This is a genomic window from Streptomyces lanatus (genome assembly GCF_014655715.1).
Lineage (GTDB): Bacteria > Actinomycetota > Actinomycetes > Streptomycetales > Streptomycetaceae > Streptomyces > Streptomyces lanatus.
Map to the genome: position 1 here is coordinate 57,672 of NZ_BNBM01000007.1, position 227,648 is coordinate 285,319.

Consider the following 227,648-nt stretch of genomic DNA (forward strand, 5'->3'; position numbering starts at 1 on the left):
GTGGACGGCGACGCCATGCTGAGGGAGTGGCGCCATGTCCACAACGTGATCGTGCCCCCGGACGAGCTCAGCCTCGATGAGGTACGGGAGCGCAGCGGGCGGCATCAGCTGCGGAACGCGTATCTCGGGGACGTCCTCGTGGGCTGCTCGACCGTCCGGCCGCCGCAGGGCGACGAGGGCGCGGCCGTCGTCATCGCGCGCGTGCTGCCCGAGTACCGGGGGCAGGGGTTCGGGGCCGCCCTGTACGACGACGGGCTGGCGCACGCGCGCGTGCTCGGTGCGCGGGAGGTGCGCACCGTGGTGCTGACCGCCAACGCGGAGGGGCTGCGGTTCGCCGAGCGGCGCGGCTTCGTGGAAGTCGAGCGCTATGTGGCCCCGGAGGACGAGAATGAGGTGTGGCTGACCTTGCGACTGGTCGGCTACGAGCAAGGCGTGGCGTAGGGGCGGCTAGTGGCGCCTGTGGTCGGTTTCAGCCGATTTCCGCCGTACAACGATTCCTTCAATCTTGGGGGAACTCGATGTGTGCTGCGTCACGTTCCAGTTAGATGATGACGAGTGAGCGAACCGACGCGTCGTACGTGCGGACGTAGCTTGGCAGGGGGTCCATGTGAGTGCTTCCCGGCGTAGTGGGACCACCGACGAGCTGGGGCCGGACGAACCCGAGCGGGACGGCTCGGAGGGTTCGGCAGGCGGCTCGGATCTGTTGGCCGCGCTGCTGGACGGTATGGACGCGGCCCTGTGCGCCTTCGACGGGGACGGGGTCGTCACCCATTGGAACCGTGAGGCGGAGCGGATCCTGGGCTGGAGCGCGGCCGAGGCCGTGGGACGGCGCGGATTCGCCGGGTGGGCGGTGCGCGAGGCCGACGCCGAGGAGGTCGAGGGGCGGCTGATGTCCGCCATGCAGGCCCCCGGACGGCAGGTGCACGAGTTCGCGCTGCTCACCAAGGACGGCGGGCGGGTGCTCGTACGGACGCAGTCGGCGGCCGTACGCGGTCCAGACGGGAAGCCCGCCGGGGTCTACTGCGCCTTCAGCGAGGTGCACACACAGATCGATCTGGAGCGGTCGATCGCGCTCAGCGAGGCGCTGTTCGAGGACGCGTCGTGGGGTGTCGTGCTGGTCGACGCCGATCTGCGGCCCGCCGTGGTGAACGCGCACGCGGCCCGGGCGCTCGGCATCGGCCGTACGTCCGTGCTGGGGCGGCCGCTCGGTGAACTGCTCGCCCAGGGCGTCGAGGAACTGGAGAGCGCGCTCACCCATGTGCTGGCCGAAGGTGCGCCGCCCGCGCCCGCCGAGATCTGGGTGAGCGTACGCACACCGGACGGCGACCGGCGTCGCTGCTGGCGCTGCGGCTTCGTACGGCTGGCGTCGCCGCTCGCGGAGGAACCGGTGCCGCTGGGCGTGGGCTGGCTGTTCCAGGACGTCACCGAGGCCAAGCAGGCGGAGCAGGAGGCGGCGACGCTGCGGTTCCGGGTCAACCAGCTGCATCGCGCCGCGCGTGCCGCCGCCGAGTGCGAGGACCCCGCGGAGGCGGCGACCGTACATCTGGACTTCGCGCTGGCCGGGTTCGCCGATCATGCCCTGATCGACCGGATCGCGGGCGGCGCGGTGGCCGACGGGGACACCTCGGACGCACCCGTACGGCTCGTCCGGGTCGCCGGGACCCCCTCCGGGGCGCACGGGCCGAGTCTGCTCGGCGGAGAGGCCGGGCTGCCCGTGCGCTACGGCTAGGGGCATCCGGCGCTGCAGTGCGTGTCCCGGGCCGGCTCTGTGCGGGCCGACGCGGGCGACATGCCGGCGGAGCGGGCCCGTGAGTGGGCGCTGCGGCGGCAGTGGCCGGCGGACGCGGTGCACGCCTTGTGCGCCGTGCTGCGCAGCCGCGGGCGCACGGTGGGGGTCGTGACGTTTCTGCGGGGCTCCGGACGCACCGCGTTCGAGCGGAGCGACGCGGTGTACGCCGAGGACGTGGCGGTACGGATCGCCGCCGCGCTGGACCTGGCCGGGGCCCTGGGCCCGGAGTAGCGGGCGTGCGGTCGCCTCAGCGCCGGTAGAAGATCCGGTCGCCGTACTTCTCGAAGATCCCGGCGTTCCAGTCGTGCCCGCCGTCGACGTTGCCCGAGCGCAGCAGCGGGGGCTCGATGCCCCGGTCGGCCAGGGAGGCGGCCGCCGTCGCCATGACGGCCTGGAGCAGGGCCGAGGTGACGACCGAGGACGCGGGCGCGAAGGGGGCCGGGATGGTGTCCAGGGTGAGTTCCGCGTCGCCGACCGCGATCTTCGAGTCGAGGACGATGTCGCAGTGGTCCTTGAGGAAGGTCCCGGAGACATGGCGGGACGTCGTCTCCGACGCGTACGCCACCGAGGTCACGCCGATGACCTTGACGCCGAGGGCGCGGGCGTTGACGGCCATCTCCACGGGGAGGGCGTTGCGGCCCGAGAGGGAGATGATCACCAGGGCGTCGCCCGCGCGCAGCGGCGAGCTGTCCAGGACCGCGCCGGCGAGGCCGTCGACGCGCTCGAGCGCGGAGCCGAGGGTGGCCGGCATGACATCGACGCCTACTACGCCGGGCACGGCCAGCAGGTTCATCAGGGCGAGGCCGCCCGCGCGGTAGACGATGTCCTGGGCGGCGAGCGAGGAGTGCCCGGCGCCGAAGGCGAAGAGCCGGCCGTCGGCGGCGACCGTGTCGGCGAGCAGGGTGCCGGCCGCCTCGATGCTCCCGGCCTCCTCGGCACGGACCCGCTGGAGCAGGCCGATCGCGGCGTCGAAGAACTGGTCGGCCGGCGTGCTGTCGCTCATGCGGGGCCCTCCGCGGGTGGGGGTGGGTTCGGGTGTGTCGCGGATCACCGTGCGGTCTGGACCAGTGCGGTGTCAATACGGCCGGAGGCCCGGCCCGCGGTCCTTCAACCCGCTCGTTTCAACGGCTCGGCGCGGTTGTCTGTGGTATCCGGCAGAATTGAGTGCAGGGCCAGCGCACGCGCCGTGGAGCTGTCTCGCTTCCGGCTGAGCTAATCGCAGAGCTAATCGAGGGGCACGTATGTCCGGACTGATCGACACCACGGAGATGTATCTCCGCACCATCCTCGAGCTGGAGGAGGAAGGTGTGGTCCCCATGCGCGCCCGGATCGCCGAGCGGCTGGACCAGAGTGGGCCGACCGTGAGCCAGACGGTGGCGCGGATGGAGCGTGACGGACTGGTGTCCGTGGCGACCGACCGGCATCTGGAGTTCACGGACGAGGGGCGGCGGCTGGCCACCCGCGTCATGCGCAAGCACCGCCTCGCCGAGTGTCTGCTCGTCGATGTGATCGGGCTGGAGTGGGAGCAGGTGCACGCCGAGGCCTGCCGCTGGGAGCATGTGATGAGCGAGGCCGTGGAGCGGCGGGTGCTTGAGCTGCTGCGCCACCCGACCGAGTCGCCGTACGGCAACCCCATCCCCGGCCTGGAGGAGCTCGGCGAGAAGGACGGCGCCGACCCGTTCCTGGATGAGGGCATGGTCTCGCTGGCCGACCTGGACCCGGGCGTCGAGGGCAAGACGGTCGTCGTACGCCGGATCGGGGAGCCGATCCAGACCGACGCGCAGTTGATGTACACGCTGCGTCGGGCGGGCGTGCAGCCCGGCTCGGTGGTCAGCGTGACCGAGTCCGCGGGCGGTGTGCTGGTGGGCAGCGGTGGTGAGGCGGCCGAGCTGGAGGCGGACGTCGCCTCGCATGTGTTCGTCGCCAAGCGCTGAGTCGGTCTTCGGCCATCTTGAGTTCGCTCCTCGGTAACTCCCGGTAGGGAAGCGGGAGTTGTGGGGGTTCCCGTCGAACTCTTTCGTTGCTCTTCGTTCCAAGATTCAGTGCGCGGAATCGCAGCGCCCGGCCGATCCGCGTGCCAGGCTGTCGCGTGAGGCATATGACCTGAGGGCTCTGGGCCGTGATCGACAGCGATGCGTCCGGCCGGGGAGGGGGCGCGAGGATGTGCCGTGAACAGGGAGAGGGCCCCGGCGCCGCACGGCGCCGGGGCCTGTCCTCCCCTGTGCTGACCCGGAGCCCCGAGCTCCCAGGGTCATCCCCTTCGGACCGGTTTCCCCGATCGGTCCGCCTCCCGGTGAAGGTCTCCCCTCGGCGCCGGCGATCAATCCTGGGAGGGGGTCACTCGAATGAGGGGTGTTGCTCGCGGAGCCCGCTTCTTCGAATAGGAGTTCGATAGTCTGCGTGTGACGGGTCACGCGGAACGTGCGCTTCAGGATTGTGCGCATAAGATCACGTCAGGCACACAAGGCATGCACATCGCGTGCAGATACGGCAGGCACAGCAGACACGGCAAGCAGCGGACGACGGGATCCGCCGACTCGAGCGGTCCGAGCGGAGCTAGGGGGGCCAGACCTATGGCGCGGCGCATCGACGTGACCGGGACAGGCGGCGTACGGCTCGCGGCCTGGGAGTTCGGCGACCCTCCCAAGACCGACCCGCCGAAGAGCGACCCCACGACCGAGCACGACGGCCCGCTCGGCGTCCTGTTACTGCACGGCCTGATGGGCCGCGCCTCGCACTGGGCCTCCACCGCCCGCTGGCTCTCCGAGCGGCACCGCGCCGTCGCCCTGGACCAGCGCGGCCACGGCCGCAGCGACAAGCCCGCGCAGGCCGCCTTCACACGCGAGGCCTACGTCGACGACGCCGAGGCCGCCCTGGAACAGCTCGGCCTCGCCCCGGCCGTCCTCATCGGCCACGCCATGGGCGCGCTGACCGCGTGGCAGCTCGCGGCGCGGCGCCCCGACCTCGTGCGCGGCGTGATCATCTGCGACATGCGGGCCTCCGCGCTGGGCGCGGCCTCGCAGCGGGAGTGGGAGGACTGGTTCAAGGCCTGGCCCGTTCCCTTCGCCACCCTCGCCGACGTACGGAAGTGGTTCGGGGAGGACGACCCCTGGGTCGAGCGGCCGAACCCCGCGCGCGGTGAGTTCTACGCCGAGGTCATGCACGAGTGCGAGGACGGCTGGCGGCCGGTGTTCGTGCCGGACCAGATGCTGCGGTCCCGCGAGACATGGGTGTTCGACGCGCACTGGGAGGACCTGGCCCAGGTGCGGTGCCCCGCGCTGGTCGTGCGCGGGCTCGACGGCGAGCTCGGCCGGGCGGAGGCCCAGGAGATGGTGCGGGTGCTGCCTCGCGGGGAGTACGCGGAGGTGCCCGATGCCGGGCATCTGGTGCACTACGACCAGCCCGAGGGGTGGCGTGCGGCGATCGAGCCGTTCCTGGACGCGGTGCGGGCGGGGGGCGCCGGGCGCCTGTGAGTCAGGCGCTCGGTACCGAAGCGAACGGCGTCCCCGTCACCCCTTGCTCACCGCCATCAGGATCTCCGGCAGCCGGGCCGCCGTCCGCGGCGCCGCCAGCCGCAGCCCCAGCAGCGTGATCGCCGCCCCGTAGCCCGCGCCCGCCGGCAGCAGCAGCCAGGTCCAGGCGTCCCCGCCCTCGCTGACGTTCAACCAGATCGTCACCGCGATGACGGGGGCGCACAGCAGGGCCGCCGCGATCATGCCGCCGAAGATCGAGATCCAGGCGAGGCCCGCCTGACCGGGGGCGACGTTCTTGTAGCCCTCCTGCGGGATGGAGTACGGGAAGCGGGCCGAGGTCCAGGCGCCGGTCGCGAGCATCGCGCCGAGCAGGGCGAAGGACAGGCCCAGCACCTCGGGGAGCTTCGGCCAGTCACCGAGGAGCGCCGTCGTCAGGACGGTCACCAGCGCGGCGTACGGCAGTGTGATCAGCAGCAGGGCCAGGGCCCGGCCGCGCAGCTCGACGTAGGCGTCCCGGGGCGAGGAGATGGTCAGTGCGACCATCCAGAACGCGGAGGTGTCCTGCCCGAACTGGTTGTACATCTGGATGCCGAGCATCCCGGCCGCGAAGCAGGCGAAGTAGATCGAGCCGGTCCCTTGCAGGGCGTTGAACAGCGGCACGATCAGACCGATGGCCAGCGAGGTCACCCAGGCCGCCTTGGTCTTCGGGTCGCGCCAGACATAGCGCAGACTGCGCTCCATCACCGTGCCGGTGCGGCCGGCCGGCAGCAGACGGGCGAGACCGGTCGGGGTCCGTTCCCGTACGGCGGCCTCGCTGACCGCCTGGAGCGTGGAACCGTCGGGGGACGTCATCAGCCGGGTCAGATGACGCGACCACACGGCGATCAGCCCCAGCAACGCGCCCACGCTCAGGGCGAGTTGAAGCACCGCCACCCCGTACGACCCCTCGCTCACCGACCGCACCGCCCCGACCGCGGACGCCGGCGGCACCCAGCGCAGCACATCCGCCGCCGGATCGAGCTGGGCCAGCCCCGATGAACCCAGCCGCTGCGCACCGAAGTTCACGACCTGCGCCCCGACCGCGATCACCAGCCCGCTCAGCACCGCCAGATCCCGGCCCTTACGGCTGGTCAGCAGCCGGATGTTGGCGGCGGCGACGGCCCGCGCGAGCGCCACGCACACCAACAGGGCCAGGACGACGGCGATGACGCCGACGACGTAGGCCACCCCGCCGTCCGCCACCGCGACCACCGACCCCGCCACCAGGCACAGCGTGAACAGCGGGCCGATACCGACGAGCGAGGCCGCGAGCAGCGCCCGCACCAGCGGGCGGGGGCGCAGCGGCAGCATGACGAGCCGCGTCGGGTCGAGGGTCTCGTCCCCGCCGGGGAAGAACAGCGGCATCACCGCCCAGCCGAGAGCCAGGACCGCGACCAGGATCACGACCACCGAGTCGGCGTGCGCGTCGCCGCGCAGCAGGATCAGCCCGAGGAGCTGGAGCACGGCGAAGAGGAGGACCACGACGGCCGAGGCGACATACGCGGCCCGGCGCCCCGCAGACTGCCGCAGCCCGTTCCTCAGCAGCGACAGCTTCAGCCGTACGATCGTGGGGGTCGGGTTCGTCATCGCGCCCCGCCGCCCAGCCAGTCGAGATCGGATCCGGCGGCGCGGCCGTTCGCGCCGACGAGTTCGAGGAACGCCTCCTGCAGCGAGGCCGCCTCACCGCGCACCTCCGCGAGGGTCCCGTGGGCCCTGATACGTCCGGCGGCCATGACGGCGACCCAGTCGCACAGCGACTCGACGAGCTCCATGACATGGGAGGAGAAGACGACGGTCGCGCCGGAGGCGGTGTAGCGCTCCAGGACGCCGCGGATGGTCTGCGCGGAGACGGGGTCGACGCCCTCGAACGGCTCGTCCAGGAACAGCACTTCGGGATTGTGGAGGAGGGCGGCCGCGAGCCCGATCTTCTTCCGCATCCCGGTCGAGTAGTCGACGACCAGCTTGTGCTGCGCCCCGGCCAGATCGAGTACGTCGAGCAGCTGCGACGCCCGCTTGTCGACCTCCGGGCCGGGCAGCCCGCGCAACCGCCCGGTGTACCCGAGCAGTTCCCGCCCGGAGAGCCGCTCGAAGAGCCGAAGCCCTTCGGGCAGCACGCCGATGCGGGCCTTCACATCTACGGGGTCCTGCCAGACGTCGTGGCCGACGACGGAGACGGTTCCGCTGTCGGGCCGTAGCAGCCCGGTGATCATGGAGAGGGTGGTGGTTTTCCCGGCGCCATTAGGGCCCACGAGCCCAATGAACTTCCCCGCCGGCAGATCGAGATCAATCCCGGCAACGGCGACTTGCTGCCCGAAACGCTTCCAAAGCCCACGCACACTTACGGCCGACGTCATGGAGGCCAACCCTAAGGGGCGCGGGACTGTAGCCAATATGCGGCTCCGCCGCGTGGGCGCGACAAGCCAAGAACAACCCGCAGCCGCCGTACTACCTATCGCGCCCACACGCATAAGCGAGCGGCGAGATCAACTCCTCCGCATCCGGCAGCCACCGATTGGCCGGCGTGGGCCGACACGCCCACTGCACAGCCCCCCGCGACCCGAACCGGGTGGGCGGCCCCGCGACCCACGCCCCTTCCCCCAGCGCCACCAGGTCCAGCGAGCCGATCGACCACCCCAGCTTGCGCACCAGCTCGGGAACCTTCACCGACGCACCCGGCAACACGAAGAAGTGCATCCGGCGGTCCGGCGTCAGGGTCACCGGCCCCAGCGACAGCTCCATCCGCTCCATACGGGCGAGCGCGAGGAACCCGGCCGTCTCCGGGACGGAGATCGCGTCGAAGGTGCGCCCCGTCGGCAGCAGGATCGACGCGGTGGGCTGCTTCTGCCACATCCGTCGCGCGACCGTCGCGCTCCCGGTCGCCTGCGTCGCCCAGTCCGGGCGCGCGGGGTGCGCACCCGGCGCGGGGCACGCGGCGTCACCGCAGGAGCAGTACTGCACGCCCTCGACGGCTTCCAGCCAGGTCCCGGGAAACACGTCCCAGTGACGCTCCTCGGCATAGCGAACGGCGGTGTCCAGCAGGGATTCCCCGCGCTGCTTCGGAATCTGTGCGGCTTCGGTGGCCGGGATCGTCTCTTCCACGCCCAACACAACTCCCGCACCCAACCCTGGTTACGGGCGTCACGCGCGCGGGGGAGGAGCATTGATTCCTCAACTGGGGCGCATGGGTGCATGTGCGGGGGCGCGCGGGAGGATCCATGGCCGGGGGTGGGTAGCCCACTGTGGGGTCGGCTTCCGCCTTTACCCCGGCAATCCTCGCAAGCCTCGCATTTTCGGTATGCCGACGGGGCATTGATCTTCACGGCCGGAATCCTGCGGTGCACAGCCGGTGCCCCGCGGGCCGGATCCCGGCCGGTGAAAGACACGTCAACTCGGTGCGTGGGCAGGCACCGCAGCCACAGGGGGTACGCCATGGCCGCAAGGCCTCTCGTCGCGCGACAGCCGAACGAACGGCTGCAGGCACTCATCCAGGAAGCGGGCTGCTCGAACGCCGGACTGGCCCGCCGGGTCAACATGTGCGGTGCCGAGCACGGACTCGACCTGCGTTACGACAAGACGTCCGTGGCCCGCTGGCTGCGTGGACAGCAGCCGCGGGGACGGGCACCGGCGATCATCGCCGAGGCGCTCGGCCGCAAACTCGGCCGTACGGTCACGATCGACGAGATCGGTATGGCCAACGGCAAGAATCTCGCGTCCGGCGTCGGTCTCCAGTTCTCGCCGACGGTACTGGGGGCCATCGAGCAGGTGTGTGAGCTGTGGCGCAGCGACGTGGGGCGGCGGGACTTCCTGTCCGGGTCGTCCGTCGCCGCGTCCGCGCTCGTCGAGCCCAGCCGTGACTGGCTGATCTCGTCGCCGGACTCACAGGTGGCGCGCTCTGCCGGGCCTCGCGTGGGGCAGTCCGACGTGCAGGCCGTGCGGGCGATGACTCAGGCGCTCGTAGACCTTGATCATCAGTACGGCAGCGGGCATGTGCGCCCCGTCGTCGTGCACTACCTCAACAGCGTCGTCTCCGGGCTGCTGGCCGGCTCCTACCGGGAGGCCATCGGGCGGGAACTCTTCGCCGCCGTCGCGCGGTTGACCGAGCTCGCCGGGTACATGGCCATCGACACCGGGCAACCGGGGCTCGCCCAGCGGTACTACATCCAGGCGCTGCGTCTCGCACAGGCGGCGGGCGACCGCGGCTACGGCGGGTATGTGCTGGCCGCCTCCATGAGTCACCTCGCCGCGCAACTCGGGAATCCGCGGGAGATCGCTCAGTTGGCGAGGGCGGCGCAGGAGGGGGCGCGGGGGCGCGTCACCCCGCGCGCGGAGTCCATGTTCCATGCCGCCGAGGCGCGCGGGCATGCCCTGATGGGCGATGCGCGGGCCGCGCAACTGGCGTCCTCGCGGGCCGTGACCGCGCTGGAGTCGGCGGACGCGGAGTCCGGGGACGACCCGGCGTGGATCAGGCACTTCGACGAGGCCTATCTCGCCGACGAGTTGGCGCACTGCCATCGCGATCTCGGCCAGGCCGAGGCGGCGGCGCGGCGCGCGGAGGAGTCGCTGGCCGGGCTTCCGGAGACGAAGGCACGGCGCCGGGCGATCGGATATGTGTTGCTCGCCACAGCGCAGGTGCAGCAGCGCGAGGTCGAACAGGCCTGCCACACCGGGCTGAAGGCCGTCGAGCTCCTGGAGACCCTGCGGTCCAACCGGGGCGCCGAGTATCTGGAGGACTTCCAGCAGCGCCTTGAGCCGTTCCGGGACGAGCCGGTGGTCAGGGAGTTCGGGGCCCGGCTGGACCTTCAGGCAGCGGCGTGAAACCACGGGGTACCGGGGCGTGAACGGCAGGGAAATGAAGGTGGTGATGGCGGGAGGAGGGCGTATGTAGGGGGTGGGGGACCGGGGTGTTAGCGGCGTCACAGGGACGCAGGTCACGTCCTGGGCTGCGTAGCACCCGGATCGGCGGAGCCGGTAGCGTGAGCCGACGATTCACAAGGTCCCCCATTAGTAGGAGTCCCGGTGACGCAGAGTGGACGGGGCGAGGAGCCCTCGGCGCGACCCGCGCGCGAAGGCATCGTGCTGCCCTCCGACGGCGGTGAGCCGCTGCTGCCGGGCATGACGGGCGCGGCCGCCGGCCAGCCGGTGCCGGCCACGCCGCCCACCACACCCCCGCCCTCGGCACCGCCGGGCGGCCAGGCCTGGGGCAACCCCTGGGGGCCCGACCAGAACACGCCCTCGACGCCCGCCGCGGCACCGGGGCAGGCGTGGGGCGCGCCGGAGCAGCAGTACCAGACGCCGTCCGCGGGGCAGTGGGGCACGGGGCCGGATGCCTCCGGTACGCAGTCCCCGTCGTCGTACGGCTATGGCGGCCCGGCCGACTCCTCGCCGCCGCCGGCACAGCCGACGTATGGGCAGGGCGGGGCGGGGATGCAGTACGGGCAGGGGCAGTACGGGGCGCTCCCGCCCGAGGGGCAGTACGGCCAGCACAGCCACGGCGGTGCTCTGCCGGCCGCCGGTGCGGATGCCTACGGCGCTCCCGGCGCCGGTGCGCCCCTGCCTCCCGCCGCCCCCACCCCCGCCCCCGGTGGCTTCGGAGCCCCCCTCCCGCCCGCCGACGAAGGCGCCACCCAGTACATACCGCAGGTCGTCAACGCCCCCACGGACGAGCAGGCCACCCGTTACATACCGCCCGTCGCCGCTGACGAAGGCGCGACGCAGTACATACCGCCCGTCGGCCCGGGGGCGCTGCCGCCCGAGGTCTCCAACGAGAGCACGCAGGTGCTGGGCCGGGCCCGGCAGCAGGGCGGTGCGGGACCGATGCCGCAGGCCGCCGGGAGCGACGCCGACGCGACGCAGTACATCCCGCCCGTGCCCGGGCAGCCGGGGCCGGGGCGGCAGCCGCTGTCCGACTTCGACAACCTCTTCCGCAGCGAGCCGGGCGGCGAGCCCCCGGCCGCGGCCACCCAGCAGATACCCCGCTTCCAGCAGCCCCAGCCGCAGCAGCAGTACCCGCACCAGCAGCAGGGGTACTTCCCACCCGGCGACCCGCACGGTGACGACGAGGGCCGTCGTGGCCGCCGTACCGGATCCAAGGTTCCGCTCATCGCCGCCGTCGGCGTCGGTATCGCCGTGCTCGGCATCGGCGCGGGCGCGATGCTCGCCGGTGGGGGCGGGGACGACGACAAGGGCGAGAAGAACCAGCCGGTGTCCGCCACGGCCCCGGCGACCGAGGGCTCGTCCTCGCCGTCCGCGGATCCCGCCGAGGAGCAGGCGATCGCCCTGGACAAGCTGCTGGCCGACAGCGGCGACAGCCGTACCGCGGTGATCAACGCGGTGGCGTCCGTGAAGTCCTGCGGGAACCTCGGTCAGGCCGCCCAGGACCTGCGCGGCGCGGCCAAGCAGCGCACCCAGCTGGTCACCGACCTGTCCAAGCTGTCCGTCGACCAGCTCCCGAACCACGCCGCGCTGACCACGGCGCTCACCAAGGCGTGGCAGGCGTCGGCGTCCGCCGACAACCACTACGCGGCGTGGGCCGACCAGGTCGCCGGCGACAAGAAGCTGTGCAAGAAGGGCCAGGCCCGCGCCACCGGCCAGACCCAGGCAGGCAACCGCGCCAGCGGCACCGCGAGCCAGCAGAAGAAGACGGCGGCGGAGCTGTGGAACGAGATCGCCAAGAAGTACGGCCTGACGCAGCGCCAGCCCACCCAGCTGTGATCAGTTCGCTGTGATCAGTTCAGCTCGGCGCTCTGGAGCGTCTTCGTCACATCGATGAAGTTCTTGCGGGCGGCCACCAGCCGGCCGTCCCGCACGACCTGGAGGGTCACCGCGCGGTTGACCAGACGGGGGTAGCCGACGGCGGCCAGGACGTCCTGGAACTTCCACTGGAGCGTCGGCGTCAGCCCGCCCGTGGAGACCTTCAGGCCGCCGTTCAGGGCGCCCCGTACGGACTCGGCGCTCACCTCGCCGTCGCCGAGGGACTCGACGGCCTTCTGGAACACCCGGTAGGCGATCCATGTGGTCTGCACACCGGCGTCCGCGGGATCGATGCGGTTGTCGCCGAAGGCCTCCTCGCTGATCACCTTCTTCATGGCGTCCCAGCGCGGGTCGCTCGCGACGGGGTACCAGCCGGTGATGTACGACCCGTCGTACGTCGACGCCCCGCCGGTCGCGTTGATCACGGTCTGGTCGACGCTGCCGAGGACGGTCGCGGTGCGCACCTCGGGGTATTCCTCGCGGGCCCGCCGGAAGGAGTCCATGAAGGTGCTGGTGCGATCGCCCAGGGCGGGCACCACACAGCCCGTGTCCGAGGTGCCGGTGGTGGAGGAGCTCAACGCCCGTACGGCCTGGCCGTCGTACTCGGTGGCGTCCTCGTCGGCCAGCTGGTCGGCAGCGGAGGGGTGCCGGCCCGCCCTGAGCCCGGAGTTCAGCAGCGGGGGCAGTTCGTCGCCCGCGATGGTGTCGGGCCGGATCAGTGCGATCCGGCCGCAGTCGCGGGCCAGTTCCTTGCCGAGGCCCGCGAGGAGGGTGGGCTGGCCGCCGTTGACGGGGTAGGACAGCGGGCTGGTGAACTCGGCGTTGGTGATGCCGTAGCCGCCTATGTAGGGGATGCCGGCGCCCTCCAGGGAGGGCAGGAAGGTGTCGCCGTACTGGCTGTAGGAGCCGATGACCGCGACGACGTTCTCCTCGACCGCGCGGTCGGCGCACCTGGCCGCGGCCACGCTGTCGTTACGGTCGTTGCAGGTGAGGACCTTCAGCTTGCGGCCGCCGATGCCGCCCTTGGCGTTGACCCAGCGGGCGTAGGCCTGGGCGAAGGCCGGCATGCCGGGCTTGTTGGTCGCCTTGGTGTCCTGGGGTGCCCAGGTCATGACGGTGATCGTGTCGTCCCCGGAACCCCCCGTGGTACCGGGGATGACACCACACCCGACGGCGAGCGACGCACACGCCACCAGGGCAGCCGCCGCACGAGCGGTCGCTCTTGCGGGCCGGTCGGTGGTCACGGGGAGGTGAGGGCTGCGCGTGCGGGGCCTGCCGGTCATGGCAACGCACGATTCCGCCACACAACAAACCTGCGCGTGACCCATGGTTATGAAGAGGTGACCGGAAGGTGAATTACGGGGGCGAGTGATGCCCGAATGAACAGGAACGTACGATCGATGACCGTGCAAGGTACGGATAGCTCTTCCCGTCGCGGCCGTCGCTCATCCACCATGGGCGGCATGCCACTCAACGACATGCCGTGGTGGCGCTGGCGCAGCAATGTGCGCTCCGCGCTGCACATGCTCTCCGACCAGGGGTTCCAGCGGGACGTCTGGCTCGCCGGTGTGGACGGGTACGGCGACGTCACCGACGCCGTCTACCGCCTGGTCGAGGACACCTGGCTGGACAACTGGTCCGCCGAGAAATACGTCGGCACCATATTCCGGGACTCGCAGGAGGCGGCCCTCGTGGACACCGCCGTGCTGCGGGTGCTGCGGATCATGCACCAGGTCGGCCCGGACTCCCCGGTCTCCGCGTACGTCGACCACCAGGCGTGGCCGGAGGCGGTGCGGGCGGCTCGGGACGCACATGTGCGGATGGCCATGGCCGACGGCGACGACCCGGACGCCCCGCCGCGCACCCTCGAGGTGCTGCGGATCATGACGCGGTCCGCCTAGCGGTCCGCGCAACGGAACGGCCGTCCGCGCGGGGCCTCGGATATGGGACCCTGTCCTGCATGAATGAGCAGTCCTCCCGAGCCGCGGCCCCCGCCGAGCAGTACGTCCTCACCCTGTCGTGCCCCGACAAGCAGGGCATCGTGCACGCCGTGTCGAGCTACCTCTTCATGACCGGCTGCAACATCGAGGACAGCCAGCAGTTCGGCGACCACGACACCGGGCTGTTCTTCATGCGCGTCCACTTCTCGGCGGAGTCGCCGGTGACGGTGGACAAGCTGCGGGCGAGCTTCGCGGCGATCGGGGACTCCTTCCAGATGGAATGGCAGATCCATCGGGTCGAGGAGAAGATGCGGGTCGTGCTGATGGTCAGCAGGTTCGGGCACTGCCTGAACGACCTGTTGTTCCGCGCCAGCATCGGGGCGCTTCCTGTGGAGATCGCCGCCGTGGTGTCGAACCACACCGACTTCGCCGAGCTCGTGGGGTCGTACGACATCCCCTTCCACCACATTCCCGTGACGAAGGACAACAAGTCCGAGGCGGAGGCGCGGCTGCTGGAGATCGTGCGGGAGCGCGGGGTCGAGCTGGTCGTTCTCGCCCGGTACATGCAGGTGCTCTCCGACGATCTGTGCAAGCAGCTGAGCGGGCGGATCATCAACATCCACCACTCGTTCCTGCCGAGCTTCAAGGGCGCGAAGCCGTATCACCAGGCGCATGCGCGGGGCGTGAAGCTGATCGGGGCGACGGCGCACTATGTGACGGCGGATCTCGATGAGGGGCCGATCATCGAGCAGGAGGTCGAGCGGGTGGGGCACGGCGTCACTCCGGACCAGCTGGTGGCGATCGGGCGGGACGTGGAGTGCCAGGCGCTGGCGCGGGCCGTCAAGTGGCATGCGGAGCGTCGGATTCTGCTGAACGGTCGACGGACGGTCGTCTTCGCCTAGTAGCTCGGGGCCACATCTTGTAGGGCGGCTGCGGGTGCGTGGGAACTGCGCGAGCAACCACGAACCACCCGCAACCGCCCCCTACATCCGGCTCAAACTCGCCGCCGCGAACAGCACATCCCTGATCGCCGTACGATCCCCCACCTGCCCCGCCGCGGCCTCCTCCGGCGACACATGGCCGGCCGCGAGGCGGCAGAACTCCGCGCCGTCCAGGGCGACATGGGCCACCTCGTGCTCGGCGGAGCCGACCGCCGCCGGGGAGTCCAGGGGGATGAGCCACTCGCCGCCGCCCGAACCCTCGATCTCCAGCCGGAGGCTGCGGCCGGGATCGCCGGCGGGTACGAGGTGCCGGCCTGGTCGCGGGGCCGTGAATCCCGCCCGGCGGCGGGCCGCCAGCACCGTGGGGAGGAGGCGGGCCGCAAGGTCGACCATCTGGTGCAGGTCGTGGCCGGACGGCGGCTCGTACGGGTAGTCGACGGCCTCGGCGATGTCCTCCGCGTGGACCCAGCACTCGAAGGCACGGTCCAGCATCGCGTCGCGCAGCGGCAGCTCGAAGTCGCCGTACGGGACGGAGAGTCCGCCGGTGCCGCCGCCCGTGAAGGAGACCGTGCGGACCAGGTCGTGGGTCTGTTCGCGCCAGGGAGCGCGTACGGCGCGGGTCGGCGGGTAGTGCGAGGCCCGCCAGTAGGCCTCCGTGCGCCCGGACGGAGTCGGCCGGTCCGCGGCCACGTCGCCCATCGGGTCCGCGAGGCCCAGGGCGACCGCCACCAGCCCGTCGACCGTCAGCAGATGCGCGATGACCCCGGCGACGGTCGTACGGCGGCTGGTCGGCTCGTCACCCCGGAACCACTTCAGCCGCACGGGCGCGTGCCACTCGGAGTCCCCGAAGTCCTGGAGCAGGGCGTCGAGCCGGGCCGTCTCGGCGTCGTACGGCGTCGCCCACTCGGGCACCGGGATGCGCGGCGGGCGGCGCTCCAGGCAGCCCGCGAGGACGCGGGCGCGCAGGGACGGGTCGAGGTCGAGGCTCTCGGCGGGGTGCAGCAGGCCGACGGCCTCGCGCAGCCGCCGCGCCTCGTCGGCACAGGCGCCGCAGACGCCCAGGTGCTCCTCCACGGCCGCCGTCTCCTCCGCCGAGCAGGCGGCCAGCGCCCAGGCGCCGAGCAGGGCCTTCAGGACGCGGTGCTCCAGGATGAGCGGGGTGGGGCGCGGCACCGGGTCCGGCAGCGGGTGCCCGGTGTCCTCGACGGAGGCGCGGGGGAGGGGTATGCGGGGCGGACGGTCCGGGGCGGGCTCCGGGGTGGGGTGGCGGTCGTCGCCGTCGCCGCTGTTCATGCCGTCGGCCGCACGGCCGTACTCCCCATCGTCCTTCTCGTCCTTGTCCCGCCGGTCGTCGTCATACGGCTCGGAGCGTCCCGCCTCGTTCACACCGCACCCCCGTATCCCGGCGGTACCCCCGGGGGCGCTCCGGCGTCATGGGCCGTGGCCAGCAGCTGGAGGCCCAGGCGCAGCCGGCGGCGGGCCTCGTCCTCGGTGACGCCGAGGTCGGCGGCGGTCTGGCGGTAGTCGCGGCGCTGGAAGTAGGCCAGCTCCAGGGCGGCACGCAGCGGTACCGGCATGGACTGGACGATGAAGTCGGCGCGGGCGGTGACGGAGGCGTGCCGCACCTTGCGCTCCAGTTCCTCGGTGGAGCCCCGGCCGGCCCGGGCTAGGGCGGCGGTCTCGGTGGCGCGCAGCCGCTGCACGGCGAGGTGGTGGGTCAGGGTGGCGACCCAGGAGCGCAGCGGGCCCTGCTTGGGGTCGTAGCTGTCGGGGTGTTCCCAGACATGGGCGAAGACATCGCGGGTGATGTGGTCGGCGGCGCGCTCGTCGCCGAGCACGGTGTGGGCGAGGCCGTGCACCAGCGAGGCGAACCGGTCGTAGAGCTCGCCGAGGGCGGCCGCCTCACCGCGCGCGAGCCGCTGCTGCATCTTGCGGTCCCAGCGGGGTGGTGCGTCCTTCTTCGCCATCAGGCCCCCTCACCCGGTCCGTCCTGCCCAGCGTGCGTCTGCCGTCTCCCCGAATGTAGTCGGCACGTCCGACAGCGCACGCCCCTTTGTCGCAATGTGCGCCCCTTGTGGAGCCATGGCTGGTGACACACCTCGCACTCGTGATAGAGGGCACCCCGCCGGTCGCGGGTCGGGGGCCGTATCCGCTCCGCTACCCGGTCCCCGTCTGATCAGACCTGATCGAACAGGATCGAATGCGATGGAAACAAGCCTTTTCTGATCGGTGACCGTTTTCTGGAGGGCGTTTCAGGGAACAGCCGCTGGGCAGCCGCGCTGCAAGGAAGCGTAGGTGTGGCTTCCGTTTCAGCGAGCGAGGGGCATGGTGGTGACGTTCAAAGTGACCGGCGACGAGCGCGGCGACTGGGCCGTGCTCCAGGTGTCGGGCGAGCTGGATCTGGTGACCTCGCCGGGACTGCGCCAGCGCATCCACGGCGTGGTGGCCGAGGGACGTCACAGCCTCGTCCTCGACCTCTCCGAGGTGATGTTCTGCGACTCCAGCGGGGTCGGCGTGCTGATCGCCGCCCGCCGGCTGATCCGCTCCTGCCAGGGCAGCCTGCGGCTGATACTCCCGGCCCAGGGCGCGGCGGAGGGGTCGCACGTCAACCGGGTCCTGGGCGCGCTGGGGGTACGCAGGCTGTTCGACGTCCACCCCGACCTGGCGTCGGCGGTCGCGGACGAGGCCGACCCGCTGTCGGCCTGAGCGTCGGCCAGGGCATATCGGACGCGGATCTGCCACACCGTTGTCCCAAAATTCCCCCGGTCTTGGCACAACCGCCGCTTTCCCGCGCCCCGACCGGCCCATGCGTCGTACGCTCCCTGGCAGAAGCACCCCACGACGTAAGGCGGCCCGAAAAGACATGGTCAGCAGCGAGTACGAGCGCAGGATCGCGGCCCGGTTCGCCGGCTTCGACCAGGACGGCAACGGCTACATCGACCGCGCGGACTTCAACGCGGCGGCCAAGGCGCTCCTCACGGAGTTCGGCACCACCGCCCGCTCCGACAAGGGCCAGGCCCTGTACATCGGCGCGGAGGCGTTCTGGCAGGGCATGGCCGGGATCGCGGACCGTGACGGCGACCAGCGGATCACCCGCGACGAGTTCGTGAACGGCGCGGTCAAGCGGCTGCGCGACAACCCGGACCGGTTCGCCGAGATCGCCCGTCCCTTCCTGCACGCCGCCCTCGCCGTGGCCGACCCCGACGGTGACGGAGCCGCCTCCGTCACCGACACCGCGCGCGTCCTGGTCTGCCTCGGTGTGCAGCAGGACATCGCCCGGGCCGCCGCCACCGCCCTCGACACGGACGGCGACGGCAAGGTGACGGAGGGCGAGATCGTCACGGCGTTCGCCCGCTACTTCACAGTGCCGGAGTAGCGCTCCCTGAGCTTGTACTTGAGGATCTTGCGCAGGGTCTCGTTGCGCGGAAGGGCGTCCACCAGCTCCAGCTGCTCCGGCAGCTTGTGCGGCGACAGCCCTTCCTCGCGCAGGTGGGAGGTCAGCGCGGCGAGCGTCAGCTCCTGAGCTCCGGCCGGCTGCTCCACGACCGCACAGACCCGCTCACCGCGCTCGGCGTCCGGCAGCCCGATCACCGCGACGTCCCCCACCGCCGGATGCCGGTGCAGCAGATCCTCGATCTCCTTGGCCGAGATGTTCTCGCCCTTGCGGATGATCACGTCCTTCAGGCGCCCGGTGAGCACCAGATGCCCGCTGTCGGTCAGATAGCCGAGGTCGCCGGTCCGCAGGAAGCCCTCCTCGTCGAAGGCTGCCGCCGTCTGCGCCGGGTCCAGATACCCCTGGCACACCGCTTCCCCGCGTAGCCGCACCTCGCCCGCCACGATCCGGATCTCCATCCCCCGCGGCGGCCGTCCCTCCGTCGTCGCCAGGTTCTCCGCGGTGTCGTCGGGCGCCCCCATCGTGATCATCGGCACCTCGGTCATGCCGTACCCGTGCGTCAGCTGCACGCCCATCTCCCGCACCACGGCGTGATACACCTCCGGCGGCTTCGGCGCCCCGCCCCCCGCCAGCAGTCGCAGAGTGGGTACGACCTTCCCGCCCCCCGCCTGCCTGCGCTGCTCCGCCAGGAACATCGAGTAGAACGCCGTCGACCCGCCCGCGATCGTCACACCGTGCCGGCGATACCCCTCCAGCGCCTCCGGCAGCGCGAACTGCTCGAACAGCACGGCCGGGAACCCGTACAGCAGCACCATCACCATGTAGTCGGGGCCGCCTATGTGGGCGTAAGGGAAGGCGATCGACCCCACATCGTCCGACGTCGGCCGCAGGGCGTGCCCCAGACAGGAGCCGCCCGCGATCAGCGAACGGTCGGTGTGCAGGACGCCCTTGGGGTCGGACGTCGTCCCCGAGGTCCAGTAGATCCAGCGCACCGAGGTGCCTTCGGCTGGCGGCGGGGGCAGTACGGCCGGATCTCCGTCGGGGAGGGTGTCGTACGCCTCGAAGATCCCCTTCGCGCCGAGGCGGCGTGCCATCCCGGTGTGGTCGAAGCCCCGCCATGTGCCCGGCACCGCGAAGAACTCCGCCTTCGACTCCCGCAGCGCGAAGCCGACTTCACGGTCCCGGTAGAAGGGGATGACCGGCGACTGCACGGCGCCGAGGCGGGCGAGCGCGAAGGACAGCAGGGCCGTCTCGATACGGGTGGGCAGTTGCCAGGCGACGACGGTGCCGGGGCGTACGCCCATGTCGTACAGGCCGGCCGCGACGCGCTCGGCACGCGCGCGTAGGGCGCCGAAGGACAGGGAGCGTTCGTCCTGGAGGAGGACGGGACGGTCGGGGGTGAGTTCGGCGCGACGGGCGAGCAGGTCCCAGAGGGTGCGCGAGGAACTCAGTGCGTGTGCGGTGTCGTTCACGACAACCCCCTATTGCTGACGGTGTGTCAGATCGTGCCGAGAGCGTAGGGCTCGCCGCCTTGTCGGTCCAGGGGTGCGGGGCTAGCCTGCGGGGGAATCTGACGGATCGTCAGGCAGGTGGTGGATGGACCTCACATACACGCCCGAGGAGGAGGAGTTCCGCACCCGGCTGCGGGAATGGCTGGGCAAGGCCCTCCAAGGGCTGCCTCCCAAGCCGTCCCCCGACGACTGGCCGGGGCGCCGCGCCTACGACCTCGGCTGGCAGCGCATGCTCTACGACGCCGGGTACGGGGACGTCCACTGGGGCGCCTCGCCGACCACACGGCTGATCTATCTGGAGGAGACCGAGAAGGCGGGCGCGCCCTATGTGGGCGCCGGCTTCGTCGGGCTGCTGCACGCCGGGCCGACCATCGCGGCCGAGGGCACCCCCGAGCAGCGGGCGCGCTGGCTGCCGCCGATCCTGCGCGGCCAGGAGGTCTGGTGCCAGGGCTTCAGCGAACCGGACGCCGGATCCGACCTCGCGGCGCTGCGCACGCGCGCGCGTAGGGACGGCGACCACTATGTGGTGAGCGGGTCCAAGATCTGGACCTCGCACGCCGAAGTCGCCGACTGGTGCGAACTGTTGGTGCGCACCGACCCCGACGCGCCCAAGCACCGCGGCATCAGCTGGCTGGCCATGCCCATGGACGCGCCGGGCATCACCGTACGGCCGCTCAAGACCCTCGCCGGGTCCGCCGAGTTCGCCGAGGTGTTCCTCGACGAGGTGCGGGTGCCGGTCGCCAACCGGGTCGGCGCCGAGAACGACGGCTGGCGCGTGACCATGGTGACCCTGTCCTTCGAGCGCGGCACGGCCTTCGTGGGCGAGGTCGTCGCCTGCCGGCGGGTGCTGCGCGAACTCGCCGCCGAGGCGCGCGCGAACGGCCGCTGGGACGACCCCGCGCTCCGGCGGCGGCTGGGGCGGCTCAACGCCGAGTTCCGGGCGCTGTGGCGGCTGACGCAGTGGAACGTGAGCGAGGCGGAAGGGACGTCCGGCGTCCCCGGAGTCGGGGGTTCGGTTTTCAAACTGAGGTATTCGCACGCCCGCCAGGAGCTCTACGACACCGCGGCCGACGTCCTGGGCCCCGCCTCCCTCGACCTCGACCGGCCCTGGACCCTCGACCGGCTGTCCTCACTGTCGTACACCATCGCGGCCGGCACCTCGCAGATCCAGCGGAACATCGTGGCCGAGCGGATCCTCGGGCTGCCGAAGGGGCGATGACGGATGCGTTTCCAACTCACCGACGACCAGCGGGCGTTGCGCGACGGCGTACGGGAGCTGCTGACGCGGCGCTTCGGCCCGCAGCAGCTCAGGGCCGCCGTCGAGGAGCCCGGCCGGCTGGACCGGGCGCTGTGGCGGGAACTGGGCGCCGCCGGGTTCTTCGCGCTGCGGCTGCCGGAGGAGGAGGGCGGCGTCGGACTTGGGCTGCCCGAGGCGGTGTTGGCCTTCGAGGAGGCGGGTCGGGCCCTGCTGCCGGGACCGCTGGTGGCCACCCACCTCGCGGCGGGGGACGCGCCGGGCGCGGCCACCGGGGAGACGGTCGTGACGGACGTCGGCGGCTGCGGCCTGGTGGAGTGGCTGGCGGCGGCGGACGTCGTACGGGGGGACGCGGCAGGTGCCGTACCGCTGAGGTCGGTCGATCCGCTGACCCCCCTCCATCGCGTCGCCGCCGCTGCCACCGCCGACCCCGTCGCCGTACTCCTCACCGCGGCCGAACAACTGGGCAGCGCCACACGCGCGTGCGAGCTCGCCGTGCAACACGCCCGGACCCGTGAGCAGTTCGGGCAGCCGATCGGGGCCTTCCAGGCGGTGAAGCATCTGTGCGCGCAGATGCTGGTGCGGGCGGAGACGGCCCGTGCCGCCGTGTACGCGGCGGCCGTCACGGCCGACCCGGCCGACATCGACACCGCGCGGCTGCTCGCCGACGATGCCGCCGTACGCGGCGCCCGCGACTGTCTCCAGGTGCACGGCGGCATGGGATTCACCTGGGAGTTCGAGGTCCATCTGCATCTGAAACGCACATGGGTGCGGACTTACCGTACGGGTGATGCTACGGAGAGTGAGGAGCGGTTGGCCGCCGAACTTCTCGTCGAGCCGGCCTGAAGGTCCCTGGTCTGCGATGTCGCCGGTGACTCCCGTGCGGATGTCGCGGATTGTGGCATAGCGGAATTACGGAGCGTTGATATCGGGTTGTGTCCTACGCGTGACTCGTCACGGCCTGGAGTCGGCGGTCCGCTCCGGTACCTTGTGTGAGATGCGAGTGGTTCCGAGCACGAGCCATGCCGGAGTTGCCCTTGAGGCGGCTCCGGATCCGGCGGTGCGCGCCGTTGCTCGCAAGGCGGGAGGGCGCTCTGTCCTCGCCTGTTCGACTCCCCGCGACAAGCGTCGCACAGTATGCCGCACGGGTACTCCTTCACGCTGGAATATGCCCGAAGCGCTTGTTGGGGTGACTGTACGTCAACCATGCTGTCAGCTAAGGGATTCACGTTCTGTGACCCTGGCTTTGGCCATTGTTCTGGCCATGAAAAAAATGGCTAGGATCGTGGCCCTCGTGAGGCGCGGGGCTATGTGTCCGCCGGTTCGGATGGTGTGAGCGGTGCAGGTGCTTCAAGTGCAGCTGGAGATCCGGCCCGACCCCGCTGAGGTGGGGCGAGCCCGGCGGTGGGCCCGCTCGCGGCTCGCCGGGTCCGGGATAGGTGCCGACGAGCCGCTCGCCGAGACGCTGATCCTGCTCGTCTCCGAACTGGTCACCAACGCCGTCGTGCACACCGGCTGTCCGGCCGTACTGAGCCTGTCCCTGCCGGGGGGTGCTCAGGACGCCGCCACCGTTCGCCTCGAGGTGGCCGACCGCAGCGGCCGCGCACCCGTGCCCCGCTGCGCCGACGGCGACGCGACCGGCGGCCGCGGACTCGCCCTCGTCGATGGCCTCGCGGACCGCTGGGGCTGGTGCTCCGAGGGCGCCGGCAAGCGCATCTGGTGCGAACTGGACCGCGGCACGCAGTCGCAGAACGCCGCCTATGGCAGCGGGGTCTCGGCCTATGAAGGGCTCGCGTACGAGGCGGTGTGACGGGCGCATGGCGCGGCAATCGCGCCGGGTTCGGTGCACGGTTGCAGAAGGCGCTGTCCCGTTCGGGCCGACGAGCGACGGTGCGCCTGGGCATGCTCCCGTGCGCGGCTCCGGAAAATAGGGCGTAAGTAACAAATCCCCGACGTGGTGTTGACGCGGCGTGTCCGTTTGATCACGCTTGTGGTCAGCGATTCGCCGTGAGGGGACGACGAGGACTTCGGTGACGGAAGCCCTTGCCGAGCGTGGGTCGTGAATCGGCGTCGGTCCTCTCCCCGGGCCAGGAGAGATCGGGGCGGGTACGCCGGAGTCGGGTGGCGGCGCGCGGTGTCGTCCTCGGGGTGGTTGGGGCATCACCCCGTTCGGGCGCGGCCGAGGGCTGGGGGAGCCGCGCCGCCAACCGATCTCACCGGCCGTCAGAGCACCGCCACGGGCGCCACGGGCGTCCCTGTGCCGCCGACGAAGGGCTCCGGCATCGCCGACAGCAGGAACTCATGGCGGCCTTCTTGTCCACAGGCTGTGGACAACTCTTCGAGATTCCAGTTCTGCCCCTGGAGCATCCCCATCTCCACCAGGTCCAGCGCATGCACCGGCAGCCACAAATCCTCTGTCTCGGGCGGAAATATCTCGAATGTGAGGGTGTCATTGGCGACAGCCGCCACATCGCGCGCGTGGAACCACTCCGGCGTACGGATCGACAGACCGGGCGACGGATAGCCGTACGCGTGCTTGTCCCCGGCGAGAAGGACCTGGATCTGCCCCGTCCGTACGAGCACGATGTCACCGGCACGCACACGCGTGCCCGCCAGTTCCTCGGCCGCCTCCAGGTCCTCCGGGGTGACCGCGTGCCCGCCGTCGAGCCGGGCGACGCCACGCGCGCGTGCCACGTCCAGCAGCACCCCGCGCGAGACGATGTGCCGCGCCTTGTCGATGCCGCTGAACTCGGCGCCGCCGTGCGCGGTGATGGAGTCGGCGGGGCGGCCGTTGTAGAGCCGGCCCGAGTGCGAGACATGGGTGAGCGCGTCCCAGTGGGTGGCCGCCTGCAGGCCCATGGTCACGATGTCGTCGCTGCAGGCGACGGTTCCGGGGCCGAACAGCTCCTGATTGATCTGCACCATCGCGTGCAGGGGGTTGATCCGCCCGGGGATCATCCCGGTCTGCACGCCGTCCTGTTGCAGGGGCAGGGCGAGCGGGACGCGACGGCCGGTGCGGACGCAGGCCGCCGCCTCGCGCACGACCTCGTCGGTGATGAGGTTCAGGGTGCCGATCTCGTCGTCGGCGCCCCAACGCCCCCAGTTGTTCACGCGCTTGGCGATCTCGTGGAACGCGTCCGGCAGTGACATGAGTCCCTCCCCGGGGCTTGTCTCCGCGTATCTGACGGGTCGTAGAATCAAGTCGAATCTAACGGACCGTCAGAAACTGCGGGAAGGGGCCGGGGCGTGGGGAACTTCTTGGCAGGCAAGGTCGTCGCCGTCACGGGCGCCGGACGGGGCATCGGGCGGGCGGTGGCACTGGCGGCCGCCGCCGAAGGGGCGCGGGTCGTCGTCAACGACTACGGCGTGGCCATGGACGGGGGCTCGCCGACCAGTGAGGTCGCCTCGGGTGTCGTCAAGGAGATCGAGGCGGCGGGCGGCGAAGCGGTCGCCGTCGCCGACGACGTGTCCACGATGGCGGGTGGGCAGCGGATCGTGGACGTCGCGCTGTCGTCGTACGGGCGGCTCGACGGGGTCGTGTGCGTCGCCGGGATCCTGCGTGAGCGGATGCTGTTCAACATGACCGAGGACGAGTGGGATCCGGTGGTCGCCACTCATCTGAAGGGGACGTTCACGGTTTTCCGGGCGGCTTCGGCTGTGATGCGGCGGCAGCGGGCCGGGACCTTGATCGGGTTCACCAGTGGGAATCATCAAGGGTCGGTTTCGCAGGCCAACTACAGCGCGGCGAAGGGCGGGATCATCTCGCTCGTGCGGAGCGCCGCGCTGGGGCTGCACAAGTACGGGGTGACCGCGAACGCGGTGGCTCCTGTTGCCCGTACTCGGATGTCGGCCAATGTGCCGATGGAGCTCTCGGAGATCGGGGAGCCGGAGGATGTGGCGGCGCTGGTGGTGTATCTGCTGTCGGATTCGGCTCGGGAGTACGGGGTGACGGGGCAGGTGTACACCGTTGCCGGGGCGAAGATCGCGGTGTGGGCGCAGCCGCGGGAGCTGCGCGCCGCCTATGCCGACGGTTCTTGGACGGCTGAGCGGATCGCCGAGGTGCTGCCGGGGTCGGTGGGGGTGGATCCGATGCCGATGTTGGAGCGGGTGGAGGGGATGGAGAGGGCTGCGCGGGCGGGTGATCGGCCGAACGCCCAGTAGCTCGGGCCTGTTCCCCCGGTCGGCGGCTGCGGGTTGGTTGTGGCTGGTCGCGCCCACGCGGCGGAGCCGCACATCGATACAGCCCCGCGCCCCTAGGGGGTGCATCTGACCGGCGATTGGAGGAGACGTCAGTGGACTTTGGGTTCAGTGCCGAGGATGACGTGTTTCGTGCGGAGGTCAGGGTCTGGCTTGCCGAGCATGCCGAAGGCGGGCAGGAGCGACGGGTGTGGGAGCGGACACTCGGCAAAGGCGGCTGGATCGGACTCGGGTGGGGTGAGGGTGGGTACGGGAACCGGACCGCGACGCTCACCCAGCAAGTGGTGTGGGCGGAGGAATACGCGCGGTCGGGGGCGCCCCCGCGCTCCGGGCACATCGGGGAGAAGCTGCTGGCGCCTACGTTGCTCGCGCACGGGAGCGAGGAGCAGAAGGCGCGCTTTCTGCCGCCGATCGCGCTCGGGGAGGAGCTGTGGTGCCAGGGGTACAGCGAGCCCGGGGCGGGGTCGGACCTCGCCGGGGTGCGGACCAGGGCCGAGCGGGGCTCGGACGGGACGTACCGCGTCACCGGGCAGAAGATCTGGACCTCCCTCGCCCATGAGGCGGACTGGTGCTTCGTGCTGGCGCGCACCGAGCCGGAGTCGCGCCGGCATCACGGCCTGAGCTTTCTGCTGGTCCCGATGGACCAGCCGGGGCGTATCGAGGTGCGGCCCATCCGGCAGATGACCGGGACCAGCGACTTCAACGAGGTCTTCTTCGACGGCGCGCACGCGGAGCATGTCGTCGGGGGTGAGGGCGCGGGGTGGAAGGTCGCGATGAGCCTGCTCGGGTTCGAGCGGGGGGTGTCCACGCTCGCCCAGCAGATCGGCTTCGCGGGGGAGCTGGCGCGGGTCGTGGGCGCGGCGGTGCGGTCCGGTGCGGTGGAGGATCCCGTGCTGCGGGATCGGCTGGTGCGGCAGTGGGCCGAGTTGCGGGTGATGCGGTGGAACGCGCTGCGGACGCTGGGGGGTTCGGGGGGCCCGGGGGCACCGAGTGTGGCGAAGCTGCTGTGGGGCGGCTGGCATCAGCGGCTCGGGGAGCTGGCGATGCAGGTACGGGGCGCCGGGGCGAGCGTGGGGCCGCAGGAGTGGGCGCCGTCAGCGCCGTATGAACTCGACGACGCACAGCATCTGTTCCTCTTCTCGCGCGCCGACACGATCTACGGGGGCTCGGACCAGGTTCAGCGCACGATCATCGCCGAGCGGGTGCTCGGTCTGCCCAGGGAGCCCAAGGGGGTCGTCTGATGCGCGCAGTGATGTACGACGGCAAGCGGGTCGAGGTCGTGGACGATCTGGAGGTGCGGGACCCGGGGCCGGGCGAGGTGCTGGTCGCCATCTCGGCGGCCGGGTTGTGTCACAGCGATCTGTCGGTGGTGGACGGGACCATACCTTTCCCTGTTCCTGTGGTGCTGGGCCATGAGGGGGCGGGGGTCGTCGAAGCGGTGGGTGTGGGCGTCACCCATGTCGAGCCCGGAGACCATGTGGCCCTGTCCACGCTGGCCAACTGCGGTGTGTGTGCCGAATGCGACCGGGGGCGGCCGACCATGTGCCGGCAGGCCATAGGGCGGCCGGGGCGGCCGTTCCGGCGGGGCGAGCAGGCGGTGTTCCAGTTCGCGTCCAACTCCGCCTTCGCCGAACGGACCGTGGTCAAGGCCGTGCAGGCGGTGCGGATACCGAAGGACATCCCCCTGCCGTCCGCCGCGCTGATCGGGTGCGGGGTGCTCACAGGTGTGGGCGCCGTACTGAACCGGGCGCGGGTCGATCGTGGCGACCGGGTGGTCGTGATCGGCGCCGGCGGGATCGGGCTCAACGTCATCCAGGGGGCCCGGATCGCGGGGGCGCTGCGGATCGTGGCGGTGGACGCCAATCCGGCGAAGGAGGCGGTGGCGCGGCAGTTCGGGGCGACGGACTTCCTGACCTCGGTGGAGGGGGTACGGGAGCTGCTGCCGACGGGGGCGGACCACACCTTCGAGTGCGTGGGGCGGGTCGAGCTGATCCGGGCGGCCGTCGATCTCCTCGACCGCCATGGACAGGCGGTCCTGCTCGGGGTACCGGCGGCCACGGCCGAGGCGTCCTTCCTGGTCTCCTCGATGTACCTGGACAAGTCGATCCTGGGCTGCCGGTACGGGTCGTCGCGGCCGCAGCGGGACATCGCGCTGTACGCCGAGCTGTATCGGGACGGGCGGCTGCTGCTCGATGAGCTGGTGACGCAGACGTATCCGGTGGAGGACTTCGAGCGGGCGGTGGCGGATGCGGAGGCGGGGAAGGTGGCGCGGGGGGTGGTGACGTTCTAGGTGTAGCGGGCGGAGGCTGGCTCACGTGGTAAGCAGCGACAGCCGTCCTACGCCACTGCCGTCGCCGCGGCCATGAACATCGGCAGTGCCAGGAAGAGCCGGTCGCTCTCCGCCCGCTCACGCTGCTCGGCGATCCAACTCGCCGTCTGCTCGGATGTGAGGGCGCCGGTGGAGCGGGCTCCCTCGGCGAGACCGCTGAGCAGCGGCAGCGTCGCCGGTCCGGTGAGCACGGCGGTGTGTACCTCGACCGTCACCTCGCCGAAGCCGGCGTCCAGAAGCAGATTGCGGTAACGGCGGGCGGTGCGCGGGCCGGCGATCAGGTCGGCTCGGGCGTGCACGATCCTGCGCGTGAGTGCGGCATCGTCGGAGTCGATGACGAACGTGTCCCAGTCCTGTCCGACCAGAACGATCCGGCCGCCGGGCACGAGAACCCTGCGTGCCTCCGCCAGCGCCCGCTCCGGCTCGGCCAGTTCATGGAACACCTTGTCGGCCCGGTAGCCGTCCATCGAGGAGGCGGCCAGCGGCAGTTCGTACGCCCCCGCGAGGCGGAAGCCGGACTGGGGCCAGCGGGCGCGGGCGACGGCGAGCATCCGCTCGCTCGGGTCCACGCCGACGGCTCTCGTGCCCCGGTGGGCCAGTTCCGCCACGGCCCGTCCCGCGCCGCAGCCCACGTCCACCACGGTCCTTCCGGCGCCGAGCAGGTCGTACGACAGCGAACGCAGCTCAGCGGCACCCGGCAGCCGGTCCGCGGCGTCGAGCCGCGCGACGAGGTCGTCCGTCGGCCGAGGTGCCTGTTCGGTCTCCTTGTTCATGCGAGCCAGGCTGCGACTTAATGTCGGCATGAAGTCAAGCGAGCGCGGTTCCATGACCATCGGCGCCCTCGCCGAACGCTTCGGCCTGGCCCCGCACGTCCTGCGCCACTGGGAGGCGATGGGACTGCTCACGCCCGCCCGCGATGCCGCGGGCCGCCGCCGCTATCAGAACGCCGACCTCACGCGCGTGGCCGTCATCCTGCGCGCCAAGGAGGCAGGCCTCTCCCTCGACACCATCCGCTCCCTGACCGCGACGACCGATCCCGCCCGCCGCAAAGGCATCCTGGACGAGGAGGCCCGGGCACTTCGCTCCCGTATCGCGGCCGCGCGGGCATCGCTCGAACTCGTGGAGTGCGCCTTGGGCTGCGGCCACGACGACGTCACTCAGTGCGCCCACTTCCAACAGGTGCTGGCGGATCGCGTCGGCTCGACAGCCCCCTGAACGTCCCGTGAGGCCTTCCAGGTCGCGGCTCAGGCCACAGCCAGGTCGTCCGTCGTACGCCGCCGGATCACCAGCGCCATCAGCGCCGCCACCGCGCACAGCGCCCCCGCCGCGTACCAGACCATGTCGTACGAGCCGAAGGCGTCCCGTGCGACTCCGCCGAGGAAGGCCACAAGCGCGGCGCCGACCTGGTGGGAGGCGAGGACCCAGCCGAAGACGATCGCGCTGTCGTCGCCGTACTGCTCGCGGCACAGGGCGACGGTGGGCGGGACGGTGGCGACCCAGTCGAGGCCGTAGAAGACGATGAAGAACAGCATGGGTGGATGGACGGTGGGGGCGAGGAGGATCGGAAGGAAGAGGAGCGAGATGCCGCGGAAGGCGTAGTAGACGGCGAGCAGGCGGCGCGGTTCGAAGCGGTCGGTGAGCCAGCCGGAGGCGATCGTGCCTACGACGTCGAAGACGCCGATGACCGCGAGCAGCGAGGCGGCGGCCGTGACGGGCATGTGCTCGTCGTGGGCGGCGGGCACGAAGTGGGTCTGGATGAGGCCGTTGGTGGAGGCGCCGCAGATCGCGAAGGTGCCGGCCAGCAGCCAGAAGGGGCCGGTTCGGGCCGCCGAGAAGAGCACGGTGACCGCCCTGCGAGCGGCGCCCCGCGCGGGAGGCGGCTTGGGTATGAACTCCGCGGAGCCGTACGGCTTCAGGCCCACGTCGGCCGGGTGGTCGCGCAGCAGCAGCCAGACGAACGGGACGACCGCGAGGGCGGTGAGCGCGACCGTGACGGCCGCCGGGCGCCAGCTGTGCTCCTCGACCATCCAGGACAGCAGCGGCAGGAAGATCAGCTGGCCGGAGGCCGACGCGGCGGTGAGGATGCCCGTGACCAGGCCGCGCCGCTCGGTGAACCAGCGGTTGGTGACGGTGGCCGCGAACGCCAGCGCCATGGAACCGGTGCCGAGTCCCACCAGCAGGCCCCAGCACAGCAGCAGTTGCCAGGCGGCCGTCATCCAGTACGTCAGGCCCGAGCCGAGCGCGATCACGGTCAGCGCGACCGCGACGACCCGCCGGATGCCGAAGCGGTCCATCAGGGCGGCGGCGAAGGGGGCGGTGAGGCCGTACAGGGCGAGGTTGACGGAGACGGCGGCGCCGATCGTGCCGCGCGACCAGCCGAAGTCCTCGTTCAGCGGGTCTATGAGAAGGCCCGGCAAGGAACGGAAGGCAGCGGCACCGAGGATCGTCACGAAGGTGACGGCGGCGACGAACCAGGCGCGGTGGATGCGGGGACGGCGTCGTTCCGGCAAGGGCCGGGCGTCGGCTGCGGCTGTGGCTTCGGTTGTCTGCGTCACGACAACGAGCTTCGGGCCTGCGCCGCGACAGATCCATTGGCCCGAAGGACAGCATTCGTTAGGATCGGGCCATGAGCAGTGAGTCCGAGCCCCGTCAGCCTTCCCCGGATTTCCGGCCGCACCGCGTGGTCGTCCTCGCGCTGGACGGTCTGCTCCCCTTCGAGCTGGGCATCCCGCACCGCATCTTCGGCCGCCCGAAGGACGCGCGCGGCCGGCACCTGTACGAGGTCGTCACCTGCTCGGTCCGGCCGCCCGGCCCGGTGCAGACCGACGCGGACTTCGCCATCCAGGTCGACCATGGACCAGAGGCGCTGGCCACCGCCGACACCGTGATCATCCCGGCGTCGTACGAACTCGGCCCGGTCTTCGAGGAGGGCGTGCTGACCGAGGAGCTGTCCGCCGCGCTCGCCCACCTCCGCCCCGGCACCCGCATCGCCTCCATCTGCACCGGCGTCTACGTCCTCGCCGCGGCCGGCCGTCTGGACGGGCGCCCGGCGACCACGCACTGGGCCGACGCCGACCGCTTCCAGCGGCTCTTCCCGCGGATCAAGGTCGACGCGGACGTGCTGTTCATCGACGACGGCGATGTGCTGACCTCGGCCGGGGTGGCCGCCGGTATCGACCTGTGCCTGCACATGGTGCGCCGTGACCACGGCACGGCGATCGCCAACGACGTGGCCCGCCGCACGGTCGTACCGCCCCACCGGGACGGCGGTCAGGCCCAGTACATCCATCGCCCCGTCCCCGACCCGCAGCAGTCGTCCACGACCAACGCCCGCGCCTGGGCCCTGGGCCGCCTCCAGGAGCCCATCCAGCTGCGCGACATGGCCGACCAGGAGGCCATGTCGGTGCGCACCTTCACCCGCCGCTTCCGTGAGGAGGTCGGCATCAGCCCCGGCCAGTGGCTCACCCAGCAACGCGTCGAACGCGCCCGCCACCTCCTGGAGTCCACCGACCTCTCGGTCGACCAGGTGGCCAGGGAGGCGGGCTTCGGTACGGCACAGTCGATGCGGCAGCACCTGCAGGCGGTACTGGGGGTGACGCCGACGACGTATCGACGCACGTTTCGCCGGACGGCGGCGGGGGTTCGCGTCGCCTAGCGGGCACGAGTGGACAGGGGCGTATTTGAACGTGTTCAATTAGCGGGACGCGAGGTCGCCGCTAGGGGGCATTGGCATGGGTGCAGGCATCATCATCCTCATCCCGCTGTTCTTCCTCTACGCGCTGCTCATGGCGGCGTTCTGCATGCTCATCGCGTCGAGGACGTCCGAGCGGACGGGCTGGCTGATGTCGGTCCCCTTGATCTTCCTGCCCCTCGCCGTGCTGGTCGGCGTGCTGATTCCCTGACTCACGACGTCCTCAGAAATCGCCCCTTGTGGAACAGCAGCGGCGCCAAGTCCCCGTCCGTCGCCGCCCCCAAGGCATCCACCCGCCCGACGACGATGAGGTGGTCGCCGCCCGTGTGCACCGCGTGGACCGTGCAGTCGATCCACGCGACCGTGCCCGCGAGGCGGGGTGATCCCGACACGGGAGCCGAGTCGTACGGCACGTCCGTGAACTTGTCCGCCCCGCTCACGGCGAAGGCGCGGCACAACTCTCCCTGGTCGGCGCTCAGGACGTTCACGCAGAAGGCGCCCGCGCGGGCGATGCGGGGCCATGTCGTGGACGTACGGCCGACCATGAAGGCGATCAGGGGTGGGTCGAGGGAGAGGGAGGAGAAGGACTGGCAGGCGAAGCCGGCGGGGCCGCTCTCGGAGGTGGTGGCGGGTGCCGTGATGACCGTGACGCCGGTCGCGAAGTTGCCGAGGACGCGGCGGAATTCGGTCTGGTCCACGGGGGCGCGCTCGTCCTCGCGGACGCACCGCAGCTCCGGGCGCGGCAGCGCTTCGACGGGGGCCGGAGCCCCGGTCGACCTGAGATAACGGACGGCTGCGGCGGCCATCCCTGCGTGTCCCATCACATTTCCCATTGAAGCTGACGGAGTGTCAGATGGGAAGGTCAGCGGCCCCGGTATTCGGGGCTGCGCCGCTCCACGAAGCTGGTCACGCCCTCCCGCGCGTCCTGCGTCGTCATGTTGATCTCCTGCGCGGCCGCCTCCGCCGCGAAGGCGGTGGTCCGGTCGGAGTCGAGGGAGGCGTTCACCAGCTGCTTGGTGAGGGCCAGGGCGCGGGTCGGCCCGGTGGCGAGGCGCTCGGCCCACGCACGGGCCGTCTTGTCCAACTCCCCGTCCGGGACCACCCGGTTGACCAGCCCCATCCGCTCAGCGTCCGAGGCCGTCAGCGCGTCGCCGAAGAACATCAGCTCCTTCGTCCGCTGGAGGCCGATGAGACGGGGGAGGAGGTACGCGCCGCCGCCGTCGGGGACGAGGCCGCGTCGTACGAACACCTCGATGAACCTCGCCGACTCCGCCGCCAGTACGAGATCGCAGGCGAACGCCAGATGCGCGCCGAGCCCGGCCGCCGTGCCGTTCACCGCGGCGATCACCGGCTTCTCGCAGTCGAGGACGGAGGCGATGAGGCGCTGGGCGCCGAGGCGGATGGTGCGGGCGACGTCGCCGGGGACGCGGTCGGCGCCGGACGCCGTCCCCCGCAGGTCCGCGCCCGAGCAGAAGCCACGGCCCGTGCCGGTCAGTACGACGGCCCGTACGCCGGGGTCCGCGGAGGCCTCGGCGAGGAGTTGGATGATGCGTTCTCGCTGGTCAGGGGTGATGGCGTTGAGGGCTTCGGGGCGGTTGAGGGTGATGCGGCGGACCTGATTGTCAGTGGCGTGCTGTACCAATGAATCCACGGGATCGACGCCGCTTCCGGGCGGCACACGGGGGGAATCGGGCATGTTCACTTCACCATTGGCGGTCATCTCAGCGGCACACCGCCAGCGCGTCCAGCGCCACCGCGCCCTGCCCCCTGGGCAGCACCATCAGCGGATTGATGTCGAGTTCCGCGAGCTCGCCCCCGAGTTCCAGCACCATGCGCTGCACCCGCAGGACGACTTCCACGAGCGCGTCCAGGTCCGCGGGGGGCCGCCCCCTGACCCCGTCGAAGAGGGCCCGCCCGCGCAGTTCGGCACACATGTCCCGGGCCTGCTCCTCACCGAAGGGCGGCACACGTACGGCGGTGTCGTTCAGCACCTCCACCAGCACCCCGCCCAGCCCGACCGTCACCGTCGGTCCGAAGAGCTCGTCGTGCGCGGTGCCCACCACCATCTCGACGCCCCGCTCGACCATCTGGCAGACCAGCACACCGTCCAGGGAGACATCCTCGTAGCGGGCGATGTCGGTCAACCCACGGTAGGCGTCGCGGACCTGGCTGGCCGAGGTCAGCCCGATCTTGACCAGGCCGAGCTCGGTCTTGTGCGCGATCCGGGCGCCGGACGCCTTCATCACCACCGGGTAGCCCACCAGCCCCGCCGCCCGTACGGCCGCTGCAGCGCTGGTCACCAACTGCTCGCGCGGGACACGGATGCCGTACGCCCGCAGCAGCTGCTTCGCCGCATGCTCGCTCAGCTGCTGGCCGGGGCGCATCAGCGCCTGCGCCTTGCGGTAGGAGGGCGAAGGGGTGCGCGGGGCCTCGTCGAAGGGGGAGCGGTAGCCGGCGACGAAGCGGTGGTGGTCGAGGTAGGCGCGGACGGCGGTGATGCAGTTCGCGACCGTGCGGAAGGTGGCCACGCGCGAGGAGCCGAGCAGGACCTCGCGGTAGGCCGGCTCGGTGCCGACCGGCGAACCCCACACCACACAGACCAGCTTGTCCGTGCGCTCGGCGGCGTCCACCAGGTCCTGGACCAGCCGGTCGCTGAGGGGCGGGAATGGCCCGGTGATCGGGCAGATGAGCACCCCGACCTCGGGATCGTCGAGGATCGCGTCGATGATCTTCCGGCCGCGCCAGTCGCCCACGGGATGACCGCCGTTGTCGACCGGGTTCGCCACGCTCAGGTACTCGGGTATCCACTGGTGCAGCTCGGCCTGCCTGGCCTCCGACAGCGCGGGCAGCCGCAGTCCGGCCTCGGTCGCCAGATCCGCGAAGTGCGCGCCCGTGCCGCCCGAGATCGAATAGACGACGACACCGTCGGCGCGGGGCGGCCGTGCGCGGGCCAACAGGGCTGCGGTGTCCTGGAGTTCGTCCAGGCCGTCCACCCGGATCACTCCGTACTGGCGCATCGCCGCGTCCACCACCGCGTCGGCGCCGGTCAGCTTGCCGGTGTGTGAGGCGGCCGTGCGGGCGCCGGTCTCGGTGCGGCCCACTTTGACCGCGACGACCGGGACACCGCGGCGGGCCGCGCGGTCGGCGGCGAGCAGGAAGGCCCGGCCGTCCTTGAGGCCCTCGACGTAGCAGGCGATGGCGCCCACCTCGGGCCGCTCGGCGAAGTAGGAGATGAAGTCGGCGGTCTCCAGGTCGGCCTCGTTACCGGTCGGCGCCCAGTGGGAGAGGCGGATGCCGAGCTCCTGGAGGGCGAACACGGGGCGGCCCTGGTGGCCGGACTGGGTGATGAGCGCGATCGCGGGCCCGTCGAGGTCGTCCCGGAAGTGCTCGAAGGCATTGAGGTTGGTGTTCGGGCCCAGCAGCCGCATGCCGGAGCGTTCCACGGCGGCGGTGAGCCGGTCCTGTGCGGCGGCGCCCTCCTCGCCGGTCTCGGCGAACCCGGAGGCGAAGACGACGGCGAACTTCACCTTGGTCTCGGCCAGTTCCTCGATCACTGGAAGGGGATCGGCGACAAGCAGCACGGCGAGATCGACCTGCTCGGGCAGGTCGGCGACGGAGGGAGAGCAGGGGATGCCGAAGACGGACGTACGGCTCGGATGCACCGGGTGGAGCCGGGCGCCGACCCGTTCGGACCAGGCGATCAGCTGGCGGGTGACCCCGGTGTTGGGGCGGCCCTCGGCGTCCGAGGCGCCGATCACCGCGACCGACTCCGGCCGGAAGAGGCGGTCCAGATCGGGCACGTCGGAGTACAGGGCACGGCCGCTGACGTCGAGATCGTCGACCTCGGCGGGCCGGCCGTGGACGGCGGGCCCGGGTTGCTCGCCACAGGCGATGACCCGGGCCCGGCGGGAGTCGGTGGTGAGGGTGCCGTGGGTTGATCCAAGCATCGGTCCGCCCGCTCCTGTGTGACAGCGATTAACTGACGCAGTGTCAGATTAAAGGAACTGACGCTGTGTCAGGAACGGTCGTGCACGCAAAGTTGGCGGAGCGGGGTCGGCCTACTGCCTGGCGGGCGCGGCTCACAGCACCGCCAGCACCTCCTTCGCCACCCGCTCACCCGACCGCACCGCCCCGTCCATGAAGCCCATCCAGTACGTGGAGGTCTCCGTTCCGGCCCAGTGGATACCGCCGACCGGCGCGCGCAGGGCGGGCCCGTACTGGGTCAGGACACCGGGTGCGGCGATGGAGACGGGGCCGCCGCGGGTGTAGGCCTCGTTGTTCCAGCGTTGCAGGACGAAGGAGGTGGGGGAGGCCGCTTTCGCGCCGAAGTAGGTCGTGTAGTCCTTCAGCACGGCCGCCCGCACCTCCGCCTCGCTCGCTGCGTCCAGCTTCCGGGCCTCGTCGGCCTCGATGAAGCCCATCAGGGCGCCATAGGAGGCGTCGGGCGGGGAGTTGTCGAAGGTGGAGCTGATCACGCCGGTGTCGCTGACGACCTGACCGTTGAGTCCGTCGGCACGCCAGAAGGGGGTGTCGTAGATGGCGATGGCCTTGCCGACCGAGGCCATCGGCAGACGCTGGGTGAGCTGGTCGCGGGCGGCCGGGAGGAGGGGGTCGTAGGTGATACGGGCCGCGAGGGGCGGGGGCAGGGCGACGACGACCCGCCGGGCGTTGACGGTGATGCCGTCGGCCGTGACGGCGTAGGTGCCGCCGGACCTGGTGATCGTATGCACCGGGGCGTTCAGCACCACCCGGTCGCCGAGGGTGGCCGCGAGCTTGATCGGCACCAGTTGGGAGCCGCCGACGAAGCGCAGTTCCTGGGCGCCGTTCGCGGTCTCGGTGAGGCGCTCCAGGGTGCCGGGGTTGGCGGCGTTGCCGGCGGCGGCGATGTAGAAGAGGACGAACAGGAGGGAGAGTTCGCGGGGTTCGGCCGAGAAGATCGACGTACAGGCCACGTCGAAGAGGAACTTGGCGGACGGGATGACGGCGTTGGCGCGCAGCCAGCTCTCGAAGGTCTGCCGGTCCCATTCATCGGCCTTGGGGGCGGTCCAGGGCGCGTCGACCGGGATCTGCTTTGCCAGGTCGTCGAGGGTGGCCTGCACGATCGCGGCGTTGGCGAGCCCGGCGGCGTCGATCGGCGGGACCGAGCCGAGGATGCCGTCGGTGGCGTAGGGGGTCTTCTTGCCGTCCTTGTAGAGAAGGTTGTTGCCGGAGTTGTAGGTGCTGAAGGTCGCCACGCCGAGGGAGTCGGCGAGGGCCCGGATGCGGTCCTGGGTGGGGCCGATGAACTCGCCCCCGCCCTCGGTGACACCGCCGCCCGGAAGGCTGAGCCCCATCACCCGGCCGCCGACGCGGTCGCGGGCCTCCAGGACGACGACCGACTTCCCGGCGGCGACCAGATCGCGCGCCGCGGTGAGCCCGGCCAGTCCGGCACCGACGATGGCTACGTCGACGTCGCGTTTCGCCGCGGCCGAGGCGGTGCCCGCGCTGGTGGCGGTGAGGGCCGCGGCACCGACGGCTGCGGCCGTGCCGCCTATGAGAGAGCGTCGGGAGAGACGAGAAGGGAGGGAGTGCTGGGGGGAGTGCTGTCTTTCACTTGCCACGTGCGTCCTCCGTCGGGCGAGAGGGTGGAGCGGGAAAGTTGAACAGTGCTCACATTCTGGCCCCGCACGGCAGCGCAGTACAGCACTCCCGTCACAACTGACTCGGAAGTAACAGGGGAGGTGTGGAAAGGAGTTGAGGGTGGTTACGTCACCGGCAGGCGTGAGACCTGGCGGCCGGGCGTGCGGTCGCCGGTGATGGCCTTGGCTATCTTCCGGGCGTCGATCGCCATCTCGCGCAGGTTGCCGCTGATGGGGTTGGTGAAGCCGGTGAAGTAGAGGCCGGGGGCCTGAGCAGGGGTGCGGGCACCCTGGACGACCGGTCTGCCGTGCTCGTCGAGGACGTCGAGGTGGCCGACGAGGTCCTCCAGGGCGCGGACGTATCCGGTGGCGGCTATGACGACGTCGGGTGAGACGAGGGTGCCGTCGGTGAGGCGGACCTTGCCCTGCTCGAAGGCCTCGACGGCGGCCACGATCTCGATCCGCCCCTTGCGGACGGCGTCGATGAGGCCGACGTCGAGCACCGGGATCGCGCCGTCCTTGACCCGGCTGTAGAGCCCGGTGTCGGGGCGCGGCAGCCCCTGCTCCGACAGGTCCGGCACGCTGAGCCTGGCCATGGGTCTGGCGAGCCGGTCGACGAGCCGGACCGGCAGCCGGCGTACCAGGATGCTGGTGAACTGGGCGGCCCACCCGGCGGTGGAGCGGCGCACGATGTGCGGGGTGGTGCGGACGGACAGCCGTACCCGGGAGGCCCCGCCCTCGACGAGGTCCACGGCGATCTCGGCGCCGGTGTTGCCGATGCCGACGACGAGGACGTCGCGGCCGGTGTGGGGCGCGGGGGTGCGGTACTCGCCGGCGTGCAGGAACTCGCCGGTGTAGGTGTCCCGTCCGGGCCAGTCCGGGATGCGCGGGGTGTGGTTGTGCCCGGTGGCGACGACGACCGCGGCGCCGGTCAGCTCCCGTCCGCCGGTGGCGCGCAGCAGCCAGCCGGAGCCGTCCGGCGCGGGCTCGACCCGGGACACCTCGACGCCGGTGACGACCTCCAGGTCGTGGACCTCGGCGTACTTCTCCAGGTACCGCACGACGTCGGCACGGGCCACCCAGCGTCCGAAGCGGCGGGGCATCGGCAGTCCGGGCAGGCCCGACAGCCGCCGGGTGGTGTGCAGATGGAGCCGGTCGTAGTGCCGCCGCCAGGAGGCCCCGACGCGGTCCGACTTCTCCAGCACGACGGCACGCAGTCCCTGGGCGCGCAGGGCGTAGGCGACGGAGAGTCCGCCGGGGCCGCCGCCTATGACGTAGACGGGGCGGTCCGCGGTGGGTTGGTGCGGGGGCTGGGAGGTGTCGGCCATGGTCGGGAGCGTAATCACGCAGCTGGTTGATGGGTCTCGGTCAAGCCCGGAATTGGTTGCGGATCGATCACGGCTGTAGGAGGGGTGGGTGGGGTCTGTGACGTAGGTCTCCTGGTTGTGGGGGTGAGGTGGACTTGGGGCGGGTCCGGACATGGCGGGACCGTGTGCCCTCGCAGTCGGGCAGGGCCGGGGCCCGTCTGCCGGATATGGCACGACGCCGAGTCCCGCGTGTGTGGCGGGAACTCGGCGTCGTGCGGGCGGGGGCCGGAGTCATGACGGGAGACCGGTACCGCGCTCTCGGGCGGGCGCCCGGCTACTTGGCCTTCCCCGACCCCGCCCCCTTCCCCTTGTGGCCGCTGACCTTGGCGATCCACTTGATGAATTCGCCGGGGTCGGTGTTGGCGCCGTGGCCCTCGTCCCAGTAGTAGAGGTGGTCGACCTCGTCGCCGAGACCGTTCGCGGCGGCCGCGAGATTGGCGGAGACCGTGTGGGAGGTGTCCGAGTCCTTGGTGCCGAGGCGGATCCACCAGTGCTTGGTGCGTTGCGGGTTGGGCTTGTCCGTCAGGAAGGTCATCGGGTTCATCAGGCGCAGCGTCTCGGGGAGGTCGCTGTCGAGGCGGGCGCTGCCGCCGGATGCGTGGCGGAGGCTGTAGAGGGTGAAGTGGCGGGCCTGGGTGGTGCCCTTGCCGAAGAGGTTGTTCTCCCCGGCCGACAGGTCGAAGGCGTCGAAGGCGGGCGTCGACTTCTTGCGGGCGCCGATGTGGGTGAGGAAGTCCGCCCAGGAGAAGGACGCCTTGCCGCCGGACCAGGTGATGAAGGGGTTCGCGGTCAGATACGTGGTGCGGTCCGCGTCCGACAGGGCGGTCAGGTAGCGGGTGGCCGACGGCTCCATGTACTGCTTGACCAGGTACTCGTCGTAGTTGCGGGCGGTGAGGGTGCCGAAGCCGCCCAGGCCCTTCAGCCGCAGGGACGCCTGGTACTCGGCGAACTGCGACCGGAGGCCCTTCGACACCGTCTGGTCCACCTGGGAGCCGGAACTCATCGGGTTCGAGCCCCAGTTCCACTCATAGGCGCCGTCCGCGTGCTCCAGGTCGGTGATCGGGCACCACGCGCCGGTCGCGAAGATCGCGTCGCTCGCCTCCGCCGCACCGATCGCGCGGAGCGGCGTGTCGTACAGCGGGCTGTCGCCCGACGCGCCGAGCAGGGACGACAGTGCGCCGCCGGCGCTGGTGCCGGAGGAGACGATGCGGGCCACGTTGCCGGGTATACGGCCCTTGTTGAAGCGTACGTAGCGGACGGCGGCCTTGAGGTCGACGATCGCCGCCGGGGCCACGCCGTAGTACGTGCCGTCGGAGTCGACCAGCGTACGGCCGCGCGCGCCGGGCTCGACGACCACGTAACCGGCCGCCAGCGCCAGCTTCGGCAGACTGACCATCCCGCCCTGGGCGTTCACCATGCCGTTGCCGCCGGAGGCCACGTCACCGGAGCCGGAACCGGAGCCGGAACCGGAGCCGGAACCGGAGTCCGAGGCGCTCGCGGACGCCGACGCGCTCGGCGCTCCCCCGCCCGGCATCCCCGTCGTACTGCCGCCGCCCACCCCCGTCGCGTCCGCAACCGACGACGGCATATAGCCGCCCACCGAGTTGGCGAAGAGGATCGGGGCGTTCGTCGCGTCCACGGCCGTGCCGTCGATCTTGACCGGGACGCTGACGTTCAGGCTCTGGTACTTCTCGTCGACCGGCTTGGCGACGTAGGTGACGGCCTTGTAGAAGCGGTACTCGACCTCGTGGTCGGTGCCGTCCGCGTCGGTGATCGTCGTCGTCAGCGTCGAGTACGCGTCCGCGTCGAAGACCAGGGCGTCCGAGGACGAGGATCCCGAGGCGCTCGCCCCACCGCTCCCGCCCGGCTCGCTGGACGCCTGGGCCGTCAGGGCGATGCCGCCCGCCGCCGCGACCCCGGCGCCCGCCCCGATCCCGATGACCACGCTCCTGCGCCTGACTGCTGCCCTGTGCTTCACGACGTGTCTCTCCTCGGCTGCTGCGACTTCCCGAGCTTCCCGGGCTTTCTCGGTCCCTTGCGTCAGCGAACGTAATGACATGCCGACGAAATCGCCAACAATTCTGTTGGAGTCGGCCGGATTCATCGCGGACGCACAGGCTGTTGTCAGCCCTTCCTTATCTGACGTACCGTCAGATCCATGGACGCGATCTGGCTCACAGGTGCGGAATGGCTGGCCGTGCTCCGGATAGGCCTCGGGCTGTGGTGGCTGGAGAGCTGGCGGCACAAGGACAGGAAGACCTGGTCCGAGGGGGCGGGGATCGCATGGGCGGCGGACATCGCGGCGAAGCACCGCTGGAGCGCCGTACGGTCCGGCTTCGAGGCCGTCGTCACACCCCGGCCGCGGACCATGGCGTACGTCGTCCTCTACGCGGAACTGGCCCTCGGCCTCGGCCTCGTCCTCGGCTTCCTGACCCCCGTCGCCCTCGTCGGCGGACTGCTGCTCAACCTTCTCTACTTCGCCCTGATGATCCACGACTGGGCCGAGCAGGGGCAGAACTCGATGATGGCGCTGATCTCGGTCGTCGCGTTGTTCGGGATGTCCTGGCAGTCGTGGTCGGTGGACAGTGCGCTGGGGCTGTTCTGATGGGTCCGGCGGGGGAGCGGCGGTACGACGTCCCGGAGGCCGACGCCTTCACCCGTACGTACTGGGAGGCGGCGGCGGGGCGACGGCTGCTGATCCGCCGCTGCCGCGCCTGCGGGCGCGCTCACCACTACCCACGCGAGTTCTGCCCCCACTGCTGGAGCGAGGACGTCGACTGGGAGACCGCGAGCGGCCGGGCCACCCTCTACACCTGGTCCGTCGTCCACCGCAACGACCTGCCGCCCTTCGGGCAGCGGACGCCGTACGTCGCGGCCGTCGTCGATCTCGCCGAGGGGCCGCGGATGATGACCGAGGTGGTGGAGTGCGGGGACGCTGCGCGGCTGTCGGCCGGGATGGAGCTGGAGGTCGACTTTCGGGACGGGGTGCCGGTGTTCCGGTCCGTGTAGGTTCGCCCCGACGCGGGGGCGACGCGAGGCGATCGAGCCGCTGATCTGAACTCCCCAGCCGCGAAGGGCAGTTGTCAGTCCTGATCACTGGGCTCCGGGCCCATGACCTACATCTTCGATGTCTTCACCGACGCACGCAGTGGCACGACCCTCACCGGCAACGTCGAGTACCGCGATCCCGACAACTACGGCTTCACCTAGGGACCCGAATTCGGCCTGCAGCTCATCATGGATGCCTGCTGCTCGCCGCCTGCGGCGCTGTTCGAGTTGTACCTCGGCCCGAAGGTGCGTGTCGACGAGGAGAGCTATCTGCTGGAGGAGGGTTCCGCCCAGGTGCGCATGCCTCGCGTCAAGGCGGAGGAGTTCTACCAGGGGCAGCTCCAACGTCACGGCGGGCGTGGCTTCTCGGACGGCTTCGGTGACTGGGCCATGAAGCAATCGGTGGCGGAGTTGGCCGAGCCGTTCACCTTCGTGGTCGGCATAGACGGTGTGCTTCGGCTGGCGCCGCGACGAAGCGAGCACGTGGCCTGTGCCGGCGGAGACGTAGTGCTGAGTGCCGGAGAGATCAGCTTCATGTGTGAGGCGGACCGGTGGACCGTGAGCGAGGTCAGCAACCAGTCCACCGGGTACTGCCCGGACGTCACCTCCTGGTCGGAGGTCGCCCGCGCCCCGGACGCCGCAGAGCTCCGGCGGCCCTCCGGCTTCACCCACGAGGTGGTGTTCCGGCGGTGCCCGGACTGCCAGGAGCGCAACATCGTCCGCGAGGACGACTTCGTCTGCGTCTTCCGCGGCGGCGATCTGCCCGCGGCATGGAACGTGGATCCCGCCGCGTGACGGCCAGGAGTCACAGCTATGACCCAGCCGGATTGTCACTCCGCCATGCCATGCTGCCCCCGGCTGACCAGGACACCCGGCAGGCAGGAGGCAACGATGCGGGCGACTTTCTGTCGCGTGGAGGCGGAGAACGGCGAAGGCTATGAGGACCCCTCCGAAGACTGCCTGTTTGAACTGATCAGCGATCTGAACGACGCCGACAACACCTTCATCCTGGTCCAGCCTGACGAAGACGATCCCCCGTGGTTCGCCTCCGTAGCGGTCCTGGAAGAAGGCGGCTTCGAGATCGTCCGCCGTGACACCACCCACCGAGAACACACAGTGCACACGACCCACGACATCGGCCGGATCGCAAGCGATCTCACCATCTGGCTAGCCGCCCGCACCTACCCCGACGGTGCTTCCGATCAATTGGTTCGACACCCGTTCCGGCCCGCGGGAGACTCCTCGCGATGACTCAACGAACCGACACGCCTCCCACGTGGGACGAGCGTACGCAGCTGGTCACCTTCCTGGACTACGCCCGGGACACCGCGCGAGCCAAGTGTGAGGGTGTGTCCGCCGAAGGCGCTTGCAAGGCCCCGCTCCCGAGTTCACCGCTGATGACGTTGTGCGGGCTGATCAGCCATCTGCGTTGGGTCGAGTACTACTGGTTCCAAGTGATATTTCTGGGCGAGGAGCTCGCGGGGCCGCTCACCGAGGCGACCGACGATGATCCCGACCCTGAGATGCGCACAGCAGTCGACATCCCTTTGCCCCAGCTTCTCGCCGAGTACCAGGAGCAGAGCGCCCGCTACCGTCGCCTGGTGTCAGACCACGACCTGAACTCAGCGGCCAAGCGTTCCATCAGCGACGGCCGCCACGTCGACCTCCGGTGGGTGATCCTCCACCTCATTGAGGAGACGTCCCGCCACAACGGCCACCTCGATGTCGTGCGTGAGCTCGTCGACGGGCGGACCGGCGCCTGAGAACTCCTGACAAAATGAGATGAAGGATGCCCTCAGGTCGGGCGAGGATCGCTCAGTCCTCGCCGACGAAAGGGCAGCTATGGGCGACAGTCCCCCGAGGGAGCTCATCTCGCTCGCTGATGACGAGGGCAACAGCGTCTCGGTCAACGTTCTGGGACGTAGTCCCAGGTGGACCGCCGGGCTCGACGCGGAGATCGTCGTCAAGACGCCCTTCGTGTCCGGACGTATCGACCTGGCGTTGTACGTTGCGAGGTTGGAGAGCTGGGCCAACGCACTGGACCGTCTTGACACTGGCGAAGACGTGGCCTGGATGGAGTTGAGTAGCGGGCCGTCCATCTTCATCCAGCTCACCGGCGAGCGCGACTGCCCGGAGGTGGTCGTGGAGGACGAGTCCGGGTCCATGGTCACCGTGCGGGTCCCGCTCGTCCCGCCGGACGACTGGATTGCTGACCACCGCCAGCGTCTGCGCCAGGTGATGGATCACTGGGTTCCGATGCTGTCAGGGTAGGGAGACAAGTCGCCGCCGGCAGATGAGGGCGCATCCGAGGGTCACCAGTGCAGGTGGGCGAACGCACGCTCCACGGCCCAGCGTTGGGTGCCCAGTCCCGAGCCGTGCTCGGTGCCCCGGCGGGCGATCACCGGCTTCACGCCGTGGGCCCAGACGAGGCGGCGGCACTTGTCGTGGCCGTAGCCGCGGTCACCGAGCACGATGTCCGGGCGACACCGGCGCCGGCCACGCCTGCCGCGCACCGGCGGCACGGCTTCGAGGAGCGGGATGAGCTGGGTGACGTCGTTGCGGTTGCCGGAGCCGTCGGCCACCGCCCGAGAGAAGTCCAGGACGTTCGCGCCGCGCAGCTTCGCCAGGAGTACCTGGTGCAGCCGCGGCCACGCTCCGGCCTCGGTCCAGTCGGCCAGGCGGCGCCAGCAGGTCATGCCCGAACCGAAGCCGAGCTCCTGCGGCAGGTGTTCCCACGCAATCCCGGTATGCAGCACGAACAGGATGCCCTGGAACACCGGCCGGTCCGGATGCCGCTTCCTTCCTGGATGCCGAGCCCGCCGTTCAACCGTGGGCAGCAGCGGCTCAGCCACCGCCCACAACTCGTCATCCACATCCCACCTCGTTAGGAGTTCTAGGTGGGCCAAGGTGATCGTTCGGGGTTTCAATGAGTGGATGACGATCGTCGGCGGACACCATCAATCCGGCTCCCCCATCCTCCACGGTCACGGCCTGCGCCTACGGCCCTGGGACGCGAGTTCCGAGGCTGACCTGGAGGTGTGGTTCCGGGGGCGTACCGACCCGGAGTTCCGGCGTTGGAACACCCCGTTGAAGATCACCACCGACCTCGACAGCGCCCGCGACTCCCTGCGTGCCGTGGTCGGGAAAACGGCGGGCGGTGCCTCGGCGGCGTACTGCGTCACCGACGCCTCGACCGGCGCGCCCCTCGGGCACATCGGCGTCGATGTGACCAACCCGGTCATGAGGTGCGGCCGTGTCGGCTACTGGGTGCTCCCCGAGGCCCGGGGCCAACGGGTCGCCACCCGTGCGCTAGGCATCGTCGCCCGCTGGGCCCTCACCGAACAGGGCCTGGGCCTGCATCGCCTCGAACTCGGCCACCCCGTCGGGCACGACGCCTCCTGCCGTGTCGCCGAGCGGTGCGGCTTCCGCCACGAGGGGACCCTGCGGGGTGCGACGTGGGAGGCGGAGCGGCATGACGCGTACCGGGACGCGCATCTGCACGCGCGGCTGGCGACCGATCCGGACGTCGACCCCTAGGTCCACGAACCCACGAACCCATCCCCCCGGTGCCCCCAACCCCCTCCCGTTCGAGGGATCATGAGACATGCGCCCGGACGACTGGTACTCCACCCAGGACCTCACCGGTTTCCTCTCCCACGCCGGTGGCTTTCTGCGCTCGCGCCCCGATCTGCATACCGTCGCTCTGACGGTGACCGAGACGCTGCGCACGGATGGGACGCGGGCGTACGGGGGTGAGGCGCCCGTGTTCGGGGCGTTGGAGCTGGGCGGGCAGGTGCGGGCCGCCTATTTCCGTACTCCGCCCTTTCGGCTGACCGTCACCCCGCTCACCCCGGACGAGGCCGATGCCCTCGCCGCCCACCTCGTCGCCCTCGGCCATCGGCTCCCCGGTGTCATCGCGGCCCGCGAGACCGCCGAGGCCTTCGCCGCCGCGTGGTACCGGCGAACGGGTGTCCGAGGCACGATCGGGCAGCGTCAACGGCTGTACCGGCTGGGCAATCTGACCGTCCCGCAGCCCGTTCCGCCGGGGCGGGCGAGGGTCGCGGGCAAGGGAGATCGGGAGCAACTCATCCGCTGGTACGGCGAGTTCATCGAGGCCGTCGGCGATCACGCCGCCCGTGACGCCGCCGCATGGGCCGACTCGCGTATCGCCTATGGAGGCGTCACCTTCTGGGAGGGCGAGGACGGCAGCCCGGTCGCCATGGCCGGCGTGACCCCCGTGGTCGCGGGGCAGGTCCGCGTCGCCCCCGTCTACACCCCGGCCCACCTGCGCGGCCGCGGCTACGCAGGTGCGGTCACGGCGGCGGTCAGCCGGGGCGTGCTCGCCTCCGGGATCCGTGAGGTGCTGCTCTTCACCGATCTGGCCAACCCGACGAGCAACAGCCTCTACCAGAGGATCGGGTACCGGGCGGTGGCGGACTTCGCCGCGTACGACTTCCGGGGGCCGAAGGCCACGGGCCGGTAGCCCTCTCTAGCAGGACGGTGTGGAGGCGCTGCTGGTTGTGCGACTTGGGGACCATCCGCCATGTCCCCGTCCATCCAGGGATGGAGCACATCCCGTCTCCCTGATGGATTCACTCAACTCCCGTGCACGGCAGGGTTGGTGCGTCCCATAGGCCACCACCCAAGGACCCCCCACGTGCGAAGCAGTCGAATAGCTACTGTCCTGGCGGCCAGTGTCGTCGCCACCCTGGTCCCCGCGCTCGCACCGGCCACCGCCTCCGCCGCGGCGAACCCTCTCGACCAGTACCTGAAGCAGAAGCCCGCCTGGCACCGCTGCGACAGAGAGATGCCGGCGTCCTTCCAGTGCGCCACCATCAAGGTGCCCCTCGACTACCGCCGCCCCGACGGCAAGAAGCTCGACCTCGCGATATCGAGGATCAAGGCCACCAGCACGAGCGAGCGCCGCGGAGTGCTGCTGCTCAACCCCGGCGGCCCCGGTGGGCCCGGACTCGACATGCCGCTCATGATGGCGACCGAGCTGCCCAAGAGCGTGAAGGCCAAGTACGACCTCATCGGCTTCGACCCGCGAGGCATCGGCACGTCATCCCCCGTCGGCTGCGGTCTCACCGACGACGACCAGCAGTGGGAACAGGGCTACACGGACAAGACGTTCGCCGAGGACGTGAAGCGCGCCCGCACCGTCGCCGAGAAGTGCGACGCCAAGCAGGGCGCCAAGCTGCCCCACATCACCAGCCGCAACACGGTCCGCGACATGGACGTCATCCGGGCCGTGCTCGGCGAGAAGAAGATCTCCTACCTCGGGTACTCGTACGGCACCTACCTCGGCGCCCTCTACACCCAGATGTTCCCCCGCCGCTCCGACCGCATCATCCTCGACAGCGCAGTCGACCCGGCCCGCGCCTGGCGCGGCATGATCCAGATCTGGGCCGAGGGCACCGAGCCCGCCTTCAAGCGGTGGACCGAGTGGACCGCCGAGCGCAACTCCACGTACAAGCTGGGCAAGACCCCCGAGGCGGTCCGCAAGACCTTCTACGACCTGGTCGCCCAGGCCGACAAGAAGCCGATCGACCTCGACGGCACGCTGCTCAACGGCGAGGCCATCCGCGCGGGCAGCCGCGCCACGTTCTTCAGCGTGCGCGACGCCGCCGAGTCGATCGTCGAGCTGAAGAAGGCGGCGGAGGGCAGGCCTACGGCCGGGGAGCGGGGGGAGCGGAAGGACAGCACACCCACTCCCGTACCGCCGTCGTTCGCCGCTGCCGTTCCCGACGACAACGGCACCGCCGGCTTCTGGTCCGTCGTCTGCGCCGACACCCGCAACTGGCCCCGCGACATCGAGCAGTACCGCAGCGACGCCATCAACAACAAGGCCAAGTACCCGCTGTACGGCGACATCGGCTCCAACATCACGCCGTGCGCCTTCTGGAAGAAGGGCAGCGAGCCCGCCACCACCGTCAACAACAAGGTCGGCGCGCTCATCCTCCAGAACGAGTGGGACTCCCAGACCCCGTTCGCCAGCGGCCAGGGCATGCGGCGGGCCATGAAGGGCGCGAAGATGGTCACCGTGGTCGGGGGTGTCGGGCACGGCATCTATGGCACCAAGTCCTGTGCGGACAAGACGGCGACGACGTATCTGACGACCGGGAAGCTGCCGGTGCGGGATGTCACCTGCAAGGCGGCGCCGGCCGCGCGTGAGCGGGTCAACCCGCTCCCGCTGCCGACGCTGCGATAGGCCGTAGTCCGGCTGCGGGCGCGTCGAGAGAAGGCCAGGCCCCTCACGGCCACAGCAGTTCCTTCCTCCACCCCGTCTCCGTACGGCGATACACCAGTCGTACGTGACGCCTCGCCGCGTCTCCCTGGAAGAACTCGACCTCCTCCGGGCGCAGGCGGTACAGCGTCCAGGACGGGACCGGGGCCTCCGGTTCGCGCTGGGCCCGTTCCCAGGCCGACTGCGATGCTCGGGCCAACTCCTCCAGGGAGCCGAGGAGTTCGCTCTGGCGTCCGGTCAGGGCCGCCGCCAGGGCGCCCGTCGAGCGGGCGTGCAGGTCGGCCTGGGACTCGGTGGACGGGGCCGCCGTGACCGGACCGCGTACCCGCACCTGTCGGCCCTGGGCCGGCCAGTAGAAGCCCAGCGCGGCGTACGGGCGGGCGGCGAGTTGGCGGCCCTTGGCGCTGCCCGCGTGCGTCGCGAAGGACCAGCCGGACGTGTCGGCGCCGTGCAGCATCACGGTCCGCACGTCCGGCAGGCCCTCCTCGTCCGCCGTCGCCAGTGACATCGTGTGCGGCTCCACCTGCCCGGCCGCCACCGCCTCGGCGAACCAGGCCGTGAAGAGGGCCAGCGGGTCGGCTGGGGCGGCCGACGGGTCGAAGGCGGGCAGCTCGACGTCCCAGACGCGCAGCGACCTCAGCAGGTCATGAAGATCCGTTCCCATGCCCCGATTGTCACGTGCGGCGGCGGCTCACACCTGACCGAGGTCCGATGACACCCACCGCTCGGGGCGCATATGGACCACCACCTGCTCGCCGTGGTTCTTCCAGGCGAAGTCGACATAGCCGTCGACCTTGTCGGCGGGGAGGTAGCGGGCCGAGACCTCCCGGAGCTGTTCGATCGTGGCGGGCGTCGTGCTGACGACCGGGCCCTCGACCGACACGTACCGGATGGTGGGTTCGAGCCGGTCGACCATCAGGGAGAAGCGGCCCGCCGGCTGGATCAGCCGGTTCTTGCGGGAGTCCAGTCCCGTCATGATCCATACGTCGCCGCCGGGTTCGTACTGGTACCAGATCGGCACGGTCAGCGGTGCGCGCCCCGCGCCCGCGTCGACGGCCAGCGCGGCGATATGGGGTTCGGCCAGGAACTCTTCTCGCTCTTCGCGGGTCAGTGCCATGCCTGTTCCTCCCGGTCGGGTCGATGATCGTGTCTCAGTCCCTCCCCAGTACCAACGTCCCCGACGAGCAGAACCATCCCCCGGTGGCCGAAGCCACCCCGAGCCGCGGCAGCTCCCCCCGCTCCCGGACCTGGCGCTCCCCGCCCTCCCCGCGCAGCTGCCGCACCGCCTCCACCAGCAGGAACAGCCCTCGCATTCCGGGATGCTGGGCGGAGAGCCCGCCCCCGTCCGTGTTCACCGGCAGCTCACCGCCCCGCACCAGCAGCCGCCCCTTCTCCACGAACGCCCCGCCCTCGCCCTTCCCGCAGAAGCCGAGGTCCTCAAGGGTCACCAGGGTCATGTACGTGAACGCGTCGTAGATCTCCGCGAAGTCGATCTCCTCGGGCCGCACCCCGGCCCGCTCGAAGGCGAGCCGCCCGCTGACCGCCGCCGGACCGGTCGTGAAGTCGGGCCACTCGGACATCGCCGCGTGCGAGACATGCTCCCCGGTGCCGAGGACCCACACGGGTGCCGTACGGCAGTCCCGTACGAACTCCTCGCCGGCCAGCAGCACCGCCGCGCCGCCGTCGGAGCGGATGCAGCAGTGCAGCTTGGTGAAGGGATCGGCGATCATCGGGCCGGACAGGACGTCGTCCACGGTGATCGGATCGCGGAACATGGCATCCGGGTTCAGGGCGGCGTTCGCCCGCGCCTGCACCGCCACCTCCGCCAACTGCTCGATGGTCGTGCCGTGTTCGAGCATGTGACGGCGGGCCGCCATGGCGTACTTGGCGATCAGGGTGTGGCCGTAGGGGACCTCGAACTGCAAGGGGCCCCGGGAGCCGAAGGACAGGTTGCCGGTGCGGCGTCCTGCCTTGATGTCGGCCCTGGCCGTGGAGCCGTAGACCAGCAGCACCGCCTTCGCATGCCCCGCGGCTATCGCGTCCGCCGCGTGGGCCGCCATGACCTCCCAGGTCGAACCGCCGACCGACGTCGAGTCGACCCAGGTCGGACGCAGGCCCAGATACTCGGCCACCTCGACCGGCGCGAGCGTGCCGAGCCCGGCGGACGCGAAGCCGTCCACCACCTCACGGCCGAGCCCCGAGTCGGCCAGCGCACGCCGGGCCGCCTGGGCGTGCAGGGCGTACGGTGTCGCGTCGTCCACCCGGCCGCAGTCGGAGAGGGCCACTCCGACGACGGCGACTTTCCTGCTCCCGGCAGTCATGAGAGGCCTCCAACCCCTGTGCATCTCGCTATGACCCTCCTAATATGACGGCCCGTCAGATCAGAGGGGAAGAGCCGGAGGGCAGACCCATGGACGCCAGCTTCACCCCCGAGCAGGACGAGATCCGCCGCACCCTGCGCGAGCTGCTGCACAGCCGCTGCGGGCCCCGTGAGCTGCGCGCGGCCGTCGACACCCCCGCCGGACACGACCCCGCCCTGTGGACCGCCCTCGCCGAACAGCTCGGCCTGCCCGGGCTCGCCCTTCCCGAGGCGTACGGCGGTGTCGGCTGCTCGGCGACCGAACTCGCCCTGGCCTGCGAGGAGACGGGCCGCGCGCTGGCCCCCACCCCGCTGCTGGCCACCGCCGTCCTCGCCGCCCCGCTGATCACCGCGCTCGGCACCGACACCCAGCGCGCCGAACTGCTGCCCCGCCTCGCCTCCGGCGCCCTCACCGCCACCCTCGCCGTCCCCGGCACCGCCCTCGCCGCCGCCCTCGCCCTCACCGGCACGGGCGACGGCGACTGGGCCGGCGGCGGACGCGCCGGGGGCGTGCAGGCACGCCGGGCCGGGGGCGGCTGGCGGCTGTACGGTCAGGTCGACCAGGTCCTTGACGGGCACAGCGCCGGGCTGCTGGTGGTCGCCGCGCACGCCGGGGGGTTCGCACGGTCGCGGACGCTGCTGTTCCTGGTGCCGGGGGACGCCGCCGGGGTCGTACGGGTACGGCAGACCGCACTCGACGCCACCCGGCCGCAGGGGCGGGTCCAACTCCGGGATGTGGAGGCCGAGTTGCTGGGGCAGGAGGACACTGATGTGCTGGGCGCGCTCGCGCGGGCGGGGGATCTGGCCGCGGCCGTCCTCGCCTGTGAGGCGGTAGGGGCGGCGGACCGGGTACTGGAGCGGACGGTGGAGTACGTCCGGCAGCGGGAGCAGTTCGGGCGGGCGATCGGGTCGTTTCAGGCGGTGAAGCACCGGCTGGCGGATGTGTATGTGGGGGTGGAGGCGGCACGCTCGGCGGCGTACTACGCGGCGTGGGCCCAGTCCGGCACGACCCCGCCCGCATCGCGCCTCGCGCTCGCCCAGGCCCTCGAAGGGCTCCGTATCGCCTCAGGCGAAGCCGTCCAGCTGCACGGCGGCATCGGTTTCACCTGGGAACACGAGGCGCATCTGTACTTCAAGCGGGCCGCCGGCGACGAGCTGCTGTTCGGGCCGGTGCACCGGCTGCGGGCGTACGCGGCCGACGCGGCGCGGCTCTTCACCGGGGAAGAGGTGACGGTGTGATCGGCGAGCGGGCGGTACAGCGGATTTCGTCGACGCGGGGCTTCGCCAAGGTCGCCCCGCATGTGATCCCGGCCCTCGACCGGGCCGTCCACCGGCTCACTCGGGGCAAGGTCCTGCTCAGCGCGCAGATGCTGCCTGGCGTGATCCTGACCTCGACCGGCGCGAAGAGCGGCCTGGCCCGGCGTTCGCCGCTGGCCTGTATGCCCGAGGAGGGCGGGCGGAGCTGGATCCTCATCGGCTCCAACTTCGGCCGGACCGGCCACCCCGCCTGGACCCACAACCTTCTCGCCCAGCCCGACGCCGAGATCAGCTGGAAGGGCCGCGACATCCCCGTCACGGCCCGCCTGCTGGAGGGCGATGAGCGGGCGGCCGTATGGCAGAAGCTGCTGGTGTTCTGGCCGCCGTACGCGACGTATCAGGCGAGGGTGGAGCGGGAGATCCGGGTGTTCCGGCTGACGCGCGTGGAGCACTGAGGCGTGATCTCCCGCTCCCCTGCTCGCTACGGAGCGAGGCAGCCGACGCCGGGAATTTCCGCGGGCACGCCGGGCGCGCTGGGATCGACCAGGCCGGTGACGTCTGAAGCAAGGCAGGTGACGAGCGCGGCCGGATCCACAACCGCGCTCGCCGGCGCGGCAGCGAAGCCGAAGAACGTGAGAACTCCCAGGAAGACGACGGCAAGACGACGCATTGAATTCCCCTGACTTGACGGGCTGTTGTGTCGCCGCCGACCTGCCCACCAGTGAGTCGCCGCACGCCCCTTGTCCCCCATACAGGTGACGGGGTCGCCGCCCGGCCGCTACAGCGTCGCCAGCCGCTGTACCAGCAGAAACGCGCCGATCCCCAGCATCGCCGCCCCCGAGGTACGGGTGACCGCGCGGGCCGCCGCCGGGCGGGCGCCGAGGACGGCTCGGGCGCCGAGGCCCACCGTGAGGTAGACCGCGGCGCAGCACGCCATGTGGAGCAGGCCGAGGGCGGCGGTCTGCGCGGGGACCGGCAGATGGTCGCCCTTCGTCAGCAGGAACTGGGGGAGGACGGACAGGTACAGCAGCAGGCCCTTGGGGTTCATGCCGCTGATCGTGGCGCCGCGGAGGAAGACGCGGGCGTTGCCCGCCGCGACGCTCTCCCCGGCCCCCGGTGTGCCGGGCCGCCGCAGCACACTCCAGCCCAGCCACACCAGATACGCCGCCCCGGCCACCGTCAGCGCCGTGAGCAGTGCGGGCGATCCGGCGACCAGGACGGCGAGGCCCGCCGCCGCCAGGACGGTGTGCAGGGCGTAGCCGCCGACCAGGCCGCCGACGGCCGCGGCGACCGAGCCGCCGCGCAGCCCGGCGGAGATCGCGTACGCCCAGTCGGCGCCCGGTACGCAGACCAGGAGGAGGTCGACGGCGAGGAAGGAGATGAGGGTGCCCGAGTCCATGGTGGGGACATTAGGCGTGAATGGCCCGAAAGTGTTCCCGTAGTTTGCTCATGATCGCTGGATGTGAGGGAAAATCTGTCCCATGGACGACGTGGACAGACAGATTCTTGCCGAGCTTCAGCAGGACGGCCGGCTGACCGTGACCGAGCTGGCCGCGCGGGTGCGGCTGAGCGTCTCGCCGTGCCACCGGCGGCTGCGGGAGCTGGAGCGGGCCGGAGCGATCAGCGGGTACCGGGCCGTCGTGGACCCGGGTGCCGTCGGGCTGACCTTCGAGGCGCTGGTCTTCGTCTCCATGCGGCAGGAGGACCGGGACACGGTCGCCGAGTTCGAGAGCGCGCTGGCCGGCATCCCGCATGTGGTGGAGGCGCAGCGGCTCTTCGGGGAGCCCGACTATCTGCTGCGGGTCGTCGCCACCGACCTCGCCGCCTATCAGCGGCTGTACGACGACCGGCTGGCCACCCTTCCGGGGGTGCAGCGGCTGACGTCGACGCTGGTGATGAAGCACGTCGTGCAGGACCGGCCGCTGCCCGCCCAGGGCTGAACGTGCGCAGGCGGTGGCCCACCCGGGTGAACCACCGCCTGCCAGACAGGACTTGGGGCGTAAGGAGGAAGCGCGCTACTTCGTCGGCTTCTTGCCGGTCACTCCCAGGTGCACCAACAGCGCCAGATTCGGCTTCAGTTCAGCCTGCTTGACGCCCCACGTCTGGAAACCCTTCTGGTGCGAGGCCACCGCCGCGAGCATCGCGACGATCGAACCCGCGACCGCGGCCGGGTTCACGTCCTTGTCGACCTTGCCCTTGGCCTGCAGCTGAGTGACCGCCTCCGCCAGGGAGTTGTTCACGGAGTTCAGGATCTTCATACGGATCTTGTAGAACCGTTTGTCGCCCTCGGACGCGCCGAGATCGACGACCCTGAGGATCGCGTCATTGCGGCGCCAGAAGTCCAGGAACCCGTCCACGAGTTCCTGAGCGGTCTGCCAGCCCGCCTTGCCCACCCAGCTACGGCCCTCGACGAGCTCGGTCAAACCGGCTCCCTCGGTGGCCATTTGCTCGGCGATCTCCAGGACGGCGCCCTCGACGTCCGGGAAGTACTGGTAGAAGGTCGCGGGTGAAGTCCCCGCCTTCCGGGCGACATCGATGACTTTGACGTCCCGGTAAGGGGAGGAGCTGAGCATCTCGCTGAGGCAGTCGAGCAGCTTCTGCCGGGTCGCCTGCCCACGCCGACCGGCCACACGGCCGTCGACGGTACGCACTTGTCCTGTCATGTCGTCAGCTTACCGAGGCGTGATCGGGGCGCGATTCGGCCGACTGCAAATGGGGTGCACGGGATGCGCGAGGCGGGTGTGCCTGGTCTGCGGGGTGCGGAAGAGGCCGTTACTTTTGCCGCATGGCCGAAAACAGGGCATCCGCGAACGGAACGGGATACACGGAGGGCGTCCCGTGCTGGGTCGACGCCCAGCTTTCCGACGTGGCGGCGGGCAGGCGGTTCTACGGCGAGGTCTTCGGGTGGGACTTCGAGGAGGCCTACGACTCCACCGTGTGGGCCCGGCTGAAGGGCGAGCGGGTCGCCGCGCTGGCCCGCAAGACGGACGGACGGCTGCCCTCCGTATGGACGGTGTACTTCGCCACCCCGGACGCCCGGGCGCTGGCGGAGCGGATCCGCGGGGCGGGCGGGCAGGTCGTCGTCCCGCCGGTGCCGATCGGGCCCGGGCTGGGCGACGCCGCGCTGGTCACCGATCCCGAGGGCGCCGTCTTCGCGCTCTGGCAGGCGGGCAGCCACCCCGGCTTCGGCCGGCGGCACGAGATCGGCACCTTCGCCTGGGCGCAGCTCTACGCCCGGGACACCGAGGCCGCCAACGCCTTCTACGGCGGGCTCTTCGAGGACGCCCTGTTCGGTCCGGACGCGAAGCCCGACTTCGGCCGTGCGGCCGTCTCCGAGGTCTTCTCCGAGATGATGCCGCCCCATTTCGTGGTCCACTTCCGGGTGGCGTCCTGCGAGGAGGCCCTCGGCACGGTGAACCGGCTCGGCGGCCGGGTGCAGGTGCCGCCCTTCGAAACGTCGTACGGCACGGTCGCCGTGGTCAGCGACGATCAGGGGGCGTCCTTCGCGGTTCTGGAGCGCCGGGCGGAACCCGTGGAACCCTGACCGCACTCTTACCTTCGGCGTCCCACCATGCGAACCGGCGCTTCCCGCGACCGCCGGAGTGTGCTTTTGTCCCAAGACACCCCGTTCCGCCCTCGGGTTCGCAACCACGCCCTCGGACAGGAAGAATCGGGGTGTGTGCCGCCAAGGCGGTGGCGGTGGTGAGACGCTGCACGGGGTCGCGTACATATGTGGGTGGACGGGGCCCGTACGGGGAGGTGGCAGGCAGAGTGGTGGATCAGCTGACGCAGCACGATCCGCGCAGGATCGGGCCGTTCGAGGTGCTCGGACGACTGGGTGCCGGCGGCATGGGGCTGGTCTATCTCGCGCGCTCGGCTTCGGGCCGGCGCGTGGCGATCAAGACCGTGCGTACGGAGCTCGCCGAGGACCAGCTGTTCCGTGTCCGCTTCACGCGTGAGGTGGAGGCGGCCCGGGCGGTTTCCGGCTTCTACACGGCGGCCGTCGTCGACGCCGACCCGCGTGCGGCCGTGCCGTGGCTGGCCACCGCGTATGTCCCCGCGCCCTCCCTCGAAGAGATAGTGAACGAGTGCGGGCCGATGCCGGCCCAGGCGGTGCGCTGGCTGGCGGCGGGTGTGGCGGAGGCCCTCCAGTCGATCCATGGCGCCGGGCTCGTCCACCGCGACCTGAAGCCGTCCAATGTGCTCGTGGTCGAGGACGGTCCCCGCGTCATCGACTTCGGTATCGCGTCGGGTGTGTCGAACACGCGTTTGACGATGACCAACGTCGCCGTCGGCACCCCCGCCTATATGTCGCCGGAGCAGGCGAAGGACTCCCGCAGCGTGACCGGCGCGAGCGATGTCTTCTCGCTGGGCTCCATGCTGGTGTTCGCCGCCACCGGACACCCCCCGTTCCATGGCGCCAACCCGGTCGAGACGGTCTTCATGCTGCTGCGCGAGGGCCCCGACCTCGAAGGCCTCCCGGACGAGCTGCGTCCGCTGATCGAGTCCCTGATGCAGATGGAGGCCACCGGCCGCCCCAACCCGGCCGACCTCCAGGCCCAGCTGGCCCCGCACCTCTTCGGCTCCGGCTCCGACGACAGCGGTACGGCGTCCGCGTGGCTGCCCGAGCGCGCGGTGAGCCTGATCGAGTCCCGCCGGGGCGGCCGTCCCGCGACCAAGCCCTCCTCGTCGGGCCGCAGCGGGGGCGGCCGTATCGCCCCCGGCCCCGGGCCCGTGCCGCCCCCGCCCTCGCACGACCCGGTGGTCCCGCAGCCCGTCCCGGTCGGCGCCCCCGACACCGGCCCAGTCCGCCTCGCGGGCGCCGCCGTCCCGATCGGCCCCGGCCCCCGGGTCGCCGACGCCCGCGCGGCCGCCATGCAGGCGCCCCCGCCGGAGGCCGGCCTGGTCGCCTCCTGGTCCAAGCCCCGCCCCGGCGTCAACGGCGCCGACCCCGCCGTCAGCCCCGCCGTGCCGCCCGTGCCGCCGGAGACCGCGTCCGGCTGGCGGCCCTGGCGTTTCCGCATGTCGAACGACGTCTGGGGCACCCCGGCCGTCGACGGCGACCTCGTCTACGTCACCTCCTTCGAGGTGCACGCCCTTGACGTGGCCACCGGCCGCCGCCGCTTCAAGACGCGGGACGTCGCCTGGTCGATGGCGGTCGCGGACGGCCGTATCCACGCCTCCGACGGCCCCACCCTGTTCGCCCTGGAATGCAGGGAGGGCGGCGATCTGTGGCGGCTCCAGACGGACGCCTGGGTCTACTCCCTCAAGGCCGAGCGCGGCACCGTCGTCACCGGCACCCGCGGCGGCGGCGTCCAGGCCTGGGAGGCGTCCAACGGCCAGAAGCTCTGGGAGATCACCGGCGCCCAGACCGACTTCGAGTCCCCGGAAGCCGGCCCCGCGCTGTACGACGGCACCGTGTACGTCTGGCAGGACGCCCGTCTGAAGGCCCTGGACGCCCGGACCGGCGACGAGCGCTGGTCGTACCCGATCGGGGACGCCGCGTCCTGCGGCGGGGTGCCGGTGCGGGTGGCGCAGGCCCACGACGGCTATGTGTACGTCTCGGCCGGCACGCGTGTGCTCGCGCTCGACGTCATGAGCGGCCACGTCCGCTGGCACTTCGAGGCCCCCGCGGTCTTCCTGTGTCCGCCGACCTTCGTGCCGGGCCCCGCGGTGACCGGCGGCGGTGTGTACCTCGCCGACTACCTCGGCACGGTGTACGCCCTCGACGCCACCGACGGCCGCGACCGCTGGCGCATCGCCACCGAGTCCCGTTCCTCGATCGAGCCGGTGCTGGTGGCCGGGGGCCATGTGCACGTCGGCAGCGGCAAGGGCCTGTACACGCTGGACGCGGTCACCGGGACGCCGAAGTGGCGCTTCCAGGCGGGCGGCGACGTCGTGGGCGCCCCGGCGGTCGCCGAGGGCCGGATCCACTTCGGCTCCACCGACCATCTGCTGTACACCCTGAAGGCCGATGACGGCCGACTGAGATGGAAGCTCGCCACGGGCGGCGAGATCACCGGCTCCCCGGTGGTGAAGGACGGGGTGGTGTACGCGTGCAGCAAGGACCGGTGCGTCTACGCGCTGGACGCGGAGAAGGGCACGGGAACGGCACGGACCGCCTAGCCGGAGCTGTGTGACGGCCGTCGTGCCGGTGCACGGAAGGGATCCGGACGGCGGCCGTCCCAGGGGAACGGTCATCTTCACCGCTCTTACACGAGACGCTACGCCGGGTGAGCGCTTACCGCCATGTGACCGCTGCTAGCGTGACGTGTTCACGATCACGACACCGGGGGATGAAACACCGTGAAGCTTCGCCATGTCCGCGCTGTGGCCGTTTTCGCCTGCGTGGTGATCGCCCTGACCGGAGCCCGCCGCTCACACGGGGGCGGGTGCGACGACAGCTCGAACTCCAGCGGCTCGTCGAGCAGTTCGGGCGGCAGCACGCATCACTACGACGACGATGACGACTACGGCACCGGCTCGACGTCGGGCGGCGGCTCGACCTCGACCGCGTCCGCGGAACCCACCGCCGACGTGCGGATCACCAGCTGTGTGTACGACCCGAGCCGGGGCATCGTCGCCCGGGTCGAGGCCACCAACAGCAACACCTTCACCACCTACACCTACGAGTTCGGCGTGGCCTTCGAGGACCCCGACGGCGCGCCCGTGCGCACCAGTTCGTCCGCCATCCCGTATGTCGATGCCGGCGCCACCGAGACCCTCGACGTGGCCGCCTCCTATGTCGCCGACTCGGGCGAGAACACCAGCGGTGTCACCTGCACCCTGGAGAACGTGACCCGCGAGGCGCAGTAGCTCAGCGCAGCCGGTGATCGCGGCGCCGCGCCCGGAAGAGTTCCTCCTGCCGCTCGTCCGGCAGGTTCCCGAGCGCGATCAGGTGCGGCGCCTGCGCGAAAGCCCGGTCCAGGGCGGCCTCCTTGGCCGCCCACAGCGCCCGTACCGTCCCCTCCACCCCCTCCGCCGGATACCCGGCGAGGACGCCGGCGCAATCCACGGCGGCGGCCAGCGCCCGCCCCGGCTCGGTGACTTCGGAGACCAGCCCGATCTCGTACGCCCGCCGCGCCGACAGCCGCTCCGCGCTTCCCATCAGTGCCATCCGCGCGGCCTCCCCGTACGGCATCCGCAGCGCCATCAGCATCGACTCGTAGGCGCTGACCATGCCGTAGGTGGTGTGCGGGTCGAAGAAGGCGGCGGTCGGGTCGGCGACGAGGAAGTCCGCCTCGCCGAGGAGGTAGAAGGCGCCGCCGCAGGCCATGCCCGTCACGGCGGCGACGACCGGCTTCCACAGGTCGTTGGACTTCGGCCCGACCCGCAGCAGCGGATCGTCCTGCATGTACGGCGAGTTGGGCTGGGGGACCAGGGCCTCCCGGTCGAGCCCCGTGCAGAACGCCCGCTCCCCGGCACCGGTGAGCACCACGGCCCGTACGGCATCGTCGAACCTCAACTCTCGCCACGCGGCGATGAGTTCGTCCCGCATCGCGAGGTCGATGGCGTTGAGGCGTTCGGGCCGGTCGAGGGTGACGACGGCGACGCCGGTGTCCTTGTCGGCGGTGACGGTGAGGCTCATGGCCGCTCCAGGACCCACTGCGGGAGCCCGGTGCCGCCGAAGACGGCCTGGACCTTGGCGCCGATGCGGATCCGGTCCGGGGGCAGGGAGTTCAGGGGCGCGCCGGGGCCGGTGACGAGGTTGCCGACCAGGCGGATGCGGGGTGCGTCGGCGAGTTCGACGACGATGACGTTGTACGGGGCCTGCGCGGCGTACTCGGGCAGCAGGGGCGGATGCGGGACGACGTACGACCAGATCCGGCCGTGGCCGGAGACCCTGCGCCACTCGCTCGCGAAGGACTGGCAGTGCGGGCAGCAGGGGCGGGGCGGGAAGCGGGGTTCGGCGCAGTCGGCGCAGGTCTGGACGCGGAGTTCGCCCTGCGCGGCGTACTGCCAGAAGGGGGCGCCGTCGGGGTCGGTGACGGGGGAGAGCATCCGTGGATCAACTCCTCAGTTTCGCAGCAGCAGCGCGGAGGTGGGGACGCCTTCGCCGGCGGTGACGAGGCAGGTCGCGGCGCCGGGGACCTGGGCGGTGCCGGTGCCGCGCAGCTGCCGTACGCCTTCGTTGATGAGGTTGAAGCCGTGGACGTAGGCCTCGCTGAGCCCGCCGCCGCCGGTGTTCAGCGGCAGCCGCCCGCCGATCTCCAGGGCGCCCTGCTCGGTGAACGCCCCGCCCTCGCCCCGTCCGCAGAAGCCGTAGCCCTCCAGGGAGAGCGGTATGAGCGCGGTGAACGCGTCGTAGATCTGGGCGACGTCCACGTCCTGCGGGGTGAGGTCGGCGTGCTTCCACAGATGCCGGGCGGCGGTCCAGGCCGGGCCGGTGAGCGGGTCGTCGTTCCAGTAGTTGACCATGCCGTGGTGCTGGGCGGGCAGGCCCTGGGCGGCGGAGTGGACGTAGACGGGGCGCCATCGGCAGTCGCGGGCCCGCTCCCGGCTCACGACCACGCACGCCAGCGCCCCGTCCGTCTCCAGGCAGTTGTCGAAGAGGCAGAGCGGTTCGCTGATCCAGCGGGAGGTCATGTACATCTCGCGGGTCAGGGGACGCTCGTACATGATCGCGGCCGGGTTCTGGTTGGCGCGGTTGCGGCAGGCGAGGGCGACGTTGAAGAGGTGGTCGCGGGTCGCGCCGTACTCGTGCATATAGCGGCGGGTGAGCATGGCGATCTCGTCGACGGGGCGCAGCAGGCCGTACGGCCTGGTCCACTGGGCCGGGGTGGGGAGCTGGGCCGTGGTGTTGCGCCAGGGGCGGGGCCCGCTCCCCCTCTTCCTCGACCGCCAGGCGACGCCGACCGACGCCTGCCCGGCGGCGATGGCGGCGGCCAGATGCGCGACGGTGGCACACGAACCGCCGCCCCCGTAGCCGACCTTGCTGAAGAAGGTGAGGTCGCCGAGGCCGACAGCCTTCGCCAGCTCGACCTCGTCGGTCTCCTCCATGGTGTAGCTGGCCAGGGCGTCGACCTCGCCCGGGGCGATCCCGGCGTCGTCGAGGGCGGCGAGGACGGCACGGCAGGCGAGGGTCCGCTCGTCCTCGGGGAGGTGCTTGGCGAAGGGGGTCTGTCCGATGCCGACGATCGCGGTGGCGTCCTTGAGTCCGGCCATGTGCGCACCTCCGCATGCTGAAGCGGCTGCTGACAGGGCGTCAGGCTACAGCTAATCTGACGGACAGTCAGCTAGTGGTCTGGAGGCTGTTGTGCGCGGTGACTTGGAGTGGGGCAGCATTCCGGAACTCGTGCGGTCCGCGGCCGAGCGGTACGCGGACGCCGAGGCGGTGGTGGACGGCCGCACCCGGATCTCGTACGCCGAACTGGGCGCCCGCGTCGAGCGCTCGACGGCGGCCTGTGTGGCCAACGGCATCGCGCCGGGCGACCGGGTCGCGATCTGGGCCCCGAACACCCTGGACTGGATCGTGGCGGCACTGGGCGCGGTGTCGGCCGGGGCGGTGCTGGTGCCGCTGAACACCCGCTTCAAGGGCGGTGAGGCGGCCGATGTGCTGCGCAGGAGCGGGGCGCGGCTGCTGTTCGTGACGGGCACGTTCCTGGGGACGTCGTATGTGGCGTCGCTGCGGCGGGCGGTCGCGGAGGGGCCCGGCCTGCCGGACCTGGAGCAGGTGGTGGTGCTGTCGGACGACGCCCCCGCGGACTACCGCACCTGGAAGGACTTCCTGGCCAGCGGCGACGGGGTGGACGCGACGGAGGTACGGGCGGTCTCGGCGGCCGTGTCCGGCTCCTGGGCCTCGGACATCGTCTTCACGTCCGGGACGACGGGCCGCCCCAAGGGCGCGGTGATCACCCACGCGCAGACCTTGCGGGCGTACGAGGTGTGGAGCGACCTGGCGGGCCTGCGCCAGGGCGACCGCTACCTCATCGTGAACCCCTTCTTCCACACCTTCGGCTACAAGGCGGGGGTGATCGCCTGCCTCATGCGGGGCGCGACGATGATCCCGCAGCCGGTGTTCAACGTCGGCACGGCGCTGGCGAACATCGCGGCGGAACGGGTGTCGGTGCTGCCGGGCCCGCCGACCCTGCACCAGTCCCTCCTCGACCACCCGGCGCGGGACACCCACGACCTGTCCGCGCTGCGGCTGGTGGTGACGGGCGCCGCGGTGGTACCGCTGCGACTGGTGGAGCGGCTGCGCGGCGAGCTGGGCGTGGAGACGGTCCTGACGGCATACGGCCTGTCCGAGGCCAGCGGCATCGTCACGATGTGCCGGCGCGGCGACGATCCCACGGTCATCGCGTCGACGTCGGGCCGTGCGATACCCGGCACCGAGGTCCGAGTCGAGGCACCGCCCGGCGAACCCGGCGAGGTCCTGGTCCGCGGCTTCAACGTCATGCGCGGCTACTACGAGGACCCGGCGGCCACGGCCGAGGTGCTGACCGAGGACGGCTGGCTGCGGACGGGAGACGTGGGGGTCCTGGACGACGCGGGCAATCTCCGCATCACCGACCGCATCAAGGACATGTTCATCGTCGGCGGCTTCAACGCCTACCCGGCGGAGATCGAGCAGCTGCTGGGCCTGCATCCCGACGTCGCCGACGTCGCCGTGATCGGCGTACCGGACGCACGGCTCGGGGAGGCCGGGAAGGCGTTCGTGGTGCGGCGGCCGGGGGCCGTGCTGACCGGGGACGACCTGATCGCCTGGGCGCGGCGGGAGATGGCGAACTACAAGGTGCCGCGGGCGGTGGAGTTCGTGACGGAGCTGCCGCGGAACGCCAGCGGGAAGGTGGTGAAGGGGGAGCTGCGGCGCGGGTCGCGCACACCCTAAACCGGTGCGCCGACGCGTTGTTGGCCGTGGCGGGGGCGCTTGAGCTGGGTGGGGACGGTGGCCGGGGAGAGCGACCTCGTCGGGTTCTCCGCCATGACGACCGCCAGCGAGCACCACAGCAGCATGTCGATCCGGTCCAGGTTGGCCGGGTGGTCCATCATGCTCATCAGGAAGAACCCGGTCAGCGCGGCGAGGCCGACCGTGCCGATCACCGACTTGGCGCGGGCCGCCCGGGCCGCCGAGTACAGGGCGATCACGGCGATCGCGGTGACGGCGAGGAGGCCCAGGGGGCCCGCCTCCACCAGCCAGTTGAGCCACAGGTTGTGGGCGTGGACGAAGGTACGGTCGCCGGGCGCGGTCGCGGATATGACGGCGCCGGAACGGCCCAGGCCCACGCCGAGGGGGTTGTCCGCGGCCAGCGACAGCGCCGCCTCCCAGGCCTGGCCCCGCACTCCCAGGGAGTTCCCGGCGCGGGACACGGCCCAGATGGCGCCGGCCGCGGCGAGCAGGGCCAGGGTGCCGAGGGCGGCGAAGAGCCGGCGTCGCGCGCGGTCGGCGAGCCGGGGCGCCAGCCAGTAGGCGCCGGCGAGGACGAGGAGACCGGCGGCACCGGCGACGTACCCGGCGCGCGAGAAGGTGGTCAGCAGGGCGCCGTAGCCGATCACCAGGAGGGTGACGACCGCGGTACGGCCCGTACGCTCGTCCACGCTCACCGCGGCCAGCAGTGCGAACGGCAGGAGCAGCACCAGGAACGCGGCCAGCAGGTTCGGGTTGGAGAAGGTGCCGGTGGCGCGGATGAGGACACCGTCGCCGCCCGCGTCGCAGGCGATGTCGGTGAGCAGCCCGGTGCGGCAGAAGCCGGTCGGGGTCTCGTTGGTGACCTGCGAGAAGGCGTTGGTGGCGGCCGCCGCGACGCCGGTCAGGGCGAGGACGCCGATCGCGCGCCACGACTCGGGCTGGGTGCGGCGGACGGCTACGACCAGGTAGTAGCAGGCGATGACGGTGAGCAGGCCGCGCAACGGGGCCGTGGGTTGTCCGCTGCGGTACGTCGCCACGGCCGACGCGGCGGTCAGCAGCGCGACGGGCAGGTCCAGCCGCGTCCGGAAGTCCCGCAGCCGCGCCCGGGGCCTGCCCCGTACCGGGACGACCAGGGCGACGATCCCGAGGAGCAGCGCGAGCCGCGTCGGCGTGACGATCCCGATGAGCGGGTCGTCCGGGAAGAAGTCCGTGGCCGAGTCCAGCAGCACGACGGCCACCGCGCCCAGCGGGACGAACTGCACGAACTTGACGAGCGCCGACGGCTGTCCGGCGCCCGCCGCCGCGCTCTGCTCGGATGCCATGTCGGATGCCATGACACCCGAGGGTGGCGGCCGGGTGCGACGGGTGGGTGTCGGGAGGGGGAACAGGGCGTCACCGTGGGACGGACACCGCCGTGAACCCTCCGGACACGCCTCGGCCGCGGCGACTCCCCTCCGGGCCGCCGCGGCCGATCCCCGTGCGATGAGGCCTACTTGTCGTTCAGGTCCAGGTTCGCGGGCCCGGCCGGCATGGCGTTGTTGAGCGTGGTGATCTTCTCGTCCGCGGTGGCCGTTTTGGCCGGACCGCTGGGCATCGCGTTGTTCAGCGTGGTGATCTGCTCGTCCGTGGTGGCGGGCTCGCTGGGCATCGCGTTGTTGTCCGTGGAGACGGTCGGGTCCTTCTTCTGCTCGCTCATGGGCTCGTGTCCTCTTCTGGGTCTGTGAATGAGGAACGCCCGTCCGGAAACTCCCCCGAGCACTCCCGGACGGGCGTTCGGAGCCGCACAGTAGTCGTTCGGGCTCCTGGTCCGACCGCCTGCCCCCCGACGCGACGGTCCGACGGATACGAGACTGTCGGTTGGAGATAAACGAACGCTGAACGCCGACGATCCCCAGGTCAGAGGCGCGAGTCCTGGGCCGCCGCGGCCGAGGTGAGCAGCGCGCGCACATCCGCTGCCTCCGCGGCGCCGTGCTGCTCGTACAGGCTCAGCGCCTCGCGCCAGCATGCCCGCGCCCGGTCCGCCTGACCCAGTGCCGCGAGCGAACGCCCCAGCAGCGTCAGGACGTTGCCCCGCATCCGGTCCCCGCCGATGCAGCCCAGCGCGAGCGCTTGTTCGGCATGCTGGGCGGCCTGCGCCGGGCGGCGGTCGGCCGAGTGCACCTCGGCGATGCGGAAGTGGGTGACGCCCTCCCACAGTCGCTGCCGATGGTCGTTGAAGATGCCGAGGGCGTCGGAGAACTGGCTCAGCGCCTCGGCGTGCCGGCCCGCGCGGGTCAGGGCGACGCCCAGCGCGAAGTGGCCGTTGGCGAGGCGCACCGTCCGGCCGATCTCGGTGTGCACGGCGAGACCGTGCTGCGCCATCTCCACGGCCTTCGCGAGGTTGCCCATGCCGAGGTGCGCGCGGGACAGATTGCCCAGGACGGTGGCCTCGAAGGGCCGGTTCCCCGCCGCCCGCAGACCTTCGAGTGCCTGGTCGAAGAACACCTTGCCCTCGGCGAACCGGCCCTCGTGCAGACAGACGAGTCCCCGGTTGTTGGCCACCCAGCTGACGGCGGTGGCGTCCTGCACGCTCCCCGCGAGGTCCAAGGCGACCTGGGCCTCCTGCTCGGCGGGCTGAATGCGTCCGGAGACCAGCAGCACATCGCTGAGCACCGTGCGCGCCCTGCCCTCCGCCCGTTCGTGGCCGGCGGCCCGGGTGGCCTCGCAGGTGGCCCGCGCCGTCATCTCGTACTGATGCGAGTTGGCCCCGGACTCGGTCAGGTCCTTCGCGGCCCAGAGCAGATCGACGGCCCGCCGCAGCCGCTCGCTCCCGGCCGCCTGCCGTACGGCGGCCAGCAGTTGCCCGGCCTCCGTGTACAGCCAGTCCAGGGCGGCCGTGCCCTCGGTGAAGCGCAGTCCCGGATAGCGGGTGGGCTCCAGGTCGTCGGTCAGCCGGTCCCCGGGGTGCTCGATCGTGTACACCCGCGCGGTCGTGGCCAGATAGAAGTCCAGCAACCGCGACAGTGCCGCGTCCCGCTCACCCGGCGGCTGTTCGTCCCGCTCCGCACAAGCACGCGCGTAGAGCCGCACCAGATCGTGGTACCGATACCGCCCCGGCGCCGCCGACTCAAGCAACGAGGTGTCGACGAGGGACTCCAGCAGGTCCTCCGTCTCGTCCACCGGCAGGTCCAGCACCGCGGCGGCCGCGGCCAGTGAGATGTCGGGGCCGTCGGCCAGGCCGAGGAGCCGGAAGGCCCGTGCCTGGGCGGGCTCCATGGCGCCGTACCCCAACTCGAAGGTGGCCTTCACGGCGAGGTCCCCGGCCTGGAGTTCGTCCAGCCGGCGCCGCTCGTCCGCGAGCTTCGCCGCCAGTACCGACACCGTCCAGGTGCGGCGGGCCGCGAGGCGGGACGCGGCGATGCGGATGGCCAGCGGCAGGAAGCCGCACGCCGCGACCACGTCCAGGGCCGCCTCCCGCTCGGACGCCACCCGCTCCTCGCCCACGATCTTCGTGAACAGCGACAGCGCCTCGTCGGGGGACATCACATCCAGGTCCACCAGATGGGCCCCGGCGAGATCCACCATCCGCACCCGGGACGTCACCAGCGCCGCACAGCCCTCCATGCCCGGCAGCAACGGCCGTACCTGCGCCGCGTCCTTGGCGTTGTCCAGGAGGACCAGGACCCGCCGACCGTCGAGGATCGAGCGGTAGAGCGCGGCCCGTTCCTCCAGCGAGTCCGGGATCGCCGAGTCCGCCGTCCCGAGGGCGCGCAGGAACGAGCCCAGCACCGTCTCCGGCTCGGCGGCGCGCGGGCCCGCGCCCTGGAGATCGACGTAGAGCTGGCCGTCCGGGAAGACCGAGCGCGCCTGGTGGGCGACATGCACCGCGAGCGTCGTCTTGCCCACGCCGCCGATACCCGCCAGCGCCGACACCGCCATCACCCGGCCCTCCGCCGAGGAGAGGACCTCGCTGAGCTCCGAGACGAAGGAGGCGCGGCCGGTGAAGTCGGGGACGGTGGCGGGGAGTTGGGCGGGACGCACCGGGGTCGCCGTCGGCTCGGCGGTCGGGGCGGACGGTTCCGCGAGGGCCGGGTCGGCCTGGAGGATGCGCTGCTGGAGCTCGCTCAGGCCGGGGCGGGGGTCCACGCCGAGCTCGTCGGCGAGGAGGCGCCGGGTGTCGGCGTAGACCGCCAGCGCCTCCGCCTGCCGGCCGCTGCGGTACAGGGCGAGCATCAGCAGCTCCCGCAGCCGCTCGCGCAGCGGATGCTCGGCCGTCAGGGCCGTCAGCTCCGAGACCGCCTCCGCATGGCAGCCCTGCTCAAGGTCCATGTCGAGCCGGGATTCGAGGAGCTGGAGCCGCCATTCCTCCAGCCGGACCCGCTGAGCCTCGGCGTATGGCCCGGGGACGCCTGCCAGCACTTCCCCGTCCCACAGCGCCAGCGCCCGCGCCAGCACCTCCCGCGCATGGCACAGATCCCCGGCGCTTCGCGCCTTCTCCGCTTCCGTGGCGAGTTCCTGTGCCGCCGCCAGGTCCAGCGCGCCCTCGGCCAGGCCCCGCACCGCGTAGCCGCCGGACTCGCTCACCAGGGCGCCGGAATCCAGTACCTTGCGCAGCCGGGAGGCATACGTCCGCAGCGCCGCCAGCGCCTGCGAGGGCGGCTCCTCGCCCCACAGGGCGTCGATGAGCTCCGCCGCGGTCGCCGTACGGCCCTCGCGCAGCAGCAGGGCGGCGAGCAGGGCGCGTTGCTGGGGGGAGCCGGTCGGGAGCTGCTCCTCGCCCCGCCACGCGCGTACCGGACCGAGCACGCCGAATCGCAGCGCCGCCGCCTGCTCCGACCCGTCCGTCTCGGAGCCGGAGCCGGGACGCCTCTGCTCCGGCACTTGCGGTACCCCGCCCATCGCAGTCCCCCTAGGACCTGTTTACATCCCCGCCAGTTTGCCTTGTTCATGGCAGATGCGTCAGCTGTGGAGGGGGTGATCACAGCCAGGCGCGCTGGATATCACAAGGCCCTCACGTGCTCTCCGCACAGTTACGGTCACCTCCGCGTAGCTGACGGACCGTCAGATCGGCGCTACCGTGGCGGACATGGACACCGAGACCACGTTTCCCCTGATCATCTCCGTCGACGACCACACGGTGGAGCCGCCGACGGTGTGGCAGGACCGGCTTCCGAAGAAGTACCTGGACGTCGGTCCGCGCATAGTCCGGGCGCCGCTGAAGGAGATGACCTTCCTGGGCGGCCGGTTCAAGCCCGTCATGGGCCGCCAGGGCGACGACGGCCCGATCGGCGACTGGTGGGTGTACGAGGATCTGCAACGCCCCCTCACCCGCCTCGACACCGCCGTCGGCTACGACAGGGACGAGATCAAGCTCGAGGTCATCACCTACGAGCAGATGCGCAAGGGGTCGTACGACGTCCCCGCGCGCCTCGCCGACATGGACGTCAACCACGTCCAGTCGGCCCTCTGCTTCCCGACCTTCCCGCGCTTCTGCGGCCAGACCTTCACCGAGGCCGCCGACCACGAGCTGGGGCTGCTGGGCGTCCAGGCCTACAACGACTGGATGGTGGAGGAGTGGTGCGGCCCGGACGCGCGAGGGCGGCTGATCCCGCTGACCCTCATCCCCCTCTGGGACGCCGAGCTGGCCGCCGCCGAGGTCCGCCGCAACGCCGCACGCGGCGTGCGCGCCGTCGCCTTCTCCGAGATACCCCCGCACCTCGGTCTCCCCTCCGTCCACACCGACGCCTGGGACCCCTTCCTCGCCGCCTGCGACGAGACCGGCACGGTGGTCGCCATGCACATCGGCTCCAGCAGCCGTATGCCTTCGACCTCCGCCGACGCACCGCCCGCCGTCGGTTCCACCATCACCTTCGCCAACTGCTGCTTCTCGATGGTCGACTGGCTGATGAGCGGCAAGTTCGAGCGCTTCCCCAACCTCAAGGTCATGTACGCCGAAGGGCAGATCGGCTGGATCCCGTACATCCTGGAGCGCGCCGATGTGGTGTGGGAGGAGAACCGGGGGTGGGGCGGCGTCGCCGACAAGGTGCACCGGCCGCCGTCCGAGCTGTTCGCCGATCATGTATACGGCTGCTTCTTCGACGACGCCTTCGGGCTCAGGAACCTGGACGCGATAGGCGTAGGGAACGTCCTCTATGAGACCGACTACCCCCACTCCGACTCGACCTGGCCGAAGTCCCGCGAGGTCGGCGAGGCGCAGATGGGGCATCTGGACCCCGAGGTCGTCGAGCGGATCGTACGCGGCAACGCGATCGACCTGCTGGGGCTGACCCCGGACGGCCGCTGGGACGGCGGCGGCACGGTGAACCCCTCGTAAAAGATCCATGTAAAGGATCCACGTACCGGATCCGCCCACGGTAATCGAACCGCAATCAAACATGGCTGAACGGAACCCCGACCCCGTAGGCACCATCCTCCCCTTCGAGGTGCGAAGGGTCTCGTACCTGACATCAGGTACGAATCACTACGGGTCGGGGCAGTCATGGCTCTCCAGCAGGCGCAGGTCACCGTCGTCGTCATCGGGTACGACGACGTCGCCCATGTCGCGGACGCGGTGCGTTCGGCGCTCGCGCAGGGGCCGGCCGTCCATGAGGTGATCGCCGTCGACGACTGCTCGTCGGACGGCAGCGCGCAGCTGCTGGAAGGCATGGCCGCCGAGGAACCCCGCCTGAAGGTGATCCGCCGCCCCACCAACAGCGGCGGCTGCGGCACCCCGCGCAACGACGGGCTGAACGCCGCGACCTCGCCCTATGTGATGTTCCTGGACAGCGACGACGTGCTGCCGCCGGGCGCCGTCGACGCGCTCCTTGAAGCGGCCGTACGGCACGAGGCGCCGGTCACGGCCGGACTGTGCCTGCGCAAGGAGCTGCCGTCCGGTCGGGAGACGCCCTGGCAGCACGAGCTGTACACCCGGCACATGCTCGTCGCCCACCCCACCCGACGGGTGCGCCTGGTGCGCGACACGCTCAGTGTCAACAAGCTCTACCGCACCGCCTTCCTGCGCGGCCACGGCGTCCGTTTCCCCGAGGGCCGCTTCCCCTACGAGGACTTCGTCTTCAGCGCCCGCGTGCTGGCCGCCGCGCCGAGCGTCGCCCTGGTCCCGGAACCGGTGTACACCTGGCATGTGCGCCGGTCGGCGGCCCGGCTGTCCATATCCCTCGACCGCGCGAACATCGCCAACTGGCGCGCCCGGATCGACGCCGACCGGCTGTCCTACGACGTCCTGCTCGGCGCCGGGGAGAAGCGGCTGGCGCAGGCGACGCGGGCCCGCTTCCTCGACCACTCACTGCGGATGTACGCGCGCGAGCTGCATCTGCGTAGCGCGGAGTACCGGCGCGAGTGGTGGACCGTCACGCGCGCGTACCTCGCCTCCTTCGACGAGGGCGACTTCGCGTCGGCACCCGGGCCGGGCAGGATCGTCGCCCGGGTGGTCCTCGCCTCCGAGGAACCGTGCGACCTGGACCGCCTCAAGGAGTTCGCGGCCCGCCCGGCCCGGCTGAACCCGCCGTACGCGCGCGCGGACGACGGCTCCCCGATCTGGTCGGCCGAGCTGCCCCAGGTCGAGCTGGACCACCTCCTGGTCCGCCCCGTGCACCTGCTGCCCGCCGCCGTCGACGCCGAACTGCGGCCACGCGCGCGTGGGACGGTGCTCCGGCTGCGCCTGCACGAGATGTACGGGCGGATGGCGGAGGGGGGACCGCAGGCCGTCGACGCCGAGTTCGTGGAGCGGGACGACGGGCGGGTGGGATTCGCCGCTACGGCGCCCCTCACGGCCGAACCGGACTCCGAGACCTGGTCGGCCTCCATCCCGCTCGACCTGGCGACCCTCGGCCGCGGCACCTGGGACCTCAAACTCCGGCTGCTCTTCAAGGACGGCACCCACCGCGAGATCACCGCCCACGCGGCCGCCGGCGCCGGACTGCTGAACCGGCGCGCCCTGCCGAGCCTGCGGCACGCCGTGCTGCTGGTGCAGCCGTACGCCACCCACTCGGGGGCGCTGGCGGTGCGGCTGGCGCCCGGTCTGAGCGGGGTGGCGGACGTCGTACGCCGCCGTCTCAAGCGCTTCTTCCGCTGATACCTGACCCCATTTTCGCTGCTACGAAGGGCTGTACATGACCTGGCTGATCACCGGTGGCGCCGGCTACATCGGGGCGCACGTCGTGCGCGCGATGCTCGACGCGGGCGAACGAGCCGTCGTCTACGACGACTTGTCCACGGGGATCGCCGAGCGGGTGCCCGACGGTGTGCCGCTGGTCGTCGGCTCCACGCTGGACGGTGAGCTGCTCGGGCGCGTCATCCGGGACCACGGCATCACCGGCGTGGTCCACCTCGCGGCGAAGAAGCAGGTCGGCGAGTCCGTGGCACTGCCGCTGCACTACTACCGGGAGAACGTCGAGGGCCTGCGCACCCTGCTCGCCGCGGTCACCGAGGCCGGGGTCGCGTCGTTCGTGTTCTCGTCCTCGGCGGCTGTCTACGGTATGCCGGATGTCGACCTGGTGACGGAGGAGACGCCATGCGAGCCGATGTCGCCGTACGGCGAGACGAAGCTGGCCGGTGAATGGCTGGTCCGGGCCACCGGCCGGGCCACCGGGCTGTCGACGGCCTCGCTCCGCTACTTCAACGTGGCCGGCGCGGCGAGCCCCGAACTGGCCGACACCGGTGTCTTCAACCTCGTCCCCATGGTGTTCGAGAAGCTGACGGAGAACGCCCCGCCGCGCATCTTCGGTGCCGACTACCCGACCCCCGACGGGACCTGCGTCCGCGACTACATCCACGTCGTCGACCTGGCGGAGGCCCATGTGGCGACCGCGCGGCGGCTGAGCGCGGCACCGGGCACGGACCTCACCCTCAACATCGGGCGTGGTGAGGGCGTCTCGGTGCGCGAGATGATCGACCGGATCAACGCCCTCACCGGTCACGCGCTGCCGCCCGAGGTGGTGGACCGGCGGCCGGGCGACCCCGCCAGGGTCGTCGCCTCGGCCGACCGTATTGCCGGCGAGCTGGGCTGGAAGGCGCGCTACGGGGTGGACGACATGATCTCGTCGGCGTGGGCGGGCTGGACCGCGAACCACCCCGCGAACCACCCCGTGGGCTGAGGGCCCTACCGCTCCAGGAATCCGAACAGCGCTTCCCAGCGCCCCGCGATCTCGTCCGCCCCGTACCTGCGGATGCTCTCCCGCGCCGCGTCACCCATCCGGTCCCGCAGCCCCGCGTCGGACATCAACAGGTCCAGTTTGCGGGCGAGTTCGCGGGTGTTGCCGGGCCGGGCGAGGAGGCCGTCCTCGCCGTCCTGGATGATCTCGTGGACGCCGGGGGCGCAGTCGAAGGCGGTGCAGGGCACCCCCATGGCCATGGCCTCCATGAGCGCGAGCGGGAAGCCCTCGCCCCTGGAGGACAGCGCGAACACCGAGCCGCCCCGCAGGGCGCCCTGCACATCGCCGGTACGGCCCATCCACTCCACTGCGTCGTCAAGGCCGAGCGCGGTGCACTGCTTCCTCAGAAGCTCCTCGTCCTCCCCGGAGCCGTAGATCTTCAGCACCCAGCCGGGGTGGCGCGGAGCCACCTCCGCCCAGGTGTCGAGGAGCATGTCGAGGCCCTTCTCGTCGCTGAGCCGGCCGATGCTGATGACGGCCTTCTCGGTGCGCGGCGAGGGATCGTCCGGCAGCCAGGGCACGACGTTCGGCAGATACGACGCGTTGTTGAGGCCCGCGCCTATCCACAGGTCGGCGTCCTCGCGGGTGAGGACGAGCATCCGGTCCACGTCGGCGTAGTGCTTGAGGACCCGCCGGAAACGAGACGACCGCTTCGAGGTCTCGAAGGACTCGTGGCTCATCCCGATGACGGTCAGAGAGCCGGTGTCGGCGAGGTTCACCCACTCCATCGCCCACACCTGGGTCACGATGACGACCCCGCCCGGGCGCGCGGCGCGGAACAGGTTCGTCAGCACGCCGGCCTTCTCGCGCATGCTCGCGTCCCGTGCCCGGCCGGGGGCGGGCGGCTGACCGGCGTACAGCCGGGTCGTCGGGTAGGGGAGTTCGCCGAGGTCGTGCGGATCCTCGGGGGTGGTGATGCCGATGACGTGGACGCGGTGGCCGCGCTCGGTGAGGAGCCGGGCCATCTGATGGGACCAGCTGGTCACACCGCCCAGTTCGTCCACGCTGTTGGAGACCAGGAAGACATCCCGCCCCGTCATGCCTTCCTCCACTCGCTGAAGAACTCGTCGACGATGCGCTGCGCGGCCGTGCCCTCGTCGTACTCGCCGAAGTCGGCCACGAACCGCTCCCGCGCCGACGCGTACTTGACGGTCTGCTCCTCCAGTGACTGCTCCCGCAGCACGGAGCGCAGTTCGTCCTCGGTGCGCACGACCGGGCCCGGGGCGCGCTCCAGCAGGTCGAAATAGGTGCCGCGGCCCTCGTGCACGTACTCCTCGTAGTCGTACGGGAAGAACAGCATCGGCCGGTCGAGCAGGGCGTAGTCGAACATCACCGATGAGTAGTCCGTGATCAGTGCGTCGGCGAGCGCGAGCAGCGGGGTCCCGTCGTGGTGGTCGGAGACGTCGATGACACGACCCCGTACGGACGGCGGCAGCACCACATGGTTGAGGTAGTGCGCGCGGACGAGAAGGACGTACTCGTCGCCGAACTCCTCCGCGAAGCGGTCCACGTCGAAGGGCAGCGTGAAACGGCGCCCGCCCTGCTGCCGGAAGGTGGGCGCGTACAGCAGCACCTTCTTGTCGGCCGGGATGCCCAACTCATCGGCGAGCGCGGGGCGTTGAACCGCTCCCCGGGCCGCCACCAGCTCGTCGTTGCGCGGGTAGCCCACCCGCAGCAGGGTTTTCTCGCGCAGCCGGAAGGCCTTGGCGAGCGTGCGGACGTCGTGCTCCGAGCGGATCAGGAAGTGGTCGAAGCGGTCCAGGGTGCGCTGCTGTTCCGCCTGCTCGGGGCGGGACTTGAGCTTCCAGCCGGCCTCGTCGAAGCCCATCCGCTTGAGCGCGGAACCGTGCCAGGTCTGGATGTACGTCGTCCCGGGGCGCTTGGTCAGCTTCAGCGGATAGCTCTGGTTGTCGACCCAGAACTCGGCGCGGGCCAGCGCCTTGAGGTAGGGCAGCGACCAGCGGCGCACCAGCGTGGCGTCGGCGGGGAAGCCCTGCGGACGGCCCGCGTACGACCACACCGCCTCGAAGTCGAGACCCTGGCGGCGCATCTCCTCGTAGATCGCCCGGGGGCTGTCGCTGTACTGCCGCCCCAGATGGCTCTCGAACACCACCAGCCGCTTCCGCACGGGCATCCGCAGATAGAGATCGTGATAGATGCGGAGCTTGGTCTCGCCGGAGGTGGCCCGCTTGCGCAGCGCCTTCGCCTTCCGATACCCGGCCTTGGCGAGCTGTCCCGGCGTGCCCTGGAGTCCGCGCAGGACGAGGTCGTTCGCCTTCTTGCCGGGGACCAGCCGGAACGCGAGGTGCCCGCGCGCGGAGATCTCCGGCTCGACACGATCGGCGACCAGCCGGGTCAGACGCGGGCGCACCGGCACCTCGCCGGTCGCGAGACCGGGCCGGTTGGCGGTGAGCCGCGTAGTCGCACGCTGCCCGTCGACATCCAGATGGAGCCGTACGTCCCACACGGCGTCCACGATGCCGAGCGGGCGCAGGCCCTTCGTGAGATCCGCCGAGGCCTCCCAGATCACATACGGCCCCTCGTGCCGGACCGTCGCCACCGGGAAACGGAAGGTCTGGAGGCGCAGCCCCTTGCGGCGGGCGGAGAACTCCAGCTCGGCGGCGAGCCGGGCGCTGGAAGGGATGACCCCGAGGGGATTGGTGACGCGCCCCGCGAGCGCTATGGCCCCGCCCTCCTGCCGGTACTCGGTCAGCTCGTTGCGCGGGAACAGCTTCCCGACCGGCCGGGTGTGATAGCCCAGCTCGGTGACATCGAGGACCCGGCGTGCGAAGGGATCGTCGTCGATGTGCTCGGCACACCAGTAGACCCGCCCGTCGCGCTCGGCGAGCGGGGCGGAGACCTTGTCACGGTTGGTGAGCGTGTCCACGGCCGGAAGCAGGTTGTCCCAGTCGCTCTCCCGCAGCAGATACGCGCAGACCGCGTGGATCGGCTCGACCTCGTCGTACGCGGCCGGGTCGAGCGAGGCCAGATAGGGGAGGGCGAGGGCGGCGAACTCCTGCCGGTAGGAGGCGTCCCGCGCCGGCAGCTCGCGCAGATGCAGCACCAGGTCGTGCTTGAGGAACTTGACGTCCTTGCGGAACTTCAGCTCCGCCATGCCCTTCTCGGCGAGCAGCGCGTCGACGCGGCGGTGGATCTCCATCCGATGCGCGAAGTTGGCGATCTCGGCGCGACGGTTGCTGATCGACTTGGCGGAGGCCTTCTCGACGACGTTCCAGTCGTAGACCCGGTTGGGGATGAGGGTGATACGGCGGGCCGAGGTGTAGGCCTGCGCGGAGAAGAGGAGATCCTCGTAGTGGATGCCGACGGGGAACTCCAGGCCCCCGTCGACGAGGAACTCCCGGCGATAGCACTTGTTGGTCGACAGAGTGTCGAAGACCAGCAGGTCAGGCAGCTCGGCGATGGAGTCGAGGGTGCGGGTACGGGTGTACAGCCACGGGTACCACTTGACCTCCTTGCGGTGCCGCGAGTCCACGTGGACGCGCACGGTGAGGCCGGAGACCAGATCGGCGTCGGTGGACTCGGCCGCGTCGAGGAAATTGCGGCAGGCGTTGCGCTCAAGGACGTCGTCGCTGTCGAGGAAGAGGACGTACTCACCGCGGGTCTGCCGGATGCCGTGGTTCCGGGGCGCGCCGCAGCCGCCGCTGTTCTCGGCCAGCTGGTACGCCCGCACCCGGCCCGGGTGCTCGGCGGCGAGCCGACGCGCCACGTCGTACGAGCCGTCCGTGCTGTGGTCGTCGACGATCACGACCTCGACGCCGCGCAGGGTCTGCTCCAGCACCGAACGCACGGCCGTGGGCAGCCTGGCCTCGTCGTTGTAGACGATCACGACGACAGACATGGCGGGCCGCTGATCCCCGTCCACATTCACCCCATTCATCACTGCTTACACCCTCCGGGGGCGATCACCGGCCAGAGGGTCCACTGGGGTAGATGTCCGGAAAGGCGGCGCGGTTGCCTCCGGGGGCCCGGACGCGCCGGGCGCGCACGGAGGGTGAGGGACCGGTCACCGCCTCGAATCCGGCCTGCCGCCGACCCGAATCCGGCCCGCCACCGCCCTGGGTCTTGTCTGACGACCCGTCAGATACGAGCATGTAGTCCGCGCCACTCGATCGATATGCCGGACCGCCAGCGAAGGGGGCGCCATGCGACGACTCGCCTACGGCATCCAGCTTCCCGTCCAGTCCCAGAGCACGATCTACGCGGAGCCGTGGGAGGCGAGCGCCGGCCCTGACGACCTCGTGGCCCTCGCCCGCGCCGCCGACCAGGCCGGTTTCGACTACGTCGCCTGCTGCGATCACGTAGCCATCCCGCGCCGTCTGGCCTCGGCGATGAGCACGGTCTGGTACGACCCGGTCGCGACGCTGGCGTTCCTGGCGGCGGCGACGCAGCGGGTACGACTGCTCAGCCATGTCGCGGTCGTAGGCCTACGCCACCCGTTGCTGACGTCGAAGCAGTACGCCACCCTCGACCACCTCAGCTCCGGCCGCCTGATCCTCGGCGTCGGTGCCGGACACGTCCGCGAGGAGTTCGAGGTGCTCGGCGTCGACTTCGAGCGCCGCGGCCCCGTACTGGACGAGACGATCGACGCCCTGCGCGCCGCGCTCGGTCCGGAGGAGTTCCCGGAACACCACGGCAAGCTGTACGACTTCGAGGGGCTCGGCCAGCTGCCCCGCCCCGCCCAGTCCCACGTCCCGCTCTGGGTCGGCGGCTCGTCCCCGGCCGCCGTACGCAGGGCCGCGCTGAAGGGCGACGGCTGGCTGCCCCAGGGCGACCCGCGTGACCGGCTGCCGGAACAGATCGCCCGGATACGGCGGCTGCGGGAGGAGGCCGGGATCGAGGGGGCGTACACCGTCGGCGCGATCACCGAGCCGCTGTACGTCGGGACGCCGGGGTGGGATGTGGGTCGCCGGACTCTGACCGGGACGCCGGAGGTGATCGCCGAGTCGCTGCGGGCGTATCGCGCGATGGGGGTGGATCAGATCCAGGTGCGGTTCAGGAACCGGGGGAGGGGTGAACTGGTCGATCAGATGGGGGTGTTCGGCGCGGAAGTGGGGCCGCTGCTGTGATCCCTGCATGACATCGACCCTGTCCTGTCGACCCCGGACGCGGTGGCGTGGGCTTCGTGTGACGCACGGGGAGATGTTCCTTCCATCCCTTCCCCGACAGTAGCTTCTTGAAGATTTGAACATGTCCATGCCGGGCCGCGTATGTACGGACGTACGGACGTCCTGGTTCCGGTGGAAGGACACATGTGGTGCGATCCTCCGAACGACTCTCCGTCGCCCTCGCCTGCCCCGAGGGCGCCTGGCCGCACCCCGCGTGGCCGGCTTCCGATGATCCGTACGTGGAGCGGGTGGTGCGGCTGAGGCCGCCGTACGTCGTGCCGGAGGGGGTGGATGTTCTCGTTCTGCGGTGCGACGAGCCGGCGGAGGCGCTGAGGGAATGCGCGGGGGCCGGGGTGCCGGTGATCGTCGTCAGTCCGCGGCGGGACACCGGCACTGTGCTGGAGGTGTTCCGGAGCGGGGCGGGATACCTGGTCGAGGGGGACTACTGCACCTGCATGCTGTCCTCGGCCGTCGTCGGGGCCACCATCGGGCACACCTACCTCTCCCCGGCGGCCTGCGCGGCGCTGCGTGAGGCGTCCACGGCCGATGCCGGACTGGAGCGGCTGCGTGGGCTGCTCTCGCCACGCGAGCGGCAGATCATGGAGCTGCTGTCGACCGGGCTCGGGGCGCAGGAGATCGGGCTGCGATTACGGCTGAGCGAGAAGACCGTCCGCAACAACCTCAGCAACATCTACGCCAAGCTCGACGCGCGCGGCAGCACGGACGCGGTCCTGAGGTGGCTGGGAGCCGCGCCCGTGCTTCGCATATGAGAACCGGTCAGGGTGCCGGTATCTCCGACAGCGGGATCTCCACGTCCGTCACGTTCCCGCCCGCCTCGTCGAATCCCGGTTCCGCCCGCAGGGATTTCGAGGAGTTCTGGATGCCCTGGGCCTCCGGGGTTCCGCATTTCACATTGCGCAGCCACAGACGCCCGTCGGGGGTGCCGTTCTTCAGGATCTGCGGATAGAAGACGTGCACGGTCGCGGCGCCCTCGCTCGGGGCGAAGAACACCTTCTGGCCGTCCTGCGGTTCCTTGTACGTGGCGCGCAGGAATCCGCTCACGTCCGTGCGCTTCGCGGACCACATGAAGAAGCCGATGCTGTCCGCCTGCACGGTGTCCGACCGGCTGAAAGCGAGCGTGGTCGTCTTGTCGTCACGCGTGATGTTGATTTCCGTCGTGTTGAACTTCAGGCCGATCTCGAAGAAGGAATTGCCGAGTTTCGTGTCGGCGGCCGCGGTGAATCCGTCCTCCAGTTGGATGATCCGGGTGACGGACGTACTCACGTTGAAGGTCTTCGAGGCTGTGCTCGTCGATCCGCAGTTGTCGGTCACCGCGGACACCCGTTGATTGGGGCCGAGGCTGTCCCGCTTGGACTGCACATCCACGAACTGGCAGTTCTCCAGCTTGTCCGAGTCCGCCGAGCAGTCGGCCGTCACCTCGGACGGGGTGGCCGCACCCGCCGTGTTCATCAACGGCACGGCCACCGCGGCTGCCAGCAGCGGGGACAGGGCGAGGGCGATGCGCTTCTTCTTCCGGTTCCGGTGGCTTCTCGGGCGGTCGGCGGTGCGTGTCATGACTTCTCCTGAGGAAAGAACGGGGGTGAGCTATCGGGCGGTCAGCACGGCGGTCAGCAGTCGGTCAGCAAGGCGGTCAGCAGTCGGTCAGTACGGCCTTGGACGTGCCGTCCACCACGCCCGGCGCGCCCGCCGCGCCCGGCAGCATCACCGGGCCCTCGACGACCTCCTCGGCCTGGAGGTTGACCTCGGGGGATGCGGGGATGACCGTGCCCTGCTCGCGGGCGTCGGAGTGCACCTTCCAGACGCCGGTCATGCGCTGGATCTTCGGCGTGAACTCCATGTGGAGCACCTTGCCGACCGGAACTTCCCGCTCCTCGGTGTCGCCGGCGGTCGCCGAGTCGATGGTCATGTCGAGCGTTCCCTTGTGCTTCAGCCAGGAGCCGCTCAGGAATCCGAAGAGCCCTCCGCCGCCGCCCTGTTGGGTGACGGTGTACTTTCCCTCGCCCTGGGCCACGGTCGCCGACCAGGTGATGGACACCTTCGCCGGTGTGGTGGCGTTCGGCTCGCAGTTCGGGAAGTCGATCGAGGCTTTCTCGGTCGGGCCGTCGAATGTCTCGAAGTTCGTTTCGGAGTAGTCGCAAGTGTCGGCCGCGAAACCGTCCCCGAAGCTTCCACCGAAGTCGCTGACCGACCGCTGCTTTCCGTTGATCTTCGACGACCTCTCGCACATCGACATGATCTGCTCGGGCGTCTTCTCGTCGGCCGCGTCCGCCGAGGGCAGCAGCGCGACGATCACTCCACCGGTGGCGAGTGCCGATCCGACGGCGACGATCCTGATCTTCTTGTTCTTGCTCTTCAGTCTCCGCTTGGACATGGCGCAGATTTTGGATTCCCTTGACGAACGCCGACAGGGTCAAACATCCCTACTTGTGGGTCACGTGATATTCGCCTCAGCAACGGCCGGGATTCTTCGATCCCCTTGCATCTGACGCATCGTCAGGTATGCGGCTACGATGCGAAGTCCACCGTGTGCAGCGCCTGGAAGGGGCCGCTATGGGCAAGCTCGACGGACGGGTCGTCATCGTCACCGGGGCGGCGCGGGGGCAAGGGGAGCAGGAGGCACGGCTGTTCGTGGCCGAGGGGGCGCGGGTCGTCGTAGCCGATGTGCTGGATGAGCAGGGCGCCGCGCTCGCCGAGGAGTTGGGCGCTCTCTACGTCCATCTCGACGTCGGCGAGGAGGATGCGTGGCGGGCTGCGATCGCCGCCGCCCGTGACGCCTACGGCCGTATCGACGGGCTGGTCAACAACGCCGGCATCCTGCGCTTCAACTCCCTCGTCGACACGCCTCTCGATGAGTTCATGCAGGTCGTGCGGGTCAATCAGGTCGGCTGTTTCCTCGGGATCAAGACCGTGGCCCCGGAGATGGAGGACGGCGGCACGATCGTCAACACCGCCTCCTACACGGCCGTGACGGGCATGGCGGCCGTGGGCACGTACTCCGCCACCAAGCACGCCATCCTCGGCCTCACCCGGGTCGCGGCCCTGGAGCTGGCGCCCCGCGGCATACGGGTCAACGCCATGTGCCCCGGCGCCATCGACACCGCGATGTCCAACCCCTCGCTACTGGATCCGGAGGCCGATTCCGAGGAGACCTCGCGGGCGCTCGACGGGCTCTACCGCAAGCTCGTGCCGCTCGGGCGGATCGGGAAGCCGGCGGAGGTGGCGCGGCTCGCGCTGTTCCTGACCTCGGACGACTCCTCGTACATCACCGGGCAGCCGTTCGTGATCGACGGGGGCTGGCTGGCGGGCGTCAGCGTCATCTGACCGTCCATGCCATCTGACTGCCCATCAGGTATTGACCCTCCCTGCCGGTGGTGCCACAGTCATCGAAACTGACGGTGCGTCAGAAATCTTCGTGACCGGGGACGGTGAACCTCCTTGGAATTCGGGCTCTTTGTACAGGGATACGTGGGCAAGCGCGCCGAGACCGACCCGCTCGCCGAGCACAAGGCGCTGATGGAGGAGACCGAGTACGTCATCGAGGCGGACCGGTCCGGCTTCAAGTACGCCTGGGCCTCCGAGCATCACTTCCTGGAGGAGTACTCGCATCTGTCCGCGAACGACGTCTTCCTGGGGTATCTCGCTCACGCGACCGAGCGGATCCATCTGGGCTCCGGGATCTTCAACCCCCTCGCGCAGGTCAACCACCCCGTCAAGGTCGCCGAGAAGGTCGCCATGCTCGACCATCTCTCCGAGGGGCGCTTCGAGTTCGGCAGCGGACGCGGCGCCGGGTCGCACGAGATCCTGGGGTTCATACCGGGCGTGACCGATATGAACTACACCAAGGAGATCTGGGAAGAGACCATCGCCGAGTTCCCCAAGATGTGGCTCCAGGACGAGTACGTGGGCTTCCAGGGCAAGCACTGGCAGCTCCCGCCGCGCAAGGTGCTGCCCAAGCCGTACGGGAAGTCGCACCCCGCGATGTGGTACGCGGCCGGCTCTCCCGCGTCGTACTCGATGGCCGCGCGGAAGGGGCTGGGCGTTCTCGGGTTCAGCATCCAGAAGGTGTCCGATATGGAGTGGGTGCTGGAGCAGTACAAGACGGCCGTCGTGAACGCCGAGCCGGTCGGCGACTTCGTCAACGACAACGTCATGGTGACGACCACGGCGATCTGCGCGCCGACGCACGCCGAGGCGATCGAGACCGCGGTGAACGGGGGGCTGCACTATCTGCCCTCGCTGGTGTTCCGGTACCACGACACCTTCCCGCGGCCCGAGGGGTTCCCGGTGTGGCCGGAGACCCTGCCGCCGTACACACCGGAGTTCGTGGAGCTGCTCATCGAGGAGGAGCTGCTGATCTGCGGGGATCCGGACGAGGTGCTCACGCAGTGCAAGCGGTGGGAGCAGGCCGGGGCGGATCAGTTGAGCTTCGGGTTGCCGGTGGGCGTGCCGAAGGAGGAGACGTTGCGGACGATTCGGTTGATCGGGGAGCACGTGATTCCGAAGATCGATACGGATCCTGTTCATCGGACGTCCCGGTTCCGGGTAGGGGCTTGATCGCCGTTGCGGGGTGCGGGTGCGTTGTGGCTGGTCGCGCCCACGCGGCGGAGCCGCAAATTGATACAGCCCCGCGCCCCTAGGTAGGCCGGATCACCGCAAATCCAGGAGGTGCTCCCATGCTTGATCACGTCATCAAAGGCGCGTCCGTCGTCGATGGGACCGGCGCGGCCGCCTTCACCGCCGATGTCGGTATCCGCGACGGCCGTATCGCCGTCATCGGCACCGTCACCGAGGAATCCCGGTCCGTCGAGGACGCGCACGGCCTCGTCCTTGCCCCCGGCTTCGTGGACCCCCACACCCACTACGACGCCCAGCTCTTCTGGGACCCCTATGCCACCCCCTCCCTCAACCACGGCGTCACCACCGTCGCCGCCGGGAACTGCGGCTTCACGCTCGCGCCCCTCAACCCCTCCCGTCCCGAGGACGCCGACTACACGCGCCGCATGATGTCCAAGGTCGAGGGCATGTCGCTGGTGGCGTTGGAGGAGGGGGCGCCGTGGAGTTGGCATGGGTTCGGGGAGTATCTGGACGCCCTCGAGGGGCGGATCGCCGTCAACGCGGGGTTCATGGTGGGGCATTGTGCGCTGCGGCGTTACGTCATGGGGCCGGACGCGATCGGTGGGCAGCCCACGGACGAGCAACTCGCCGAGATGCTACGGCTGTTCCACGCGGCCATGGACGCCGGTGCCTGGGGTTTCTCCACCACCCAGTCGTCCACGCACTCCGACGGGGACGGCAAGCCGGTGGCTTCGCGGCATGCTCAGCCGGCCGAGCTGCTCGCGCTGTCGAAGGCCGTCGGCGAGCACGAGGGGACGCAGATCGAGGCGATCGTCGCCGGGTGTCTGGATCAGTTCAGCGATGCCGAGATCGAGCTGTTCGCGGAGATGAGTGCCGCCGCCGGGCGCCCCCTGAACTGGAACGTGCTGACCATCGACTCGGCCGTGCCCGAGCGTGTGCCCCGGCAGTTGCTGGCGAGTGAGCTGGCGCGCAAGGCGGGCGGGCGGGTCGTCGCGCTGACCATGCCCATCCTGACGCCGATGAACATGTCGCTCGGCACCTTCTGCGCACTGAACCTGATTCCCGGATGGGGACCGGTGCTGGCGCTGCCGGTGCCGGAGCGGATCGCGAAGCTGCGCGAGCCGGACGTACAGGCGGAGTTGCTGCGGCATGCCGGGTCCAAGGAAGCCGGCGTCTTCCGCCGGCTCACCAACTTCGGGCGCTACGTCATCGGCGACACCTACAGCGAGGCGAACCGCGGGCTCAGCGGGCGGGTGGTCGAGGACGTCGCTCGCGAGCGGGGCCTTGAACCCTTCCAGTGCATGGTCGAGATCTGTGCCAACGACGATCTCCGTACCGTCCTGTGGCCCATGCCCACCGACAACGACCCCGCGTCCTGGGCCATGCGCGCCGAGGCCTGGCAGCACGAGGACGTCCTGCTGGGCGGCTCGGACGCCGGGGCGCATCTGGACCGGATGTGTGGGGCGCCGTACACGACGAGGTTCATCGGGGACTGTCTGCGGGGGCGGCGGCTGGCGAGCCTGGAGCAGGCGGTGAAGATGCTGACCGACGATCCCGCGCGGCTGTTCGGACTCAGGGACCGCGGCCGGATCCAGGAGGGCTTCCATGCGGATCTCGTCCTCTTCGATCCGGAGCGGATCGACGCCGGTACGGCCACCCTGGTGCACGACCTGCCGGGTGACAGCCCGCGTCTCGACTCCAAGGCGATCGGAGTGCGGGCCGTGTGGGTCAACGGAGTCGAGGCGATCCGCGACGACGTGGTGAGCGGGGCCGTGCCGGGGCGGGTGCTGCGTTCGGGGCGGGACACCAGGACGGTGGCCACCAGGTGAGTGCTACGGGTGATGCCGGGCAGCGGCTGTTCGTCGGGGGCGAGTGGGTGGAGCCGGACGGCGGGTACTACGCCGTCGTCGACCCGGCATCCGAGGAGACCGTCGGCTGGGCCCCCGAGGCCACGCGGGACCAGGTGCGGGACGCCGCCGCCGCGGCCCGCGAGGCCCTCGGGGCGTGGTCGCGTACCGCGCCGGAGGAGCGGGCGGCGGTGCTGGCCCGTACGGCGGAGATCATCGGCCAGCGCTTCCTGCCGTACGCCGAACTCGCCCAGGCCGAGACCGGAGCGACCACGGGGACCGCCCGGGGTATGCAGGTCGGGGTCGGGGCGGCCCGTTTCCGGCGGTACGCGCGCGTGGAGCCCGCCGAGTGGGCGATTCCGCCCCAGATCAACGAGGCCGGGCCGATGGGCAGGGCGGGGGTGATGGGGGCGCTCGCCGTGCGGCAGCCCGTCGGGGTCGTCACCTGCGTCACCTCGTACAACAACCCGTGGGCCAATCCGGCGGGCAAGATCGCCCCCGCGCTCGCCATGGGCAACACGGTGGTGGTGAAGCCGGCGCCGCAGGATCCGCTCTCCGTCTACCGGATGGCGGAGGCGCTGGAGGCGGCGGGGGCGCCGGCGGGTGTGGTCAATGTCGTGTCCGGGCGGGCCGTGGAGGTCGGCGAGGCGGCCGTGTCGTCCCCCGATGTCGACATGGTGAGCTTCACCGGGTCCACCGCCGTCGGGCAGCGCATCGCCGAGGTGTGCGGGCGGGACATGAAGCGCCAGTTGATGGAGCTGGGCGGGAAGGGCGCGGCGGTCGTGTTCGACGACGCCGACGTCGGGTCGGTGGTGGCCGGGATCGGGACGACGTTCTCCTTCTACAGCGGGCAGATCTGTACCGCGCCGACGCGGGTGCTGGCCCAGCGCGGTGTGTACGACCGGCTCGTCGAGCAACTCGCCGCGTACGCCGGGCGGTTGACGGTCGGGGATCCGCGCGAGCCGTCGACGGTCGTCGGGCCGGTGATCTCGGCCGCGCACCGGGACCGGGTGGAGTCGTACGTCGAGACCGGGCGGAAGGAAGGCGCCGTGGTGGTGGCCGGAGGCGAACGGCCGCCGCAGGAGCGGGGTTTCTACGTCGCCCCGACCCTCCTCGCGGACTGCGCCAACGACATGACGGTCGCCCGGGAGGAGATCTTCGGCCCCGTCGTCTGCGTCATCCCCTTCGACGAGGAGGAAGAGGGCATCGCCCTCGCCAACGACACCGACTACGGCCTCATCGACTACGTCTGGTCCGGCGACATCGCCCGCGCCTTCCGCGTGGCGCGGCGACTGCGGGCCGGGGGAGTCGGGGTCAACACCGTGGGGCGCAACATGGAGGCGCCGTTCGGGGGGTTCAAGAGGAGCGGGGTGGGGCGGGACGTCGGGTCGTACGCGCTGCACGCGTACAGCGAGGTGCAGGCGATCGTGTGGCCGGGGTGAGCCGCGCGGATTGACCGGGCGGTGGCTGTCGCCGGGGGCGGCCGGGCGGGCAGAGTGGCCCGTATGGGACAGATGGTGCAGGTCAAGGGCGGCGAGGTCTGGGCGGACGACACAGGTGGTGCGGCTGCGGCGGGGCCGCCCGTGGTGCTGCTGCACTCTGGGGTCGGCGACTCCCGCCTCTGGGAACCGGTGCGGCCGGGGCTGACGTCCGGCGGGCACCGGGTGATCTCCTACGACGCCCGGGGCTTCGGACGCTCACCGGCGCCCACCGTCTCCTACACCCAGGCCGAGGACCTCAGGAGCGTCCTGGACCACTTCGAACTGCCCCGCGTCGTCCTGATCGGCACCAGCATGGGCGCCAGGACGGCCATCGACCTGGCGCTCGACGACCCCGGCCGGGTGGCGGCCCTCGGCCTGCTGGTGCCCGGCGTCGCCGGATACGACGGCCTGGAGGTGCCCGAGGTCACCGAGGAGATCGGCCGGCTGGCCACGGCCGGTGACATGGACGGCCTGGTCGCCCTCGCGCTGCGGCTCTGGGGCGGGGCGGGCCCCGACCCCGACACCGAGGCCGAGCGGATGCTGCGGGCGGCGATTCCGGCCTGGTTCACGACCTACGGCCATGAGACCGAGGGCGCCCCCGCCTTCGACCGGCTCGGCGAACTCGACCTCCCCTGCACCCTGCTCCTCGGCGAGAAGGACCAGCCCGAGGTGATCCGCTGCAACGAGGCGATGGCCGCCCGTATCCCCGGCTGCCGGCTGGTCCGTCAGCCGGACTGCGACCACTTTCCGACGCTGCGGGCGCCGAAGGAGGTCATGCGGCTGGTGACGGAGCTGTGCGCGCGGGCGGCGGCCTGAGCGGAGGCGGCGGGCCGGCGCGGTCCGGGTCAGTCGGCGAGATCCACCCGGATCGTCAGCAGGTCCGTCCCCAGCGCCCGGACGCCCGTGCTGTTGAGGCGGGGCAGGTGGCGCAGGCGGGCCACCGGGTCGTCGTCGGGGAGCAGGTGGGCCGTGCCGGTGTGCCAGCGGCCCTTCACCCGTACCCGCACCCTCGGATCGGCCTTGATGTTGCGGACGTACTGGGACCGCTCCCCGAACTCCGACACCAGCCAGAAGGAGTCACCGACCCGGCGTCCCCCCACCGGTGTCCGCCGGGGCAGGCCGGAGACGCGGCCCGTGGTCTCCAGGAGCGTCTGGAGGGGGAGGCGGCGCAGCACCGGGTTGCCGACATGGCGCTGGAAGCCGGTGGCGGCGCGGAACCTGAGCTCGGTGAGGCGGGACATGGCTGTGGGTCTCCTGTCTTCTGCGAGGCGTCGGGCACGCGGGTCGAACTGTTGCTTCAATGGTCCCTTCCTGACGCGGCATGACGAAAGCGGGAGCGGGTGGCTGCCGAATGCGGGTTGTGACCTGGAATCTGTGGTGGCGCTTCGGGCCCTGGGAGGCCCGGCAGAAGGCTGTCCTCTCCGAGCTGCGTGATCTGCGCCCCGACATCGTGGGCCTTCAGGAGGTGTGGGCCGCCGACGGTGAGAACCAGGCCGAGTGGCTGGCCGCCGAACTCGGCATGCACTGGGCCTGGGCGCCTTCGCCCGCCCCCGAGCGCTGGCGCCGGCGGATCGGCGACCCGACCGTCGACATCGGGAACGCCGTACTGAGCCGCTGGCCGGTCACCGCCCAGCGCACCCTCCGCCTCCCCGCCCCCGCGGACGTCGACGACGGCCGCCTCGCCCTCTTCACCCGCCTGACCACCCCCGCCTACGACATCCCCTTCTTCACCACCCACCTCACCTCCGCCCTGCACGGCTCGGCCGTACGCTGCCGCCAGGTCACCGCCCTCGCCGAGTTCGTCGGCGAGAACCGGGGCGACACGCCCTTCCCCACCATCGTCACCGGCGACTTCAACGCCTGGCCCGACTCCGACGAGATCCGCCTCTTCGGCGGCTACCGCACCGCACCGGTCGTCCCCGGCCAGGTCTTCTTCGACGCCTGGCAGTACGCCGCCCCCGACGCCCCCTCCGCCACCTGGGACCGCGCCAACCCCTATGTCGCGACGGGCCTGGAGCCGAGCGTACGCATCGACTACATCCACGTCGGCCCGCCCGGCACGGGCGGACTGGGGCATGTACGGGCGGTACGGCGCGCCGGGGACGGCCCGGTCGACGGGGTCTGGCCGTCGGACCATGCGGCGGTGGTGGCCGATCTGGGGGACGGGTCGGCACCCTGACCGCGCACGACGACGGTGACGCCCGGGGAAACATCCGGTGACGGGGCCGTGGTGCGCCACAACCGGCGGCGGAGCACAGGGGTCACACAGGTGTCATCGGCCCGTCCCCGTATCCGAGGTTCCCCGCATGAGACACCGTCAGGCCCTTTTGGCCACCGCCGCTTTCCTGCCGGTCGTGCTGCTGACCGGCGCGCCCGCGTACGCCGACGGGTCGCCCGCGCCATCGGCGACGCCGTCGCCGTCGTTCGGCTGGGACGAGTGCGACGGTGACAACGAGGACCGGAGCCTGCGCGCCACCCTCAGCCTGCCCGAGGGCGTCACGGCGGGCAGCGGCTGGCACGGTTTCACCGTCAGGGTCGAGAACCTCACAGACAGCGCCTTCGAGGATCTCGACATCATGATCGACAAGTTCGCCGCCTCCAGCGCCATCTACAACGACCGCATGGACGACGACCCCGAGAACACCAGCCCCTACGTCGACGCCCAGCTCCAGGATCCGAGGACGCGGGCCTGGGAGGACTTCGACTTCGGGCAGGAGTACGGCCGGATCGCGTGGACCGGCATCGCCCCGCACGAGACGCTGACCTACCGGCTCCGCCTGCGCGTCGACAAGTCCATGCCCCTGTGGAGCAAGATCGATCCGAACGATCACACCGGGGTCGGCGTCTTCGTCCTGGTCACCAAGCGCCCGGACGAGAAGGGCGAGTGCACCTGGCTGCACTCCCGGGACAAGTACAAGTACGCCATCCACCCGCCCCGAAAGGTCCCCGAGAAGGGCGAGGACGTCACCATGCCGCTCGCCCTCACGGTCGGCGCGGCCCTCACGGTCGGCGCGGCCGTCGCCGTGGGCGCCGGCGCGGTGTACGCGCTGCGGCGGCGCGGGCGACGGCCGGGCCGGACGGTGAGCCCTACGAACGGCCCAGGAAGATCGGGTTCGTGAACGCCGCCAACGCGCCCGGCAGCGGGCCCAGTGCCGTCTCGTGCCGCAACTCGGCCCGTACATAGGCGGCGTACGACGGAGTGGTCCGCCACTCCACCACCCCCGAGCCGGACACCGGCAGGGGGTCGCTGGTGAGGAGTACGCCCTGGTCCGTCACGAAGCGGATCGTGCAGCGGGGGGCGCCCGAGGCCTCCAGGCGGACCGTGACCGGGGTGTCCCGGTCGACCTCCAGGCGGCCGCCGATGCCCGCCTGCCGGCCCCGGCCGCCGGACGCGGTGAAGGTGAGGGAGACGTTCTTGGACTCGGCGATGTAGGAGCGGCCCGCCCTGATGCCCTCCTGGATGGCCTCGCGGGTGAGGTCGTCGGCGAGGACCACCGTCTGCGGGGAGCCGACCGGGTCGGGGCTGCGGTGGGCGTCGCTGTTGCCCATCGCCGGGATCCAGTCACGGCTGTTGTCGCGGACGGACGCGACCAGTGTGCTGTCCCAGTCGGCGAGGGAGACCTCGTCGTCCGGGGTCCAGGGGCCGTTCCAGACCTCCACCGCGTCCGCCTCGCCGAAGCCGAACTTCCAGTTGCAGCCGACGCAGGTGGCGTGCGGGTGGGCCGGGACGACCAGGCCGCCCGCACGCCGGACCTGGCGGGCGAACTTGCCGAAGCGGTTGTCGCGCGCCCGGTAGCGCCAGTCGATGAACGTCCCCGGCTCCACCCCGAGCGCCACCACATGCCCGTTGCGCGTCGTGATCTCCTCGCCCAGCATCACCAGCAGGTCGTCGCCCGCGACATCGGCCCAGTGCGGGTGCGCCGAGTGCGTGTTGTGCTCGGAGCTGTTGATGAAGTCCAGGCCGGCCTCACGGGCGAGGGCGGCGATCTCGGCCGGGGTGCGGCGGCCGTCGGAGTACCAGGAGTGCAGGTGGCAGTCGCCCCGGTACCAGGCCCGGCCCCTGCCCTTCGCCCGCTGCGGCGGATACGTCGGCCGGACGGCCTCGCCCGGCTCGCCGTAGGTCAGCGTGATCGTCAGCTCGTAGTCCAGGCCCTGCGGAGCCACCGTGTACGGGCCGAGGGCGACGTACCAGGTGCCCTCGCGCACCGGCCCCGGGATGTAGCCGGGGGTGGCCTCGTCGGCCCGGATGAAGAACTCCGTGCGCGCACCGCCCGACCAGCCCCGGAAGCCCTTGCCGCCCAGGTCGGTGCCACGCTCGTCGAACATGCCGATGTCGAGGGCGTTGCCCATGGTGCCCGCCGGGACGGACGGCCGGTCGTAGGTGTAGGAGACCTTGATCTCGCGGACCCCGTCCGGGACTTCCACGGGCACGTAGACGAAGTCGGGCGATCCGGGCGGAAGGGTCCCGCGCACGGTACGGCTCTCGGCGTCCTGCATGTCGTCGGCCCCTCTCGCAAAGGTCACGTTTCCCAACGTAAGCGCGGCCGCGGCGCCCGTCACGAACAAGGCGCGTCTGCCCAGGCCGGCGTGGTTGTCCTCGCACATGCTGCTGCTCCCCAGGTCGTCGTGAGTGACAGGGCGTGGGTGGTGCGGTGCGGTGGTGCCGTGTGGTGGTGCGTGCAACTGTCGTATTCAGCCGTGAACTTCCGGGCAAGGGAAGGGAATCGGCAGCCAATCGCCAGCCGATCGTTCAGCTGACGGGGCCGGTCACCGGAGGGCGCGCTGGGCCGACCGGTCGGTATCGACATCTGTGCCCGCGCGCGATACAGATGCCGTCATGCGCCTCTCCGTCACGATCTTCCTCACCGACGAGACGATCACGCCGACCCGGCTCGCCCGCGAGCTGGAACAGCGCGGATTCGCCGGGCTGTATCTGCCCGAGCACACCCACATCCCCGTCGAGCGGACCACCCCGTACCCGGCCGGCGGCGAGCTGCCGCCCGAGTACGGCCGCACCCTCGACCCCTTCGTCGCCCTCGGCCAGGCCGCCGCCGTCACCGAGCGGCTCGGCCTCGGCACCGGCATCACCCTGGTCGCCCAGCACGACCCGATCGCCCTGGCCAAGCAGATCGCGACCCTGGACCATCTCTCCGGCGGCCGCTTCACCCTCGGCCTCGGCTTCGGCTGGAACGTCGAGGAGGCCGCCGATCACGGCGTGGAATGGCGTACGCGCCGCGAACTCGTCCGCGACCGGATGGCCCTGATGCGGGCCCTCTGGGCCGACGAACCGGTCGCCCACGAGGGGGAGTTCGGGTCGGTACGCGCAAGTTTCGCCTACCCCAAACCCGCACAGAAGCCGCGCGCCCCGAAGGTCAACGGCCCGCGTACGTTCATCGGGGGCGCGGCAGGCCCGAAGCTGTTCGCGCACGTCAGCGAGTACGCGGACGGCTGGATGCCGATCGGGGGGCGGGGCCTGTCCGAAAGTCTCCCCCGGCTGCGAACCGTGTGGACGGACGCGGGACGCGACCCCGCCGCCCTCCAGGTCGTGCCGTACGCCGTGTATCCCAACCCCGGGAAGCTCGCGCACTACGCGGAGTTGGGCATCGAGGAGGTGGTGGTGCAACTGCCACCGGCGGGAGAGGCCGAAGTACTCGGGGCGTTGGACGACTACGCCGCCTTCCTCGACTGACCTCCCGGCCCTGATCAAACCGACCGTATGCTCGAAGGATGACCACTCCCGCGACCCCCGGAACCGGCTCGACGCCTGGCCCGACCGAGAACTCCATGCGTCGCGCCCTCAAACGCGCCCGTGACGGCGTCGCCCTCGACGTCTCCGAGGCCGCCGTCCTGCTCCAGGCCCGCGGCGAGGCACTCGACGACCTCGCCGCGTCCGCCGCCCGGGTGCGCGACGCCGGCCTCGAAGCCGCGGGCCGGCCCGGCGTCATCACGTACTCGAAGAGCGTCTTCATCCCCCTCACCCGGCTGTGCCGGGACAAGTGCCACTACTGCACCTTCGTCACCGTCCCCGGCAAGCTGCGCCGCGCCGGGCACGGGATGTTCATGTCCCCGGACGAGGTCCTCGACATCGCCCGCAAGGGCGCGGCCCTCGGCTGCAAGGAAGCCCTCATCACCCTCGGCGACAAGCCGGAGGACCGCTGGCCCGAGGCGCGGGAGTGGCTCGACGCGCACGGCTACGACGACACCATCGCCTACGTCCGCGCCATCTCCATCCGCATCCTGGAGGAGACGGGCCTGCTGCCCCACCTCAACCCGGGCGTCATGACCTGGACCGACTTCCAGCGCCTCAAGCCCGTCGCCCCGTCGATGGGCATGATGCTGGAGACGACCGCGACCCGCCTGTGGTCCGAGCCCGGCGGCCCGCACCACGGCTCCCCCGACAAGGAACCCGCCGTCCGCCTGCGCGTCCTGGAGGACGCGGGCCGCTCCTCCGCCCCCTTCACGTCCGGGATCCTGATCGGGATCGGCGAGACGTACGAGGAGAGGGCGGAGTCCCTCTTCGCGCTCCGGAAGATCTCCCGCGCCTACCACGGCATCCAGGAACTGATCATCCAGAACTTCCGCGCCAAGCCGGACACCGCGATGCGCGGCATGCCGGACGCCGAACTGGACGAACTGGTCGCGGCCGTCGCGGTCGCCCGCCTCATCATGGGCCCGGCCGGCAACATCCAGGCCCCGCCCAACCTCGTCGAGGGCGAGTACGCCCGCCTGATCGCGGCCGGCATCGACGACTGGGGCGGCGTCTCCCCGCTCACCATCGACCACGTCAATCCTGAACGCCCCTGGCCGCAGATCGAGGAACTCAAAGAGCACTCGGCGGCAGCCGGCTTCGAACTGCGCGAACGCCTCTGCACCTACCCGGAGTTCATCCAGCGCGGCGAACCCTGGCTCGACCCCCGCCTGCTCCCGCACGTCCGCGCCCTCGCCGACCCGGAGACCGGCCTCGCCCGCCCCGACGCGGTGGTCGAGGGCCACCCCTGGCAGGAGCCCGAGGAGGCCTTCGTCGCCTCCGGCCGCACCGACCTCCACACCACCATCGACACCGAGGGCCGTACGTCCGACCGCCGCGACGACTTCGACGAGGTGTACGGCGACTGGGGCGCCCTGCGCGAGGCGGCCGCCCCCGGGATGGAGCCGGAGCGCATCGACACCGACGTCCGCGAGGCGCTGCGGACCGCGGCCGACGACCCGACGAAGCTGACCGACGCCGAGGCCCTCGCCCTGCTGCACGCGGACGGACCGGCGCTGGACGCACTGACTCGGATCGCGGACGACGTCCGCAAGTCAGCCGTCGGCGACGACGTGACGTACATCGTCACCCGCAACATCAACTTCACCAACGTCTGCTACACCGGCTGCCGCTTCTGCGCCTTCGCGCAGCGCCGCACCGACGCCGACGCCTACACCCTCTCCCTGGACCAGGTCGCCGACCGCGCCCAGCAGGCCTGGGACGTGGGCGCGGTCGAGGTCTGCATGCAGGGCGGCATCCACCCGGACCTGCCGGGGACGGCGTACTTCGACATCGCGAAGGCGGTGAAGGAGCGGGTCCCGGGCATGCACGTCCACGCCTTCTCACCCATGGAGGTCGTGAACGGCGCGACCCGAACCGGACTCTCGATCCGCGAATGGCTGACGGCCGCGAAGGAAGCGGGCCTGGACTCCATCCCCGGTACCGCCGCCGAGATCCTGGACGACGAGGTCCGCTGGGTCCTGACCAAGGGCAAGCTGCCCACGGCGACGTGGATCGAAGTGATCACGACGGCGCACGAACTCGGCATCCGCTCCTCGTCCACGATGATGTACGGCCATGTCGACCAGCCCCGCCACTGGCTAGGCCACCTGCGCACCCTGGCCGGGATCCAGCAACAGACCGGCGGCTTCACGGAGTTCGTGACGCTCCCCTTCATCCACACGAACGCGCCGGTGTACCTGGCGGGCATCGCCAGGCCGGGCCCATCCGTACGGGACAACCGCGCGGTCACGGCCATGGCCCGCCTCCTCCTCCACCCGCACATCCCCAACATCCAGACCAGCTGGGTCAAACTGGGCACGGAGGGCGCGGCCGAGATGCTCCGCTCCGGCGCCAACGACCTGGGCGGCACGCTCATGGAGGAGACGATCTCCCGCATGGCGGGTTCGTCGTACGGCTCCTACAAGTCGGTACGCGACCTCGTGGCGGTGGCCGAGACGGCCGGCCGCCCGGCCAGGCCCCGCACGACGCTGTACGGAGAGGTCCCGGAGGAACGCGTGCGCGCGGCGACCGCGTCCGACGGGCATCTGCCGGAGCTGCTGCCGGTGCTGGACTGAGGAAGATCTCGACACCGGGGGTCGGTACGATGATCCGACCCTCGGTATCGAGGGCTGGAGTCCTGAGGAGATGCGTGCCGTGCCTGCTCCCAAGGTCTGGGTGACCGGTCTGACGGTGGGAGCGATAGCCGCCGTCGGCGCCCTTGCCGTGCAGGCCGAGAAGGGGCCGCACCCGACGGCCGCCAAGGCCCGCCCGGGCGCGTCGGCGTCGCCGGGCAAGAGCCCCGCCCCGACGAAGACCACGGCACCGGCGGCCGTACCGAAGAGCTCCGGCACCGGGCGCAGGGTCGTCTACTCCCTCGGGCAGAAGCGCGTCTGGCTGGTCGACGCGAGCGAGGAGTCCCGCCGTACGTTCGCCGTCTGGGCGGGCACGGTGAGCCCGGACCCCGGCACCTACACGGTGTCCTCGCGCAACACGGCCACCACCGGCTCCGACGGTGTGCAGATCGAGAACATCATCTACTTCGCCGCGAAGTCGGGCATCTCCATCGCCTTCTCCAACGCCGTCGACGGCTCCTCGCCCCCGCCCGCCGAGGGAAAGCAGACCGGCGGGATCCGGATGCGCGCGGCGGACGGGGCGGCGCTGTGGACGTTCGGGGAGACGGGCACGTCAGTGGTCGTGGTGAAGTAGGACTCGGAAGTAGGACTCGTACGAGCGGGCCGCTGCATCTTTCGATGTAGACCGGATTCGACTTCGCTCATGACGATTACGTCCGATACGGCCGTGACGATGAAGGCATGACGCACACGGACGCGCGAGTGACCCGGACACCGCAGGCCGCCGACGGTGTTCCCACCGGACGACGGCTTCCCCTCCTCGACGTACTGCGCGGAGCGGCCATCCTCGGCACGCTCATGACGAACGTATGGATCTTCACGGGGCCGGGTGCGGAGTGGGGAGCTCTGGAGGCCGGGACGGACATGGGGGTCGTGGCCGGCGTTTTCAGTGTGCTGGCCAACGGCAAGTTCCTCTCCCTGCTGACGATCCTGTTCGGCGTCGGACTCGCCATCCAGTACGCCTCGGCGGAGCGGCGCGGCCAGCCGTGGCCCGGGCGCTACCGGTGGCGGGCGCTGTTCCTGTTCGCCGAGGGCACGGTGCACTTCGTACTGGTCTTCGCCTGGGACGTACTGATGGGATACGCCGTCACCGCACTCCTCGTCGCCTGGCTGCTGACCCGCTCGGAACGGGCGCAGCGACGGGTGATGTGGTGGGCGGCGGGCATCCATCTGACGCTGATGGCCCTGCTGACGGCGGCCCTGGCGGCTGCTGACAGCGACGGCGGCGGCGGAGGGGTCTCCCAGTCGGTCGTCGACCTGTACGCCCACGGCAGCTACCTGGACCAGATCACCTTCCGCCTGCAGAACGCGATAGCGCTCCGCATGGAACCCGTGCTGACCTTCTTCCTGCTGCTCTTCCTCTTCCTCCTGGGCGTACGGCTGTTCCGGGCGGGCGCCTTCGGCGCGGACGAGACGGGACGCCGACTGCGTTCCCGCCTGCTGGCGTGGGGCCTGGGCCTCGGCCTCCCGCTCAACATCGCGGCGACCCTCGCGGGCCAGGACCTCTTCCTCCTGGCCCGCTACGGCACCGCCCCGCTGCTGGCCGTCGGCTATATCGGCCTGATCGGCGCGGTGGTGGACCGGGTGCGGCGGCCGGGCCCGCTGATGACGGGCCTGACGTCGGTCGGCCGTACGGCACTCTCCGGCTATGTCCTGCAGAACGCCCTGTGCGTACTCGTCTCGTACGGCATCGGCCTGGGCCTGGCGGAGCGGCTGGACGACGCGAGGCCGTGGTGGGTGGTCAGCCTGTGGGCGGTGGTCTGCGCGGTGCTGATGGTCGGCTCCACGCTCTGGCTGCGGCGCTTCTCCGCAGGGCCCCTGGAGTCGATCCAGAAATGGGCCCTGCGGCACTGAGGCATCGTCAGCTGTCGCTCGGGGCCAGGTGGTTGACGATCAGCACGACGCCGCTGAACAGGAACGCCCTGGTCGCGGCGTCGAGCCCGTTCCAGTCGCCCGACTGCCACATGGCGAACCACTCACCGCCGATGGCGATGAACCCGGCGCCGAAGAGCAGCATCAGCATCAGCAGGCCGTACGTGGAGAAACGGCGGGCACGGGCGAGGTCGCGGCGGAACCACAGCCACGTGCCGTATATGAGCACGAGCGCGGCGACGGTCTCCCAGACGATGATCGCGACGTACGCCGCGTCCTGAAGTCCCTTGCTGGTGACGGCTCTCCACATCAGGTCCTCGTCCTTGAACGTGGTGTCCATCGCCAGGACATGCCGGACGAACTGCTGGTTCGTCCCGAAGTCGGTGATGTTCCCGAAGGCGACGAGGACGATGTAGAGGGCGACGGTTCCGGTGAGGAGGGTGGCGGCGAGATGGAGGGTGCGGGGGGTGGTGGTCATGCGGATCATCTTCCTACGCCGCCGGGCCGGGCGGGCCCTGTGCGCTCGAACTCGAACTCGGGCTGATGGTCGGTCTGAGGGTAGGTCTGAGAGCGCGCGGGTGTCCGCCGTCTCTCGCGCTGCTCAAACCTCTGCCAGACTTCCGGTAGACCGGGCTACGGGGGTGGGGTGGATGAGGCCGATGCGTCCGTCGATGCAGGAACTCATCGGGCGGCGCAGGCGGGCCGGGTTTGTGGGGCGGAGCGATGAGCGGGCCGCGTTCCGGGAGAACTTCGACGTTCCGCCGGAGGACGAGCGGCATCGGTTCCTGTTCCATGTGCACGGCAACGCCGGGGTCGGAAAGACCTTCCTCGTACGGGAGTTGGAGCAGCTCGCCCGAGGGAAGGGGGCGTTGACGGCGTACGTCGACGAGAGCGTCGGCAGCGTGCCGGAGGCGATGGCTGCGATCAGCCGTCAATTCGCTGCCCAGGGACACAAGTTCAAGGAACTGGATCGACTACTGGCCGCGCACCGGGAACGGCGGCACGAGGCCGAGTCTGCCGCCGTCGCCACGCTCGCACCGGAGCCTGAGGGGCCGTCCGCGGGCAGCATGGCGGTGGCGCGTGCCGGGCTGGTCGGGCTGGGGATGGTGCCGGGGGTGGGCGCCTTCGCCGGTGCCCTCGACCCAGGCCAACTCGCACAGGGCGCCGACCGGTTGCGGTCAGGGCTCAGTGCGCGCTTCCGTAGCCAGGAGGACCTGCAGTTGGTCCTGTCCCCGGAGCGCGTGCTCACTCCGGTGCTGTTGAGTGAAATGTCCGACGCGGCGTCCGCGGCACCCTGGATCGTGCTGTTCTTCGATACGTACGAGCGAACCGGGCCGTTCCTCGACGGGTGGCTGCACGAGGTGATGACGACGGACCGCCATGGCGCTCTTCCTGCCACCGTCGTCGTGGTGACCGCCGGCCAGCATGCGTTCGACACCGCCCGCTGGGGCGCCTTCGCCGACTTCATGACGGACGTGGCGCTCGGGCCCTTCACCGAAGCCGAAGCGCGCGGGTTGCTGGCGGACAGGGGCGTCGTGGCCGAACGTGTCGTGGAGGAGGTGCTGCGTCTGACAGGTGGACTGCCCCTGCTGGTTTCGACGCTGGCTGAGCAACGTCCCACCGAGCCGGACGACATAAGTGACCCCAGTGCCACCGCCGTCGAACGCTTTCTGAAGTGGGAGCAGGACCCGGTGCGCCAAGCGGTGGCACTCGGGTGCGCGCTGCCGCGACGTCTGGACATGGACGTTTTCCGGACGGTCGTGGAATGCCCGGACGAGGAGGCCGCCGCGTTGTTCGGCTGGCTGCACGGGCTGCCGTTCGTGGATGATCGCGGGGACCGGGCGCAGTACCACGACCTGGTACGTGAGCCGATGCTTCGGTTGCAGCGGCATCGCTCGCCGCGCAACTGGACCGAGCGACACGAGCGGCTCGCAGGCGTCTTCGCCCGCTGGTGCGAGGAAGCGGCGGGCGATCTGCGCCCCGACGAGCTGTGGGAGCACGAGCCGTGGCGCGCCCTGCGGTTGGAGGCGACCTACCACCTGCTGTGCGCCCGGCCGCCGGCGGCTCTCGCCGGAGCCCTGCGGGACGTGATCGCGGCCTGCCGTGAGGACCAGGTGGTCGGCCGCCGCTGGGCGCTGATGCTGGAGGACGCGGGCGGTGCCACGGGCGACTCCGCACTGCGTGACCTGGGCCGACGTCTGCACGAGGCGCTGACGGACGCAGCGGACGGGAGGACCAGGGCAATGGATCTGCTCCTGTCCCACCCCGGGCTGGATGGCCGGGGACGGGCGATGGCGCACGCTCTGCGGGGCAGGGAGTTGCGGCACGCTCGGGAGTACGGGCGATCTCTGGCCGAGTACGACCGGGCGATCGAACTCGATCCGGGGCTGGTCCTGGCCCACTTCGGCCGTGGAGTCTGCCTCCAGTGGATGGGCGACTTCCCGGCGGCGCTCGCCGCACTCGACCGGGCGGACGAACTGGCCCCCGATACCGCGTGGATCATCGCCGAACGTGCGGAGGCCCATCGGCTCGCGGCACGTTTCGAGGAGGCCCTCGCCGACTGCGACCGGGCCCTCGCCCTCGATCCGACCGACGAATCCTGCCTGGCCGAGCGGGCCGTGTGCCTGCATGGTCTCGGGCGGCTCGACGAGGCGCTCGCCGACTTCAACCGTGCGCTGAGCATGGATCCGGAGTACGTCTGGGCGCTGGTGCGCAGGGCTCGCCTGCACCGCGCCAGGGAGGAGCCGGACAAGGAGTTCGCCGATCTCGACCGGGCGGTCTCTCTCGCGCCCGACGCGTCCTGGGTCGCCTCGGAACGCGGGGACGCCTACCGGCTCGCCGAGCGGTACGAGGAAGCCGTCGCGGAACTGGGCCGAGCGGTCTCCCTCCAGCCCGACCACCTCTCGGCCCTGGCGAGCCGCGGACAGGCTCTGTACGAGCTGGACCGGAACGAGGAGGCGCTGGCCGACCTCGACCGAGCCGTCGAACTGGACCCCGACTACGCGTGGGCGTTGGCGATGCGCTCCCGGGTGAGGCGGCGCCTGGACGACCCGGACGGCATGTTCGAGGATCTGCGCCGGGCCGTCGCGGCGGAACCGGACATCGACTGGATCAGCGCCGAACTGGGCACGGCGTACCGGGTCACGGGCAGCTACGACGAGGCGGCCGCCGTCTTCCGTCGCATCCTGGAACGAAGTCCAGACTTCGATATCGCCCTGGCGGGTCTCGGAGCGATCCATCGAGTCCAGAAGGCCTACGAGGAGGCTCTGAGGTATCTGGACCGCGCCGTGGCGGCCGACTCGGAGTATGCGTGGGCCTACGGCCAGCGGGCGCGCGTCTGCCTGGCGATCGGGCGCATCGAGCCGGCGCTGGCCGATCTGGACCGCTGCGTCGCCCTGGACCCGGAGATGGACTGGGAGCGCGGGGCCGCGGTCGAACTGCTGGTGTGGTGCGGCCGTTGGGAAGAGGCGACAGCTCGGGTGGCCGACGCGGACCGGGGGGCGGAGCCCGACGAGGACCTGGACGAGGCGCGCATCGAGATCCACCGGCATGCCGGGCAGTGGGCCGAGGCCCGCCGGATCGCCGAGCGGTTGCGCGAGAGGGATCCGGACGCCGGTACCTTCCACCTGGCCATGACCGTCGACCGGTCAGACGGGCCCCGGGCAGCCGAACCCCTCTGGCGCGAGCTGGCCCGGTCGGTGGAGGAAGCCGACGACATGGCCGAGCCGATGCGCGCCCAGGCACACTGCTTCCTCGGCTGCGCCCTGTTCGACTGGGCCGAGGCCGACCGGGGCCTGGCAGAACTCCTGGCCCTGGATCCCGCATGGGACGACCTCGCCCTCCTCGCAGACATGCTCACCGAACTCCTCGCGAGCCCCGACGCGGACCGGCCGGGCCTCGCCGGGTGCCTGGCAGCGGTCACCGAGGCTCGGGATGCGATTCAGGCCCGTTATGCGGAGTGACGTGTGTGTGCGAGGAAGTCGGTCCAGGTGGCGGTGGTGAAGATGAGGCGGCCGCCTTCCCTGTCCTTGGAGTCGCGGACGTGGACGGTGGGGTGGGTGGGGGCGGCGGGGGATATGGCGACCTCGATGCAGTCACCGTCCTCGTTGCCGCTGTAGCTGCTCTTGAACCACTCCAGGGTGGGGGTCATGTCTCTTCTCCCATGAGGCCGCCGTCACCGACCGGGAGCGACTCGCGGGGAGCGCCTACCGCAGCGGACGGGACCTGGCCGCACGTCAATCGCTCTACCGGTGGCAGACGCCCCGTTACGACCTGCCCGGCATCGTCACCGAGCAGCTGAGCGGTGTGCGTGGGCGCGTGGTCGATGTCGGCTGCGGTAATGGCAAGTTCGTCCAGCGGCTGCGCGAGGACCGGCCCGACCTGGCGCTGCTCGGCCTGGACATCGCACCCGGCATCCTCGCCGGCGTCCCCGGTCCGGTCGCCGTGGCGGACGCCACGCGCCTGCCGCTGGCCACGGGGAGCACCGGCGCCGCCCTGGCGCTGCACATGCTGTACCACGTCCCGGACATCGCGGGGGCCGTCAGGGAGCTGTCACGCGTGGTGGCCCGTGACGGTCTGCTGATCGTCTCCACCAACAGCGGTCGGGACAAGGCCGAACTCGACGACCTGTGGCAGCGGGCCGCGGGCGACGTCCTCGGCACCGGACGAGGACCGGCCCGCATCTCGCTCAGCGCCCGTTTCACCCTGGAGAAGGCCGCGCCCCTCCTGGGAGAGGAGTTCGGCCGAGTGGAGACGATCGGACTCCCCGGCACCGTCACGGTCCGCGACCCCGAGCCGGTCATCGCGCACATGGCCTCCTACCGGGCGTGGGCGGACCAGCACGATGTCCCCTTCGACGCCACGATCGAGCGGGCTCGCACGATCCTCGCCGACCACATCGCCCAGCACGGGGCCTTCGAGGTCACCTGCCGGGGCGGCATCCTGGTCTGCCGCCGCTGAGGTCGCGCAAGTCCGGGACGCGGTGGGTCGTGACTCCTGCCAACCGCAAGACCTACCGCCTCAGGAGATCTGGCGCCCCATCTTGGCCGACTTCCTGTTGCGGCCCTTGGTGTCCCACCACTCCTCCAGCAGGGCGTGGACGATGTGAACCAGCTGCCGCAACCGGTCCGGGTGGGGGGCGGGCGAGGTGAGGACGTCCACAAAGGACTTGTCGTCCCATGGAAGGGTGACCACCCAGGTCTCGTCCGGGTGGTCCGGTCGTTGCACAGTGAGGCCGAACGTCAACGTCGCCGTGCGGTCCGCATGGTGCTCGACGGTCAGTCGGGTGATGTTGAACCCGACTCGGTCAACGGTGGTGTACGAGCGCCCCAGAGCTTGCTCCGCCGGCGTCCTTTCCCCGTGCATCTTCCGGACCCTTCCCTTGTCCCGTGCTCCCACCCTAGGCACCAGCAGCGGCCTGAGGCGGCGGCCGGGTTTTCGTCGCCTCGCGGCTGAAAACGGTCAACTGGGTTCACTTCGGTCACATCCCGCATACCGATCCGCCCCCTGAACCGACCGTCCCCGTTCGATTACAGTGACGAATCGTCGTACGGAGCGGTCACTGCGGGGAGGTCTAGGTGGGTGCGACAGCCGGCGCCGTCTGGGGCCGTACCGAGCAGCAGGACTTCCGTAGCCGGGTGCGTGGGACGTTGCTCGGGGTGGCGGTGGGGGATGCCCTGGGGGCGCCCGTCGACGGGCTGGGGCTGGAGGAGATCCAGGAGCAGTACGGGGCCGAGGGCGTCGTCGACCTGGGGTTCGGGTACGGGCGGCGGGGTGCCGTCAGTCATCTCACGCAGCTCACTCTCTTCTCCGTGGACGGGTTGATAAGGGCCCAGGTGAGGCGGGATACGGGGGCGTGGCATCCGCCCACCGATCTGCATCGGGCCTATCTGCGGTGGGCCGCCACTCAGCGGGACTGGGGGCCCGACGAGCGCCGTAAGGATGATGGGTGGCTGGCTCGGGAGGAGTGGCTCTACGCCCGGCGGGAGCCGACGCGTGCGCTGCTCATCGGGCTCGGGGACGAGGTCATGGGCACGCTTGAGTCGCCCAAGAATTCGGCCGAGCTGGGGCCCGAGGCCGTCGCCCGGTCCGCGCCCTTCGGGCTGCTGGTGGGATGGGAGCCGCAGCTGGTCGTCCAGCTCGCCGTGGAGTGCGCGACGCAGACCCACGGGCATCCCATCGCCTATCTCTCGGCCGGCGCCTACGCCGTGATCGTGCATGGGCTCGCCTGCGGGGAGAGTCTCGACGGCGCCGTACAGCGGGCCCTCGCGCTGCTCGCCGTACGGCCGGGGCACGAGCCCGTGTCGGATGCGCTGCAGCATGCGCTGGGCGCCGTACGGCAGGGCATGCCCACCCCGGCGCGGGTCGAGGAACTCGCCGCCGACGGCTCGGCCGACGGGCTGCTCGGCGCCGCCGTGTACTGCGCCCTCGTCGGCGAGGACATCCGGCACGGGCTCTGCCTCGCCGTCAACCACGACGGGCCCTCCGCCGCCGCTGCCGCCCTCACCGGCGGGCTGCTCGGCGCCCTGCACGGCGAGACGGCCCTGCCCCCGGCCTGGCTGGCCGAACTGGAGGGCCGCCCCACGATCCTCGAACTCGCCGACGACTTCGCCATGGAGATGACCCAAGGGCCGGCACTTCATGGGCCCGCGGGGTCGTCGCCGGGGTGGCTGGCCCGCTATCCGCGGGCTTGAGCACCACTCCTGCCCTCGCGTGATGGACGTCACAGGGACGGCATGACGTGCGCGGACAGGGCCCGAGTGTGGACCTTTCCCTACGCGCCCGCATACGGGCCGGTGACCCGGAGGCCTTCGCCGAGCTGTTCTCGGCCCACGCGCAGGCCCTCTACGGTCACGCCGCCCGGCTGACCGGCGATCGCGGCGCCGCCGAGGACGCGGTGTCGCTGACGTTCCTGGAGGCCTGGCGGCTGCGGGACCGGCTCAGACCCGAGCCTCCCGACCCGTACGACGGCGACGGGCTGCGGCCCTGGCTGTACGGCATCGCCACCAACGTGCTGCGCAACCATCGTCGCGCCGCCCGGCGGCACAGCGCCGCCCTCGCCCGGATCCCGGACCGGCGTACGGACCTTGAGACCGTGCCGGACTTCGCCGACGAGGTCGTGGGGCGTCTCGCCGACTCCGAGCGGCTTGCCGCCGCCCGTACCGCGTTGCGGCGGTTGCGGCGGGGCGAGCGCGAGGTGTTCGCCCTGTGCGTCTGGTCCGGGCTGAGCTACTCGGCCGCCGCCGACGCCCTCGGCGTCCCCGCCAGCACCGTGCGCTCCCGCCTCGCCCGCGCCCGGCAGCGACTGCGACGGCTGGCCGAGGCGGAGCTCAGGAAAAGCCCGGGACGCCCTCCCGCCGCCGGACAGGAACCGGGTGGCCGCAGCGAGCGGTCCGGTCGGAACAGGAGAAGTGCCGATGAACCCCACCGAGCGTGAAGAACTGGCCCGGCTGCTGCCGAGCCCGGGCGAACCGGTCCTGTCGAGCGACCGTCAGAGCCTGCTGAGAGAGCAACTGATGCGTGAGATCGCCGTGCACCCCAACACCGTTGTCCGCAAAAGCACTTGGCGCCGCGCTGCCGCCTTCGCCGTCCCCCTCGCCACCGCCGCCGCCGTCACCGCGACCCTCCTCGTCGGCGGCTCCGACACCCCCGCCCCGGACCAACAAGCCGTCGACCTGCTCAACCGCATCGCCAACGTCGCCGCCGCCCGGCCCACCACGCCCGTGCGCGACGACCAGTACGTCTACGTCTCCACCCAGAGCACCGACGACGTGGACGAGTACGGCGTCGTCACCCTCCGCCGGGACGACTGGCAGCCCGTCGACGGCGGGCGGTCCGGGCTCGCCCGGATCAAGATCCTCTCCGGGAGGGACAACCCGTATCTCCACGACGGCGACATGAAGCTGGGGCGGGACCCGAATGTCACTTACTTCCGGGAGCTGGAAGCGCTGCCCACCGACCCGGAGGCGCTGTACCGGAAGATCTGGGACGGCACCGAGGGTGAGGGGGCCCATGAGGAGGCCGCCTTGGAGGAGATCGGCGCGATGCTGCCGTCGGCGACGCCGCTGCCCGAGCTGAACGCCGCCCTGTACCGTGCCGCCGCGAAGATCCCCGGAGTCTCGGTGGTCCGGAACGCCGAGGACATCGCCGGGCGCAAGGGCGTCGGCCTCACCTTCAAGGACCGTGACGAGCAGGCCACTTGGGTCTTCGACCGGAAGTCCCTGAAGTTCCTCGGCACGGACGAGGAGGCGCTGCTGGACGTCGGGATCGCCGACAAGGCCGGTGCGGTGCCGGGGAACTGACCGGCTGTCGTCGGGCCGACGTCCGCTTTCTTCACCTCAACTCCATCGCTACTCAAGAGTCACCCCCTGCCGGTGCGGGACAATGCCCGGAACGGGCAGAGGGGGAGAGCGACTTCGTGCAGCCGCTGACGCCGGACGACCCACGCCGGGTGGGCGACCACCGGCTGCTGGGCCGGCTCGGGTCCGGCGGCATGGGCACGGTCTATCTCGGGCGCTCGCGCGGCGGCCGGGAGGTCGCGGTCAAGGTGGTGCGGGCGCGTGCCGGGCGTGATGACCGGTACCGCGCGCGTTTCCGGCGGGAGGTGGCCGCCGCCCGTACCGTCACCGGCGCCTTCACCGCCGCGCTGCTGGACGCCGATCCGGAGGCGGAGGCGCCCTGGCTGGCGATGGAGTACCTGCCGGGGTTGTCGCTGCGGGAGGCCGTCGAGGCGTACGGCGGGCTCCCCTCGGACGCCTTGCGGCTGCTGGCCGGTGCCCTGGCCGAGGCGCTCGCCGACATCCACCGGGCGGGCCTCGCGCACCGGGACCTGAAACCGGGCAACATCATGCTCACCGCCCGCGGACCCCGGGTCATCGACTTCGGGATCTCCCGGCCCGCGGACGCGCTCGCGCTCACCGTCCCCGGCACGGTCCTCGGCACGCCAGGTTTCATGTCGCCGGAGCAGGCGTCCGGGGGCCTAGCCGGGCCGGCCGGTGACATCTTCGGGCTCGGGGCGGTGCTGGCGTACGCGGCGACGGGGCGTGAGCCGTTCAGTGCCCCGGACCGGGCGGCCGTACTGGAGCGGGTACGGCAGGGGCGGACCGAACTCGGGGGGATTCCCGACCGCAGGCTGCGCTCGCTGATCGCCTCCTGTCTGCGTCCCGAGCCCGAGAGCCGTCCCTCCGCCGCCGCCCTGCTGGACCGGCTCGGGGAGCCCACGGCCTCCGTGCAGGGCACCGGTTGGCTGCCCGCGCCGCTGGCGGAGGCCATCGACCGCACCGCACCGAGCCCGACGACGTCCCCCGACAGTGGGGTGGCTTCGGCGGCTGCGGTGATCGGGGTCGGGGCCGGGGTTCAGGGGGAGCCGACCGCCGATCCCACGGCCGCGACGGACGGTCCCGCCGAGGGCTCCGGCGTCTCGGCCGGGCGTGGGCGCAGTCGCCGTAACCTGCTCCTCGCAGCCGCCGCGCTGCCCGTGGCCGCCGGGGCGACGATCGCCGTGCTGCGGGCCACGACGGGCAAGGAACGGTCCGCGCCGCCGCGTCCGTCGCCCAAGGCGTCCCCCTCCAGCCCCCGTCCCTCGGTGGCCACCCGGCAGTGGGCGACGCAGGTCATCGACCCGGACCCCGACGAGGGCATCGGCGCCCCTGACCTCTACCGGGCCGGTGACACGGTCGTCGCCGCGCACCACCGGCGGAGCACGGTACGCGCCCTCGACCCGCGTACCGGGAAGGTCCGCTGGTCCCGCGCCGCCGACACCTCCGGCGCCACCTTCGTCACGCCCGGCACGGACGCGGCCTACCTCTTCGACGCCCCCAAGGGGGACGGCCCCGCGGACTCCATGCTGCGTGCCGTCGACGCGGTCTCCGGCGCCGTGCGCTGGAGCTTCCGGGTGCCGTTCTTCCCGTGGGGGACGGCGGCCACCGGAGCGGTGGTGTGTTTCGCCACCGACGACCAGGTGCGGGCGCTGGGCGCCGCCGACGGCCGGCCGCGCTGGACCGCGACGGCGTCCGCGAGCGCGGTCTTCACCGCCGCGGCGGGGCTCGTGGTCGTGAGCGGCGACGGCGTCCTGACCGGGATCGAGGCGGACAGCGGACGTATCCGGTTCAAGCGTGAACTGCCGCAGTCGGCCGTGTACCTCGTCGTCGGCGACGGCATGGTCTTCGGCCGGGACAACACCGGGACCGTGTACGCGGTCCGCGCCGACGACGGGACGATGGCCTGGCGGAGGTCGTTCGACTACCGCAGCTCCATGCGGCACGCGGGGGCCGGGCTGCTCTTCGTGAGCGAGCCGGACGGGCGGATCCGCGCGTTCCGGGCGGGCACGGGCAAGCAGGTGTGGTCCCGGGGGCCCTACGGCGCGGGGACGGAGACCCTCGGCGCGTCCGACAGCGCGCTGTGGGTCCAGGCCTCCGGCCCGACGGTGCGCGCGCTGGCCCCGGCCGACGGGCGTGAGCTGTGGACCTACGCCGCCCAGTCGACCACCGGCTCGACCTCCGCCTTCGGCGCCGGTGCGCTGGGCATCGGCGGGCTCGTGCTGCTGGGCACCGTGGAGGGACGCGTCGAGGCCGTCGGACCGCCGGGGAAGACGAACGGGCAGGCGAACGGGGAGACCAGTGGAGCGGCTTGAGCAGGGCGACCCGCGTACGGTCGGGCGCTATCGGATCCTGGCCCGTATCGCCACGGGCGGCATGGCCACCGTCTACCTGGGGCGCTCCCCGGGCGGCCGGGCCGTGGCGGTCAAGGTGCCGCACACCGAATACGTCCGTGAGCCCGGGTCCCGGGACCGCTTCCGCCGCGAGGTGGCCGCCGCCACCGCGGCCGGCGGCACCCACAGCCCGCCCGTCCTCGACGCCGATCCCGACGCCCCGGCACCCTGGATGGCCACCGAGTTCCTGGCGTCGCTGACACTGCGCGACGCGGTGGAGCGATACGGCCCGCTGCCCGAGGCCTCGGTACGACGGCTGGCGGCCGGGCTCGCGGAGGCGCTCACCGCGATCCACCGTGCCGGGATCGTCCACCTCGACGTCAAACCGGCCAACGTGCTCCTCACCGCCGACGGCCCACGGCTCCTCGACTTCGGCATCGCCGCCCATGCCCGCTCCACCGGCCCGGCGGGCTCCCGGGGCTTCATGTCCCCGGAACAGATGGCGGGTGACGCCGGCCCGCCGAGCGACGTCTACTCGCTGGGCGCCACTCTGGAGTACGCCCGCGGCGCCCGAGGCACGGACGAGGCGCTGGACGCCGTGGTCGCGGACTGCCGGCGCGCCGATCCCGCCGCCCGGCCGACCGTCCCCGAACTCGGCCTCCGGCTCGCCGAGTTGACCCCGCACCCCGAGCCCTCCGGCCCCGCCTGGCTGCCCTCGCCCGTGCTGGCCGCGATCGACCGGCAGCTCAGCGTCGCCGCCAACCCGCCCGCGCCCCCGCAGACAGGGCCCGGCCGGCGCACGGTCCTCGTCGCGGGCGTGAGCGCCGTCCTGGCGGTGGCCGGGGGTGTCGGTGCCGTGCTCGCCGCGAGCGGGGACGAGGAACCGTCCCCGGAGGGGAAGGGGTCCGGCGCGCCCCGGAAAGCCGCACCTGCTGCCTCCTCCGCCGCGCCTTCCCCCTCCGAGGAGCCCGTCGAGATCGAATTCGTGATCACCGGCGACGGACCGGTGTCCGAACTCACCTACTGGGTCAACGGGAGGGCCACCACACCGGGGACCGCCTCTCTCCCCTGGCGCCGCACCGTCTCCGTGCGTCCCGAGCAGGGCAGCGTCGATCTGCGGCTCCGCTACACCATGCCGTCGGGCAGGACCAGGGCCCAGGTGTTCCGGGACGGGAACAGGCTCCAGGACGGGACGTACCCGGCCGAGCAGGCGTTGAGTGGCCTCCCCGCCGACATCCTCTACCCCTACAACGTGGACACGGTCAGTTCGATGGCCGTGGCTCCCCCGGGTTCGGGACCCCTCCCGAGCGCTGGCGCCTAGGGTCACCCTCCACCGTCTACGAGGGGGAAGGTCATGGCAGGTTCGGGGAGCAAAGTCACTCTGCTTCCGCGGGACATCGGCAGCCTCAGCCGAACCGTGCCGCCGGGCCTGCCGGGCACACTCCATGTCCTCGGCGCCAACGGCGGTATGAGCGTGGCGCCGGACGCCGACTTCACGCTGCTGTTCGGTCGCAACGAACCCGAGGTCCATGTGTGCGTCGGCACCGGCGACACCCGCGTCAGCCGGCAGCAGGGCCTGATCGTGCGGGAGTCCTCGCGCTGGGTGCTGCACAACACCGGCGGTCTGCCCATCCGCTTCCCCGGGTCGCGGCTGGTGCTGGGCGGGGGCCGGGCGCGGCTGTCGGCCGGGTTCACCCCGCTGTTCGTCGTCTCGCCGCGGCACGAGCACCTCCTGGAGGTCAGGATCAGCGCCCCGGCACCGGCCGCCGGGTCGGCCAAGGGAAGGCGGGCGGACGAGGACACGACCCGTCACGAGGCGCGGTACCTGTCGCCGGAGGAGAAGCTGGTGCTCGTCTGCCTCGCCCAGCGCTATCTCCGGCTGGAGCCCTATCCACAGCCCCTGGCCTGGGCCCAGGTCGCCTTCGACCTCGACGAGTTGCAGCCCGAGCGGCAGTGGAGCGCGAAGCGCGCCGCCCACATCGTGGCCAAGGTGCGCAAACGCCTCAGCACGGAGTACGGCGTCGCCGGGCTGCTGGAGGAAGAGGTCCCGCAGCCGGTCGGCAACACCCTCAACCACAACCTCATCACCGACCTGCTGATCACCATGACGATCGCCAGGTCGGACCTGGACATGCTCGGCGGCTGACACCGGCAACGCGGCCCGGGAGGGGTCCCGAGGGCCCGCTGTTACTCATGAACCCTCAACACGTGATGTGCATACGGCTGTTGGCGCCGAGACGGAACGGGGGACCGGGGAATGGTCACGCACTCGCTGACGTACGACCCCGTGGTCGACGGCCAGCCGCTGCCACGGGTCCGTCTGCTGAGCCCGCTGCGGACACCGCCCCCGGGGAGGGCGCTGGTGCTGGTGCCGGACGCCGGGCCGGCGCTGACGGTACGGCCGGGGGATCAGGTGCCCGACGCGCGGTACGGCGTCTACCAGGGGATGTTCATGGTGGACACCACCGAACACCGGCTCGTGCTCGACCTACGGCTGGCCGGGCGGGGCACGTCCGACTCGTTCCGCTGCCGGGTGGAGCTGATGTGCCAGGTCACCGACCCCGCCGCGGTGGTGGCCCGGGGCATCCGCGACATGAGCGCGACCTGGCAGGGGCCCGTGTATGAGCGCCTGCGTGACGTCGCACGCCGGTACGGCGTCGATCAACTCCGGGTGGCCGACGATGCGTTGAACGCCGCGCTGCGGGACTTCACCGGGGACGCGGCGGTGCGGCTGTACGCCGGGAGGGCGGAACTGAGCGTCGGGGGGCGGCCTGACGGGTCCGACCGGGCTGACGCCTTTGAGGCGCCTGGGCGGAGCCGAGTGCGGGGGGCCCGGCGGGAGCGGGTCCAGGAGGGGACGGGGCCAGATGGGCCCGAAGTGCTGCTGGGCGAGGTGGTCGCCCGTAAAGAGGAGCCACTGCCCCCGCACACACCGCCACGGCCCTCGGGCCCGCCCCCGTCCCCGAAACCCCGCCCCAGCAGAGTGCGAGGCACCGGCACAACCGGCAACCACCCCCGCGAGGATGGAGGGCAGGTGACCGGAGCATGATCATCCCGCCGAAGCCCACCCGCGTGCCCGACCACTCCGCACCGCCCCCGCCCGACCATCTGACCTGGTCGGCCGTCCACGGGCGGCTTCAGTCGCTCGCCGTATGGACGGAACGCCGGCCCGGGCACGGTGAGGACGCCGAACCGCTCGCCGCCTATCACCGGCCCACCGAGAACGGACTGCTCGCCGTGTTCGACGGCTCGGGCGGCTCGGGAGCGGCGCCCGCCTGGAACGCGCCCGACGGTGCCACGCACACCGGCGCCTGGGTCGGCGCCCGGATCGCGCGGCTGGCCGCGGAGTGCTGGTTCCAGGGCGTCGTCGCTGCGAAGGAGCCGGACACGATCGAGCGGTTGACGTACTGCCTGCGGGCGCTGCTGGCCGCGGCGCCCACCAGCGCACGCAGCAAGGTCACCGGCTCCATGCGCCGTCTGCTGCCCACCACCATGGCCGCCGTCCGCTACCGGACCGGTGACGAGGGCGTCCGCTGGCAGGCGGTCTGGGCCGGCGACTCACGCTCGTACGCCCTCCTCCCCGGCAGCGGTCTGCACGCGCTCACCCGGGACGACGCCCACGAGGACGACACGCTGGAGCTGCTGCGGCAGGACCCGCCGATGACGAATGTGATCTGCGCCGACCGGCCCTTCGAACTCTCCGTGCACGAAGGGGAGTTCCGCGAGCCCTGCGTCCTGCTGGCCGCGACCGACGGTTTCTTCGGCTATGTGCATACGCCCGCGCAGTTCGAGTGCGTCCTGCTCGACACGCTCACGCGGTCCGAGAGCGTCGGCGACTGGGCCGACCGACTGCGCCGGGCGATCCAGCCGGTCACCGCCGACGACGCGTCGCTGTCCCTGGTGGCGCTGGGCTTCGCCGACTTCGCGCAGCTGCGCGCCGCCTTCGCCGGGCGGCACGACAGCGTCGTGGGCGGTGAGTACCTCGACGTTCCGTCGGCGGCGGACGGCCCTGACGCGGTGCGCCGCTGGCAGGACCGGACGTGGCAGTCCTATCGACACGGATACGAGCGATTCATGCCGGGGGTGCGGGAGTGAAGCTGGGCGATGTCATCGGCGGATACCGGGTCGTCACCGAGCCGACCAACGCGGGCGGCGGGAAATGCGTCTGGGCGTTCGCCGAGAAGGACGGCAGGGAGTACTTCCTCAAACGGTTCCTGGAACCCAAGCGCCCCCGCGAGGGCTCCGGCGGCAGCGCCGTCAGCCGGCGTATCCGGCTGGAGAGCTGCCGGGAGTTCGAGGAGCGGCACCGGAGCATCATGAAGCTGCTGCGCCCCGACGCCAGCGGGGCGGGCAACCTGGTCCTCGCCACGGACTTCTTCCACTCGGGCAGCACCTACTACAAGGTGACCGAACGCATCGACACCGCCAGCCTCCAAACACCGGAGTCGCTCGGGCCGAAGCAGAAGTCGGTGCTGCTGAGGACGCTGGCGAGCAGTCTGCGGCTGCTGCACGACATCGAGATCGTGCACGGCGACCTGAAACCGGCCAACGTGCTGGTGCAGCAGCGGGAAGGCGCCGCCTTCCACACCGCCAAGCTCATCGACTTCGACGACTCGTATCTCTCCGGCCGTCCACCGGAGCGGGAGGACATCGCGGGCGACTCGCTGTACGGCGCCCCGGAGTGGCGGCGCTATGTGCAGGGCGACGAGGCGGTCGGGAGCGCGGATCTGACCACGGCCGTGGACATGTTCGCGCTGGGCCTGATGACCCACACCTATCTGACCGGCTCGCTGCCCGCGTACGACGCCCGCTTCGGATCCCCGGCGGACGCCGTCAACGCGGCCGAGCCCCTGACCGCCGACGACCGGCTCGGCACCCCCATGCAGGCGCTGATCGCGGCCCTGACCGCGGCCGCCCCCAAGGACCGCCCCACCGTCGCCGACTTCCTGACCGCGCTCAAGGACCCGGAGGCCTGCACCCTCCACGACGCGGCCCAGCCACGCCCGGCCCGCAGAAGCCGGGTCCAGTTCAACCCACCGGACCACCCGAGGACCGTGGCGCCGGAACCGGGCGGCGAAGGACCGCCCAGGTCCCGGGTCCGGATCAACCTCGGCAGCCACCGAAAGGAACGCTCATGACCACCGAGCTGGAGAAGTACCACGGCAACCTCCAGTACGCCGTCGACATCGTGATGTGCATCGACGCCACGGGCAGCATGAACCCCGTACTGGACATCGTGAAGAACAGCTCGCTGCAGTTCCATCAGCGGCTGGGCGAGGTGATGGCGAGGAAGAGCAAGGAGATCAGCCAGCTGCGGCTGAAGGTCATCGCCTTCCGCGACTTCGGCGACGACCCCTCCGACGCGATCGAGCAGACGGACTTCCTGCGGCTGCCGCAGCAGGTGGGGGAGTTCGAGAAGTTCGTACGGGGACTGCGGGCGACCGGCGGCGGGGACATCCCCGAGTCCGGCCTGGAGGCACTGGCCCTGGCGATCAACGCCCCCTGGGAGACCGGCCTCGACCGGCGGCGCCATGTCATCGTCATGTTCACCGACGCGCCCGCCCATCCGCTGGGCACCGTGGGCGCCTCCGCGCAGACCTATCCGCGTGACATTCCGCGCAGCATGGACGACCTGTTCGAGCAGTGGGGATACGCCCGCAGCCAGACGGCGGTGATGGAGCAGTCGGCGAAGCGGCTGGTGCTGTTCGCACCCGAGGAGGAGCCGTGGAAGGAGGCCATCGGGGAGGAGTGGGACCTCACCCTGCACTTCCCGTCCAGGGCGGGCGAGGGCCTGGAGGAGTTCGAGATGGACGAGATCATCGAGACGATCGCGAACAGCCTGTGAGGGACAAGTCGGTGAGGTTCCAGCTGCACGGCGTCGGCGTCCGGCTCGACCACGACCAGGGCTGGCTGATCCTCACCTGGGGCCGGGCGGGTGCCCAGGGGCAGCTGGCCATGCCGCCCGAGCACTGCGTCTCGATCCGCGCCCGGCCCGAGGGGCATGAGGGCGGCCTGCGCCTGGCGTTCCGGTTCCGGCCCGCGGGCGGGGCCGGCGCCGATGTCGCCGCGGACTTCGTCGTGGGCCCGGACCGGGCGGAGCGGGCCTGGCAGTTCGCGCTGTGGTTCGCCCGCGAGTACGGCGTGAAGGACCTCTCCGCGTCCTGGTGGGACGTCGAACCGTCCGCCGCCGAACGGGAGGAGGGCGACCGGGACTGGCTCAGCGCGCCCGTCTCCCCGGCGACCCGTGTGCTGTTCCGCTCGGTCATGGCCCGGCTGACCGTCGCGGACACGTGACCCGAGGGAGCCATCATGAGCGGGCGGACGTGGCAGTGCTCGGACTGCGACACCTTCAACGACGCCGCGGCGCGGGTCTGCGACGTCTGTGACACCCCGCGGCGCGAGAAGGTCCCCGAGGCCGCGCCCGAACCGAAGCGGCCGACGCCGAGGAGCATGCCGCCCAGGAAGACACCGCCGCCCCCGAAGCGGTCGACCGCGAGGACACCGCCCGCCAAGAAGACGAGCCCGGCCAGGAAGACGGCCCCCGCCAAGAAGACGGCCCCCGCCCGGAAACCCCCCGCCCCCACCGGCCTGACCGGATCCCGCTACACCGTGTCGGGGATGGGCTGGGTGTGCCCCAACTGCGGCGACCGGGTCGCCGGGTCCTTCACCTGCGACACCTGTTACACGGGCTGGACGCCCGAGGCCACGACGACCGTGCACGGCAAGCCGCTGACCCTGACCGGGAGCCTTTCGCGCCCGGCGCCCACCTCGCCCAGGCCGTCCACCCCGGAATTCCCGAAGCCGACCCCCAGGGAACCGACCCGCGGCGAGATCCTCGCGGGCTGCGGATGCCTGCTCTTCCTCGCGTCCGTCGTCGTCACCCTGGTCGTGCTGCTGATCCTCAACTGGTCGACGGTGACGTCGTTCCTGACGGGCTCCGACTCCTCGAAGGGCTCCGCGAAGCCCTCCCCGATGGTCTCCGCGAGCGGCCCCTGCCCGAAGGAGCTGGCCGCGCTGCTGCCGAAGGGCTCGGCGTCGGGCTCCCGCCTGGTCGCGGCGTACAGCAGGGAGAACGTGAAGGACCGGTACGCCTTCTGCCGTACGACGGCGGGGAAGGTCTTCTACTTCTTCGCGAAGAAGACCGGTGAGCCGTACGGCAGTCCCACCGAGGCGGTGAAGTCCGGAACCGGATACCTGGTGCGGTTCCCCGACAGCAGTTTCCGGTTCCGTGACCTGGAGGTGACGGCCTATGACAAGGACGACAAGGAGCTCTGGAAGGAGGGGCTGACGCCCGAGGCCGCCGTCGACTGACGAGACGACGACCGGCCGCGGGCTCAGTCCTTGGCGGCCGGAGCCCCCACCGCGTCCTCCACCCCACCGGCCGGCGCCGGTACCGCGGCCGCCGCGGACCCGTCGTCGTCGGTGTTGATGCTCTCGACGACCGCGAGCCGCTCCGGGGTGTCCTCCGGCTTGATGAAGCCGATGAGGATGTACAGGACCAGCGAGACCGCGAGCGGGATGGAGACCTGGTACTGGAGCGGCACGCCGCCCTCGATCTGCCAGCTGATCGGGTAGTTGACCAGCCAGAAGGCGAGCAGACCCATCGACCAGCTGGTGAGCGCGGCGGTCGGGCCGGAGCGGCGGAAGGTCCGCAGCAGGCCCAGCATCATCGGGATGGCGATCGGGCCCATGAGTCCGGCGACCCACTTGATGACGACGGTGATGATGTCCTTGAAGGTGGGGGAGTTGACCTGGGTCGCGACCGCCATCGACAGGGCGAGGAAGACGACCGTGGTCACCCGGGCCGCGATCAGCCCGGACCGCTCGCCCCAGGACCGCGCCTGCTTCGACAGCACCGGCGCCACGTCCCGGGTGAACACGGCCGCGATCGCGTTGGCGTCGGAGGAGCACATGGCCATCGTGTGCGAGAAGAAACCGACGATGACGAGGCCCAACAGGCCGTGCGGCAGGAGCTGTTCGGTCATCAGGCCGTAGGAGTCCGAGCCGTCCGGCTTCTGCGACTCGACCAGCAGCGGCGACATCCACATCGGGAAGAACAGCACCACGGGCCAGACCAGCCAGAGGATCGCCGAGAGCCGTGCCGAACGCTCGGCCTCCCGGGGGGTGGCCGTGGCCATGTACCGCTGGGCCTGGTTGAGCATGCCGCCGTTGTACTCGAAGAGCTTGATGAAGAGGAAGGCGAGGAGGAAGACGGTCCCGTACGGGCCGACCAGCGGCTCACCGTGGCCCTGGAGCTCCGGCCGGTCCCAGGCGTCGAGGAAGCCGATGCCCTTGTCGTTCAGCTCCAGGATGACGGCGACGAACATGGCGACACCGGCCAGCAACTGGATGACGAACTGGCCGAGTTCGGTGAGCGCGTCGGCCCACAGCCCGCCGATGGTGCAGTAGATGGCGGTGATGCCGCCGGTGATGAGGATGCCCTGGTTGAGGGACACGCCCGTGAACACCGACAGCAGCGTCGCGATGGCAGCCCATTTGGCGCCCACATCCACGATCTTCAGCAGCATGCCGGACCAGGCGAGCGCCTGCTGGGTCTTCAGGTCGTAGCGGTTCTTCAGATACTCCAGCGGGGAGGCCACATGGAGCCGTGAGCGCAGCCGGTTGATGCGCGGCGCGAACAGCTTCGACCCGATGGCGATACCCAGTGCGATGGGGAAGGACCAGGTGACGAAGGACGTGACGCCGTAGGTGTAGGCGATGCCCGCGTACCCGGTGAACATCACCGCGCTGTATCCGGACATGTGATGCGAGATGCCCGACAGCCACCAGGGCATCTTGCCGCCCGCGGTGAAGAAGTCGCTGACGTTGTCCACCCGCTTGTGCGACCAGACTCCGATCGCCACCATCACGCCGAAGTAGCCGATGAGCACGGCCCAGTCGAGACCGTTCATGTGCGCCCTCCCAGGGTTCAGCCCGGCGCTCATCGTGGGTGCTGTCGCGTGAGCACGACAAGTGAGCGTAAGGTCAAGGGGAGGTAAAAGTGTTCGTGATGAGGGCCTCGATTCACATCCTTGAACTCATCGCATCAGCTCCCCCGCGTTGACCAGCAACGACTGTCCCGTGATCGACCTGGCCCTGTCCGACGTCAGGAACACCGCCGCGTCCGCCACATCCCCGTCCGTGGCCAGCTCGGGCAGCGCCATCCGCTCGGTGAGCCGCTTCAGTACGTCCGTCTCCGGCACGCCCCCGGTCTGCGCGGCGAACTGGACGTACGCCTGCACCGGCGGCCCCCACATCCAGCCCGGCAGCACGGTGTTCACCCGTATCCGGGCCGGGCCCAACTCCCGCGCCAGCGAGTACATCGCGCTCGTCAGCGCCCCCTTCGAGGCGGCGTACGCGGCCTGCCGCACCTGCGACGGGGCGGCCACGGCGGACTGCGTACCGATGAACACCACGGACCCGCCGCCCTCCTTCAGTGCCGGCAGGCACGCCCGCGTCATCCGCAGCGAGCCCAGCAGATTGACGTCGATGACCGACTGCCAGGTGGCGAAGTCGGCGTCCTCCAGTCCGCCGAAGTAGGAGTCCCAGGCGGCGACATGGACGACCCCGTCGATCCCCCCGAACCGCTCCCTCGCCAGGGCGGCCAGCGCCTCGCACTGCCCCTCGTCGGTGATGTCGGTCGCCCGGTACGCGGTCCGCGCCCCCTCGGGATCGAGCTCGGCCGCGCTCTTCGCCAGGTTCGCCTCCGTCCTGGCCCCCAGCACGGCGTTCCCGCCGTCCCGTACGACCGCCGCCGCGACCTGATGGCCGAGCCCGGCACCGACTCCCGAGACGACGACGGTCTTGCCGTTGAGCAGTGACATCGAGACCTCCCTGACTCTGGCGCATTATCTGACGGAGCGTCAGAGTATTGGCGTCCGAGGGAGGACGGAAGCAGGCGGAACGAAGGGAACGTCATGAGCGACGAGGACACCCGCAGCGGGACATACGCCGAACTGGCCGCCGTCGGCCCGTACGGAGTCCGCCCCGGCCACGCCCTGATCACCATGGTCGAACCGCACCCGGGCCATGAGTACGCCTACAACCGCTGGTACGAGGACGACCACTACTACGCGGGCGCGATGGCGATGCCCTGGATGTACGCCGGCCGCCGCTGGGTGGCGACCAGGGACCTCCAACTCCTGCGCTACCCGGAGAAGTCGGCGATAGCCCAGCCGGTCACGGCGGGCTGCTACATCTCCACGTACTGGATCACCGCCGGCCGCTACGGCGACCACATGCGCTGGACGGTCGCCATCAACAAGCGCCTCAACCGTGACGCCCGCGTCTACCAGGACCGCACCCACGTCTTCACGGCGTTCCAGGACCACGAGACGACGGTGTACCGCGACGGTGCGGCGGGCCCCCGTGACTTCCACGCCCTGGACCACCCGTACGCGGGCCTGGTCGTCGAGGTGGTGGACGCCGAGTCCCCGGAGGGGCGGGCAGAGCTGCTGGAGTGGCTGCGGACCCGCCACCTCCCGAAGCGCCTCGCGGGCTCCCCGGCCGCCCTGGTCACCGTCTTCCGGCCCACGCCCCTCCCGCTCGACCGCATGTCGTACGTCAAGCAGGTCGAGGGCGTCGACACCCGCCTGACCCTGCTGTGGTTCCTGGAGGCGGACCCGAGGGAGTGCTGGGAGGACCACTTCACGGGCCTGGACGCGGCGGTGGAGGAGTCGGGCCTGGGGAGGGTGGAGCTGGTGGCGCCGTTCATTCCTACGGTGCCGGGCACGGACCGTTATGTGACCGAGCTGCGCTGAGCGCGGGCATGGCCGAGCCCCCTCGGCAAGGACGGCGGGCTGGTCGAGAGGGCTCTACCTGTTGGTGCTTGTGCAGTTGTCGATCGCGAAGTCGGTCGCGGGTGAGGATCAGACAGACCCGCCCCTTACGCCTTGACCGACGCCACGAAGGTGTTCCACGCCTCCGCGGGGAACGCCAGGATCGGGCCCGCGGGAACCTTGGAGTCCCGCACCGCCATGGCCGCCGTGAGCGGTGACTTGACCTCGACGCACGCGCCGTTTCCTGTGGAGTACGAGGACTTGGTCCACGTGTCCGTGGAACCCTGACGAATTGCCATGTTTGCTCCGAATTGCCAGATGTTGAGTGCTGTCACCGTCCTGCGCATCCGGACCGGATCCCGCAGGACGATTCACGCCAACCTGTGTTGCTGGGTGGCGTGATCGACGCTACTCGCCAACATCGGCTGACGAAGCGACTATTCACTCGGGTGGGTGCATATTCCAGAGGACACTTCCACTCCGCCCGGGAGACGGTGTACCGTGCGGCATTTCCTCGCCGGGCGGGCGGCGTCGCGGTGTCGCTCAGCGCGCGTATTCCTTCGCGATGTCCGCGATGAACTGGCGTGACTGGTCCACGTTCAGGGCCTGCGCCCGCAGGTGCTCGTACATCACGCTGTACTTCTGGACGTCGTTGGCCTTCTCCAGATACAGATCGCTGGTGACGCCCTCGATGTAGACGACGCTGGAGTCGGCCGCGTCCGGGAATTCGAGGATCGCGTACTGGCCGTTGAGCCCCGGGTGCGCACCCATCTCGAAGGGGATCACCTGCACGGTGACATGCGGCAACTGCGACTGCTCGACGAGCTGTTCCAGCTGGTCACGCATGAGGGAGCGGTTGCCGACGACCCGGCGAAGGGCGGCCTCGTCCATGACGGTCCACAGGCGCAGCGGGTTCTCGGCGGTGGAGATTCGTTCCTGTCGGCGCATCCGCACCTGGACCCGTTTCTCGATCTCCCCCTGCGCCGTCTCCGGCAACGCCCCGGCGATCAGCGCCTCGGCGTACTGCTTGGTCTGCAGCAGCCCCGGAACGACCTGAGGGTCGTACACCCGCAGACTCGCCGCGTCCGTCTCCAGCCCGATGTAGACGCTGTACGGAATGTCGCCGAAGGAGTGCCACCACCCCTGCTGGCGGCTGTCCTTGGCCATCTGCATCAGCGAGTCCACGATGCGGTGGTCCTCCACCTCATAGACTCCGCAGAGGTCGCGGACGTCACGCTGGCTGATACTGCGCCGTCCGTTCTCCAGCCGGCTGATCTTCGACTGCGACACCAGCAGCCGCTCGGCCACTTCCTCCGCCGTCATGCCCTTGAGCTCGCGGAGCCGGCGCAGCTCCTGGCCCAGCCGGCGTCGCCTGACGGGGGGATTGACATTGGACGCCACGGGACGTGCACCTCCGGCTGCCTGCCTGCGATTGCCACTTTGCGTATCTGCTGTTGAGCAGACTGCCACCAAGGTGCTTACTACCGCTGGGAAACGATGGATATGCGCTGGATACACACCACTTCGGCCACTGTTTCCACACATGCGGCCGCGCGGGGCGGTGGAACCGGTGTCCCCGTCCGAATACACGGACGTCCGGTCCCGTCACCCCGCGCGGGCCAGCGGCTCCCGTACCGGTCTCGGTGACGGCGCGTGCGTGACATGCCTGTGCTGCGTGCTGCGTGCTGCGTGCTGCGTGCTGCGTGTGCGGGTCGTGGGACTGCGGCTCAGTGCGCCACGACGCGCGCCATGGATCCGCGGCGCGGTTGCACCGGAACACCGCGTGCGGGTTCCGTCGCTCTGCCTCCGGGGGCGGCCTGGCGGCCGGCCGGGGCGGGGCTGCGACGCGGCTGTGCCGCCGCGCCGTTCTGGACGTCCATCACAGCGTGCGCGACGAGACCGCCCATGGGGTCGTGCCTGATCAGATCCCGCAACCGGGACCTCGAGGACCTGCCCTCATTGCCCGGATACAGATGCTTGCCGAGGCCGACCGCGTGTGCCAGGGCGGCGAGCGCCGCGGTCCGTGGGTCCGGCGGTACGCCGGTACGGATCGCGGAATCCAGCCGGGCCCTGATCTCCCGGCTGATGGCGTTGTCCGTCGCCTGATAGCGAGTCGTCGGCAACACCCCGCACATCTGGCCCGCCACGGCATGCACCATGCCGCACCTCTCCAGATGCGAGAGATAGGTCTGGCGCAACCCCAGCCGGGGCCCGCCGATCCAGTGGACGGCACGCACGGGAGCGCCACGCCTTCGCAGCAACTCCAACGCGCAGTCCAGTGTTGGATCTCCAGTCGGCCGTGGCACGACCACGGCGATACGATCCCCGTCTGGGGCTATCCGTCCGGCCAGCGCCAGCTCCACTAGCTGTGCTCCGGCCAGACCGAGGTCGAGCGACTGCGGCTGTGCGGTGGTACCCGTGGTCGGGTCCAGCGCCAGCAGCAGAAGCTCCTCCGGAATTGTTCTGCGGCTCCTGCCCATCCATGCCTCCCCGCGTGGATGAATGACAGGGTGACCCCTCTCACATTCATCTGTCGAGGGTGCGTGACCTGTTTGTGAGGGAACCGGTAGGTATGTCGTTCTCGTCTACCGCGTCAGTGGGGGGCCGCGCACAGGACACTGGTACATGGTTCGGGCAGCGGCACGGGGGGTCGTGCGGGCACGGTGTCCGGGCGACGGCTCACGGTTCGGCAGCCGCGCGGAGCGTGCGGGTGGCACATGGAGGAGGCATCGGTGGCGGGCGAGTCCCCCGACAGGTCGAAGCAGCGCGAGTCGTCGGCAGAACCGACGTCGGGGAGCGCGATTCCGGTTCCAGAACCCAGCCCCGAATCCGAGGGCAAGCCGAAGCGCGACCCGCGCCTGGCAGTGGCCCGAGAGACCACGAAGCCCTCACCCGGCGGCGTGGACACGGCGACGCGGGTGCTGTCGCGGGGGGAGCTGGAGGCGGTACGGGCGCGGTTGGGGGGTGCCGGGGAGTCCGAGGCGGGGGGGTCTGCGGCGGAGGACGCGGAGGCGCGGGCCGACGTTTCGGAAGGCGCGAGGGCTCAGGGCGGTGACGCGGAGGACGTGAAGGCGGGGGCCGAGGTCGCCGAGGGCGTGAAGGCTCAGGCTGGTGACGCGGAGGACGTGGAGGCTCAGGCCGGTGACGTCGAGGGCGTGAAGGCTCGGGCCGATGACGCCGAGGCGGAGACGGAGGACGCCGAGGCCCCCGAGGGTGAGGGTGCCGAGGCCGCGGAGTCCGACGATGCGGGGGCCGGTGCGGGCAAGGGTGCCGATGGCGCCGCTTCGAGTGACGACCGCCTGAAGGCGGCGGTGGCGGCCTGGGTGGCCTCCGCGGACACCGAGGACGAGAAGGCGACGCAGGACGCGGACGGGGCGGCTGAGGGCGCGAAGGGTGCCGACGACGAGGGTGCCTCGCAGTCCGCGGGCGCCGACGTCGCCGAGGCGGACGCCGAGGAGGGCGTTACGACGGCTTCCGGCGCCGCCGAGCCGTCCACGGAGGCCGAGGACAGCTCGCCCAAGCCCTCTGAGACAGCCGCAGAGGCTTCCAGCGCCGGTAAGACCACCGCCGACGCCTCCGAGGACGCCGGCACCGGCATAGACGCGCCCGACGGGCCCTCTGACACCGACGCCGAGGCCACCACGGCAGAGGACGCGGACACCGCTCCCGCCGACTCGGACGCCTCCGCGCCCGGCGACAGCGAGGATGCCGCGCAGGGTTCTTCCGACCCCAGAGAGGGCGAAGGCGCTCCGCAGGACGCGCCCGCGCCGAGCGACGCGGGCTCCGCGTCCAGCAACCCCGGCGACGACGCCCCCCAGGGATCGTCCGCCCCCGCCGATGCCACCCCCCAAACCCCACCCGCACCCGCCGACGGCGAGGACGCCCCACAAGGGCCACCCGCACCCGACGACGAAAGCGGCACGGGTGGTGCGGGTGGGCGCACCGGTAAGGGCGATGGCGCAGCCGAGGCGGTCGATCAGCCGACCGCCATCTTCAAGGCCGTACGCCCCGCCAAGCCCACCGTCGACCAGCCCACCACCATGCTGAAGGCCCCCAGGCCCGAGGCCGACCCCCCGTCCGACGCCGAGCGCACCAGCAAGTTCGTCGCCCTCAAGCCGGACATCCGCGAGAACCCCGCCCCCAAGGCGCCGCAGGCCCCCGCACCCGACGTCACCACCGCCGTCCCCCAGATCGGCCCCGAGCGCACCACCCAGCAGCCGCTGCCGCCCAGGCCGCCGCTCGACCTGCTCGCCGAGCTGACGAACACCCCGCCGCCCCCGGACACCCCGGTGCGGACCCTCATCCGGCGGGTGAAGATCTGGACGCCGTTGGTCGTGCTGCTGGTGATCGTGTTCGCGGTGGTGCAGGCCGTGCGGCCGGTTCCGGCGCCCGCGCTCGATCTGACCGCGCAGGAGACCTACACCTTCGAGGGCGGCAAGATCGACATCCCGTGGCCGGCCGACGGTCAGGCCGCGCTGGATGTGGACGGCATCGGCACCTTCGGGTCCTCCGGGGAGCAAAAGCCCGTTCCTATCGCCAGTGTCGCCAAGGTCATGACCGCTTATCTCATCCTCCGTGACCGTCCCCTCCAGAGCGGTGACGAAGGGCCGAAGATCCAGATCGACCAGGCCGCCCAGGACCAGTCCGACGCCGGTCAGGAGTCGACCGTCGATGTGACCAAGGGCGACTCGATCACCCAACGCGAGGCCCTGGAGAGCATTCTCATCGCATCCGCGAACAACGTGGCCCGGCTGCTGGCCCGTTGGGACGCCGGGTCGGAGAAGGCGTTCGTCGAGAAGATGAACGCCGCCGCGAAGGATCTCGGGATGGCGGACTCCACGTACACCGATCCCTCCGGGCTCAACGACACCACCGTCAGCACCGCCGTGGACCAGGTGAAGCTCGCCAAGGCGGCGATGAAGTTCCCCGCCTTCCGCGAGGTCGCCGCGATGATGTCGTACGACGACTACAAGGGCGTCAACCACTCCAACTGGAACCAGCTCGTCGGCAAGAACAACGTCGTCGGCATCAAGACCGGCACCACCACCTCCGCCCTCGGCAACCTCGTGTTCGCCGCGAAGAAGGAGATCGGCGGCGAGACGCGCACCATCATCGGAGCGGTCGTCCGCCAGCCCGCCGGCGGTCCGGAGAACACCATCCTGAGTGCTGCACTCGATGGCGGCGACAAGCTCATCCGCGCCGCTCAGGACGCCCTGGAGGCCGCGACGATCCTGAAGAAGGGTGACGTGGTGGGGTATGTGGATGATGGGCTCGGGGGGCGTACACCGGTGGTCGCCACCAAGGACGTCAAGGCCGTCGGGTGGTCGGGGCTCAAGGTGAAGCTCACCTTCGCGCCCGACGACGTACCGCACACCGCCAAGGCCGGCACCCAGGTCGGCACGCTGACCGTCGGTGACGGCACCAGCGGCGCGGTGAAGATTCCGGTCGCGCTGCGGAGCGAGCTCACCGAGCCGGGCTTCACGGACAAGCTGACCCGTATCGCCTGACCGGCGGTCACCGCGGGGACCGGCTCGCAGCCCGCCGACGGCGCTCGTCGGCGGGCTGCGTGCTAGCGTCACGAAACGGGCAGGTCGCCGCTCACAAGGCGGGACCGTAGAACCTTCAGGGTCCGGGCCGACAACACGCGGGAAACGGAACGCGGCCGGAACACCCGAACAGAAGACGGGACAGCACGGGGAGTGCCTCACAAGTGGCCACTGCGGAGCCGACACGCGCCGACGACGCCGATCCGGAACGGGGAGCCGGTCCGCGAATACGCGTACCCGCGCAGCGCTCCGGAGGCGGACCGAACCGCACCCAGGACAACGGATCGTCGCGGCTGACCACCGCCGTCCGCGCCCTGCGCGAGCGTCTTCTGCGGCATCCGGTGCTGTCGATGACCGCCCTCGCCGGACTGCTCCACATCATCTGGTTCTTCACTTTCGCGAACAGCGGCGGCGATCTCGCCGCCCAGGACGCCTGGGCCGAGTTCGTCGGCCGGCACCCGGACTCGGCGTACAACCTGGCCTGGTACGGCGGTATGCACCCGGTGTCGTACAGCGTGGTGTCGCCGTATCTGATGTCCGTGCTCGGCGTCCGTACGACGATGATGATCGCTGGGACCCTCTCCGCGGGACTGCTGACGCTGGTCCTGCTGCGCAGCCGGGTGGTGCGCAACCCGCTGTGGGCCGCGCTCGCCGGTGTCTTCGGACTGATCGCCAACGCGATCTCCGGGCGGGTGACCTTCGCCCTCGGCACCATGTTCGCGCTGGGCGCGGTCGCCGTCGTCTACTGCTGGCCGTACCGCTGGCGCTACAAGCGCTGGGCGAAGGCCCTGTGCGCCGCCCCGCTGGCCGCCCTCGCCACCATGGCGTCCCCGGTCGCGGGGCTGTTCGTGGGCTTCGTGGCGGTGGCGCTGTTCCTGCAGAAGCGGCGGCCGGGCGCCTGGGCGCTGGGGATCGCGCCGACCGCCGTGGTCGCCGTGTCGGCGTGGCTGTTCCCCTTCTCGGGCACCCAGCCGATGGGCATCGGCTCGACGATCCTGCCGCTGCTGATGGCGGTCGCCGTCTACTTCCTCGTACCGGAGGAGTGGAAGTCCGTCCGGCTCGTGGCCGCCGTGTACGGCGTCTCCGTCGTCCTCGTCTGGGTCGTCAGCTCGCAGATCGGGTCCAACATCACCCGCCTGCCGATGCTGTTCGCCGGAGTGGCCCTCGTCGCGGCCCTGCCGTTCACGGTGCCGCGCTCACGCAAGTGGTACGCGGGGGTGCTGGCCCTGCTCACCTTCGGTGGCTGGATCGGCTTCAAGACGGTCGACGACATCATCCACGCCGCCCCCGCCGCCTCCTGGGCGCGCGAACTGGCGCCCCTGGTCAATGAACTCCAGGAGGTCGGCGCGGAGAAGGGCCGGGTCGAGGTCGTGCCCGCCCGCTCGCACCGCGAGGCCTCCGCGCTCGCGCCGTACTTCAACCTGGCCCGCGGCTGGAACCGCCAGGCCGACATGGAGCGCAACCAGCTCTTCTACGACGACACCCTCAACTCCGCGAACTACCACGAGTGGCTCAAGCGCTGGGCCGTGCACTTCGTGGTGCTGCCCAAGGACGAGCCGGACCCCTCGGCGGCGGAGCGGGAGCGGGAGCTGGTGCAGCGCGGCATGCCGTATCTGCAGCAGGTGTGGGGCGACGCCAACTGGCAGCTGTTCAAGGTGACCAACCCGGCGCCGCTCGCCGAGCCGAACGCCGTCGTGGACCGGGCCGAGCAGGGCGAGATGACGATGCGGGTGAGCAAGCCCGGCCGCATCCTCATCCGCGTCCCCTACTCGCCCTGGCTGAGCATCGTCGACGCCGACGGCAAGAAGCTCGACGCGCCCCAGGAGACGGACGCCTCCAAGAACCGTCTCGAGGGCGAGCCGAAGACGTACGACAACGTCAACGGCTGTCTGATGGAGACCGACGAGGACGCCTTCGGCGACCGCTGGACGATGCTGCTGGCCCCGAGGGCCGGCACCTACCACCTGGCGGCCCCGTACGGCGTACCGCGCGGCACGCCCTGCCCGGAGGAGCTGCGTCAGGGGTGACGGCCCCCTGACGCGGCCGGCTCCCGGTCACCTCACGGGGAACGCCACATCGCACACCGGGTCCTCGGCCCCGGCCGTGTCCCAGTCCGCGAAGTACACCTCACGGCACGGGCCCGCCTGCCACAGCCCCTGCTTCGGGATCCACTCCTCCACCGCCTCGAAGGCGGCCAGGATCTGCGGATGGGCCACCTGGGCCTTGGCGATACGGGTGTAGGCGAGCCGGTGGGCCGGTTCCACCCGCACCTTGGTGTCCCGCGCACGGCCCTGCCGCTCGACCCAGGCGCGCGCCGCGGCCTCGTCGGCCACCGGCACACAGGACTCGGCGGGGCCGTCGCTCTCCATCGACACATCGGAGTGGTACACGACGAATGGTGCCGCGGTGATGCCGCCGCACTCCCGAGCGCCCTCCTCCAGGCGGCCCAGGGACGCGCCGATCCACGCCGGCAGCTCACCCGCCAGCACATGCCGTGTCTCGGTGATCAGCACCCGCTCGGGCACGTCCACCGTCTCGACCTCGAACTTTCCGTACATCTCGGAGCTCCTCCCCGACAGCCGTTCACGGAGGTACTCGGCGAGAGTCCGCTGCCCCGCCACCCGCGCCTCGACATCCGCCCAGTACGCGGCGAGCCGCTCGGCGGCCATGGCCCCGTCCGGGGCCTCCACCACCTCCGCGACCCGCGCTAGCGGCATGTCCAGCTGGCGCAGCAGCGCCACCAGACGGGCCCGCTCGACCTGGTCGGCGCGGTAGTAGCGGTAGCCGCTGGCCTCGTCGACCTGTGCGGGCCGCAGCAGCCCCAGGCGGTCGTACAGCCGCAGCGCCTTGGCCGAGAGCCTGGCTCGCGCGGCGAACACGCCGATGGTGAGCAGTTCGTCGTCCACGGCCTCATCCTCCGTCGCCGGGCGGCCTGTCCCGCCCGGCGACAAGGACGTTCAGCCCTGCCCCAGGGGCAAGGTCAACCGGCCTGCTACGCCAGCTGGCCCTCGACGGCCGCCACCAGCTCCGCGGCCTCCGGCTCGGTCTGCGGCGAGAAGCGGGCGACGACGGTGCCGTCGCGGCCGATCAGGAACTTCTCGAAGTTCCAGCGGATGTCGCCGCTGTGGCCCTCGGCGTCGGCGAACCCGACCAGGCGCTCGTACAGCGGGTGCCGGCCCTCGCCGTTCACCTCGACCTTCTCGGTCATCGGGAACGTCACGCCGTACGTCGCCGAGCAGAACTCGGCGATCTCCTCGGCGCTGCCGGGCTCCTGGCCCATGAACTGGTTGCAGGGCACGCCGAGCACGGTGAAGCCGCGGTCCGCGTACTGCTCCTGCAGCTTCTCCAGGCCGGTGTACTGCGGGGTGAGGCCGCACTTGGAGGCGACGTTCACGACGAGGACCGCCTTGCCCGCGTACTGGGGGAGGTCGGCGGGGGTGCCGGTGAGGGTGTCGATGTCGACGGAGAGGGGGGAATCGCTGTCAATGGTCGTCATAAGCGGATGCTAACTCCGGTCGGTGTCGGGCCGGTGTGAGGCCTCGACGAGCACCGCCCCCGCCGCCGTCCGCGAATACAGCACCGACCTCCCCGCCCGCCGCCGCTCCACCAGCCCGGCGTCCCACAGAACCTTCAGATGCCGCCCGACCGACCCCAGCCCCTGTCCGGTCACCGCCACCAGCTGGGTCGTGCTGAGCGGGGCGTCGAGGAGGACGAGAACCTCGGCGCGGGCGGCGCCCAGCAGCACTCCGAGGCCGGGCGGGACCGTCCTGGCGCCGGGGTCGGTGAGGGCGCCCGCGCAGGGGTAGACCAGGGCGTGGCGGTCGGGTTCCTCCCAGGACACCCAGCCGCCCTTCGGGGTGATCGGCACGAAGAGCAGCTCGGCGCCGGAGAGCTCGCGGGGCGGGTACTCGTGCAGATTCACCTGGAGCCGGTTGCCGCCGAGCCAGCGGGTGCGTCCGGGCCGCAGCGAGTCCAGTATGGCCGCCCAGCCGCCCCGGCTCACCTGCGCGGTCCGTGCGACGACGTCGGCCTCCAGCACACGTCGGCGCCGGTCCCAGTCCGGTCGTACGGCCTCGGTCCAGACGTACTCCAGAAGCGCCGCCGCCCGCTCGGGCAGGTCGTCCCGGTCCAGTACGGCGGGCAGCGGGCCGGCCAGGGAGACGGTCAGGTGGGCGCGGGCCCGGTCGGGGTCGGCCGCGCGGACCCGGGCGACGCCCCGCTCGAAGTTCTCGCCGTCCCTCGGGGTCGGGGTGAGGAAGTCGGCGATCCAGGACCGGCCGAGGCCCGCCCGCACCAGCCGTGCGGTGACCGGGTCGGCGGCGAGACGGGCCCGGTAGCCGGGCCGGTGGGCGTCGAGCCAGGCCCGTTCGCCGGGGTGGGCGGCGGCGCCGGAGTGCAGCAGCTTCAGCGCGGCGAACGTCTCGGCGAGCGGGGAGACGACGAAGCGGCTAGCGGCGAGGGTGTCGGCGTTGATCTGCCACCAGCCCATGAGCGCCCCTCCCCGACCTTTCGCGTCCGCGCGAAACAATAACGACCACCGCCGGTCCTCTTCAGACTCCACGGCATGCGCAGCTACCAACAGCTCTTCCGCACCCCGGAGTTCACCCCTCTCTTCCTCGCGTCCTCGGCCAATGTGCTGGCCCAGACGATCGGCGGACTGGCCCTGGGCACCCTGGTGTTCCGGGCGACGGACTCCCCCCTGCTGGCGGCGGTGAGCATGTTCGGGCCCTCCCTGACGCAGGTGCTCGGGGCGACGTTCCTGCTGTCCGGCGCCGACCGGCTGCCGCCGCGGTCCACGCTCACCGGTATCGGCCTGGCCTTCGCCGCCACCACGGCCGTACTGGCGCTCCCCGCCCTGCCCGTATGGGCCGTCTTCGTCGTCCTCTTCGGCCAGGGACTGGTCGCCTCGCTCGGCGGGGGAGTGCGCTGGGGGCTGGTGAACGAGATCCTCTCCAAGGACGGCTTCATGCTGGGGCGTTCGGTCTTCAACATGATGGCCGGGCTCGCCCAGATCCTCGGATTCGCCACCGGCGGCATCCTGCTGACGGCCCTCTCCCCACGGCTGTGCCTGCTGCTCGCGGCGGCGCTGTACGTCGTGTCGGCGGCCGTCGTCCGCCTGTGCCTGACCCCGCGCCCGCCCCGCGCAGAGGGCCGCCCGTCCGTCGCCGCGACCTGGCGCGCCAACGCCCTGCTGTGGTCCTCCCGCCCCCGCCGCCACGTCCTGCTGGGCCTGTGGCTGCCCAACGGGCTCGTCGTCGGGTGCGAATCCCTCTACGTCCCCTACGCCCCCGAGTCCGCGGGCACCCTGCTGGCCTGTGCGGCGCTGGGCATGTTCGTCGGGGACGTGACCGTGGGCCGGCTGGTGCCGCCCGCGGTGCGCCGACGGCTCGCCACACCGCTGCTGGTGCTGCTGGCGACGCCGTACCTGACCTTCGTCCTCTCCCCGCCACTCCCGCTCGCCGCCGTCGCCGTCACCGTGGCCTCGGCCGGCTTCGGCGCGAGCCTGGTCCAGCAGGAGCGGCTCATGGACCTGACACCCCCCGAACTCAGCGGCCACGCCCTCGGACTGCACGGCTCCGGCATGCTCACCATGCAGGGCGTGAGCGCCGCACTGGCCGGTTCGGTGGCCCAACTGACGTCCCCCGCAACGGCGATGACGGTCATGGCGGCCGCCTCGCTGACGGTGACGGCGACGCTGGGGGTGGCGGGCCGCCGGGACGCCCGGCCCAAGAGGGGAGTTTTTCCCACCGCGCCGGCCTCTCGACCCTCGTCAGAATGAGCACCACGCACAGCGCACGGCAGCGAGGGGAGCAAGTCGTATGGACCGCACGACGGGGCTCGGGGGGAACGGGAACCATCCGAACCGTCCGCCGGACGAGATCACGGGATTCTCGGTCACGGCCGGGACGGTGGCGCTGCGGCGGGCGGTGACCCTGTGCTGGATGTCCCTCGCCGCCCTCGGCCAATCCATCGCCGTCTCCGGGGCGATCTGGCTGGTGGGGCCCGGGCTCGGGATGGTGCCGCGGGCCATGGAGGGGGTGCGGGGGCTGGCCGCCCGTCGGCGTGAACTGGCGTTGCGCTGGTCGGGGGTGGAGATACCGGGCCCGCCCGGCCCGCTGCCGCCCGCCCCCGAGGGTGCCTCCGGTGTGGCCGCCCGCTACCGGTGGATCATGAACGATCCGCAGACCCGGCGGGAGTGGGTCTGGGTGCTCGCCGACCCGCTGGCCGGGGCGTTCTTCGCCTTCCTGCCGCTCGCCCTGGTGCTCAGCGGGGTGTGGGGCGTCTTCCTCGCCTTCTTCGGGGTTCCGTTGTCCGTCGAGTGGGACGGCCTGTGGTACCAGTTCATCCCCATCGAGGGGCAGGCCACCGCCGTGCTCGCGGGCGTCCTCGGCGTCCTGCAACTGCCGCTGGCCCTGTGGGCGGCGCCGCGTGCGGTGCGCCGGCACGCCCTGTACACCCGCTCCATGCTCGCCCCGGGCGAGAGCGAGCTGATGGCCGCCCGGATCGAGCACCTGGCCACCACCCGCTCCGAGGCCGTCGACACGCAGATGGCCGAGCTGCGCCGTATCGAACGCGATCTGCATGACGGCGCCCAGGCCCGCCTGGTGGCGATGGGCATGGCCCTGGACGCCGCCGAACACCTCCTGGAGACCAACCCGGAGGCGGTGCGCGCCCTGCTGATCGAGGCGCGCGAGTCGTCCTCCAAGGCGCTGGAGGAGCTGCGCGACCTGGTGCGCGGCATCCACCCGCCGGTCCTCGCCGACCGCGGACTCGCCGACGCGGTAAGGGCGTTGGCGCTGGTCAGCCCGGTGCGCACCGAGGTCAGGGTCGATCTGCCGGGCCGTCCTGAGATGCCGGTCGAGTCCGCCGCGTACTTCGCGACCTCGGAGGTCCTGACCAACGTCGCCAAGCACTCCGGCGCCGACCGGGCGCTGATCGACATCCATTACGCTCACGGGATGCTGCGCATCACCGTCACGGACGACGGCCACGGCGGCGCGGACGCCTCGCGCGGCAGCGGTCTGCGGGGCATCGAACGCCGGCTGGCCACCTTCGACGGGGTGCTGGCCGTGCACAGCCCCGTGAACGGACCGACGACGGTGACGATGGAGCTTCCGTGCGTATTGCCCTCGCCGAAGACCACTTCCTCCTGAGGGACGGCCTCATCCGCCTGCTCGGCGCCCATGGCCATGAGGTCGTGGCCGCCGTGGACAACGGTACGGAGCTCCTGGACGCGCTGATCGGCGAGGAGCCGGACGTCGCGGTGGTCGACGTCCGGCTGCCGCCGACGTTCACCGACGAGGGGCTGCGCGCGGCGCTGGCCGCCCGTGAGCGGCTGCCGGAGCTGCCGGTCCTGCTGCTCTCCCAGTACGTCGAGCCGCTCTACGCCCGCGAGTTGCTCGCCGGTGGCGGAGGGGGCGTGGGATATCTGCTGAAGGACCGCGTCACCAACGGCACCCAGTTCCTGGACTCCATCCGCCGGGTGGCCGCGGGCGGCACGGTCATGGACCCCGAGGTGGTCACGGGGCTCCTGGCCCGCAAGGCGCGCGACGAGGCGGTGGGCAGCCTCTCGGCCCGCGAGCGGGAGGTGCTGGAGTGGGTGGCGCAGGGGCGGTCCAACGCCGGTATCGCGCAGGGCCTGTTCATCTCGGAGAAGGCCGTCGCCAAGCACATCGGCAACATCTTCACCAAGCTGCGGCTGCTGCCGGCGGACGGCGACAACCGGCGGGTGCTGGCGGTGCTGGCGTATCTGGACCAGTGACAGCCGCCCGGCGGGAATGGCCAAAACGTCACTGCGGGTGAGGTGTTTCTTCGCCAACTGACCGGGGTTCAGGGGGAGTTCACCTAGGTTGGTTGCTGATTTGATCACCGGCACCGCAGGAGGCTCCCCCGTGTCCGACCCGACCAGGCCCCACTCGGCCCGCTTCTGGAACTACTTCGTCGGCGGCGAGGACCACTACGAGGTCGACCGGCAGATCGGGGACGAGATCAAGGAGATCTTCCCGGGCCTGGTCGACGTGGCCGTCACCAGCCGCCATTTCCTGGGCCGCGCCGTACGCCATCTGGCGGGCGAGGTGGGCATACGGCAGTTCCTCGACATCGGCACGGGCCTGCCCACCGCCGACAACACCCACGAGGTCGCCCAGCGCGTCGCCCCGGACGCCCGGATCGTCTACGTCGACAACGACCCGACCGTGCTGACCCACGCGAAGGCCCTGCTCACCAGCACCCCGGAGGGCGCGACGACGTACCTGGACGCCGACCTCCACCGTCCCGAGGCCGTCCTGGAGGCCGCCGCCGGCACCCTCGACCTCTCCCGGCCGGTCGCCCTGATCATCCTCAACACCCTCGGCCATGTCGTCGACCACGACCAGGCCCGCGACCTGGTACGCCGTCTCCTGGCCGGTCTCCCCTCGGGCAGCCACCTCGTGATCAGCGACAGCACGGCCACCAGCGAGGGCATGATCGCCGCGTCCAGGGCGTACAACGCCAGCGGCGCCGTGCCGTACTACGTCCGCAGCATCGGCGAGATCGCCGCGTTCTTCGACGGCCTGGACCTGGTGGACCCGGGCATCGTCCAGGTCCCGGAGTGGCGCCCCGACGTCCAGGGGCCCACGGATCCGGCGCTGGTGGCGGTGGACGCGTACTGCGGGGTGGGGCGCAAGCCCTGAGGGATGGCTCAGTCCCTCTTGTGCCGCTGGTAGTGGCGGGCGACACGGGCCCGGTTGCCGCAGCCGCTGGCCGAGCACCAGCGGCGGCGCGGGTTGGTGGGCAGGAAGAGCAGTACGCAGTCGTCCGCCTCGCACTTACGGATCTTCCCGACCGCCGGATCGGCCAGCAGCCCGGCGGCGGCCTCCGCGAGCTCGGCGGCCAGCCGCACCCCGGGTGACCCCTCGCGGCGCCGGGTGACGGCCAGGGCCGACCCGTCCCAGGCCAGCTCGCTGACGGCGGGCGCGGCACGCTGCGCCTCATTGAGCGCCGCGAGCCCGTCGGCCAGGGGCCGCTTTCCGTGCCGTACCTGGTCGAGGACGCGGGCGATGTGCTCCCGCACGGCCAATACGGCGGCCAGATCCTCGTCATCGACTTCCCGCGGCACCTCGCCCGAGAGGCGGTCGGCCTCCAGGGTCCACCAGGCCAGCAGGTCGCGCGGGGTCGCGAGCTGGTCGCCGGTCGAGGGGTGGGTGTTGACCAGGTCCAGGGCCAGGGGTTCGCCGGTCAGCGGGGCGGTGTCGCTCATGCCGCTAATGGTACAGCCGAGACTTGACACATTAGCCGCTCCGGCCGCACCATCTAATGCATAGAAGGCCCTGCAATCCATTAGAGAAACTCATTAGAGGAGAGAGGGTCAGTCATGCTCACCCAGCCCGCCGCCCGCACGGTCCATCGCCACCTGGACGTCGACGGCGTCCGCGTCTTCTACCGGGAGTCCGTCCCCGACCGCGCCGACGCCCCCGTACTGCTGCTCCTGCACGGCTTCCCGTCCGGCTCCCACCAGTTCCGGGCCCTGATCGAGGCGCTCGGCTCGCACTACCGGCTGATCGCCCCGGACCACGCCGGCTTCGGCCACACCCAGGTCCCGGACGGATTCACGTACTCCTTCGACAGGCTCGCCGACATCACCGAGGGCTTCATCCGGGCCCTGGAGCTGGACCGGTTCGTGATGTACGTCTTCGACTTCGGCGCCCCCATCGGCTTCCGGGTCGCGACCCGGCACCCCGAGTGGGTGGCCGGCCTGGTCGTGCAGAACGGCAACGCCTACGAGGAGGGCCTCTCGGACTCGGCCCGCGACCTGCTCCGCCTGACCCCCGAGACCCCGGGCGCGCAGGACGCCATCCAGTCCCTGCTCACCGTCGAAGGCACCCGCGGCCAGTACGACACCGGTGTCGCCGACCCCGCCCTGATCGCCCCGGACGGCTGGACCCTCGACCAGCACTTCCTGGACCTGCCCGGCCGCAAGGAGGCCCAGCAGGCGCTGATCTTCGACTACCACACCAACATCGAGAGCTACGGCGACTGGCAGGCCTGGCTGCGCCGCCACACCCCGCCCACCCTCATCACCTGGGGCCGCAACGACCCCTTCTTCACCGGCCCCGGCGCCGGCGCCTACCTCCGCGACCTGCCCGACGCCGAACTCCACCTCCTCGACACGGGCCACTTCGCCCTGGAGACACATCTGGGGGAGATCTCCGCGCTGATCGCCGACTTCCTGGACCGCGCCTGGAAGTGAGGGGTGGGAAAATCGGTATCGACCTCGATGGAGAGGGACGCCGATGGACCTGGACACCGTCGCCGACGAGCTGTACAGGCTGCGGCCGGAGGAATTCACCGCCGCCCGCGCGGCCAGGGTGGCCGCGGCCCGTACGGCGGGCGACCGCGCCCTCGCGGACCGGATCGCCGAACTGCGCCGCCCGAGCCTGTCGGCCTGGGCCGGAAATCTCCTGGTCCATGAACGGCACGAAGAGGTCGAACCGCTGATCCGCCTGGGCGAGGGGCTCCGCCAGGCCCATCACGATCTGGACGGAGCGAAGCTGCGCGAGCTGAGCCGGCAGCAGCGGGCCCTGATCGGCACGCTGTCCCGGCAGGCCGCTCAGCTGGCGGCCCGGGCGGGCCACCCCATCACGGAGGCGGCTCGCCAAGAGGTGGAGGGCACCCTGCGCGCGGTCCTCGCGGACCCGGAGGCGGCGCGGGAATGGGCGACCGGCAGATTGGTCAAGCCCCTCACGGCGGACGCGGGCTTCCCGGCGGCCCCCGAAGCCGGCCTCGCGGCAAAGCGCCGCCCGGCCGCCCCCGACACCACCAAGAAGGCCACCGCGGAACGCCGCCGACGGCTCACCCAGGCCCGTAAGGAAGCCGACGAAGCCGCGCGGGAACTCCGTACCCGGGAGAAGGAGGCGGCGACCGCGACCCGCGAGGCCTTCGCGGCCAAGAAACGCTGGAACGACGCTCAGCAACGGGTCGGTGACCTCACCGCCGAACTCCAGCGGGCCAAGGACGAGCAACAACAAGCCCGTTCAGCGGAACGGACGGCCCGCGACCACGCACGCACGGCCGACCGCCGACTCCGCGAGGCGCGCCGCCGGGCGGAGTCGACGGCGGAGGCCGTCACGGCGAACGAGGAGTGAGCGCTGCTAGCAGCTGGAGACCGTCTTGGCGCTCTCGGCCTTGTCGTTGAAGATCCACCAGTTCTTCAGGTTGTTGATGTACTTGCCTGGCACAAGGCAGATCGACCGGCCCGAGTAGTCGTCGTTGTCGTAGAGCTTGATGTTGTAGCGGGTCCGGTTGATCACCGACGAGATCTCGTTGTCGCCGTTCCAACCGTCGATCTGGTGCTTCTGGTTGACGCCGGTCGGCTTCCAGTTGTACTGGTCGCCGGTGTAGTCCTGGTCCTCGAACATGCAGAGGCGGCCGGTGTCGCACTCCAGGGCCCGGGTCGAGGCCGGGGCGCCCTCCGCGGCCTGAGCCGGGGCGGCGCCGAGAGTGAAGACCGCGGCCGTCGCGGCGAAGGCGACGGCCAGCTTCCTGGAAAATGTCATGTCTTGTTCCCCCTTGCACATGGGGCACCCGTGGTGCCCTGATCCTGGATCGAACCCCTTCGGAAGTGGTCGAAGTTGCGCATGGCGCGACCGAAGAGGACCGACAAGGAACTGTAAGAAGTGGCCGGTTTCCGATCAAGGGATTTTCCGATCACTCGGCGTGAACGGATCGGACCCGCGCTCCGTATCCTTATCCGATCGAGGGCGTATCCGGACGAATCACTCGATCTTCCTGGGGGTGGAGATGGTGAGCAACACGGTGGTGCGCGGCGGCGGCACGATGCTTCCGGTGGACGCGGCACGCTCGGCGATGTGGACCTTCGTCATCGCGAACGTGGTGATCGTCGAGGCGTTGTTCATCAGCGCAGGTTCGGGCAAGAACGGCGTGCTCACGGTCGCCAAGTTCTTCGGTCTGCACGCGGCCCTGCTCCTGCTGTTCCAACTGCTGCTGGTGGCCCGGCTGCCGTGGCTGGACCGCCGTATCGGCATGGACCGGCTGACGGTGTGGCACCGCTGGGTCGGCTTCACCCTGCTGTGGACCGTCCTCACCCACGCCACCCTGGTGGTGCTCGGCTACGCGACGCTCGACGACACCTCCATGGGGAAGACGTTCGTCGCGCTGAGCGGGGTGCCGGCCTCCCTGCTGGGCATGCTCGCCGCGGCCGTGATCGTCGTGATCGGCGCGATCTCCACCCGCGCTGTGCGGCGCAGGCTCCGGTACGAGGTCTGGCACGGGCTGCATCTGCTGCTGTACGTCGCCCTGGGCCTGGTGTTCGTCCACCAGTTGCAGGAGACGACTACGTTCACGTCCTCCGCGTTCGCCACCGCGTACTGGTGGATCCTGTGGCTGTTCGCCTTCGGCGCCCTGCTGACCGGCCGGATCGTCATGCCGCTGTGGCGCAACGCCTACCACCGCTTCACCGTCACGGCCGTGGTGCCGGAGTCGGATGACGTGGTCTCCGTGTACGTCACCGGCCGCCACCTCGACAAACTCCCCGCCCGCGCGGGCCAGTTCTGCATCTGGCGGTTCCCCGGACACCACCACTGGTGGCTGGCCAACCCCTTCTCCCTCTCGGCGGCGCCGGGCACCCAGGGTCTCCGCCTGACCGCGAAGGCGGTGGGCAGCGCCAGCGCCGGCCTGCGGAACGTCCCGGTCGGCAGCCGCGCCTACGTCGAGGGACCGTACGGGGCGTTCACCTCCCTGCACCGGTCCCGGCCCGGCACCCTGCTGATCGCCGGCGGCGTGGGGATCACACCCGTGCGGGCCATGCTGGAGGAGGCCGCCGCCGGTGACGTCGTCGTGCTGTACCGGGTGCGCAGCGAGGCCGACGCGGTGCTGCTGGACGAGGTGCGCCACCTGGTCGCGCTGCGGGGCGGACGGCTGCACCTGCTCGCGGGCAGGACCGCCGAGTTCGGCAGCTCGCCGTTCGGCCCGGAGAGCCTGCACCGGCTGGTCCCCGACGTCACCGAACGCGACGTGTACGTCTGCGGCCCGCCCGCCATGACCGCGGCCGCGCTCTCCGGCCTACGGGACCTGAAGGTCCCCGCGCGCCAGGTGCACGCCGAGCGGTTCGGCCTGGCCTGACCGACGTACACGCCGGGTCAGCCGAGCCAGTCCGCGGCGTAGTCGTCGTAGGTACCGTCGTGGGTGGCCAGATGGACCCACTGGTCGACGTACTCCTTGAACTCCTCATCCCCACGCGGCAGGAGATACGCCTTCTCCCCGAAGGTGAAGGGCTTGTCGGGGTTGATCGCGCACAGCTCCGGGTGCAGCTTGGCCTGGTACTCGGTCTCGCTGCCGTCCGTCATCATCACGTCGGCGCGGCCCGCGACGATCTCGTCGAAGATCGTGGTGTTGTCGGGGTGGGTGATGAGGGTGGCCCGCTGGATGTTGGCCTTGGCGAACGCCTCGTTGGTACCACCGGGATTGACGATCACCCGGACCCCCGGCTGGTCGATCCCCTCCAGGGACTGGTACCTGCCCTTGTCCTCACAGCGGGCGATCGCGGCCTTGCCGTCGACGAGGTAGGGCGTACTGAAGTACGCCTTCCGCGCCCGGGGCAGCGTCACGGAGACACCTCCCATGCCGATGTCACACCTCCCCGCGGTCAGGTCCTCCATGAACCCGCTCCAAGTGGTCGCCACCAACCGGGGCTTCACCCCCAGTCCGGCCGCCAGGTTCTTCGCCATGTCGATGTCGATGCCGGTGTACGACTTGGTGGCCGGGTCCAGATGACTGAACGGCCGGTAGTCGCCGGTGGTACACACCCGCAGCACTCCGCGCTCGGGCACCTTGTCGAGGAGGGTGCCGGAATGCTGCCGCCCGGCCGGGGCGGACTGGCTGGACACGGTGTCGACCTGCGTGGCGTAGGCGGCCGTTCCGCCGACGGCGGTGACGAGCGCGAGGGCGAGAGCGGTCAAGGTGGTTCTGCGATGCATGGCTTCACGTCCTGACCGGAGGGGGGAGGGGGAGAGTGGCGGGCGGGGCCGGTTGCGTCGTCACAACCGGTCATCGTGGCTTCGCTACCCCGGTGGATCACTCGCTGAACGCGGGACGGGTCTGATGCGGTGCCTGGCTGGGCTCGGGTGCGCTGTCGAGGTTCGTCGGGGGCCCTGCCCGGTGGTCAGGAACGCGGTCACCGCGTCGCACATGTTGCGGTCGAACGGGTAGACACCGTTCCCGCCTTGGCCGACGGTCACCATCCGGGCCCGCCGCGGCTTGCGGAGGAATCACCTCGTGAGCAGATCCGGCATGCGAGCCGCCGGCGTACTTCGGCAACCGCTACGGCAGCTCGCGGCGGACCAACGCCTGAGCGAACGGTTCTCCCGTCGCCCGCGCGTAGGCCATCCGCGCGCGCACCTCGCTGAGGGTGCGTGGGCGGTAGCCGGGGCCGCCGCAGCAGCTCTTGTGGAAGCGCACACCGGCGTGCAGCAGCACGGAGAGGGTGCGCCAGGCGGCGATGTCCCGCCTCTTGGGCGCCGCGAAGGCGGAGCCGACGTGGATCAGTGGTGCGGCGCAGCGTGGACAGACCCGGTCGTGGTCGTGGTGGCCGGGGTAGGGCTGCTTGTAAGAGGCCCGGCAGGGCAGGCAAACGTACGAGGTCTTTCCATGGGCCATGCGGGAAGAGTAGAGCGGCGGCCGGGTCGGGTTCGACAGATTTCCGGCTTGCTGCGGAGCATGCGTACGGGCACGCGCCGTACCTAGAGCCGCACCAGAGTGTCGAGACCCTCGTGCCCGACGCCGGGCGCGCTGAGGGCGAGCCAGCCGCAGCCGCTCATGCGGGTGGAGGCGCCGATCTTGCCGGGATCGACCGACAACCGACCACACGCATCGGCGGCCCCCGCCGTGCCTTCATTCGGCTCGGCATGGTCGAACCGCGGATCGAAGTGCTTGTCGTTGATGCGGAGTTCTTCCCAGGGAAGCGGTTCGCCGGTCCACTCGGGATCGCTCTCCGCCGCGTAACGCCGACGGATCCGGCCCTTCTCGGCGACCACCCAGATGTCCGAGCCCCCCGCCGAATCCTCGTAGAACATCTGCGCGACCCCGCAGGAGGCGCTCAGCCGTTCCACCGCGCCCATCCAGTCGTCCCAGTCGATACCGACCAGATCGACCAGATTGCCGAAGATCAGCCGCCAACCGTCCAGTTCGGGCGTGATGAAGGTGGGCAGAGCCCCGCGACGCCACGGCAGCTCCTCGACCTCGGAGCCCTCGTCCAGCGAAACGGGGAACCGATCATGCAGGCCGAGCGCGCCGAAGAGACCTTCGTACGTCTCACCGGGCACCGCGTACCACCAGCCGCGAGGATCCAGGGGGAAGGGTTCATCGTCACTGGCCTTGAGGCAGGCTCGCCGCTCCAGCAGCTTCCTGTCGCGCGCGTCGAGGCGGTCCGTCAAACCCGTGGCGATCAGGTCGCCCAGCCTGCCGTTGGTCACACCGGTGATCCTATGCAGCCTGTTGGAGCGTCGAGACCTGGATTCGGTGTCCGTCCTGCGGGCGGGGCCGGATCAGATGCCGCGCTCGATCGAGTCCATGAGGCGTTGTCCGGCCTCGTCGACCTGTACCGGAAGCAGGCCGCGCAGGGGACCGTCGATGAGGAGTACGGCCAGGCCGTGCACGGCGGACCAGACGAAGTACTCGGCACCGGGGCGGCGTTCGGCGGGCAGGGCGCCGCTCTCGACGAGGTCGTCGAGGGCCGCGCCCAGAAGCTGGAACGCGCTCAGGCCGCCGGGGCCGTATGCGGATTCGTTCTCGGCGGTGGTGGTACCGGTGGCGGTGTCGGTCATGTCGCTGGTGGAGAACGCGGCGCGGAACAGCCCCGGTTCGGCCTGGGCGAACCGCAGATAGCCAGCGGCGAGGGCGCGGATGCGGTCGCGGGCGGACTCGACCGGGTCGTCGGCCGGTGGCAGGGCGGCCAGCTCCGTCTCCATGGCGGCGGCCAGTTGGGCCAGCGCGGCCTGGCGGATGGCGCGCAGCAGGGCGTTGCGGTCGGCGAAGTGGCGGTAGGCGGCGTTGGGGACGACGCCCACCCGCCGGGTGACCTCGCGCAGGACCACCGCGTTCGGCCCGCCGTCACGGACCAGTTCGAGCCCGGCCTGGATCAGCGCGTTCCGCAGATCGCCGTGCCGGTAGGTGTCGCGCTTCCTCGCGCCGGCCCTGGAAGTCATCACCACTCCTTTTGTGGACGGCGTCCACATAGCTGTGTAACCTGCGAAGCGCCCGCCTCCACATCATGGCGCCCTCGCGGCGCGTCAATGTGGACATCGTACACAAGGTGTTCGGACCTGCAGTGATCGAGGATGATCGAGGACGATCGAGGATTCCATGGACGATGCAGTACGGCTCGAGTCGCTGACCAAGACCTACGGATCGGGCGACCACGCGGTGACCGCGCTTCGCGACATCCGGGTCTCCTTCCCGAAGGGGAGCTTCACCGCCGTCATGGGGCCGTCCGGCTCGGGAAAGTCGACGCTGCTGCAGTGTGCCGCCGCCCTGGACCGGCCGTCGTCGGGACGGGTATTGATCGACGGCACGGACATCGCGGCGCTCAGTGAGACCCGACTCACCGAATTCCGGCGGGAGTCGACCGGCTTCGTCTTCCAGGCGTTCAATCTGCTGCCCTCACTGACCGCCGAGCAGAACGTGGCCCTGCCGGTGCGGCTGGCCGGGCGCAGGCCCGATCGGTGGACGGTGCGGCAGGCACTCGCCCAGGTCGGGCTGGAGGGGAAGGCGGGGAGCCGTCCCGGTCAGCTCTCCGGCGGCCAGCAGCAGCGCGTGGCCATCGCCCGTGCGCTGGTGACCCGCCCGGCCGTGCTCTTCGCCGACGAACCCACCGGCGCCCTCGACCTCACCACAGGACGCGAACTGCTCGACGTACTACGGAAATTGGTCGACAGACCGACGGACGACGGATGTACGACGGTGGTGATGGTCACCCACGATCCGAGCGTCGCCGCCGTAGCGGACCGGGTGCTGTTCCTCGCCGACGGCAGCCTGGCCGGCGAACTGATCTCGCCCACCTCCGAAGCGGTCGCCGCGCGGATGACCGAGTCGGCGGTGCCGAAGTGCTAGCGGTGGCTTTCCAGACGCTGCGGGGCCGCTGGGTGTCGTTCCTCGGCACCGTGGTGGCGCTGGTACTCGGGGTCGCCCAGGTCGCGGCCATGGGCCTGCTGCTGACGGCCGTACGCGATCTGCCGGACCGGCCCGCGGAGCGATTCGCAGACGCCCCGGCCGTGGTGATGCCCTACGACCCGAACTGGAATCCCGCCCACCACGACTTGGGCGTACGCTCATTGCCGCAGGCCAAGGGCGTATCGCAGGACCTGCTGCGCAAGGTCTCCGGCACCGGCGGCACCGTGGTGGACCGGGCCTTCCACGCCCAGCTCGAAGGCGGCCCCAAGGACCAGGTCGGGCATCCCTGGCCGGTGGCGGGGTTCGGCGGGTACGCGTTGCGGGACGGCCGTGCGCCCGCCTCCGACAGAGAGATCGTCGTCCCCTCGGATCAGGCGCGGACCGGCGACAAGGTGACGGTGCTGACCGCCGCGGGCGTCGGAACGTACACGGTGAGCGGCACCGTCTCCCCGGTCGGCTGGGAGAACGCGGTCTTCTTCACCGACCCCGAAGCCGCGCGCCTCGCCCCACGGATCAACGCTCTGGTGGCACTCGGCCCGATCGAAGAGGTCCGCAAGGCAGTCCGCACGGCAGCCGGCAAGGACGCCGAGGTGCTCACCGGGCACAACCGTCACAAGGCCGACGCCAGCGAGGCCCGCGACCGAGAGGCGCTGGACAACACCATCACCCTCGTGCCGGTGATGGCCAGTGTGGCGGGCACGACGGCGGTGTTCGTGGTGGCCTCCACCTTCGCCTTCGCGGTGATCCAGCGCCGCCGCGAGATCGCCCTGCTCCGCACCGTGGGCGCCACCCCGCGACAGGTGCGCCGGATGATACGGAACGAGGCACTGCTGGTCAGCGGTTCCGCGTCGGCGGTGGGGACGGTACTCGGCCTGCTCGGCGCGCAGTTGCTCGCCGACATGCTGATCGGGCTGGACATCTCCCCACCTTGGTTCCGCATCGAACCCTCACTGCACTGGACAGTCCTGGCGCCGCTGGCCGCCGCCTTCCTCACCGGCGTCCTGGTGGCCCTCTGCGGGGTGACCGTCGCCGCACGCCGAGCCGGCCGTATCCGCCCCGTCGAGGCGCTGCGCGAGGCGGCGGTCGACGACTCCGGCATGACCCCCGGCCGACTCCTGCTCGGCGTCACGGGCCTGGTCGGCGCCGCCGGGCTGACCGCCTGGATCGCACTCGGCAACCCGGCCCTGGTCCTCTCGCCCAGCGCCTACGCCCTCGCGCTGCTGGTTCCGGTCCTGACCGCCGCCGTACTCGCACCGCTGGCTGTCGGACCGTTCACCCGGCTGCTGATGCGGCCGCTGCGCCACGTCTCGGGCCCCATCGCCATGCTCGTACGGGAGAGCGTACGGACCTCCCGGCGACGCACCGCCGCCACGGCAGCCCCCATCCTGCTCACGGTCGGCCTGACCTTCTCCCTCCTGTCCGCCACCGCCGCACTCGGCACGGCACGCGACAACGGACTGCGGAACCAGGTGAGTTCGGACTACGCACTCGCCCCCGACGGCACGCCGGGCATCAGCCCGCAGGTCGTCGAGAAGGTCTCCCGTATCGAGGGTGTACAGGTCGCGGCCCCCATCCTCACCACGATCTACATTCAGGACGAAGGCCGGCTGGAGGTGAACGACGGGCTCGTCGTGGACGGCGACGCCGCCCTGAAGCGGATGATGAACCTGAAGGTGGTCGAGGGTTCGTTGGACGCCATGGACGACAACAGCACGGTCGTGCCCGATGTATGGGGCAAGCACGCCGGCTCGAAGCTCAAGGCCCTGATGGCCGACGGCACAGAGACCAGCCTGCGCATCGCGGCCACTTACCACGCCGTGCGCGGCGAGGACGCCGCGTATCTGCCCCAGCGTTTCGCCGGGACCGCCGCGTACGCCCGCGACGGACTCGCAAGACGCGCCTACATCTCACTCGACTCCGGCACCGACCCCGCCACCGCGACCACGGCCATCCGCAAGGCGGTCGCCGGAACCGGAGCACGCTTCATCACCAAGGGCCAGTTGGCCGCCTCGGAGAGCGCGCACACCCGCCACCTGACCGAGGTGCGACAGCGCTCCATCACCGTGATCGTCGTGACGTTCTGCTTCATCGCCATCCTGAACACCCTGCTGATGTCGACCACCGACCGACGCCGCGACGTGGCGGTCCTCCGCATGACCGGAGCCACCCCGACCCAGGTCATACGCTTCTTCATCGCCGAATCGCTCCTGGTGACGGCGATCGGGGTGACCCTGGCAGCGATCGCGACCGCACTCAACCTCACCGCCCTGTGGGCCGCACTGCACGACCTGTTCGGCACGCCGCCCAGCAGGGTGCCCCACACAGTGATCGCGACTATCACCGCCACCACGGCCATATCCACACTGCTCGCCCTGATCGGAACGGTGCTGCCGGTGATCAAGGCACTGCGCGCCAGGACGGTGCAGCTGGCCGGTATCCGCGACTAGCGGCTGTAGTAGCTGGGGGGGCCTGAGTATTCCTACTCAGGCCCCCAACCCCCGTTCAAGGAACTCTGTATGCATGACCACGCCCTACGCAGAACCCCGGCCGCCCATGGCGCCCCGCATATCCGGAGCAGCTGCCACCGGCGCGGTACTGACCCTCGGCGCCGACCGCTTCCTCTCCTGGGTCGGGCACCAGAACACCCAGGCCTGCGAGACAACAGACGGCCTCTGCTTCACCTGGTGGGACCTGACCGCCATCCCCCTCATATTCACGACAGCACTGATCACTCTGATCGTCATCTACAAACAACTGGGCATCAGACCACGCCTCGCAGTCATCCCCCCGACGATCCTGCTGGCCCCATTCCCTCTCACGGCCGCGGAGGCGACCGCCGGCTGGTGGGCCGCGATCATCACGGGCGGGGCGTGGGCATCGTTGCTGGCTCTGGGGGCGTGGAGCCGGTACAGGATTCTGGGGCTGTCTGGGGCGGGGGCGGTGTTGCTGGCGTCGTTTGGGGTCTTGTACGGCTGATTGCCTGGCGGCGCTTTACCCTGCTCCGACGGCCATCCCTGACGTGCCACCGGCGGGATTCGAACTCACCCCGCAGCTCCAGAGGGCCCGGCAACCGCCCCAGAGATCTGTCGCGCCAACTCCTCCACGACCTGGGGCACGACGCGTTGAGCGCCCTCGTCTCGCAGTGCTTCGGCGAGTGCCTGATGGACCGCTGCGTACGGCTGCCCTGCATGTGAGGCGCGGGTCCGGCTGACCGCCCGCTCGATCTTCGCGAGGTGAGCTGCCACGATCGGCATCGCCTTGTCGTACTCGCTGGGGTCCACGGCCATGGGCCAAGTCGATCAGCGCCCATAGATCGAGTCAAGGCAGGCACCGAGCCATCAGCTTGGGAAGCTGCGGGTATTTGGGGCTGGTTCGGGGGCTGATCTGGGCGAACGGTAGTGATGCGCCTCGTCGGGCTCGGTTGCTTTCACCGTGCTTCCCCGCTGTTCCCCGCTCGTTCTGGTGCGCTTGTGGTGCGCCCTTTTGAAGGTGTGGAGGCAGGGGTGTCCGTGCCTCGTGTCATGATCCTCGGGTGCTGCAGATCCCGGGATATGAAGGCGGTCCTTTGATCGAGGGGAGCGCCTATCTGGAGGACCCCTTGTTCTGGCCGGTGCACCTGGGTACCTGTTTGCGTGGCGAAGACGCTCAGCGGGCTGCGTTCGGTGCGGACTGGGATGCGGCCATGGAGCTGTACCGTGCACTGTCCGCCGACCATGAGTGGCCGGTGTTCAGCGTGCCTCTGCGTTCGGGCCACACCATCTATGTCGTCTACCGCAACTTCGACGGGGAGCAAGGGGTGGATTACCTGATACATCACCCGGCGTGGCCCGCGGCGGAAATCCTCGCAGTGGACGACGGCCACTTCATGGGGCCCGGCACGGCCTGGCAGGAACTGCTGTCCGTTGCTCGGCAGCAGGGGCCAACGGGAGTTGGCGCTGCCGACGCTCGCCTGCTGCTGCTCTTCCCAACCCTCGGTGATGCGCGAATCCCCGACGACGCGGCTGCTCCCCTCACTGCCGCGCTCGCCGCGCTCACCTCGATTGAAGAGCCCGCCGAAGTAGCGGGGATGCTCCTGGAGAACCAGGGTCAGTGGGAGCCTGCCCACTGGAGGCCGGCAGACGCCGTCTGGATCAACGACGGCGGGCACTCCTACCGAAACCCGGACAACGCCTTCGCTCTGCCGGAGGGGCGCCTGCGGGAGATCAGCAACGCTTTGAACGGCGAGGAGCGACGGCCGAACCGGGTATCCGACTGAAGCTCTGAGCTGCCTGATGGCCCCAACGTGCTCGTTGTCAGCCTGCGGCGACCGTGTCCTCAGCCGACCTGCGCATCGCGATGATCCGCGCGATCACTCCGGTTTGGCCGTGATCACCGCTGTCTCTCCCGGCGCCGCGACGCTTGCCGTGCCGTCGGCCGTGACGAAGGGTTCCTGACCGGGCTGCCGTGGGCCGACGCATGCGAGGGTGAGCGTGGCGGTCACGGCCAGGACGACAACGGCGGCTCCCGAGAGCAGGAAGGCGTTTTCGACTCCGGCGAGGGTGATGGCGGTCGAGGCCACAAAGGGGGAGATCGCCAGGGCTCCCGCCACCCCGGCCTCCCACAGGCCGAGCGCCTTCGCCAGATGATGGCTCGGTATGCGCTGCTGCACCAGTGCGATCAAGGGAATGTCCGTGAGGGCCGACGCCAGCCCCGTGGCGGTCAGGAGAACCGCCGCCACAGCAGGGGAGGTGACCGTTCCCAGCGGAGCCCGGAAGATCCCGAGCAGGGCCCACGCCAGCACCGCGGCCAGTGCGAGTCTGCGGATGCGCAGGCCGGCCAGGAGCAGGGCGCCCACCACTTCGGCGACCCCGGCGACGCCGAGCAGCAGGCCGTATTGGCCACCCTGCCCCACGACCGCGACCAGCCCGACGGTCAGGAAACCGTTGGTCAGGGCGAGGGCGAGCACGAAGGTCACGATGACCACGAGTACATCGGGAGCGGCCCGCACTGCCCTGAGCCCGGCGCTGAGATCGGACCACAGCCCGGTCTGACCGCCGGCCGGGGCGGGGCGGGTCACGCGGATGGCTGCCACGGCGACCGCCGAGCCCAGGAAGGTCAGCCCGTTCACCACCAGCACCGACTGCAGCGAGCCGAAGGCCAGCAGCGGCGCGAGCATGAGCGGGCCGACGAAGAAGGCGGCCCGGAAGGCGACTTGCAGCAGCCCGTTGGCCTGCTGGAGGCGCTCGTCCGGCACGATCTGCGGGACGATGGCGTTGCGGGCCGGGGCGAACGGGGCGCCGATCAGCGCCAGCAGCGCCGTGGTCGCCACGAGCAGGGGCAGGTTCAGCAGGTCGAGGGCGAGCAGGACCGAAGCCACGGCCACCACGGCGACCCGGGCCAGGTCGGTGGCGATCATCAGCTTCCGGCGGTCGCGGCGGTCGGCGTACGAGGCGACGACGAAGGTGGCCACGAACGCGGGCGCGAACGCGGAGACGCTGACCAGGGCGACGGCCGTGGGGTCCTTCGTCAGTGACCAGGCCAGCCAGGCGGTCGCGGCGGTGTACAGGCCGTCGCCGAAGCGTGAGATGCCCTGACCGGCGAAGAGAAGCAGGAAGTTGCGGTCCTTCAGCAGTGACATGCGGCCACTGTCGGGTTCCGTCGGGGGCCTGATCCACTTATTAGGCAGATGGCTAATCAGTCACATCAGTCGCCTCGCCGTCGCCGTGCAGGAAGCTTTCCAGGCTGGGGGTCAGGCCCGCCACCTGTCCGGGCGCGAGCCGGTACAGGACGTAGTAGCCCTCGCGGCGGCGCTCCAGCAGGCCCGCGTCCGCCAGCACCCGCAGGTGCTTGGACAGGGCGGCCTCGCTGACGCCGACGAGCGGGGCCAACTCCTGGGTGCTGCGCGGGCGTTCGGCGAGCAGTCGCAGGGCGCGCAGCCGGGTGTCGTCGGCGAGCGCGCGGAGTGTGCCGACGAGCCTGGTCGGCGGAATCCGCGGGCGGGCTTCCCGGACGATCGAGGAGACGGGGAAGACGAGCCCGAGGGGCCACGGACCGTCGCAGTTGACGCGTACGTGCGGCCACACGTAGGCGCTGGGGGCGAGGACGAGTGTGTCGTCCGGGCCGATGGCGACCTCGTGGTCGTGCGGTCGCTCCAGCCAGAAGCGTTCGGCCTGCGGATCGCTGCGCACCTCCGGCCACAGGCCGCGGAGCATCCCGTACAGGCCGCGCTGCTCGATCTGGTGTCCGGCCTCGCTGACGCCGGCGGCGAGTTCGGGTTCGAGCCGTGCCCATTCCTCCTGGAATGCCTCCCGCCAGTAGCGCTCCAGCATGCTCAGGAACCGTTCGAGCAGCGCGCGGGGGTCGTCGAGGAGCATCGCGGCCATCGCTTCGTCGCTTTCCCGTGCGACTCGCTCCCGCAACTGGCCGCGTACCTCCGGTCCGTCCAGCACGTGCGGATCCCTGCCCTCGCCACCGCCCGGCCAGGGTGTGAGCAGGGGGACGGCGAACTCCAGGCGGACCAGCTCCGGATCCGCCCCGCGCAAGCCGGCCATTTCTTCTGCGAAGTCCGCCAGTCCGCCGGTCGGCTGCGGAAAGAGGAACTCGGGGAAGTACGAGCGCACCGCGTACGAGAATGCCTCGATCTCCCGCTTCAGCGCCGGGGACAGCTTGCGCATCGCACGCACCCAGCCGTGCTGGACGGGGTGGTGCTTGGGCTCCACCAGCACATGGAGACTCAGTACGGCTTCCATCGTCGGCGAGTAGGCGAACCCCACCCGCTCCGCACCGCCGGCAGGGACCCGGAACACGATCGTCATGACCCGTCATCCTTGCCTCACGGCATCCGCGACGGGAGCCGCGCCGCGCCGCGTTCTCGGCCTTCGGCCTACCCCGATGCCGTGAGCGTGTGCAGGACGGCGTCGGCCATGGCGCGTTCGCCGCGCTCGCCTGGGTGGACGGCGGCCGCGTCGCTGTCGGTGAAGAGGGGTTCGATCCAGCGGGTGCCCGCGTCCGCGCAGGCATCGTGACCCTCGAAGGGCGTGCAGGTGTCGACGTAGTGGGCTCCAGCGGCTTCGGCGCGCTGCTTCAGAATCGCGTTGAGCTGTCCTCCTGCTCGCGAAAGTACGTCATGTCGCCGGGCGCGATGGGCAGTTCGCGGCCGCACTCGTCGATGCCGGAGGGCAGGATCACGGGGTGGCCGACGACGTAGCTCTCTGCCTCGGGCGCGCGGCGCTCAACCTCCTCCAGCACGGCGGAGAGCTTTTCGCCGGGTCTGCTTGATCTTGTGCTGCACCTCGTCGGTGCCGCTGTAGCTGACGTACTGCCGCTCGCAGGGGCGGTCCTCGGGGATGTACTTGCTGATGCCCAGGGCCTGATACGCCACTCCCATCATGACGCTCCGTCTGATCAGCGAGGCGAAGCCGCTGTCGTTGCCGCCGATCCCGAGGGTGACCAGCCGGAGCTGGCCCGCGCGACGATCAGTACCACGAACGAGTGATCACGAACCGAGAGGGAAGGGGCTTGGCGTCCTCTCAGACGATCACACACCCAACCACGTGACAACGCCGTGCACAGGGCGACAGGCATCCAGCCGGTGAACGATGCTGGAAAGCCGTATGCGGGAGAACCGTACATACGGTTTGGAAATGCGGGGACTGGACCGGGAGCGGCCGCCACCTCGCCGGTCCCCGACGCTCCTAGGCTCGGGTTTGGGCAAGCGCCGGGTTCTGGGTGGGGGTGTCGGTCGGGGCCGGGACGTTCTTCCCGGGGTTCTCCGCCGTGCCGAACCAGGCGACCGCGACCGCGCCCGAGACCGCCAGGACGAAGCCGGTCACCGCCAGCCAGGCGAAGCCGGGGCGTGAGGCGTCCCCCAGCCACCAGACGCCGATCATGCCGGGCAGCACGGTCTCGCCGACCACCAGTGCCGCCGTCGCCCCGTTCACCGAGCCGATCTGCAGCGCGACGGTGTGCAGGTACATGCCGCCGATTCCGGCGACCAGAATGGCGTACAGGGCCGGGTCGGTGAGCAGCGTGCCCAGGTCGAACGGATCGATCCCGTTCAGCACTCGCACGCCCACGCCGAGCGCGCCGAAGCCGAGACCGGAGAGCAGACCGGCCAGGATCGCGGCCCGGGCGCCGAGCAGCCGGACCAGGACCGTGCCGCCCGCCATCAGCAGCAGTGAGATCGCGAGGAGCCACCAGTGGGTGGTGATCGGCGTGTGCCCGCTGCCCTCGGGGCCCGCCGCGCTCGCGAGCAGCACCAGCGCCGAGCAGACGACTGCGATCGAGGTCCACTCCGCCCGGGTCAGCCGGATGCCGAGCAGCTTGACGCTCAGGACGGCCGTGATGATGAGGTTGGCGCTGATGACCGTCTGGGAGAGGAACAGCGGCAGCAGACGGGCGGCGAGCGCGCCGAGCCCGAAGCCGATGAAGTCCAGGACCGTGCCGACGACGAACTCCCAGGTCATCGCGGCCTGGGCGGTGGAGGAGAGACTGGGGCCGCCATGCGCGGTGACCTGTCCGGTGGTGTGCCCGGCGGCGGCCGCCTCTCGGCGGGCCGACTTGCGGGAGCCGACGGCCTGGAGGACGGAGCCCGTGCCGTAACAAATCGAGGCCGCAACGGCGGTCAGGAGTCCTATGAGCACCGAGCACTCCGTTCAGGGGGTGGTTCCTGGCTGTTCTCCCTGCCAGACGTGGGATCGACCGCCCGCGTTGCGTGGGGCGGGTCTGCGTCGAGACGGACGTGAAGAAGGCCGTCCGGCATCCCGCAGGGGACGCGGCGTAACGATCAAGTGGAGATGCCCGCTGCGTGTTCACGCTGGAGTACGTACCTGCGATGTTCGGTTTGAGCCGCTGCTCGGCACCGCTCATCGACGACCAGCGCCTCTGGGCGAAGACATACGAGCTGCTGGACGACTGGACCGTGCTGCTGACCTGCTTCCTGCCCGCTGCTGTGAGCGGCGCGGCGGTGCTTCTCGCTGTCACCAGGCAGGGCCGGGAGCTCGTCGTGCACCTGGGCGACGGCGCCGACGAGAACAACCACCGGCACCCGGTTGCGGACCGGGGCCAGGCGATCCGGACGGAGATCGAACGCGACCCGCTGTTCGGCGACGTGAAGCCGGAAGGCAACCGACTGCTGCGGCAGCCGGGCGACATGCCGCTGCGTACGTGATCCCGCACATGACGCCCTGTGCCGGGCAGTCCGCTCACGCATCGCGCACGCACGAAGCCACTCAAGGCATGACATTGTGCCAAGTGGTGCAGCCGGTCAAGGGTCGTGAACGCACGGGGGTCTGCGCGGGACCCCTGAACCCGGCCCGGCTAGTGCAGCGTCTGTGCCGGTCAGCCCGGCCAGAGGTTCGCCTCGCCGGGCACGTGGGCGACGCACTGACGCGCCTGCACCGGACGGGCCGCCTGAGCGTCGACACCGAAGATGTCGGCCCGCCCGGCGTCGGCGCGGATCAGCTTGAGCGGGCAGCGGATCGTGGTGGCTTTCCCGGCGCCGTTGGGGCCCAGGCAACCGAGGATTTCGCCCTCGGCCACCTCCAGATCGAGCGGCCGAAGGGCGACTGCGGTACCGAAGGACTTCGCCAGCCCAACGGTACGAATCGCTGGCGCCGTAGCCGCCTCCCGACAACCGATGGATCCACCTCGGGGTCGAGTCCCGCGAGGTGGTGTAAGCAATCATGCGCTTCGCCCTCCTGTGCCTGGCTCGCGACGATCTCCCCGTTGGCGCGGCACACGAAGCGGCCCGGTCAGACGCCGGGAGTGCCCCAGCCGGCCGAAGTACCCAGCGTGCCCTGCGAGTTCCGGTCCGTTGATCGGCTACACCACCCGACGGGAAACCGGAGCGGCATGTCCATGACTATCTCGCCAGGCGCCTCGCCCCGCTCCCCTGTTGGAGACCGAAAGCGATCTCCAACACCCTTCTGTAACCGTTCCAGTTCGCCCCGTTGACACCCCGCACACCCGCCCTTACTGTCACGCCAGCATTCCGAACATGTGGCGACATTTCGAACGCTGAAAGGCGAGTGTCCTGTGCATCCCGGAAGCAGCACGCACGTGGCTGGAACGCCGCGGCGCAGCATGACGCACGTACAGGTGCACACCGAAGGGATCACGAGAGTCGGCGAGCCCCGGATGCCGGGCCGTAGCAAAGCCCTGATCGATGACCTGCGGGACACCGAGGTGCCTGAGCGCCGTCTTGAGCAACGTGCCGGCCGACCTGACCTTGCCCATTGAGCGAAGTCCGCCGGTTGCTCACTCGCCTTGAAACCTGTGCACAAGAGACCCGACGATCTCGGCGGCTACGTGCGTACCCACGAGAGCGCCGAGCTGATCCGGTTCGGCGCACCGCTCTGTCTGAAGCTCGGTCTGTCCAGGGCACCCGGCTGTCTACCCGTACGGCAACCTTCTGCGGACCTGGCCCTGGACACCGCCCGGGAGCGGGTACGGCGCGTCCGACTCGCTCTCGCCCTGTCGGCCGACTGCCCGGCCCGCTCCACCGCTTCCCCATCCACGCCTGATGCGCCGTCACCCCGCTCAACGACGAGAAGAACAAGGAACAATCACCATGTTCAACCGAAGAGCCTCCCTCGCCGCCCTCGCCGGAGCTGCCTCCCTCGCCCTCACCTTGTCCGCATGCGGCCAGAACAGCGAGGGCAGCTCCGAGGGCAGCTCCGACGGCGGTACCGTCGGCATTGCCATGCCGACCCGGACGTCCGAGCGCTGGCTCATCGAAGGCAAGAGCCTCGTCGAGGACCTGAAGGGCAAGGGGCACAAGACCAAGCTGGTCTACGGCGACGACGACCCGAAAGCCCAGGTCTCACAGATCGAGGACCTGATCAAGCAGGGCGTCGATGTACTGATCATCGCGGCCATCGACGCCAAGTCGCTGAACGGCGTGCTTCAACAGGCCGCCGATGCGGAGATACCGGTGATCTCCTACGACCGGCTCATCCTCGGTACCAAGAACGTCGACTACTACGTCTCCTTCGACAACGAGATGGTCGGCCGGTTCCAGGCCGGCTACATCGTCAGGAAGCTCGGCCTGGATGACGGCAAGGGCCCGTTCAACATCGAGTTGTTCGCAGGCTCCCCCGACGACAACAACACCAGATACTTCTTCGAAGGTTCGATGGCGCTCCTGCAGCCGTTCCTGGACAGCAAGCAGTTGGTCGTCCCCTCCGGCAAGACCGCGCTCAACCAGATCACCACGCCGCGCTGGGACGGGCCCACCGCGCAAAAGCGCATGAGCGGCACCCTCACCGAGTGGTACGGCAGTAAGAAGGTCGACGCGGTCCTGTCGCCGTACGACGGCATCTCCAGGGGCGTCCTGTCTGCGCTGAAATCGGATGGCTACGGCTCCGACAGCAAGCCTCTCCCGGTCATCACGGGCCAGGACGCCGAACTGGCCTCGGTGAAGTCGATCATCGCGGGTCAGCAGTCGCAGACCGTCTACAAGGACGTCCGCCGGCTCGCCGACGCCGCCGCAGAAATGGCCGACGACATCCTCGACGACAGGACGCCGTGGGTGGACAACACTGGGGATTACAACAACGGCGCCAAGGACGTGCCTGCCGTCCTGCTGCAGCCGACGAGTGTCGACAAGACCAACTACGATGTTCTGGTCGTGGACGACTACTTCACTGCCGACGAGCTCAAGTAGCAGCAGAGCTCTGTGTGATACGCGTGGGCCACTCCCCAGGACATCCCTGACAGTCAGTGATCACCAGCGTTGATGTCAGAAGTGAATGTCAAAGGCTCCGGACCGTGAAGCCTCGCACTGACCGCCCTCGCTCCGGCGCACGCCGAGCACATGGCCGACTCCGGGTAAAGGGAGGCCACTTACTCCACCGCGACCCACGTCGTCCAGCTCACTGTGCGCCCGTCACCACCCACACCGGCGGCACGGACGGCCTGAAGGCCGCCAGGCCCACGCAGACGCGATGACATGCTCTCCGCCGTACCGGGCGTCAAGCCTCTCCACACGTACGACACCGTCGTCAACGGCTTCGCGGCCAGGCTGACGTGCCAGAGGGCGTTACGAGCCGGCCGTACACCCTGCACATCTGGCTCCCCGGCGACGGCTCCCGCCCCGACCACCCCGTCACAGCCGGGCCCTGCCTCCCACCGGGTGGGCATGGGGACACGCAAGCATGATGGTGTCCTGCAACGGCCTCCGGCCGAGAAGTCCACCGTCTGCCTGCGCCTGGTGAAGAACGGCACCAGCACGGTCGGCCGGAGGTGCCGTCCGTCACGCTCACGCCGTAGGGACGCGGAGAACGGGAACGGTCCCGGAGGACGGCGAATGCACGGTGGGGCGCCCGTTCCCGAAGCGGAGCCAGAGCCCGACAGCGCGGAGATGCCAGGCCGGGCATCCGTGCCGGATGATGCTGATTTGCTGGGTGATTCTCGGCAGATCAACTTCCCGCCCGCTCACGCAAACGGCCCCGGACGAGGAGTCCGAGGCCGAGTAGGAGCCCTCCCTGGGGGAGGAACCCCAGGTCAGAGCGGAAACGCGTTGTGCCCCCGGCAGGATTCGAACCTGCGACACCCGCTTTAGGAGTTTTCCTTGGGCGAGGCTGTGACCTGCAGAATTGTCGGCTGCAGGGTGCCTGGACTGGGATAACACCCCTCCATGGTTCTCACGTGTTCGCGCGGTTTCCCGGCCTCACGTGTGCTGGATCCGTTCTGCCCGCCACCGTCCGACGGGGCATCGGCTGTTGGTCAACCGCTGATATGGGGCACCGGGTCCTGCCTCAAGGCGGCGGTCAGGGGAACCGTCACGGGTCCCGGGCATGTGACTCGTCGGCAAGAAGGCCCAGCAGGATGATGTCGAGCGCCCCGGCGAGGCGCTCGTGCAGGTCGAAGGGGGCCGGTTCCTCGCGGATCCAGCGCAGGATCGTCGAGAAGTAGCAGGCGGCCAGCAGTTGGCCGGCCTGGTCGCAGTCGACGCCCGCCCTGATCTCCCCGCGTTGCCGCCCCTGCTCGACGATCCTGGCGAGTTCGATGTCCAGGGACGGGTCCTGCAGAAGTTGCCCGTACCGCGCTGAGGCGTCCATCAGGACGGTGGTCTCGGCCCGGGAGGCGACGTTGAGGTCGGCCATCTCCTTCAGGTAGCGGCGCAGCCGGTCGCCGACCGGCAGGTCCTCGGCGTGCTCCGCGCCGAGGATCTCAGCGACGCGGGCACGGCGGCGGACTCCCCATTCCTCGAGGAAGCCGACCTTCTGTGCGAAGTGGTTGAAGACGGTGGCCCGGGCGACATCGGCGGCCTCGGCGATCTGCTCCATGGTGGTCGCCTCGTACCCCTGGGCGACGAAGAGGCCGACCGCCGTCTCGTACAGCTGGTCGTGCAGCTTCCGGCGCTTGCGCTCCTGGCGTCCGACGGTCGCGCCGGTCTCGGAGGCGGCTGCCGCGTCCCGGATCTTCATGGCCCCCAGTACAACACAGGGCCGCACGCCTCTTGACCCCTCCCCGGCGCTTATCTAGATTCCTCTCCATTGTTGGACTCCAGTCCATCAATGGATTCGAATCTCGCTATGCAGATCGCGGGACGCCGACAAGGAGGCAACGTGGCTTCCGTGACATCCCGAACGGGCCGTGTCGAGCTCGGACACGGCTGTTACGCCTGGATCGCGGGCGATGCCGGATGGGGCATGAGCAACGCCGGGCTGATCGCCGGCCGGGGCGCGTCGCTGCTCGTCGACACCCTCTACGACCTGCGGCTGACCAAGACCATGCTCGACGCGCTGGCGCCACTGACCGCCCCGGCACCGATCTCCACCGTGGTCAACACCCACGGCAACGGCGACCACTGGTTCGGCAACCAGCTCGTGTCCCACGCCGAGATCATCGCGGCACGGGGATCCGTGGCGGACATGCGGCAGGTGGGCCCCGCCGAGATGCGGGCGCTGACCGGCATGGACAGCCCGGCCGGACACTTCGCCCGCCGGATCTTCGGCCGCTTCGACCACACCGGCATCGAACCCGTCCTCCCGAACCGGGTCTTCGACGGCGAGACCGTCCTCGACATCGGCGGAATGGAGGTCCGCCTCATCGACGTGGGGCCCGCGCACAGCGCCGGCGACACGATCGTCCACGTGCCGCAGGCCCGGACCGTCTACACCGGCGACATCGTCTTCGCCGGAGCGGCGCCGGTCGTCTGGCACGGTCCCTTCGCCCGCTGGCTCTCCGCCTGCGACCTGCTGCTGGGCCTCGACGCCGACATCGTCGTACCCGGCCACGGCCCCGTCACCACCAAGCAGGCCGTCCGCGAGATCCGTGACTACCTGGAATACGTCCACGAGCAGGCCACCGCCCGCTTCACGGCCGGTATGCCCGCCATGGAAGCGGCACGCGACATCCGCCTCGGCCGCTTCGCCGAGCTGGACGAGAGCGAACGCCTCGCCGTCAACGTGCACACCGTCTACCGGGAGCTCGACTCCTCACTGCCCCCGCTCGACGGTCCCGGCCTGTTCGGCTGCATGGCCGAGCTCTGCCCCAGCCTCTGAAGTCTCTGACGCCGCTCCCCGCACCAACGGCTCTCCCCTCCGTCCCCTCGGGCCGTACGACCCGCCAACCCCTCCCCAAGGAGGAGACATGGTCTCCACCCCTGCCTACGACCCACCCGCCACCTCGTCCGACGCCGCTCCGGCCTCCCCGGCCCGGCACACCGGCACGATCATCGCCGGCTGTCTGGCCGTTTGCCTCGCCCAGATCGGCCTGGTGCTGCCCGCCGCGATCAACGGCGAGATGCAGCGCACCCTTCAGACGTCCGGCGCGGAACTGACCTGGATCAGCGATGCCTTCCTGGTGCCCGCCGCCGTCCTCGCCCTGACCTTCGGCGTCCTCGGCGACCGCCACGGCCGCAAGAGACTCGTCGTCGGCGCGGCACTGCTGGCCGCTGTCGGTTATCTGGTGTCCGCTACCTCCGACACCCCGGCTCAGCTGATCACCGGCCAGGCGATCTCCGGCATCGGAGCCGCCGCGCTCTTCCCCGCCTCCCTGACGATGATCACCGCGATCACGACCACACCGGCCGCACGTGCCAGGGGCCTGGCCTCATGGACCACAGCCCTGTCGCTCGGCGCCTTCATCGCCCCACTCATGTCCGGCGGCATCGTCGAACACGCGCCCTTCCAGTGGGCGTTCGGTGTCACCGGCGTGCTCGCCGTGATCACCGCCGTGGCGGCCTGGCTGCTCGCCACCGAGTCCAGCGCTCCGGAGGGCCGCTCGCTGGACTGGCCGGGGCAGATCACCATCGCCGTGGCCCTGCTCTCCCTGCTGTACGGCATCATTCAGGGCCCATCGGACGGCTGGAGCTCGGCGCCCGTCGTCGCGTCGTTCGCTGCCTTCGCCATCTTCATCGGCGTGTTCACCGTGGTGGAGAACCGCAGCGCGGCCCCGATGCTGCGGCTGAGCCTCTTCCGTATCCCGGCGTTCGCCGCATCCGCCGCCATGGCGGTGATCGGCATGCTGGGCTTCCTCGGCGGCGCGTACGACCTGAGCATCCGCCTCGGTGTCATTCAGCACCAGCGCCCCTTCCAGGCCGCGATACCAGTCATGATCATCCAGGTCTGCACGCCGTTCATCTGGCCCCTGCTGGTCCGCCTGCTGCACCGCATCGGCCCCGGCCCCATGCTCGTCACCGGCTTCCTGGCGATGGCCGCGGGCCAGCTGTGGCTGCGAGCGCTGCCGATCCAGGACACCGCTCTGCCGCCCATGCTGGGCCCGTTGATCCTCAACGGCATCGGCTTCGGCCTGGTCGTCGCCGCGATCACCGCCGCCGCCGTCAACGTCGTACCGCAGAACCTGACCGGCATGGCAGCCGCCACCACCAGCCTGGTCCGCGACCTCGGCCAGACCCTCGGCCCGGCCGTTGTCGGCGCCGTCGCCCTCGGCATGGCCGCCGACCAACTGACCGGGAGCCTCGCGGACGCCGGACTGACCCCGAAGGAGCACGGCATCGCCTCCACCATCCTGCACGAGGGCGGCCCGATAGCCCTGCACAGCGCCGACCTGGGCCCGCTCAGCGCCAAGCTCGCTCCCTACACCACGGACGCCCTGGCCGGCGGCTACAACAACGGACTGATCCTCACCGCCGCCGCCTGCGTGACCGCCGCCGTGATCGCCGCCGTGTTCGTCGGCTTCCGGCGCGGCGGCACCGCGCCGGCCGAGGCGGAGGGGAGCACGGCGTGAAGTTCGCGAGCTTCGTCCACGACGGAAAACGGCAGTCGGGAGTCGTCGCCGACGACCAACTCCACCCCTTCGAACACCCCGTCGACCTGCTGGACCTGATCGTGGAGGGCGAGGAGGCCCTGCGCGGGGCGGGAGAACGCGCTCTGACCGCCTCCCTGCCCGTGCCCCTGGCCGACGCGCGCCTGCTGCCGCCGATCCAGCCGCCCACCGTTCGCGACTACATGACCTTCGAGAGCCACGTCGAGGGAGTCGCGCGGGGATACGGCGACACCGTCCCCGAGGAGTGGTACGCCGCACCGGCGTTCTACTTCACCAACCCCTACGCGGTGATCGGCGCCCACGACGATGTGCCGGTACCGCCGGGCTGCGGGCGCTTCGACTTCGAGCTGGAAGTCGCGGCCGTCATCGGCAAGGTGGGCCGGGACCTGCCCCCCGAGCAGGCCCGCGACCACATCCTCGGCTACACGATCCTCAACGACTGGTCCGCCCGCGACCTCCAGGGCCGCGAGATGAGAGTCAAACTCGGCCCGGCCAAGGGCAAGGACACCTCCACCACCCTCGGCCCCTGGCTCGTCACCGCCGACGAACTCGAACCCCACCGCGACGCCGACGGCTTCCTCGACCTCGCCCTCACCGTCGCCGTCAACGGCGAGACGATCGGACAGGACCGACTGGCCAACATGGCCTGGACGTTCGAGGAGATGGCCGCCTACGCCTCCCGCGGCACCTGGATCCGCCCCGGCGACGTCCTGGGCTCCGGAACCTGCGGCAACGGCGGCTGCCTGGCCGAACTCTGGGGCCGGGGCGGCGTCCTGGAACCTCCGCCCCTTGTGCCCGGCGACACCGTCACCATGACGGTCGAGGGCATCGGCACCATCAGCAACACCGTTGTTGAGGGCGTCGCTCCCGTGCCGTTGGCCTCCGCCCGCCGCAGGAGCTGACTGGGCGGATTCTCTGGGGGTTCGGGGTCAGCCTGTGCTGCAGGAGACGGTTGGCCAGGTCCACTTGCCGTTGCCGTTCGGCTTGGCGGTCAGATGACCTTCGGCGGGGACTGTACGTTCATCGTGCGGCACCCGCCGCCGCTGCTGCCGTCGGAGCCACGGCGCGGCCGGTTTGCGGGGAGATCATGCCGGCGCACAGGCTACGGCTTGCCAGCCCCTGCGCGATGCGGGGAATGGCTGTGCGGGAGTTGGCGGCCCAGTCGTGCATGAGGATGACCTGGCCGCTGGTGAGCCGGCCGGCCGCTGCCACGATCGCGTCGGTGCTCGCGCCGTTCCAGTCCTGCGAGTCGACGTTCCAGATGATCTCGGTCAGGCCGTACTTGGTCGCGACGGCCTTCACCGTCGAGCTGGTCTCGCCGTACGGCGGCCGGAACAGCTTCGGCGTACCGCCGCCCGCGGCCGCGATGGCCTGCTGGGTCCGGGAGATCTCCGAGTCGATCGTCGCCTGACTCTGCTGGGCCAGATGCGGGTGGGTGTAACTGTGGTTGCCTACCCACATGCCGGCACTGACCTGCGCCTTGACTTGGGCCGGGTAGGCGGCGGCGTACTGGCCCTGGTTGAACATCGTGGCCCGCAGCCCGTTCTGGGTGAGCGCGTTGAGCAGGGCCGGGGTGTTGCCGGACGGGCCGTCGTCGAAGGTGAGCCCGACGTATCCGTTGCAGGTGGCGGCCTGTGCCGGGGCGGCGGTGTCGACGGTGAGGGTGCCGGCGGCAGCGAGCGCGGCGACGACGAGTAGCGAGAGACGTGGTGTGGCTTTCATGAGGAGCGGTCCTCCAGCCTGGGGGATTCGGAGGTAGGTGCCGGGGACTGGGACAGCCGGCACCGATGTTCCGGATGGAGAGGGGGCAGGGAGCCAGGTGCAGAGCGTCCCCACGGGCGGACGGCACGTTCGTCGTCACGGTCGCCGCGCGACCGCTGCTCCGCAGCCCCCCTCCGAACTGGCCTAGCTCACGGTGATGTTGGAGCTCCCGCTGCTCTGGTATCCCTCGGTGGCGAGGATCATGTAGTAGTTGAAGCTCCCCAGGCGCATTCCGGCGCGGGCCCAGGCATCGAAGTGGTTGCCGGTGGTGATGGCGCCACCGGTCCGCTTCGACTGCCGGACGCTCCAGTACTGGTTGAACGTGCGGATGCCTTCGACCGACGGGGCGTTGTAGCGCGTGGTCTGGTAGATGTCGTACGTGCCGCCGTCGCTGGTGACGGCGCCCTTGTACGTTCCCGTGGGCCGGTAGGTGCCCCAGCTGTCGACGATGTAGTACTCGACGAGCGGGTTCGACGTCCACCCGTAGAGAGTCAGGTAGCCGTTGCCGGACGGGTTGAAGCTGCCGGAGTAGGTCACGGTCCGGCGTGAGCCGTTGCTCCAGCCCTTGCCGGCGACGAAGTTCCCGGTGTTCCGCCACGAGGTGCTGTAGTTGCCGCCGGAGTTCAGAGTCATGGAGACCGTGCCCTGGCTGTCCGTCCAGAACGAGTAGTAGTACCCGTTGTTGGTTCCGGTCTGGTTCGTGGTGATGACCGTGGCCGCCTCGGCGGTGCCGGGCAGGGCCAACGTGGCTCCGGTGGCCAGCAGCAGGCTGCAGACGCTGCGGCGCGTCGGGTGTGCGGGTCCGTCGTTCATGAGCGTGCTTCCTCCTCGTCCTCGTGGTTGAGATCTGCCAACGGCGAACAGTTTTGGTATGGCCCTGCCAACTGTCAATAGTTTCGGTATTGATCCCGAAACATTCGTTCGGCCAGATGGCATTTTGTAGAGGCGTTTTACCTGCTTGTAGGCATAATCGATGGAGTGAATCGAGATGTTCGTCGCCGACCGCGATTGCGAGATCAAATTTCCAGATTCATCTCTTCGAATGTTTCGAAGGTCTCCGCCACATGCCAGAGGTGCGCATGGCCAGGGGCAGCGTGGCCCGGTGCACGCAAACGGCCCCGGATGAGGAGTCCGAGGCCGAGTGGAACGCCGACCTGGGGAGGAACCCCAGGTCGGCGACGTAATGCATGGTGCCCCCGGCAGGATTCGAACCTGCGGCACCCGCTTCAGGGGGTTTCTCTGGGCGGGGCTGTGACCTGCGGAGATGTCGGTCGTAGGGGGTCTGCCCCGGGAAGCACTTCTCCACGATTCTCGTGTGTTCCCGGGGAATCCCGGCCTCATGTGTGCTGAATCCGTTCCGCGCAGCCTGTGAGGCGGCCACCGCATCGCGACCTGGGCGCAGGGCGGATTCGTCACTGTTCGGAAGAATGCCGAGCCGGGACCCTTGTGAGCTACTTGCCGAGGACGACGGTGTTGTTACAGCCCTGTGTCGAGCCGAGGATGGTGGTCTGCGAGCCAGGCGAGCCCTCGCCGTTGGGCGAGTTGGCCTCCCGGCCGTTCTGGAACCCGGACTGGCCCTGTACGTCGATGTTCGCTTCGGTCGTCGAGCATGTCGTGCTCTGGCTGATGAGGAGCGTCTGGCTCTCTTTCGTCTCGCTCTCCTTGCTTTGGTGCTTGTGTCCGTGTCCTTGCTTGTGTCCTTGTTTGTGTCCTTGCTTCTGCTCCTGCTTGTGTCCTTGCTTTTGCCCGTGTCCGTGCCCCTCCCCGTCGGCGTAGGCGGTGCCGGTGCCGAGGAAGCCGATGGCGCTGAGGAGGACGGCCACGACAGCGGTCTTGCGAGGCTTGCGCATGTCTTCTCCGAGCGTTGAAGCGGACGTCTACGCGATCCGCCACGTCATAAGATGACGAGAGGTTAATGCGCAAATGCCCGATATCCTCTCGTCGGCACGCCGGATCGTCTGACTGACGAGCAAGGGTGTCGGCCCCACGGCCGACCCAAGTTCCCTGTACGACAAAGGCGTCGCGAAGCCGAATGCGGACGTAGGCGCTCCGCGCAGAACCACCCGTGTGGCCGCGCCATGAGCGCGGGGCGGCCCAGGCTCTTCGCCACTGACGCAGGGCGCCGACGAAACTCCCGTGCAGCGTCGACGAGTTCGTCTCGCGACGGCGCCCATCCCTACGATGTCCTGCGCCGCGTACGGCGGGAAATGATCTTCGATGTTCACGGCGGGCCACAGATGTGGGTGGGAGACCAACGCGTTGCGCGCCCCGGCAGGATTCGAACCTGCGACACCCGCTTTAGGAGATTTCTCCAGGCAGGGCTGTGACCTGTGGAAACGGCGAGAGTAACCTGTCCCGCCTGGGAAATGCCCCCTCCGTGGTTCTCAGCTGTTCGCCGGGGTTCCCGTCCTCACATGTGCCGTATGTGTTCCTCCTGGTGAACGCGGTATTCGCGCAGGTGCGGCTGGCGCAGACGACGACGCGTCGTAGGAGTCTGCGCGGTGCTCGGCGACGGTCTGGTGGCCGCCGTATCGGTAGGCTCCCCGGCTGGCCGACCCCAGCGCCCCCTCGGCGTCGGATGCTTCCGCCTCCTCTTGGGCGGAGGCCGGGTAATGACTCCTTACCTGACAACTTGCTGCGCTGTGTGGGGCTGCGGTGATGTGCGTCTTGGCCTGTCTGCCCTTGTCGAACCGGTAGTTGGCCGAGCCGATGCCGAAGTCCCGCAGCATGGTGCCCAGGTGGTAGGAGCTCAGCCCGCTGGCACCATGCTCCGCTCAGGGGGCGTCGGGGTCCTGGACCAGGGCGGGCACCAGATCCAGGGTGGACAGGGCCCTCGGGGTCGCCGCGTGCCTCGAAGATGCGGTGGATGTCGCGCAGCAGTCGCGTCTTCAGGCTGGTCTGTTCGTCCTGGACGGCCTCGTAGCGGGTCATCGCCGCACGGGCGCGCGCGGGCCAGTGACCGCCGGCCAGGTCCGGCGGTGATCACCAGCGGTTCCCAGGCGTCCGCCGCCCGGTCCTGTACCGGCATCGCCGGCACCATGCGGCCGGCCGTGCCGCGCAGCGGTGACAGCCAGGCGGCCAGCCGGTCACGCAGCGCGTTGAGTTCGGGTACCGAGAAGCGCGAGCGGAACCGGGCGACCTTCTCGCCCGGCTTGCGCTTCTGCATCCGCAGCACGACCGCCCAGTCCATGATCGTGTCCGGTAGGTCACCGATACCCGCGGGCGCGGCCATCGCGAAGGTGGGATACGCGGTGGGCTTGTGCCCGGGACCGGAGATGCGCCAGGCGGGCCGGTTGCGCTGATGCCCGGCGTTGAGCAGGCCGCGCAGGTCCTCATTGTCGCCCGTCTTGGGCCGAAGACGGTGTCGGCCTCGTCCACCAGCAGGTGGGCGGGTTCTTGCCGATGACGTGGAAGACGACCGCCGGGGAAGTGTTCACCGTCATCATCGGCTGGTGGACGGTCTCGTGGAGCACGTCCAGAACCCGGGACTTGCCGCACCCCTTCGTCGGCCCGACCACCGCCAGACGCGGCGCGTGCTGCAAAGCGGTCTGGATGTGCGTGGCCGCCACCACAGCGTGATCGCCGTCAGTGCCTCCTCACTCGACAGCACCACGTACTTGCCGATCGCCGCCCGCAACTGGTCCAGCACCCCGTGAGCCGACGGGACAGGTCCCCTGCTGGGCGGTCCCCGCCACGGGACCGTCGGTCCCCACCGGCGGGCGGGGACCGTGATCGCAGTCCCCATCACGGTCCCCATCGCGGTCCTCGTCACGGTTCCCAGGCCCGGCGGCCGTCTCTCGGGGACCGACCCCCGATTTCAGGCCGTTGGCCTGCGCGTTTGAGTCCGAGGGCACACGATGCCCGCCGTCGCTCTGGCACCTCTCCGGCCCCCCCCGTACGCACAACGGCTGTCAGCCGTGCTCGTTGATCCGGCGCAGAAACGCCCGTGTGCGCGCGTGGTCGGGGTCGGTCATGAGTTTCTCCGGAGGGCCTTCCTCCAGGATGACGCCCTGGTCGAACATGACAAGGCGGTCGGCAGCGGAGCGGGCGAAGCCCATCTCGTGGGTGACGACGATCATCGTCGTGCCGTCCTCGGCCAACTCCTTCATCACCTCGATGACCTCCCCGACCATCTCCGGGTCAAGGGCGCTGGTCGGCTCGTCGAAGAGCATCAGGGCCAGCTTCATGGCGAGGGCGCGAGCAATGGCGACGCGTTGCTGCTGACCTCCGGACAGGGCGGACGGCCGCGCCGACGCCTTGTGGGCGAGGCCGACCCTCGCCAGCAGGGCGTGCGCCCGTTCGCGCGCCTCAGCCTTCGACAGGCCGAGGACCTTCGCCGGGGCCACGGCCACGTTCTCCAGGGCCGTGAGGTGCGGGAAGAGGTTGAAGCGCTGGAAGACGAAGCCGATGTCGCGGCGGCGCTCGGCGACGACCTTCGGCCGTTCCTCGACCAGCCGCTCGGAGCCGGGCCGGTATCCCACCGGGCGGCCGTGCAATCCGGCCCGTTGTATCCCGGCGGACCGCGGTAACCGGTGTGTCCAGATGTACCCGAGCTCCATAGGTACGAGCGCCCGCGACCAGCCGCTCGGTCACGCCCACCGAGTCGACAGCGCCGTCACCCGGCGCCCAGACAGCCCACTCTGGAGGCTGCCGAAGGGTGGGCTCGAGCGTCGCCACGGTGGCCGCGTCCACGATCGTCTGCCCGGGCCCGGCGTCCGGCGCACTGTCCTCCCTGGTCCAGCTCAGCGAGCCGGATCAGGTCACCGGGAGCCCCGGCAACTCGGCCCCGAGTCGGTGGTACTCCGCCGTTGCGGTGGCCCGCAGCCCGGCGGCCGGACCTTTACGCAGGCCAGACGCTCCGACCCAGGCGAACGAGTCCACCGTCACGCCGGCGCCGGGCCGCCCGGCGTCGACCAACGTCACAGTGGCGCCCGCCCGGGCGGCGTGATAGGCCACCGATGCGCCGACAATGCCGGCGCCGACGACGACCAAGTTCCGACCTGCCAGTGGGCTCAACACGTTCACGACGTTATTCCTTGACGGCTCCGGCATTGGCGTCCTGCACGAAGTAGCGCTGGAAGCAGAAGAAGAGGGCCGCGACAGGCAGGGTGGACAGCAGGGCCGCCGCCAGTTTCAGCGGGTACTGCGTGCCGCCGCCGAGGCCGCCGGAGACGAGCCGGGCGAGGCCGGTGGTGAGAGTCTCGTACTGGCTGGACTGGGTGGCCACCAGGAAGTGGGTGAACTCGTTCCACGAGCCCTGGAAGGAGAGGATCGTGAGGGTGATCAGAGCGGGGCGGGCCATCGGCAGGACCACCGACCAGAAGATGCGGAAGACGCCGGCGCCGTCGACGCGTGCGGCCTCCTCCACCTCGCGTGGGATCGACTCGAAGAACTGCTTCATGATGAAGATGCCCGCCGCGTCGACCAGCAGCGGCAGGATCATGCCGGTGTAGGTGTCGAAGAGCCCGAAGGTGTTGAGCACCAGGAACCGCGGGATCAGCAGGGCGATACCGGGCACCGCCATGACGGCGATGATGAAACCGAACAGCAGGGTGCGGCCGGGGAAGCGCAGCCGGGCCAGGGCGTAGCCGGCCATCGCGTCGAACAACACCCGTCCGGTGGTGACGACGACGGCGATGAACGCCGAGTTGCCCAGCCAGCGCAGGAAGGGCACACCGTCGCCGGCCTGGCTGAGCCCGAACAGGCGCTGGTAGGCCGCGGTGGTGGGGGTGGTCGGGATCAGGCCGAGGGGGTGCGCGGCCGCGTCGGGGTCGGTCTTGAACCCGGTCACCAGCTGGATCGCGAACGGCATGAGGTACAGCAGTCCGACCGCGGCCACCGCCGTGTATCCGAGGATCCGCAGCGGCACCGGGAAGCGGCCGAGCACGGGAAGTCCCTGCGACCGTCCGGACTTGGCGGCCCTGGTTCGTACGGGCCTGGTGGTCGTCGTTCGCTCGGACTCGGCGGTCAGCGTTTGTACGGGCTCGGCGTTCGTCGTGCGTACGGACTTCGAGGTCATCGTTTCCTCCCGGGGCGGGCGGTGCGCTCACGGAGCGCGTATCGCTGCAGGCCGGTCATGGTGAGGATCAGTGCGAGCAGGAGGAAGGCGATGGCCGCGCCCTGGCCGAAGTCGGCGTCGCCGAAGGCGGCCGAGTAGGACAGGAACGCAGGTGTGAGTGTGGTGTTGCCGGGGGCGCCCTGGCTCATGACGTACACCTGGTCGAAGACCTGCCAGGTACCGATCGTCCCCAGGGTGAGGACGAGGAAGAGGACGGGCCGCAAGGCGGGCAGCGTCACATGGCGCAGCATCTCGAAGCGGTTCACGCCCTCGATGGCGGCCGACTCCTCCAGCTCGCGGGGGATGTTCTGGAGCGCCGCGAGGAAGATCAGCATGAAGGTGCCGGAGGTCGTCCACACGGAGAGCGCGATGATCGTGCACATCGCGACGGACGGTCCGGACAGCCACTCGAACCAGGACAGTCCCATGAAGGAGTGGTCAGCCAGAACACCGGCCGGGCGGTTGGGGTCGACTATGCCCAGGCCGCCCAGCAGGAGGGAGAGGACTCCACGTGGGTCGGTGAACCAGTTCGGACCCTTCACTCCGATCCAGGACAGCAGGGTGTTGACGGCTCCGCTGCCCTGGAACAGGAAGAGGAAGATGGTGGAGACCGCGATCGAGCTGGTCACCGAGGGGAAGAAGAACGTGGTGCGCAGGGCGCCCCGGCCACGCAGCATCCGCTGGTTGACGATGAGAGCCAGTCCCAGCGCGAGCACGGTCTGCAGCGGCACGGTCAGCAGCACGTAGTAGAAGTTGTTGCGCAGCGAGGTCGCGAAGAGGGTGCGGTCGAGGCCGTCCTGGGTGAGCAGGTCCCGGTAGTTGTCGAGCCCGACGAAGTCTGCCTGCCCGCTGAAGGGGTTGGACTGGCCGTCCCAGTCCAGCAGGCTCACCCAGAGTGCCATCAGCGTCGGCAGGACGAGGAACAGGCCGAGGACGATCACCATGGGGCTGACGAACAGCCAGCCCCAGACCCCTTCGGCGCGGCGCCCCACACGCGGGGCGGGCTTGGCGTGGGGCGCCGCTGCCGGGCCGGGCCCGCCGGGCGCGTCAGGTTCGCTCGGCGAGCCGGCCGTCGTGGAGCCGCCGCCGGTCACCGCGGGTGCGGTGCCGCCGGCAGGCTCGGCAGGCATGGGAGATATGGGGGGTACGGGAGACATGGCGGCTCATTCGCCCTTCGCGAGGGCCTGTTCGCCGTTGCGCTGGAGGTCGGCGAGGATCTTCTTCGGGTCGGCGGTGGCCAGCCCCGCGAGGTCGGTGTTGAACTGGGTGAGGACCTTGTCGAAACCGGCGATGGTCACCGGGCCCTGCGCGTAGGCGCTGGCGTCGACCCACGCCTTGGCGGAAGGATTCTGCTTGGCGTACTCGGCCTGCGCGCTGGTGCGGGAGGGCATCACGCCGAAGGCGGCGGCGTTCTTCACCTGCTGCGCGCTGGAGGTCAGGTACTTGACCAGGTCCACGGCGGCCGCCTGGTGGGCGCTGTCCTGGGCCACGCCCCAGCACTGGCTGAAGGCGAGCGTGCCCTGGCCGGACGGCCCTTCGGGCAGCGGGACAACCGTGTACTTCACGTCGGGGTAGTCGGCCTTCATGCCGCCGGTGAGCCAGTTGCCCTCGATGGTCATCGCGGCCTTGCCCTTGCCGAGGGCCTCGCCGCCCCAGTTGGTGTCGACCTGGTTGGCGTACTTCAGGGAGCCGGACTTCAGCAGCGACTGCACGTACGTGAGCGCGCCGGCGTTCTGCGTACTGTCGGCGGTCATCTTCGTCTGGTCGGCGTCGGTGATCCAGCCGCCGGCCTCCTTCATGAAGACGCCGAGCCGGGCCCACTCGCCGTTGGTGACGAGCCCGGTCACCTTGCCCTTGGTCAGCTTGGCGGCGACCGTCTTCAGCTGGGCCCAGGTGGTCGGGTAGTCCTGGTCGGTGAGCCCGGCCTTCTTCCACAGAGCGGTGTTGATCGCGAGGGAGAGGGTGGAGGTGTCCTTGGGCAGACACACCAGCTTCCCGTCGTAGGTGAAGGACGTACGCAGCTGCTCGGAGAAGTCGTCCGCGTCCTTGACCTGGTCGCCGTAGGGGTAGAGGGAGCCGCCCTTGGCGTAGTTGGCGAACTGGTCGGAGTTGACGTAGAAGGCGTCCGGCGGCTTGTGCCCGGCGAAGGACTGGGCGAGCTGCTGGTTGATGTCCTTGGCGACGTCCACGGTCACCGTGTTGCCGGACTCCTTCGCGTACGCTGCCGCAGCGTCCTTGACGGCCTTGGTCTCCGCGTCGCCCGAGCTGGCGATCAGCACGGTCAGATGCTGCTTGGAACTGGAGTCCTGCTCTGTCTTCGTGCCGCTGTCGAAGCCCGACGAGCAGCCAGTGGCGGCCATGAGCGTCGCGCAGGTGACGAGGGCCGCGGCGGCCGTTCGGTTGACCATGGAAATCCTCCGAGGGTTACGGGTGTGACGTGCGGCTCCACCCGGTCGGCGCGGGACGCGGGGCCGGGGTGGGGGAGGAGGAAGGAACGTGGGGAAGACGAGGCCGTGGTGAGGTGACGGTGAGACGGGGAGCCCGTCGGCCACGGCTTGGCTGGGGTGGAGAGAGGGTGAGTCGGGGTGGATCGGCGGCTGCTTGGCTACGGCAGCCGCCACGGGTCCGAACCAGTCACAACTGGGCTGCGGCAGCTGCTACTTGGCTAAGTCGGACTCCGCCGCATCGCTGCTGTCCGGCGCGCGGACGCTGTCGCGCACGATCAGCGACGGCTCCAGCAGCAGACGCTCCGGCGCCGCGTCGGGGGCGGCGATCCGTGCCAGCAGCAGTCGTACGCACTGTCGGCCGACCTCTTCCAGCGGCTGGGCGACGGAGGCCAGGGCAGGCGAAAGGATTTCGGCGGTCGGCGAGTCGTCGAAGCCGACGACGGCGACGTCCCGGCCGGGGGCGGCACCACGCTCGCGCAGCGTCTGGTAGCAGCCGAGTGCCAGCATGTCGCTGGCCGCGATCACGGCGGTCGCCCCCGCGTCCAGCAGCGGTTTCACAGCGGTGCGGGCCGCGTCGATGTCGTTCACGCTCTGCGCGCGCCGCCCGCGCGTCGGCAGCCCGTGCCGGCGCATGGCCCGCTGCCAGCCCTCGGCACGGTCGTCGCCAGCGCCGGAGGAGCCGCGTTCCCAGCCCAGGAAAGCGATCCTGCGATGCCCCAGGGAGACCAGGTGCTCGACGGCGGCGTCCGTGCCGGAGGCGCCGTCGACGTCGACCCAGTCGCCGATCTGTCGTCCCGACCACATCCGACCGAAGCCGACGAACGGCACGCCGCGCTTGGCCAGCCACGCCTGACGCGGGTCCCCGCGCTCGGTGCCGCTGAGGACGAAGCCGTCGACCTCGTGCTGGTCGAGCAGATCCTCGTACCCCTGCAGGGTCGGACCGCCGGGCGGGGAGGCGAACAGCAGGATCCGGTAACCGGCGTCGTCGGCTGCCTGCGACAGGGCGTGCAGGAACCGGTCGAGGACCGGGGAGCTGGCCGGGGTGGGCTGGATGCCGTAGCCGATCAGCTTGCTGGAGCGGGTGCGGAGTGTCTGCGCGGCGCGGCTGGGGCGGTAGCCCATCTCGTTGATCGCGCGGTGGACTCGCTCCAGGGTCTCGGGCCGCAGCATGTCCGGCGAGTTGATCGCGTTCGACACGGTCTGCGGGGAGACCCCGGCCCGGCGGGCGACCATCGCGAGGGTCGCCGGGCCACCCTTGGCCGAGGAATTCTTGCTGGAGCGGGGCATGCGGCTCTCCGACTTGCCGAGGAGACAAGGACTTCGTTTTAGCGTTCCAATAGGCGTTGTGCTTGCTCTGACGACTGGCTTACTGTCGTTTTAACGATCCAACGCTGAGAGGTTCTACTTCCTTGGACACGACTGTCAAGCCCCAGGACACCAACGGCTCGGATGCGGCCTCCCCCTCCGCGACCGGCGGCCTGCAGCCGTTCCTGCATGACGCGGTCGTCACGCTGCACGCGCCGAGCCTCGTGATCTCGCGGGAAGACGGGCAGCTCAGCGGGGGTGCGGACGGCTTCTACCACGGCGACCGCAGGGCGCTGTCCCGGCTGACCGTCACCGCCGAGGGCATCGCCCTGGCCCCGGTTCAAGGCGGGCCGCGAGGCGCGGACCGCGCCGGCTTCCGGGCGATCCTGCGCGGACTCGGCGAGGTGACACCGGACCCGGCCGTCGCCCTGCACCGCCGCCGTAGTACAGCCAACGGCCGACTGGAGGAGATCTTCGAGGTCACCAACGCGGGCGGCGAGCACGTGCGCTTCCGGCTGACGGTGAGCGCCGGTTCGGACCTCGCCACCATGGAGCAGGTCAAGTCGGGGCATGTGATCGAGGAGGCGTCTCCGCAGGTCGCGGACTGCGATGCCATCGGGCTCGCCTGGTCCACGGACGACTTCGCCGTACGCCTGGCGGCCGAGCCCGAGCCGGATGTGCTCCAGGTGCCGACGGGGGAGCTGTCGTACGACATCGATCTCAAGCCCGGTACGTCGTGGAGCGTGACGCTGACCTGCACGGCGGCGTACACGGACGGCGACCAGTTCCCGGCCCCGCCTGCGGACCAACTGCCCTGGTGCACCCCCGTCTTGCGCAGCGCGGACCGGGGCTTCGACCGGTGGCTGAAGCAGTCCCTGGCTGACCTGGACCGCCTGCGCCTGACCGACCCGCGCTCGACGCATCGGGACCGGCCGGACCAGTTCCTGGCCGCCGGTGCTCCTTGGTTCCTCACCCTCTTCGGCCGCGACGCGCTCTGGGCAGCCCGCATGCTCCTCCCGCTCGGCACCGATCTCGCCGCCGGAACCCTGCGCACGCTGGCCCGCCGCCAGGGCGCCGTCACCGACCCGGCCACGGAGGAGCAGCGGGGCAAGATCCTCCACGAAGTGCGCCGCGACACCCTCCAGATCGCGGACCGGCTCTCTCTCCCGCCGGTGTACTACGGCACGGTCGACGCCACCCCGCTGTGGATCACCCTGCTCCACGACGCCTGGCGCTGGGGCATGGACCCGGCCGAGGTCGAGGAACTCCTGCCGCACGCCGAGGCGGCCCTCGCCTGGATGCGCGAGGCGGCATCCGCGGACGGCTTCCTCAAGTACGTCGACCAGACCGGCCGCGGCCTGTCCAACCAGGGCTGGAAGGACTCCGACGACTCCATCCGCTACAGCGACGGCCGCCGCGCCCACGCGCCGATCGCCCTGTGCGAGGTCCAGGCGTACGCCTACGAGGCAGCCCACGCCGGAGCCGCCCTGCTGCGGGCGTTCGGACGACCCGGCGCGGACGCCTGGGAGGACTGGGCGGACCAGCTCGCCACCCGCTTCCGCGAGCACTTCTGGGTGAGAGACGAGAAGGGCCCGTTCCCCGCAGTCGCGCTGGACGGCGACGGCAAGCCGGTCGACTCCGTCACCTCCGGCTTCGGCCACCTCCTCGGCACGGGCCTGCTCAACGCGGAGGAGAGCGCACTGCTGGCCGCCCGCCTCGCCGGCCCCGACCTCGACGCGGGACATGGCCTGCGCACTCTGAGCAGCGACGCGGTGGGCTACAACCCCTTGGGCTACCACGTCGGTTCGATCTGGCCGCACGACACGGCAATCGCCGTGCACGGCCTGGTCAAGGCAGGCTTCCCGGACGCCGCCGCATCCCTGGCGGACGGTCTGCTCGCGGCGTCGGCGGCATTCGACGCCCGACTGCCCGAACTCTTCGCCGGCCACGGCACCGAGGCGGGCACCGGGCCCGCCCCCTACCCCGCGTCCTGCCGACCCCAGGCATGGGCGGCCGCGTCCTCGGTCCATGTTCTCCGAGTGTCCTTGGGACTGGACGCGGACGTCCCGGGCGGCACCCTCACCGTGGCCCCCACTTTCGCCCGGGATTACGGCCCGCTGGCCGTCACCGGACTCCAAGTCAACGGGGAGCGGCTGGATGTCACCGTGACCGCGGATGGATCAGTGAAGCTGGCAGCGCCGGAAGAACTGACCGTGACCACGGGCTGACCATGGCAACCCTTCGTGGAGGCACGCGCAGATGCTCTGCCTGCATCGGCCGGGGCGCGCCACACCTCGAACGCGACGCAGGGCCGGCCTGGGAGGAAACGTCCCCTGGCCGACCCTTCTCGCTGTGCCCCCGGCAGGATTCGAACCTGCGACACCCGCTTTAGGAGAGCGGTGCTCTATCCCCTGAGCTACGAAGGCGGGGGCTTGTAGAAAACCTTGTTGAAAACCCAGGGTGTGGATCTTCGACGAGGAGCGCAAGCCCGCTGGTCAGACGTGGTGCAACGCTCTCCGCTGGGTCATCTGAGCAGACAACGTCACGTACCAACGACTGACCAGGGGTAGCTTAGCGGATGCGCGCCAGTGAGGGTCCTCTGTCTGGGGGCAGGAGGTCGGGGCGGCGAGCTGGAGTGCCTCTGACCTGCGGTGCCTGGGGCTTGCATCGCGCGGTTGGTGGACGTTGTGGGAGCCGGGACCGAGGGCCGTTGGACCGTTCTGCTCCCTGTGTCAGCTTGTGGGGCTACTTGCCGCTGTCTCGGGGTGCCTGGCATGACAGGCCGCTCCCGCGGAGGCAGGGGCCTCTTGCACAGCACGCAAGCGGGACACGCTCACAACCTCGGGGTGGGCCCACGGACGCGACGTCCTTGTCATGCTGCTGACCGCACTGGCCACGGCGTTTCCCGACGGCGGCACACCATAGAACGACTCACCCCCGGCGGCACCGACGAAGCACTGCTGTACTGGCGGTTCATCGGCACCGCCTTCCTCGGCGCCCCGGCAGCCGGTGCCCGCGTGGACTTCGCCGGCACCGACCTGTTCGCCGCCGGCAGCGGAGCCTTCACCGCACAACGCCACGTCGAAGACCTGCTCACCCTCACCGGCCAACTGCGCCCGGACCACACCGGATCATGACCGTGTCACCGACGCCGGACAGCAAGCGGCGGCCGCATCGAGAAAGTCGATGCGGCCGCCGCTGCCGTGACGAGGTTGCGTCGCCCGACGGTGATGCCGGGACGACGAGAATCAGACGCCGTAGGGGTTGTCGATGATGTAGACCCAGTCGCCCTCGCTCGTCCTCCTCATCACCTCGACCGCCTTTCCTTCCACGGTGCCGCTCTCGCTCGTGATCCGCCAGGACGGCTGGACCATCGCCAGGTCGCCGTTCTGATGGACCGACGCGGCCACCACCTCCATGGTGCTGGGCAAGGCGAGGTAGGGCTTCAGCGCTTCCTTGATGCCTTCCCTGCCGTAGACCGGCTTCTGTCCCGGTCCCGGTACGAACATGGCGTCTTCGTCGAACAGGGAACCCAGTCCGTCGAGGTCCCGGTCCTTGAGGTACTGGGCGAAGCGCTCGTGCACGACTTCCGGTTTCATATTCTTTCCTCTTCTTTTCTTTCGTTGCGGACGGGTGGGTCGGCTACAGGCCGATCTACGTGAGCCATTGACCGGTGGTGCGCGGCGTCAGCCCCAGAAGCTGGTGGGCGCTGTCGTGCGCGCCGATGGTGTTGTCCTGCACGGTGGCGAGGCCCTCGTGCAGTGCGGTGACCGCAGCCGCTCCCGCGTCTCCTGCGGCGTAGAAGGAGCGGGCCGGTGCGCCGGCGGCGGCCCTGGGTGAGGTGTCAGCGGGTGTGCGGGTCGGGCAGGGTGATGGGCTCGCCCGGGGTGGGCCAGTGCAGCGGGACGCCGACGGCGTCGAAGGTCTGCTGGACGTGGCTGCGGTCTTCGGTGTAGTGCGCCCAGCCCTCGGCGTGCACGGCCACCACGAGGGGGCCGCCGAGCAGGCGGCGGGCCTCGACGGCCTGGACCGCGGTCAGCGACAGTCGTATGTCACCGAGCTCCTCGAAGCCGGCCGCGCCCAGGTGCAGCAGCGCCACGTCGACGCGGTACCGGTCGGCCAGGGCACTCATCGCGTCCAGGTCGACGGTGTCACCGGAGACGTACACGCTCGGTGCCGAGCCGTCGTCGGTGTGCAGGAGGAAGCCGGTGACCGGACCGGTGATGTCCTCGGTGCCGACGGGACCGTGGCGGGCGGGGACCGCGGTGATGTTCAGCGGCGTGCGGCCCGGCTTCGACAGGGTCCGGGTCTGCCAGGGCTCCAGGCCGACGGCTGCACCCCCGAGATCCTTGGCGCCGGCGACGGTGGTGAACACCTCCGAGGCACCGGAGGCCACCGTACGCCCGGCGGTGTCGAGGTTGTCCTGGTGCTCGGTGTGGCTGACCACGACGGCGTCGAGGGCGGGCAGTTGTGCAGGCTTCAGCGCCGGGTCGGCGGTCTTGCGCACCATGACCGGGCCGTCCCGGTACTCGGTGCCGGCGGCGTCGAAGGTCGGGTCGGTCAGCAGCGTCCAGCCGGCCAGGTGGATCAGCGCGGTGGGGCCGCCGAGCACCGCCACGGTGTTCGCGTCACGGGTCACGGCATCGTGGGTTACCACGGGTACTCCTTGACGATCAGGGGTTGGCTCACTCACTCTCATCGAGTTACTTTCTCTTGGGAAGTACATACCTTCAGGTGAGGTGAGCACGTGCAGGAAATCGCGCGGGGCAACGTCCGTAATCCCGCCTGCCCCGGCAGGCAGCTGTTCGACCTGGTCACCGCCCGGTGGGCCGCCCTGGTCCTGGTCGACCTCATGGACGGCCCGCAACGCTGGTCCGAGCTGCGTCGGCGGGCCGGCGGCGTCAGCGACAAGATGCTCGCGCAGACCCTGCGCGACCTCGAAACCGGTGGGCTGATCACCCGCACCGTGCACACCAGCCGCCCACCGACGGTGCAGTACGACCTGACCGACCTCGCCCGCGGCGCCACCGCCGCACTGCAACACCTGCAGAACTGGGCCGAAGAGCACACCAGCGACTACGACCACTATCGGCGCACCCACACCGTTGACCCGAAGCCCTGACAAGGCAGGCTCGGTGCGCACGTCACCGTGCTTCCGTCGTCTGAGTCAGCGCAGGTCTGCCAGGATCCGCTTGATGTCCGCGGTCAGCGTCGTGGGTGTCGAGACCCTGCCGGCTGGAACCGACGCAGCGCCCGCAGTGTCGGGCGGATCAGCCTCCACCAGGTATCCCACCTCCGTCAGGATGCCGAACAGAGCCGCGTGAAGATGACGTCGGGCGGCTTCCTGCGCGCGATCCGCCGGGCCCATGGGCCACCCCTGCAACTGCTCGTCGGCCGCGGCGCGGCGCAGACTGCGGGAGACGAACCACTCCACGCCGACTGAGTCACCGCGATCGGCCACCAGGACACCGTGGGCGCGGTAGCGGTCGTCGCTGTCTGCTTCGGGCAGTCCGGCAGCCGCCAGAAGCGTTCGGATCTCCAGTCTCAACGGGCCGCGACTCGGAGGCTGGCGCCGATGCTGAGCACTTGGCACAGGGCCTGCTCCTTGGTTGGAACTGGGCGGTCATTCAACGAGAGTGATGACGCGTCAGGAATCCATCCCTCGATATATCCACGGAGAAATGGGCCGAGCTCGCGTGGGTGCACATCGAATTCCTCGTCCTCGACATTCGGCAACGGATGCCATACGTAATCGATGTCCGTGTTGGTTTGAGTGCGGGCGCGAAGACTGATCCATCTCATTTTGCCGTGACGGACCACAAAGATGCGCGTCGCTTCGGTTGGACTGTCCCGGTCTGGTAGCGGACTGTAGCTTCCGACAACTGGAGGTGCGCAAGGAACCAGTGCGAGAAGAGTGAGTCCAAGACGTGAATTACGGAGAGTCGTGACGACAAGATGCGGATTACCCGAGAAGGGACCGGTCGCCAAGAGGAATCACCATGAACCCTGCAAAGCAGTACACGATCTTCGCGGTCGATCACGGCCAGGACTGTTTGTTGCGACTTGTTTCGGAATGCGGTCCTCATGCCTTGAGCATCAGTCGGAACTGGTACGCACGCCCACGCTGAGCCGGAAAGAAATGAAGCCGAGAAAGATGGACCATTCGTTGAAGCGGGGTCCGGCTTGACCTCAAGTTAACTTGAGATTTTACGTTGCTTGTGCGGGCCCACTCAGGGCCGGATCGCGGATGTCGTCAGCACCCCCTTTCCATGGAATCGAGGTACCCCTATGTCCTCCCAGCCCTCCACGCCCCACTCCCCTCTCAAGATCGGCGTCCTAATCGGCAGCGTCCGCCCCGGGCGGTTCGCCGACAAGGTCTCGGCGTGGTTCCTGGCCGAGATCGGGCACCGCGATGACATGGAGACGCATGTCATCGATCTGTCCGAGCCGGCGCTTGCCGATGAGCTCAAGCTCACCCTGGAGCAGTCCGACGGGTCGGGCGACGCGCCGACGCTCGCTCAGCGCATCGGTGGGCTCGACGGGTTCGTGGTCGTGACGCCCGAGTACAACCATGGCTACCCGGCCGCCCTCAAGCTGGCGATCGACTACGTCTACCGGGAGTGGCGGGCCAAGCCGGTCGGGTTCGTGTCGTACGGCGGGATGGCCGGCGGGCAGCGGGCCGTGGAGCAGCTTCGGCAGGTCTTCGCCGAGCTGCATGCCGTCACCCTGCGCGACACCGTCAGCTTCCACATGGCCTGGGAGCAGTTCGACGACGAAGGGCGCCCGCACGACCGGGACGGCACCGCCAAGGCCGCCGCCGTGCTGCTGGACCAGCTCGCCTGGTGGGGGCTGACCCTGCGCGAGGGGCGGACCGCCAGGCCCTACGACGGCTGAACAGGACCTACCCCGGGTGCCCAAGAACTCAGGTCACCTGAGGCGGGCCGCCAGGCTGACCCGCACCCACCCCGCACGCCCCAAGAACTCAGCCGACCCGGGGCGGACCGCAGGACCGCGGCGAATGAACGGCACCCACCCTGCACCCCCCAAGCCCTCACCCCACCCCCACCCGCCCAAACCGCCCCGCCACCCGAAGCTCCCCCTCCACCCGCGCCGCGGTCTCCGCCAGCTCCGGCAGGACATCCCGTACGCACTCCTCCACCGACCGTCGAGCCGCATGCATGGCCACGTTCACGGCGGCGACCGCTCGGCCGGTTCGGTCGCGTACCGGTACTGCCACCGAGCGCAGGCCGGCCTCCAACTCCTCGTCGACCAGGGCGTATCCGTGGGTTCGGGTGTCGGACAGGGCCTTCGTGAGGGCTGTCGGGTCGGTGATGGTGTGGGGGGTGAGGGAGGGGAGGTCGGTGAAGGACGGGCGTTCGGCCAGGTCCGCCAGTAGGACTCGGCCCAGTGAGGTCGCGTACGCCGGTAGGCGTGTGCCCACCGTGATGTTCACGCTCATCACGCGGCGGGTGGCGGCTCGGGCGAGGTACTGGATCTCGTCGCCGGAGGGGGTCAGGACCGCCAGGGACGTCGATTCGTGGACTCGGTCCGCCAGTTCGGTGAGGTGTGGGGTCGCGATCTGGGCGAGGGTCGTGCGGGACAGGGGTGGGTAGCCGAGGGCGAGGACCCGGGGGGTGAGGGTGAAGGTTCGGCTGCCCGACTGGGTCACCAGGCCCAGGTGTTCGTAGGTGATCAGTGCTCTGCGGGCCGTCGCGCGGGCCAGGCCCGTCGCGCGGGACACGTCGGTCAGGGTCAGCTCCTGGCGGGCCTCGCCGAACGCGGTCAGTACCGTCAGCCCGCGCGCCAGTGATTCGATGAACTCCCGGCCCAGTTCCTGCTTGGAGGCGCCCGTCCAGGTCGCCAGGCCCGCCGGGGCCGGGCCGGGGTGGGGGTCGGGGGCCTCGCGCAGGGTGCGTTCCATGTCGGCGACCGCTGTGCGGAGGCGGGGGAGGAGCGTGTCGCGCAGGTCCGCGGCGGTGTGGCGGCTGGTGTGGCTCACCACGCTCACCACGCAGGCGATACAGCCGCCCGCCCGCGGATCCCGCACCGGTACGGACACCGCGACCAGCCCCGGCTCGATCAACTGGTCGTCCAGCGCCCAGCCGTCCTTCCGCGCCCGGGTCACCCGGTGTTCGAAGTCCTCGTCGGAGGACGGATGCCCCGTCCGCCACGGTACGGCCGGGAAGCCCCGGTCCTCCGGGTCCTTCGCCCGGCGTTCGCGCCACGACTGCCACTGCGCGTCCGTCCACTCCGTGGCGAACAGCGGGCCTGGGGCGGTGCGTTCGGCGGGGAGCAGGTCGCCGATGCGGAAGCTGAGGGACATCGCGCGGCGGCGGGTCGCCTGGTGGATGAAGCGGATGCCGTCGCGGTCGGCGACCGCCAGCGACACCGACTCGTCCAGCTCGTCGGCGAGCGCGTCCGCGGGGGAGGAGAGCAGGGCGGGCAGGGCGAGGGCGGCCAGGTAGGCGTTGCCCAGTTCCATCACCCGGGGCGCCAGCACCACGTCACGGCCGTCCAGGCGGACGTATCCCATGCGGGCGAGCGTGGACGCGATCCGGTCCACCGTCGAACGCGCCAGGCCGGTGCTCCGCTCCAGCCCGCTGGCGCTCAGGGTTCCGTCGGCCTCCGTGAGCCGCCGTAGCACCGCCACGCCCCGGATCAGAGGCACGACCGCCTCCGCCGGCACGGCACGATCGTCGTCCAGGGGCGTGGTCGTCTTCGCGGGCATCAGCTCTCCGTACGGCGTTCGCGGCAGCTCTAACGGTAATCGGCCCGCAGGCCGCACGCGCTCGCGCCGCCCCTGAGGCACCCCAGCCCGTCCGGCTGACCTACCCCCGACTGACCCGCACCCGATAACTCCCCGCCAGATCCACCCCCGCCACCACCACCCGCACCCCCCGCTTCTCGTCCACGAACTCCTCCCCGGGCCCGAACGTCGCGTCCGACAGCTCGGCGTGGACATTCGGGCTCCGCGTGCAACCCCCGCTGTCCTCATGGGAGTCGAGGACCTTCATCGGGCCCATCCCGGTGTCGACGTCCGCGTCGACCTTGTAGATCAGGACGCCGGGGCGGCACACGGCCTCGTCGTTGCCCTCGCGGGTGCGCAGTTCGAGGGCGTAGCCGGTGCGGCGGCTCAGGGGGACGAAGACCAGCTTGGGGCCGCCCTCGCGGGCCAGCGGGGTGAGGGCGTACTCGGTCGTTCCGTCGCCCGCCGCGCACGCCACCTGTGCGTCGTCCAGCCAGCCCAGCTTCCACTTGTGCCAGCCGAGCAGATCGTTGTTGGCGCCCCAGTCCTCGCTCATGATGTCCCAGTGGCCGACCGCGCCCCCGCCCTCGGCGGTGTACAGGTCGGGGAGGCCGAAGACATGGCCGTTCTCGTGGGGGAGGACCCGGTAGCCGGTGCGGTGGTAGGTGCCGGAGCCGTCGTCCTGGCGGGAGTAGACGAAGGACGCGTTGGCCACCGAGACGCCGTCGGCGACCGGGGCCTCGGTGTTGCCGGCGAAGGTCACCGACAGGACCGTGTCCAGGGCGGAGGGGCCGGCGTTCGGGGTCACCAGGACGTTCAGGAAGTCGTACGACCGGAAGTCCACCTTCGGGTCGGCGGCGACCACGATGTCCTGGACCAGCTTGCGGTACCCGGGGTCGAAGGGCGCGCCGCGCTCTATGCCGTACGCCCGGAACGACTTCGGCATGCGCAGCCAGCCGGGGATCGGGGTCTCGGGGTGGTAGTCGAGGCGGCCGTAGGAGCTGGTGCGGTACCAGTCCTGGGTCTGCGGGAAGAACTCGGCGAAGCGGTCCTGGGCGCGGCCCTGGCCGGGGGTGTCGGGGAAGTCGACCATCAGGGTGAGGGCGCGGACGGTGCCGGTGGAGCGGGCGTAGCCGCGGATCGTCGGTACGCCCTCCGACATCTGGACCGTGGGACGGCCGCTGATCATGCAGGGGCGCAGGGCCGAGGGGTGTTCGGGGGAGACCGGGCCCGCTCCGACCACCGTCGAGGTGCCCGCCGTGAGGTGTCCGGTGCCTGCCGAGGTGCTGACCGCCAGGGTCAGGACGGTCACGGAGGCGAGGGCGGCCACACGGCGGGGGCGTATCCGGCGATTCGGCTGCATGCATGGGCCCTTCAGTCCATGGCAGCCGCCGGACTGCGCGCTGCACCCTCTCGATCACCCTGTGTCGAGGGGTGCGGGGACGCGCGCTGGATGAGACCGAACGTGGGTTCTTCGGCGAGAAGGGTGTGACGTAGGCCACATCAAAACTCTTCCGTGGCCGGAAATAACCGGGGACCCTCTCCCCGTTTAGCCATGTGTCCGAGCGAAACGGGGACAGCTTCCCCGGATCGCCACCCAGCCTCCCGATACCGATCGGGATCCGATATCAATCGGAATCACTCAGGAGTACGCCGTGCAGACCGTCACCCCCGTAGCGCGCAAGGCGCCCCGGCCGCGCGCCGACGCCCTGCGCAACCGGGAGCGGATCGTCACCGCCGCCCGGGAGATGTTCGTCGAGTTCGGTCCGGACGTACCGCTCGACGAGATCGCCCGCCGGGCCGGCGTCGGCAATGCCACGGTGTACCGCAACTTCCCCGACCGCGACGCGCTGGTCCGCGAGGTCGTCTGCTCCGTCATGGACCGTACGACGGAGGCGGCCGAGTTGGCGCTCGCGCAGAGCGGGGATGCCTTCGAGGCACTGGAGCGCTTCGTGCACGCCGCCGCCGACGAGCGGATCAGCGCTCTGTGCCCGATGATCCAGTCCACCTTCGACAAGAACCACCCGGACCTGGAGGCCTCGCGCGAACGGTGCGAGGGCCTCGTCGGGGCGATCATGGACCGCGCCAAGGCGGCCGGCCAGCTCCGCTCCGACGTGGACGTCGGCGACGTCATGATCGCCGCGGCCCAGCTCAGCCGGCCCCCGGCGGGCACCGGGTGCGACATCGCCGACCGCTACGTCCACCGTCATCTTCAGCTGTTCCTGGACGGATTGCGGGCCCCGGCCCGCTCGGTCCTGCCGGGCACGGCGCTGACCATGGAGGACCTGCGCAAGGCCTGACCGATTAGTTCATAGCGCCACCGCAGTCAGAAGACCGAATCCCAGTACCGAATCCCACCGGCCGTCACAGCCGACGAGCCGTCCCCTTTTCTTTCCCTTTTTCCGTCACGAAGTCCCGAAGTGGGTATCCCCATGTCTGAAACAGCCTCAAAGGCTCCCGGCGTGCTGGAGAAGTCCGGCGACGCCAATCGCTGGAAGGCGCTCGTCTTCATCGCGCTGGCCCAGCTGATGGTCGTCCTCGATGCGACCATCGTGAACATCGCCCTGCCGTCCGCCCAGGTCGACCTCGGCATATCGGACGGCAACCGCCAGTGGGTCGTCACGGCCTACGCGCTGGCCTTCGGCGGTCTGCTCCTGTTCGGCGGCCGGATCGCCGACCTGTGGGGCCGTAAGAACGCCTTCGTCGTCGGCCTGATCGGCTTCGCCGGTGCCTCCGCGCTCGGTGGCGCCGCCACCAACGAGGCGATGATGTTCGGCGCCCGCGCCCTGCAGGGTGTCTTCGGCGCTCTGCTCGCGCCCGCCGCGCTCTCCCTGCTCGCCGTGATGTTCACGGACGCCAAGGAGCGTGCCAAGGCATTCGGCATCTATGGTGCGATCGCCGGTGGCGGTGGCGCCGTCGGTTTCATCCTCGGCGGCGTGCTGACCGAGTACATGGACTGGCGCTGGACGTTCTTCGTCAACATCCCGTTCGCGATCGTCGCCGCGCTCGGCGCGTACTTCGTCATCCGTGAGCCGGAGGGCGGCCGCAACCGCAACCCGCTCGACATCCCCGGCGTCCTGCTGTCCACCCTGGGCCTGGTCGCGCTCGTCTACGGCTTCACCCGCGCCGAGTCCAACGGCTGGGGCGACTCCGTGACCGTGGGCATGTTCGTCGCCTCCGCGGTCCTGCTGCTCGCCTTCGTCGTCACCGAGGCCAAGGTCAAGGCCCCGCTGCTGCCCCTGCGCGTGATCACCGACCGCAACCGTGGCGGCGTCTACCTCTCGCTCGGTATCGCGATCATCGCGATGTTCGGCACGTTCCTGTTCCTGACCTACTACCTGCAGATCGTGAAGGGCTACACGCCGATCAAGACCGGCTTCGCCTTCCTGCCGATGATCGTGGGCATGATGGTCGGCTCGACCCAGATCGGCACCCGTCTGATGACCCGCGTCCCGGCGCGGGTGCTGATGGGTCCCGGCTTCCTGGTCGCCGCGGTCGGCATGCTCCTGATGACGCAGCTGGAGATCGGTTCGTCGTACGCCTCGATCATCCTGCCGGCGATGCTGCTGCTCGGCCTCGGTATGGGTACGGCGTTCATGCCCGCCATGTCCCTGGCCACCCTGGGCGTCGAGCCCCGGGACGCCGGTGTCGCCTCCGCGATGGTCAACACCTCGCAGCAGGTGGGCGGCGCGATCGGTACGGCCCTGCTGAACACGATCGCCGCGTCGGCCACGACCTCCTACATCGCCGACCACATCGGCTCCGCGACCTCCAAGTCGCAGCAGCAGTTGGTGGCGCTGCAGGGTCAGGTGCACGGCTACACCAACGCGATCTGGTTCGCCGTCGGCATGCTGGTGCTCGCCGCGGTCATCGTCGTGACCTTCGTCAACGCCGGCCGCCCGGACGGTACGACGGTCGTGTCCTCCGAGGAGGGCGCCGAGGACGAGATGCCGGTGCCGGTCGTCGCGCACTAGTAACGCACCACGACCTCCGGGTCGTACCCCTCGGGACCAGGCGTACGTACGGGGATGGGGACGCTCCGTACGTACCGCCTCAGGACCTGCCCCGGCCTCGCTGAATGAGCGGTTCAGCGGAGCCAGGGCAGGTCCGCACCCGCTTCCGTCGGCTGCAGGCCCTCGGCGACGATCCGCATGATCTCGCCGAGGGCCTTCTGCTGTTCCCCGGTGAGGCGGTCGAACATCGCCTGGCGCACGGCCTCCACATGACCCGGCGCGGTCTCCTTGAGCACCGCGAGACCGGCGTCGGTCAGCACGGCGAACTGACCCCGCTTGTCGTCGGGGCAGTCCTCGCGTCTGACCCAGCCGTTCTTCTCCAGCCGGGCGATGGCGTGCGAGAGACGGGAGCGGGTGATCTTCGCGTGCATCGCCAGCTCGGTCATCCGCAGCCGGCGGCGCGGGGACTCGGCGAGCTTGACGAGGAGTCCGTAGTAGATGTGCGGCATGCCCGCGTCCCGCTGGAGCTGGCGGTCCAGGTGGTCCTCGAGCAGGGTGACGGCGTCCAGATAGGTGCGCCAGACGCGCTGCTGGTCGTCGGTGAGCCAGCGTGGTTCCTGGGCGGGCGCGGGCTCGGACGCGGGGGGCGCGGAGGTCGATGCCGTATTCATGTACTCCACTGTACGAGAGCTCTCCTTGAATTTTTAACTACTCCGACGTACGGTTTTTCGAACAGGATGCTTTAGAATTAAAGCAACCGGAGTCCCGGGTCTCGCGATCTCAGGCCTCTGGATCTCAGGTCTCTGGAGGGAGCCGCCGTAATGTCCGCGTCCGCCGCACCGCAGCAGCGCATGCCCGCCCTCTATCTCAGTCACGGCGCCCCGCCGCTCGCGGACGACCCGGTCTGGCCCGGCGAGCTCGCGGCATGGTCCGCGGAGCTGCCGCGCCCCAAGGCGATCCTCATGGTCTCCGCCCACTGGGAGGAGGCCCCGCTCGCCATCGGCGCCACCGAGACCCTGCCTCTCGTCTACGACTTCTGGGGATTCCCCGAGCACTACTACCAGGTAACGTACGCGGCCCCCGGCGCCCCCGAGCTCGCCGAGTCCGTACGGAAGCTGCTGCGCGCCCCCGGCACACCAGTGCAGGACATCCCCGACCGCGGCCTCGACCACGGCGCCTACGTCCCCCTCGTCGAGATGTACCCCGGCGCCGACATCCCCGTCCTGCAGATCTCCATGCCGACCCTCGACCCCGTGCGGCTCATGGACATCGGCCGCAGGCTGGCGCCTCTGCGCGACGAGGGCGTACTGATCGTCGGCTCCGGCTTCTTCACCCACAACCTCGCGGCCCTGCGGCAGGGAGGCATCCCCAGCTGGTCGGTCGAGTTCGACGACTGGGGCCGCCGGACGCTGGAGAACCGCGACTGGGATACCATGCTCGACTTCCTCCACAAGGCTCCGGCCGGCCGCTACGCCCATCCGCGCACCGAGCACTTCGCCCCGCTGTTCGTGACGATGGGCGCGGCGGAGGCGGCGGGTGAGCTGGACGGGCAGCGGTCCGTGATCGACGGGTTCTGGATGGGGCTGGCGAAGCGCTCGGTCCAGTTCGGCTGAGCCCGCCCCTGGGTCACAGCTCCTTCTCGTACCAGGCCACGTCCCAGTACCGGCCGAACTTGCGCCCCACTTCCCGGTACGTGCCGACGTACCGGAACCCGAACCGCTCGTGCAGCCGGACCGACGCCTCGTTCGGCTGGGCGATACCGGCGTAGGCGCGATGCAGATCCTCCCCGGCCAGGGCCTCGAACAGGGCCTTGTAGAGGAGGGTGCCGACACCGCGGCCTCCGGCGTCCGGCGCGAGGTAGATCGTCACCTCGACGGAGGTCGCGTAGGCGGCCTTGGGCCGATGAGGACTGGATGTGGCGTAGCCCAGAATCCGCTGTGTCCGCTGTGACGTGCCTTCGGAGTCCCGCTCCTCAGCAACCATCAGGCGGTGCGGGCCGTCTTCAGGGTGGGAGAGCAGCCAAGGGCGTCGCTCTTCCGGCGAGAAGACCGCGGTATCGAATGTGATGGGCGTCTCGCGTACATAGTGGTTGTAGATGTCGGTGAGGGCATCGAGGTCACTCTCGACTCCCGGCCTGACCTGCACCTCTGTACGTTCCGACGACATCGGCCCTCCTCTGTGGCCGGGCAGGATACTGCAAGATCAGAAAAATAGGGGGGCGGGTTGGGAATTCTGTCCTGATTCCAGTCGTTGTTTCCATCGAACGCCGGGCACTCGAGAAGAGTCCCAAGCGTTCACGAACCACCCGCCCACCCCCACCGCAAGGGAGCACGCATGGCAACCCGTGCCGTCGCCCGTCGTAAGTCCGCCACCGGCGGGACCGACGCGGCAAGCAGCGTTCGCGTCCATGGCGGCGAGATCGCGGACCGCGACCTGGTCGGCATGTACCTCGACGAGATCGCGCGCACGCCGCTTCTCGACGCCGCCAAAGAGGTCGAGCTGTCCCAGATCATCGAAGCGGGTGTGTTCGCAAGGCAGGTCCTCGACGGTTACGAGGAGGCCCGTGCGGACGCCAGTCGTGATGAGCTCGAGGCCCTGGTCGCGGACGGCGAGCGCGCCAAGGACATCTTCATCCGCTCCAACCTCCGCCTGGTCGTCGCGGTAGCCCGCCGCTACCCGCGCAGCGGCCTGCCCCTCCTCGACCTGATCCAGGAGGGCAACGCCGGCCTGGTGCGCGCGGTGGAGAAGTTCGACTACCGCAAGGGCTTCAAGTTCTCCACGTACGCCACCTGGTGGATTCGTCAGGCCATCACCCGCTCGATAGCCGACCAGTCCCGCACGATCCGCCTCCCCGTCCATCTGGTCGAGGAGCTGGGCCGTATCCGCCGCGTCCAGCGCGAGTTCAACCGCGAGCACGGCCGGGACCCGGAGCACACCGAGATCGCCACCGAGCTCGGCTCGACGCCGGAGCGCGTCGCGGACGTCCTGGACTGGGCCCGTGACCCGGTCTCCCTCAACATGTCGGTGGACGACGAGGGCGAGACCCAGTTCGGCGACCTCCTGGAGGACACCTCCGCGGTCTCCCCCGAGCAGTCCGTCCTCACGCTCCTCCGCAGCGAGGAACTGGACGACCTGATCGGCCGCCTGGACCAGCGCACCGCGTCCATCATCAAGATGCGGTACGGCATCGAGGACGGCCGCGAGCGCACCCTGACCGAGGTCGGCAAGGAGCACGGTCTGACCCGCGAGCGCATCCGCCAGATCGAGAAGCACGCCCTGCTGGAGCTGAAGAAGCTGGCGCGCAGCACCGGTTTCGACGCGGCCGCGTAGCCCCTCCGCCCGGAGGGGCCGGGCGTACGCCGGGTGGCCAAAGACAGCGCAAACATGGCGATGTAACGCCGCTTCAAGTCACGCCCACCGGGAACAAGACCTGCGGGCAAGGGAGTTCGCCACCGAGACGGCCCTCCCGCCCCCCAAACGAAGCTCTACGACACCTGCGAGACCCACAAACCAAGTCCCGACGCACTCCCCCCGGCGCCGGGACTTTCCCCGAGCCGGGCTTCGGCGCCTATCCCCCCTGGGTGCCGGAGCCCGGTTCCTCTACGTACCGGACAGCCCGAACGGGTGGGTCACCCCGTACCTGAACCACGGGGTGACCCACCCGAATGGCAGATTGTGCCACATGGGCATAGCCTGCCGAACGTGAGCAGCCGCACCGCGAAGCCCTCCGCCGCCACGTCCCCCTCCCTGACGGAGCGACGCAAGGCGGCGACCCGTATGGAGATCGCCCGCGCCGCGGCCGCCCTCTTCGTGCGACAGGGCCTGCGGGCCACCCGCGCCGAGGACATCGCCCAGGCCGCCGGCATCGCACCGCGCACCTTCTACCGCTACTTCGCCACCAAGGAGGAGGCGGTGGCCCCGCTCTACGCGGCCGGCGCCGACCGCTGGACCGAGGCCGTCCGCGACGCCCCCACCGACCTCCCCGTCCCACAGGCCCTCGAACACGCCCTCCAGCACACCCTCACCCCCGGCGAGGGCATCTCGCAGCCCTCCTGGGAGTGGGCCCGCACCTTGGTCCGCCTGGCCACATCGAGCCCGGCCCTGCGCAAGGTATGGGCCGAGGTGTGCCACGAGTCCGAGAAGAAGCTCGCCGAGGTACTGGCGGCAAGAATCGGCCACGACAACGTTGCCGACCGCCCCCGCCTCGACTTCGCGGCCGCAGCGGCAGCCGCGTCGGTCCGCGTAGCCGTAGAAACATGGTCGGCCGGCGAGTCCCCCGCGGATGGGCCGGTGGGCCCGGCGGCATTGGCACAGGCCAACTTGGCGGCGCTGAGGAATTTTCCGTGGGGGGATATCGGCGTGCGCGAGTAGTACGTCGGCCGCGGGCACGTCGTGGCTGGTCGCGCCCCGCGGCGGAGCCGCATATCGATACAGCCCCGCGCCCCTGGGGGGTTGCCAGTCGCCCACGGCGGTGAGGGGACGCGTCGGGGGGTGTCCGCCCGCAGCGGCGGGCGTCAACGAACGCGAGCCTCTCTGTCGTAGGGCAACCGCCCGACCGAGGACGGATACCCCCCGACGCGGCCCCGCCCCACCCCACAACCGTCGGCGCTACGCGAACCCCCACCCATCCCGCGCAGGCCGCCGCAGGCATCACCCCGCAGCCCGACTCAACCGCCCACCCAACTCCCCCACACACCGCACCAGTTCCTCCGGCGCGGACACCACGAACTCGACCCCCACCATCGCCAACCGCACAGCCAGCCACTCCACCGGATCACTCGTACTCGCCCGCACCCGACACCCACCCCCACCCCCACTCCCGCCCAACTCCTCCGGCACCCCCAACCACCGAGGCAACCGAGCCCCCACCACCTCCGCCGACTCGGCGAACGTGACCTCGAACTCGTACGACTCCGCATGCCCCCGGATCGACCGCCGCAGATACTCCGCCGCACTCCCCGTCGGCAACTCCCGCGGAGCGAACCGCGCCCCGGTCGCGAAAGGCGAGCTCACCCGGTCCACCCGGAACGTCCGCCAGTCCGCCCGATCGAGGTCGTACGCCACGAGGTACCAGCGCCGCCCGGTCGACACCAGCCGATGTGGCTCGGTCACGCGCCGCGACTCGTTCCCGTCCTTCGCCCGGTACGCGAACCGCAACCGCTCCCGCCCGGCGATGGTCGACGCCATCACCGTCAGCGTCTCGGGCGCGATACTCGCCCCGTCCCCGCTGGTCAACGGCGTGGTCGCGGCCTGCAGCGTGGCCACTCGATGCCTGAGCCGCGACGGCAGCACCTGCTCCAGCTTGGCCAGCGCCCGCACCGACGCCTCGTCGACTCCCTCGACCGCGTGCCCGGCCCCGGCCCGCAGTCCGACCGCGATCGCCACGGCCTCCTCGTCGTCCAGCACGAGTGGCGGCATCGCCTTGCCGGCGACGAGCCGATACCCCCCGTCGGAGCCCTTGGTCGCCTGCACGGGATACCCCAGCTCCCGCAACCGGTCGATGTCCCGCCGAACCGTACGCCGGGACACCCCGAGCCGTTCGGAGAGTTCGCCGCCGGGCCATTCACGGGGTGTCTGAAGCAGGGAGAGGAGTGTCAGCAGCCGTGCCGGAGTATCCGTCGTCATGAATCCGAGGATGCCGTAGAACTAGGACACGATCTGACCTACTGCCGGACTAACTTCGAGCCATGACCTCAACCGAGACAGCACCCAGCCCCACCGCACCCCCCGGCGACCGCCGCCGTTGGTTCGCCCTGGCCATCGTGATGACCGCGGCGTTCATGGACCTCGTGGACGTCACGATCGTCAACATCGCCATCCCGTCGATCCAGCGCGAGGCCGGCGCGACCTTCAGCCAGATCCAGTGGATCACCGCGGGCTATGCGCTGGCCTTCGCGGCGGGCCTGATCACGGGTGGCCGCCTCGGTGACATACATGGCCGCAAGCGACTGTTCCTGATCGGAATCGGTGGCTTCACGCTCGCCTCGGCGCTGTGCGGCTTCGCCGCGAACCCCGAGATGCTGGTCGCCTCCCGCATCCTCCAGGGCGCGATGGCGGCGCTGATGGTCCCGCAGGTCCTGTCGATCGTGCACGCCACGTTCCCGGCGCACGAACGAGGCAAGGTCTTCGGCCTGTTCGGCGCGGTCGTGGGCCTCGGCGCGGTCACCGGCCCGCTGCTCGGCGCACTGCTCACCGAGTGGAACCTCTTCGGTCTCGAATGGCGCCCGATCTTCCTGATCAACCTCCCCGTCGGCATCGCGGGCCTGATCCTCGGCAGCCGCTACATCACGGAGTCCAAGGCACCGAAGGCACTGAAGCTGGACATGGTCGGCGTCGGACTGGTCACCCTCGGCCTGCTGATGCTGCTCTACCCGCTGACCCGAGGCCGTGAGCTGGGCTGGCCGCTGTGGGGGTACGTGGCGATGGCGGGCGCGCTCGTCGTCCTCGGGGCGCTGGTGGCGTACGAGAGGCGCAAGGCGGCGCGCGACGGCTCCCCGCTGATCGAGCTCTCCCTGTTCAAGGTGAAGAGCTTCGCGGCGGGCATCGCCGTACAGACCGTGTTCGGTGTGGCGCTCGGCATCTTCTTCCTTGTCTGGACGCTGTACATGCAGTTCGGCCTGGGCTGGAGCCCGCTGAAGGCCGGCCTGACCGGGGTGCCGTTCTCGATCGCCGTCTCGATGGCGGCCGGGATGTCCGTACAGAAGTTGGTCCCGCGCTTCGGCCGTAAGGTGCTGCAGTCGGGCGCGCTGGTGATGGGGATCGGCGTACTGATCTACATCTGGGAGGCGGGCCGCTACGGCCTGTCCATCGCCCCTTGGCAGATGGCTCTGCCCCTGGTCGTGATGGGCGTCGGAATGGGCCTGATCGTGGCGCCGCTGACGGACGCGATCCTCTCCGAGGTGCCGCGTGAGCACTCCGGTTCGGCGTCGGGTCTGATCAACACCGTGCAGCAGATGGGCAACGCGCTGGGTCTGGGCCTGGTCTCGGTGGTGTTCTTCGGAGTCATCGACGACCGGCTGGCCGAGGTCACGGAGTCCTCCGCGGCGGGCGCGGCCTTCGCGGACGGCTTCCAGCACGCGCTGGGCTGGGTGGCCGCGGTGATGGGCGTGATCTTCCTGCTGATGTTCGCGCTGCCGAAGCGTCCGGCGCAGCATGTCGAGGGAGCTGCCGAGACGCCGTCGGCGGAGCCGGAGTCGGAGAAGGAGAAGGAGCCCGCGCTGGCTGGCTGACAGCAGGGGGAACAGACGGTTGACGGTGGCCCGGCACTTCACTGCCGGGCTTTTCGTCGTCTCCGTGTCTCCGTAAGAAACTCGGAGCAAGCCCGAGTATGCCCAGTTCAACACCCACTCACGCCCGATTGCCCCCGAACCTGTTTACTTTCCGGAAATCCGGGCGTAGCCTCCGTCTCGAAACCACAAGTTCGGGCACAGTTCGGAGGCGAACGGACATGTACGCACCGGAGCGGCAGCAGGAGATCCTCCGGCTCGCCCGTGACGGCGGCCGAGTGGACGTCCTGTCGTTGGCCGAGGAGTTCCAGGTGACGGCGGAGACGATCCGCCGGGACCTGAAGGCCCTCGACCGCGCCGGGCTCGTACGCCGGGTGCACGGTGGTGCGATCCCGGCCGGGCGGCTGGACTTCGAGCCGGACCTCGCCGAGCGCGAGGGCACGGCGGCCGACGAGAAGGACCGCATCGCCAAGGCGGCCCTCGCCGAGCTGCCGACCGAGGGCACGATGATCCTGGACGCCGGTACGACGGTGGCCCGCATGGCCGGCGCACTGCCGCTGGAGACGTCCCTCACCGTCGTCACCCACAGCCTGCCCATCGCGGCCCGCCTCGCGGACCACCCCGGCATCCAGCTCCACCTCATCGGGGGGCGCGTACGGCACCGTACGCGCGCCGCCGTGGACGCCTGGGCGCTGCGGGCGTACGGCGAGATCCGCGCCGACGTGCTGTTCGTCGCGGCCAACGGGTTCTCCGCCGAGCACGGTCTGACCACCCCCGACCTCGCCGAGGCCGCGGTCAAGCGCGCTGCCGTGGCCGCCGCCCGCCGGGTCGTGCTCCTCGCCGACTCCTCCAAGCACGGCCAGGAGCACTTCGCCCGCTTCGGTGACCTGAGCGATGTGGACCTGCTGATCACCGACAGCGGGCTGAGCCCCGAAGACGCCACCGCGATAGAGCGCGGCGGCACGGAAGTAGTGCGCGCATGATCCTCACCGTCACCCCGAACCCGTCCCTGGACCGCACCTACGAGGTCCCCTCCCTCGACCGCGGCGAGGTCATACGCGCCACCGGCGAGCGCATGGACCCGGGCGGCAAGGGCGTGAACGTCTCGCGCGCGGTCGCGGCGGCCGGACAGCGCACGGTGGCGGTCCTGCCCCTGGGCGGCGCGCCCGGCGCCCTCGTCGCCGACCTGCTCGACGCCCAGGGCATCGAGGTCGCCCCGGTCCCGGTCACCGGAGCCACCCGCTCCAACATCGCGCTCGCCGAGTCGGACGGCGTACTGACGAAGATCAACGCACCCGGCCCCGAACTGTCGGCGGCCGAGCAGGAACTGCTCCTGGAGACGGTCCGCGAGCAGTCGCACGACGCCGCCTGGATCGCCTGCTGCGGCAGCCTGCCGCGCGGACTCGCCCCCTCCTGGTACGCCGATGTCGTGGCCCGGGCGCACGCGGGCGGCGCGCGGATCGCGCTGGACACCTCCGGACGGGCGCTCCTGGAAGCCCTGCGCGCCCGCCCCGACGTGGTGAAGCCCAACGCCGAGGAGCTCGCGGAGGCGGTCGGGCGCCCCCTGGCCACCGTCGGCGACGCGGTGAAGGCGGCCGAGGAGTTGCGCGCGATGGGTGCGCACGCCGTCCTCGCGAGCCTGGGCGCCGACGGGCAACTGCTGGTGGACGGCTCGGGCGCGTGGTTCGGCAGCGCCCGCGTGGACGCCGTACGCAGCAATGTCGGCGCCGGCGACTCCTCCCTCGCCGGCTTCCTGATCGCCGGGGGGAGCGGGCCCGAGGCGCTCGCCTCCGCGGTCGCCCATGGCGCGGCGGCCGTACAGCTCCCCGGCAGTGTGATGCCCTCGCCGGCCGATCTGGACCTGGCGGCGGTGACGGTCACGGCGGAGGTGCCGGTGGACCGGGTGCTGAAGGAGCCGGTGTCATGACGAATGTCGCGGTTGTCACAGTTCTTGCCGATACGGCCGAGGAGCGGCGAAGCTCACCGTTACTGAGCCTCTCCGCCGACGTCCGGAGGACCAGCGTCCGCAAGGCCGCCGACCGGAGGCGGGCCTTCCCCACCCCCGCCACCTCCTGTTCCACCCCCCACCGCAGTCCCGCCACCCCCCATGGCACCCCCGTCCCCTTCCCCGCCCACCAGACTCCCCGGGCGATACGCGTGCGAAGGAGCCCGCGATGAGCGACATGATCACCGCGGACCTGGTCGATCTCGACCTGTCCGCCGATACCAAGGAAGCGGCGGCCCGTGCCCTCGCCGAGCGCATGGTGGCCCTGGGCCGGGTGACCGACCTGGACGGCTTCCTCGCCGACGTGGCCGCCCGCGAGGCCCAGATGCCGACCGGCCTCGACGGCGGCATCGGCATCCCGCACTGCCGCAGCGAGCACGTCACCGAGCCGACGCTCGCCTTCGGGCGCAGCGCCGCGGGTATCGACTTCGGCGCGACGGACGGCCCCGCCGACCTGATCTTCCTGATCGCCGCTCCGGCGGGCGCGGACGACGCCCATCTGACGATCCTTTCCTCCTTGGCTCGCCAGCTGATGAACACCGAGTTCACGGACGCGCTGCGGTCGGCGGGCGACGCGGCGTCGGCGGCGGCGCTGATCAGGGGCGAGGAGCCCACTTCCGAGACCTCTGACGACTCATCCGAGACCTCTGAGGATTCCCCGAACTCCGTGGCGTCGTCGGTGGCGGCCTCCGCCGACGCCGCCACGGGCACCACCTCCGAGGCTCCCGCCGAAACCGCCGGCGAGCGCCCGTTCCGTATCGTCGCCGTCACCTCCTGCCCCACAGGCATCGCCCACACCTACATGGCGGCCGAGTCGCTGGAGAACGCGGGCCGCGAGGCGGGCGTCGAGCTCGTCGTCGAGACCCAGGGCTCGGCCGGCTTCACCCGCCTCGACCCGGCCGTCATCGAGGCGGCGGACGGCGTGATCTTCGCCCACGACGTGGCCGTACGGGAGAAGGACCGCTTCGCCGGGAAGCCCACCGTCGACGTCGGCGTCAAGGCGGGCATCAACCGCCCCGCCGCCCTCATCACCGAGGTCCGCGAGAAGGCGGCCCGCGGCGAGGCCACGGCGGCGGCCCGGCCGGGGACCCCGGTCGAGCGGGCCGGCGAGCCCGGCGAGGGCTATGGCAGCAAGCTGCGCAAGTGGCTGATGTCCGGCGTGAGTTACATGGTCCCGTTCGTCGCGGCCGGCGGTCTGCTGATCGCCCTCGGCTTCGCGATCGGCGGCTACCAGATCAACGAGGCCAAGTCGGTCACCGAGCACTTCGACTGGGGCCAGGTCGACAGCTGGGGCGCGCTGCTCTTCCAGATCGGCGCCGCGGCCTTCGGCTTCCTCGTCCCGGTCCTCGCCGGATACATCGCGTACGGCATGGCCGACAGGCCAGGACTCGTGCCCGGCTTCGTCGGTGGCGCGATCTCGGTCACGATCGGCGCCGGGTTCCTCGGCGGTCTGGTCGCCGGTCTGATCGCCGGTGGTGTGGTCCTCGGCATCCAGCGGATCAACATCCCACCGGTGCTGCGCGGCATCATGCCGGTGGTGGTGATCCCGCTGATCTCCTCGGCGGTGGTCGGCTTCCTGATGTTCGTGGTGATCGGCAAGCCGATCTCCGAGGCGCAGAAGGCCATGACCGACTGGCTGAACGGCCTCTCCGGCACCAACGCCATCCTCCTCGGCGTCCTGCTCGGCCTCATGATGTGCTTCGACCTCGGCGGCCCGGTCAACAAGGTGGCCTATACCTTCGCGACGGCCGGTATCTCGGTCGCGGCGCCCAGCGACTCCGCGATGAAGATCATGGCCGCCGTGATGGCCGCGGGCATGGTTCCGCCGCTGGGCATGGCCCTGGCCACCGTGGTCCGCAAGAAGCTGTTCACCACCGCCGAGCGCGAGAACGGCAAGGCGGCCTGGGTGCTGGGTGCCTCCTTCATCTCCGAGGGCGCGATCCCGTTCGCCGCGGCCGACCCGCTGCGCGTCATCCCCGCCTCCATGGCGGGCGGCGCGGTCACCGGCGCGCTGACCATGGCCTTCGGCTCGACCCTGCGCGCCCCGCACGGCGGCATCTGGGTCACCTTCCTGATCGGCAAGCCGTTCCTCTACCTGCTGGCCATCGCGGCCGGTACGGCGGTCACGGCGGGCCTGGTCATCGTGCTGAAGGGCATGCGCCGGACGGCACCGGAGGGCACGGCCGCCGCCGGGTCCCCGGCGGCCGCGACCGCGGAGGCGAAGCAGCCGGTCGCCGCGTAGGCCTCCTGTTTGCCTCTTTGGGCCGCTGTGGGCAGTTCACGACACCTTTCACAGCACCTGCGAGATACGTCACGGTCCGGGCCTCATGGCCCGGACCGTGGTGTCTACTGGGGCGTATGCCGGAAAACGTCTCGATCCTCCAGCTGCTGGGCCCAGTCGTACTCGCCTTCGCGGCCGCGCTGTGGGTGACCGGACTGGCCCGTCTCCTGCGCCGCAACCGGCCCGGGGCGACCGCACAGCGCACGGACCCGACGCTCACCGGCCTCCCGCACCAGCGACAGACCGCCCCCGAGCAGGAGGCCGTCGAACTCACCCCGGCGGAACGGGACGCCTTCGCGGGACTGGTACGCCGGCTCAACGGCGGCCGCTGAGCGGCGAAGCCGGGTGTTACGACACCTGCGCCGCCCGCCGCTCCATGGCGTCACGCGCCGCGTCCTCGTCGACGTACACCTCGCACATGTGCCGTCCGTCCGGTGTCGCCGTGTGCTCGACCTCCCACAGGGACACCTCCCTGCCGTCACCCAGCAGGAACGCGTGCTCGTAGAGCGAGAAGCACAGCCCGGCGCGGCCCGCACGGCCCGGGCGTCCGAACGCCTGGGTGATCTGGTGCGCGCACGCGGTGGTCAGTAACGCGGCCGTGTCCGCGCCCGGCCGGTCGCTGTTCTCCGCCCGGCGCAGCAGCCGGCGCGCATGGTCCGGCGAGTCGTCCGGCACATACGCGTGCCGGGGCGCCGGGATCGGCGACAGCTGCACCGTCACCGGCAGTTCGAAGTCCGGGGCGTCCGGCGGCAGCGGCAGCCGTGCGGTCGCGGCCCGCAGCTCCTCCTCGTCGGCGTACACCTCGTGCTGCGGTTCGCGGCCCCGCGCGGTGTTGTGGACGAGCTCCCACAGCGTGAGCGCTGAGCCGTCGGCGAGCAGCCAGGTGTGCCGATATGTCTCGCGGTGCAGCCCCGCGCTGTGGTGCGCGGAGTGCAGCGAGCTGTCATGAGCCAGCGCACAGTCGAGTCGCCGTATCGCCTCGTCGGGCAACTCGAAGGAGTTCAGGGCGCGGCCGAGGAGTCGCTCGAGGTGCTCCTCCGGAGACTCCGGCGACTCGGGTGGTTCGTACGCTGCCGTCTCGTACGGAACGCTCAAGGTTTCTCCCGGCGTTGCTGCATGTCACCTTGTGGGTGCATACCGTAGCCCCTCGGTCGGACATCATGTCCGGGAACCGAGAAAACGTACGTCCGGTAAAACGCGCGGGCCGCGCGAGAAGTTCCCGCGCGGCCCGACGAACTGTCAAGATTCCCTGTTGAGAGGGCACTTCAGTGCCTCATGGGTGGGTCAGGCGGCGCTGCCCGCGACCCACTCGCTCCACCCCAGGTTCCAGCCGTTGAGTCCGTTGTCCGGCGTCACGGTCTTGTCGGGGGAGTTCTTGACGATCACCACGTCACCGACCATCGAGCTGTCGTAGAACCACTTGGAAGGCGTGTCTCCCCCTCCGCCCTGCACATCCTGCAGGCCGACGCACCCATGGCTGGTGCCCTGGCTGCCGAAGGGCGGATTGCCCTTGTTGTACCAGTAGTTGCCGTGGATGAAGGTCCCCGACTGGGTCAGCCGCATCGCGTGCGGCACATCCGGGATGTCGTAGGCGTTGGCGAGACCGACGGTCCTGCTGTCCATCCGCAGCTTCGTGAACTTCTCGGAGATCACCATCTGCCCGTTGTACGTGGTGAACTCGGGGCTGCCCGCCGAGATCGGCACCGACTTGACCGTCTTGCCGTCCCGCACGACGGTCATCGTCTGCGTGTTCACGTCGACGGTCGAGACCTGCGAGCGCCCGATGGTGAAGGTGACGGTCTTCTTCTGCACGCCGAAGACGCCGTTCGCGCCCTCCACGCCGTCCAGGTCGATCTTCATCGTGACCTTGGACCCGGCCTTCCAGTAGTCCTCGGGCCGGAAGTCGAGCCGCTGCTCCCCGAACCAGTGCCCGACCACCTTCTGCCCGCTGCTGGAGGTGACCGTGATGTGCGACTGCACGGCCTTCTTGTCGCCGATCGCCTTGTCGAAGTTGAACGACACCGGCATCCCGACGCCGACCGTGGAGCCACCGTCGGGCGTGTACGTCCCGATGAAGCTGTTGGCCGAGGAGACCGTGGTGAACGTCGAGTCGGCGGCCGTGGTGCGCCCGTCCCCGTCCTTCGCCGTGGCCGCTATGGCGTACTTCGTCCCCCGCTCCAGCTGCTCCTTCGGCTTCCAGCTGCCCCCGTCGGCGGACAGGGCGCCGGGCACGGCCTCCCCGCTGTCCGCCAGCGTCATCTTCACCTCGGTCAGCTTGCCGTCGCTGACCTTCACACCGGTCGAGTTGATCGACGCCCCGGTCGAGCCGTCCTTCGCCGAGATCACGATGTTCGCGGCGGACGTCTTGGCGGAGTCCTTGCCACCCTTGTCGTCGCTGTCGGCGTTGGCGCTGCCACCGCACGCGGTGAGCGTCAGGGCGCCGATCACCAGGGCGGCACAGGCCCCCAGTGCGCGCCGCGCTGCTATGTCCGGCGTTGTCAAGATCTGCTCCATCTTCATGCGATCCGCGGGATCCGTTCCGTTCCACGGGGGAAGAGTCCCCCGCCGTCGAACCGGGTTCCCAGCGTTCGCGGTGAATGCCATCACGTGACAGAACCGCGACAATCGCCGAGCGGAGCGGACACGACCACGCCAACTGGCCCGCCGCGCCTCCCTTTACGTCTCCTCCCGCACGTCTCCTCCCTCCACGCCTGTGCGCTACAGATCCCCGTACAGCTCCCCGTACGACGGCCACGCCCCACCCGGCCCGTCCACCGACCCCGCCGCCCGCACGGCCCGCACGATCGCCCGCGTCACCATGTCGGCGCCCGCCGCGAGCAGCTCGTTCAGCGCGAGCGGATGCCCGGCGTCCAGCACCCGCTCCCCGGTGGCCAGCGTGAACACGGTGTCCCCGTCGTTGAGCAGATGCACCGGCCGCACGGCGCGCGCGATCCCGTCGTGCGCGGTGCCCGCCAGCTTCTGCGCCTGCGCCTTCGACAGGTCCGCGTCGGTGGCGACCACCGCGAGCGTGGTGTTCAGCGGCGGCGGCGCGTTCTTCGCCGCGATCTCGGCGAGCCGCAGCCGCGCCGCCTGATGGACCTCCTCCTCCGGGCGGCTCACCCGCCCCTGCGACAACTCCCCGTACAACGCCCCGGTCTCCGGTTCCACGGCCGACCCCGCCGCGTTGGCCACCACCAGCGCGGCCACCGTGATCCCCGAGTCGAGCACGATGCTCGCGGTGCCGATCCCGCCCTTGACCGGCCCGACGGTCGCTCCCGTCCCGGCGCCCACACAGCCCTGGGGCACCGGAGCGCCGGGTTCGCTCGCCGCGGCCGCCTCGACCGCCGCCCGTCCGGTGGCGGCGTCCGGCCGGGCCCGGAAGTCGCCGCCCCGCCCGAGGTCGAAGACACAGGCGGCGGGCACCACCGGCACCACATGCGCCGGGTCCACCCCCACACGCACCCCGCGTCGCTGTTCCTCCAGCCAGGCCATCACCCCGGACGCCGCGTCGAGCCCGTAGGCACTGCCCCCGGTCAGCACGATCGCCTCGACCTTCTGCACCAGGTTGCGCGGATCGAGGGCGTCCGTCTCCTTGGTACCGGGCCCGCCCCCGCGCACATCCACGGCGGCCACGGCCCCGCCCTCGGGCGCGAGAACGACCGTGGTGCCGGTGAGCCAACCGCCACCGTCGCGCGTCTCGTGCCCCACCCGCAGTCCGGCGACATCTGTCAGAGCGTCAACTGTCATGGGGCCAGTCTTGTCCAGCCCTCGCTGCGACGAAGCTTGTGTTGCGTTTGTCCGGCCGCGTGGGGGAGGGGCCGGGAGAGAGGGGGAGGGGCATGGCTCGGCCGGGCGGATCGTGCGAGGCGCGTGGGCCGGGAGGGCTCGGCGGGTGTCTCGGCCGGCTGGGCCGCGCCGGATGACGCCATCGGCCGTAATGACGCCATCGGCCGTAATGACGCCATCGGCCGTATGCGCCGGACGACTCGGCGGACCGGCCGCTCAGACGGCCGGTGTTCTCGTGGCCGTGCCGCGGTTCCGGGCCGTCATGCGTGCCGTCAGTGTCTCCCCGGTCGCCACCGCCAGCGCCGAGACGAGGCCGGCCGCGAGCACCGCCCAGTCGCCCAGGAAGGTGCAGCAGATCACCAGCAGGGCCGTGGTCGGCAGCACCAGCTGCTGGGCGATGCCCACCTTGAAGTGCCGGGAGTGCAGCAGCCAGACCGTGAGCAGATAGAGCGCCGTCGGCAGGGTCACCGCGGCCGACGCGGCGAGTGTCGAGATGTGCGCCTTGCCCACGGACTGCTCGACCGCCACCTCCAGCCCCGCACCGATCGCCGCCGCCGAGGCGAACACCACGTAGTGGCCGTAACCCCAAAGGAACGCCTGCTTGTTGCTGCGCAGATGGCCGTGGATCGGCACCACGAAGTAGATCCACCAGGCGGCGAAGATGATCAACAAACCGCCTGCGGCGATCGGCAGCAGCTCGCCCAGCGCGTCGTTCTCGTCGATGCCCGTCTTCACGGCCACCGTGGCCGCCGCGATGGTCTCGCCGAGCACGATGATCGTGAACAGCCCGTACCGCTCGGCGATGTGGTGCGGGTGCCAGGACGTGGGGTGGTCCTTCTCCGCGAACGGCGGCACGCACATCTCCAGGATCGCCATCACCAGGAACACCCAGGCTCTGGCGTCCTCGGGCAGGACCACCAGGCCCACCCAGCCGATCTGGCACAGCAGCACACCGACGGCGTACCGCAGGGCCATTCTTCGTTCCGGCCCATGACTCGATCCGGCGACCCGCAGCCACTGGCCCACCAGGGCGAGCCGCATGATCACATAGCCCAGCAGCACCGCCAGGTACTCATGCTCCTCGAACGCCCGGGAGATCCCGGCCGCCAGGACCAGCACACCGGCGATCTGGATCAGGGTGACGACCCGGTAGAGCACGTCGTCGTTGTCGTACGCGGAGGCGAACCAGGTGAAGTTCATCCAGGCCCACCAGATGGCGAAGAAGACCATCGCGTAGTTGAGGATGCCCTCGCCCGCGTGGCCCTCGGCGACCGCGTGCACCAACTGGATGCCCGCCTGGGCGATGGCCACGACGAAGCACAGGTCGAAGAAGAGCTCCAGCGGAGTGGCGACCCGATGCGACTCACCACGGCCCCGCGCGGTGAGCCTGCGCAGCGGGCGACGGGGTGCATGAGGGCTGGGCGAGTCCGGCGCGGGAGTGGAACTGGACGTCATGGGGTCAAGCACAGCAGATGGCGCGGGGAATTTCTCCCGTAAGGGATCACCTGTCCGCGAGGGACGGGCAGCGTCCGCTCGGGGCCGTACCTCCGGGGGTCGTACCCTGGACGCATGAGCACCGCCCCCGCCCCCGAGCCGCGCGAGCCCAAGGCCGCGCTGATCTTCGACGACCCGCTGGACCAGCAGTCCTCGGACGACACGGACCGCGGGTGGGGCGAGCGGCCGGGCGGGACCGGCGACAGCGCGGCCGACCTCAAGCGTTTCCTCGACGAGAAGCCGCCCCACCACATCTGACGACGCGGGCGCCTCACCACCGCCTCGCCCTAACCGTCGATGAACGTGACCGTCTCGTCCAGCGGTGCCCGTCCGATGCGGGCGTCGGTCACGGTGACGTCCTCGAATCCGATCGACATGCCGCAGAACAGCATGAGCTCCTTCGGGGGTGACAGGACCTCGGCGACGGTCCGGTGGTACTTCGCCCACGCCATTTGCGCGCAACTGTGCAGTCCTTCCTCGCGAAGCAGCAACATCACGGTCTGCAGATACATGCCGACGTCGGACCACTGGGCCGGCCCCATGCCGCGGTCGATGTAGCAGAACAGGGCGGCGGGCGCCCCGAAACAGTCCCAGTTCGCGGAAGCGGCCCGCTGGCGCGCCTCCAGATCCCCGCGCGCGATGCCGAGCGCGCCGTAGCGCTGCTCGCCGAAGGCGAATCGGCGTTCGCGGTACGGGGACTCCAGATCGGGCGGGTACTGCTCGTACTCCGGCTCGTCCCAGGCGTCACCGGTGCTCACGCGTTCACCGGTCCGCTTCTTGAGTTCCGCCAGCGGTCCGCCGGTCAGGACATAGGCGTGCCACGGCTGGAGGTTCGACGCGGACGGGGCCCAGGCCGCGGCGGACATCACGCGGGCCAGCGCCTGTGCCGGGACCTGCCGGTCGGTGAATCCCCGTACCGCCCGCCGGCTCCTGACGGCTTCGTAGACGTTCAAGGTCGCCTGCCTCTCCTTCGCCTGCTGCTTCCCGAGTCCATGCTCCGTTGCGATCGCGATAGTATCAATCAATACTGTCTCGTGTTTAACTATGGTCGAGTACAAGCCACCCGCCCCAGGTCCCTGCCTCGGGCGCCGCACCCTGGAGAAAGCCCATGGCCACGCTGCTGCACATCGACTCGTCCGTGCTCCCCGGCGGGGCGTCCTCGTCTCGTTCGGTCGCCGACGCCTTCCGCAGGGCATGGGGGGAGCAGCACCCGGACGGCACGGTGATCCACCGCGACCTCGCCGTCGCCCCCGTGCCGCACATCACGGCCACCGCCTGGTCCGCCGGCTACACCGCCCCGTCCGACCGCACCCCGCAGCAGTCCGCCGCGTTCGCCGAACGCGTCGTGCTCATCGAGGAACTGGAGCGGGCGGACGCCGTCCTGATCGGCGCCCCGATGCACAACTTCTCGATCCCCTCGACCCTCAAGGCCTGGCTGGACAACGTGCTCCTGCTCGGCCGCACCGCGGGCGAGAACCCCTCAGCCCAGGGCACGCCGGTGGTCGTCGTGGCCAGCCGCGGCGGCTCCTATGCGCCGGGCACCCCGCGCGAGGGCTTCGAGTTCGTCCGGAACTATCTGGAGGCCGTCCTCAGGGACACCCTCGCCCTGGACCTCGACTTCATCGTCCCCGAACTCACCATGGCTCCCCGCAATCCGGCCATGTCCGACCTGATCCCCCTCTACGAGGCCTCCCGCAAGCGCGCCCTGGAGGACGCGACCACCAAGGCGAAGCAACTCGCACAGCGATTCGCCGCGTGACGGAGAGGTCCTGGGTGCGGTGGGGTGGGGTGAGGTGCGGTGCGGTGGGGTGTCGGGGGTGAGGGCATGACGCCGGTCCCCGTATAGGCGTCGGCGCGCCTACGCCTCGCCGGCCCCGGCATCCGCGAACCGGGTCAACAGGTCCGCCAGCTGCTCGGACTCGCCAGGGCCCAGCCCGGCGGCCAGGCGCTCGGCCAGCGGCTGAGCCGCCACATGGGCCGCGTCGAAGAGCTCGACCCCCTGCGGTGTGATCTCCACGGCCCGCACCCGCCGGTCCCCGGGGACGGCCTTGCGCACGGCCAGCCCCTTGCGCTCCAGGTCGTCCACGACGCGCATGATCCCCGCCTTGTCCGACCCCGTCGCCACCGCCAGGTCCCGCTGCACCGTGGGGCCCCGGTCGACCAGCACGATCAGCACCGCGAAGTGCCGCAACTCGATGCCGAGCGGGCGGAGGGCCTCCGTCATCACCGCCGCGGCGTGCCAGTGCGCCCGCCGCAGCAGCAGGCCGAGGGCGAACGGCGAGGCGTCCCCGGGGCGCCCGGTCGCACGGGAGGCGGTGGATCTGCGGGAGGCGTCGGCGGTCATGGGCCCACCCTACCGCCGTCAACTCATCCGATACGGTTTCAATCGAAACCAAATGTGACCGGCTGCGGCAGCCGAGCCGGAGCCGCAGCCGACCTGGTCGCGCTCGCCGCGCTAACTCTGGTTGTGCCCCGAGCCGCGCTGGGCGACCAGCGCGTCGCGGATCTCCTTGAGCACCTCCAGCTCGGTCACCTCGATGACCTCGTGCGTGCTCTCCTTCGCCTTGCGGCGGGCCTCCACGCGAGCCAGGTACTTCGCCATGGGCAGCACCATCAGGAAGTACACGACGGCCGCCGTGATCACGAAGCTGAGGGCCGCGCCGAGCACCGAGCCCCACAGGATCTGGATGCCCTGGTCGCCCTCGCACGTCGAGCTCAGGCACGAGCTGTAGTGATCGAGGTTCTTGGTGCCGATCGCTCCGACCAGCGGATTGATGATCCCCTTCACCACCGCGTTGACGATGTTGGTGAAGGCGGCACCGATGACCACCGCGACCGCCAGATCGACGACGTTCCCGCGCATCAGGAAGGCCTTGAAGCCCTCCCAGAGGCTCGGATCCTTCTTCTCGCTCACTTCGGAGCCACCCCTCGCACACACAGCTTGTGGAACAGACCGCTCCGCAACCTACGTCAGCGCTCGGCCATCCTGTCCAATCGGACCCCTCCATCGAGCGACTTGACAGCGGCCGGGGCAGGACCGGGCTCAGCACAGCGTCACCGCAAGCCGTGCCGTGGCGCTCGCGCCCGCCAAGCGCGCCGCCGTGGAACGCGGCACCGACAGCACGACCAGCGCCCCGCTCTCACCCAGGGCGTCCAGCGGCTCCGGCACCTTCGACACCCGCGCCCCGCGCGCGACCACCTGGGCGTCACCGCCCGTCGCGGTGTCCTCCGCGGCGATCACATCGACCCGGTCGCCCGGCCGCAGCAGCCGTACGGTCGCCCCGTCGGCGATCCGCACCGGCGCGGACACCCGCTCGACGGCCCGGTGTTGGCGCAGCGGCTCCGCCACCGGACGGCCACGCGCCCGGTCGGTCTCCCGAGGGCCCGCCGCCACGAGGGCCGCCGCGGTCACGGCGAGCCCCGCCGCCACGGCCCGCCTGCGGTGCCGTACCAGCCGGCGTCCTCGATACCGCCCGCCGCGCACCCGTACCGGGGCGAAGTGCGGCACCTCGCAGGTGGCCGGGGCATCGGTGCCCAGCGGCAGGGGAGGGCGAGGGGAAGAGGAGGAAGGGAGCGAAGGAGCAACGGACACGGGGACCACCACCTGCGACGACGGACGACGGACGACGGAACGGCTTGCGGGTCCACGATCACCCATCTCGCCGCCGCCCGCCGGACCCCGTGGACTACCGACCGGTTGTGGAAAACTCCCCCACCCGAACGATGAGTTCCGCCACCGCCACCGCCGCCGCAACCGCCGCCACCGTCACAGCCACCGTCGCCGGCCCCGCCATCCGCCCCATCACAGCCCGGTCACCGCCCCGAGCCCCCCCAACGCCCTACGGCAACACGAACCCCGGATCCATCCCACCCAGCGCCCCCGCGCACAAACAGTCCCGCTCCTCATTCACCGGCAACGCCGCCACCGCGTCGAAGAGAACCCCCCGCAGCCGGTCCACATTCGCCGCGAACACCCGCAGCACCTCGTCGTGGGAGACGCCCTCACCGGTCTCGGCGCCCGCGTCCAGGTCGGTGACCAGGGTCAACGACGTGTAGCAGAGCTCCAGTTCACGGGCCAGCGCCGCCTCGGGATGGCCGGTCATGCCCACCACCGACCAGCCCTGCGCCTGGTGCCACAACGATTCGGCACGGGTCGAGAAGCGGGGTCCCTCGACGACGACCAGCGTGCCGCCGTCCACGGCATCCCAGTCCCGTCCACGCGCGGCCTTCAGCGCGGCGGCGCGCCCGGTGGGGCAGTAGGGGTCGGCCAGCGAGACATGCACGACGTTCGGCACGGTGCCGTCGGGCAGCGGAAGTCCGTCGAAGTACGTCCCCACCCGGGACTTGGTGCGGTCCACGAGCTGGTCCGGCACCAGCAGTGTGCCCGGCCCGTACTCGGGCCGCAGACCGCCCACCGCGCACGGCCCGAGGACCTGGCGCGCCCCGAGCGAACGCAGCGCCCACAGGTTGGCGCGGTAGTTGATCCGGTGCGGCGGCAGATGGTGGCCGCGGCCGTGCCGGGGCAGGAAGGCGACCCGTCGGCCGGCGATCTCGCCGAGGAAGAGGGAGTCGCTGGGCGGCCCGTAAGGGGTGTCCACCTGTATCTCGGTCACATCGTCGAGGAACGAGTAGAAGCCGGATCCGCCGATCACGCCGAGTTCGACGTTCGCCTTGTTCGCCATGTCCGCACCCTAACCGCACCCGGAAACGCCGAGGACCCCGGCGCCGTACGACGACAGGGTCCCGTAATGGATGTGCGTTACGCGGCGGAGCTGCTGGAGGAGGTGCCGGTGCTCGACGCCTTCGAGTCCGAGGACGAGGACGACGAGGACGACGTCGACGACGAGTCGGACGAGGAGGAGGTCGACGACTTCGACGACGCCGGGGAGCTGCTCGACGAGGAGCCGCGGCTGTCGTTGCGGTAGAAGCCGGAGCCCTTGAAGACGATGCCGACCGCGGAGAACACCTTCTTGAGGCGGCCCTGGCAGTTGGGGCACTCGGTCAGGGCGTCGTCGGTGAACTTCTGCACCGCCTCGAGGCCCTCGCCGCACTCGGTGCACTGGTACTGGTAGGTCGGCACTGTCTTCCTCCTGGCACTCTCACTCGATGAGTGCTAACGACGGTCCATAGTGACGTATTCCAGCCGCTCAGTCCACTGCCACCGGAACTCGGTGACCCACGCCACGTGCGACCGTACGGCCACGGGGCCGCGTCGCGAGCCGGGAACGCAGTGCCACCAGGGTCGCGAGCGCGAGCAGTGTGCCGCCCATCGGCACCAGGAACCCGGCGCCGCCCCACAGGCGGTCCTCCAACTGACCCGCGACCGTCACGGCCGCGGCCTGCCCGAGCGCGACCGCACCCGTGAGCCAGGTGAAGGCCTCGGTGCGGGCACCGGCCGGGACCAGGTCCTCGACCAGCGTGTAGCCGGTGATCAGCGCGGGCGCGATGCACATGCCGACGAGCAGGCCGAGGCCGGCCAGGACGAGCACCGAGTGCGCGGCCCACAGTCCGGACGCGGCCAGCGCGAGGGCGGCGTAGCCGACGAGGAGGCGGCGCTGCGGGGCCACCTTCCAGGCGATCGCGCCGCAGACGATGCCGGAGAGCATGTTGCCCGCGGCGAAGGTGCCGTAGAGGACGCCGTTGAGCCCCGGTTCGCCGATCGACTCGGTGAACGCGGCCAGCGAGACCTGCATGCCGCCGAAGACGGAGCCGATGCCGAGGAAGGTCACGATCAGCACGCGCACCCCGGGGACGCGCAGCGCCGAAGCGTGCTCCACGCGTGCGTGCCCGGCGGCCGTGACCGAGGGCTGGGTGCTCTTCTGCGCGGCGAACAGCAGACCGCCGAGCAGCGTCAGCGCGGCCTCCGTCACCAGGCCCGCGGCCGGGTCGACGGCGGTGCACAGGGCGGTGGCGAGCAGCGGGCCGACGACGAAGGTCAGCTCGTCGGTGACCGACTCGAAGGCGGCCGCCGTCGGCATCAGGGGCGAGTCCTGGAGCTTCACGCCCCAGCGGGCCCGCACCATGGGACCGATCTGCGGGACCGAGGCGCCGGTCGGCACGGCCGCCGCGAACAGTGCCCACAGGGGAGCCCCCGCCAGCGCGAGAGCCGTCAGGGTCAGACCGGAGAGGACGTGCACCAGGACGCCGGGGACGAGGACGGCGCGCTGCCCGTAGCGGTCGGCGAGACGGCCGCTGTAGGGCGCGAACAGCGCCATGGAGACGCCGGTGACGGCCGCGGCGGCGCCCGCCGCACCGTAGGAGCCGGTGGTGTGCTGGACCAGCAGCACGATGGAGATGGTCAGCATCGCGAACGGCTGGCGTGCCGCGAAGCCGGGGAGCAGGAACGTCCAGGCGCCGCGGGTGCGCAGCAGCTGTCCGTATCCGGGGCGCTCGGGGGTGACCGTGGATGCCACGGCCCGTGCCTTTCTGCCACCTGGTAGCGCGGCCCCATGGGGTCGGGGGCGGCGCCGAGAGCTGTCCTCTTGCGCGGAACTGCGGTAGATACCGGCGCCCACATGAGGAAGGACGTCCCGGCCGCCATACGGTCGCGCCAGCTCTGCGTCAGGCAGAGTTGGTTCGATCTGGGGTTACGCCTGCATAGTACAGGGAGCAGGGTCCATTGACCTTGTGAAAATGAGCACCACGGAGCACTTCGCCTGCGATCACTTTGCCTGTGATCACTTCGCGGCCCCGTTCGTCCCCAGCCACCCGGCCAGCTTGCCCCCGGAGCCCACCGCGCGCAGCCGGTGCTCGGCGGCGTCGCGCACCGGGTCCGTGGCGACGACGAGCAGTTCGTCCCCGCGTCGCAGCACCGTCGTGGGCATCGGAACGAACGATTTTCCATCGCGGACGACAAGGGTGACGGCGGCCCCGGCGGGCAGCCGCAGCTCATTGATCTCGACGCCGTGCATCTTGGAGCCCTCGGGGATCGCGAAGGACAGCAGATGCCCGCGCAGCCGCTCCAGGGGCGCCGACTCGATGCCGAGGTCGGCGGCCTGCTGCCCCTGGCCGAGGTCCAGCTTGCGGGCGAGCCACGGCAGGGTCGGGCCCTGGATCAGGGTGTAGACGACGACCAGGACGAAGACGATGTTGAAGATGGTCTCGCTGCCCTCGACGCCGCTCACCATGGGGATCGTCGCCAGGATGATGGGCACGGCGCCGCGCAGCCCGGCCCAGGACATCAGGGCCTGCTCCCGCCAGGGCACGCGGAACGGCACCAGGCAGGCGATGACGCCCAGGGGCCGCGCCACCATGGTCAGCACCAGGCCGATGACGAGCGCGGGCAGGATGTCGTCGCCCAGCTCGTGCGGGGTGACCAGCAGGCCGAGCAGGACGAACATGCCGATCTGGGCGATCCAGCCGAGCCCGTCGGCGAACCCGCGCGTGGCGGGCCAGTGCGGCAGCCTCGCGTTGCCCAGCACCATCGAGGCGAGATACACGGCGAGGAAGCCGCTGCCGTGCGCCATGGCGCCGGCCGCGTAGGCGGTGACGGCGATGGCCATGACGGCGATCGGGTAGAGGCCGGAGGCGGGCAGCGCCACATGTCTGAGGCCCCAGGCACCCAGCCAGCCGACCGCGAGGCCGATGGCGGCGCCGATGGCCAGCTCCTGCGCTATCTCGCCGGCCAGCACATACCAGTGCGGGACCGGACCGGCCTCGGAGAAGGCGACCACCAGGATCACCACAGGGGCGTCGTTGAAGCCGGACTCCGCCTCCAGGGTGCCCGTCACGCGTGAGGGGAGCGGGATCTTGCGCAGCACCGAGAACACCGCCGCGGCGTCCGTGGAGGAGACGACCGCCCCGATGATCAGCGCCTGCCGCCACTCCAGGCCGACCAGGAAGTGCGCCGCGGTCGCCGTGACCCCGACGCTCACCGTGACCCCGGCCAGTGCCAGCGCGGAGGCGGCCGGAAGGGCCGGCCTGACCTCCTTCCACTTCGTGCCCAGACCACCCTCGGCCAGGATCACGACCAGCGCCGCATAGCCGATGACCTGCGTCAGCTCGGCGTCGTCGAAGCGGATGCCGCCGATGCCGTCCTGGCCCATGAGCACGCCGATGCCCAGGTACACGAGCAGGCTGGGGAGCCCGCTGCGCGAGGAGATCCGGACCGCTGCGACGGCGACGAGCAGGACGAGCGAGCAGACGAGCAGGAGCTGGTTGAGGTCGTGGACAGTCAGCGGCCGTTCCCTTCCCTGGCCCGCGCGCACACGCGCGTGGGCTCACGTACATAGGACACGAAGTGGCGGTTCTCCGCACCCAACTACTTCGTTACCTTACCTAACTCTTGACGATTTCTTGACGCTCATGGGTGCATGATCGAACGTCCGTCCGTGCTGGTTCCCTACTCCGCGTCAAGTTGCTTCGGGCCCTGCGCCTATGGTTGCTCCAGCACTCCAGGACCGCCTGCCTCTCGCGTTAGGACAGCAAGGACAGCGATGCCCCCCAATACCACCGCCTCCACGGGTCAACAGCCCGGCAAGTCCGGCAGGAAGAAGGGGCGCAGAGCCCGCCTGCTCGTCCTCGTGCTGGTACTGGCCGTCGTTGCGGGCGTCGCCGGCGGGGCGTACTGGTCCATCAGCACCGTCCGTGCCTCGTTCCCGCAGACCAAGGGCTCGCTCACGCTCAAGGGCCTGTCCGGGCCCGTCGACGTCAAGCGCGACGGCTACGGCATCCCGCAGATCTACGCCTCCTCCGACGAGGACCTGTTCATGGCGCAAGGCTACGTCCAGGCCCAGGACCGGTTCTGGGAGATGGACGTACGCCGCCACATGACCTCCGGCCGGCTGTCGGAGATGTTCGGCAAGAGCCAGGTCGACAGCGACGAGTTCCTGCGCACCCTCGGCTGGGACCGGGTCGCCAAGGAGGAGTACGACAAGACGCTGTCCGCCTCCACCAAGAAGTACCTCCAGGCCTACGCCAAGGGCGTCAACGCCTATCTGGACGGCAAGGAGGGCAAGGACATCTCCCTGGAGTACGCCGCCCTCGGCTTCACCAATGACTACAAGCCGCAGAAGTGGACCCCGGTCGACTCGGTCGCCTGGCTGAAGGCGATGGCCTGGGACCTGCGCGGCAACATGCAGGACGAGATCGACCGCGCCCTGATGACCAGCCGCCTCGGCCCCAAGCAGATCGAGGACCTGTACCCGCAGTACCCGTACAGCCGGAACAAGACGATCGTCCAGGCCGGCCAGTACGACGCGACCACCAAGACGTTCGAGCAGTCCGGCTCCTCCTCGTCCTCCGCGGGCTCCTCCACGGGCGGTACGGGCACCGGCACCGCTTCCGGCACCTCCGGCCTGCAGAGCCAGCTGGCGGGCCTGCAGAACGCCCTGGACGACCTGCCCGCGGCCGTCGGCGTGAACGGCAACGGCATCGGCTCCAACTCCTGGGTGGTCTCCGGGCAGTACACCATCACCGGCAAGCCGCTCCTGGCCAACGACCCGCACCTGTCGGCCTCGCTGCCGTCGGTCTGGTACCAGATGGGCCTGCACTGCCGCTCGGTCTCCAGCAAGTGCCAGTACGACGTCAGCGGCTACACCTTCGCGGGCATGCCCGGCGTGGTCATCGGCCACAACCAGAGCATCGCCTGGGGCATGACCAACTCCGGCGTCGACGTCACCGACCTCTACCTGGAGAAGCTCTCCGGCGACGGCTACCAGTACGACGGCAAGACGGTGCCCTTCACCACGCGCGAGGAGACCATCAAGGTCGCCGGCGGCACCTCCAAGAAGATCGTCGTCCGCGAGACCGAGAACGGCCCCCTGCTGTCCGACCGCAGCAGCGAACTGGTGAAGGTCGGCAGGAAGGCCACCGTCGACAGCGCCGCCCCCGACCGCGGCGACGGCTACGGCATCGCGCTGCGCTGGACCGGCCTCGACGCGGGCACCACCATGGACGCCGTCTTCGCCATGGACAAGGCGAAGGACTGGACCGGCTTCCGCGCCGCGGCCGCCCTGTTCGACGTGCCCTCGCAGAACCTGATCTACGCCGACACCGACGACAACATCGGTTACACGCTGCCCGGAAAGATCCCCACGCGCGCGCAGGGCTACGACGGCTCCGTCCCGGCGCCGGGCTGGGACAGCAGGTCCCGCTGGACCGGCTACATCCCCGACGACGCGCTGCCGTACGAGTACAACCCGAAGCGCGGCTACATCGTCACCGCCAACCAGGCCGTGATCGACAAAGCCAAGACGGACTATCCCTTCACGCTCACCACGGACTGGGGCTACGGCGCCCGCAGCCAGCGCATCACCGATCTGATCCAGTCGAAGATCGACGACGGCGGCAAGATCTCCACCGAGGACATGCGCCAGATGCAGCTCGACAACAGCAGCGAGATCGCCAGGCTGCTGGTGCCCAAGCTGCTGAAGATCGACATCAACAACAAGGACGTCCGGCACCCGGAGGCCATCCGGGAGGCACAGGAGCTCCTGGAGGGCTGGGACTACACCCAGGACGCCGACTCGGCGGCGGCCGCCTACTTCAACGCGGTCTGGCGCAACATCCTCAAGCTCGCTTTCGGCAACAAGCTGCCCAAGGAGCTGCGGGTCGAGGACCAGTGCCTGTGGGTCGACCCCGTCAACACCACCGGCCCCGCGGACCGTACGGAGAAGGTCCGCGAGTGCGGTGAGCGCGAGGCGGACCAGGCGCAGCCGGACGGCGGCGACCGGTGGTTCGAGGTCGTACGCACCCTCATGGACGACGAGGACAGCGACTGGTGGACGACGCCGAGGTCGGGCACCCGCCCCGCGGCCAACAACCGCGACGAGCTGTTCAAGCGCGCCATGATCGACGCCCGCTGGGAGCTGACCGCCAAGCTCGGCAAGGACATGGACACCTGGAGCTGGGGCCGGCTGCACCGCCTGTTCCTGAAGAACCAGACCCTCGGCACCGAAGGCCCCGGTTTCCTCCAGTACGCCCTCAACCGCGGCCCCTGGAAGCTCAGCGGCGGCGAGGCGACAGTCAATGCCAGCGGCTGGAACGCGGCCGGCGGCTACGGCGTCGTCTGGGTGCCGTCGATGCGCATGGTGGTCAACCTCGGCGACCTCGACAAGTCGAAGTGGATCAACCTCACCGGCGCCTCCGGGCACGCCTACAACGCCCACTACACCGACCAGACGGACAAGTGGGCCGACGGCGAACTGCTCGACTGGTCCTTCTCGGACAAGGCGGTCGACGGCAGCACCAGCGACACCCTGGTGCTCAGGCCCTGACCCCGGGCTCCTGATGCGAGAGGCCGCCACGCACGCGTGGCGGCCTCTCGCGCGTCAGCCGAACCGCTGCGTCAGCCGAACCGCCGCACCCCCGACGGCGTCACCACCGCGTGCACCGGCCGGTCGTGCGGCTCCCCGGGAACGCGCTCGACGACCTCGGAGTCGTACAGCAGCACCACCAGTGAGGGATGGGCGCCCGCGCGTTCCAGCCGGGCGAGGACGCGGTCGTACGACCCCCCGCCGCGCCCCAGCCGCATCCCGCGCGCGTCGACCGCCAGACCCGGCAGCAGCACCACGTCGGCGCCGGTCACCGCGTCCGGGCCGAGACGCTCGCCGGTGGGCTCGAAGAGGGCCATCTTTCCGCCGTGTTGGACGCGGGCGAGGGAGTCAGGACCGGAGTACGCGCCCCAGTCGAGGTCGTTGTCGGGCAGGAGCGCCGGAAGCAGCACCCGCACGCCCCGCGCGCGCAGCGCGTCCAGCAGCGCGAGCGTGCCGGGTTCACTCCCCACGGAGACATACGCGGCCACCGTGCGCGCCCCCGCCAGTTCGGGCAGCTCAAGGGCCCGCTCGGCCAACGCGGCCCCGGATGCCCGCACGTCACCCTGTGGCAACCTGGCTCTCACCGCCAGGAGCTCTCGCCGCAACGTTCGCTTGTCAGGCTCGGCCGCACGTCCGGCGTGACCCATGGTCGCTCCCGTTCCCTTCCCAATTGTGCTCATAAGAGAGCCAAATAACCGGAGCCTCAGATTCCCTACAAAGGCACCGGATAAGGTGGCGGGCATGACTCAGTCCCACCCTCGGATCAGCAAGGCTGTCATCCCCGCAGCGGGTCTCGGCACCCGCTTCCTGCCGGCCACCAAAGCCACTCCCAAGGAGATGCTGCCGGTCGTCGACAAGCCGGCTATCCAGTACGTGGTCGAAGAGGCCGTCTCCGCCGGCCTCGACGACGTCCTCATGATCACCGGCCGCAACAAGCGCCCCCTCGAGGACCACTTCGACCGCAACTACGAGCTGGAATCGGCCCTTCAGAAGAAGGGCGACGCCGACCGGCTCGCGAAGGTGCAGGAGTCCAGCGACCTCGCCACCATGCACTACGTCCGCCAGGGCGACCCCAAGGGCCTCGGCCACGCCGTCCTGTGCGCCGCGCCGCACGTCGGCCACGAGCCCTTCGCCGTCCTCCTCGGCGACGACCTGATCGACCCGCGCGACCCGCTGCTCAAGCGGATGGTCGAGGTGCAGGAGCAGCGCGGCGGCAGCGTCATCGCGCTCATGGAGGTCGCGCCCGAGCAGATCCACCTCTACGGCTGTGCGGCCGTGGACCCCACCGAGGACGGCGACGTGGTCAAGGTGCACGACCTCGTCGAGAAGCCGGCCGCGGCCGACGCCCCGTCGAACTACGCCATCATCGGCCGCTATGTCCTCGACCCGGCCGTCTTCGACATACTGCGCAAGACCGAGCCGGGCCGCGGCGGCGAGATCCAGCTCACCGACGCCCTCCAGCAGCTCTCCCAGGACGAGAAGGTCGGCGGCCCGGTGCATGGCGTCGTCTTCAAGGGCCGCCGCTATGACACCGGCGACCGCGGCGACTACCTGCGTGCCATTGTCAGACTCGCATGCGAACGTGAAGACCTGGGCCCGGACTTCCGGACCTGGCTTCGCAGTTACGTAGCCGAGGAGATGTAGCGAATTGAGCACCGCCGCGCCCCGCCACACCGGCCAGGACCACCTCTGGTCGGTGGACGAACACCTGGAGGACATCCTCACGACCGTCCGCCCCCTCGAACCCATCGAGCTGCAACTCCTCGACGCCCAGGGCTGCGTCCTGGTCGACGACGTCACGGTGCAGGTCTCCCTGCCGCCGTTCGACAACAGCTCCATGGACGGGTACGCGGTACGGGTCGCGGATGTCGCGGGCGCCAGCGAGGAGTTCCCGGCGGTGCTCGAAGTCGTCGGCGATGTCGCGGCGGGCCAGGCCGACGCCCCCCAGGTGGGCCCCGGCCAGGCCGCCCGCATCATGACTGGGGCCCCGCTGCCGCCCGGCGCCGAGACCGTCGTCCCGGTGGAATGGACCGACGGAGGCCTCGGCGAGGGCCCGGTCAGCGGGATGCGCGCCCGCAGCCTCGCCCCCGAGGGCGCGCAGGGCCAGGTGCATGTCCACCGGCCCGCCGAGGCACGCGCGCATGTCCGCGCGAAGGGCAGCGACGTCCAGGCGGGCGACAAGGCGCTCGAAGCCGGCACCGTCCTCGGGCCGTCCCAGATCGCCCTGCTCGCCGCCATCGGCCGCGGCACGGTACGCGTCCGCCCGCGCCCGCGCGTGGTCGTGATGTCCACGGGCAGCGAACTCGTCCAGCCCGACGAGGATCTGGCCGAGGGCCAGATCTACGACTCCAACAGCTTCGCCCTCACCGCGGCCGCCCGCGACGCCGGCGCCATCGCCTACCGCGTGGGCGCCGTCGCCGACGACGCCGAGACGCTCCGCTCCACCATCGAGGACCAGCTGGTGCGCGCCGACCTCATGGTCACCACGGGCGGCGTCAGCGTCGGGGCGTACGACGTCGTCAAGGAAGCCCTCTCCCACGTCGGCGACGAGGACGAGGAGGGTGGCGGCATCGACTTCCGCAAGCTCGCCATGCAGCCCGGCAAGCCCCAGGGCTTCGGCTCCATCGGCCCCGACCACACCCCGCTGCTCGCCCTGCCGGGCAACCCGGTGTCGTCGTACGTCTCCTTCGAGATCTTCGTGCGCCCCGCGATCCGTACGCTGATGGGCCTGGAGGACGTCCACCGGCCCCGTATGACCGCGACCCTGACCGCGGACGAGGCGCTGACCTCCCCGAAGGGGCGCAGACAGTTCCTGCGCGGGAAGTACGCCGACGGCGAGGTCCGGCCGGTCGGGGGCGCCGGATCCCATCTGATCGCCGCCCTCGCGCACGCGGACGCGCTGATCGTCGTCCCCGAGGACACCGAGAGCGTCGAGCCCGGCGCCGAGGTCGAGGTGGTCCTGCTCGGCTGAGAGGCCCAGGTTGGCGGTACCGTGTCGCGCACAGCAGGCCCGTGCGCCGCACCGCGACGGGCCCGGACCGGGAGCGCCACAGAGCATGAGCACGCAGGACCCACCCACCCAGGACCGCCTCACGCACATCGACGACGCGGGCGCGGCCCGCATGGTCGATGTGTCGGAGAAGGACGTGACCGCGCGCACGGCCCGTGCCAGTGGCCGCGTCCTCGTCTCGCCCCGCGTGGTCGAGCTGCTGCGCGGCGAGGGTGTCCCCAAGGGCGACGCGCTGGCCACCGCGCGGATCGCCGGGATCATGGGCGCCAAGCGCACCCCTGACCTGATCCCGCTCTGTCACCCGTTGTCGGTGTCGGGTGTGAAACTTGACCTGTCGGTCGCGGACGACGCAGTGGAGATCCTGGCCACCGTGAAGACCACGGACCGCACGGGCGTCGAGATGGAGGCCCTCACCGCGGTCTCCGTCGCCGCGCTCACCGTGATCGACATGGTGAAGGCGGTCGACAAGGGAGCGGTCATCACGGACGTACGGGTGGAGGAGAAGACGGGCGGCAAGTCGGGCGACTGGAGCCGGGCATGACGTATCGCGCACTCGTGGTCACGGCCTCCAACCGGGCCGCCGCCGGGGTCTACGAGGACAAGGGCGGCCCGCTGGTCGCGCACGGCCTCAAGGGCTTCGGCTTCGACGTGGAGGGCCCGCAGATCGTGCCCGACGGCGACCCGGTCACCGCCGCCCTGCGCGCCGGTGTCGACGCCGGGTACGACGTCATCGTCACCACCGGCGGCACCGGCATCTCGCCCACCGACCGCACCCCCGAGGCGACCCGCGCGGTGATCGACTTCGAGGTGCCGGGCATCGCGGAGGCCATCCGGGCGTTCGGCCGGGACAAGGTGCCGACCGCGGCGCTGTCCCGGGGCCTGGCCGGAGTGGCGGGGAGCACCTTGATCATCAACCTGCCCGGTTCCAGCGGCGGAGTGAAGGACGGTCTGGCCGTCCTGGAACCCCTGCTGATCCACGCCGTCGACCAGATCCGCGGCGGCGACCACCCCAGACCCAGCAGCGGGGGTGCGAGCTGAACAGCCCATCCTGGCCCGTCGTGCTGGGGGACGGCGACATCGTCCTCCGGCCGATAAAGATGCGCGACCAACGGGCCTGGCGCGAGGTCAACCGGCGCAACCGGGACTGGCTGCGCCCGTGGGAGGCGACGATTCCGCCGCCCACGCCGAGCGGGCCGATCGCGCACCGGCCGACCTACCGTCAGATGGTCCGGCACTTGCGTTCCGAGGCGAACGCGGGCCGGATGCTGCCGTTCGTCATCGAGTACCAGGGGCGGCTGGTCGGGCAGTTGACCGTGGCCGGGATCACCTGGGGCTCGATGTGCTCGGGGCATATCGGTTACTGGGTGGACGAGGCGGTGGCGGGCCGCGGGGTGATGCCGACGGCCGTGGCCCTCGTCGTGGACCACTGTTTCCGGACCGTCGGTCTGCACCGCATCGAGGTCTGCATTCGCCCCGAGAACGGGCCGAGCCGACGGGTCGTGGAGAAACTCGGATTCCGTGAGGAGGGGCTGCGTCCGCGATATCTCCACATCGACGGAGCCTGGCGCGACCATCTCGTCTTCGCGCTCACGGCGGAAGAGGTCCCGGAAGGGTTGCTGGGCCGGTGGCAGCGGGCACGCTCTCAGCAGACGCCGCACTCGAAGCCGCAGAACACGCAGGGGAATCCCGCATAGCCCAGGAAATTGAATAAGTGTTCGAAATTGATCGCCGGATGACCGCCTCGGGGCATTAAATTCGCGCCCTCGGTGGGCTGCTGATCGCATCGGTCACAAAAAAAGTTCGAAATATCAGCCAGATCGTGCGACACACCGGCTCAATTGGCAGATGGCCTCACGCAAACCCCTCTACCGTGTGAGGCGTGAGCAGCAGCGGCCTCATCTACGCAGTCATTGTCGGGGCCTGGGCCGCCTACTTGGTGCCGATGTGGCTCCGTAGGCAGGACGAGCTGAACGAGGCCCGTCCGACGGAACGCTTCAGCACAGCCATCCGGTTGCTGTCCGGACGGGCGGGGATGGAGCGCCGGTACGCCAAGGACCTGCGCGCGCGCTCCACCGAGGAGGGGGAGCCCAGCGCCCATGACCCGGGCGGTGTCACCGAATCGGTGGACGTCCGGGCCTTCGCCGTACCCCCGACCCGTCCACAGACCCAGGCGACGGCCCAGGCGCAGACATCCGGGCGCCCGGAGCCGGCGCGCGAATCCGCCCGTGAACCGGGGGCCAGGCCGGCCCCCGAGCGCACCGGTGGACCGAGCGCCGAGCCGGGTTCCGGCCAGGCGCCGGGCAAGCCGCGCAAGCGGGTGCCGGCGGCCCGCCGTGCCCCCGTGGACGAGGCGGCCGCAGCGCGGGCCCGGCGCACGAAGGTGCTCGCGCGCCGCAGGCGTACGACCGTCGTCCTCTTCCTCGCCTTCACCTGCGGCGCGATCGTCGCCGCCGTCGGCGGGCTCGCGTTCCTCTGGGCGCCCGGCGTCCCGGCCGTGCTGCTCAGCGGGTACATCGCGTACCTGAGATCCCAGGAGCGCCGTCGGTTCGCCTACCAGATGGACCGGCGACGCGCCGAGGCCGCCGCGCAGCGGCTGCGCGAGCACGCCCGCCAGTCCCGTCGACGCGGCGGCGCCGACGCCGGACCCGGCGCCGACGAGTCCGACGAAAGGCCCGAACCAGGCACCGACACCGGACTGTCCGCCCTAGCCGCGGACCGGCGCGCCCTCGTCGAGCAGACCGATCACGCCGAGTGGGTCGACCAGCAGCGCGAGCGGCAGCGGCGGCCCGGCCACGGCGACAGCTGGGACCCGGTCCCGGTACCGCTGCCGACGTACGTCACCGCGCCGGTCGCCCCGCGTGCCTCCGGCGACGTCGACCTCGGGGCGCCGGACGCCTGGAGCTCGGCCCGGTCGAGCACCGTCGGCCGGGACCGGGAGACGGGCGCGGAAGCCGGCGGCCGGGACGCGGAACCGGGCCGGGCGGCGCACGGCGACGACAGGGGCGAGGACAAGGCCGACGAGGACGGCCGCAGCGACGCCCGCCGGCGCGCCGCCTCCGCCCGCCGGGCACGTGAGCGGGGCCGTACGCCGCTGTTCGACCAGTACGAGGACGGCGAGCGGCCGCGCGCGGCCAACGAGTAGCCCGCGCCGGCCGGGGCAGGTGGCCGACCAGCAACGGATTTCCGAGCAGCCCGATCGGGGTGCTAAAGTTTCACTCGTTGCAAGGGCCTGTGGCGCAGTCCGGTAGCGCACCTCGTTCGCATCGAGGGGGCCAGGGGTTCAAATCCCCTCAGGTCCACAGCAACGACCTCCCAAGGAAACTTGGGAAGTTGGCGAGATCCCGTCCGATCGGTTGATCGGGCGGGATTTCTGTTGTTCCCAGGGGGTTGAGCCGGTTGTCAGCGCGGTCTGCGGTGTTACGGATCGTGCCCTTCCGGCGGTTCCTGGCCGCGAGCCTCATCTCCGCCACCGGATCCGCGATGGCGCCTCTCGCGCTCGCCTATTCCGTCATCGAACAGGGCGGGGGAGCGGGCGCCCTGGGTGTGGTGCTCGCCACGAACACCGTGCCGACCGTCGTGTTCCTCCTCGTGGGCGGGGTGCTCGCGGACCGGATGTCGCGCAGCCGGCTGCTCTTCCTCGGCAATGGGCTGGCGGCCGTCGCCCAGGGGGCCCTCGCGGCCGTCGTCGCCACCGGTCATGCGACGACCGTCACCATCGCGGTCTGCGGCTTCGTCTCGGGTACGGCCGTGGCCTTCACCGTGCCCGCCACCCAGGGCGCCATCGCCCAGATCGTGCCCACGGAGCACTTGCAGCAGGCCAACGCCCTGCTCAGGCTGCCGACCCACGCCGTGAAGGTGCTCGGCCCCGCCGTCGGCGGAGTCGTCGTCGCGGTCAGCGGTCCGGCCTGGGCGCTGGCCTGGGACGCGCTCACCTTCGCCGTCGCCGCCGCCCTGCTGCTCGGGCTGCGCTTGGACGCGCCCGTGTCCGTCACCAGTGCGCTGAGCGATCTGCGGGAGGGCTGGGCGGGCTTCTGGTCGCGGACCTGGCTGTGGACCTACACGGCCGCCGGGACGGTCCTCGTCGCCGCGTGGCTGGCCGGGTTCCAGCTGCTGGGGCCCGTCGTCGCGGCGCGGGAGTACGCGGGGGCGCGTGACTGGGGGCTGATCCAGGGGGCGTTCGCGGCGGGGCTGCTGGCCGGGACGGTGGTGTGCCTGCGGTGGCGGCCGTACCGGCTGCTGACGGTGGCCGTGGTGGGCGGTGTGCCCCTCGCGGGGCCGCTGCTCGCTCTGGGGTGGGGACTGCCGCTGCCCTGGGTGCTGTTGGCCACGGTGCTCGCCGGTGTCGGGCTGGACGTGGCGATCGTCACCTGGACGACCGCCTTCCAGCAGCATGTGCCGGAGGGGGAGTTGGGGCGCATGAGCGCCTTCAACAGCGTCGGGGAGCGGCTGGCGATCCCGCTCGGCTATCTGCTCACCGCACTCGCGGTCGGCACATGGGGCGACCGGACGGTGCTGGTGGCGTGCGCCGCCCTGGTCGTCGCCGCCGTCCTCCTCAACCTCTGTGTGCGGGACGTGTACCGCGTCAACAACCGCGTCGACGGCCGCACCGGTGTCACGGTGAACTGACCCTCACAGCGCCTTGGCGTAACACAGGCTCAGCTCGTGGAAGCGGTAGTAGCCGAACTTCCCGCACGGCTCGTACCCGCTGGACGTATACAGCGCCACCGCCTCCGGCTGATTGGCGCCGGTCTCCAGCACCATGCGGACGCGCCCCGCCGCCCGCGCGTCCTCCTCCAGCGCGGCCAGGACGCGTCTCGCCAGGCCACGCCCGCGCATCGCGTCGACGACATACATGCGCTTGAGCTCGGCGTCGCCGTCCTGGTTGCCCTCACCGTTGTCGTCCTGGGCCCGCCAGCCGCCGGAGGCGACGGGGACGCCCAGCTCGTCGTACGCGATGAGGTACAGGCCGTTCGGGGGCTCGAAGTCCGCCGTGGCGAGGGGCGTGGCGTCGCCGTCGTCGCCGTAGCGGACGGCGTACTCGGCCTGTACCTGGTCGTTGAGCTTGACGGCGTCGGGGTGGTCGAAGGAGACCCGGCGTATATGCATGCTAGATACCGTATATCAATTCAAGATCAAGAGGTTCCAGAATCGGACTCGGTCCAGTGTGCCCGGTAGGGTGCCTGAGTGCTCACTGTGACCTCCGTGAATGTAAATGGACTGCGGGCCGCCGCGAAGAAGGGTTTCGTGGAGTGGCTCGCCGGCACCGATGCCGATGTGCTGTGCCTTCAGGAGGTGCGCGCGGAGCCGCAGCAGCTGCCGGAGCATGTGCGCACGCCCGACGGGTGGCATGTCGTGCACGCGCCCGCCGCCGCCAAGGGGCGCGCCGGCGTCTCCCTCTACACCCGCCGCGAGCCCGACCGCATCCAGGTCGGCTTCGGATCGAGCGAGTTCGACGACAGCGGACGCTATGTAGAGGCCGACCTCCCCGGTGTGACGGTCGCCTCCCTCTACCTCCCCTCCGGCGAGGTCGGCACCGAGCGGCAGGACGAGAAGGTGCGCTTCATGGGCGAGTTCCTGGCCCATCTGAAGGACCTCCGCGAGCGCGCCGCCGCCGACGGCCGCGAGGTCCTCGTCTGCGGCGACTGGAATATCGCCCACCAGCAGGCCGACCTGAAGAACTGGCGCGGCAACACCAAGAACTCCGGGTTTCTGCCGGAGGAGCGGGACTGGCTCGGCCAGGTGCTCGACCCGGCCGATGGCGGTTACGTCGACGTCGTGCGGTCGCTGCATCCCGATGTCGAGGGGCCGTACTCGTGGTGGTCGTACCGGGGGCGGGCCTTCGACAACGACACCGGCTGGCGCATCGACTACCACGTGTCGACGCCGGGGCTCGCGGCACGCGCGGTCAAGGGGCATGTCGAGCGGGCGGCCACGCATGGTGAGCGGTGGTCGGATCATGCGCCGGTGACGGTGGTCTACGAGCGTTAGTCCTGGTCGTTCTGCTTGCGCAGCCGCCGGTCCAGCGCCAGCGAAAGCTCCGCCTCCACCACGCTCCGCGCCAGCGGGCGCAGGCGGGGAAGGTCCTCCTCGCCGGCGTGGCGGAGGACCAGGTCGGCGAACATGTCGGCCAGTTCGTCGACGTGTTCGCGGACCCGCTTGCCGGCTGCCAGGACCTCCGCGAGCGGGATGCCCTCGCGGACCAGGGCCGAGGAGACGTCCAGTAGGCGGCGGCTGACGTGGACGATCTCGTCGCCGTCGGTGCCGAGGTAGCCGAGGTCCAGGGCGGCGGCGAGGTTCTCGGTGGTGACCTGGCCCTCGAAGCGGGCGGCGAGTTCCTCGGGGGTGAGGCGGACCGGTTCCTCCTCGGTCGGGGTGACGCCGAGGACGTCGGCGACGTCGCGGCCGTGGTCGAGGGCCTCGGCCAGTTCCGCGATGCCGGTGAGGGTGTGGCCGCGATCGAGGAGGGCCGCGATGGTGCGCAGCCGGGCCAGGTGGTGGTCGTCGTACCAGGCGATACGGCCCTCGCGGCGAGGGGGCGGGATCAGCTTGCGTTCTCGGTAGAAGCGCAGGGTGCGCACCGTGATGCCGGCCAGGCGGGCGAGCTCCTCCATGCGGTATTCACGCTTCTCGGTCACGATCGAACCCTATGTTGTACCGCCGGTAACTTTCCTCGTCTCGCTCTCTACCCATCAGTACGGTGCTGCTCTACTCTCCCATTGCGCCAGTGTTCACTGGCGGAGTCGTGCAGGGAAGGGCAGTGGCATGTCCGAACACAAGCATGTGCGGGTGGCGGTGGTCGGGTCCGGATTCGGCGGGCTGGGGGCCGCCGTACGGCTGCGACGCGAGGGCGTCACCGACTTCGTCGTCCTGGAGCGGGCCGACAGCGTCGGCGGCACCTGGCGGGACAACAGCTATCCGGGATGTGCGTGCGATGTGCCGTCCCATCTGTACTCGTTCTCCTTCGCGCCCAACCCCGACTGGCCGCGCACCTTCTCCGGGCAGGAGCACATCCGCGCCTATCTGGAGCACGTCACCGATGTCTACGGACTGCGGCCGCACATCCGCTTCGGCTCGGAGGTGAAGCGGATGGTCTGGAACGGTGAGCGGCTGTGCTGGGACATCGAGACCAGCGGCGGGAGCCTGTCGGCCGACTTCGTCGTCTCCGCCACCGGGCCGCTCTCCGACCCGAAGATCCCGGACATCCCGGGGCTCGACTCCTTCCCCGGCAAGGTCTTCCACTCCGCCCGCTGGGACCACGACTACGACCTGCGGGGCAAGCGCGTCGCCATGGTGGGGACCGGGGCCTCCGCCATCCAGATCGTGCCCGCCGTCCAGCCCGACGTCGAGCGGCTCACCCTCTTCCAGCGCACCCCGCCCTGGGTCATGCCCCGCGTCGACCGCGCCATCAGCGGCGCCGAACGCTCCGTGCACCGGGCGCTGCCCTTCACCAGCCGGCTGCGGCGTGGGCTGCTGTGGGGCATGCGGGAGTTGCAGGTGCAGGCGTTCACCAAGCACCCGAACGAGCTGGGCTTCGTCGAGCAGCTGGCCAAGCGGAACATGGGGCGGGCCATCAAGGATCCCGCGCTGCGGGCGAAGCTGACCCCCGACTACCGCATCGGCTGCAAGCGGATCCTGCTGAGCAGCGAGTACTACCCGGCGCTCGCCCGGCCCAATGTGGACGTGGTCGCGAGCGGGCTCGACGAGATCAGGGGCTCGACCGTCGTCGCCGCCGACGGCAGCACGGCCGAGGTCGACGCGATCATCTTCGGGACCGGGTTCCATGTCACCGACATGCCCATCGCCGACCGGGTGGTGGGGGCGGAGGGCAAGACCCTCGCCGAGGCCTGGAAGGGCGGGATGGAAGCCCTGCGGGGCGCCTCCGCCGCCGGGTTCCCGAACTGGATGACCATCATCGGGCCCAACACCGGCCTCGGGAACTCCTCCATGATCCTGATGATCGAGTCCCAGCTGAACTACATGGCCGACTTCGTACGGCAGTTGAACGTGCTCGGCGGTCGCGTCGCCCTCGACGCGCGGCCCAGTGCCGTGCACGCCTGGAACCGGAGGGTGCAGGAGCGGATGAAGCGGACGGTGTGGAACACGGGCGGGTGCACCAGCTGGTACCTGGATGCCGCCGGGCGCAACACGACCATCTGGCCGGGCACGACCACCGAGTTCCGGCGGGCCACGCGGCGCGTCGATCTCGCCGAGTACGCCGCCGTCCGGGCCGCCGTCAAGACCACCGCGGAGGTGACCGCGTGAGCCGCATCATGAACGTCGCCTCCGGGCCGTACGCCCCACCCGTCCCCGCCCGTGAACTGACGGCCGTCTCCGCCGACGGCGCCCGGCTGCATGTCGAGGTGCACGGCCCGGCGGACGCCCCCGCTGTCGTCCTCGCACATGGCTGGACCTGCTCGACCGCCTTCTGGGCCGCGCAGATACGCGAACTCGCCGTCGACCACCGGGTCATCGCCTACGACCAGCGCGGCCACGGACGCAGCCCCGCGAGCCCGGCCTGCGGCACCGAAGCCCTCGCCGACGACCTCGAAGCCGTACTGGAGGCGACGCTCGCACCCGGCGAGAAGGCGGTGATCGCCGGGCACTCCATGGGCGGCATGACGGTGATGGCCGCCGCCGCGCGGCCCGGCTTCCGCGAACACGCCGCCGCCGTCCTGCTGTGCAGCACCGGCGCCTCGCGGCTGGTCGCCGAGTCGACGGTCCTACCCCTCCGGGCCGGCCGGCTGCGCACCGCGCTGACCAAGCGCGTCCTCGGCTCCCGGGCCCCGCTCGGGCCGGTCACACCGATCGCCCGAGCCATTCTCAAGTACGGCACTATGGGCCCCGGTTCGGCCCCGCAGATGGTCGAGGCCTGCGCGCGGATCGTGCACGCCTGCCCGCGCAAGGTGCGGTATGCCTGGTCGCAGGTGCTCGATCTGCTCGATCTCGACCATGGAGTACGGGAGTTGGCCGTGCCCACCGAGGTCGTCGTCGGCACGGCCGACCGGCTGACCCCGCCCGTGCACGCGCGCTCGCTGGCCGCCGCGCTGCCCCACTGCCTCGGCGTCACCGAACTGCCCGGCCTCGGCCATATGACGCCGATCGAGGCGCCCGAGCTGGTGACCGCGAAGATACGGCAACTCGTCACGACCTACCCGCAGGTGAAGGAGGGCGCATGAGCAAGGTGAGCCTCGAAGGACAGGTCGCCGTCGTCACGGGCGCGGCGCGCGGCGTCGGTGAGCTGCTGGCTCGCAAGCTCTCCGCGCGCGGGGCGAGCGTGGCGCTCGTCGGGCTTGAGCCGGACGCCCTGAAGGCGGTCTCCGCACGGCTGCACGGCGACAGCGACCACTGGTACGCCGATGTGACGGACCATGAGGCGATGGCCCGCGTGGCGCAGGAGGTGAAGGAACGATTCGGGAAGGTCGACATCGTCGTCGCCAACGCCGGTGTCGCGAGCGGCGGTCCGTTCGTCGATTCCGATCCGGACGCGTGGCGGCGGGTCATCGAGGTCAACCTCATCGGCTCGGCCGTGACGGGGCGGGCGTTCCTGCCCGTGCTGATGGAGAGCCGGGGCTATCTGCTGCAGATCGCCTCGCTCGCCGCGATCACTCCGGCGCCGATGATGACCGCGTACTGCGCGTCCAAGTCCGGCGTCGAGGCGTATGCGCACAGCCTGCGCGCCGAGGTCGGCCACAAGGGCGTGCGGGTCGGCGTCGGCTATCTGTCCTGGACCGACACCGACATGGTGCGCGGGGCCGATCAGGACGATGTCATGCGGGAGTTGAGGCAACGGCTGCCGTGGCCGTCCAACAAGACGTATCCGCTGGGGCCGGCGGTCGACCGGATCGTGGCCGGCATCGAGCGGCGGTCGAGCCATGTGTACGCGCAGTGGTGGCTGCGCGGGACGCAGGGGGTGCGCGGGTATCTGCCGGCGGTCATCGGGACCGTGGGCCAGCGGGAGATGCGGCGGTTCGCGGACCGGCTGGAGGGGATGCGGACGGGGCTGGTCGGAGCGGGGGGCTCCGCCGATGAGCAGGCGAGGGCTACGCGGCGTAACTGATCGACATGCGAGGGGTTATCGCCCGTGTGAATCTGGTCGAGGCCCCAGCGAGGGGCCAATCCCCCACCCAGTACGGGAGTGAACCCACATGGGCATGAAGGACCAGTTCAAGGAGAAGTCCGAGCAGCTGCGTCAGCGTGAGCGCGAGCAGGGGCGCCAGTCGGGGCGTGAGCAGGGGCGCGAGCCCGGGCAGCACGGCCAGCAGGAGCGGGGCCGACCGCAGCGTCCGCAGCGGGACGAGGAGTCCGAGCGGATGCGGCAGCGTGAGGACGAGGAGCGGTTCGATCAGGACTACGACCGGTAGTCCATCGGTGCGCTGAATTGTGGGGTGCCCCCTGGTTTTGGGGGTGCCCCACGATTTTTGCTGCTCCTCAATGGCGCGGCGGCAACTTTGGTCTCGATCGGTCGGGTACGTGTGCGTAATCCGGCGGCGTCGCCGGTGGATTGGTCTCCAGCAGCTCCAACGCCAGCTCCACCGCATCCGTCAGCTGCGCATGTCTCCCCTCCGCCCAGTCCAGTGGCGTGCGCAGGACCTCGACGTCAGGGGTCACGCCTCTGTTCTCCACGCCCCAGCCGTACGCGTCGAACCAGGCCGCGTTCATCGGGACCGTGATCACCGTGCCGTCGCCGAGGCGGTGGCGGCCGGTCATGCCGACGACTCCGCCCCAGGTGCGCTGGCCGACGACGGGGCCGAGCTTCAGCAGCTTGAAGGCTGCCGTGATCATGTCGCCGTCCGAGGAGGTCGCCTCGTCGGCCAGGGCGACCACGGGGCCTCTCGGGGCGTTGGAGGCGTACGACACGGGCTGGGCGTTTCTCGTCAGGTCCCAGCCGAGGATGGTGCGGGTCAGTTTCTCCACGACGAGTTCGCTGATGTGGCCGCCCGCGTTGCCGCGCACGTCGACGATCAGCGCGGGGCGGGACATCTCCATCCGCAGATCCCGGTTGAACTGGGCCCAGCCCGAGCCGCCCATGTCCGGGATGTGCAGATAGCCGCAGCGGCCGCCGCTCAAGTCCCGTACGACGGCGCGGCGTTTGGCGACCCAGTCCTGGTAGCGCAGGGGGCGTTCGTCGATGAGGGGGACGACGGCCACGCGGCGTGCCCGGCCCGCCTCGCCCTCGGCCGGGGTGAACGTCAGCTCCACCGTGGTGCCGCCGGCGCCGGCGAGCAGCGGGTAGGGGCCGGTGTCGGGGTCCACGGGGCGGCCGTCGACATGGGTGAGGACCGCGCCCTCGCGGATGCCGGTGCCGGCCAGCGGGGAGCGGGCCTTGGAGTCGGAGGAGTCGCCGGGCAGGATGCGCTTGACCGTCCAGCCCTCGTCGCGGCGTACGAAGTTGGCGCCGAGCAGGCCCTGCCAGCGCTGGTAGTGCGGTGGGCCCTCGTTGCGGCGGGCGGCGGTGACATAGGCGTGGGAGGTGCCCAGTTCGCCGAGCACCTCGCGCAGGAGGTCGGCGAAGTCGTCGGGGGAGGCGACCCGGTCGACCAGCGGGCGGTACTGGTCGAGGACCGCGTCCCAGTCGATGCCGCACATGCCCGGCTCCCAGAAGTACGCCCGGATCAGCCGGCCCGCCTCCTCGTAGGACTGGCGCCACTCGGCCGCCGGATCGACCTCGTGCAGGATGCGGCGGGCGTCGATCCACACCGTCGTGTCGCTGTCGCCGGACTCGGTGGCGGGGACGGCGCGCAGGTCGCCCTCGTCGAGCAGGACCAGGCGGGTGCCGTCGCCGCTGACCGTGAACCAGTCGAGGTGGTCGACGAGTTCGGACTTCTTCGCCTTGCTGATGTTGAAGTGTTCGAGGGTCGGCCGACCGGTCATGTCCGCCGGGTTGGCGAACGTCTCGCCCAGCGCCCCCGAGATCGGCCAGCGCAGCCAGACCAGCCCGCCGCCGGAGACCGGGCATAGCGCCGAGTACTTGGAGGCGGCGACCGGGAAGGGGGTGACCCGGCTTTCGAGCCCTTCGATCTCGACGGTCGTCGCGCCGCCGCCGTCGCCCTCGTCGTCCTCCACCGGGTCCAGGCCCCCGGCGGCCGGGCGGCCCTCGGGGTTCAGGGCGAAGGGGCTGGGGGTCGCCGAGGACAGGGGGACCAGGTAGGGGCGGCAGCCGAGCGGGAAGGACAGGTCGCCGGTGTGGACGTCGTACACCGGGTCGAAGCCCCGCCAGGACAGGAAGGCGAGGAAGCGGCCGTCCCGGGTGAACACCGGGTTCTCGTCCTCGAAGCGGCCGTTGGTGACGTCGACGATCAGGCGGTCCTTTATGCGGGCCAGCTTGATCTGGCGGAGCGAGCGGCCGATCCCGGGGTGCGACCAGGTCAGCCAGGTGCCGTCCGGGGAGAATGCCAGGTCGCGGACCGGGCCGTTGATCGACCGGATCAGCTCGGTCACCTCGCCGTTGGAGTCCTCCGTGGCGTCGAGCAGGAGGAGCCGTCCGTCGTGCGCGGCGAGGGCGAGGCGCTCGCCCTTGGGGTCGGCGACCATCTCCAGGACCCGGCCCACCTCGCCGGAGGCCAGTCGGCGCGGCTCACGGTCGCCGGTCGCCCGGGGCAGATAGGCGATCTCGATCGCGTCCTCGCCCTCCGCGTCCGTCACATACGCGACCTGGCCGACCGAGCCGAGCATCTCCGGGAGCCGGACCCGTACCCCCGGGGTGTCGGTGATGGTGCGGGCCGGGCCGTCCCGGTGGGTCAGCCAGTACAGGCTGCCGCGTACGACCACGGCGCTCGCGCGGCCCGTCTCGTCGACGGAGACGCCGTCGACGTGCTGGGCGGCGGGCACCTGATAGGTACGGCGGCCCGCGCGCGGCCCGCTCAACCGCACCGCGAGCCTGCGCGGCTCGGAGCCGGCGGCGAGGTCGTCCACGATCCACAGGTCGCCCGCGCACTGGTACACCACCCGCGTGCCGTCGCTCGCCGCGTGCCGGGCGTAGAAGGCGTCGTGGTCGGTGTGCCGACGCAGGTCGGAGCCGTCGTAGGCGCAGGAGTAGAGGTTGCCGACGCCCTCGTGGTCGGAGAGGAAGGCGATACGGCCGCCGACGAACAGGGGGGAGGCGAGATGGCCGCCGATGTCCGCGAGCAGGCGCTCGCCGTGCAGCCACAGGCGGCCCATGGCACCGCCCCGGTAGCGCTTCCAGGAAACCGGTTCGTGCGGCGGGGTGCCGGTCAGGAGCAGGGTCTTGCGTTCGCCGTCGAGGTCGGCGACCTGGATGTCGGAGCAGGGTCCCCAGGGGAGCTTGCGGCCGGGGTCGCCGTCGGGGCGGACCTTGTAGGCGAAGGTGTGGTGGGAGAAGGGCTCGCCGTGCGAGGCGACGGCGAGGATCACCCCTTCCGGGGTCCAGCCGCACACCTGGGTGTCCGCCGAGCCCCAGTGGGTGAGCTGCCGGCCGGGGCCGCCGTCGACCGGGACCAGATGGATCTCGGGGACCAGGCTGCGCCAGCTCGTGTACGCGATGTGCGTGCCGTCGGGGGAGAAGCGGGGGTGGCCGGTCTTGGTGCGGTCCACGGTGAGCCGCCAGGCGCGGGCCGGGCCGTCGAGGGGGGCCAGCCACAGGTCGTCCTCGGCCACGAAGCAGAGCAGGTCGTCATGGAGGTGCGGCAGGCGCAGATAGGTCACCTCCCCATGCTTTTCCCGGGGACGGACCTGAGCAACTTATGACATAAGGGCCGACGTGATTCACGACACGAACGAAACCGTTTCGTTTCGCTGGCGGGTGCGCTACATTCGTCGTGTACGAAACCGTGTCGTTCGGAGTGGGAAGGTGAGAACGGTGGCCGAGGTCGCAACCGCACGTCGCAGCCGCATCACCCCGGAGCGCGAGGCCGAGCTGTACGAGGCCGTGCTCGACCTGCTCCGGGAGGTCGGCTACGACGCCCTCACCATGGACGCCGTGGCGGCCCGCACCCGGTCCAGCAAGGCGACGCTCTACCGCCAGTGGGGCGGCAAGCCGGAGCTGGTGGCGAAGGCGATCCGGCACAACAAGCCGGGCAGCATCGCCGATATCGACACCGGGTCCCTGCGGGGCGACCTGCACACCCTCACCTCGCGTGAGGACGACTGCGCCATGCAGCAGAACGCCGCGCTGATGCGGGGTCTGTTCATGGCGGTGCACGGCAATCCGGAACTCCTCGCCGCGTTCAAGGAACTGCTGGTCGAGCCGGAGATGGAGGAGTTCAACCGGGTGGTCCAGCGGGCCGTCGACCGCGGTGAGGTCCGCGCCGACTCTCCCGCCCTCGGCTACATCGTGCACATGCTCGTCGGCGCGTTCGCCACGCGCACGCTGATCGACGACCAGCCGCCGACGCAAGCGTTCCTGATGTCGTACATCGACGCCGTGGTCCTCCCCGCCCTCGGCGTGCCCGTCAACTGACACATCCCGCCAGCTGACGAGCCCCTCCCCAGCAAGCCCTCCACCTGACGTATCCGCTCACGTCGTCGGGCTGATCACACCTGCCCAGAAATAACCCACGACCTGACCGGGAGACGCCCTCGTGGCCACGTTCCTGTACAAACTCGGCCGGCTCGCCTTCCGGCGACGACACTTCGTCGCCCTGATATGGGTCGCGCTGCTCACCCTCGCCGGGGTCGGCGCGGCCAGTGCGCCCGCCGCGGGCTCCACGTCCTTCTCGATCCCCGGCACAGAGGCGCAGAAGGCCTTCGACCTGCTGGAACAGCGCTTCCCCGGCATGAGTGCCGACGGCGCCACCGCCCGGGTCGTCTTCAAAGCGCCGCACGGGGAGAAGATGACCGACGCCGGCAACAAAGCGACCGTCGAGGACACCGTCAAGGAGCTGGCCGACGGCTCCGAGGTGACCTCCGTCGCCGACCCGTACAAGGCCAACGCCGTCAGCAAGGACGGCACCATCGCCTACGCCTCGGTGAAGTACGAGGTCTCCGGCATGGAGCTCAAGGACTCCTCGCGCGAGGCCCTTGAGGACGCCGGGCAGGACGCGCGGGACTCCGGGCTGACCGTGGAGATCGGCGGTGACGCGCTCCAGACCACGCCGGAGACCGGCGCGACGGAGGTCATCGGCATCGCCGTGGCCGCGGTCGTCCTGGTCATCACCTTCGGCTCGCTGATCGCGGCGGGGCTGCCGCTGCTGACCGCCCTGATCGGCGTGGGCATCGGCATCTCCACCATCACCGCCCTCGCCAGCGCCCTGGAGCTGGGCTCCACCACCTCCACCCTGGCGATGATGATCGGCCTCGCGGTCGGCATCGACTACGCCCTGTTCATCGTCTCCCGCTATCGCGCCGAGCTCGCCGAGGGCCGTGAACGCGAGGAGGCCGCAGGCCGGGCGGTCGGCACCGCGGGCTCCGCGGTGGTCTTCGCGGGCCTGACCGTCGTGATCGCGCTGGTGGGGCTGTCCGTAGTCAACATCCCGATGCTGACCAAGATGGGCATCGCCGCGGCCGGCACGGTCGTGATCGCGGTGCTGATCGCGCTGACGATGATCCCGGCGCTGCTCGGGTACGCGGGCAAGAAGGTGCAGCCCGCCGGCAAGAAGAGCCGCTGGATGGGCGGCAAGCGCGCCGAGCGTAAGGCGGAGTCCGGCAAGCCGAACATGGGCACCCGCTGGGCCAGCTTCGTCGTACGTCGCCCGGTCGCCGTTCTCCTCCTCGGCATCGTCGGCCTCGGCGCCGCGGCCATCCCCGCGAGCTCCCTCGAACTGGGCCTGCCCGACGACGGTTCACAGCCGACGTCCACGACCCAGCGACGCGCGTACGACCTCCTGTCCGACGGGTTCGGGCCCGGCTTCAACGGCCCGCTGATGGTCGTGGTCGACGCGAAGGGGAGCGCCGACCCGGATGCCGCCTTCAAGCAGGTCGGCGACGACATCAAGGACATCAAGAACGTCGTCACGGTGACACCGGCCGCCCCCAACAAGGCGGGCGACACCGCGACGATCACCGTGATCCCGAAGTCGAAGCCGTCGTCGGTGACCACCGAGGACCTGGTCCACTCCATCCGCGACAAGGGCGCGGAGGTGAAGGCCGACACGGACGCGACCGTGCTGGTCACGGGCTCGACGGCGATGAACATCGACGTCTCCGAGAAGCTCAACGACGCGCTGATCCCATACCTGGCGCTGGTCGTGGGCCTGGCGTTCCTGCTGCTGATCGTGGTCTTCCGCTCGATCCTGGTCCCGCTGAAGGCGGCGCTCGGCTTCCTGCTGAGCGTGATGGCGGCGCTCGGCGCGGTGGTCGCGGTCTTCCAGTGGGGCTGGTTCGCGGGCCTCATGGGCGTCGAGGAGACCGGCCCGGTCATGTCGATGATGCCGATCTTCATGGTCGGCGTGGTCTTCGGACTGGCCATGGACTACGAGGTGTTCCTCGTGACGCGGATGCGCGAGGCGTACGTCCACGGCGAGAAGCCGAATCAGGCGGTGGTGACCGGGTTCAAGCACGGTGCGCGGGTCGTCACCGCCGCGGCCGTGATCATGATGGCGGTCTTCGCGGGCTTCATCGGCTCGTCCGAGTCGATGGTCAAGATGATCGGCTTCGGGCTTGCGATCGCGGTCTTCTTCGACGCGTTCGTCGTCCGCATGGCGATCGTCCCGGCCGTCCTGGCGCTCCTCGGCAAGAAGGCCTGGTGGCTCCCGAAGTGGCTGGACCGCGCCCTGCCGAACGTGGATGTCGAGGGCGAGGGCCTGCGCACGCAGTCCGACAAGGACAAGGACGGGGACCGGGAGCTGGTACGCGTCTGACCTCCTTGAAGTGACCGGCCGGTGAGGGCTCCGTGGGGACGGGGCGCCCTCACCGGCCTTCCTCGTGTCCGGGGCGTGCCACTCCCGGATATTCCGGTCGCATGGCCGATGCACGCACCGCTAGCGTGCCCTGCATGACGACAGCAGCAGCCCACCCCCGTTTCGCCGCCGCCCTCGAAGAGCTGGGGCTCGGCGAACTGCACACGCGGATCCGCGGCTTCCCGGAAGCGACCCGTACCGCCGTCGAGGCCGCCGCCGCGATCGGCTGCGAACTGAGCCAGATCTGCAAGTCGCTGATCTTCGCCGCCGACGGGGTGCCCGTGCTGGTGCTCATGGACGGGGCCTCGCGGGTCGACGTCGAGCGGGTGCGTCAGGAGCTCGGGGCCGAGAAGGTCACCCGGGCCAAGGCGGACGTCGTACGGGAGACGACGGGCTATGCCATCGGGGGAGTTCCGCCCTTCGGGCATCTGACACGGACGCGGGTGCTCGCCGACCGCTCGCTGCTGGAGCACGACGTGGTGTGGGCCGCCGCCGGCAATCCGCACGCCGTCTTCCCCATGGAGCCGAAGGCTCTTGTCGCGTACGCCGGTGCCACCCTCGTGGACGTGCGCGAGCAGACTCCGTGACCCCGCTGGTCACCGCGGCCGTCCTGCTCGCGGCCGTCACCCACGCCGGCTGGAACGCGATCGCCCACAAGATCACCGACAAAC

Annotated in this window: 205 protein-coding genes, 2 tRNA genes and 6 pseudogenes (1 of these 213 only partly in view); 117 read left to right on the forward strand and 96 right to left on the reverse strand. The window is 70.6% G+C overall.

What is annotated here, in order from left to right; all coding sequences use genetic code 11:
* Positions 1-15: 15 nt before the first annotated feature.
* Both IE325_RS19895 and IE325_RS19900 read left to right on the forward strand, forming a co-directional pair.
* Positions 16-441 carry a GNAT family N-acetyltransferase gene (locus IE325_RS19895; RefSeq protein ID WP_373315196.1) on the forward strand — a complete coding sequence of 142 codons (426 nt, stop codon included), beginning with the start codon at positions 16-18 and terminating at the stop codon, positions 439-441.
* Between the two features lie 166 nt (positions 442-607).
* A pseudogene (locus tag IE325_RS19900) lies at positions 608-2,020 on the forward strand (PAS domain-containing protein).
* A gap of 16 nt (positions 2,021-2,036) precedes the next feature.
* Here IE325_RS19900 and IE325_RS19905 read toward each other — a convergent pair.
* Positions 2,037-2,792, reverse strand: coding sequence for an SIS domain-containing protein (locus tag IE325_RS19905; RefSeq protein ID WP_190071307.1), 756 nt, complete (start codon positions 2,790-2,792; stop codon positions 2,037-2,039).
* A gap of 238 nt (positions 2,793-3,030) precedes the next feature.
* Between IE325_RS19905 and IE325_RS19910 the strand changes: the two genes are divergently transcribed.
* Both IE325_RS19910 and IE325_RS19915 read left to right on the forward strand, forming a co-directional pair.
* A complete protein-coding gene (locus IE325_RS19910) occupies positions 3,031-3,723 on the forward strand; it encodes an iron-dependent transcriptional repressor DtxR (protein ID WP_190071308.1) in 693 nt (230 codons plus the stop codon).
* A 639-nt stretch (positions 3,724-4,362) separates the two neighbouring features.
* Positions 4,363-5,262: an alpha/beta fold hydrolase gene (locus IE325_RS19915; RefSeq protein ID WP_190071309.1), complete on the forward strand. Its 900-nt coding sequence runs from the start codon at positions 4,363-4,365 to the stop codon at positions 5,260-5,262.
* 36 nt (positions 5,263-5,298) lie between these two features.
* Here the strand turns inward: IE325_RS19915 and IE325_RS19920 are convergent, their stop codons facing one another.
* The 3 genes from IE325_RS19920 to IE325_RS19930 form a co-directional block, all read right to left on the reverse strand.
* A complete protein-coding gene (locus IE325_RS19920; RefSeq protein ID WP_190071310.1) occupies positions 5,299-6,888 on the reverse strand; it encodes a transporter in 1,590 nt (529 codons plus the stop codon).
* Positions 6,885-7,655, reverse strand: a complete 771-nt coding sequence (locus IE325_RS19925; protein WP_190071311.1) for an ABC transporter ATP-binding protein — start codon at positions 7,653-7,655, stop codon at positions 6,885-6,887. Before IE325_RS19925 ends, IE325_RS19920 begins: the two co-directional genes overlap by 4 nt.
* Before the next feature lie 91 nt (positions 7,656-7,746).
* On the reverse strand, positions 7,747-8,409 hold the full coding sequence (locus tag IE325_RS19930) for a bifunctional DNA primase/polymerase (protein WP_190071312.1): 663 nt from the start codon (positions 8,407-8,409) through the stop codon (positions 7,747-7,749).
* A gap of 321 nt (positions 8,410-8,730) precedes the next feature.
* On the opposite strand from IE325_RS19930, the gene IE325_RS19935 reads away from it, so the two are divergent.
* A complete protein-coding gene (locus IE325_RS19935) occupies positions 8,731-10,116 on the forward strand; it encodes an NsdA family TPR-like regulatory protein (RefSeq protein ID WP_190071313.1) in 1,386 nt (461 codons plus the stop codon).
* Positions 10,117-10,317: 201 nt separating this feature from the next.
* Positions 10,318-12,012 (forward strand): hypothetical protein, encoded by a 1,695-nt coding sequence (locus IE325_RS19940; protein WP_190071314.1) that lies wholly within the window; start codon positions 10,318-10,320, stop codon positions 12,010-12,012.
* 14 nt (positions 12,013-12,026) lie between these two features.
* On the opposite strand, the gene IE325_RS19945 is transcribed toward IE325_RS19940, so the two are convergent.
* Complete coding sequence (locus tag IE325_RS19945; protein WP_190071315.1) at positions 12,027-13,334, reverse strand: ABC transporter substrate-binding protein; 1,308 nt, start codon at positions 13,332-13,334, stop codon at positions 12,027-12,029.
* Between the two features lie 117 nt (positions 13,335-13,451).
* On the opposite strand from IE325_RS19945, the gene IE325_RS19950 reads away from it, so the two are divergent.
* Together IE325_RS19950 and purU are read left to right on the forward strand one after the other, a co-directional pair.
* On the forward strand, positions 13,452-13,952 hold the full coding sequence (locus tag IE325_RS19950) for an SCO4402 family protein (protein ID WP_190071316.1): 501 nt from the start codon (positions 13,452-13,454) through the stop codon (positions 13,950-13,952).
* A 59-nt stretch (positions 13,953-14,011) separates the two neighbouring features.
* The gene (purU, locus tag IE325_RS19955) at positions 14,012-14,893 is read left to right on the forward strand and encodes a formyltetrahydrofolate deformylase (RefSeq protein ID WP_190071317.1); all 882 of its coding nucleotides are present in this window, start codon (positions 14,012-14,014) and stop codon (positions 14,891-14,893) included.
* 81 nt (positions 14,894-14,974) lie between these two features.
* Here purU and IE325_RS19960 read toward each other — a convergent pair whose 3' ends face one another.
* The gene (locus IE325_RS19960) at positions 14,975-16,225 is read right to left on the reverse strand and encodes a maleylpyruvate isomerase N-terminal domain-containing protein (RefSeq protein WP_190071645.1); all 1,251 of its coding nucleotides are present in this window, start codon (positions 16,223-16,225) and stop codon (positions 14,975-14,977) included.
* A gap of 89 nt (positions 16,226-16,314) precedes the next feature.
* Entirely contained in the window at positions 16,315-16,899 is a 585-nt protein-coding gene (locus IE325_RS19965; protein ID WP_190071318.1) for a sigma-70 family RNA polymerase sigma factor, read from the reverse strand.
* A gap of 358 nt (positions 16,900-17,257) precedes the next feature.
* Here IE325_RS19965 and IE325_RS19970 point away from each other — a divergent pair, with 358 nt between their 5' ends.
* Complete coding sequence (locus tag IE325_RS19970; RefSeq protein ID WP_190071319.1) at positions 17,258-17,638, forward strand: STAS domain-containing protein; 381 nt, start codon at positions 17,258-17,260, stop codon at positions 17,636-17,638.
* Positions 17,639-17,795: 157 nt separating this feature from the next.
* Positions 17,796-18,308: an EF-hand domain-containing protein gene (locus tag IE325_RS19975; protein ID WP_190071320.1), complete on the forward strand. Its 513-nt coding sequence runs from the start codon at positions 17,796-17,798 to the stop codon at positions 18,306-18,308.
* Here IE325_RS19975 and IE325_RS19980 read toward each other — a convergent pair.
* Positions 18,287-19,798, reverse strand: a complete 1,512-nt coding sequence (locus IE325_RS19980; protein ID WP_190071321.1) for a class I adenylate-forming enzyme family protein — start codon at positions 19,796-19,798, stop codon at positions 18,287-18,289. The genes IE325_RS19975 and IE325_RS19980 overlap by 22 nt on opposite strands.
* Positions 19,799-19,922: 124 nt before the next feature.
* On the opposite strand from IE325_RS19980, the gene IE325_RS19985 reads away from it, so the two are divergent.
* From IE325_RS19985 to IE325_RS19995, 3 genes are all read left to right on the forward strand, one after another.
* Positions 19,923-21,056, forward strand: a complete 1,134-nt coding sequence (locus IE325_RS19985) for an acyl-CoA dehydrogenase (RefSeq protein WP_190071322.1) — start codon at positions 19,923-19,925, stop codon at positions 21,054-21,056.
* Positions 21,057-21,059: 3 nt separating this feature from the next.
* Positions 21,060-21,938 carry an acyl-CoA dehydrogenase family protein gene (locus tag IE325_RS19990; RefSeq protein WP_190071323.1) on the forward strand — a complete coding sequence of 293 codons (879 nt, stop codon included), beginning with the start codon at positions 21,060-21,062 and terminating at the stop codon, positions 21,936-21,938.
* Positions 21,939-22,446: 508 nt separating this feature from the next.
* Positions 22,447-22,902 (forward strand): ATP-binding protein, encoded by a 456-nt coding sequence (locus IE325_RS19995; protein WP_190071646.1) that lies wholly within the window; start codon positions 22,447-22,449, stop codon positions 22,900-22,902.
* A 413-nt stretch (positions 22,903-23,315) separates the two neighbouring features.
* On the opposite strand, the gene IE325_RS20000 is transcribed toward IE325_RS19995, so the two are convergent.
* Positions 23,316-24,242 (reverse strand): cyclase family protein, encoded by a 927-nt coding sequence (locus IE325_RS20000; protein WP_190071324.1) that lies wholly within the window; start codon positions 24,240-24,242, stop codon positions 23,316-23,318.
* Between the two features lie 96 nt (positions 24,243-24,338).
* On the opposite strand from IE325_RS20000, the gene IE325_RS20005 reads away from it, so the two are divergent.
* The 3 genes from IE325_RS20005 (at position 24,339) to IE325_RS20015 (ending at position 27,579) form a co-directional block, all read left to right on the forward strand.
* A complete protein-coding gene (locus tag IE325_RS20005) occupies positions 24,339-25,253 on the forward strand; it encodes an SDR family oxidoreductase (protein WP_190071325.1) in 915 nt (304 codons plus the stop codon).
* A 131-nt stretch (positions 25,254-25,384) separates the two neighbouring features.
* Positions 25,385-26,530, forward strand: coding sequence for an acyl-CoA dehydrogenase family protein (locus IE325_RS20010; protein ID WP_190071326.1), 1,146 nt, complete (start codon positions 25,385-25,387; stop codon positions 26,528-26,530).
* Positions 26,530-27,579, forward strand: coding sequence for a Zn-dependent alcohol dehydrogenase (locus tag IE325_RS20015; protein ID WP_190071327.1), 1,050 nt, complete (start codon positions 26,530-26,532; stop codon positions 27,577-27,579). The genes IE325_RS20010 and IE325_RS20015 overlap by 1 nt, the downstream gene beginning before the upstream one ends.
* Before the next feature lie 47 nt (positions 27,580-27,626).
* On the opposite strand, the gene IE325_RS20020 is transcribed toward IE325_RS20015, so the two are convergent.
* A complete protein-coding gene (locus IE325_RS20020; RefSeq protein ID WP_190071328.1) occupies positions 27,627-28,391 on the reverse strand; it encodes a methyltransferase domain-containing protein in 765 nt (254 codons plus the stop codon).
* A 28-nt stretch (positions 28,392-28,419) separates the two neighbouring features.
* Between IE325_RS20020 and IE325_RS20025 the strand changes: the two genes are divergently transcribed.
* Positions 28,420-28,833, forward strand: a complete 414-nt coding sequence (locus IE325_RS20025) for a MerR family transcriptional regulator (protein ID WP_190071329.1) — start codon at positions 28,420-28,422, stop codon at positions 28,831-28,833.
* Between the two features lie 29 nt (positions 28,834-28,862).
* On the opposite strand, the gene IE325_RS20030 is transcribed toward IE325_RS20025, so the two are convergent.
* Positions 28,863-30,173, reverse strand: coding sequence for an MFS transporter (locus tag IE325_RS20030; RefSeq protein WP_190071330.1), 1,311 nt, complete (start codon positions 30,171-30,173; stop codon positions 28,863-28,865).
* A gap of 71 nt (positions 30,174-30,244) precedes the next feature.
* Here IE325_RS20030 and IE325_RS20035 point away from each other — a divergent pair, with 71 nt between their 5' ends.
* Complete coding sequence (locus tag IE325_RS20035; RefSeq protein ID WP_190071331.1) at positions 30,245-31,273, forward strand: GlxA family transcriptional regulator; 1,029 nt, start codon at positions 30,245-30,247, stop codon at positions 31,271-31,273.
* A gap of 76 nt (positions 31,274-31,349) precedes the next feature.
* Entirely contained in the window at positions 31,350-31,520 is a 171-nt protein-coding gene (locus IE325_RS20040) for a hypothetical protein (protein WP_190071332.1), read from the forward strand.
* Position 31,521: 1 nt separating this feature from the next.
* On the opposite strand, the gene IE325_RS20045 is transcribed toward IE325_RS20040, so the two are convergent.
* From IE325_RS20045 to IE325_RS20070, 6 genes are all read right to left on the reverse strand, one after another.
* On the reverse strand, positions 31,522-32,130 hold the full coding sequence (locus IE325_RS20045; RefSeq protein WP_190071333.1) for a flavin reductase family protein: 609 nt from the start codon (positions 32,128-32,130) through the stop codon (positions 31,522-31,524).
* Positions 32,131-32,171: 41 nt separating this feature from the next.
* The gene (locus IE325_RS20050; RefSeq protein ID WP_229911892.1) at positions 32,172-33,005 is read right to left on the reverse strand and encodes an enoyl-CoA hydratase/isomerase family protein; all 834 of its coding nucleotides are present in this window, start codon (positions 33,003-33,005) and stop codon (positions 32,172-32,174) included.
* Between the two features lie 25 nt (positions 33,006-33,030).
* Positions 33,031-35,256 carry an acetate--CoA ligase family protein gene (locus IE325_RS20055; protein WP_190071335.1) on the reverse strand — a complete coding sequence of 742 codons (2,226 nt, stop codon included), beginning with the start codon at positions 35,254-35,256 and terminating at the stop codon, positions 33,031-33,033.
* A 132-nt stretch (positions 35,257-35,388) separates the two neighbouring features.
* Positions 35,389-36,909 carry a flavin monoamine oxidase family protein gene (locus IE325_RS20060; protein WP_190071336.1) on the reverse strand — a complete coding sequence of 507 codons (1,521 nt, stop codon included), beginning with the start codon at positions 36,907-36,909 and terminating at the stop codon, positions 35,389-35,391.
* A gap of 143 nt (positions 36,910-37,052) precedes the next feature.
* Positions 37,053-38,255: a flavin-containing monooxygenase gene (locus IE325_RS20065; RefSeq protein ID WP_190071337.1), complete on the reverse strand. Its 1,203-nt coding sequence runs from the start codon at positions 38,253-38,255 to the stop codon at positions 37,053-37,055.
* A gap of 313 nt (positions 38,256-38,568) precedes the next feature.
* Positions 38,569-40,233: a subtype B tannase gene (locus IE325_RS20070; RefSeq protein ID WP_190071647.1), complete on the reverse strand. Its 1,665-nt coding sequence runs from the start codon at positions 40,231-40,233 to the stop codon at positions 38,569-38,571.
* Between the two features lie 219 nt (positions 40,234-40,452).
* Here IE325_RS20070 and IE325_RS20075 point away from each other — a divergent pair, with 219 nt between their 5' ends.
* The 6 genes from IE325_RS20075 (at position 40,453) to IE325_RS20100 (ending at position 43,613) form a co-directional block, all read left to right on the forward strand.
* Positions 40,453-40,899 carry a DoxX family protein gene (locus IE325_RS20075; RefSeq protein WP_190071338.1) on the forward strand — a complete coding sequence of 149 codons (447 nt, stop codon included), beginning with the start codon at positions 40,453-40,455 and terminating at the stop codon, positions 40,897-40,899.
* Positions 40,899-41,303 (forward strand): Zn-ribbon domain-containing OB-fold protein, encoded by a 405-nt coding sequence (locus IE325_RS20080; protein ID WP_190071339.1) that lies wholly within the window; start codon positions 40,899-40,901, stop codon positions 41,301-41,303. Before IE325_RS20075 ends, IE325_RS20080 begins: the two co-directional genes overlap by 1 nt.
* 429 nt (positions 41,304-41,732) lie before the next feature.
* Positions 41,733-42,137, forward strand: coding sequence for a hypothetical protein (locus IE325_RS20085; protein WP_190071648.1), 405 nt, complete (start codon positions 41,733-41,735; stop codon positions 42,135-42,137).
* A 96-nt stretch (positions 42,138-42,233) separates the two neighbouring features.
* Complete coding sequence (locus IE325_RS20090) at positions 42,234-42,593, forward strand: hypothetical protein (protein ID WP_190071340.1); 360 nt, start codon at positions 42,234-42,236, stop codon at positions 42,591-42,593.
* A complete protein-coding gene (locus IE325_RS20095) occupies positions 42,590-43,105 on the forward strand; it encodes a DinB family protein (RefSeq protein ID WP_190071341.1) in 516 nt (171 codons plus the stop codon). The genes IE325_RS20090 and IE325_RS20095 overlap by 4 nt, the downstream gene beginning before the upstream one ends.
* 19 nt (positions 43,106-43,124) lie before the next feature.
* On the forward strand, positions 43,125-43,613 hold the full coding sequence (locus IE325_RS20100; RefSeq protein ID WP_190071342.1) for a DUF5959 family protein: 489 nt from the start codon (positions 43,125-43,127) through the stop codon (positions 43,611-43,613).
* 47 nt (positions 43,614-43,660) lie between these two features.
* On the opposite strand, the pseudogene IE325_RS20105 reads toward IE325_RS20100, so the two are convergent.
* Positions 43,661-44,248 (reverse strand): annotated as a pseudogene (locus tag IE325_RS20105) (transposase); the annotation flags it as partial.
* Between the two features lie 28 nt (positions 44,249-44,276).
* Here IE325_RS20105 and IE325_RS20110 point away from each other — a divergent pair.
* From IE325_RS20110 to IE325_RS20120, 3 genes are all read left to right on the forward strand, one after another.
* Positions 44,277-44,879 (forward strand): GNAT family N-acetyltransferase, encoded by a 603-nt coding sequence (locus tag IE325_RS20110; protein ID WP_190071343.1) that lies wholly within the window; start codon positions 44,277-44,279, stop codon positions 44,877-44,879.
* Between the two features lie 67 nt (positions 44,880-44,946).
* Positions 44,947-45,825, forward strand: a complete 879-nt coding sequence (locus IE325_RS20115; RefSeq protein WP_190071344.1) for a GNAT family N-acetyltransferase — start codon at positions 44,947-44,949, stop codon at positions 45,823-45,825.
* Positions 45,826-45,999: 174 nt separating this feature from the next.
* A complete protein-coding gene (locus tag IE325_RS20120; protein ID WP_190071345.1) occupies positions 46,000-47,553 on the forward strand; it encodes an alpha/beta fold hydrolase in 1,554 nt (517 codons plus the stop codon).
* A 43-nt stretch (positions 47,554-47,596) separates the two neighbouring features.
* Here IE325_RS20120 and IE325_RS20125 read toward each other — a convergent pair whose 3' ends face one another.
* The 3 genes from IE325_RS20125 to IE325_RS20135 are packed head-to-tail and all read right to left on the reverse strand — an operon-like array spanning position 47,597 to position 49,910.
* Positions 47,597-48,253: a pyridoxine/pyridoxamine 5'-phosphate oxidase gene (locus IE325_RS20125; RefSeq protein WP_190071346.1), complete on the reverse strand. Its 657-nt coding sequence runs from the start codon at positions 48,251-48,253 to the stop codon at positions 47,597-47,599.
* 27 nt (positions 48,254-48,280) lie between these two features.
* Positions 48,281-48,706: a pyridoxamine 5'-phosphate oxidase family protein gene (locus IE325_RS20130; RefSeq protein ID WP_190071347.1), complete on the reverse strand. Its 426-nt coding sequence runs from the start codon at positions 48,704-48,706 to the stop codon at positions 48,281-48,283.
* Between the two features lie 34 nt (positions 48,707-48,740).
* Positions 48,741-49,910 (reverse strand): thiolase C-terminal domain-containing protein, encoded by a 1,170-nt coding sequence (locus tag IE325_RS20135; RefSeq protein ID WP_190071348.1) that lies wholly within the window; start codon positions 49,908-49,910, stop codon positions 48,741-48,743.
* An 89-nt stretch (positions 49,911-49,999) separates the two neighbouring features.
* Between IE325_RS20135 and IE325_RS20140 the strand changes: the two genes are divergently transcribed.
* Positions 50,000-51,187, forward strand: a complete 1,188-nt coding sequence (locus IE325_RS20140; protein WP_190071349.1) for an acyl-CoA dehydrogenase family protein — start codon at positions 50,000-50,002, stop codon at positions 51,185-51,187.
* Positions 51,184-51,660, forward strand: coding sequence for a nitroreductase/quinone reductase family protein (locus IE325_RS20145; protein ID WP_190071350.1), 477 nt, complete (start codon positions 51,184-51,186; stop codon positions 51,658-51,660). The genes IE325_RS20140 and IE325_RS20145 overlap by 4 nt, the downstream gene beginning before the upstream one ends.
* A gap of 26 nt (positions 51,661-51,686) precedes the next feature.
* On the opposite strand, the gene IE325_RS20150 is transcribed toward IE325_RS20145, so the two are convergent.
* Together IE325_RS20150 and IE325_RS20155 are read right to left on the reverse strand one after the other, a co-directional pair.
* Positions 51,687-51,875, reverse strand: a complete 189-nt coding sequence (locus IE325_RS20150; RefSeq protein ID WP_190071351.1) for a hypothetical protein — start codon at positions 51,873-51,875, stop codon at positions 51,687-51,689.
* Positions 51,876-51,983: 108 nt separating this feature from the next.
* Positions 51,984-52,604, reverse strand: coding sequence for a LysE family translocator (locus IE325_RS20155; protein WP_190071352.1), 621 nt, complete (start codon positions 52,602-52,604; stop codon positions 51,984-51,986).
* An 82-nt stretch (positions 52,605-52,686) separates the two neighbouring features.
* Here IE325_RS20155 and IE325_RS20160 point away from each other — a divergent pair, with 82 nt between their 5' ends.
* Positions 52,687-53,145: an Lrp/AsnC family transcriptional regulator gene (locus IE325_RS20160; RefSeq protein WP_190071353.1), complete on the forward strand. Its 459-nt coding sequence runs from the start codon at positions 52,687-52,689 to the stop codon at positions 53,143-53,145.
* 75 nt (positions 53,146-53,220) lie between these two features.
* On the opposite strand, the gene IE325_RS20165 is transcribed toward IE325_RS20160, so the two are convergent.
* On the reverse strand, positions 53,221-53,856 hold the full coding sequence (locus IE325_RS20165) for a TetR family transcriptional regulator (RefSeq protein WP_190071649.1): 636 nt from the start codon (positions 53,854-53,856) through the stop codon (positions 53,221-53,223).
* A 134-nt stretch (positions 53,857-53,990) separates the two neighbouring features.
* On the opposite strand from IE325_RS20165, the gene kbpA reads away from it, so the two are divergent.
* From kbpA to IE325_RS20180, 3 genes are all read left to right on the forward strand, one after another.
* Complete coding sequence (kbpA, locus tag IE325_RS20170; RefSeq protein ID WP_190071354.1) at positions 53,991-54,749, forward strand: AfsK-binding protein KbpA; 759 nt, start codon at positions 53,991-53,993, stop codon at positions 54,747-54,749.
* Positions 54,750-54,976: 227 nt separating this feature from the next.
* The gene (gene afsK, locus IE325_RS20175; RefSeq protein ID WP_190071355.1) at positions 54,977-57,331 is read left to right on the forward strand and encodes a protein serine/threonine kinase AfsK; all 2,355 of its coding nucleotides are present in this window, start codon (positions 54,977-54,979) and stop codon (positions 57,329-57,331) included.
* A gap of 180 nt (positions 57,332-57,511) precedes the next feature.
* On the forward strand, positions 57,512-58,021 hold the full coding sequence (locus tag IE325_RS20180) for a hypothetical protein (RefSeq protein ID WP_190071356.1): 510 nt from the start codon (positions 57,512-57,514) through the stop codon (positions 58,019-58,021).
* Between the two features lies 1 nt (position 58,022).
* On the opposite strand, the gene IE325_RS20185 is transcribed toward IE325_RS20180, so the two are convergent.
* Genes IE325_RS20185 through IE325_RS20195 form a run of 3 tightly spaced genes read right to left on the reverse strand, consistent with a single transcriptional unit; the run spans position 58,023 to position 60,370 of the window.
* Positions 58,023-58,793 (reverse strand): enoyl-CoA hydratase/isomerase family protein, encoded by a 771-nt coding sequence (locus tag IE325_RS20185; protein WP_190071357.1) that lies wholly within the window; start codon positions 58,791-58,793, stop codon positions 58,023-58,025.
* On the reverse strand, positions 58,790-59,206 hold the full coding sequence (locus IE325_RS20190) for a Zn-ribbon domain-containing OB-fold protein (RefSeq protein ID WP_190071358.1): 417 nt from the start codon (positions 59,204-59,206) through the stop codon (positions 58,790-58,792). The genes IE325_RS20185 and IE325_RS20190 overlap by 4 nt, the downstream gene beginning before the upstream one ends.
* A gap of 15 nt (positions 59,207-59,221) precedes the next feature.
* Complete coding sequence (locus tag IE325_RS20195) at positions 59,222-60,370, reverse strand: lipid-transfer protein (protein WP_190071359.1); 1,149 nt, start codon at positions 60,368-60,370, stop codon at positions 59,222-59,224.
* A gap of 91 nt (positions 60,371-60,461) precedes the next feature.
* Between IE325_RS20195 and IE325_RS20200 the strand changes: the two genes are divergently transcribed.
* Positions 60,462-62,036 carry a FadD3 family acyl-CoA ligase gene (locus tag IE325_RS20200; protein ID WP_229911894.1) on the forward strand — a complete coding sequence of 525 codons (1,575 nt, stop codon included), beginning with the start codon at positions 60,462-60,464 and terminating at the stop codon, positions 62,034-62,036.
* Here the strand turns inward: IE325_RS20200 and IE325_RS20205 are convergent.
* The 3 genes from IE325_RS20205 to afsR form a co-directional block, all read right to left on the reverse strand.
* Positions 62,033-63,388 carry an O-antigen ligase family protein gene (locus tag IE325_RS20205; RefSeq protein WP_229911895.1) on the reverse strand — a complete coding sequence of 452 codons (1,356 nt, stop codon included), beginning with the start codon at positions 63,386-63,388 and terminating at the stop codon, positions 62,033-62,035. The genes IE325_RS20200 and IE325_RS20205 overlap by 4 nt on opposite strands.
* Positions 63,389-63,543: 155 nt before the next feature.
* A complete protein-coding gene (gene afsS, locus IE325_RS20210) occupies positions 63,544-63,750 on the reverse strand; it encodes a regulatory protein AfsS (protein ID WP_190071360.1) in 207 nt (68 codons plus the stop codon).
* 200 nt (positions 63,751-63,950) lie between these two features.
* The gene (gene afsR / locus IE325_RS20215) at positions 63,951-66,932 is read right to left on the reverse strand and encodes an SARP-family global regulator AfsR (protein WP_190071361.1); all 2,982 of its coding nucleotides are present in this window, start codon (positions 66,930-66,932) and stop codon (positions 63,951-63,953) included.
* 187 nt (positions 66,933-67,119) lie between these two features.
* Between afsR and IE325_RS20220 the strand changes: the two genes are divergently transcribed.
* The 3 genes from IE325_RS20220 (at position 67,120) to galE (ending at position 71,146) form a co-directional block, all read left to right on the forward strand.
* On the forward strand, positions 67,120-68,367 hold the full coding sequence (locus IE325_RS20220; RefSeq protein ID WP_190071362.1) for an amidohydrolase family protein: 1,248 nt from the start codon (positions 67,120-67,122) through the stop codon (positions 68,365-68,367).
* Positions 68,368-68,532: 165 nt separating this feature from the next.
* Positions 68,533-70,125, forward strand: a complete 1,593-nt coding sequence (locus IE325_RS20225) for a glycosyltransferase family 2 protein (RefSeq protein ID WP_190071363.1) — start codon at positions 68,533-68,535, stop codon at positions 70,123-70,125.
* 37 nt (positions 70,126-70,162) lie between these two features.
* Entirely contained in the window at positions 70,163-71,146 is a 984-nt protein-coding gene (gene galE / locus IE325_RS20230) for a UDP-glucose 4-epimerase GalE (protein WP_190071364.1), read from the forward strand.
* 5 nt (positions 71,147-71,151) lie between these two features.
* On the opposite strand, the gene IE325_RS20235 is transcribed toward galE, so the two are convergent.
* Together IE325_RS20235 and IE325_RS20240 are read right to left on the reverse strand one after the other, a co-directional pair.
* Positions 71,152-72,243, reverse strand: coding sequence for a glycosyltransferase (locus IE325_RS20235; protein WP_190071365.1), 1,092 nt, complete (start codon positions 72,241-72,243; stop codon positions 71,152-71,154).
* The gene (locus IE325_RS20240) at positions 72,240-75,062 is read right to left on the reverse strand and encodes a bifunctional glycosyltransferase/CDP-glycerol:glycerophosphate glycerophosphotransferase (RefSeq protein WP_229911896.1); all 2,823 of its coding nucleotides are present in this window, start codon (positions 75,060-75,062) and stop codon (positions 72,240-72,242) included. The genes IE325_RS20235 and IE325_RS20240 overlap by 4 nt, the downstream gene beginning before the upstream one ends.
* A gap of 304 nt (positions 75,063-75,366) precedes the next feature.
* Here IE325_RS20240 and IE325_RS20245 point away from each other — a divergent pair, with 304 nt between their 5' ends.
* Positions 75,367-76,290, forward strand: coding sequence for a TIGR03619 family F420-dependent LLM class oxidoreductase (locus IE325_RS20245; RefSeq protein WP_190071367.1), 924 nt, complete (start codon positions 75,367-75,369; stop codon positions 76,288-76,290).
* Between the two features lie 188 nt (positions 76,291-76,478).
* Complete coding sequence (locus IE325_RS20250) at positions 76,479-77,099, forward strand: response regulator transcription factor (protein ID WP_190071368.1); 621 nt, start codon at positions 76,479-76,481, stop codon at positions 77,097-77,099.
* Between the two features lie 7 nt (positions 77,100-77,106).
* On the opposite strand, the gene IE325_RS20255 is transcribed toward IE325_RS20250, so the two are convergent.
* A complete protein-coding gene (locus IE325_RS20255) occupies positions 77,107-77,904 on the reverse strand; it encodes a hypothetical protein (RefSeq protein WP_190071369.1) in 798 nt (265 codons plus the stop codon).
* Positions 77,905-77,980: 76 nt separating this feature from the next.
* Positions 77,981-78,721: a hypothetical protein gene (locus tag IE325_RS20260; RefSeq protein WP_190071370.1), complete on the reverse strand. Its 741-nt coding sequence runs from the start codon at positions 78,719-78,721 to the stop codon at positions 77,981-77,983.
* Between the two features lie 179 nt (positions 78,722-78,900).
* Between IE325_RS20260 and IE325_RS20265 the strand changes: the two genes are divergently transcribed.
* The 5 genes from IE325_RS20265 to IE325_RS20285 all read left to right on the forward strand — a co-directional run bounded on the left by IE325_RS20265 (position 78,901) and on the right by IE325_RS20285 (position 85,069).
* On the forward strand, positions 78,901-79,671 hold the full coding sequence (locus tag IE325_RS20265; protein WP_190071371.1) for an SDR family NAD(P)-dependent oxidoreductase: 771 nt from the start codon (positions 78,901-78,903) through the stop codon (positions 79,669-79,671).
* Positions 79,672-79,785: 114 nt separating this feature from the next.
* Entirely contained in the window at positions 79,786-80,904 is a 1,119-nt protein-coding gene (locus IE325_RS20270) for an LLM class flavin-dependent oxidoreductase (protein WP_190071372.1), read from the forward strand.
* Between the two features lie 119 nt (positions 80,905-81,023).
* Positions 81,024-82,754: an N-acyl-D-amino-acid deacylase family protein gene (locus tag IE325_RS20275; protein WP_190071373.1), complete on the forward strand. Its 1,731-nt coding sequence runs from the start codon at positions 81,024-81,026 to the stop codon at positions 82,752-82,754.
* Positions 82,751-84,214, forward strand: coding sequence for an aldehyde dehydrogenase family protein (locus tag IE325_RS20280; RefSeq protein WP_229911898.1), 1,464 nt, complete (start codon positions 82,751-82,753; stop codon positions 84,212-84,214). Before IE325_RS20275 ends, IE325_RS20280 begins: the two co-directional genes overlap by 4 nt.
* A gap of 63 nt (positions 84,215-84,277) precedes the next feature.
* Positions 84,278-85,069 (forward strand): alpha/beta fold hydrolase, encoded by a 792-nt coding sequence (locus IE325_RS20285; RefSeq protein WP_190071374.1) that lies wholly within the window; start codon positions 84,278-84,280, stop codon positions 85,067-85,069.
* A 29-nt stretch (positions 85,070-85,098) separates the two neighbouring features.
* Here the strand turns inward: IE325_RS20285 and IE325_RS20290 are convergent, their stop codons facing one another.
* The gene (locus IE325_RS20290; RefSeq protein WP_190071375.1) at positions 85,099-85,494 is read right to left on the reverse strand and encodes a nitroreductase family deazaflavin-dependent oxidoreductase; all 396 of its coding nucleotides are present in this window, start codon (positions 85,492-85,494) and stop codon (positions 85,099-85,101) included.
* Between the two features lie 110 nt (positions 85,495-85,604).
* On the opposite strand from IE325_RS20290, the gene IE325_RS20295 reads away from it, so the two are divergent.
* Positions 85,605-86,432, forward strand: a complete 828-nt coding sequence (locus IE325_RS20295; RefSeq protein WP_190071376.1) for an endonuclease/exonuclease/phosphatase family protein — start codon at positions 85,605-85,607, stop codon at positions 86,430-86,432.
* 127 nt (positions 86,433-86,559) lie between these two features.
* A complete protein-coding gene (locus IE325_RS20300; protein WP_190071377.1) occupies positions 86,560-87,372 on the forward strand; it encodes a hypothetical protein in 813 nt (270 codons plus the stop codon).
* Here IE325_RS20300 and IE325_RS20305 read toward each other — a convergent pair.
* Positions 87,341-88,858, reverse strand: coding sequence for a CehA/McbA family metallohydrolase (locus IE325_RS20305; RefSeq protein ID WP_190071378.1), 1,518 nt, complete (start codon positions 88,856-88,858; stop codon positions 87,341-87,343). The genes IE325_RS20300 and IE325_RS20305 overlap by 32 nt on opposite strands.
* 232 nt (positions 88,859-89,090) lie before the next feature.
* On the opposite strand from IE325_RS20305, the gene IE325_RS20310 reads away from it, so the two are divergent.
* From IE325_RS20310 to IE325_RS20325, 4 genes are all read left to right on the forward strand, one after another.
* Positions 89,091-89,942 carry an LLM class F420-dependent oxidoreductase gene (locus IE325_RS20310; protein ID WP_190071379.1) on the forward strand — a complete coding sequence of 284 codons (852 nt, stop codon included), beginning with the start codon at positions 89,091-89,093 and terminating at the stop codon, positions 89,940-89,942.
* Between the two features lie 38 nt (positions 89,943-89,980).
* Complete coding sequence (locus IE325_RS20315; RefSeq protein ID WP_190071380.1) at positions 89,981-92,578, forward strand: bifunctional FO biosynthesis protein CofGH; 2,598 nt, start codon at positions 89,981-89,983, stop codon at positions 92,576-92,578.
* A gap of 70 nt (positions 92,579-92,648) precedes the next feature.
* A complete protein-coding gene (locus IE325_RS20320) occupies positions 92,649-93,209 on the forward strand; it encodes a hypothetical protein (RefSeq protein ID WP_190071381.1) in 561 nt (186 codons plus the stop codon).
* Positions 93,210-93,316: 107 nt separating this feature from the next.
* A complete protein-coding gene (locus IE325_RS20325) occupies positions 93,317-94,489 on the forward strand; it encodes a DUF418 domain-containing protein (protein WP_190071382.1) in 1,173 nt (390 codons plus the stop codon).
* Between the two features lie 7 nt (positions 94,490-94,496).
* Here IE325_RS20325 and IE325_RS20330 read toward each other — a convergent pair whose 3' ends face one another.
* Entirely contained in the window at positions 94,497-94,994 is a 498-nt protein-coding gene (locus IE325_RS20330; protein ID WP_373315189.1) for a DUF2165 domain-containing protein, read from the reverse strand.
* A gap of 163 nt (positions 94,995-95,157) precedes the next feature.
* Here IE325_RS20330 and IE325_RS20335 point away from each other — a divergent pair, with 163 nt between their 5' ends.
* Positions 95,158-98,469, forward strand: coding sequence for an ATP-binding protein (locus IE325_RS20335; RefSeq protein WP_190071384.1), 3,312 nt, complete (start codon positions 95,158-95,160; stop codon positions 98,467-98,469).
* On the opposite strand, the gene IE325_RS20340 is transcribed toward IE325_RS20335, so the two are convergent.
* Entirely contained in the window at positions 98,457-98,657 is a 201-nt protein-coding gene (locus IE325_RS20340) for a DUF397 domain-containing protein (protein ID WP_190071385.1), read from the reverse strand. The genes IE325_RS20335 and IE325_RS20340 overlap by 13 nt on opposite strands.
* A gap of 8 nt (positions 98,658-98,665) precedes the next feature.
* Here IE325_RS20340 and IE325_RS20345 point away from each other — a divergent pair.
* Positions 98,666-99,466: pseudogene (locus IE325_RS20345) on the forward strand (class I SAM-dependent methyltransferase); the annotation flags it as partial.
* Between the two features lie 60 nt (positions 99,467-99,526).
* Here IE325_RS20345 and IE325_RS20350 read toward each other — a convergent pair.
* A complete protein-coding gene (locus tag IE325_RS20350) occupies positions 99,527-99,871 on the reverse strand; it encodes a hypothetical protein (RefSeq protein WP_190071386.1) in 345 nt (114 codons plus the stop codon).
* 212 nt (positions 99,872-100,083) lie between these two features.
* Here IE325_RS20350 and IE325_RS20355 point away from each other — a divergent pair, with 212 nt between their 5' ends.
* The 12 genes from IE325_RS20355 to IE325_RS20410 all read left to right on the forward strand — a co-directional run bounded on the left by IE325_RS20355 (position 100,084) and on the right by IE325_RS20410 (position 112,466).
* Positions 100,084-101,199: an ADP-ribosylglycohydrolase family protein gene (locus tag IE325_RS20355; protein WP_190071387.1), complete on the forward strand. Its 1,116-nt coding sequence runs from the start codon at positions 100,084-100,086 to the stop codon at positions 101,197-101,199.
* Positions 101,200-101,246: 47 nt separating this feature from the next.
* Positions 101,247-101,942 (forward strand): RNA polymerase sigma factor, encoded by a 696-nt coding sequence (locus tag IE325_RS20360; RefSeq protein ID WP_373315190.1) that lies wholly within the window; start codon positions 101,247-101,249, stop codon positions 101,940-101,942.
* On the forward strand, positions 101,923-102,807 hold the full coding sequence (locus IE325_RS20365) for a CU044_5270 family protein (RefSeq protein ID WP_190071388.1): 885 nt from the start codon (positions 101,923-101,925) through the stop codon (positions 102,805-102,807). Before IE325_RS20360 ends, IE325_RS20365 begins: the two co-directional genes overlap by 20 nt.
* A gap of 116 nt (positions 102,808-102,923) precedes the next feature.
* Positions 102,924-105,137, forward strand: coding sequence for a serine/threonine-protein kinase (locus IE325_RS20370; protein ID WP_190071389.1), 2,214 nt, complete (start codon positions 102,924-102,926; stop codon positions 105,135-105,137).
* Complete coding sequence (locus tag IE325_RS46140) at positions 105,124-106,476, forward strand: serine/threonine-protein kinase (RefSeq protein WP_229911899.1); 1,353 nt, start codon at positions 105,124-105,126, stop codon at positions 106,474-106,476. The genes IE325_RS20370 and IE325_RS46140 overlap by 14 nt, the downstream gene beginning before the upstream one ends.
* A 33-nt stretch (positions 106,477-106,509) precedes the next feature.
* The gene (locus IE325_RS20380; protein ID WP_190071390.1) at positions 106,510-107,301 is read left to right on the forward strand and encodes a hypothetical protein; all 792 of its coding nucleotides are present in this window, start codon (positions 106,510-106,512) and stop codon (positions 107,299-107,301) included.
* Positions 107,302-107,412: 111 nt separating this feature from the next.
* The gene (locus IE325_RS20385; RefSeq protein ID WP_190071391.1) at positions 107,413-108,204 is read left to right on the forward strand and encodes a hypothetical protein; all 792 of its coding nucleotides are present in this window, start codon (positions 107,413-107,415) and stop codon (positions 108,202-108,204) included.
* Positions 108,201-109,250, forward strand: a complete 1,050-nt coding sequence (locus IE325_RS20390) for a PP2C family protein-serine/threonine phosphatase (protein WP_190071392.1) — start codon at positions 108,201-108,203, stop codon at positions 109,248-109,250. The genes IE325_RS20385 and IE325_RS20390 overlap by 4 nt, the downstream gene beginning before the upstream one ends.
* Entirely contained in the window at positions 109,247-110,293 is a 1,047-nt protein-coding gene (locus IE325_RS20395; RefSeq protein WP_190071393.1) for a protein kinase domain-containing protein, read from the forward strand. The genes IE325_RS20390 and IE325_RS20395 overlap by 4 nt, the downstream gene beginning before the upstream one ends.
* Complete coding sequence (locus IE325_RS20400; protein ID WP_190071394.1) at positions 110,290-111,000, forward strand: vWA domain-containing protein; 711 nt, start codon at positions 110,290-110,292, stop codon at positions 110,998-111,000. The genes IE325_RS20395 and IE325_RS20400 overlap by 4 nt, the downstream gene beginning before the upstream one ends.
* A gap of 11 nt (positions 111,001-111,011) precedes the next feature.
* On the forward strand, positions 111,012-111,449 hold the full coding sequence (locus IE325_RS20405) for a hypothetical protein (protein WP_190071395.1): 438 nt from the start codon (positions 111,012-111,014) through the stop codon (positions 111,447-111,449).
* A 15-nt stretch (positions 111,450-111,464) separates the two neighbouring features.
* Positions 111,465-112,466, forward strand: coding sequence for a zinc finger Ran-binding domain-containing protein (locus IE325_RS20410; protein WP_190071396.1), 1,002 nt, complete (start codon positions 111,465-111,467; stop codon positions 112,464-112,466).
* 23 nt (positions 112,467-112,489) lie between these two features.
* Here IE325_RS20410 and IE325_RS20415 read toward each other — a convergent pair whose 3' ends face one another.
* Together IE325_RS20415 and IE325_RS20420 are read right to left on the reverse strand one after the other, a co-directional pair.
* A complete protein-coding gene (locus IE325_RS20415) occupies positions 112,490-114,067 on the reverse strand; it encodes a sodium:solute symporter family protein (RefSeq protein WP_190071397.1) in 1,578 nt (525 codons plus the stop codon).
* A gap of 126 nt (positions 114,068-114,193) precedes the next feature.
* Complete coding sequence (locus IE325_RS20420; protein WP_190071398.1) at positions 114,194-114,979, reverse strand: SDR family oxidoreductase; 786 nt, start codon at positions 114,977-114,979, stop codon at positions 114,194-114,196.
* 93 nt (positions 114,980-115,072) lie between these two features.
* Here IE325_RS20420 and IE325_RS20425 point away from each other — a divergent pair, with 93 nt between their 5' ends.
* Complete coding sequence (locus IE325_RS20425) at positions 115,073-115,915, forward strand: hypothetical protein (protein WP_190071399.1); 843 nt, start codon at positions 115,073-115,075, stop codon at positions 115,913-115,915.
* A 125-nt stretch (positions 115,916-116,040) separates the two neighbouring features.
* On the opposite strand, the gene IE325_RS20430 is transcribed toward IE325_RS20425, so the two are convergent.
* The 3 genes from IE325_RS20430 to IE325_RS20440 all read right to left on the reverse strand — a co-directional run bounded on the left by IE325_RS20430 (position 116,041) and on the right by IE325_RS20440 (position 118,413).
* Positions 116,041-116,232, reverse strand: coding sequence for a DUF397 domain-containing protein (locus tag IE325_RS20430; RefSeq protein ID WP_190071400.1), 192 nt, complete (start codon positions 116,230-116,232; stop codon positions 116,041-116,043).
* Between the two features lie 244 nt (positions 116,233-116,476).
* Positions 116,477-117,334 carry a helix-turn-helix domain-containing protein gene (locus tag IE325_RS20435; RefSeq protein ID WP_190071401.1) on the reverse strand — a complete coding sequence of 286 codons (858 nt, stop codon included), beginning with the start codon at positions 117,332-117,334 and terminating at the stop codon, positions 116,477-116,479.
* 326 nt (positions 117,335-117,660) lie between these two features.
* Complete coding sequence (locus IE325_RS20440) at positions 117,661-118,413, reverse strand: GOLPH3/VPS74 family protein (RefSeq protein ID WP_190071402.1); 753 nt, start codon at positions 118,411-118,413, stop codon at positions 117,661-117,663.
* A gap of 252 nt (positions 118,414-118,665) precedes the next feature.
* Between IE325_RS20440 and IE325_RS20445 the strand changes: the two genes are divergently transcribed.
* Both IE325_RS20445 and IE325_RS20450 read left to right on the forward strand, forming a co-directional pair.
* Positions 118,666-121,440, forward strand: coding sequence for a D-alanyl-D-alanine carboxypeptidase (locus tag IE325_RS20445; protein ID WP_229911900.1), 2,775 nt, complete (start codon positions 118,666-118,668; stop codon positions 121,438-121,440).
* A 203-nt stretch (positions 121,441-121,643) separates the two neighbouring features.
* Entirely contained in the window at positions 121,644-123,506 is a 1,863-nt protein-coding gene (locus IE325_RS20450) for a DUF8823 domain-containing protein (RefSeq protein WP_190071404.1), read from the forward strand.
* Between the two features lie 27 nt (positions 123,507-123,533).
* On the opposite strand, the gene IE325_RS20455 is transcribed toward IE325_RS20450, so the two are convergent.
* The 3 genes from IE325_RS20455 to IE325_RS20465 all read right to left on the reverse strand — a co-directional run bounded on the left by IE325_RS20455 (position 123,534) and on the right by IE325_RS20465 (position 125,968).
* On the reverse strand, positions 123,534-124,385 hold the full coding sequence (locus IE325_RS20455; RefSeq protein WP_190071405.1) for a MerR family transcriptional regulator: 852 nt from the start codon (positions 124,383-124,385) through the stop codon (positions 123,534-123,536).
* 86 nt (positions 124,386-124,471) lie between these two features.
* Positions 124,472-124,975, reverse strand: coding sequence for a glutathione peroxidase (locus IE325_RS20460; RefSeq protein WP_229911901.1), 504 nt, complete (start codon positions 124,973-124,975; stop codon positions 124,472-124,474).
* 9 nt (positions 124,976-124,984) lie between these two features.
* Positions 124,985-125,968, reverse strand: a complete 984-nt coding sequence (locus IE325_RS20465; protein WP_190071406.1) for an ArsR/SmtB family transcription factor — start codon at positions 125,966-125,968, stop codon at positions 124,985-124,987.
* 75 nt (positions 125,969-126,043) lie between these two features.
* Here IE325_RS20465 and IE325_RS20470 point away from each other — a divergent pair, with 75 nt between their 5' ends.
* The 4 genes from IE325_RS20470 (at position 126,044) to IE325_RS20485 (ending at position 130,151) form a co-directional block, all read left to right on the forward strand.
* Entirely contained in the window at positions 126,044-127,258 is a 1,215-nt protein-coding gene (locus tag IE325_RS20470; protein WP_190071407.1) for an MFS transporter, read from the forward strand.
* 40 nt (positions 127,259-127,298) lie between these two features.
* On the forward strand, positions 127,299-128,633 hold the full coding sequence (locus tag IE325_RS20475) for a sensor histidine kinase (RefSeq protein ID WP_190071408.1): 1,335 nt from the start codon (positions 127,299-127,301) through the stop codon (positions 128,631-128,633).
* Positions 128,597-129,241: a response regulator transcription factor gene (locus IE325_RS20480; RefSeq protein WP_190071409.1), complete on the forward strand. Its 645-nt coding sequence runs from the start codon at positions 128,597-128,599 to the stop codon at positions 129,239-129,241. Before IE325_RS20475 ends, IE325_RS20480 begins: the two co-directional genes overlap by 37 nt.
* Positions 129,242-129,371: 130 nt before the next feature.
* Positions 129,372-130,151 carry an SAM-dependent methyltransferase gene (locus IE325_RS20485; protein ID WP_229911902.1) on the forward strand — a complete coding sequence of 260 codons (780 nt, stop codon included), beginning with the start codon at positions 129,372-129,374 and terminating at the stop codon, positions 130,149-130,151.
* A gap of 8 nt (positions 130,152-130,159) precedes the next feature.
* On the opposite strand, the gene IE325_RS20490 is transcribed toward IE325_RS20485, so the two are convergent.
* The gene (locus IE325_RS20490) at positions 130,160-130,717 is read right to left on the reverse strand and encodes a CGNR zinc finger domain-containing protein (protein ID WP_190071411.1); all 558 of its coding nucleotides are present in this window, start codon (positions 130,715-130,717) and stop codon (positions 130,160-130,162) included.
* A gap of 114 nt (positions 130,718-130,831) precedes the next feature.
* Here IE325_RS20490 and IE325_RS20495 point away from each other — a divergent pair, with 114 nt between their 5' ends.
* On the forward strand, positions 130,832-131,707 hold the full coding sequence (locus IE325_RS20495; RefSeq protein ID WP_190071412.1) for an alpha/beta fold hydrolase: 876 nt from the start codon (positions 130,832-130,834) through the stop codon (positions 131,705-131,707).
* Positions 131,708-131,750: 43 nt separating this feature from the next.
* The gene (locus IE325_RS20500) at positions 131,751-132,602 is read left to right on the forward strand and encodes a hypothetical protein (protein ID WP_190071413.1); all 852 of its coding nucleotides are present in this window, start codon (positions 131,751-131,753) and stop codon (positions 132,600-132,602) included.
* Between the two features lie 6 nt (positions 132,603-132,608).
* Here IE325_RS20500 and IE325_RS20505 read toward each other — a convergent pair whose 3' ends face one another.
* Positions 132,609-133,013 carry a peptidase inhibitor family I36 protein gene (locus IE325_RS20505; protein ID WP_190071414.1) on the reverse strand — a complete coding sequence of 135 codons (405 nt, stop codon included), beginning with the start codon at positions 133,011-133,013 and terminating at the stop codon, positions 132,609-132,611.
* 244 nt (positions 133,014-133,257) lie between these two features.
* Between IE325_RS20505 and IE325_RS20510 the strand changes: the two genes are divergently transcribed.
* Positions 133,258-134,598, forward strand: a complete 1,341-nt coding sequence (locus tag IE325_RS20510; protein ID WP_190071415.1) for a ferredoxin reductase family protein — start codon at positions 133,258-133,260, stop codon at positions 134,596-134,598.
* 17 nt (positions 134,599-134,615) lie between these two features.
* On the opposite strand, the gene IE325_RS20515 is transcribed toward IE325_RS20510, so the two are convergent.
* The 4 genes from IE325_RS20515 to IE325_RS20530 form a co-directional block, all read right to left on the reverse strand.
* Positions 134,616-135,452: a transporter substrate-binding domain-containing protein gene (locus tag IE325_RS20515; RefSeq protein WP_190071416.1), complete on the reverse strand. Its 837-nt coding sequence runs from the start codon at positions 135,450-135,452 to the stop codon at positions 134,616-134,618.
* A gap of 343 nt (positions 135,453-135,795) precedes the next feature.
* Positions 135,796-136,131 (reverse strand): deoxyxylulose-5-phosphate synthase, encoded by a 336-nt coding sequence (locus tag IE325_RS20520; protein WP_190071417.1) that lies wholly within the window; start codon positions 136,129-136,131, stop codon positions 135,796-135,798.
* An 83-nt stretch (positions 136,132-136,214) separates the two neighbouring features.
* The gene (locus tag IE325_RS20525) at positions 136,215-136,946 is read right to left on the reverse strand and encodes a hypothetical protein (RefSeq protein ID WP_190071418.1); all 732 of its coding nucleotides are present in this window, start codon (positions 136,944-136,946) and stop codon (positions 136,215-136,217) included.
* Positions 136,947-137,018: 72 nt separating this feature from the next.
* A complete protein-coding gene (locus tag IE325_RS20530; RefSeq protein ID WP_190071419.1) occupies positions 137,019-137,678 on the reverse strand; it encodes a TetR/AcrR family transcriptional regulator in 660 nt (219 codons plus the stop codon).
* 157 nt (positions 137,679-137,835) lie between these two features.
* On the opposite strand from IE325_RS20530, the gene IE325_RS20535 reads away from it, so the two are divergent.
* The 3 genes from IE325_RS20535 to IE325_RS20545 all read left to right on the forward strand — a co-directional run bounded on the left by IE325_RS20535 (position 137,836) and on the right by IE325_RS20545 (position 141,618).
* Positions 137,836-138,582: an ABC transporter ATP-binding protein gene (locus IE325_RS20535; protein WP_190071420.1), complete on the forward strand. Its 747-nt coding sequence runs from the start codon at positions 137,836-137,838 to the stop codon at positions 138,580-138,582.
* 2 nt (positions 138,583-138,584) lie between these two features.
* Positions 138,585-141,089, forward strand: a complete 2,505-nt coding sequence (locus IE325_RS20540; protein WP_229911903.1) for an ABC transporter permease — start codon at positions 138,585-138,587, stop codon at positions 141,087-141,089.
* A gap of 73 nt (positions 141,090-141,162) precedes the next feature.
* Positions 141,163-141,618 (forward strand): hypothetical protein, encoded by a 456-nt coding sequence (locus tag IE325_RS20545; RefSeq protein ID WP_190071422.1) that lies wholly within the window; start codon positions 141,163-141,165, stop codon positions 141,616-141,618.
* 65 nt (positions 141,619-141,683) lie between these two features.
* On the opposite strand, the gene IE325_RS20550 is transcribed toward IE325_RS20545, so the two are convergent.
* Positions 141,684-141,929 carry a hypothetical protein gene (locus tag IE325_RS20550; protein WP_190071423.1) on the reverse strand — a complete coding sequence of 82 codons (246 nt, stop codon included), beginning with the start codon at positions 141,927-141,929 and terminating at the stop codon, positions 141,684-141,686.
* A 245-nt stretch (positions 141,930-142,174) separates the two neighbouring features.
* Here IE325_RS20550 and IE325_RS20555 point away from each other — a divergent pair, with 245 nt between their 5' ends.
* Complete coding sequence (locus IE325_RS20555; protein ID WP_190071424.1) at positions 142,175-142,897, forward strand: hypothetical protein; 723 nt, start codon at positions 142,175-142,177, stop codon at positions 142,895-142,897.
* A 93-nt stretch (positions 142,898-142,990) separates the two neighbouring features.
* Here IE325_RS20555 and IE325_RS20560 read toward each other — a convergent pair whose 3' ends face one another.
* The 5 genes from IE325_RS20560 to IE325_RS20585 all read right to left on the reverse strand — a co-directional run bounded on the left by IE325_RS20560 (position 142,991) and on the right by IE325_RS20585 (position 147,263).
* Entirely contained in the window at positions 142,991-144,259 is a 1,269-nt protein-coding gene (locus IE325_RS20560; RefSeq protein ID WP_190071425.1) for an MFS transporter, read from the reverse strand.
* Between the two features lie 52 nt (positions 144,260-144,311).
* The gene (locus tag IE325_RS20565; protein WP_190071426.1) at positions 144,312-145,436 is read right to left on the reverse strand and encodes an ArsR/SmtB family transcription factor; all 1,125 of its coding nucleotides are present in this window, start codon (positions 145,434-145,436) and stop codon (positions 144,312-144,314) included.
* 268 nt (positions 145,437-145,704) lie between these two features.
* Positions 145,705-145,869 (reverse strand): hypothetical protein, encoded by a 165-nt coding sequence (locus IE325_RS20575; protein ID WP_190071427.1) that lies wholly within the window; start codon positions 145,867-145,869, stop codon positions 145,705-145,707.
* On the reverse strand, positions 145,853-146,011 hold the full coding sequence (locus tag IE325_RS20580) for a hypothetical protein (protein WP_190071428.1): 159 nt from the start codon (positions 146,009-146,011) through the stop codon (positions 145,853-145,855). Before IE325_RS20580 ends, IE325_RS20575 begins: the two co-directional genes overlap by 17 nt.
* A 304-nt stretch (positions 146,012-146,315) precedes the next feature.
* Entirely contained in the window at positions 146,316-147,263 is a 948-nt protein-coding gene (locus IE325_RS20585; RefSeq protein WP_190071429.1) for a DMT family transporter, read from the reverse strand.
* 191 nt (positions 147,264-147,454) lie between these two features.
* On the opposite strand from IE325_RS20585, the gene IE325_RS20590 reads away from it, so the two are divergent.
* A complete protein-coding gene (locus tag IE325_RS20590) occupies positions 147,455-147,790 on the forward strand; it encodes a hypothetical protein (RefSeq protein WP_190071430.1) in 336 nt (111 codons plus the stop codon).
* Positions 147,791-147,960: 170 nt separating this feature from the next.
* On the opposite strand, the gene IE325_RS46665 is transcribed toward IE325_RS20590, so the two are convergent.
* A complete protein-coding gene (locus tag IE325_RS46665) occupies positions 147,961-148,302 on the reverse strand; it encodes an ATP-binding cassette domain-containing protein (protein ID WP_268256361.1) in 342 nt (113 codons plus the stop codon).
* Positions 148,303-149,191: 889 nt separating this feature from the next.
* On the opposite strand from IE325_RS46665, the gene chvE reads away from it, so the two are divergent.
* Entirely contained in the window at positions 149,192-150,286 is a 1,095-nt protein-coding gene (gene chvE, locus IE325_RS20600; RefSeq protein ID WP_190071431.1) for a multiple monosaccharide ABC transporter substrate-binding protein, read from the forward strand.
* 1,117 nt (positions 150,287-151,403) lie between these two features.
* Here the strand turns inward: chvE and IE325_RS20605 are convergent.
* A complete protein-coding gene (locus IE325_RS20605) occupies positions 151,404-152,051 on the reverse strand; it encodes a TetR/AcrR family transcriptional regulator (RefSeq protein WP_190071432.1) in 648 nt (215 codons plus the stop codon).
* 141 nt (positions 152,052-152,192) lie between these two features.
* On the opposite strand from IE325_RS20605, the gene IE325_RS20610 reads away from it, so the two are divergent.
* From IE325_RS20610 to IE325_RS20620, 3 genes are all read left to right on the forward strand, one after another.
* The gene (locus IE325_RS20610; RefSeq protein WP_190071433.1) at positions 152,193-153,131 is read left to right on the forward strand and encodes an MBL fold metallo-hydrolase; all 939 of its coding nucleotides are present in this window, start codon (positions 152,193-152,195) and stop codon (positions 153,129-153,131) included.
* Positions 153,132-153,219: 88 nt separating this feature from the next.
* Positions 153,220-154,818, forward strand: a complete 1,599-nt coding sequence (locus tag IE325_RS20615) for an MFS transporter (RefSeq protein WP_190071434.1) — start codon at positions 153,220-153,222, stop codon at positions 154,816-154,818.
* On the forward strand, positions 154,815-155,759 hold the full coding sequence (locus IE325_RS20620; protein ID WP_190071435.1) for a fumarylacetoacetate hydrolase family protein: 945 nt from the start codon (positions 154,815-154,817) through the stop codon (positions 155,757-155,759). The genes IE325_RS20615 and IE325_RS20620 overlap by 4 nt, the downstream gene beginning before the upstream one ends.
* A gap of 118 nt (positions 155,760-155,877) precedes the next feature.
* Here the strand turns inward: IE325_RS20620 and IE325_RS20625 are convergent, their stop codons facing one another.
* The 10 genes and pseudogenes from IE325_RS20625 to IE325_RS20670 all read right to left on the reverse strand — a co-directional run bounded on the left by IE325_RS20625 (position 155,878) and on the right by IE325_RS20670 (position 166,410).
* Complete coding sequence (locus IE325_RS20625; protein ID WP_190071436.1) at positions 155,878-156,579, reverse strand: polysaccharide deacetylase family protein; 702 nt, start codon at positions 156,577-156,579, stop codon at positions 155,878-155,880.
* A 183-nt stretch (positions 156,580-156,762) separates the two neighbouring features.
* A complete protein-coding gene (xynA, locus tag IE325_RS20630) occupies positions 156,763-157,431 on the reverse strand; it encodes an endo-1,4-beta-xylanase XynA (RefSeq protein ID WP_190071437.1) in 669 nt (222 codons plus the stop codon).
* Between the two features lie 638 nt (positions 157,432-158,069).
* The gene (locus IE325_RS20635; protein WP_190071438.1) at positions 158,070-158,468 is read right to left on the reverse strand and encodes a hypothetical protein; all 399 of its coding nucleotides are present in this window, start codon (positions 158,466-158,468) and stop codon (positions 158,070-158,072) included.
* 812 nt (positions 158,469-159,280) lie between these two features.
* Positions 159,281-160,375, reverse strand: a pseudogene (locus IE325_RS20640) (DUF3631 domain-containing protein); the annotation flags it as partial.
* 154 nt (positions 160,376-160,529) lie between these two features.
* Positions 160,530-161,123, reverse strand: a pseudogene (locus tag IE325_RS20645) (amino acid ABC transporter ATP-binding protein); the annotation flags it as partial.
* A gap of 49 nt (positions 161,124-161,172) precedes the next feature.
* Positions 161,173-161,670: pseudogene (locus IE325_RS47065) on the reverse strand (NAD(P)/FAD-dependent oxidoreductase); the annotation flags it as partial.
* Entirely contained in the window at positions 161,648-162,637 is a 990-nt protein-coding gene (locus tag IE325_RS20655) for a carbohydrate ABC transporter permease (protein WP_229911905.1), read from the reverse strand. The gene IE325_RS20655 and the pseudogene IE325_RS47065, both read right to left, overlap by 23 nt.
* Complete coding sequence (locus tag IE325_RS20660; RefSeq protein WP_229911906.1) at positions 162,634-163,806, reverse strand: carbohydrate ABC transporter permease; 1,173 nt, start codon at positions 163,804-163,806, stop codon at positions 162,634-162,636. The genes IE325_RS20655 and IE325_RS20660 overlap by 4 nt, the downstream gene beginning before the upstream one ends.
* 33 nt (positions 163,807-163,839) lie before the next feature.
* Entirely contained in the window at positions 163,840-165,084 is a 1,245-nt protein-coding gene (locus IE325_RS20665; protein WP_190071440.1) for a sugar ABC transporter substrate-binding protein, read from the reverse strand.
* A 249-nt stretch (positions 165,085-165,333) separates the two neighbouring features.
* Entirely contained in the window at positions 165,334-166,410 is a 1,077-nt protein-coding gene (locus IE325_RS20670; RefSeq protein ID WP_190071441.1) for a LacI family DNA-binding transcriptional regulator, read from the reverse strand.
* A 122-nt stretch (positions 166,411-166,532) separates the two neighbouring features.
* Here IE325_RS20670 and IE325_RS20675 point away from each other — a divergent pair, with 122 nt between their 5' ends.
* Positions 166,533-168,656 carry an amylo-alpha-1,6-glucosidase gene (locus tag IE325_RS20675; protein WP_190071442.1) on the forward strand — a complete coding sequence of 708 codons (2,124 nt, stop codon included), beginning with the start codon at positions 166,533-166,535 and terminating at the stop codon, positions 168,654-168,656.
* Positions 168,657-168,781: 125 nt separating this feature from the next.
* Here the strand turns inward: IE325_RS20675 and IE325_RS20680 are convergent.
* The 3 genes from IE325_RS20680 to IE325_RS20690 all read right to left on the reverse strand — a co-directional run bounded on the left by IE325_RS20680 (position 168,782) and on the right by IE325_RS20690 (position 171,085).
* Positions 168,782-168,854: transfer RNA gene (locus tag IE325_RS20680), tRNA-Arg, on the reverse strand.
* An 822-nt stretch (positions 168,855-169,676) separates the two neighbouring features.
* The gene (locus IE325_RS20685) at positions 169,677-170,027 is read right to left on the reverse strand and encodes a YybH family protein (protein WP_190071443.1); all 351 of its coding nucleotides are present in this window, start codon (positions 170,025-170,027) and stop codon (positions 169,677-169,679) included.
* Positions 170,028-170,272: 245 nt separating this feature from the next.
* Positions 170,273-171,085 (reverse strand): MBL fold metallo-hydrolase, encoded by an 813-nt coding sequence (locus tag IE325_RS20690; protein ID WP_190071444.1) that lies wholly within the window; start codon positions 171,083-171,085, stop codon positions 170,273-170,275.
* A 90-nt stretch (positions 171,086-171,175) separates the two neighbouring features.
* Between IE325_RS20690 and IE325_RS20695 the strand changes: the two genes are divergently transcribed.
* The gene (locus tag IE325_RS20695) at positions 171,176-171,550 is read left to right on the forward strand and encodes a winged helix-turn-helix transcriptional regulator (protein ID WP_190071445.1); all 375 of its coding nucleotides are present in this window, start codon (positions 171,176-171,178) and stop codon (positions 171,548-171,550) included.
* Between the two features lie 45 nt (positions 171,551-171,595).
* On the opposite strand, the gene IE325_RS20700 is transcribed toward IE325_RS20695, so the two are convergent.
* Positions 171,596-171,976, reverse strand: coding sequence for a hypothetical protein (locus IE325_RS20700; RefSeq protein WP_190071446.1), 381 nt, complete (start codon positions 171,974-171,976; stop codon positions 171,596-171,598).
* Between the two features lie 740 nt (positions 171,977-172,716).
* On the opposite strand from IE325_RS20700, the gene IE325_RS20705 reads away from it, so the two are divergent.
* Positions 172,717-173,322 (forward strand): NADPH-dependent FMN reductase, encoded by a 606-nt coding sequence (locus IE325_RS20705; RefSeq protein ID WP_190071447.1) that lies wholly within the window; start codon positions 172,717-172,719, stop codon positions 173,320-173,322.
* A gap of 157 nt (positions 173,323-173,479) precedes the next feature.
* On the opposite strand, the gene IE325_RS20710 is transcribed toward IE325_RS20705, so the two are convergent.
* Both IE325_RS20710 and IE325_RS20715 read right to left on the reverse strand, forming a co-directional pair.
* A complete protein-coding gene (locus IE325_RS20710; protein WP_190071448.1) occupies positions 173,480-175,156 on the reverse strand; it encodes an IclR family transcriptional regulator domain-containing protein in 1,677 nt (558 codons plus the stop codon).
* Between the two features lie 100 nt (positions 175,157-175,256).
* Positions 175,257-176,537 (reverse strand): M6 family metalloprotease domain-containing protein, encoded by a 1,281-nt coding sequence (locus tag IE325_RS20715; protein WP_190071449.1) that lies wholly within the window; start codon positions 176,535-176,537, stop codon positions 175,257-175,259.
* A 292-nt stretch (positions 176,538-176,829) separates the two neighbouring features.
* Here IE325_RS20715 and IE325_RS20720 point away from each other — a divergent pair, with 292 nt between their 5' ends.
* Positions 176,830-177,474 (forward strand): TetR/AcrR family transcriptional regulator, encoded by a 645-nt coding sequence (locus tag IE325_RS20720; RefSeq protein ID WP_190071450.1) that lies wholly within the window; start codon positions 176,830-176,832, stop codon positions 177,472-177,474.
* Positions 177,475-177,606: 132 nt separating this feature from the next.
* Positions 177,607-179,148 (forward strand): MFS transporter, encoded by a 1,542-nt coding sequence (locus IE325_RS20725; RefSeq protein WP_190071451.1) that lies wholly within the window; start codon positions 177,607-177,609, stop codon positions 179,146-179,148.
* Between the two features lie 113 nt (positions 179,149-179,261).
* Here IE325_RS20725 and IE325_RS20730 read toward each other — a convergent pair whose 3' ends face one another.
* A complete protein-coding gene (locus IE325_RS20730; protein ID WP_190071452.1) occupies positions 179,262-179,798 on the reverse strand; it encodes a MarR family winged helix-turn-helix transcriptional regulator in 537 nt (178 codons plus the stop codon).
* 150 nt (positions 179,799-179,948) lie between these two features.
* Here IE325_RS20730 and IE325_RS20735 point away from each other — a divergent pair, with 150 nt between their 5' ends.
* Positions 179,949-180,740, forward strand: a complete 792-nt coding sequence (locus IE325_RS20735; RefSeq protein ID WP_190071453.1) for a dioxygenase family protein — start codon at positions 179,949-179,951, stop codon at positions 180,738-180,740.
* A gap of 13 nt (positions 180,741-180,753) precedes the next feature.
* Here IE325_RS20735 and IE325_RS20740 read toward each other — a convergent pair whose 3' ends face one another.
* Complete coding sequence (locus IE325_RS20740) at positions 180,754-181,293, reverse strand: GNAT family N-acetyltransferase (RefSeq protein ID WP_190071454.1); 540 nt, start codon at positions 181,291-181,293, stop codon at positions 180,754-180,756.
* A gap of 168 nt (positions 181,294-181,461) precedes the next feature.
* On the opposite strand from IE325_RS20740, the gene IE325_RS20745 reads away from it, so the two are divergent.
* Both IE325_RS20745 and IE325_RS20750 read left to right on the forward strand, forming a co-directional pair.
* Positions 181,462-182,457 (forward strand): sigma-70 family RNA polymerase sigma factor, encoded by a 996-nt coding sequence (locus IE325_RS20745; RefSeq protein ID WP_190071455.1) that lies wholly within the window; start codon positions 181,462-181,464, stop codon positions 182,455-182,457.
* Between the two features lie 372 nt (positions 182,458-182,829).
* The gene (locus IE325_RS20750) at positions 182,830-183,498 is read left to right on the forward strand and encodes a TetR/AcrR family transcriptional regulator (RefSeq protein WP_373315191.1); all 669 of its coding nucleotides are present in this window, start codon (positions 182,830-182,832) and stop codon (positions 183,496-183,498) included.
* 279 nt (positions 183,499-183,777) lie between these two features.
* Here IE325_RS20750 and IE325_RS20755 read toward each other — a convergent pair whose 3' ends face one another.
* Positions 183,778-184,752 carry a helix-turn-helix transcriptional regulator gene (locus IE325_RS20755; protein WP_190071456.1) on the reverse strand — a complete coding sequence of 325 codons (975 nt, stop codon included), beginning with the start codon at positions 184,750-184,752 and terminating at the stop codon, positions 183,778-183,780.
* Positions 184,753-184,814: 62 nt separating this feature from the next.
* Between IE325_RS20755 and IE325_RS20760 the strand changes: the two genes are divergently transcribed.
* From IE325_RS20760 to IE325_RS20780, 5 genes are all read left to right on the forward strand, one after another.
* Positions 184,815-186,356, forward strand: a complete 1,542-nt coding sequence (locus tag IE325_RS20760) for an MFS transporter (protein ID WP_190071457.1) — start codon at positions 184,815-184,817, stop codon at positions 186,354-186,356.
* A gap of 218 nt (positions 186,357-186,574) precedes the next feature.
* Complete coding sequence (locus tag IE325_RS20765; RefSeq protein ID WP_190071458.1) at positions 186,575-187,336, forward strand: DeoR/GlpR family DNA-binding transcription regulator; 762 nt, start codon at positions 186,575-186,577, stop codon at positions 187,334-187,336.
* The gene (pfkB, locus tag IE325_RS20770) at positions 187,333-188,280 is read left to right on the forward strand and encodes a 1-phosphofructokinase (protein ID WP_190071459.1); all 948 of its coding nucleotides are present in this window, start codon (positions 187,333-187,335) and stop codon (positions 188,278-188,280) included. Before IE325_RS20765 ends, pfkB begins: the two co-directional genes overlap by 4 nt.
* A 247-nt stretch (positions 188,281-188,527) precedes the next feature.
* Positions 188,528-190,600, forward strand: a complete 2,073-nt coding sequence (locus tag IE325_RS20775; protein WP_190071460.1) for a PTS fructose transporter subunit IIABC — start codon at positions 188,528-188,530, stop codon at positions 190,598-190,600.
* Between the two features lie 116 nt (positions 190,601-190,716).
* Complete coding sequence (locus tag IE325_RS20780) at positions 190,717-190,971, forward strand: hypothetical protein (RefSeq protein WP_190071461.1); 255 nt, start codon at positions 190,717-190,719, stop codon at positions 190,969-190,971.
* A gap of 16 nt (positions 190,972-190,987) precedes the next feature.
* Here the strand turns inward: IE325_RS20780 and IE325_RS20785 are convergent, their stop codons facing one another.
* From IE325_RS20785 to IE325_RS20800, 4 genes are all read right to left on the reverse strand, one after another.
* Positions 190,988-191,734, reverse strand: coding sequence for a DUF6227 family protein (locus tag IE325_RS20785; protein WP_190071462.1), 747 nt, complete (start codon positions 191,732-191,734; stop codon positions 190,988-190,990).
* A 189-nt stretch (positions 191,735-191,923) separates the two neighbouring features.
* Positions 191,924-193,141, reverse strand: coding sequence for a L,D-transpeptidase (locus IE325_RS20790; RefSeq protein ID WP_190071463.1), 1,218 nt, complete (start codon positions 193,139-193,141; stop codon positions 191,924-191,926).
* A gap of 216 nt (positions 193,142-193,357) precedes the next feature.
* Positions 193,358-194,386 (reverse strand): P1 family peptidase, encoded by a 1,029-nt coding sequence (locus IE325_RS20795; RefSeq protein WP_190071464.1) that lies wholly within the window; start codon positions 194,384-194,386, stop codon positions 193,358-193,360.
* Positions 194,387-194,641: 255 nt separating this feature from the next.
* Positions 194,642-195,880 (reverse strand): low temperature requirement protein A, encoded by a 1,239-nt coding sequence (locus IE325_RS20800; protein WP_190071465.1) that lies wholly within the window; start codon positions 195,878-195,880, stop codon positions 194,642-194,644.
* Positions 195,881-195,994: 114 nt separating this feature from the next.
* Between IE325_RS20800 and IE325_RS20805 the strand changes: the two genes are divergently transcribed.
* A complete protein-coding gene (locus IE325_RS20805) occupies positions 195,995-196,177 on the forward strand; it encodes a hypothetical protein (RefSeq protein WP_190071466.1) in 183 nt (60 codons plus the stop codon).
* A 29-nt stretch (positions 196,178-196,206) separates the two neighbouring features.
* Here IE325_RS20805 and IE325_RS20810 read toward each other — a convergent pair whose 3' ends face one another.
* Positions 196,207-196,872 carry a nitroreductase gene (locus IE325_RS20810; RefSeq protein WP_190071467.1) on the reverse strand — a complete coding sequence of 222 codons (666 nt, stop codon included), beginning with the start codon at positions 196,870-196,872 and terminating at the stop codon, positions 196,207-196,209.
* A 155-nt stretch (positions 196,873-197,027) separates the two neighbouring features.
* On the opposite strand from IE325_RS20810, the gene IE325_RS20815 reads away from it, so the two are divergent.
* Positions 197,028-197,678, forward strand: coding sequence for an FMN-dependent NADH-azoreductase (locus tag IE325_RS20815; RefSeq protein ID WP_190071468.1), 651 nt, complete (start codon positions 197,028-197,030; stop codon positions 197,676-197,678).
* A 99-nt stretch (positions 197,679-197,777) separates the two neighbouring features.
* Here the strand turns inward: IE325_RS20815 and IE325_RS20820 are convergent, their stop codons facing one another.
* From IE325_RS20820 to IE325_RS20850, 7 genes are all read right to left on the reverse strand, one after another.
* Positions 197,778-198,263: a MarR family winged helix-turn-helix transcriptional regulator gene (locus tag IE325_RS20820; protein WP_190071469.1), complete on the reverse strand. Its 486-nt coding sequence runs from the start codon at positions 198,261-198,263 to the stop codon at positions 197,778-197,780.
* Positions 198,264-198,374: 111 nt separating this feature from the next.
* The gene (gene mscL / locus IE325_RS20825) at positions 198,375-198,833 is read right to left on the reverse strand and encodes a large conductance mechanosensitive channel protein MscL (protein WP_190071470.1); all 459 of its coding nucleotides are present in this window, start codon (positions 198,831-198,833) and stop codon (positions 198,375-198,377) included.
* Positions 198,834-198,962: 129 nt separating this feature from the next.
* Positions 198,963-199,511, reverse strand: a complete 549-nt coding sequence (locus IE325_RS20830) for a hypothetical protein (RefSeq protein WP_190071471.1) — start codon at positions 199,509-199,511, stop codon at positions 198,963-198,965.
* A 247-nt stretch (positions 199,512-199,758) separates the two neighbouring features.
* Positions 199,759-200,601 carry an S-methyl-5'-thioadenosine phosphorylase gene (locus tag IE325_RS20835; RefSeq protein WP_190071472.1) on the reverse strand — a complete coding sequence of 281 codons (843 nt, stop codon included), beginning with the start codon at positions 200,599-200,601 and terminating at the stop codon, positions 199,759-199,761.
* Positions 200,602-200,678: 77 nt separating this feature from the next.
* Entirely contained in the window at positions 200,679-200,999 is a 321-nt protein-coding gene (locus IE325_RS20840; RefSeq protein ID WP_190071473.1) for an FmdB family zinc ribbon protein, read from the reverse strand.
* Positions 201,000-201,066: 67 nt separating this feature from the next.
* Complete coding sequence (locus IE325_RS20845; RefSeq protein ID WP_190071474.1) at positions 201,067-202,332, reverse strand: MFS transporter; 1,266 nt, start codon at positions 202,330-202,332, stop codon at positions 201,067-201,069.
* 264 nt (positions 202,333-202,596) lie between these two features.
* The gene (locus tag IE325_RS20850; RefSeq protein ID WP_190071475.1) at positions 202,597-204,126 is read right to left on the reverse strand and encodes a potassium/proton antiporter; all 1,530 of its coding nucleotides are present in this window, start codon (positions 204,124-204,126) and stop codon (positions 202,597-202,599) included.
* Positions 204,127-204,354: 228 nt separating this feature from the next.
* On the opposite strand from IE325_RS20850, the gene IE325_RS20855 reads away from it, so the two are divergent.
* Positions 204,355-207,135 carry a penicillin acylase family protein gene (locus tag IE325_RS20855; RefSeq protein WP_190071476.1) on the forward strand — a complete coding sequence of 927 codons (2,781 nt, stop codon included), beginning with the start codon at positions 204,355-204,357 and terminating at the stop codon, positions 207,133-207,135.
* Between the two features lie 71 nt (positions 207,136-207,206).
* Here the strand turns inward: IE325_RS20855 and IE325_RS20860 are convergent, their stop codons facing one another.
* A complete protein-coding gene (locus IE325_RS20860; RefSeq protein WP_190071477.1) occupies positions 207,207-207,821 on the reverse strand; it encodes a 5-formyltetrahydrofolate cyclo-ligase in 615 nt (204 codons plus the stop codon).
* Positions 207,822-207,915: 94 nt separating this feature from the next.
* Here IE325_RS20860 and galU point away from each other — a divergent pair, with 94 nt between their 5' ends.
* The 8 genes from galU (at position 207,916) to IE325_RS20900 (ending at position 214,810) form a co-directional block, all read left to right on the forward strand.
* Positions 207,916-208,818 carry a UTP--glucose-1-phosphate uridylyltransferase GalU gene (galU, locus tag IE325_RS20865; RefSeq protein WP_190071478.1) on the forward strand — a complete coding sequence of 301 codons (903 nt, stop codon included), beginning with the start codon at positions 207,916-207,918 and terminating at the stop codon, positions 208,816-208,818.
* Positions 208,819-208,822: 4 nt separating this feature from the next.
* Positions 208,823-210,145 (forward strand): molybdotransferase-like divisome protein Glp, encoded by a 1,323-nt coding sequence (gene glp, locus IE325_RS20870; RefSeq protein WP_190071479.1) that lies wholly within the window; start codon positions 208,823-208,825, stop codon positions 210,143-210,145.
* A gap of 85 nt (positions 210,146-210,230) precedes the next feature.
* The gene (gene moaC / locus IE325_RS20875) at positions 210,231-210,725 is read left to right on the forward strand and encodes a cyclic pyranopterin monophosphate synthase MoaC (RefSeq protein WP_190071480.1); all 495 of its coding nucleotides are present in this window, start codon (positions 210,231-210,233) and stop codon (positions 210,723-210,725) included.
* Positions 210,722-211,222: a MogA/MoaB family molybdenum cofactor biosynthesis protein gene (locus tag IE325_RS20880; protein WP_190071481.1), complete on the forward strand. Its 501-nt coding sequence runs from the start codon at positions 210,722-210,724 to the stop codon at positions 211,220-211,222. The genes moaC and IE325_RS20880 overlap by 4 nt, the downstream gene beginning before the upstream one ends.
* A gap of 20 nt (positions 211,223-211,242) precedes the next feature.
* Positions 211,243-211,878 carry a GNAT family N-acetyltransferase gene (locus tag IE325_RS20885; protein ID WP_190071482.1) on the forward strand — a complete coding sequence of 212 codons (636 nt, stop codon included), beginning with the start codon at positions 211,243-211,245 and terminating at the stop codon, positions 211,876-211,878.
* 185 nt (positions 211,879-212,063) lie between these two features.
* Complete coding sequence (sepX, locus tag IE325_RS20890) at positions 212,064-213,326, forward strand: divisome protein SepX/GlpR (RefSeq protein WP_190071483.1); 1,263 nt, start codon at positions 212,064-212,066, stop codon at positions 213,324-213,326.
* An 83-nt stretch (positions 213,327-213,409) separates the two neighbouring features.
* A tRNA-Ala gene (locus IE325_RS20895) sits at positions 213,410-213,483 on the forward strand.
* Between the two features lie 124 nt (positions 213,484-213,607).
* Entirely contained in the window at positions 213,608-214,810 is a 1,203-nt protein-coding gene (locus tag IE325_RS20900; protein ID WP_190071661.1) for an MFS transporter, read from the forward strand.
* 3 nt (positions 214,811-214,813) lie between these two features.
* Here the strand turns inward: IE325_RS20900 and IE325_RS20905 are convergent, their stop codons facing one another.
* Positions 214,814-215,290: a GNAT family N-acetyltransferase gene (locus tag IE325_RS20905; RefSeq protein ID WP_190071484.1), complete on the reverse strand. Its 477-nt coding sequence runs from the start codon at positions 215,288-215,290 to the stop codon at positions 214,814-214,816.
* Between the two features lie 78 nt (positions 215,291-215,368).
* Here IE325_RS20905 and IE325_RS20910 point away from each other — a divergent pair, with 78 nt between their 5' ends.
* On the forward strand, positions 215,369-216,172 hold the full coding sequence (locus IE325_RS20910; RefSeq protein WP_190071485.1) for an exodeoxyribonuclease III: 804 nt from the start codon (positions 215,369-215,371) through the stop codon (positions 216,170-216,172).
* Here the strand turns inward: IE325_RS20910 and IE325_RS20915 are convergent.
* Positions 216,169-216,795 carry a MerR family transcriptional regulator gene (locus tag IE325_RS20915; protein ID WP_190071662.1) on the reverse strand — a complete coding sequence of 209 codons (627 nt, stop codon included), beginning with the start codon at positions 216,793-216,795 and terminating at the stop codon, positions 216,169-216,171. The genes IE325_RS20910 and IE325_RS20915 overlap by 4 nt on opposite strands.
* Before the next feature lie 151 nt (positions 216,796-216,946).
* Here IE325_RS20915 and IE325_RS20920 point away from each other — a divergent pair, with 151 nt between their 5' ends.
* From IE325_RS20920 to IE325_RS20935, 4 genes are all read left to right on the forward strand, one after another.
* Positions 216,947-218,446: a flavin-containing monooxygenase gene (locus IE325_RS20920; protein ID WP_190071486.1), complete on the forward strand. Its 1,500-nt coding sequence runs from the start codon at positions 216,947-216,949 to the stop codon at positions 218,444-218,446.
* On the forward strand, positions 218,443-219,360 hold the full coding sequence (locus IE325_RS20925) for an alpha/beta fold hydrolase (protein ID WP_190071487.1): 918 nt from the start codon (positions 218,443-218,445) through the stop codon (positions 219,358-219,360). The genes IE325_RS20920 and IE325_RS20925 overlap by 4 nt, the downstream gene beginning before the upstream one ends.
* Positions 219,357-220,241, forward strand: coding sequence for an SDR family oxidoreductase (locus IE325_RS20930; RefSeq protein WP_190071488.1), 885 nt, complete (start codon positions 219,357-219,359; stop codon positions 220,239-220,241). Before IE325_RS20925 ends, IE325_RS20930 begins: the two co-directional genes overlap by 4 nt.
* A gap of 88 nt (positions 220,242-220,329) precedes the next feature.
* Positions 220,330-220,545 (forward strand): hypothetical protein, encoded by a 216-nt coding sequence (locus IE325_RS20935; RefSeq protein ID WP_190071489.1) that lies wholly within the window; start codon positions 220,330-220,332, stop codon positions 220,543-220,545.
* 67 nt (positions 220,546-220,612) lie between these two features.
* Here the strand turns inward: IE325_RS20935 and IE325_RS20940 are convergent, their stop codons facing one another.
* Positions 220,613-223,846, reverse strand: coding sequence for a S41 family peptidase (locus IE325_RS20940; protein ID WP_190071490.1), 3,234 nt, complete (start codon positions 223,844-223,846; stop codon positions 220,613-220,615).
* Positions 223,847-224,000: 154 nt separating this feature from the next.
* Here IE325_RS20940 and IE325_RS20945 point away from each other — a divergent pair, with 154 nt between their 5' ends.
* The 4 genes from IE325_RS20945 to IE325_RS20960 all read left to right on the forward strand — a co-directional run.
* On the forward strand, positions 224,001-224,600 hold the full coding sequence (locus IE325_RS20945; RefSeq protein WP_190071491.1) for a TetR/AcrR family transcriptional regulator: 600 nt from the start codon (positions 224,001-224,003) through the stop codon (positions 224,598-224,600).
* A gap of 121 nt (positions 224,601-224,721) precedes the next feature.
* Positions 224,722-226,938, forward strand: coding sequence for an MMPL family transporter (locus IE325_RS20950; protein WP_190071492.1), 2,217 nt, complete (start codon positions 224,722-224,724; stop codon positions 226,936-226,938).
* 134 nt (positions 226,939-227,072) lie between these two features.
* Entirely contained in the window at positions 227,073-227,564 is a 492-nt protein-coding gene (locus IE325_RS20955; protein ID WP_190071493.1) for a YbaK/EbsC family protein, read from the forward strand.
* Positions 227,561-227,648 carry the start of an EamA family transporter gene (locus IE325_RS20960; protein ID WP_190071494.1) on the forward strand. It continues 758 nt past the right edge of the window, so the window shows 88 of its 846 coding nt (coding positions 1-88); it begins with the start codon at positions 227,561-227,563; the stop codon falls past the right edge of the window. The genes IE325_RS20955 and IE325_RS20960 overlap by 4 nt, the downstream gene beginning before the upstream one ends.

Excerpts from the sequence above, each read along its gene's own strand:
- IE325_RS20380 (WP_190071390.1), top strand. The coding sequence starts at position 106,510 with ATGGCAGGTTCGGGGAGCAAAGTCACTCTGCTTCCGCGGGACATCGGC.
- IE325_RS20805 (WP_190071466.1), top strand. The coding sequence starts at position 195,995 with ATGAGCACCGCCCCCGCCCCCGAGCCGCGCGAGCCCAAGGCCGCGCTG.
- IE325_RS20920 (WP_190071486.1), top strand. The coding sequence starts at position 216,947 with ATGTCCGAACACAAGCATGTGCGGGTGGCGGTGGTCGGGTCCGGATTC.
- galE (WP_190071364.1), top strand. The coding sequence starts at position 70,163 with ATGACCTGGCTGATCACCGGTGGCGCCGGCTACATCGGGGCGCACGTC.
- IE325_RS19950 (WP_190071316.1), top strand. The coding sequence starts at position 13,452 with ATGACCGTGCAAGGTACGGATAGCTCTTCCCGTCGCGGCCGTCGCTCA.
- IE325_RS20235 (WP_190071365.1), bottom strand. The coding sequence starts at position 72,243 with ATGACGGGGCGGGATGTCTTCCTGGTCTCCAACAGCGTGGACGAACTG.
- IE325_RS20080 (WP_190071339.1), top strand. The coding sequence starts at position 40,899 with ATGGGTCCGGCGGGGGAGCGGCGGTACGACGTCCCGGAGGCCGACGCC.
- IE325_RS20625 (WP_190071436.1), bottom strand. The coding sequence starts at position 156,579 with ATGAAAGCCACACCACGTCTCTCGCTACTCGTCGTCGCCGCGCTCGCT.
- IE325_RS20325 (WP_190071382.1), top strand. The coding sequence starts at position 93,317 with ATGACGCACACGGACGCGCGAGTGACCCGGACACCGCAGGCCGCCGAC.
- IE325_RS20635 (WP_190071438.1), bottom strand. The coding sequence starts at position 158,468 with ATGCGCAAGCCTCGCAAGACCGCTGTCGTGGCCGTCCTCCTCAGCGCC.
- IE325_RS20500 (WP_190071413.1), top strand. The coding sequence starts at position 131,751 with ATGGACCTGGACACCGTCGCCGACGAGCTGTACAGGCTGCGGCCGGAG.
- IE325_RS20795 (WP_190071464.1), bottom strand. The coding sequence starts at position 194,386 with ATGACAGTTGACGCTCTGACAGATGTCGCCGGACTGCGGGTGGGGCAC.
- IE325_RS20515 (WP_190071416.1), bottom strand. The coding sequence starts at position 135,452 with ATGCATCGCAGAACCACCTTGACCGCTCTCGCCCTCGCGCTCGTCACC.
- IE325_RS20580 (WP_190071428.1), bottom strand. The coding sequence starts at position 146,011 with ATGATGGGAGTGGCGTATCAGGCCCTGGGCATCAGCAAGTACATCCCC.
- IE325_RS20705 (WP_190071447.1), top strand. The coding sequence starts at position 172,717 with ATGTCCTCCCAGCCCTCCACGCCCCACTCCCCTCTCAAGATCGGCGTC.
- IE325_RS20085 (WP_190071648.1), top strand. The coding sequence starts at position 41,733 with ATGAAGCAATCGGTGGCGGAGTTGGCCGAGCCGTTCACCTTCGTGGTC.
- IE325_RS20150 (WP_190071351.1), bottom strand. The coding sequence starts at position 51,875 with ATGCGTCGTCTTGCCGTCGTCTTCCTGGGAGTTCTCACGTTCTTCGGC.
- IE325_RS20285 (WP_190071374.1), top strand. The coding sequence starts at position 84,278 with ATGGGACAGATGGTGCAGGTCAAGGGCGGCGAGGTCTGGGCGGACGAC.
- IE325_RS20715 (WP_190071449.1), bottom strand. The coding sequence starts at position 176,537 with ATGCAGCCGAATCGCCGGATACGCCCCCGCCGTGTGGCCGCCCTCGCC.
- IE325_RS20125 (WP_190071346.1), bottom strand. The coding sequence starts at position 48,253 with ATGGGAACGGATCTTCATGACCTGCTGAGGTCGCTGCGCGTCTGGGAC.
- IE325_RS20365 (WP_190071388.1), top strand. The coding sequence starts at position 101,923 with ATGAACCCCACCGAGCGTGAAGAACTGGCCCGGCTGCTGCCGAGCCCG.
- IE325_RS20470 (WP_190071407.1), top strand. The coding sequence starts at position 126,044 with ATGCGCAGCTACCAACAGCTCTTCCGCACCCCGGAGTTCACCCCTCTC.
- IE325_RS20130 (WP_190071347.1), bottom strand. The coding sequence starts at position 48,706 with ATGGCACTGACCCGCGAAGAGCGAGAAGAGTTCCTGGCCGAACCCCAT.
- IE325_RS20415 (WP_190071397.1), bottom strand. The coding sequence starts at position 114,067 with ATGAACGGTCTCGACTGGGCCGTGCTCATCGGCTACTTCGGCGTGATG.
- IE325_RS20655 (WP_229911905.1), bottom strand. The coding sequence starts at position 162,637 with ATGACCTCGAAGTCCGTACGCACGACGAACGCCGAGCCCGTACAAACG.
- IE325_RS20765 (WP_190071458.1), top strand. The coding sequence starts at position 186,575 with ATGTACGCACCGGAGCGGCAGCAGGAGATCCTCCGGCTCGCCCGTGAC.
- IE325_RS20780 (WP_190071461.1), top strand. The coding sequence starts at position 190,717 with ATGCCGGAAAACGTCTCGATCCTCCAGCTGCTGGGCCCAGTCGTACTC.
- IE325_RS20385 (WP_190071391.1), top strand. The coding sequence starts at position 107,413 with ATGGTCACGCACTCGCTGACGTACGACCCCGTGGTCGACGGCCAGCCG.
- IE325_RS20310 (WP_190071379.1), top strand. The coding sequence starts at position 89,091 with ATGCGCCTCTCCGTCACGATCTTCCTCACCGACGAGACGATCACGCCG.
- IE325_RS19925 (WP_190071311.1), bottom strand. The coding sequence starts at position 7,655 with ATGACGTCGGCCGTAAGTGTGCGTGGGCTTTGGAAGCGTTTCGGGCAG.
- IE325_RS20820 (WP_190071469.1), bottom strand. The coding sequence starts at position 198,263 with ATGACCGCCGACGCCTCCCGCAGATCCACCGCCTCCCGTGCGACCGGG.
- IE325_RS20220 (WP_190071362.1), top strand. The coding sequence starts at position 67,120 with ATGGACACCGAGACCACGTTTCCCCTGATCATCTCCGTCGACGACCAC.
- IE325_RS20075 (WP_190071338.1), top strand. The coding sequence starts at position 40,453 with ATGGACGCGATCTGGCTCACAGGTGCGGAATGGCTGGCCGTGCTCCGG.
- IE325_RS20860 (WP_190071477.1), bottom strand. The coding sequence starts at position 207,821 with ATGGGTCACGCCGGACGTGCGGCCGAGCCTGACAAGCGAACGTTGCGG.
- IE325_RS20320 (WP_190071381.1), top strand. The coding sequence starts at position 92,649 with ATGCGTGCCGTGCCTGCTCCCAAGGTCTGGGTGACCGGTCTGACGGTG.
- afsR (WP_190071361.1), bottom strand. The coding sequence starts at position 66,932 with ATGGGCGGGGTACCGCAAGTGCCGGAGCAGAGGCGTCCCGGCTCCGGC.
- IE325_RS20565 (WP_190071426.1), bottom strand. The coding sequence starts at position 145,436 with ATGACGATCGTGTTCCGGGTCCCTGCCGGCGGTGCGGAGCGGGTGGGG.
- IE325_RS20135 (WP_190071348.1), bottom strand. The coding sequence starts at position 49,910 with ATGACTGCCGGGAGCAGGAAAGTCGCCGTCGTCGGAGTGGCCCTCTCC.
- IE325_RS20520 (WP_190071417.1), bottom strand. The coding sequence starts at position 136,131 with ATGGCCCATGGAAAGACCTCGTACGTTTGCCTGCCCTGCCGGGCCTCT.
- IE325_RS20255 (WP_190071369.1), bottom strand. The coding sequence starts at position 77,904 with ATGACACGCACCGCCGACCGCCCGAGAAGCCACCGGAACCGGAAGAAG.
- IE325_RS20260 (WP_190071370.1), bottom strand. The coding sequence starts at position 78,721 with ATGTCCAAGCGGAGACTGAAGAGCAAGAACAAGAAGATCAGGATCGTC.
- galU (WP_190071478.1), top strand. The coding sequence starts at position 207,916 with ATGACTCAGTCCCACCCTCGGATCAGCAAGGCTGTCATCCCCGCAGCG.
- IE325_RS20050 (WP_229911892.1), bottom strand. The coding sequence starts at position 33,005 with ATGCCCGATTCCCCCCGTGTGCCGCCCGGAAGCGGCGTCGATCCCGTG.
- IE325_RS20305 (WP_190071378.1), bottom strand. The coding sequence starts at position 88,858 with ATGTGCGAGGACAACCACGCCGGCCTGGGCAGACGCGCCTTGTTCGTG.
- IE325_RS20775 (WP_190071460.1), top strand. The coding sequence starts at position 188,528 with ATGAGCGACATGATCACCGCGGACCTGGTCGATCTCGACCTGTCCGCC.
- IE325_RS20755 (WP_190071456.1), bottom strand. The coding sequence starts at position 184,752 with ATGACGACGGATACTCCGGCACGGCTGCTGACACTCCTCTCCCTGCTT.
- IE325_RS20020 (WP_190071328.1), bottom strand. The coding sequence starts at position 28,391 with ATGAACAAGGAGACCGAACAGGCACCTCGGCCGACGGACGACCTCGTC.
- IE325_RS20430 (WP_190071400.1), bottom strand. The coding sequence starts at position 116,232 with ATGGCAATTCGTCAGGGTTCCACGGACACGTGGACCAAGTCCTCGTAC.
- IE325_RS20090 (WP_190071340.1), top strand. The coding sequence starts at position 42,234 with ATGCGGGCGACTTTCTGTCGCGTGGAGGCGGAGAACGGCGAAGGCTAT.
- IE325_RS20160 (WP_190071353.1), top strand. The coding sequence starts at position 52,687 with ATGGACGACGTGGACAGACAGATTCTTGCCGAGCTTCAGCAGGACGGC.
- IE325_RS19935 (WP_190071313.1), top strand. The coding sequence starts at position 8,731 with ATGGCCGCAAGGCCTCTCGTCGCGCGACAGCCGAACGAACGGCTGCAG.
- IE325_RS20190 (WP_190071358.1), bottom strand. The coding sequence starts at position 59,206 with ATGCTCTCCCCCGTCACCGACCCCGACGGCGCCCCCTTCTGGCAGTAC.
- IE325_RS20465 (WP_190071406.1), bottom strand. The coding sequence starts at position 125,968 with ATGGGCTGGTGGCAGATCAACGCCGACACCCTCGCCGCTAGCCGCTTC.
- IE325_RS19915 (WP_190071309.1), top strand. The coding sequence starts at position 4,363 with ATGGCGCGGCGCATCGACGTGACCGGGACAGGCGGCGTACGGCTCGCG.
- IE325_RS20000 (WP_190071324.1), bottom strand. The coding sequence starts at position 24,242 with ATGTCACTGCCGGACGCGTTCCACGAGATCGCCAAGCGCGTGAACAAC.
- IE325_RS20615 (WP_190071434.1), top strand. The coding sequence starts at position 153,220 with ATGGTCTCCACCCCTGCCTACGACCCACCCGCCACCTCGTCCGACGCC.
- IE325_RS20110 (WP_190071343.1), top strand. The coding sequence starts at position 44,277 with ATGACGATCGTCGGCGGACACCATCAATCCGGCTCCCCCATCCTCCAC.
- IE325_RS20725 (WP_190071451.1), top strand. The coding sequence starts at position 177,607 with ATGTCTGAAACAGCCTCAAAGGCTCCCGGCGTGCTGGAGAAGTCCGGC.
- IE325_RS19970 (WP_190071319.1), top strand. The coding sequence starts at position 17,258 with ATGGTGGTGACGTTCAAAGTGACCGGCGACGAGCGCGGCGACTGGGCC.
- IE325_RS20440 (WP_190071402.1), bottom strand. The coding sequence starts at position 118,413 with ATGGGCAGGAGCCGCAGAACAATTCCGGAGGAGCTTCTGCTGCTGGCG.
- IE325_RS20460 (WP_229911901.1), bottom strand. The coding sequence starts at position 124,975 with ATGACGACCATTGACAGCGATTCCCCCCTCTCCGTCGACATCGACACC.
- IE325_RS20740 (WP_190071454.1), bottom strand. The coding sequence starts at position 181,293 with ATGTCGTCGGAACGTACAGAGGTGCAGGTCAGGCCGGGAGTCGAGAGT.
- IE325_RS20745 (WP_190071455.1), top strand. The coding sequence starts at position 181,462 with ATGGCAACCCGTGCCGTCGCCCGTCGTAAGTCCGCCACCGGCGGGACC.
- IE325_RS20425 (WP_190071399.1), top strand. The coding sequence starts at position 115,073 with ATGAGCGACGAGGACACCCGCAGCGGGACATACGCCGAACTGGCCGCC.
- IE325_RS20315 (WP_190071380.1), top strand. The coding sequence starts at position 89,981 with ATGACCACTCCCGCGACCCCCGGAACCGGCTCGACGCCTGGCCCGACC.
- pfkB (WP_190071459.1), top strand. The coding sequence starts at position 187,333 with ATGATCCTCACCGTCACCCCGAACCCGTCCCTGGACCGCACCTACGAG.
- IE325_RS19990 (WP_190071323.1), top strand. The coding sequence starts at position 21,060 with ATGCGTTTCCAACTCACCGACGACCAGCGGGCGTTGCGCGACGGCGTA.
- IE325_RS20710 (WP_190071448.1), bottom strand. The coding sequence starts at position 175,156 with ATGCCCGCGAAGACGACCACGCCCCTGGACGACGATCGTGCCGTGCCG.
- IE325_RS20605 (WP_190071432.1), bottom strand. The coding sequence starts at position 152,051 with ATGAAGATCCGGGACGCGGCAGCCGCCTCCGAGACCGGCGCGACCGTC.
- kbpA (WP_190071354.1), top strand. The coding sequence starts at position 53,991 with ATGGCCGAAAACAGGGCATCCGCGAACGGAACGGGATACACGGAGGGC.
- IE325_RS20045 (WP_190071333.1), bottom strand. The coding sequence starts at position 32,130 with ATGGGACACGCAGGGATGGCCGCCGCAGCCGTCCGTTATCTCAGGTCG.
- IE325_RS20140 (WP_190071349.1), top strand. The coding sequence starts at position 50,000 with ATGGACGCCAGCTTCACCCCCGAGCAGGACGAGATCCGCCGCACCCTG.
- IE325_RS20340 (WP_190071385.1), bottom strand. The coding sequence starts at position 98,657 with ATGACCCCCACCCTGGAGTGGTTCAAGAGCAGCTACAGCGGCAACGAG.
- IE325_RS19960 (WP_190071645.1), bottom strand. The coding sequence starts at position 16,225 with ATGAACAGCGGCGACGGCGACGACCGCCACCCCACCCCGGAGCCCGCC.
- IE325_RS20185 (WP_190071357.1), bottom strand. The coding sequence starts at position 58,793 with ATGAGCCTCACCGTCACCGCCGACAAGGACACCGGCGTCGCCGTCGTC.
- IE325_RS19905 (WP_190071307.1), bottom strand. The coding sequence starts at position 2,792 with ATGAGCGACAGCACGCCGGCCGACCAGTTCTTCGACGCCGCGATCGGC.
- IE325_RS19965 (WP_190071318.1), bottom strand. The coding sequence starts at position 16,899 with ATGGCGAAGAAGGACGCACCACCCCGCTGGGACCGCAAGATGCAGCAG.
- IE325_RS20330 (WP_373315189.1), bottom strand. The coding sequence starts at position 94,994 with ATGATCCGCATGACCACCACCCCCCGCACCCTCCATCTCGCCGCCACC.
- IE325_RS20275 (WP_190071373.1), top strand. The coding sequence starts at position 81,024 with ATGCTTGATCACGTCATCAAAGGCGCGTCCGTCGTCGATGGGACCGGC.
- IE325_RS20915 (WP_190071662.1), bottom strand. The coding sequence starts at position 216,795 with ATGGAGGAGCTCGCCCGCCTGGCCGGCATCACGGTGCGCACCCTGCGC.
- IE325_RS20855 (WP_190071476.1), top strand. The coding sequence starts at position 204,355 with ATGCCCCCCAATACCACCGCCTCCACGGGTCAACAGCCCGGCAAGTCC.
- IE325_RS20490 (WP_190071411.1), bottom strand. The coding sequence starts at position 130,717 with ATGAGCGACACCGCCCCGCTGACCGGCGAACCCCTGGCCCTGGACCTG.
- IE325_RS20115 (WP_190071344.1), top strand. The coding sequence starts at position 44,947 with ATGCGCCCGGACGACTGGTACTCCACCCAGGACCTCACCGGTTTCCTC.
- IE325_RS20225 (WP_190071363.1), top strand. The coding sequence starts at position 68,533 with ATGGCTCTCCAGCAGGCGCAGGTCACCGTCGTCGTCATCGGGTACGAC.
- IE325_RS19895 (WP_373315196.1), top strand. The coding sequence starts at position 16 with ATGCTGAGGGAGTGGCGCCATGTCCACAACGTGATCGTGCCCCCGGAC.
- IE325_RS20800 (WP_190071465.1), bottom strand. The coding sequence starts at position 195,880 with ATGACGTCCAGTTCCACTCCCGCGCCGGACTCGCCCAGCCCTCATGCA.
- IE325_RS20665 (WP_190071440.1), bottom strand. The coding sequence starts at position 165,084 with ATGGTCAACCGAACGGCCGCCGCGGCCCTCGTCACCTGCGCGACGCTC.
- IE325_RS20025 (WP_190071329.1), top strand. The coding sequence starts at position 28,420 with ATGAAGTCAAGCGAGCGCGGTTCCATGACCATCGGCGCCCTCGCCGAA.
- IE325_RS19985 (WP_190071322.1), top strand. The coding sequence starts at position 19,923 with ATGGACCTCACATACACGCCCGAGGAGGAGGAGTTCCGCACCCGGCTG.
- IE325_RS20510 (WP_190071415.1), top strand. The coding sequence starts at position 133,258 with ATGGTGAGCAACACGGTGGTGCGCGGCGGCGGCACGATGCTTCCGGTG.
- IE325_RS20065 (WP_190071337.1), bottom strand. The coding sequence starts at position 38,255 with ATGGCCGACACCTCCCAGCCCCCGCACCAACCCACCGCGGACCGCCCC.
- IE325_RS20670 (WP_190071441.1), bottom strand. The coding sequence starts at position 166,410 with ATGCCCCGCTCCAGCAAGAATTCCTCGGCCAAGGGTGGCCCGGCGACC.
- IE325_RS20530 (WP_190071419.1), bottom strand. The coding sequence starts at position 137,678 with ATGACTTCCAGGGCCGGCGCGAGGAAGCGCGACACCTACCGGCACGGC.
- IE325_RS20195 (WP_190071359.1), bottom strand. The coding sequence starts at position 60,370 with ATGGCCGGACTCAAGGACGCCACCGCGATCGTCGGCATCGGACAGACC.
- IE325_RS20545 (WP_190071422.1), top strand. The coding sequence starts at position 141,163 with ATGACCACGCCCTACGCAGAACCCCGGCCGCCCATGGCGCCCCGCATA.
- IE325_RS20880 (WP_190071481.1), top strand. The coding sequence starts at position 210,722 with ATGACGTATCGCGCACTCGTGGTCACGGCCTCCAACCGGGCCGCCGCC.
- IE325_RS20095 (WP_190071341.1), top strand. The coding sequence starts at position 42,590 with ATGACTCAACGAACCGACACGCCTCCCACGTGGGACGAGCGTACGCAG.
- IE325_RS20335 (WP_190071384.1), top strand. The coding sequence starts at position 95,158 with ATGAGGCCGATGCGTCCGTCGATGCAGGAACTCATCGGGCGGCGCAGG.
- xynA (WP_190071437.1), bottom strand. The coding sequence starts at position 157,431 with ATGAACGACGGACCCGCACACCCGACGCGCCGCAGCGTCTGCAGCCTG.
- IE325_RS20155 (WP_190071352.1), bottom strand. The coding sequence starts at position 52,604 with ATGGACTCGGGCACCCTCATCTCCTTCCTCGCCGTCGACCTCCTCCTG.
- IE325_RS19920 (WP_190071310.1), bottom strand. The coding sequence starts at position 6,888 with ATGACGAACCCGACCCCCACGATCGTACGGCTGAAGCTGTCGCTGCTG.
- IE325_RS20035 (WP_190071331.1), top strand. The coding sequence starts at position 30,245 with ATGAGCAGTGAGTCCGAGCCCCGTCAGCCTTCCCCGGATTTCCGGCCG.
- IE325_RS19910 (WP_190071308.1), top strand. The coding sequence starts at position 3,031 with ATGTCCGGACTGATCGACACCACGGAGATGTATCTCCGCACCATCCTC.
- IE325_RS20760 (WP_190071457.1), top strand. The coding sequence starts at position 184,815 with ATGACCTCAACCGAGACAGCACCCAGCCCCACCGCACCCCCCGGCGAC.
- IE325_RS20055 (WP_190071335.1), bottom strand. The coding sequence starts at position 35,256 with ATGCTTGGATCAACCCACGGCACCCTCACCACCGACTCCCGCCGGGCC.
- moaC (WP_190071480.1), top strand. The coding sequence starts at position 210,231 with ATGAGCACGCAGGACCCACCCACCCAGGACCGCCTCACGCACATCGAC.
- IE325_RS20835 (WP_190071472.1), bottom strand. The coding sequence starts at position 200,601 with ATGGCGAACAAGGCGAACGTCGAACTCGGCGTGATCGGCGGATCCGGC.
- IE325_RS20400 (WP_190071394.1), top strand. The coding sequence starts at position 110,290 with ATGACCACCGAGCTGGAGAAGTACCACGGCAACCTCCAGTACGCCGTC.
- IE325_RS20245 (WP_190071367.1), top strand. The coding sequence starts at position 75,367 with ATGCGACGACTCGCCTACGGCATCCAGCTTCCCGTCCAGTCCCAGAGC.
- afsS (WP_190071360.1), bottom strand. The coding sequence starts at position 63,750 with ATGAGCGAGCAGAAGAAGGACCCGACCGTCTCCACGGACAACAACGCG.
- IE325_RS20350 (WP_190071386.1), bottom strand. The coding sequence starts at position 99,871 with ATGCACGGGGAAAGGACGCCGGCGGAGCAAGCTCTGGGGCGCTCGTAC.
- IE325_RS20265 (WP_190071371.1), top strand. The coding sequence starts at position 78,901 with ATGGGCAAGCTCGACGGACGGGTCGTCATCGTCACCGGGGCGGCGCGG.
- IE325_RS20240 (WP_229911896.1), bottom strand. The coding sequence starts at position 75,062 with ATGTCTGTCGTCGTGATCGTCTACAACGACGAGGCCAGGCTGCCCACG.
- IE325_RS19945 (WP_190071315.1), bottom strand. The coding sequence starts at position 13,334 with ATGACCGGCAGGCCCCGCACGCGCAGCCCTCACCTCCCCGTGACCACC.
- IE325_RS20660 (WP_229911906.1), bottom strand. The coding sequence starts at position 163,806 with ATGCCTGCCGAGCCTGCCGGCGGCACCGCACCCGCGGTGACCGGCGGC.
- IE325_RS20730 (WP_190071452.1), bottom strand. The coding sequence starts at position 179,798 with ATGAATACGGCATCGACCTCCGCGCCCCCCGCGTCCGAGCCCGCGCCC.
- IE325_RS20390 (WP_190071392.1), top strand. The coding sequence starts at position 108,201 with ATGATCATCCCGCCGAAGCCCACCCGCGTGCCCGACCACTCCGCACCG.
- IE325_RS20535 (WP_190071420.1), top strand. The coding sequence starts at position 137,836 with ATGGACGATGCAGTACGGCTCGAGTCGCTGACCAAGACCTACGGATCG.
- IE325_RS20205 (WP_229911895.1), bottom strand. The coding sequence starts at position 63,388 with ATGGCATCCGACATGGCATCCGAGCAGAGCGCGGCGGCGGGCGCCGGA.
- IE325_RS20040 (WP_190071332.1), top strand. The coding sequence starts at position 31,350 with ATGGGTGCAGGCATCATCATCCTCATCCCGCTGTTCTTCCTCTACGCG.
- IE325_RS20550 (WP_190071423.1), bottom strand. The coding sequence starts at position 141,929 with ATGGCCGTGGACCCCAGCGAGTACGACAAGGCGATGCCGATCGTGGCA.
- IE325_RS20815 (WP_190071468.1), top strand. The coding sequence starts at position 197,028 with ATGGCCACGCTGCTGCACATCGACTCGTCCGTGCTCCCCGGCGGGGCG.
- purU (WP_190071317.1), top strand. The coding sequence starts at position 14,012 with ATGAATGAGCAGTCCTCCCGAGCCGCGGCCCCCGCCGAGCAGTACGTC.
- IE325_RS20420 (WP_190071398.1), bottom strand. The coding sequence starts at position 114,979 with ATGTCACTGCTCAACGGCAAGACCGTCGTCGTCTCGGGAGTCGGTGCC.
- IE325_RS20410 (WP_190071396.1), top strand. The coding sequence starts at position 111,465 with ATGAGCGGGCGGACGTGGCAGTGCTCGGACTGCGACACCTTCAACGAC.
- IE325_RS20015 (WP_190071327.1), top strand. The coding sequence starts at position 26,530 with ATGCGCGCAGTGATGTACGACGGCAAGCGGGTCGAGGTCGTGGACGAT.
- IE325_RS20475 (WP_190071408.1), top strand. The coding sequence starts at position 127,299 with ATGGACCGCACGACGGGGCTCGGGGGGAACGGGAACCATCCGAACCGT.
- IE325_RS19975 (WP_190071320.1), top strand. The coding sequence starts at position 17,796 with ATGGTCAGCAGCGAGTACGAGCGCAGGATCGCGGCCCGGTTCGCCGGC.
- IE325_RS20935 (WP_190071489.1), top strand. The coding sequence starts at position 220,330 with ATGGGCATGAAGGACCAGTTCAAGGAGAAGTCCGAGCAGCTGCGTCAG.
- IE325_RS20735 (WP_190071453.1), top strand. The coding sequence starts at position 179,949 with ATGTCCGCGTCCGCCGCACCGCAGCAGCGCATGCCCGCCCTCTATCTC.
- IE325_RS20930 (WP_190071488.1), top strand. The coding sequence starts at position 219,357 with ATGAGCAAGGTGAGCCTCGAAGGACAGGTCGCCGTCGTCACGGGCGCG.
- IE325_RS20685 (WP_190071443.1), bottom strand. The coding sequence starts at position 170,027 with ATGAAACCGGAAGTCGTGCACGAGCGCTTCGCCCAGTACCTCAAGGAC.
- IE325_RS20290 (WP_190071375.1), bottom strand. The coding sequence starts at position 85,494 with ATGTCCCGCCTCACCGAGCTCAGGTTCCGCGCCGCCACCGGCTTCCAG.
- IE325_RS20300 (WP_190071377.1), top strand. The coding sequence starts at position 86,560 with ATGAGACACCGTCAGGCCCTTTTGGCCACCGCCGCTTTCCTGCCGGTC.
- IE325_RS20560 (WP_190071425.1), bottom strand. The coding sequence starts at position 144,259 with ATGTCACTGCTGAAGGACCGCAACTTCCTGCTTCTCTTCGCCGGTCAG.
- chvE (WP_190071431.1), top strand. The coding sequence starts at position 149,192 with ATGTTCAACCGAAGAGCCTCCCTCGCCGCCCTCGCCGGAGCTGCCTCC.
- IE325_RS20100 (WP_190071342.1), top strand. The coding sequence starts at position 43,125 with ATGAAGGATGCCCTCAGGTCGGGCGAGGATCGCTCAGTCCTCGCCGAC.
- IE325_RS20495 (WP_190071412.1), top strand. The coding sequence starts at position 130,832 with ATGCTCACCCAGCCCGCCGCCCGCACGGTCCATCGCCACCTGGACGTC.
- IE325_RS20295 (WP_190071376.1), top strand. The coding sequence starts at position 85,605 with ATGCGGGTTGTGACCTGGAATCTGTGGTGGCGCTTCGGGCCCTGGGAG.
- IE325_RS20505 (WP_190071414.1), bottom strand. The coding sequence starts at position 133,013 with ATGACATTTTCCAGGAAGCTGGCCGTCGCCTTCGCCGCGACGGCCGCG.
- IE325_RS20955 (WP_190071493.1), top strand. The coding sequence starts at position 227,073 with ATGACGACAGCAGCAGCCCACCCCCGTTTCGCCGCCGCCCTCGAAGAG.
- IE325_RS20590 (WP_190071430.1), top strand. The coding sequence starts at position 147,455 with ATGTTCGGTTTGAGCCGCTGCTCGGCACCGCTCATCGACGACCAGCGC.
- IE325_RS20905 (WP_190071484.1), bottom strand. The coding sequence starts at position 215,290 with ATGCATATACGCCGGGTCTCCTTCGACCACCCCGACGCCGTCAAGCTC.